At 64.6% G+C, this 224,451-nt stretch carries 222 protein-coding genes, 1 tRNA gene and 3 pseudogenes (2 of these 226 cut by a window edge); 113 read left to right on the forward strand and 113 right to left on the reverse strand.

Annotated features, from left to right (window positions below):
* The 3 genes from cobS to J2X38_RS05620 form a co-directional block, all read right to left on the reverse strand.
* On the reverse strand, positions 1-588 hold the 5' portion of the coding sequence (gene cobS, locus J2X38_RS05610; RefSeq protein ID WP_058536980.1) for a cobaltochelatase subunit CobS. The gene continues 402 nt to the left of window position 1, outside the view; only the first 588 of its 990 coding nucleotides appear in the window; its start codon is at positions 586-588; its stop codon lies off the left edge, out of view.
* Positions 589-851: 263 nt separating this feature from the next.
* A complete protein-coding gene (locus tag J2X38_RS05615) occupies positions 852-1,289 on the reverse strand; it encodes a nuclear transport factor 2 family protein (RefSeq protein WP_310252099.1) in 438 nt (145 codons plus the stop codon).
* Positions 1,290-1,300: 11 nt separating this feature from the next.
* Positions 1,301-1,792: a J domain-containing protein gene (locus J2X38_RS05620; RefSeq protein WP_310252101.1), complete on the reverse strand. Its 492-nt coding sequence runs from the start codon at positions 1,790-1,792 to the stop codon at positions 1,301-1,303.
* A gap of 166 nt (positions 1,793-1,958) precedes the next feature.
* Here J2X38_RS05620 and J2X38_RS05625 point away from each other — a divergent pair, with 166 nt between their 5' ends.
* From J2X38_RS05625 to J2X38_RS05635, 3 genes are read left to right on the forward strand one after another with little or no spacing between them, the layout of a single operon-like run.
* Positions 1,959-2,237, forward strand: a complete 279-nt coding sequence (locus J2X38_RS05625) for a BolA family protein (RefSeq protein WP_310252103.1) — start codon at positions 1,959-1,961, stop codon at positions 2,235-2,237.
* 2 nt (positions 2,238-2,239) lie between these two features.
* Positions 2,240-2,608, forward strand: coding sequence for a cupin domain-containing protein (locus J2X38_RS05630; protein ID WP_310252105.1), 369 nt, complete (start codon positions 2,240-2,242; stop codon positions 2,606-2,608).
* Positions 2,608-3,492: a pirin family protein gene (locus J2X38_RS05635; RefSeq protein ID WP_310252106.1), complete on the forward strand. Its 885-nt coding sequence runs from the start codon at positions 2,608-2,610 to the stop codon at positions 3,490-3,492. The genes J2X38_RS05630 and J2X38_RS05635 overlap by 1 nt, the downstream gene beginning before the upstream one ends.
* A 26-nt stretch (positions 3,493-3,518) precedes the next feature.
* On the opposite strand, the gene J2X38_RS05640 is transcribed toward J2X38_RS05635, so the two are convergent.
* Entirely contained in the window at positions 3,519-3,971 is a 453-nt protein-coding gene (locus J2X38_RS05640; protein WP_310252108.1) for a hypothetical protein, read from the reverse strand.
* Positions 3,972-4,082: 111 nt separating this feature from the next.
* Here J2X38_RS05640 and J2X38_RS05645 point away from each other — a divergent pair, with 111 nt between their 5' ends.
* The 3 genes from J2X38_RS05645 (at position 4,083) to J2X38_RS05655 (ending at position 6,261) form a co-directional block, all read left to right on the forward strand.
* Entirely contained in the window at positions 4,083-5,006 is a 924-nt protein-coding gene (locus J2X38_RS05645; RefSeq protein ID WP_310252110.1) for an alpha/beta hydrolase, read from the forward strand.
* Positions 5,007-5,236: 230 nt separating this feature from the next.
* Positions 5,237-6,013 carry an AraC family transcriptional regulator gene (locus J2X38_RS05650; protein ID WP_197412593.1) on the forward strand — a complete coding sequence of 259 codons (777 nt, stop codon included), beginning with the start codon at positions 5,237-5,239 and terminating at the stop codon, positions 6,011-6,013.
* A gap of 2 nt (positions 6,014-6,015) precedes the next feature.
* Positions 6,016-6,261 (forward strand): hypothetical protein, encoded by a 246-nt coding sequence (locus J2X38_RS05655; RefSeq protein WP_310252112.1) that lies wholly within the window; start codon positions 6,016-6,018, stop codon positions 6,259-6,261.
* Here J2X38_RS05655 and J2X38_RS05660 read toward each other — a convergent pair.
* Positions 6,258-6,689 carry a hypothetical protein gene (locus tag J2X38_RS05660; protein ID WP_310252712.1) on the reverse strand — a complete coding sequence of 144 codons (432 nt, stop codon included), beginning with the start codon at positions 6,687-6,689 and terminating at the stop codon, positions 6,258-6,260. The two genes, J2X38_RS05655 and J2X38_RS05660, sit on opposite strands and share 4 nt — an antisense overlap.
* Between J2X38_RS05660 and J2X38_RS05665 the strand changes: the two genes are divergently transcribed.
* Positions 6,688-7,845, forward strand: coding sequence for a serine hydrolase (locus J2X38_RS05665; protein ID WP_310252115.1), 1,158 nt, complete (start codon positions 6,688-6,690; stop codon positions 7,843-7,845). The two genes, J2X38_RS05660 and J2X38_RS05665, sit on opposite strands and share 2 nt — an antisense overlap.
* Positions 7,846-8,026: 181 nt before the next feature.
* Here J2X38_RS05665 and J2X38_RS05670 read toward each other — a convergent pair whose 3' ends face one another.
* Both J2X38_RS05670 and pdxH read right to left on the reverse strand, forming a co-directional pair.
* Positions 8,027-8,848: a PhzF family phenazine biosynthesis protein gene (locus J2X38_RS05670; protein ID WP_310252117.1), complete on the reverse strand. Its 822-nt coding sequence runs from the start codon at positions 8,846-8,848 to the stop codon at positions 8,027-8,029.
* Positions 8,845-9,423 carry a pyridoxamine 5'-phosphate oxidase gene (gene pdxH / locus J2X38_RS05675; protein WP_310252119.1) on the reverse strand — a complete coding sequence of 193 codons (579 nt, stop codon included), beginning with the start codon at positions 9,421-9,423 and terminating at the stop codon, positions 8,845-8,847. The genes J2X38_RS05670 and pdxH overlap by 4 nt, the downstream gene beginning before the upstream one ends.
* A gap of 133 nt (positions 9,424-9,556) precedes the next feature.
* On the opposite strand from pdxH, the gene J2X38_RS05680 reads away from it, so the two are divergent.
* From J2X38_RS05680 to J2X38_RS05715, 8 genes are all read left to right on the forward strand, one after another.
* Positions 9,557-10,492 (forward strand): J domain-containing protein, encoded by a 936-nt coding sequence (locus J2X38_RS05680; RefSeq protein WP_310252121.1) that lies wholly within the window; start codon positions 9,557-9,559, stop codon positions 10,490-10,492.
* A 3-nt stretch (positions 10,493-10,495) separates the two neighbouring features.
* A complete protein-coding gene (locus J2X38_RS05685) occupies positions 10,496-11,581 on the forward strand; it encodes a YihY/virulence factor BrkB family protein (RefSeq protein ID WP_082639924.1) in 1,086 nt (361 codons plus the stop codon).
* A complete protein-coding gene (gene fabI / locus J2X38_RS05690) occupies positions 11,578-12,405 on the forward strand; it encodes an enoyl-ACP reductase FabI (RefSeq protein WP_058536607.1) in 828 nt (275 codons plus the stop codon). The genes J2X38_RS05685 and fabI overlap by 4 nt, the downstream gene beginning before the upstream one ends.
* On the forward strand, positions 12,398-12,928 hold the full coding sequence (locus J2X38_RS05695) for an N-acetyltransferase (RefSeq protein ID WP_310252125.1): 531 nt from the start codon (positions 12,398-12,400) through the stop codon (positions 12,926-12,928). Before fabI ends, J2X38_RS05695 begins: the two co-directional genes overlap by 8 nt.
* 4 nt (positions 12,929-12,932) lie before the next feature.
* Positions 12,933-14,009 carry a chorismate synthase gene (gene aroC, locus J2X38_RS05700; protein WP_310252127.1) on the forward strand — a complete coding sequence of 359 codons (1,077 nt, stop codon included), beginning with the start codon at positions 12,933-12,935 and terminating at the stop codon, positions 14,007-14,009.
* 7 nt (positions 14,010-14,016) lie between these two features.
* Positions 14,017-15,795 carry an SLC13 family permease gene (locus J2X38_RS05705; RefSeq protein ID WP_310252129.1) on the forward strand — a complete coding sequence of 593 codons (1,779 nt, stop codon included), beginning with the start codon at positions 14,017-14,019 and terminating at the stop codon, positions 15,793-15,795.
* A 95-nt stretch (positions 15,796-15,890) separates the two neighbouring features.
* A complete protein-coding gene (locus tag J2X38_RS05710; RefSeq protein ID WP_310252131.1) occupies positions 15,891-17,243 on the forward strand; it encodes a dicarboxylate/amino acid:cation symporter in 1,353 nt (450 codons plus the stop codon).
* Positions 17,244-17,291: 48 nt separating this feature from the next.
* Entirely contained in the window at positions 17,292-18,623 is a 1,332-nt protein-coding gene (locus J2X38_RS05715) for a dicarboxylate/amino acid:cation symporter (RefSeq protein ID WP_310252133.1), read from the forward strand.
* A gap of 3 nt (positions 18,624-18,626) precedes the next feature.
* Here J2X38_RS05715 and J2X38_RS05720 read toward each other — a convergent pair whose 3' ends face one another.
* Entirely contained in the window at positions 18,627-19,589 is a 963-nt protein-coding gene (locus J2X38_RS05720) for a hypothetical protein (RefSeq protein ID WP_310252135.1), read from the reverse strand.
* Between the two features lie 173 nt (positions 19,590-19,762).
* Here J2X38_RS05720 and J2X38_RS05725 point away from each other — a divergent pair, with 173 nt between their 5' ends.
* Both J2X38_RS05725 and J2X38_RS05730 read left to right on the forward strand, forming a co-directional pair.
* Positions 19,763-21,166, forward strand: coding sequence for a cytochrome P450 (locus J2X38_RS05725; RefSeq protein ID WP_310252137.1), 1,404 nt, complete (start codon positions 19,763-19,765; stop codon positions 21,164-21,166).
* Between the two features lie 76 nt (positions 21,167-21,242).
* A complete protein-coding gene (locus J2X38_RS05730; protein WP_310252139.1) occupies positions 21,243-21,683 on the forward strand; it encodes a hypothetical protein in 441 nt (146 codons plus the stop codon).
* A 230-nt stretch (positions 21,684-21,913) separates the two neighbouring features.
* On the opposite strand, the gene J2X38_RS05735 is transcribed toward J2X38_RS05730, so the two are convergent.
* Together J2X38_RS05735 and J2X38_RS05740 are read right to left on the reverse strand one after the other, a co-directional pair.
* On the reverse strand, positions 21,914-22,408 hold the full coding sequence (locus J2X38_RS05735) for a PIN domain-containing protein (protein ID WP_310252140.1): 495 nt from the start codon (positions 22,406-22,408) through the stop codon (positions 21,914-21,916).
* Positions 22,408-22,647, reverse strand: a complete 240-nt coding sequence (locus J2X38_RS05740; RefSeq protein ID WP_058536599.1) for a type II toxin-antitoxin system prevent-host-death family antitoxin — start codon at positions 22,645-22,647, stop codon at positions 22,408-22,410. Before J2X38_RS05740 ends, J2X38_RS05735 begins: the two co-directional genes overlap by 1 nt.
* 248 nt (positions 22,648-22,895) lie before the next feature.
* Here J2X38_RS05740 and J2X38_RS05745 point away from each other — a divergent pair, with 248 nt between their 5' ends.
* Positions 22,896-24,284: a cation:proton antiporter gene (locus tag J2X38_RS05745; RefSeq protein WP_310252143.1), complete on the forward strand. Its 1,389-nt coding sequence runs from the start codon at positions 22,896-22,898 to the stop codon at positions 24,282-24,284.
* Positions 24,285-24,403: 119 nt separating this feature from the next.
* On the opposite strand, the gene J2X38_RS05750 is transcribed toward J2X38_RS05745, so the two are convergent.
* On the reverse strand, positions 24,404-25,948 hold the full coding sequence (locus tag J2X38_RS05750) for a tryptophan 7-halogenase (protein WP_310252145.1): 1,545 nt from the start codon (positions 25,946-25,948) through the stop codon (positions 24,404-24,406).
* A gap of 67 nt (positions 25,949-26,015) precedes the next feature.
* Between J2X38_RS05750 and J2X38_RS05755 the strand changes: the two genes are divergently transcribed.
* On the forward strand, positions 26,016-26,732 hold the full coding sequence (locus tag J2X38_RS05755; RefSeq protein WP_310252147.1) for an extensin family protein: 717 nt from the start codon (positions 26,016-26,018) through the stop codon (positions 26,730-26,732).
* On the opposite strand, the gene mddA is transcribed toward J2X38_RS05755, so the two are convergent.
* The 10 genes from mddA to J2X38_RS05805 form a co-directional block, all read right to left on the reverse strand.
* A complete protein-coding gene (mddA, locus tag J2X38_RS05760; RefSeq protein ID WP_310252149.1) occupies positions 26,729-27,472 on the reverse strand; it encodes a methanethiol S-methyltransferase in 744 nt (247 codons plus the stop codon). The genes J2X38_RS05755 and mddA overlap by 4 nt on opposite strands.
* 57 nt (positions 27,473-27,529) lie before the next feature.
* Positions 27,530-27,889 carry an iron-sulfur cluster assembly accessory protein gene (locus tag J2X38_RS05765; protein WP_310252714.1) on the reverse strand — a complete coding sequence of 120 codons (360 nt, stop codon included), beginning with the start codon at positions 27,887-27,889 and terminating at the stop codon, positions 27,530-27,532.
* A gap of 112 nt (positions 27,890-28,001) precedes the next feature.
* Complete coding sequence (locus tag J2X38_RS05770; RefSeq protein WP_310252151.1) at positions 28,002-28,472, reverse strand: SUF system Fe-S cluster assembly protein; 471 nt, start codon at positions 28,470-28,472, stop codon at positions 28,002-28,004.
* Positions 28,469-29,653, reverse strand: a complete 1,185-nt coding sequence (locus J2X38_RS05775) for a cysteine desulfurase (protein ID WP_310252716.1) — start codon at positions 29,651-29,653, stop codon at positions 28,469-28,471. Before J2X38_RS05775 ends, J2X38_RS05770 begins: the two co-directional genes overlap by 4 nt.
* A gap of 20 nt (positions 29,654-29,673) precedes the next feature.
* The gene (locus J2X38_RS05780; protein ID WP_310252153.1) at positions 29,674-30,405 is read right to left on the reverse strand and encodes a SufD family Fe-S cluster assembly protein; all 732 of its coding nucleotides are present in this window, start codon (positions 30,403-30,405) and stop codon (positions 29,674-29,676) included.
* Positions 30,402-31,145 carry a Fe-S cluster assembly ATPase SufC gene (sufC, locus tag J2X38_RS05785; RefSeq protein ID WP_310252718.1) on the reverse strand — a complete coding sequence of 248 codons (744 nt, stop codon included), beginning with the start codon at positions 31,143-31,145 and terminating at the stop codon, positions 30,402-30,404. The genes J2X38_RS05780 and sufC overlap by 4 nt, the downstream gene beginning before the upstream one ends.
* 400 nt (positions 31,146-31,545) lie before the next feature.
* Entirely contained in the window at positions 31,546-33,033 is a 1,488-nt protein-coding gene (gene sufB / locus J2X38_RS05790) for a Fe-S cluster assembly protein SufB (protein ID WP_310252155.1), read from the reverse strand.
* Between the two features lie 4 nt (positions 33,034-33,037).
* Entirely contained in the window at positions 33,038-33,520 is a 483-nt protein-coding gene (locus tag J2X38_RS05795) for an Rrf2 family transcriptional regulator (RefSeq protein ID WP_058536591.1), read from the reverse strand.
* Positions 33,521-33,826: 306 nt separating this feature from the next.
* A complete protein-coding gene (locus J2X38_RS05800) occupies positions 33,827-34,714 on the reverse strand; it encodes a helix-turn-helix domain-containing protein (RefSeq protein ID WP_310252157.1) in 888 nt (295 codons plus the stop codon).
* 102 nt (positions 34,715-34,816) lie between these two features.
* Entirely contained in the window at positions 34,817-36,637 is a 1,821-nt protein-coding gene (locus J2X38_RS05805) for a DUF885 domain-containing protein (protein ID WP_310252159.1), read from the reverse strand.
* A gap of 70 nt (positions 36,638-36,707) precedes the next feature.
* On the opposite strand from J2X38_RS05805, the gene J2X38_RS05810 reads away from it, so the two are divergent.
* The 3 genes from J2X38_RS05810 to J2X38_RS05820 all read left to right on the forward strand — a co-directional run bounded on the left by J2X38_RS05810 (position 36,708) and on the right by J2X38_RS05820 (position 41,531).
* Positions 36,708-37,778: a quinone-dependent dihydroorotate dehydrogenase gene (locus tag J2X38_RS05810; protein ID WP_310252161.1), complete on the forward strand. Its 1,071-nt coding sequence runs from the start codon at positions 36,708-36,710 to the stop codon at positions 37,776-37,778.
* Between the two features lie 182 nt (positions 37,779-37,960).
* Positions 37,961-39,652, forward strand: coding sequence for a gamma-glutamyltransferase (ggt, locus tag J2X38_RS05815; RefSeq protein WP_310310661.1), 1,692 nt, complete (start codon positions 37,961-37,963; stop codon positions 39,650-39,652).
* Between the two features lie 49 nt (positions 39,653-39,701).
* Entirely contained in the window at positions 39,702-41,531 is a 1,830-nt protein-coding gene (locus J2X38_RS05820; protein WP_310252165.1) for an AMP-dependent synthetase/ligase, read from the forward strand.
* Between the two features lie 209 nt (positions 41,532-41,740).
* Here the strand turns inward: J2X38_RS05820 and J2X38_RS05825 are convergent, their stop codons facing one another.
* The 11 genes from J2X38_RS05825 to J2X38_RS05875 form a co-directional block, all read right to left on the reverse strand.
* Positions 41,741-42,187 carry a hypothetical protein gene (locus J2X38_RS05825; protein WP_052187219.1) on the reverse strand — a complete coding sequence of 149 codons (447 nt, stop codon included), beginning with the start codon at positions 42,185-42,187 and terminating at the stop codon, positions 41,741-41,743.
* A gap of 61 nt (positions 42,188-42,248) precedes the next feature.
* A complete protein-coding gene (gene gloB, locus J2X38_RS05830) occupies positions 42,249-42,977 on the reverse strand; it encodes a hydroxyacylglutathione hydrolase (RefSeq protein ID WP_310252168.1) in 729 nt (242 codons plus the stop codon).
* A 68-nt stretch (positions 42,978-43,045) separates the two neighbouring features.
* Positions 43,046-43,453, reverse strand: coding sequence for a VOC family protein (locus J2X38_RS05835; RefSeq protein ID WP_310252170.1), 408 nt, complete (start codon positions 43,451-43,453; stop codon positions 43,046-43,048).
* A 10-nt stretch (positions 43,454-43,463) separates the two neighbouring features.
* Positions 43,464-43,901, reverse strand: a complete 438-nt coding sequence (locus J2X38_RS05840) for a VOC family protein (RefSeq protein WP_137893620.1) — start codon at positions 43,899-43,901, stop codon at positions 43,464-43,466.
* A 9-nt stretch (positions 43,902-43,910) separates the two neighbouring features.
* Positions 43,911-44,348, reverse strand: a complete 438-nt coding sequence (locus J2X38_RS05845) for a thioesterase family protein (RefSeq protein ID WP_058536586.1) — start codon at positions 44,346-44,348, stop codon at positions 43,911-43,913.
* Between the two features lie 9 nt (positions 44,349-44,357).
* On the reverse strand, positions 44,358-45,119 hold the full coding sequence (locus tag J2X38_RS05850) for an alpha/beta hydrolase (RefSeq protein WP_310252174.1): 762 nt from the start codon (positions 45,117-45,119) through the stop codon (positions 44,358-44,360).
* A gap of 133 nt (positions 45,120-45,252) precedes the next feature.
* On the reverse strand, positions 45,253-45,507 hold the full coding sequence (locus J2X38_RS05855) for a DUF6356 family protein (RefSeq protein ID WP_310252176.1): 255 nt from the start codon (positions 45,505-45,507) through the stop codon (positions 45,253-45,255).
* A 65-nt stretch (positions 45,508-45,572) separates the two neighbouring features.
* Positions 45,573-45,764 (reverse strand): helix-turn-helix transcriptional regulator, encoded by a 192-nt coding sequence (locus tag J2X38_RS05860; RefSeq protein ID WP_058536585.1) that lies wholly within the window; start codon positions 45,762-45,764, stop codon positions 45,573-45,575.
* On the reverse strand, positions 45,761-46,381 hold the full coding sequence (locus J2X38_RS05865) for a hypothetical protein (RefSeq protein ID WP_310252179.1): 621 nt from the start codon (positions 46,379-46,381) through the stop codon (positions 45,761-45,763). The genes J2X38_RS05860 and J2X38_RS05865 overlap by 4 nt, the downstream gene beginning before the upstream one ends.
* 190 nt (positions 46,382-46,571) lie before the next feature.
* Positions 46,572-46,952 carry a VOC family protein gene (locus tag J2X38_RS05870; protein ID WP_310252181.1) on the reverse strand — a complete coding sequence of 127 codons (381 nt, stop codon included), beginning with the start codon at positions 46,950-46,952 and terminating at the stop codon, positions 46,572-46,574.
* On the reverse strand, positions 46,949-47,371 hold the full coding sequence (locus J2X38_RS05875; protein ID WP_310252183.1) for a MerC family mercury resistance protein: 423 nt from the start codon (positions 47,369-47,371) through the stop codon (positions 46,949-46,951). The genes J2X38_RS05870 and J2X38_RS05875 overlap by 4 nt, the downstream gene beginning before the upstream one ends.
* A 146-nt stretch (positions 47,372-47,517) precedes the next feature.
* On the opposite strand from J2X38_RS05875, the gene thrS reads away from it, so the two are divergent.
* From thrS to J2X38_RS05895, 4 genes are all read left to right on the forward strand, one after another.
* The gene (gene thrS / locus J2X38_RS05880) at positions 47,518-49,524 is read left to right on the forward strand and encodes a threonine--tRNA ligase (protein WP_310252185.1); all 2,007 of its coding nucleotides are present in this window, start codon (positions 47,518-47,520) and stop codon (positions 49,522-49,524) included.
* Entirely contained in the window at positions 49,521-50,207 is a 687-nt protein-coding gene (locus J2X38_RS05885) for a helix-turn-helix domain-containing protein (RefSeq protein WP_310252187.1), read from the forward strand. Before thrS ends, J2X38_RS05885 begins: the two co-directional genes overlap by 4 nt.
* A gap of 9 nt (positions 50,208-50,216) precedes the next feature.
* Positions 50,217-51,368, forward strand: coding sequence for a hypothetical protein (locus J2X38_RS05890; protein WP_310252189.1), 1,152 nt, complete (start codon positions 50,217-50,219; stop codon positions 51,366-51,368).
* A 123-nt stretch (positions 51,369-51,491) separates the two neighbouring features.
* Positions 51,492-52,253, forward strand: coding sequence for a sulfite exporter TauE/SafE family protein (locus tag J2X38_RS05895; RefSeq protein WP_310252191.1), 762 nt, complete (start codon positions 51,492-51,494; stop codon positions 52,251-52,253).
* Here the strand turns inward: J2X38_RS05895 and J2X38_RS05900 are convergent.
* Complete coding sequence (locus J2X38_RS05900; RefSeq protein ID WP_310252193.1) at positions 52,250-54,751, reverse strand: FtsX-like permease family protein; 2,502 nt, start codon at positions 54,749-54,751, stop codon at positions 52,250-52,252. The genes J2X38_RS05895 and J2X38_RS05900 overlap by 4 nt on opposite strands.
* Before the next feature lie 154 nt (positions 54,752-54,905).
* Entirely contained in the window at positions 54,906-55,619 is a 714-nt protein-coding gene (locus J2X38_RS05905) for an ABC transporter ATP-binding protein (protein WP_058799922.1), read from the reverse strand.
* A gap of 17 nt (positions 55,620-55,636) precedes the next feature.
* Between J2X38_RS05905 and J2X38_RS05910 the strand changes: the two genes are divergently transcribed.
* Positions 55,637-56,350 (forward strand): arylesterase, encoded by a 714-nt coding sequence (locus tag J2X38_RS05910; protein ID WP_310252195.1) that lies wholly within the window; start codon positions 55,637-55,639, stop codon positions 56,348-56,350.
* On the opposite strand, the gene J2X38_RS05915 is transcribed toward J2X38_RS05910, so the two are convergent.
* From J2X38_RS05915 to J2X38_RS05935, 5 genes are all read right to left on the reverse strand, one after another.
* Positions 56,347-56,670 (reverse strand): YnfA family protein, encoded by a 324-nt coding sequence (locus J2X38_RS05915; protein ID WP_310252197.1) that lies wholly within the window; start codon positions 56,668-56,670, stop codon positions 56,347-56,349. The two genes, J2X38_RS05910 and J2X38_RS05915, sit on opposite strands and share 4 nt — an antisense overlap.
* A gap of 46 nt (positions 56,671-56,716) precedes the next feature.
* Positions 56,717-57,397, reverse strand: coding sequence for a hypothetical protein (locus J2X38_RS05920; protein WP_310252199.1), 681 nt, complete (start codon positions 57,395-57,397; stop codon positions 56,717-56,719).
* Between the two features lie 128 nt (positions 57,398-57,525).
* Positions 57,526-57,978 carry an outer membrane protein gene (locus J2X38_RS05925; protein WP_137893648.1) on the reverse strand — a complete coding sequence of 151 codons (453 nt, stop codon included), beginning with the start codon at positions 57,976-57,978 and terminating at the stop codon, positions 57,526-57,528.
* A gap of 224 nt (positions 57,979-58,202) precedes the next feature.
* Positions 58,203-59,447 carry a 23S rRNA (adenine(2503)-C(2))-methyltransferase RlmN gene (rlmN, locus tag J2X38_RS05930; protein WP_058536574.1) on the reverse strand — a complete coding sequence of 415 codons (1,245 nt, stop codon included), beginning with the start codon at positions 59,445-59,447 and terminating at the stop codon, positions 58,203-58,205.
* Positions 59,448-59,632: 185 nt separating this feature from the next.
* Entirely contained in the window at positions 59,633-60,376 is a 744-nt protein-coding gene (locus J2X38_RS05935) for an SDR family oxidoreductase (protein ID WP_310252204.1), read from the reverse strand.
* 113 nt (positions 60,377-60,489) lie between these two features.
* Between J2X38_RS05935 and J2X38_RS05940 the strand changes: the two genes are divergently transcribed.
* Positions 60,490-60,882: a helix-turn-helix domain-containing protein gene (locus J2X38_RS05940; RefSeq protein ID WP_310252206.1), complete on the forward strand. Its 393-nt coding sequence runs from the start codon at positions 60,490-60,492 to the stop codon at positions 60,880-60,882.
* Between the two features lie 65 nt (positions 60,883-60,947).
* Positions 60,948-61,205 carry a hypothetical protein gene (locus J2X38_RS05945; protein WP_310252208.1) on the forward strand — a complete coding sequence of 86 codons (258 nt, stop codon included), beginning with the start codon at positions 60,948-60,950 and terminating at the stop codon, positions 61,203-61,205.
* Positions 61,206-61,358: 153 nt separating this feature from the next.
* Here the strand turns inward: J2X38_RS05945 and J2X38_RS05950 are convergent, their stop codons facing one another.
* Complete coding sequence (locus J2X38_RS05950) at positions 61,359-61,688, reverse strand: UrcA family protein (RefSeq protein ID WP_310252210.1); 330 nt, start codon at positions 61,686-61,688, stop codon at positions 61,359-61,361.
* Positions 61,689-61,839: 151 nt separating this feature from the next.
* On the opposite strand from J2X38_RS05950, the gene J2X38_RS05955 reads away from it, so the two are divergent.
* On the forward strand, positions 61,840-62,721 hold the full coding sequence (locus J2X38_RS05955; protein WP_058536569.1) for a LysR family transcriptional regulator: 882 nt from the start codon (positions 61,840-61,842) through the stop codon (positions 62,719-62,721).
* A 194-nt stretch (positions 62,722-62,915) separates the two neighbouring features.
* Here the strand turns inward: J2X38_RS05955 and J2X38_RS05960 are convergent, their stop codons facing one another.
* Complete coding sequence (locus tag J2X38_RS05960; protein WP_310252213.1) at positions 62,916-63,605, reverse strand: aspartate/glutamate racemase family protein; 690 nt, start codon at positions 63,603-63,605, stop codon at positions 62,916-62,918.
* A 332-nt stretch (positions 63,606-63,937) separates the two neighbouring features.
* Entirely contained in the window at positions 63,938-64,435 is a 498-nt protein-coding gene (locus tag J2X38_RS05965; protein ID WP_310252215.1) for a hypothetical protein, read from the reverse strand.
* A 170-nt stretch (positions 64,436-64,605) separates the two neighbouring features.
* Between J2X38_RS05965 and dnaN the strand changes: the two genes are divergently transcribed.
* Positions 64,606-65,721 carry a DNA polymerase III subunit beta gene (gene dnaN / locus J2X38_RS05970; RefSeq protein WP_310252217.1) on the forward strand — a complete coding sequence of 372 codons (1,116 nt, stop codon included), beginning with the start codon at positions 64,606-64,608 and terminating at the stop codon, positions 65,719-65,721.
* 86 nt (positions 65,722-65,807) lie between these two features.
* Here the strand turns inward: dnaN and J2X38_RS05975 are convergent, their stop codons facing one another.
* The gene (locus tag J2X38_RS05975) at positions 65,808-67,151 is read right to left on the reverse strand and encodes a sorbosone dehydrogenase family protein (protein WP_310252219.1); all 1,344 of its coding nucleotides are present in this window, start codon (positions 67,149-67,151) and stop codon (positions 65,808-65,810) included.
* A gap of 173 nt (positions 67,152-67,324) precedes the next feature.
* Between J2X38_RS05975 and J2X38_RS05980 the strand changes: the two genes are divergently transcribed.
* The gene (locus J2X38_RS05980; RefSeq protein ID WP_058536565.1) at positions 67,325-67,540 is read left to right on the forward strand and encodes a hypothetical protein; all 216 of its coding nucleotides are present in this window, start codon (positions 67,325-67,327) and stop codon (positions 67,538-67,540) included.
* Positions 67,541-67,543: 3 nt separating this feature from the next.
* Here the strand turns inward: J2X38_RS05980 and argC are convergent, their stop codons facing one another.
* The 3 genes from argC to J2X38_RS05995 form a co-directional block, all read right to left on the reverse strand.
* On the reverse strand, positions 67,544-68,470 hold the full coding sequence (gene argC / locus J2X38_RS05985; protein WP_310252221.1) for an N-acetyl-gamma-glutamyl-phosphate reductase: 927 nt from the start codon (positions 68,468-68,470) through the stop codon (positions 67,544-67,546).
* Positions 68,471-68,474: 4 nt separating this feature from the next.
* Complete coding sequence (locus J2X38_RS05990) at positions 68,475-69,419, reverse strand: C40 family peptidase (RefSeq protein WP_310252223.1); 945 nt, start codon at positions 69,417-69,419, stop codon at positions 68,475-68,477.
* Between the two features lie 85 nt (positions 69,420-69,504).
* Positions 69,505-70,908 carry a leucyl aminopeptidase family protein gene (locus J2X38_RS05995; protein WP_310252224.1) on the reverse strand — a complete coding sequence of 468 codons (1,404 nt, stop codon included), beginning with the start codon at positions 70,906-70,908 and terminating at the stop codon, positions 69,505-69,507.
* Positions 70,909-70,963: 55 nt separating this feature from the next.
* On the opposite strand from J2X38_RS05995, the gene J2X38_RS06000 reads away from it, so the two are divergent.
* Genes J2X38_RS06000 through J2X38_RS06010 form a run of 3 tightly spaced genes read left to right on the forward strand, consistent with a single transcriptional unit; the run spans position 70,964 to position 72,955 of the window.
* Positions 70,964-71,797 carry a PdaC/SigV domain-containing protein gene (locus J2X38_RS06000; RefSeq protein ID WP_310252226.1) on the forward strand — a complete coding sequence of 278 codons (834 nt, stop codon included), beginning with the start codon at positions 70,964-70,966 and terminating at the stop codon, positions 71,795-71,797.
* 16 nt (positions 71,798-71,813) lie between these two features.
* Complete coding sequence (locus J2X38_RS06005; RefSeq protein WP_310252228.1) at positions 71,814-72,749, forward strand: SDR family oxidoreductase; 936 nt, start codon at positions 71,814-71,816, stop codon at positions 72,747-72,749.
* Positions 72,750-72,772: 23 nt separating this feature from the next.
* A complete protein-coding gene (locus J2X38_RS06010) occupies positions 72,773-72,955 on the forward strand; it encodes a DUF3008 family protein (protein ID WP_037511241.1) in 183 nt (60 codons plus the stop codon).
* Positions 72,956-72,958: 3 nt separating this feature from the next.
* Here J2X38_RS06010 and J2X38_RS06015 read toward each other — a convergent pair whose 3' ends face one another.
* Positions 72,959-74,500: a flavin-containing monooxygenase gene (locus tag J2X38_RS06015; RefSeq protein WP_405053432.1), complete on the reverse strand. Its 1,542-nt coding sequence runs from the start codon at positions 74,498-74,500 to the stop codon at positions 72,959-72,961.
* Positions 74,501-74,689: 189 nt separating this feature from the next.
* On the opposite strand from J2X38_RS06015, the gene J2X38_RS06020 reads away from it, so the two are divergent.
* The 3 genes from J2X38_RS06020 (at position 74,690) to J2X38_RS06030 (ending at position 77,377) form a co-directional block, all read left to right on the forward strand.
* Positions 74,690-75,814, forward strand: a complete 1,125-nt coding sequence (locus tag J2X38_RS06020; protein WP_197411378.1) for a DUF47 family protein — start codon at positions 74,690-74,692, stop codon at positions 75,812-75,814.
* 15 nt (positions 75,815-75,829) lie between these two features.
* Positions 75,830-76,843 carry an anion permease gene (locus J2X38_RS06025; RefSeq protein WP_310252232.1) on the forward strand — a complete coding sequence of 338 codons (1,014 nt, stop codon included), beginning with the start codon at positions 75,830-75,832 and terminating at the stop codon, positions 76,841-76,843.
* Positions 76,844-76,915: 72 nt separating this feature from the next.
* A complete protein-coding gene (locus J2X38_RS06030; RefSeq protein WP_310252234.1) occupies positions 76,916-77,377 on the forward strand; it encodes a DUF1579 domain-containing protein in 462 nt (153 codons plus the stop codon).
* A gap of 4 nt (positions 77,378-77,381) precedes the next feature.
* Here J2X38_RS06030 and J2X38_RS06035 read toward each other — a convergent pair whose 3' ends face one another.
* The 3 genes from J2X38_RS06035 to J2X38_RS06045 all read right to left on the reverse strand — a co-directional run bounded on the left by J2X38_RS06035 (position 77,382) and on the right by J2X38_RS06045 (position 81,338).
* On the reverse strand, positions 77,382-78,860 hold the full coding sequence (locus tag J2X38_RS06035; RefSeq protein WP_310252236.1) for a DUF4403 family protein: 1,479 nt from the start codon (positions 78,858-78,860) through the stop codon (positions 77,382-77,384).
* Positions 78,861-79,231: 371 nt separating this feature from the next.
* On the reverse strand, positions 79,232-80,599 hold the full coding sequence (rimO, locus tag J2X38_RS06040; protein WP_310252238.1) for a 30S ribosomal protein S12 methylthiotransferase RimO: 1,368 nt from the start codon (positions 80,597-80,599) through the stop codon (positions 79,232-79,234).
* Positions 80,600-80,618: 19 nt separating this feature from the next.
* Complete coding sequence (locus tag J2X38_RS06045; protein WP_310252241.1) at positions 80,619-81,338, reverse strand: alpha/beta hydrolase; 720 nt, start codon at positions 81,336-81,338, stop codon at positions 80,619-80,621.
* A 64-nt stretch (positions 81,339-81,402) separates the two neighbouring features.
* Here J2X38_RS06045 and J2X38_RS06050 point away from each other — a divergent pair, with 64 nt between their 5' ends.
* Positions 81,403-81,729, forward strand: coding sequence for a DUF423 domain-containing protein (locus J2X38_RS06050; protein WP_058536556.1), 327 nt, complete (start codon positions 81,403-81,405; stop codon positions 81,727-81,729).
* Between the two features lie 263 nt (positions 81,730-81,992).
* Here J2X38_RS06050 and J2X38_RS06055 read toward each other — a convergent pair whose 3' ends face one another.
* From J2X38_RS06055 to J2X38_RS06085, 7 genes and pseudogenes are all read right to left on the reverse strand, one after another.
* The gene (locus tag J2X38_RS06055) at positions 81,993-83,048 is read right to left on the reverse strand and encodes a potassium channel family protein (protein WP_310252244.1); all 1,056 of its coding nucleotides are present in this window, start codon (positions 83,046-83,048) and stop codon (positions 81,993-81,995) included.
* Positions 83,045-84,097 (reverse strand): M23 family metallopeptidase, encoded by a 1,053-nt coding sequence (locus tag J2X38_RS06060; protein ID WP_310252246.1) that lies wholly within the window; start codon positions 84,095-84,097, stop codon positions 83,045-83,047. Before J2X38_RS06060 ends, J2X38_RS06055 begins: the two co-directional genes overlap by 4 nt.
* Positions 84,098-84,246: 149 nt before the next feature.
* Positions 84,247-85,011: a 5'/3'-nucleotidase SurE gene (surE, locus tag J2X38_RS06065; RefSeq protein ID WP_310252249.1), complete on the reverse strand. Its 765-nt coding sequence runs from the start codon at positions 85,009-85,011 to the stop codon at positions 84,247-84,249.
* A gap of 98 nt (positions 85,012-85,109) precedes the next feature.
* A complete protein-coding gene (serS, locus tag J2X38_RS06070; RefSeq protein ID WP_310252251.1) occupies positions 85,110-86,390 on the reverse strand; it encodes a serine--tRNA ligase in 1,281 nt (426 codons plus the stop codon).
* A gap of 604 nt (positions 86,391-86,994) precedes the next feature.
* A pseudogene (locus J2X38_RS06075) lies at positions 86,995-88,077 on the reverse strand (recombinase family protein); the annotation flags it as partial.
* 76 nt (positions 88,078-88,153) lie between these two features.
* A complete protein-coding gene (locus J2X38_RS06080) occupies positions 88,154-88,360 on the reverse strand; it encodes a hypothetical protein (protein WP_310252253.1) in 207 nt (68 codons plus the stop codon).
* Positions 88,353-88,577 carry an AlpA family transcriptional regulator gene (locus J2X38_RS06085; RefSeq protein WP_310252255.1) on the reverse strand — a complete coding sequence of 75 codons (225 nt, stop codon included), beginning with the start codon at positions 88,575-88,577 and terminating at the stop codon, positions 88,353-88,355. Before J2X38_RS06085 ends, J2X38_RS06080 begins: the two co-directional genes overlap by 8 nt.
* Before the next feature lie 414 nt (positions 88,578-88,991).
* Here J2X38_RS06085 and J2X38_RS06090 point away from each other — a divergent pair, with 414 nt between their 5' ends.
* From J2X38_RS06090 to J2X38_RS06120, 7 genes are all read left to right on the forward strand, one after another.
* Entirely contained in the window at positions 88,992-89,924 is a 933-nt protein-coding gene (locus tag J2X38_RS06090; protein WP_310252257.1) for a hypothetical protein, read from the forward strand.
* Between the two features lie 64 nt (positions 89,925-89,988).
* Entirely contained in the window at positions 89,989-90,612 is a 624-nt protein-coding gene (locus J2X38_RS06095; RefSeq protein ID WP_310252259.1) for an NUDIX hydrolase, read from the forward strand.
* Between the two features lie 369 nt (positions 90,613-90,981).
* Positions 90,982-92,736 (forward strand): ParB N-terminal domain-containing protein, encoded by a 1,755-nt coding sequence (locus J2X38_RS06100; RefSeq protein WP_310252261.1) that lies wholly within the window; start codon positions 90,982-90,984, stop codon positions 92,734-92,736.
* A 122-nt stretch (positions 92,737-92,858) separates the two neighbouring features.
* Positions 92,859-93,779, forward strand: a complete 921-nt coding sequence (locus J2X38_RS06105; RefSeq protein WP_310252263.1) for a HEPN domain-containing protein — start codon at positions 92,859-92,861, stop codon at positions 93,777-93,779.
* 460 nt (positions 93,780-94,239) lie between these two features.
* The gene (locus tag J2X38_RS06110; RefSeq protein WP_310252265.1) at positions 94,240-94,728 is read left to right on the forward strand and encodes a hypothetical protein; all 489 of its coding nucleotides are present in this window, start codon (positions 94,240-94,242) and stop codon (positions 94,726-94,728) included.
* Positions 94,725-95,237 (forward strand): sigma-70 family RNA polymerase sigma factor, encoded by a 513-nt coding sequence (locus tag J2X38_RS06115; RefSeq protein ID WP_310252267.1) that lies wholly within the window; start codon positions 94,725-94,727, stop codon positions 95,235-95,237. Before J2X38_RS06110 ends, J2X38_RS06115 begins: the two co-directional genes overlap by 4 nt.
* Positions 95,238-95,304: 67 nt before the next feature.
* Complete coding sequence (locus tag J2X38_RS06120) at positions 95,305-95,742, forward strand: MucR family transcriptional regulator (RefSeq protein ID WP_310252269.1); 438 nt, start codon at positions 95,305-95,307, stop codon at positions 95,740-95,742.
* A gap of 37 nt (positions 95,743-95,779) precedes the next feature.
* Here J2X38_RS06120 and trbL read toward each other — a convergent pair whose 3' ends face one another.
* The 4 genes from trbL to ltrA form a co-directional block, all read right to left on the reverse strand.
* Complete coding sequence (gene trbL, locus J2X38_RS06125) at positions 95,780-97,141, reverse strand: P-type conjugative transfer protein TrbL (protein ID WP_310252271.1); 1,362 nt, start codon at positions 97,139-97,141, stop codon at positions 95,780-95,782.
* Positions 97,138-97,419 carry a conjugal transfer protein TraD gene (locus tag J2X38_RS06130; RefSeq protein WP_310252272.1) on the reverse strand — a complete coding sequence of 94 codons (282 nt, stop codon included), beginning with the start codon at positions 97,417-97,419 and terminating at the stop codon, positions 97,138-97,140. The genes trbL and J2X38_RS06130 overlap by 4 nt, the downstream gene beginning before the upstream one ends.
* Before the next feature lie 22 nt (positions 97,420-97,441).
* On the reverse strand, positions 97,442-97,747 hold the full coding sequence (locus J2X38_RS06135; RefSeq protein WP_310252274.1) for a conjugal transfer protein TraD: 306 nt from the start codon (positions 97,745-97,747) through the stop codon (positions 97,442-97,444).
* A gap of 293 nt (positions 97,748-98,040) precedes the next feature.
* Entirely contained in the window at positions 98,041-99,567 is a 1,527-nt protein-coding gene (gene ltrA / locus J2X38_RS06140) for a group II intron reverse transcriptase/maturase (protein ID WP_234180809.1), read from the reverse strand.
* Positions 99,568-100,219: 652 nt separating this feature from the next.
* On the opposite strand from ltrA, the gene traA reads away from it, so the two are divergent.
* The 3 genes from traA (at position 100,220) to J2X38_RS06155 (ending at position 104,589) form a co-directional block, all read left to right on the forward strand.
* On the forward strand, positions 100,220-103,159 hold the full coding sequence (gene traA, locus J2X38_RS06145) for a Ti-type conjugative transfer relaxase TraA (protein WP_058815461.1): 2,940 nt from the start codon (positions 100,220-100,222) through the stop codon (positions 103,157-103,159).
* Between the two features lie 9 nt (positions 103,160-103,168).
* A complete protein-coding gene (locus tag J2X38_RS06150; RefSeq protein WP_058815462.1) occupies positions 103,169-103,873 on the forward strand; it encodes a DUF6118 family protein in 705 nt (234 codons plus the stop codon).
* Between the two features lie 113 nt (positions 103,874-103,986).
* The gene (locus J2X38_RS06155; protein WP_137889384.1) at positions 103,987-104,589 is read left to right on the forward strand and encodes a glutathione S-transferase family protein; all 603 of its coding nucleotides are present in this window, start codon (positions 103,987-103,989) and stop codon (positions 104,587-104,589) included.
* 479 nt (positions 104,590-105,068) lie between these two features.
* On the opposite strand, the pseudogene J2X38_RS06160 reads toward J2X38_RS06155, so the two are convergent.
* The 6 genes and pseudogenes from J2X38_RS06160 to J2X38_RS06185 all read right to left on the reverse strand — a co-directional run.
* A pseudogene (locus tag J2X38_RS06160) lies at positions 105,069-105,383 on the reverse strand (ATP-binding protein); the annotation flags it as partial.
* A gap of 134 nt (positions 105,384-105,517) precedes the next feature.
* Entirely contained in the window at positions 105,518-108,643 is a 3,126-nt protein-coding gene (locus J2X38_RS06165; RefSeq protein ID WP_058815464.1) for a TonB-dependent receptor domain-containing protein, read from the reverse strand.
* Between the two features lie 118 nt (positions 108,644-108,761).
* On the reverse strand, positions 108,762-109,859 hold the full coding sequence (locus tag J2X38_RS06170; RefSeq protein ID WP_058815465.1) for an AbrB family transcriptional regulator: 1,098 nt from the start codon (positions 109,857-109,859) through the stop codon (positions 108,762-108,764).
* Positions 109,852-111,192 (reverse strand): CitMHS family transporter, encoded by a 1,341-nt coding sequence (locus J2X38_RS06175; RefSeq protein WP_058815466.1) that lies wholly within the window; start codon positions 111,190-111,192, stop codon positions 109,852-109,854. The genes J2X38_RS06170 and J2X38_RS06175 overlap by 8 nt, the downstream gene beginning before the upstream one ends.
* A 158-nt stretch (positions 111,193-111,350) precedes the next feature.
* Positions 111,351-112,733, reverse strand: coding sequence for a sensor histidine kinase (locus tag J2X38_RS06180; RefSeq protein ID WP_137889389.1), 1,383 nt, complete (start codon positions 112,731-112,733; stop codon positions 111,351-111,353).
* 26 nt (positions 112,734-112,759) lie between these two features.
* On the reverse strand, positions 112,760-113,428 hold the full coding sequence (locus J2X38_RS06185) for a response regulator transcription factor (RefSeq protein WP_058815843.1): 669 nt from the start codon (positions 113,426-113,428) through the stop codon (positions 112,760-112,762).
* A gap of 79 nt (positions 113,429-113,507) precedes the next feature.
* Here J2X38_RS06185 and J2X38_RS06190 point away from each other — a divergent pair, with 79 nt between their 5' ends.
* The gene (locus tag J2X38_RS06190; protein ID WP_058815468.1) at positions 113,508-114,647 is read left to right on the forward strand and encodes an ABC transporter substrate-binding protein; all 1,140 of its coding nucleotides are present in this window, start codon (positions 113,508-113,510) and stop codon (positions 114,645-114,647) included.
* Positions 114,648-114,863: 216 nt separating this feature from the next.
* Here the strand turns inward: J2X38_RS06190 and J2X38_RS06195 are convergent, their stop codons facing one another.
* Both J2X38_RS06195 and J2X38_RS06200 read right to left on the reverse strand, forming a co-directional pair.
* Positions 114,864-115,331, reverse strand: a complete 468-nt coding sequence (locus J2X38_RS06195) for an SRPBCC family protein (protein WP_310252282.1) — start codon at positions 115,329-115,331, stop codon at positions 114,864-114,866.
* On the reverse strand, positions 115,328-115,672 hold the full coding sequence (locus tag J2X38_RS06200; protein ID WP_058536550.1) for a helix-turn-helix transcriptional regulator: 345 nt from the start codon (positions 115,670-115,672) through the stop codon (positions 115,328-115,330). Before J2X38_RS06200 ends, J2X38_RS06195 begins: the two co-directional genes overlap by 4 nt.
* A 146-nt stretch (positions 115,673-115,818) precedes the next feature.
* Here J2X38_RS06200 and J2X38_RS06205 point away from each other — a divergent pair, with 146 nt between their 5' ends.
* The 3 genes from J2X38_RS06205 (at position 115,819) to J2X38_RS06215 (ending at position 118,313) form a co-directional block, all read left to right on the forward strand.
* Positions 115,819-116,664, forward strand: coding sequence for a hypothetical protein (locus tag J2X38_RS06205; RefSeq protein ID WP_310252284.1), 846 nt, complete (start codon positions 115,819-115,821; stop codon positions 116,662-116,664).
* Positions 116,665-117,377: 713 nt separating this feature from the next.
* Positions 117,378-117,839, forward strand: a complete 462-nt coding sequence (gene dksA / locus J2X38_RS06210) for an RNA polymerase-binding protein DksA (RefSeq protein ID WP_058536549.1) — start codon at positions 117,378-117,380, stop codon at positions 117,837-117,839.
* An 84-nt stretch (positions 117,840-117,923) separates the two neighbouring features.
* Positions 117,924-118,313 carry a PilZ domain-containing protein gene (locus J2X38_RS06215; protein ID WP_058536548.1) on the forward strand — a complete coding sequence of 130 codons (390 nt, stop codon included), beginning with the start codon at positions 117,924-117,926 and terminating at the stop codon, positions 118,311-118,313.
* 45 nt (positions 118,314-118,358) lie between these two features.
* Here J2X38_RS06215 and J2X38_RS06220 read toward each other — a convergent pair whose 3' ends face one another.
* The gene (locus J2X38_RS06220) at positions 118,359-118,517 is read right to left on the reverse strand and encodes a DUF465 domain-containing protein (protein ID WP_081940370.1); all 159 of its coding nucleotides are present in this window, start codon (positions 118,515-118,517) and stop codon (positions 118,359-118,361) included.
* A gap of 123 nt (positions 118,518-118,640) precedes the next feature.
* Here J2X38_RS06220 and J2X38_RS06225 point away from each other — a divergent pair, with 123 nt between their 5' ends.
* Positions 118,641-118,838, forward strand: a complete 198-nt coding sequence (locus J2X38_RS06225; protein ID WP_058536547.1) for a YdcH family protein — start codon at positions 118,641-118,643, stop codon at positions 118,836-118,838.
* 162 nt (positions 118,839-119,000) lie between these two features.
* A complete protein-coding gene (locus tag J2X38_RS06230) occupies positions 119,001-119,447 on the forward strand; it encodes a DUF1465 family protein (protein WP_231732806.1) in 447 nt (148 codons plus the stop codon).
* 205 nt (positions 119,448-119,652) lie between these two features.
* On the opposite strand, the gene J2X38_RS06235 is transcribed toward J2X38_RS06230, so the two are convergent.
* Positions 119,653-120,732, reverse strand: a complete 1,080-nt coding sequence (locus J2X38_RS06235; RefSeq protein WP_310252292.1) for a DUF2332 domain-containing protein — start codon at positions 120,730-120,732, stop codon at positions 119,653-119,655.
* Positions 120,733-120,771: 39 nt separating this feature from the next.
* Here J2X38_RS06235 and hisG point away from each other — a divergent pair, with 39 nt between their 5' ends.
* From hisG to J2X38_RS06265, 6 genes are all read left to right on the forward strand, one after another.
* The gene (hisG, locus tag J2X38_RS06240) at positions 120,772-121,434 is read left to right on the forward strand and encodes an ATP phosphoribosyltransferase (RefSeq protein ID WP_058536545.1); all 663 of its coding nucleotides are present in this window, start codon (positions 120,772-120,774) and stop codon (positions 121,432-121,434) included.
* Positions 121,421-122,713, forward strand: a complete 1,293-nt coding sequence (gene hisD / locus J2X38_RS06245; protein ID WP_310252294.1) for a histidinol dehydrogenase — start codon at positions 121,421-121,423, stop codon at positions 122,711-122,713. Before hisG ends, hisD begins: the two co-directional genes overlap by 14 nt.
* 10 nt (positions 122,714-122,723) lie before the next feature.
* Positions 122,724-123,173: a transcription antitermination factor NusB gene (nusB, locus tag J2X38_RS06250; protein WP_310252296.1), complete on the forward strand. Its 450-nt coding sequence runs from the start codon at positions 122,724-122,726 to the stop codon at positions 123,171-123,173.
* 184 nt (positions 123,174-123,357) lie between these two features.
* Positions 123,358-124,290, forward strand: a complete 933-nt coding sequence (gene thiL / locus J2X38_RS06255) for a thiamine-phosphate kinase (RefSeq protein ID WP_310252297.1) — start codon at positions 123,358-123,360, stop codon at positions 124,288-124,290.
* A gap of 128 nt (positions 124,291-124,418) precedes the next feature.
* Entirely contained in the window at positions 124,419-125,450 is a 1,032-nt protein-coding gene (locus tag J2X38_RS06260) for a tetratricopeptide repeat protein (protein WP_310252299.1), read from the forward strand.
* A 202-nt stretch (positions 125,451-125,652) separates the two neighbouring features.
* Positions 125,653-127,779, forward strand: coding sequence for a sodium-translocating pyrophosphatase (locus tag J2X38_RS06265; protein ID WP_310252301.1), 2,127 nt, complete (start codon positions 125,653-125,655; stop codon positions 127,777-127,779).
* Positions 127,780-128,321: 542 nt separating this feature from the next.
* On the opposite strand, the pseudogene J2X38_RS06275 reads toward J2X38_RS06265, so the two are convergent.
* Positions 128,322-128,830 (reverse strand): annotated as a pseudogene (locus J2X38_RS06275) (SDR family NAD(P)-dependent oxidoreductase); the annotation flags it as partial.
* A 313-nt stretch (positions 128,831-129,143) separates the two neighbouring features.
* Here J2X38_RS06275 and J2X38_RS06280 point away from each other — a divergent pair.
* Positions 129,144-129,671 carry a CarD family transcriptional regulator gene (locus J2X38_RS06280; RefSeq protein WP_037511307.1) on the forward strand — a complete coding sequence of 176 codons (528 nt, stop codon included), beginning with the start codon at positions 129,144-129,146 and terminating at the stop codon, positions 129,669-129,671.
* A 194-nt stretch (positions 129,672-129,865) separates the two neighbouring features.
* On the opposite strand, the gene truA is transcribed toward J2X38_RS06280, so the two are convergent.
* Both truA and fmt read right to left on the reverse strand, forming a co-directional pair.
* A complete protein-coding gene (gene truA / locus J2X38_RS06285) occupies positions 129,866-130,606 on the reverse strand; it encodes a tRNA pseudouridine(38-40) synthase TruA (RefSeq protein ID WP_310252309.1) in 741 nt (246 codons plus the stop codon).
* A 214-nt stretch (positions 130,607-130,820) separates the two neighbouring features.
* Positions 130,821-131,741 carry a methionyl-tRNA formyltransferase gene (gene fmt / locus J2X38_RS06290; protein ID WP_310252311.1) on the reverse strand — a complete coding sequence of 307 codons (921 nt, stop codon included), beginning with the start codon at positions 131,739-131,741 and terminating at the stop codon, positions 130,821-130,823.
* Between the two features lie 180 nt (positions 131,742-131,921).
* Here fmt and recR point away from each other — a divergent pair, with 180 nt between their 5' ends.
* Together recR and def are read left to right on the forward strand one after the other, a co-directional pair.
* The gene (recR, locus tag J2X38_RS06295) at positions 131,922-132,518 is read left to right on the forward strand and encodes a recombination mediator RecR (protein WP_058536536.1); all 597 of its coding nucleotides are present in this window, start codon (positions 131,922-131,924) and stop codon (positions 132,516-132,518) included.
* 32 nt (positions 132,519-132,550) lie between these two features.
* Positions 132,551-133,084 (forward strand): peptide deformylase, encoded by a 534-nt coding sequence (gene def / locus J2X38_RS06300; protein WP_058536535.1) that lies wholly within the window; start codon positions 132,551-132,553, stop codon positions 133,082-133,084.
* 183 nt (positions 133,085-133,267) lie between these two features.
* Here def and grpE read toward each other — a convergent pair whose 3' ends face one another.
* Positions 133,268-133,822, reverse strand: coding sequence for a nucleotide exchange factor GrpE (grpE, locus tag J2X38_RS06305; protein WP_137890566.1), 555 nt, complete (start codon positions 133,820-133,822; stop codon positions 133,268-133,270).
* A 5-nt stretch (positions 133,823-133,827) separates the two neighbouring features.
* Complete coding sequence (gene hrcA / locus J2X38_RS06310) at positions 133,828-134,871, reverse strand: heat-inducible transcriptional repressor HrcA (RefSeq protein WP_310252315.1); 1,044 nt, start codon at positions 134,869-134,871, stop codon at positions 133,828-133,830.
* Between the two features lie 196 nt (positions 134,872-135,067).
* Here hrcA and J2X38_RS06315 point away from each other — a divergent pair, with 196 nt between their 5' ends.
* The 5 genes from J2X38_RS06315 (at position 135,068) to J2X38_RS06335 (ending at position 139,511) form a co-directional block, all read left to right on the forward strand.
* Positions 135,068-135,868, forward strand: coding sequence for a dienelactone hydrolase family protein (locus J2X38_RS06315; protein ID WP_310252317.1), 801 nt, complete (start codon positions 135,068-135,070; stop codon positions 135,866-135,868).
* A gap of 48 nt (positions 135,869-135,916) precedes the next feature.
* Positions 135,917-136,633, forward strand: a complete 717-nt coding sequence (rph, locus tag J2X38_RS06320) for a ribonuclease PH (RefSeq protein ID WP_310252319.1) — start codon at positions 135,917-135,919, stop codon at positions 136,631-136,633.
* A gap of 1 nt (position 136,634) precedes the next feature.
* On the forward strand, positions 136,635-137,258 hold the full coding sequence (gene rdgB / locus J2X38_RS06325) for an RdgB/HAM1 family non-canonical purine NTP pyrophosphatase (RefSeq protein WP_310252321.1): 624 nt from the start codon (positions 136,635-136,637) through the stop codon (positions 137,256-137,258).
* A gap of 107 nt (positions 137,259-137,365) precedes the next feature.
* Entirely contained in the window at positions 137,366-138,511 is a 1,146-nt protein-coding gene (gene hemW / locus J2X38_RS06330) for a radical SAM family heme chaperone HemW (RefSeq protein ID WP_310252322.1), read from the forward strand.
* 109 nt (positions 138,512-138,620) lie between these two features.
* Positions 138,621-139,511, forward strand: coding sequence for a tyrosine recombinase XerC (locus J2X38_RS06335; RefSeq protein WP_310252324.1), 891 nt, complete (start codon positions 138,621-138,623; stop codon positions 139,509-139,511).
* Here J2X38_RS06335 and J2X38_RS06340 read toward each other — a convergent pair.
* Genes J2X38_RS06340 through rsmI form a run of 4 tightly spaced genes read right to left on the reverse strand, consistent with a single transcriptional unit; the run spans position 139,508 to position 142,305 of the window.
* A complete protein-coding gene (locus tag J2X38_RS06340; protein WP_310252326.1) occupies positions 139,508-140,113 on the reverse strand; it encodes a DedA family protein in 606 nt (201 codons plus the stop codon). The genes J2X38_RS06335 and J2X38_RS06340 overlap by 4 nt on opposite strands.
* A 23-nt stretch (positions 140,114-140,136) precedes the next feature.
* Positions 140,137-141,087, reverse strand: a complete 951-nt coding sequence (gene gshB, locus J2X38_RS06345; RefSeq protein ID WP_310252328.1) for a glutathione synthase — start codon at positions 141,085-141,087, stop codon at positions 140,137-140,139.
* Positions 141,088-141,097: 10 nt separating this feature from the next.
* Positions 141,098-141,448, reverse strand: a complete 351-nt coding sequence (locus J2X38_RS06350; RefSeq protein WP_310252330.1) for a YraN family protein — start codon at positions 141,446-141,448, stop codon at positions 141,098-141,100.
* The gene (rsmI, locus tag J2X38_RS06355) at positions 141,445-142,305 is read right to left on the reverse strand and encodes a 16S rRNA (cytidine(1402)-2'-O)-methyltransferase (RefSeq protein ID WP_310252332.1); all 861 of its coding nucleotides are present in this window, start codon (positions 142,303-142,305) and stop codon (positions 141,445-141,447) included. The genes J2X38_RS06350 and rsmI overlap by 4 nt, the downstream gene beginning before the upstream one ends.
* A gap of 61 nt (positions 142,306-142,366) precedes the next feature.
* On the opposite strand from rsmI, the gene J2X38_RS06360 reads away from it, so the two are divergent.
* Entirely contained in the window at positions 142,367-143,503 is a 1,137-nt protein-coding gene (locus tag J2X38_RS06360) for a penicillin-binding protein activator (protein WP_310310648.1), read from the forward strand.
* 172 nt (positions 143,504-143,675) lie between these two features.
* Positions 143,676-144,212, forward strand: coding sequence for a translation initiation factor IF-3 (gene infC, locus J2X38_RS06365; protein WP_037511353.1), 537 nt, complete (start codon positions 143,676-143,678; stop codon positions 144,210-144,212).
* An 11-nt stretch (positions 144,213-144,223) separates the two neighbouring features.
* On the opposite strand, the gene J2X38_RS06370 is transcribed toward infC, so the two are convergent.
* Positions 144,224-144,931, reverse strand: a complete 708-nt coding sequence (locus J2X38_RS06370) for an NRDE family protein (RefSeq protein WP_310252336.1) — start codon at positions 144,929-144,931, stop codon at positions 144,224-144,226.
* An 88-nt stretch (positions 144,932-145,019) separates the two neighbouring features.
* Between J2X38_RS06370 and J2X38_RS06375 the strand changes: the two genes are divergently transcribed.
* Genes J2X38_RS06375 through J2X38_RS06385 form a run of 3 tightly spaced genes read left to right on the forward strand, consistent with a single transcriptional unit; the run spans position 145,020 to position 146,654 of the window.
* Positions 145,020-145,574: a DUF4287 domain-containing protein gene (locus tag J2X38_RS06375; protein ID WP_310252338.1), complete on the forward strand. Its 555-nt coding sequence runs from the start codon at positions 145,020-145,022 to the stop codon at positions 145,572-145,574.
* 10 nt (positions 145,575-145,584) lie between these two features.
* Positions 145,585-146,193, forward strand: coding sequence for a TetR/AcrR family transcriptional regulator (locus J2X38_RS06380; RefSeq protein WP_058539074.1), 609 nt, complete (start codon positions 145,585-145,587; stop codon positions 146,191-146,193).
* Between the two features lie 20 nt (positions 146,194-146,213).
* Positions 146,214-146,654 (forward strand): hypothetical protein, encoded by a 441-nt coding sequence (locus tag J2X38_RS06385; protein ID WP_310252341.1) that lies wholly within the window; start codon positions 146,214-146,216, stop codon positions 146,652-146,654.
* A 117-nt stretch (positions 146,655-146,771) separates the two neighbouring features.
* On the opposite strand, the gene J2X38_RS06390 is transcribed toward J2X38_RS06385, so the two are convergent.
* Both J2X38_RS06390 and uvrB read right to left on the reverse strand, forming a co-directional pair.
* On the reverse strand, positions 146,772-148,280 hold the full coding sequence (locus tag J2X38_RS06390) for a S10 family serine carboxypeptidase-like protein (protein ID WP_310252343.1): 1,509 nt from the start codon (positions 148,278-148,280) through the stop codon (positions 146,772-146,774).
* 98 nt (positions 148,281-148,378) lie between these two features.
* Positions 148,379-150,565, reverse strand: coding sequence for an excinuclease ABC subunit UvrB (uvrB, locus tag J2X38_RS06395; protein ID WP_058539072.1), 2,187 nt, complete (start codon positions 150,563-150,565; stop codon positions 148,379-148,381).
* Positions 150,566-150,653: 88 nt separating this feature from the next.
* Here uvrB and J2X38_RS06400 point away from each other — a divergent pair, with 88 nt between their 5' ends.
* The 11 genes from J2X38_RS06400 (at position 150,654) to J2X38_RS06450 (ending at position 160,458) form a co-directional block, all read left to right on the forward strand.
* Entirely contained in the window at positions 150,654-151,172 is a 519-nt protein-coding gene (locus tag J2X38_RS06400) for a DUF3617 domain-containing protein (protein WP_058539071.1), read from the forward strand.
* A 169-nt stretch (positions 151,173-151,341) separates the two neighbouring features.
* Positions 151,342-152,007, forward strand: coding sequence for a hypothetical protein (locus J2X38_RS06405; RefSeq protein ID WP_310252348.1), 666 nt, complete (start codon positions 151,342-151,344; stop codon positions 152,005-152,007).
* 331 nt (positions 152,008-152,338) lie between these two features.
* Positions 152,339-154,093, forward strand: a complete 1,755-nt coding sequence (locus J2X38_RS06410) for a tetratricopeptide repeat protein (protein WP_310252350.1) — start codon at positions 152,339-152,341, stop codon at positions 154,091-154,093.
* Between the two features lie 31 nt (positions 154,094-154,124).
* Positions 154,125-155,324, forward strand: coding sequence for a serine hydrolase domain-containing protein (locus tag J2X38_RS06415; protein ID WP_310252353.1), 1,200 nt, complete (start codon positions 154,125-154,127; stop codon positions 155,322-155,324).
* 46 nt (positions 155,325-155,370) lie between these two features.
* A complete protein-coding gene (locus J2X38_RS06420; RefSeq protein WP_003039428.1) occupies positions 155,371-155,607 on the forward strand; it encodes an acyl carrier protein in 237 nt (78 codons plus the stop codon).
* 169 nt (positions 155,608-155,776) lie between these two features.
* Entirely contained in the window at positions 155,777-157,036 is a 1,260-nt protein-coding gene (fabF, locus tag J2X38_RS06425; RefSeq protein ID WP_058539067.1) for a beta-ketoacyl-ACP synthase II, read from the forward strand.
* Between the two features lie 294 nt (positions 157,037-157,330).
* On the forward strand, positions 157,331-158,272 hold the full coding sequence (mltG, locus tag J2X38_RS06430) for an endolytic transglycosylase MltG (protein WP_310252355.1): 942 nt from the start codon (positions 157,331-157,333) through the stop codon (positions 158,270-158,272).
* A 33-nt stretch (positions 158,273-158,305) separates the two neighbouring features.
* Positions 158,306-159,058 carry an alpha/beta hydrolase gene (locus tag J2X38_RS06435; protein ID WP_310252357.1) on the forward strand — a complete coding sequence of 251 codons (753 nt, stop codon included), beginning with the start codon at positions 158,306-158,308 and terminating at the stop codon, positions 159,056-159,058.
* A 142-nt stretch (positions 159,059-159,200) separates the two neighbouring features.
* Entirely contained in the window at positions 159,201-159,761 is a 561-nt protein-coding gene (locus tag J2X38_RS06440; protein ID WP_137890622.1) for a peroxiredoxin, read from the forward strand.
* Positions 159,762-159,834: 73 nt separating this feature from the next.
* Positions 159,835-160,320 (forward strand): 2'-5' RNA ligase family protein, encoded by a 486-nt coding sequence (locus J2X38_RS06445; protein ID WP_310252722.1) that lies wholly within the window; start codon positions 159,835-159,837, stop codon positions 160,318-160,320.
* A 61-nt stretch (positions 160,321-160,381) separates the two neighbouring features.
* A tRNA-Met gene (locus J2X38_RS06450) sits at positions 160,382-160,458 on the forward strand.
* A gap of 702 nt (positions 160,459-161,160) precedes the next feature.
* Here J2X38_RS06450 and J2X38_RS06455 read toward each other — a convergent pair.
* Both J2X38_RS06455 and J2X38_RS06460 read right to left on the reverse strand, forming a co-directional pair.
* Entirely contained in the window at positions 161,161-162,351 is a 1,191-nt protein-coding gene (locus tag J2X38_RS06455; RefSeq protein WP_310252359.1) for a lipid-transfer protein, read from the reverse strand.
* A 135-nt stretch (positions 162,352-162,486) separates the two neighbouring features.
* Positions 162,487-163,380 (reverse strand): LysR family transcriptional regulator, encoded by an 894-nt coding sequence (locus tag J2X38_RS06460; RefSeq protein ID WP_310252362.1) that lies wholly within the window; start codon positions 163,378-163,380, stop codon positions 162,487-162,489.
* Positions 163,381-163,473: 93 nt separating this feature from the next.
* Here J2X38_RS06460 and J2X38_RS06465 point away from each other — a divergent pair, with 93 nt between their 5' ends.
* Positions 163,474-164,616, forward strand: coding sequence for a CaiB/BaiF CoA-transferase family protein (locus J2X38_RS06465; protein WP_310252364.1), 1,143 nt, complete (start codon positions 163,474-163,476; stop codon positions 164,614-164,616).
* Between the two features lie 56 nt (positions 164,617-164,672).
* On the opposite strand, the gene J2X38_RS06470 is transcribed toward J2X38_RS06465, so the two are convergent.
* The 6 genes from J2X38_RS06470 to J2X38_RS06495 all read right to left on the reverse strand — a co-directional run bounded on the left by J2X38_RS06470 (position 164,673) and on the right by J2X38_RS06495 (position 173,314).
* On the reverse strand, positions 164,673-166,829 hold the full coding sequence (locus J2X38_RS06470; RefSeq protein WP_310252366.1) for a TonB-dependent receptor domain-containing protein: 2,157 nt from the start codon (positions 166,827-166,829) through the stop codon (positions 164,673-164,675).
* A 131-nt stretch (positions 166,830-166,960) separates the two neighbouring features.
* Positions 166,961-167,740: an enoyl-CoA hydratase-related protein gene (locus J2X38_RS06475; RefSeq protein ID WP_310252367.1), complete on the reverse strand. Its 780-nt coding sequence runs from the start codon at positions 167,738-167,740 to the stop codon at positions 166,961-166,963.
* Positions 167,741-167,771: 31 nt separating this feature from the next.
* Positions 167,772-169,322, reverse strand: coding sequence for a long-chain fatty acid--CoA ligase (locus J2X38_RS06480; protein WP_310252369.1), 1,551 nt, complete (start codon positions 169,320-169,322; stop codon positions 167,772-167,774).
* Between the two features lie 52 nt (positions 169,323-169,374).
* Positions 169,375-169,872 (reverse strand): DUF4442 domain-containing protein, encoded by a 498-nt coding sequence (locus J2X38_RS06485; protein ID WP_310252371.1) that lies wholly within the window; start codon positions 169,870-169,872, stop codon positions 169,375-169,377.
* Between the two features lie 29 nt (positions 169,873-169,901).
* On the reverse strand, positions 169,902-172,142 hold the full coding sequence (locus J2X38_RS06490) for an SDR family NAD(P)-dependent oxidoreductase (protein WP_310252373.1): 2,241 nt from the start codon (positions 172,140-172,142) through the stop codon (positions 169,902-169,904).
* Between the two features lie 29 nt (positions 172,143-172,171).
* Entirely contained in the window at positions 172,172-173,314 is a 1,143-nt protein-coding gene (locus tag J2X38_RS06495) for an acyl-CoA dehydrogenase family protein (protein ID WP_310252375.1), read from the reverse strand.
* A gap of 783 nt (positions 173,315-174,097) precedes the next feature.
* Here J2X38_RS06495 and J2X38_RS06500 point away from each other — a divergent pair.
* From J2X38_RS06500 to J2X38_RS06535, 8 genes are all read left to right on the forward strand, one after another.
* A complete protein-coding gene (locus J2X38_RS06500) occupies positions 174,098-174,709 on the forward strand; it encodes a hypothetical protein (RefSeq protein ID WP_310252377.1) in 612 nt (203 codons plus the stop codon).
* Positions 174,706-175,452, forward strand: a complete 747-nt coding sequence (locus J2X38_RS06505; protein ID WP_310252380.1) for an HAD-IIB family hydrolase — start codon at positions 174,706-174,708, stop codon at positions 175,450-175,452. Before J2X38_RS06500 ends, J2X38_RS06505 begins: the two co-directional genes overlap by 4 nt.
* Positions 175,453-175,721: 269 nt before the next feature.
* Complete coding sequence (locus tag J2X38_RS06510; protein ID WP_310252382.1) at positions 175,722-177,920, forward strand: glycosyltransferase family 4 protein; 2,199 nt, start codon at positions 175,722-175,724, stop codon at positions 177,918-177,920.
* Between the two features lie 12 nt (positions 177,921-177,932).
* The gene (locus tag J2X38_RS06515; protein ID WP_058539051.1) at positions 177,933-179,213 is read left to right on the forward strand and encodes a glycoside hydrolase family 130 protein; all 1,281 of its coding nucleotides are present in this window, start codon (positions 177,933-177,935) and stop codon (positions 179,211-179,213) included.
* A gap of 68 nt (positions 179,214-179,281) precedes the next feature.
* The gene (locus J2X38_RS06520) at positions 179,282-181,432 is read left to right on the forward strand and encodes a catalase (protein ID WP_310252387.1); all 2,151 of its coding nucleotides are present in this window, start codon (positions 179,282-179,284) and stop codon (positions 181,430-181,432) included.
* A 12-nt stretch (positions 181,433-181,444) separates the two neighbouring features.
* Positions 181,445-182,677, forward strand: a complete 1,233-nt coding sequence (locus tag J2X38_RS06525; RefSeq protein WP_310252389.1) for an FAD-dependent oxidoreductase — start codon at positions 181,445-181,447, stop codon at positions 182,675-182,677.
* Between the two features lie 366 nt (positions 182,678-183,043).
* Positions 183,044-184,522 carry an NAD(P)/FAD-dependent oxidoreductase gene (locus tag J2X38_RS06530; protein WP_310252391.1) on the forward strand — a complete coding sequence of 493 codons (1,479 nt, stop codon included), beginning with the start codon at positions 183,044-183,046 and terminating at the stop codon, positions 184,520-184,522.
* Between the two features lie 26 nt (positions 184,523-184,548).
* Positions 184,549-185,421: an SDR family NAD(P)-dependent oxidoreductase gene (locus J2X38_RS06535; protein WP_310252393.1), complete on the forward strand. Its 873-nt coding sequence runs from the start codon at positions 184,549-184,551 to the stop codon at positions 185,419-185,421.
* Here J2X38_RS06535 and J2X38_RS06540 read toward each other — a convergent pair.
* The 6 genes from J2X38_RS06540 to J2X38_RS06565 are packed head-to-tail and all read right to left on the reverse strand — an operon-like array spanning position 185,418 to position 191,701.
* Positions 185,418-186,890 (reverse strand): FAD-dependent oxidoreductase, encoded by a 1,473-nt coding sequence (locus J2X38_RS06540; protein ID WP_310252395.1) that lies wholly within the window; start codon positions 186,888-186,890, stop codon positions 185,418-185,420. The two genes, J2X38_RS06535 and J2X38_RS06540, sit on opposite strands and share 4 nt — an antisense overlap.
* Positions 186,887-187,933, reverse strand: a complete 1,047-nt coding sequence (gene dmpG / locus J2X38_RS06545) for a 4-hydroxy-2-oxovalerate aldolase (protein WP_310252396.1) — start codon at positions 187,931-187,933, stop codon at positions 186,887-186,889. The genes J2X38_RS06540 and dmpG overlap by 4 nt, the downstream gene beginning before the upstream one ends.
* Entirely contained in the window at positions 187,930-188,874 is a 945-nt protein-coding gene (locus J2X38_RS06550) for an acetaldehyde dehydrogenase (acetylating) (protein WP_310252398.1), read from the reverse strand. Before J2X38_RS06550 ends, dmpG begins: the two co-directional genes overlap by 4 nt.
* Before the next feature lie 9 nt (positions 188,875-188,883).
* Positions 188,884-189,672, reverse strand: coding sequence for a fumarylacetoacetate hydrolase family protein (locus J2X38_RS06555; RefSeq protein ID WP_058539045.1), 789 nt, complete (start codon positions 189,670-189,672; stop codon positions 188,884-188,886).
* The gene (locus tag J2X38_RS06560; RefSeq protein ID WP_310252400.1) at positions 189,659-190,477 is read right to left on the reverse strand and encodes an alpha/beta hydrolase; all 819 of its coding nucleotides are present in this window, start codon (positions 190,475-190,477) and stop codon (positions 189,659-189,661) included. The genes J2X38_RS06555 and J2X38_RS06560 overlap by 14 nt, the downstream gene beginning before the upstream one ends.
* A gap of 12 nt (positions 190,478-190,489) precedes the next feature.
* On the reverse strand, positions 190,490-191,701 hold the full coding sequence (locus J2X38_RS06565; RefSeq protein ID WP_058539043.1) for an acyl-CoA dehydrogenase family protein: 1,212 nt from the start codon (positions 191,699-191,701) through the stop codon (positions 190,490-190,492).
* Between the two features lie 377 nt (positions 191,702-192,078).
* Between J2X38_RS06565 and J2X38_RS06570 the strand changes: the two genes are divergently transcribed.
* The 4 genes from J2X38_RS06570 to J2X38_RS06585 are packed head-to-tail and all read left to right on the forward strand — an operon-like array spanning position 192,079 to position 195,367.
* Positions 192,079-192,969: a VOC family protein gene (locus J2X38_RS06570; protein WP_310252403.1), complete on the forward strand. Its 891-nt coding sequence runs from the start codon at positions 192,079-192,081 to the stop codon at positions 192,967-192,969.
* Between the two features lie 40 nt (positions 192,970-193,009).
* Positions 193,010-193,387, forward strand: a complete 378-nt coding sequence (locus J2X38_RS06575; protein WP_310252405.1) for a nuclear transport factor 2 family protein — start codon at positions 193,010-193,012, stop codon at positions 193,385-193,387.
* A 1-nt stretch (position 193,388) separates the two neighbouring features.
* The gene (locus J2X38_RS06580) at positions 193,389-194,594 is read left to right on the forward strand and encodes an acetyl-CoA C-acyltransferase (protein WP_310252407.1); all 1,206 of its coding nucleotides are present in this window, start codon (positions 193,389-193,391) and stop codon (positions 194,592-194,594) included.
* 17 nt (positions 194,595-194,611) lie between these two features.
* Positions 194,612-195,367 carry a glucose 1-dehydrogenase gene (locus J2X38_RS06585; protein ID WP_310252409.1) on the forward strand — a complete coding sequence of 252 codons (756 nt, stop codon included), beginning with the start codon at positions 194,612-194,614 and terminating at the stop codon, positions 195,365-195,367.
* Between the two features lie 4 nt (positions 195,368-195,371).
* Here J2X38_RS06585 and J2X38_RS06590 read toward each other — a convergent pair whose 3' ends face one another.
* Positions 195,372-195,740, reverse strand: coding sequence for an EthD domain-containing protein (locus J2X38_RS06590; protein WP_058539038.1), 369 nt, complete (start codon positions 195,738-195,740; stop codon positions 195,372-195,374).
* Positions 195,740-197,425 carry an FAD-dependent oxidoreductase gene (locus tag J2X38_RS06595; RefSeq protein ID WP_310252413.1) on the reverse strand — a complete coding sequence of 562 codons (1,686 nt, stop codon included), beginning with the start codon at positions 197,423-197,425 and terminating at the stop codon, positions 195,740-195,742. The genes J2X38_RS06590 and J2X38_RS06595 overlap by 1 nt, the downstream gene beginning before the upstream one ends.
* 230 nt (positions 197,426-197,655) lie before the next feature.
* On the opposite strand from J2X38_RS06595, the gene J2X38_RS06600 reads away from it, so the two are divergent.
* Both J2X38_RS06600 and J2X38_RS06605 read left to right on the forward strand, forming a co-directional pair.
* A complete protein-coding gene (locus tag J2X38_RS06600) occupies positions 197,656-198,177 on the forward strand; it encodes an Lrp/AsnC family transcriptional regulator (RefSeq protein ID WP_310252415.1) in 522 nt (173 codons plus the stop codon).
* Positions 198,174-198,644, forward strand: a complete 471-nt coding sequence (locus tag J2X38_RS06605) for an Lrp/AsnC family transcriptional regulator (RefSeq protein WP_310252417.1) — start codon at positions 198,174-198,176, stop codon at positions 198,642-198,644. Before J2X38_RS06600 ends, J2X38_RS06605 begins: the two co-directional genes overlap by 4 nt.
* Positions 198,645-198,845: 201 nt before the next feature.
* Here J2X38_RS06605 and J2X38_RS06610 read toward each other — a convergent pair whose 3' ends face one another.
* The 8 genes from J2X38_RS06610 to J2X38_RS06645 are packed head-to-tail and all read right to left on the reverse strand — an operon-like array spanning position 198,846 to position 205,525.
* On the reverse strand, positions 198,846-199,313 hold the full coding sequence (locus J2X38_RS06610) for a nuclear transport factor 2 family protein (protein WP_310252419.1): 468 nt from the start codon (positions 199,311-199,313) through the stop codon (positions 198,846-198,848).
* Positions 199,300-200,388 (reverse strand): DUF1214 domain-containing protein, encoded by a 1,089-nt coding sequence (locus J2X38_RS06615; RefSeq protein WP_310252421.1) that lies wholly within the window; start codon positions 200,386-200,388, stop codon positions 199,300-199,302. The genes J2X38_RS06610 and J2X38_RS06615 overlap by 14 nt, the downstream gene beginning before the upstream one ends.
* 2 nt (positions 200,389-200,390) lie before the next feature.
* Positions 200,391-201,176: an SDR family oxidoreductase gene (locus J2X38_RS06620; RefSeq protein WP_310252423.1), complete on the reverse strand. Its 786-nt coding sequence runs from the start codon at positions 201,174-201,176 to the stop codon at positions 200,391-200,393.
* On the reverse strand, positions 201,160-202,416 hold the full coding sequence (locus J2X38_RS06625; RefSeq protein WP_310252425.1) for an NADH:flavin oxidoreductase: 1,257 nt from the start codon (positions 202,414-202,416) through the stop codon (positions 201,160-201,162). Before J2X38_RS06625 ends, J2X38_RS06620 begins: the two co-directional genes overlap by 17 nt.
* Positions 202,413-202,853 (reverse strand): nuclear transport factor 2 family protein, encoded by a 441-nt coding sequence (locus J2X38_RS06630; RefSeq protein WP_310252427.1) that lies wholly within the window; start codon positions 202,851-202,853, stop codon positions 202,413-202,415. Before J2X38_RS06630 ends, J2X38_RS06625 begins: the two co-directional genes overlap by 4 nt.
* A gap of 13 nt (positions 202,854-202,866) precedes the next feature.
* Positions 202,867-203,613 (reverse strand): SDR family oxidoreductase, encoded by a 747-nt coding sequence (locus J2X38_RS06635; RefSeq protein ID WP_310252429.1) that lies wholly within the window; start codon positions 203,611-203,613, stop codon positions 202,867-202,869.
* A 2-nt stretch (positions 203,614-203,615) separates the two neighbouring features.
* Entirely contained in the window at positions 203,616-204,410 is a 795-nt protein-coding gene (locus J2X38_RS06640; protein ID WP_310252431.1) for a glucose 1-dehydrogenase, read from the reverse strand.
* Between the two features lie 35 nt (positions 204,411-204,445).
* A complete protein-coding gene (locus J2X38_RS06645) occupies positions 204,446-205,525 on the reverse strand; it encodes a Rieske 2Fe-2S domain-containing protein (RefSeq protein WP_310252433.1) in 1,080 nt (359 codons plus the stop codon).
* Between the two features lie 141 nt (positions 205,526-205,666).
* On the opposite strand from J2X38_RS06645, the gene J2X38_RS06650 reads away from it, so the two are divergent.
* Complete coding sequence (locus tag J2X38_RS06650; RefSeq protein ID WP_310252435.1) at positions 205,667-206,443, forward strand: SDR family oxidoreductase; 777 nt, start codon at positions 205,667-205,669, stop codon at positions 206,441-206,443.
* 28 nt (positions 206,444-206,471) lie between these two features.
* On the opposite strand, the gene J2X38_RS06655 is transcribed toward J2X38_RS06650, so the two are convergent.
* A complete protein-coding gene (locus J2X38_RS06655; RefSeq protein WP_310252438.1) occupies positions 206,472-207,407 on the reverse strand; it encodes an alpha/beta hydrolase in 936 nt (311 codons plus the stop codon).
* On the opposite strand from J2X38_RS06655, the gene J2X38_RS06660 reads away from it, so the two are divergent.
* The 3 genes from J2X38_RS06660 to J2X38_RS06670 all read left to right on the forward strand — a co-directional run bounded on the left by J2X38_RS06660 (position 207,406) and on the right by J2X38_RS06670 (position 210,312).
* Positions 207,406-208,593, forward strand: coding sequence for a LuxR family transcriptional regulator (locus J2X38_RS06660; RefSeq protein ID WP_310252440.1), 1,188 nt, complete (start codon positions 207,406-207,408; stop codon positions 208,591-208,593). The genes J2X38_RS06655 and J2X38_RS06660 overlap by 2 nt on opposite strands.
* A 117-nt stretch (positions 208,594-208,710) precedes the next feature.
* On the forward strand, positions 208,711-209,862 hold the full coding sequence (locus J2X38_RS06665; RefSeq protein ID WP_310252441.1) for a sulfotransferase: 1,152 nt from the start codon (positions 208,711-208,713) through the stop codon (positions 209,860-209,862).
* The gene (locus J2X38_RS06670; RefSeq protein WP_058539024.1) at positions 209,863-210,312 is read left to right on the forward strand and encodes a nuclear transport factor 2 family protein; all 450 of its coding nucleotides are present in this window, start codon (positions 209,863-209,865) and stop codon (positions 210,310-210,312) included. It abuts the gene before it with no gap.
* A gap of 13 nt (positions 210,313-210,325) precedes the next feature.
* On the opposite strand, the gene J2X38_RS06675 is transcribed toward J2X38_RS06670, so the two are convergent.
* Positions 210,326-211,087, reverse strand: coding sequence for an SDR family NAD(P)-dependent oxidoreductase (locus tag J2X38_RS06675; RefSeq protein WP_310252446.1), 762 nt, complete (start codon positions 211,085-211,087; stop codon positions 210,326-210,328).
* A gap of 143 nt (positions 211,088-211,230) precedes the next feature.
* On the opposite strand from J2X38_RS06675, the gene J2X38_RS06680 reads away from it, so the two are divergent.
* The 5 genes from J2X38_RS06680 (at position 211,231) to J2X38_RS06700 (ending at position 216,843) form a co-directional block, all read left to right on the forward strand.
* Entirely contained in the window at positions 211,231-212,373 is a 1,143-nt protein-coding gene (locus tag J2X38_RS06680; RefSeq protein ID WP_310252448.1) for an LLM class flavin-dependent oxidoreductase, read from the forward strand.
* Between the two features lie 177 nt (positions 212,374-212,550).
* Positions 212,551-214,809, forward strand: a complete 2,259-nt coding sequence (locus tag J2X38_RS06685) for a TonB-dependent receptor (RefSeq protein WP_310252450.1) — start codon at positions 212,551-212,553, stop codon at positions 214,807-214,809.
* 64 nt (positions 214,810-214,873) lie between these two features.
* On the forward strand, positions 214,874-215,863 hold the full coding sequence (locus tag J2X38_RS06690; protein ID WP_310252451.1) for an NADP-dependent oxidoreductase: 990 nt from the start codon (positions 214,874-214,876) through the stop codon (positions 215,861-215,863).
* On the forward strand, positions 215,853-216,218 hold the full coding sequence (locus J2X38_RS06695; protein ID WP_310252453.1) for a hypothetical protein: 366 nt from the start codon (positions 215,853-215,855) through the stop codon (positions 216,216-216,218). Before J2X38_RS06690 ends, J2X38_RS06695 begins: the two co-directional genes overlap by 11 nt.
* Positions 216,211-216,843, forward strand: a complete 633-nt coding sequence (locus J2X38_RS06700) for a Dabb family protein (protein WP_310252455.1) — start codon at positions 216,211-216,213, stop codon at positions 216,841-216,843. Before J2X38_RS06695 ends, J2X38_RS06700 begins: the two co-directional genes overlap by 8 nt.
* Here the strand turns inward: J2X38_RS06700 and J2X38_RS06705 are convergent.
* Complete coding sequence (locus tag J2X38_RS06705) at positions 216,840-217,301, reverse strand: nuclear transport factor 2 family protein (RefSeq protein WP_310252457.1); 462 nt, start codon at positions 217,299-217,301, stop codon at positions 216,840-216,842. The genes J2X38_RS06700 and J2X38_RS06705 overlap by 4 nt on opposite strands.
* Before the next feature lie 137 nt (positions 217,302-217,438).
* Between J2X38_RS06705 and J2X38_RS06710 the strand changes: the two genes are divergently transcribed.
* From J2X38_RS06710 to J2X38_RS06725, 4 genes are all read left to right on the forward strand, one after another.
* Entirely contained in the window at positions 217,439-218,245 is an 807-nt protein-coding gene (locus J2X38_RS06710; RefSeq protein ID WP_310252459.1) for a helix-turn-helix transcriptional regulator, read from the forward strand.
* A 99-nt stretch (positions 218,246-218,344) separates the two neighbouring features.
* The gene (locus tag J2X38_RS06715) at positions 218,345-219,763 is read left to right on the forward strand and encodes a cytochrome P450 (RefSeq protein ID WP_310252461.1); all 1,419 of its coding nucleotides are present in this window, start codon (positions 218,345-218,347) and stop codon (positions 219,761-219,763) included.
* Positions 219,763-220,098 carry a 2Fe-2S iron-sulfur cluster-binding protein gene (locus tag J2X38_RS06720; RefSeq protein ID WP_058539017.1) on the forward strand — a complete coding sequence of 112 codons (336 nt, stop codon included), beginning with the start codon at positions 219,763-219,765 and terminating at the stop codon, positions 220,096-220,098. The genes J2X38_RS06715 and J2X38_RS06720 overlap by 1 nt, the downstream gene beginning before the upstream one ends.
* Before the next feature lie 186 nt (positions 220,099-220,284).
* Positions 220,285-222,651, forward strand: coding sequence for a TonB-dependent receptor (locus J2X38_RS06725; protein ID WP_310252465.1), 2,367 nt, complete (start codon positions 220,285-220,287; stop codon positions 222,649-222,651).
* A gap of 89 nt (positions 222,652-222,740) precedes the next feature.
* Here the strand turns inward: J2X38_RS06725 and J2X38_RS06730 are convergent, their stop codons facing one another.
* The 3 genes in view from J2X38_RS06730 to J2X38_RS06740 are tightly spaced (at most 26 nt apart) and all read right to left on the reverse strand, a layout consistent with a single transcriptional unit that may run on beyond the window.
* Positions 222,741-223,247 carry an SRPBCC domain-containing protein gene (locus J2X38_RS06730; RefSeq protein WP_310252467.1) on the reverse strand — a complete coding sequence of 169 codons (507 nt, stop codon included), beginning with the start codon at positions 223,245-223,247 and terminating at the stop codon, positions 222,741-222,743.
* Between the two features lie 26 nt (positions 223,248-223,273).
* The gene (locus J2X38_RS06735) at positions 223,274-223,987 is read right to left on the reverse strand and encodes an EthD domain-containing protein (RefSeq protein ID WP_310252469.1); all 714 of its coding nucleotides are present in this window, start codon (positions 223,985-223,987) and stop codon (positions 223,274-223,276) included.
* Between the two features lie 9 nt (positions 223,988-223,996).
* On the reverse strand, positions 223,997-224,451 hold the 3' portion of the coding sequence (locus J2X38_RS06740) for a VOC family protein (RefSeq protein ID WP_310252471.1). Its footprint extends 94 nt past the window's final position; the window shows 455 of its 549 coding nt (coding positions 95-549); the start codon falls outside the window, past its right edge; it ends in the stop codon at positions 223,997-223,999.

Raw genomic sequence — 224,451 nt, forward strand, 5'->3', positions numbered from 1 at the left:
GACGGTGTTCGCGGTCGAGAACAGGCGGAAATGCGGGTTCGGGCGGATCACGCGGTTCTGGTCGAGCAGGGTCAGCTTGCCCTCGGTTTCGAGCACGCGCTGGATCACGAACATCACGTCGGGGCGGCCCGCGTCATATTCGTCGAAGACGAGCGCGGTCGGCGTCTGCAGCGCCCAGGGGAGCAGGCCTTCGCGGAACTCGGTGACCTGCTGGCCGTCGCGCAGCACGATCGCGTCGCGGCCGACAAGGTCGATGCGGCTGATATGCGCGTCGAGGTTGACGCGGATGCACGGCCATTTGAGCCGCGCCGCAACCTGTTCGATATGCGTCGACTTGCCGGTGCCGTGATAGCCCTGCACCATCACGCGGCGGTTATATTTGAAGCCCGCGAGGATCGCGAGCGTCGTATCGCCGTCGAAGACGTAAGCGGGATCGAGGTCGGGGACGCGCTCGTCCGCCTCGCTGAACGCCGGCACCTTCATGTCGATATCGACCCCGAACAGCTCGCGCGCATCGACTTCGACATCGGGCGCCGCAAGCAGCGTCGAGCCGTGGTGGTCGGGAAGGCTGTTCGGAATATCGGTCATGTCTTCGATCGCTTTCAAATCTTATTCCCTTCTCCCTTGAGGGGAGAAGGATACGCAGCCTTATCGCGACGCGATTAGGCGAAGTTGGATGAGGGTGGGCGAAGCGAAGCTTCGCGCGAGCCTGCGGCTCGCCTACCCCTCTCCCAGCTTCGACTAGGCAGCAAAGCTGCCAAGTCTCCACAACCCTCTCCCGCAGGGGGAGAGGGGAGAGTCGCGTATTCGCCAGCGCGGTATCGTCATGGGTTGCGGCTTGCAACGCCTTTTCAGAGCAAACCGAGCGCCTTCATCACCGCCGACTGGTCATAATAGGGACGTTCGCAGACGATCTTGTCGCCGCCCGGCGCGAATTCGAAGCTCGCGGCCATACGAATGCGGAACGCCTTGCCCGTCGGTTCGATCGTGCGCAGGCCGAGCTTCAGCGGGCCAGTGTGCGTGCCCGTCAGCCAGAATTCGACGAGCACCGTGTTCGTGTCCGCGTCGGTGGCGATCGCGATGACCTCGTTCGCCTGATCGGGAAAGGGTTCGCGCGACGTGGCGAAATAGGATCGCACCGCCGCTTCGCCGTCGAAGATCGTGCCGGGGCCCATCAATTCGTATCGCGGGTGGTCGAAGGTCGCGAGGACGCCGTCCCAATCGTGCGTGATCTCGAGCGCCATATGCCGGCGCACCACTTCGATCCGTGCTTCGTCGAGGTCGGTCATCGTGCGTCTCCCTATGCGAAAGCCTTTGTCTTCCTCAGCAATTGATACGCCTGGACGACTTCGCCCAGCCGCGCTTCGAAACTGCGATCGCCGCCATTGCGGTCGGGATGATATTTGCGCACGAGCTCGCTGTAGCGCCGCCGCAGCGCTGCGCGGTCGGCGTCGGCGGGCAGCGCGAGCAACTGCATCGCGGCATGCTCCTCGCGCGACAGGCCGGGATTCTTCGCCTCGCGCCGCGCCTCGTCCATCCGCTGGCGAAAGCGCGCGCCGAGCGCGTCGATCGGATCGCGGAAATCGGCCCAGCGCGGCGGCAGGTCGGCGCTGCCCGCGGGGCGGAAGGTGCGGCTTTCGGTTTCCCACCCCGCCGTCGGCGACTGCGCCTCCATGATCTGGTCGGCGGTCATGCCGTCGAAGAAATTATAGCCCGCGTTGAATTCGCGCACATGGTCGAGGCACAGCCAGCGATATTGCGGCGGGCCGTCGGGCGAGCGCGTCCACGCCATCGGCGCGCGAAATTCGCCGGGTTCGCGGCATCCGGGCGCGGCGCAGGGTTCTTCGCGGGGGACGCGGCCATGAAAACGGGACGGGCGTGCAGAAGAAGGCACAACAGACTTTCGAGAGGCGTTGGAGGTCTTATAATTTGGCGACGAAGCGCTTATGGTCAACCCCATGAGCAGCAAAGGCCCCGTACACCAAGAGATGGAAAGCCTGCTCAGCGCAGCCTTTCCCGACGCGAATTTCATCCTGAGCAACGACAGCGCGAGCCATCACGGCCATATGGGCGACGACGGCAGCGGCGAGTCGCATTTTAGCCTGAGCATCGAATGGGCGGGCTTTGCCGGGCAGAACCGCGTCGCGCGCCAGCGCGCGGTGAACAAGGCGCTCGGCGACCTGCCGGGACAGCGCGTCCACGCGCTCGCGATCAAGGCGACCGCGCCGGGAGAATGACGATGCCGGACAAGGTGAACCTGGCGGACGCCTTTGCGAAAATTCCCGACGCGTGGAACCCGCGCGTCGCGGGCGACATCAATGATTTTCAGGTCAAGCTGGTCAAGCTAGACGGCAAGTTCGACTGGCACCATCATGACCAAGAGGACGAACTCTTCCTTGTCGTCGCCGGCCGGATGAAGATGGCGTTTCGTGACTGCGATGTGATCGTCGAGCCCGGCGAGTTCATCATCGTCCCGCACGGCGTCGAACATTGCCCCGAGGCGCTGGACGGCGAATGTCAGGTGCTGCTGCTCGAACCAAACTCGACGCTGAACACGGGCAATGTCGAAACCGAAAAGACCAAGAAAACACTGGAAAGGCTCGATTGATGTTCGACATCATCACTCCCTCGACTCACGATCTCGGCGCCTTCGAAGTGCGCCGCACGCTGCCGAACAAGGCGCGCACGATGGTCGGCCCCTTCATCTTCGTCGACCAGTTCGGTCCGGCGCATTTCGACATCGGCCGCGGCATGGACGTGCGCCCGCACCCGCACATCAACCTCGCCACCGTTACCTATCTGTTCGAAGGCGCGATCGACCATCGCGACAGCATTGGCACCTTCGCGACGATCCGCCCTGGGGCGTGCAATTTGATGACCGCGGGCAGCGGCATCGTCCATTCGGAGCGCACTCCCGTCGCCGAGCGTGCGACCGGTTCGCCGATCTCGGGCATGCAGACCTGGCTCGCGCTACCCGACGGCAAGGAAGAGATTGACGCGGCGTTCGAGCATGTCGCGAAGGAGGATCTGCCGCTGGTCGAGGACAGCGGCGTATCGGCGCGCGTCATCATGGGCAGCCTGTGGGGCGCGACCTCGCCGATCACCCAGCACGCCGCGACCATCTATGCCGACATCTTGATGAACGCCGGCGCGACGATCCCGATCGATGCCGAGGCGGACGAGCGCGCGGTGCTGGTTGCGCTCGGCGACGCGAGCCTCGATGGCGAAGCGCTCGACCGTTACAGCCTCTATATCCTCAAGCCCGGGCAGGCGATGACGCTCCGCGCCGAAACCGACGCGCGCGTGATGCTGCTCGGCGGCGAGGCGTTCAGGACGCCGCGCCACGTCTGGTGGAATTTCGTGAGCTCCAGCCGCGACCGTATCAACCAGGCCAAGCACGACTGGAAGGACCGCAAATTCCCGCTCGTCCCCGGCGACAGCGAAGAGTTCATCCCGATCCCCGAGGTGCCGAAGACGGTAAGCTATCCTTAGGTCAGCTTTCGACCAATTGCGGACGTTTAACTTTTCCGTTCAATGAACGAAAACTGGGGTGTAGCCTTAGTCAACACGTCCATACAGGCCCAACCGGTCACGAACTGATAGTGCGCAACGGGACCACTTACCTCTTTCCACGTTTCGGATTGTAAGCGAGCAAATCGGCTTCCCGTTATTTCATATGCGAAATGATCCGCCACACGACCTTCATCTGGCGTATCGTCTTGCTCGGTGCTCAATGCCATTTCGTCAAGCACCCTGACGATGCATGGAAGATCGAAGGAAACACGCAAGATTCGTTCTGGCTGATCAGGCAAAATGAAATCAGCTTCGATCCCATTTGTGTCCCACTGAAAGCCGACGAGGTCACTTGCAACGGCGCTCAGTTTTATTCCCGGATCTATCGGTCGGCAGATAGGCATTCGGGCATCTTCGCATTCAATTAGGATGTCTGCAATCCACCCCTTAGCGGACATGCCGGCCTTTCCCGCCTCCTTCGCCCGATGGCCCCACCATTTGTTGCAGCTTGCCAGCCGCAATGATCCCCGCCAGATTGGTTTCGAAAAGAAACCAAAGGAGCGAAATGGATGATCGGCGATTTCGAACAGCAGCGCGTAAAGCTTGCGACGGGAGTCGAACTCGACGTCGTCGACATGGGACCGCGCGACGCGCCTGTCCTTATCTTCCTCCACGGCTTTCCTGAATCGCACCGGACCTGGCGTCATCAGCTGCCGCAATTCGCGGGCCGCTTTCGCTGCATCGCACCCGACCAGCGCGGCTATCGCGGCTCGTCGAAGCCGCAGGACGCCGAATCCTACACGCCCGACAAGCTGATCGCCGATATTTTCGCGCTCGCCGATGCGCTCGGCGTCGGTGAGTTCACGATCGTCGGTCACGATTGGGGCGGGGCGATCGCGTGGGGCGTCGCGCTCGGCGGCCAGCCGGGCGGACTCCATCCGGCGTGGGCGGGGCGGGTCACGCGTGCGGTGATCGCCAACGCACCGCATCCCGCTATTTTCCAGCGTCTCCTCGCGACCAATGAAGATCAGCGCGCGGCGAGCCAATATATCCGCACCTTTCGCGATCCGGCGAGCGACACGATCATCGAGGAGCATGGCATCGCGGGCATTCTCGCCCACGCCTTTGCCGGGCGTGTGCCGAGCGGCGGGTTGCAGCCCGCCGACGAGATCGGCCGGTTGCTCAAGGACTGGGAGGATCGCGACGCCTGCCGCGCGATGATCAACTGGTATCGCGGTTCGACGATCAACGTGCCCGCGATGGACGAACCCTATGCCGAGCCGCCCGCGGTGCCGTTCCCGAAACTGGCCATCCCGACGCTCGTCATCTGGGCGCTCGACGATGTCGCGCTGCCGCCGTGCAACCTCGACGGCATGGAGGAACTCGTGCCCGACGTGACGATCGTCCGAGTCCCCGGCTGCGGCCATTTCGTGCCGTGGGAGGCGCCCGATGCGGTCAATCGCGCGATCGATGAATTCCTCGCGGCAAAATAAACAAGGCTATCGTTTCGTTCAGAAAAAAGTGGCGGGCGGCGATTGCGCCGCCCGCCGTCGGGGGGGTCTGTTCATGCGTGTCTGGGGCACGCGTATTAGCCTGGCCCACGCCTCATTTGTCTCGGCTGCGACTAAGGCCGAGGACTTGGGGTAGGGCGATTTAACCATATTGTTGCGCAATATGGCAGGCTTTCACATTTTCCCATTCTTGCCATACTCATGCGATGGAAGTGGGTAGACTCAGGGTCGCCTCGATCGTTGACCGGATCGATGGCCCGTCGAACTGGACGATCGAGCGCGATGTCCATGTGCTGATTCTGTACGAGGCGGGAAGCTATCATTGGCTCGAAACATGGCTGGACGATCAGCGGACGTCGCTTGGCGATCCGTTGCCCGGCGAAATGTGGTTGATACCCGCCGGTCAGACATACCGCGGCACGGCAAAGGGCGGCGCGGTCCGCACGATCGAGGTCGAGATTCCGGTAACGCTTCTGACCGTCGCCCCCGATACGCGTGCGCTCGCGGCGCATCACGACCTTGCGCTGGCCGCGCTTGTCCGGGCCTTGCTCGCGAACGATGCCGCCGCCGCCGATCCGCTCGTCACGATCCTCGCCAAGACGCTTCAGGGCATGGCCGGGCGTCCCGAATCGCCCGCCATCGCCCAGCGCATCAACGATCTGATGGCTTTCATCCAGACCCAGCTCGAAGTGTCGCTGACGGTCGAGGATATGGCGGCCGAGGCGGGCATGTCGGTCAACAGCCTGATCGTCCATTTCGCCCGCGCGACTGGCCGCACCCCGGCACAATATGTGCTGCACCAGCGGCTGCGCCACGCCTGCTGGTTCCTGATGAACCGTCCGCTGTCGATCGCCGAGATCGCCTTTGCGACCGGCTTTTCGAGCCATGCGCATCTTTGCGCGATCTTCCGCCGCAAGATCGGCATGTCGCCGGGCGATTGGCGCCGGCGGCATCGGTCGGATATTCTGCCAGATGAAGGGGAGGAATAGGGATGTCGCACACGACCATCATGCTGCTGGCCGGGCTCGTCCTGCTGATCCTGCTGCGCCTTACGATCAGGGATGCGGCGTGGGCGACGCGGCTGTTCCTCATCCTGTGGTTGCTTGTCGCCATCGGCAATCTGCTCGTCGGCGTGCTCTATGCCGGCTACGGCTGGGCGGAGGAGGCGGGGATCGCGCTGATCGTCTTCGGCGTACCCGCGGCGCTGGCGCTATTCGCGCGCCGCTTCTGGCGTTAGTTATCGGGCCGCAGCAGGCAGCCGCTCGCCCCCGCGTAGCGCGCGCTGCGCGAGGCGAGCAGCGGCACGCTGCCGGTCACCGTCCTGGTCGCGGGATCTTCGCTGAGCGACACCATTTCCATCCCCGGCTCGAAATCGCTCTGGCAGCTTTCAAGGCTGCGACCCTGCACATAGCGGCATGAACAGCCGACGCGCGCGGCATAGGCCGAACCCAGCTCGGCCTGCGCCTTGAACGACGGGAATTTCCAGATCGCGAAGATCGCGAGCAGCACCACAAGCCCGATCGCCCAGGGCAGGCAGCCGCCCCAGCGGCTCGGTTTTTTCGCAGGAAGTGCGGGCGTCGCGGGCGGCGGCCCAGAGGCCGGTACAGGGGCCGGCGTCTCGCCCGTTGTCGGCCCGGTCGGATTAATGTTATTCACCAATGCCATGATCACGAAAAAACGGCTGCTGGCAAGTGCCGCCCTCGCGATGCTTGGCGTCTGGTCGCTCAGCCAGGCGGCGGGGCAGGGCAGTATCGCGCCCGCGGCGCCGGCGCCGAAATTCGGCGCGTCGCTCGACGGCGTCGCGGCGGTCGAGACGCCGCGGCCGCTGCCCGCATTGCCCGCCGCGATCCGCGCGCGCGCCGATGCATTGTTCGCCGATGCCGACGATGTCGGGCAGACGCGCGCGCTGCTCGTGCTGCGCGACGGTGAGCCGATCTACGAACGCTATGCCGCGGGCTTCGGCCCCGAATCGAAACTGATCAGCTGGTCGATGGCGAAAAGCATCACCGCGGTGCTCACCGGCTTCCTCGTCGCCGACGGGCAATTGTCGCTCGACGGACCGGCACCCGTGGAGGCGTGGCAGCGCAGCGGCGATCCGCGCGGGGCGATTACGCTCAGAAACCTGCTCCACATGTCGTCGGGGCTCGAGCATGTCGAAAATGGCGATCCGGTGTGGCAGGGCGATACCGTCGCGATGCTGTTCGGCAATGGCGCGGGCGACATGGCGGGCTTTGCCGAGGCCAAGCCCGCGGCGGCGCAGCCCGATGAGGTCTTCAACTACAGTTCGGCGACCAGCGTCATCCTGTCGGATATCCTCGCCGACACGCTGACCCCGTCGCAAAATCCCGATGCGCGCCGCGATGCGATGCGCGACTTCATCGGCGGGAGGCTCGTCGAACCGCTCGGGATGACCAGCCTGACCCCCGAATATGACGCGAAGGGCACGATGATCGGCGGCTCGATCATGCACGCGACCGCGCGCGATTATGCGAAGTTCGGCGAGTTCCTGCGCAACCATGGCGTCGTGAACGGCCAGCGATTGCTCCCCGAAACCTGGATGCGCTTCATGCTGACCCCGTCGGCGAACGACGCGGGCTATGGCGGGCATATCTGGCTCAACCGCCGGCGCCCCGCTGGCGTCACCCCGGCGCTATGGCCCGATCGCGGCCCGAACGATCTGTTCGCCTGCATCGGTCATCAGGGGCAATATATCATCGTTTCGCCGTCGCAGCGGCTGACGATCGTGCGGCTCGGCGTCACCAACGACGATCAGTTTCCCGAACTGCGCCGTCATCTCGCCGACCTGACCGCGGCGCTTTGAGGCGCAGGTTCGACGCCCGCTTTGGGGTTGGGTGATGCCATTCGCTACTTTCGTCATCCCCGCGAAAGCGGGGACCCAGAGCGTCCGTCGGCTGGCCCCGCTCTGGGTTCCCGCTTTCGCGGGAATGACGAAGAAAAGAAGTGGTGCGGCAGCCTTGGTCGAAAGCCAGCTGGCTTCAGCCTTATAAGAGGAAGTCGCCGACCAGCGTCGTGACGCAGGTGCCCGTCAGCTCGACCATGTCGCCGTCGAGGCGGCAGCCGACATGCCCGCCGCGCGCGCTCGCCTGATACGCCGCGAAACGGTCGCGCCCCAACCGCACCGTCCAATAGGGGGTGAGCACGCTGTGCGCCGACCCGGTCACCGGATCCTCGTCGATCCCGGCGCCGGGCGCGAAAGCGCGACTGACGACGTCGGCGCCCGACGGGTCGCCGGCGCCCGGCGCAGTCGCGATATAGAGGATGTCGCCGCCTTCTTTCAGCGCGCGCAGGTCGGGAGAGAGCGCGCGGATGCTCGCGGCGTCGCGATAGGCGATCAGCGCATAGCCGCCATCGTGCCACATCGTCTCGACCGGATCGCCGCCGAGCGCGCGGACGATGTCGGGCATCGCCTTCGGCGCGGGGGTATAGGCGGGCAGCGCCATCCTGTATCCGTCGTCCTCGCCGTTCCGCGCGACGCGCAGGATACCGGCCTTGCGCGTGCGGAACGTCATGTCGCTCCGCCACTGCGCCGCGGTCAGCAGGACATGTCCGCTTGCCAGCGTTGCGTGGCCGCACAGCGCGACCTCGACGCCCGGGGTAAACCAGCGCAGCTCATAATCGGCCTCGTCGCTTTCGTCGGGCACCAGAAAGGCGGTTTCGGCGAGATTATTCTCCGCCGCGATCGCCTGCAACGTCGCGTCGTCGAGCCATTCCTCGAGCGGCATCACCGCGGCGGGATTACCCGTAAAGGGGCGGTCGGCAAAGGCATCGACCTGGGTGATCGGCAGGCGGCGGGGTGCGCTCATGGATATAGCAATCCTTTCGTCCAGCCGGTGCCGGTGCGGGTGAAGACGGTGCGCTCGTGCAGCCGGTGGGCGCGATCCTGCCAGAATTCGATCGCCGAAGGATTAACGCACCAGCCCGACCAGCGCGGCGGGCGCGGCACATCCTGTCCCTCGAACCGCGCCTGCATGTCCTCGAAGCGCGCCTCGAACGTCTCGCGGTCGGCGAGCGGCCGCGACTGGTCGCTCGCCCATGCGCCAAGCTGGCTGTCGCGGCTGCGCGTCGCGAAATAGGCGTCGGCGACGCTGTCATCGACCGGCGTCACCGCGCCCTCGATACGGATCTGCCGGCGCAGCGATTTCCAGTGAAAGAGCAAAGCGACATGCGGGTTCGCCGCCAGCTCGCCGCCCTTGCGGCTGTCGAGATTGGTATAAAAGACAAAGCCGTCCGGCCCGTGCCCCTTCAGCAGCACCATGCGCAGCGACGGGTGCCCGTCGGGCGTCGTCGTCGCGAGCGCCATCGCATTGGCGTCATTGAGTTCGCTGGCGCGCGCTTCGGTGAACCAGCTGTCGAACAGGGCAAAGGGATCGTCGCTCATCCGCGCGGTCATAATGCGCCGGGCGTGCAGGGTCGAGCGCGATCATGAGGGAACTTGACCTGCAGCGGCACATTACCACATCGACGCGCAATCGGGCTTCACGCCCAGTCACTTATCGGGCTACAGGAGCAAAATGGCCGATCCCTATTCCACCCTGGGCGTTGCGAAGAGTGCAAGCGAAGCGGAAATCAAGTCCGCGTACCGCAAGCTCGCCAAGGAATTGCACCCCGACAAGAACAAGGACAACCCGAAGGCGTCGGAGAAATTCTCCGACGTCACCAAGGCGTATGACATCTTGTCCGACAAGACGAAGCGCGCGCAGTTCGACCGCGGCGAGATCGACGGCGAGGGCAATCCCGCGATGCCCTTCGGCTATGGCGGTGGCGGCGGTTCCCGCGGGGACCAGCGCACGGGCCCCGGCGGTTTCAGCGGTTTCGGCAACGAGAGTTCCGATTTCGGCGATATTTTCGAAGGGCTGTTCGGCGGCCGCGGTAGCAGTTCGGGCGGCGGGCCGTTCGGCGGCTTCGGCGGGCGCAGCGCGCCGCCGCAAAAGGGCGCCAATGTCGCCTATCGCCTGTCGGTCAGCTTCATCGACGCCGCGACGCAGGCGCCGCAGCGCATCGCGCTCGCCGATGGCGCGACGATCGACCTGAAATTGCCCGCCGGGGTCGAAACCGGCACCCAGATGCGGCTGGCGGGCAAGGGGCAGGCGGGGCCGGGGGGCACCGGCGACGGGATCGTGACGATCACGGTTAAGGACCATCCCTTTTACGAGCGCGAGGGCGCGAACATCCGCCTCGACCTGCCGGTGACGCTGAACGAGGCGGTCAAGGGCGCGAAGATCAAGGTTCCGACCGTCGATGGCCCGGTGATGCTGTCGATCCCCGCGGGCTCGTCGTCGGGCAAGGTGATGCGCCTCAAGGGCAAGGGTTTCAGCCAGAAAAGCGGCGGCCGCGGCGACCAGCTCGTACGGCTGATGGTCGACCTGCCCGCCGACGATGCGGCGCTGATCAAGCTGCTCACCGAATGGACCGATCCGCGCGACGTACGGGCGGAGCTTGGCGTGTGATGCGTGGCTGACGCCCGCGAGAAAAAGATCGTCGCCGCGCTCGAGCGCGAGGTGGCCGACGAGGTCGGCAAGGAATTTCTGGCCGAGGGCCATTCGCCGCATTCGCCCGAGGCGCGCGCCGAACGCGCCAAGCGCGTCAAGTTGCGCGCCCGCGCACAGGGCGTGATCGACCGCGGCCGCGAACAGCTCGGACCGGGCACCCGCGCCTGGCGCGTCGCGCGCCGCGTCGTCGTCGGCACCTATACCGACGGCTTCATCCATGCGGGCAATCTCGCCTATCTGGCGTTGATCGCGCTCTTTCCCTTCTTCATCCTGCTCGCCGCCGCGCTGTCGATCTTTGGCGGCAGCGTCGGCGGCGAACGGGCGATCGAGGCGGTCTTCTCGACGATGCCGCCGACGGTCGCCAAGGCGCTGTCGGGTCCGATTCGCGAAGTGATGACCGCACGCACCGGCATCTTCCTCTGGCTCGGCGCGCTCGTCGCGCTGTGGACCGTCGGCAGCCTGATCGAGACGGTGCGCGACATCCTCCGCCGCGCCTATGGCACGCATTTTTCGAAGGGCTTTTTTCACTATCGCCTGCTGTCGATCGGTATCATCACCGGGGCGGTCGTGCTGATGCTGCTGTCGTTCAGCATGCAGGTGCTGATCGTCGGGGTCGAACAGTTTGTGACGCGCGTGCTGCCCGAACAATATCAGTCGTTCGGGGTCGTCCTGATCTCGCGCGGCGTGTCGGGTTTCGGGCTGTTTCTAGCCATCTATATGCTCTTCTACAGCCTGACGCCCTCCAAATACCGCCGGCTGAAAAAATGTCCGAAATGGCCGGGCGCACTGTTCACGACCTTGTGGTGGATCGGCGTCACGCTCGCGCTGCCGCCGCTGCTCGCCGGCCTGCTCAGCTATGACGCAACCTACGGCAGCCTCGCGGGTGTGATGGTCGCGCTTTTCTTCTTCTACCTCGTCGGATTGGGTATGGTGATGGGCGCCGAACTCAATGCCGCATTGGTAGAGGTTGAGGATTTGGGCCACGACGCTATTGGGCGCGTCGACGATATGATTATTGAAGCCAAAAAGGCTGGAGTAGAAAAATGACGGGTCTGATGAAGGGCAAGCGCGGGCTGATTATGGGCCTTGCGAACGACAAGTCGCTTGCGTGGGGTATCGCCAAGGCGCTGCACGGCGCGGGCGCCGAACTGGCGATCTCGTATCAGGGCGATGTGATGCTGAAGCGCGTCAAGCCGCTCGCCGACGAGCTCGGATGCGATTTCCTGATCGATTGCGACGTGTCCGACATGGACAATCTCGACGCGGCGTTCGCGACGCTTTCCGCGCGCTGGCCGACGATCGACTTCGTCGTCCATGCGATCGGCTTTACCAACAAGGAGGCGCTGCGAGGGGCTTATGCCGATGTGACGCTCGACGACTTCCTGATGACGATGAACATCAGCGTCTACAGCTTCACCGCGGTCGCCAAGCGCGCGGCATCGATGATGACACCCTTCGACCCTGAAACGGGCAATGGCGGCGGTTCGCTGCTGACGCTCAGCTATTATGGCGCCGAAAAGGTGATCCCGCATTACAACGTCATGGGCGTTGCGAAGTCGGCGCTCGAAACCAGCGTCAAATATCTCGCAAACGATTACGGCCCGCAGGGCGTGCGCGTGAATGCGATTTCGGCCGGCCCGATCAAGACGCTGGCCGCGAGCGGGATCGGCGACTTCCGCCTGATCCTCAAATGGAACGAGCATAACGCCCCGCTGCGCCGCAACGTCACGATCGACGATGTCGGCGGCTCGGCGCTCTATCTGCTCAGCGACCTGTCATCGGGCGTCACCGGCGAAACGCATCATGTCGACGCGGGTTACCACACCGTCGGCATGAAGCAGGAAGATGCCCCGGATATCTCGCTTGTCTGACGCAGTCGGCATCCGCGCCGCGACGGCGGCGGATGCCGATGCCATCGACAGCGTCATTCGTGCGGCTTTCGCCGGGACCGACTTCGGCCATCAGGGCGAAGCCGAACTGGTGCGGATGATCGATGCGGATGGCGACACGCTGGTGTCGCTCGTCGCCGAACGGGGCGGCGCGATTGTCGGGCATGTGTTGTTCAGCCGCATGGACGTCGAAGCCGATGGTGCCGCGCTTTCGGGCGCCGGCCTCGCTCCGGTGTCGGTTGTGCCCGGCAGCCAGGGGCAGGGCATCGGCGATGCGCTGATCCGCGCCGGGCTCGACGCACTTCGCGAGCAAGGCGTCGCGATCAGCTTCGTCCTCGGCCACGAGGCCTATTACCCGCGCTTCGGCTATTCTCCCGACCTCGCGACGCGCTTCGCGTCGCCCTTTGCCGGGCCGCATTTCATGGCGATGATGCTGGACTCGGACGCCGCTTGGCCGCTAGGCGGACGCGCGGATTACGCACCCGCATTCGGCCGGATGGGATAGGGCAATGAGTTTCAACAGCTTCGGACGCGTTCTTCGCTTCACGACGTGGGGGGAGAGCCATGGCCCCGCGCTCGGCGCCGTCGTCGACGGCTGTCCGCCGCGGCTGTCCCTGTCCGAAGCCGACATCCAGCCTTTCCTCGACAAGCGCCGTCCCGGCCAGTCGCGCCACACGACGCAGCGGCAGGAACCCGACCAGGTGCGCATCCTGTCTGGCACCTTCGAGGGCAAGACGACGGGCACGCCGATCAGCCTGATGATCGAGAATGTCGACCAGCGCTCGAAGGATTATGGCGAGATCGCGCAGGCCTATCGCCCCGGCCACGCCGATTACGCCTATGACGCCAAATATGGCATCCGCGACTATCGCGGCGGCGGCCGGTCGAGCGCGCGCGAGACCGCGGCACGGGTTGCCGCGGGCGGCGTTGCGCGGCTGGTGATCCCCGAGGTGCAGATCCACGCCTGGGTCGCCGAGATCGGCGGCGACGCGATCGACCCCGCGAACTTCGACCTCGACGAAATCGGCCGCAATCCCTTTTTCTGCCCCGATCCCGCCGCGGCGCAGCGCTGGGAAGGCCTGATGGACGCCGCGCGCAAATCGGGCAGCTCGCTCGGCGCGGTGATCGAATGCGCCGCCAGCGGCGTTCCCGCCGGCTGGGGCGCGCCGATCTATGCCAAGCTCGACAGCGACCTCGCCGCCGCGATGATGGGGATCAATGCGGTGAAGGCGGTCGAGATCGGTGCCGGCTTCCACGCGGCGCGGCTTCGCGGCGAGGAAAATGCCGACCCGATGCGCCCCGCGGCCGACGGCAGCAACCGCCCCGATTTCCTGTCGAATAATGCGGGTGGCATCGCGGGGGGGATATCGACCGGCCAGCCGGTCGTCGTGCGCGTCGCGTTCAAGCCGACCAGCTCGATTCTGACTCCCGTGCCGACGGTGAACAAGGCGGGTGAGGCGACCGACATCGTCACCAAGGGCCGCCATGATCCGTGCGTCGGCATCCGCGGTGCGCCGGTGGTCGAGGCGATGATGGCGCTCGTCCTCGCCGATCACAAGCTGCTGCACAGGGCACAAAACGGCTGATGGCCTGATGGACTCCGTCGCCGCCTTCATCGCGGAGCAAAAGGCGGTTATCGGTCTGTTCGTGCTCGCGGGCATGTTTGCGGCCTTTGTCTGGGAACGCTTCTCGCCTTCGGTCGTCGCGGTCGCCGGCGCGGGCACGATGCTCGCGCTCGGCCTTCTCGACGAAAAGGGTGCTTATGGCGTTTTCTCGAACAGCGCGCCGCTCACTGTCGGGGCGATGTTCATCCTCTCGGGCGCGCTGATCCGTACCGGGGTGATCGACAAGGTCGGCAATTATGTCGTCGACCGCGCCAAGCGGCACCCGCGCCTCGCGGTGGTCGAAGTGTTCGGCGGCGGGCTGCTCGTGTCGGGCTTCATCAACAGCACGCCCTTCGTCGTCGTGATGATGCCGGTCTGTTTCCGGCTCGCCGAGGCGCTCGGGGTCTCGCCCAAGAAATTGCTGATGCCGCTGTCGGTGATTGCGGTGCTCGGCGGCTGCCTGACCCTGATCGGCACCTCGACCAATCTCGTCGTGTCGGGCATCGCCGAACAGGCGGGGCTCGAACCCTTCGGTCTGTTCGACATCACCCCTTATGGACTCGCGGTCGCGGCGGCGGGGGTCGTGGGCCTGCTCGTGATGGCGCGCTTCCTGCCGTCGGACTATCCGCGGATCGCTGAAAAGGCCGATGGGGCGGAGCAGCTTTACCTGACCGAACTCGGCCTTCGGGACGATGATGCCGCCATCGACATGGCCCTCGACGCGGCCAATCTCGGCATCGCGCCATCGCAGATTGTCGGCGTGATCGCGGGCGGGCGCATGATCACCGGGAACGACTCGCAACACCACCGGCTCGCGGCAGGCAACCGGATCGTCGCGCGGCTCGACGGCGCGGCGCTGATGACGCTGCGCAGCGAGGGACGCTTTGCGATCGGCATCGGCGATAGTCCCGAGCGCGAATCGACCGTGGTCGAGGTGACGGTTTCGCCGAGCCACCGCTCGATCGACCGGCCGCTCGCTGAAATCCCCTTCCTTCAGCGGCAGCGCGTCCGCATCCTCGGCGTCACCCGCTTTCGCCACCTTCCGGGGCCGACGCTGTCCGAAAACCGCATCCGCGCCGCCGACCGCCTGCTGATCGACGCCGACGAGGCGAATATCGCGCAGCTGCGCGACAACCCCAATCTGATCGGGCTGGCGATGGCGTCGGTCACCGCCTTCCGCCGCCGCCGCGCGTGGATCGCGATCCTCGTGATGGCCTGCGCGGTCCTGCTCTCGGCGACCGACGTGATGTCGATCGGCATCGCGGCCTTCATCGGCGTCGCCATCGTGCTGCTCACCCGCTGCATCGACGCGTCGGAGGCGTGGGGCAGCATCGACGGCGATGTGCTGATCCTGATCTTCGCGATGCTCGCCGTCGGCGCGGCGCTCGAACAGGCGGGGTCGGTCGCGCTGATGGTCGGCGCGCTCGACCCGATCCTGGCGGGCGCGCCGCAATGGGCGGTGATCGCGATCGTCTATTTCTCCGCGCTATTGCTGTCCGAACTGCTCAGCAACAATGCGGTCGCGGCGCTGATGGGGCCGCTGGTGATCGGCATCGCCGAGGCGACGGGCGTCGCGCCGCAGCCGCTCCTGATCGCACTGATGCTCGGCGCCTCGGCCTGTTTCGCGACCCCGGTCGGTTACCAGACGAACACGCTCGTCTATGCCGCGGGCGACTATCGTTTCATGGATTTCGTGCGCATCGGCGTCCCGCTCAACATCCTCACGGGTATTGCGGGCTGCGCCGCGCTCGCCTTCTGGACGCCTTGACCGCGCGATAGGCCCGCCAGCGATTGCCCGCGGCGCATCACCCTGTTACCTCGGCTCGCATAAAGATCCGCCCAGGGCGGAACAGGGAGTAATTTATGGGGCATCGCCTGACGTTTTATATTCTGATCGGTATGATCCTCGGGGTCATCACCGGTTATCTGGTGCGGGTCTATGTCCCCGCCGACAGCGAAGCCTTCACTTACTGGCTGCGCAGCTTCAGCACGCTTTCGACGATCTTCCTCAACCTGATCAAGCTGGTCGTCGCGCCGCTGATTCTCGGCACGCTCGTCGCGGGGATCGCGCATATGGGCGACAGCTCGGCGCTCGGCCGCATCGGCACCCGTGCGATCGCCTGGTTCATCCTCGCCAGCCTGATTTCGATCAGCCTCGGCCTGATCATGGTCAATTTCTTCGAACCCGGCGCGGGGCTCAATCTCACCGTCGGCGCGCATTCGATCGCCGAGGTGGGCGAGGTCAAGAAACTCGATCTGTTCGAGTTTATCGAGCATGTCTTCCCGAAGAATATTTTCCAGGCGATGGCGGACAACAATGTCCTCCAGATCCTCGTTTTCGCGCTGTTCGCGGGCGTCGGCCTGACCGCGATCGGCGACAAGGGCAAGCCGCTCGTCCGCGGCGCCGAGGCGCTCGCCGAACTGATGCTCCAGATTACCGGCTATGTGATGCGCCTCGCACCGATCGCGGTGTTCGGCGCGCTGGCGGGGGTCGTGGCGAAATATGGCCTCGGCATTCTCGGCACTTATGCCGAGCTGGTCACCGAATTCTATCTCTCGCTCGTCGTGCTCTGGGTCATCCTGCTCGGCGCGGGCGCGATTTTCCTCGGCCGCCGGATCTTCGCGCTGATGCGCTATATCCGCCAGCCGCTGCTGATCGCTTTCTCGACCGCCTCGTCCGAAGCCGCGATGCCCAAGCTGTTCGAACAGCTCGACCGTTTCGGCGTGCCGCGCCGCATCTCGGGGTTCGTGCTGCCCTTGGGCTACAGCTTCAACCTCGATGGATCGATGATGTATGCGAGCTTCGCGACGCTCTTCATCGCGCAGGCTTATGGGATCGAGCTGTCGATCACGCAGCAGATCCTGATCCTGCTGACCTTGATGGTGTCGTCGAAGGGGATCGCCGCGGTGCCGCGCGCGAGTCTGGTGGTGATCACCGCGACGCTCGCGATGTTCGACTTGCCGGTCGAGGGCGTCGCGCTGATCTTCGCGATCGACCAGTTCCTCGACATGGGCCGCACCGCGACCAACGTTGTCGGCAACGCCGTCGCGACGAGTGTGATCACCAAGTGGGAGGGCATGCTCGAAGCGCCCGAACCGCCCGATCTCGATCGCCCGCACGCCCCGGCGCATACACCGCATCATGGAACCCGCGGGCTCGATCTTCGTGATGACATAGCGGAGGGTGAAAACAAGCCGGCGGCCGATAACGCGTAACATGCGGGCTTCGGGCCGCCCAACCGGGGGCGAGCAAGGAGCGAAGCCATGGCCGAAGCAGCGGCGATCGACGGGGCGCACCGCGACGAAGCGCGGGCGCGGCGGCTGCGCTGGCGCATGCTCGTCGGCTTCCTCGCGGGCCTCCTCATCGGGCTGGCGGTCCATTATGGCGCACCGGACGCCACGTGGGTGGAGACGATCACCACCTATGTGACCGGCCCGCTGGGGCAGATTTTCCTGCGCCTGCTGTTCATGCTCGTCATCCCGCTGCTCGTCTCGGCGCTGATCGTCGGGGTCGCCGAAATGGGCGAGATGCGCGCGCTGAAATCGGTCGGCGTGCGAACGCTCGTCTATACGATCGCGGTGTCGACGATCTCGGTCGTCATCAGCCTCGCCGTCGTCAATTTGATCCAGCCCGGCGCGGGGGTCGATCCCGCGCTCGCGCGTTCGCTGATGGCCGAGGGGGCGGCAGGCGCGCAAGCCATCGCCGACCGCGCGGGCGAGGCGAAGACCGGGATGGACGCAGTCGTCGCGATCGTCCCCGACAATCTGTTCGCCGCGATGGGCGAGAATGACGTGCTCGCGGTGATGTTCTTCGCGCTCTTCTTCGGCATCGGGCTGATGCTCGTGCGTACCCCGCGTACCGAGGCGCTGAAGACCGCGATCGAGGGCGTATTCGAGGTGGTGATGAAGCTGATCGGGCTCGTCATCCAGCTCGCGCCGATCGCGGTCTTCTGTTTCATGTTCAACCTCGCGGCGCAGTTCGGCTGGGACCTCATCATCCGCCTGTCGGCCTATGTCGGCGTCGTGCTGCTCGCGCTCGCGCTCCAGATGTTCATCGTCTTTCCCATCCTGCTGAAGACGCTGGCGGGGAAATCGCCCGTCGCCTTCTTCCATCAGACGCAGGAGGCGTTCGTGATGGCGTTTGCGACGGCGTCGTCGAACGCGACGCTGCCGACGGCGCTGCGCGTCGCGCATGACCAGCTGCGTTTGCCCGACAAGGTCGCGCGCTTCGTGCTCACCATCGGCGCGACCGCGAACCAGAATGGCACCGCGATGTTCGAGGGCGTGACGGTGATCTTTCTTGCGCAGTTCTTCGGCATCGACCTGACGCTTCAGCAGCAGATCGTCGTGATGCTCGTGTGCATATTGGGCGGCATCGGCACCGCGGGCGTTCCCGCCGGGTCGCTCCCCGTGATCGCGCTGATCCTCGCCTCGGTCGGGGTGCCGCCCGAGGGCATCGGGTTGATCCTCGGCGTCGACCGCTTCCTCGACATGTGCCGCACGACCCTGAATGTCATCGGCGACCTGGTCGCCGCGACCGTCGTGTCGGCGGGCGTGAAGGATACGCCGGCGACGCAGGCCGCGCCGCCGGCCTAGATATTAGTCGGGGCGCGCGTCGTTTCCGCGATCGCTGCGGGCGCGCCCCGCCGGTGCGGGGCGCGGTTCGGGGGCGCTGCGCACCACCGGCGCCGGCTGCGGCGCGGGCGGGCGATAGGCCGGCGCAGGCCGTTCGGCGCGCGGGGGGCGGTTTGCTCCGCCGTCGCGCGGCGCGATCACATCGCGGATCTGGCGCGAACGGCCGGCACCGGGTTCGCGGTCGGGACGACCCGGGCGCCCTGCGCCCCAATCGGGACGGCCGGGGTTGCCCGTGGCGGGCGGCGTGCCCGGGTTGGCCGGATTGCGGCCGGGCCACGTGCCGCGCGGGCCGTCATGGTCGCGGTCGCCGCGGTTCCAGCCGCCACGGCCCGGGCGGTCGCCGCGGTCGGGGCGCCCCGGATTGCCGGTGACCGGCGGCGTTCCGGTCGCGCCGTCGCCCGGCCGACCCGGACGCGTGCCGCGCGGGCCGTCATGGTCGCGGTCGCCGCGGTTCCAGCCGCCGGGTCGGCCCGGGCGGCCGTCGCCCGGACGCCCGTCGTGATCGCCGCGGTTCCAGCCGCCGGGGCGCCCCGGCTTCCAGTCGTTGCGCCCACCATGATGCTTCCACCAGGCGCGGCGCCCGCCCCAATAGTTCAGATATCGGTCGCGCAGCGGGTAGCGGTTGCGGTAATTGTCGAACATCCACATGCCATAGCCGGGATAATAATAATCGTCGTACCAGCCGCCGCCGAAACCGATCTGCGCGAAACCGCTGCCATAATCGGCGCCATCGTAGCAGTCGTAACCATAGCCATCGTCATAGGCATAACCGTCATAATCATAATAGGCGTCGCCATAGCGCGACGAACAGTCGCCGCCCGACGCATAGCTCGCCCCATAGACATCGCCGTAATAGCAACCGCCAAGCGTCGTCGTCGCGAGAACGCCGAGCGCGATGGAGAGGGGGCGCTTCAAACTCTTCGCCATAGCTTTGTCCTTTTGGGTCCAACGGTTGCGACCCGTCACCTTGGCCGCTTGTTTGCACGAGTCGAGTTGAATTTGCGGTGAATGCTGTCCCGCACCCGTCAAAGCGTTACTTGCATCAGTGTCAGTAGTCCGTTACGCATCTGGACAAAGCAGAATGGACGAGGATTGACCCGATGAACGCGCCCGCGAATATTCAGCCGACGAGCCAATGGTCCGAAAAGCGTTTCGGCCCCGACACGAAGCACTGGCTGCCGCGCAACCCCGGCACGACGCTCGACCATATCCCCGGCGAGGACGGGCTGCCCGTGCTCGGCACCACGCTCGACCAATTACGCGACTATCCCGGCTTCGCGGGCCGCATGGTTGCCAAATATGGCCGCATCTATCGGAGCAACAGCTTCGGCGGGCGCAGCGTCGCGCTCCACGGTCCCGAGGCGAACGAGCTCGTGATGTTCGACCGCGAGAAGATTTTCTCATCCGAACAGGGCTGGGGACCGGTGCTCAACCTGCTGTTCCCGCGCGGGCTGATGCTGATGGATTTTGAAAAGCACCGCGCCGACCGGAAAGTGCTCTCGGTCGCGTTCAAGCCTGAACCGATGCGTCATTATGCCGACTCGCTGAACGAGGGAATCCGTGACCGCATCGGCCAGTGGAGCGGCAAGACGTTCAAATTCTATCCGGCGATCAAGGAACTGACGCTCGACCTTGCTGCGACCAGCTTCCTCGGCATCCCCTGGGGTCCCGAGGCGGACAAGGTCAACAAGGCCTTCGTCGACATGGTCCAGGCGTCGATCGGCGTCGTGCGCGTGCCCTTGCCCTTCACCGCGATGGGCCGCGGCGCCAAGGGGCGCGCCTATCTGGTCGATTATTTCGGCAAGATGGTGCCGGAGCGGCGCGACGGCACGGGCGAGGACATGTTCAGCCAGATCTGCCGCACGCGCGACGACAATGGCGATCATATGAGCGTCGAGGCGATCGTCGACCATATGAACTTCCTGATGATGGCGGCGCACGACACGATCACCAGCTCGATCACGACGCTCGTCTGGGAACTCGCGCGCAACCCCGAATGGCAGGACAAATTGCGCGAAGAAATGCTCGCCGTCGCGCCGGCGGGCGAGGGGGTCGGGCACAACAGCCTCGGCCAGCTCGAAATGACCGAATGGGCGTTCAAGGAGGCCCTCCGCCTCGTGCCCCCCGTGCCGAGCTTCCCGCGCCGTGCGCTCAAGGATTTCGAATATGGCGGCTACCGCATCCCCGCGGGCACCTCGGTCGGCGTCAGCCCTGCCTTTACGCATATGATGGAAGAATATTGGCCCGAGCCTGCGAAGTTCGACCCGATGCGCTTTTCGCCCGAGGTGTCGCGCGCGCGGCACAAATATGCGTGGGTGCCCTTCGGCGGCGGCGCGCATATGTGCCTCGGGCTGCACTTCGCCTACATGCAGGCGAAGATCTTTTTCCACCACGTCATCACGACGCACCGGATCACCGTCGCCGACGGCTATGCCCCCGAATGGCAGGTGCTGCCGATCCCGCGGCCGAAGGACGGGCTGACGGTGAGTTTCGTTCCGCTGTAACCTGACCCGCCGCGCTCCGCTTGTTTGCGCGGCGGCGCGACCTATCTCCTGACTTTCGGGGACGGGAGGGGCAGGGATGGTTTTTGCGTTGTTTTTGGCGGGCTTGATCGCCGTGATGCTGTTTGCGCCGGGCACCGGCGCCGCGCGCTGGCTCCACCGCTTCACGGTGGAGGAGCCGATCCGCCTCGTCGAGCGGCTCGAGCGCAAGCATATCCTCTTCCTGGTCGTGGGCCTGTTCGCCATCCAGGCTTACGCTGCCGTGCTGCCCGCCGAACTCGCGGTGGCGCTCGCATGGGACATGACCGCCTATGTCGACGCGATGATCGCGACATGGGCCCTGTCGACCTTCGCGCGCGTCCGGTCGATGAAAGCTTGGGTCGCGGTCCGCATGGCGGCGCTGCTGGCGCCGCTCGGGCGCCTCCGCGCGCGTGCGCGACGAAGCCGTCCGATCCGGTCCGATACGCGCAAGCCCGCTGCCAACGACGACGACCCATGGCCGGTGCTGATGGCCGCCTGAGCGTAAGGCGCGAACGACGACTTTTGGGGTGGGAAACTGCCGTTGCTTCCTTTCTCTTCGTCACCCCGGACTTGATCCGGGATCCCGCTTTTTTTTGGGGGGCATCGGCTGGCTTCGACCTCAAGCGGGACCCCGGATCAAGTCTGGGGTGACGATGAAAGAGAAGGTCCGCAACCGGTCGAAAACCGCGATCCCTCTCCCAGATCGCCCGCGAAGTCTTCAACCGTTTCTCACCCCCGGATAAACAGGCTCCGGATCCACGGCGACCGCGTGCGCGTCGCTTCGCGCCAGTCGCTATCCTCGCCCGCATCGGCGGCGATCCGGCTGGGGTCGAGCAGTTTCAGCCGCGCGCCGCGAAACGCCGCGCCGCGATAGGTGACGAAGGTCAGCCCATGTTCGAGCGCGGTCGCGGCGAGTAGCGCATCGCGGTCACTTTCGAGCGGCAGCGCGGCGCGGCGGCGCGATATGGTCAGATCGACCGGCAGCACGCGGCCCTCGAACGCGGGCAGCACTTGCGCGTCGATCCAGTCACGCCACGCCGCGGCCGCCGTCTTCCCCTGTTTCGCCGCAAGCGCGGCGGCATTTTCCAGCTCGACGAGCGAGAGCGCCGACAGGAACATCGATTGCCGCGAGGTGCGCTGCGCCCATCCCGCCAACCCCGCGCCGTCGCCGTCGGCGCGCGCGTGGCGCAGGTCGAACAATATATCGGCGTCGAGCAGGAACATCAGCCGCGCCCGTCCAGCGCCCGGCGCAGATACGCACGGTCGAGCGCGATGTCGCCGGGCGGGGCGGCGAGCAACTGCGCCATATTCTCCCGCTCGCCGCTGAGCTGGCGCCAGGCGTCGATGCTGATCAGTACGTGCGTGGGCCGCCCGCGGTCGGTGACGAACACCGGTTCGACGAGCGCGAATCGCTTCGCGCGGCTAACATCCTGATTGAGTTCGCGGCTCGTGACGCGCTTCATGACCACCCTCGCTGATGCAAAATCAAGGCATATTGTGATCGTTCACATGTAGGTACATTACTACACTGTTACCGCCCCGCAACAAAAATGATCGGGGGCCGGGAAATCGGCAGCCGCGGGCGCGCCCAATCGCGGACTCGCCATTGCGCTCGCGGCGCTTTCATGTCTCCTGATGCCGGAAACCGGCGAACAGCGACGTAAACCAGATCGCAGACGCCACGGGTGGGAGAGGGAAATTGGTATCCAATATGTTCGATGAACTGCTCCGCGCGATCGGCGACGTCCTCGGCGCGCACGGCCCGGCGGTCAATTCTGCGGCGAGCTATACGCCAACCGATTTCAGCATCCATTTCTTCCTTCAGATCGCGGTGATCCTGATCGTCTGTCGCGCCGTCGGCTGGGCCGCGAAGAAATTCCTCGGGCAGCCGCAGGTCGTCGGCGAAATGATCGCGGGCGTCCTCATCGGCCCCTCGCTCTTCGGCCTCTTCTTTCCCGAATTCCAGGCGGCGCTGTTCCCCAAGGAAACGCGGAGCATCCTCTACGTCTGCGCGCAGGTCGGGGTGGGCCTGTACATGTTCCTCGTCGGCACCACGCTCCGCCTCGACCATTTCCAGTCGAAGGCGAAGAGCGCGATGGGTGTGTCGGCGGCGGGCATCGTCGCGCCCTTCCTGTTCGCCGCGTTGATCACGCCGTTCCTGCTCGACGTCCCGGGTCTCTTCACCGAAGGGCTGAGCCAGGGCAGCGCGACTTTGTTCATGGGCGCGTGCATCGCGCTCACCGCTTTCCCGATGCTCGCGCGCATCATCAACGAGCGCGGTCTTGCGAACACCGCGCTCGGCACGCTCACGCTGACCGCGGGCGCGTTCGACGATGCGGTGTCGTGGTGCGTGCTCGCGATCGTGCTCGCGACCTTCGGCGGCGGTCCCGGCGTCGCGTTGATCGCGATTATCGGCGGACTCAGCTTCGCGCTGTTCATGTTCTTCATCGGACGCAAATTGCTCGTCCCGCTCGGCCGCATCGTCGAGGAACGCGGCGAGATGAGCGATACGATGCTGTCGATCGTCCTGATGCTCTTCGCGCTCTGCGCCTTCGTCATGGACGCCGCGGGCATCCACGCGGTGTTCGGCGGCTTCATCCTCGGCGTCTGCATGCCGCGCGGCAAGCTGACCGAGGAGATCAAGCGCAAGATCAGCCCGATCACCATCTTGCTCGTCCCCGTCTTCTTCACCTACTCGGGGCTCAATACGCGGCTCGACACGGTGAACAGCCTGACGTTGCTCGCGCTCGCGCTCGGCATATTGCTCGTCTCGATCGCGGCGAAGTTCGGTGCCTGCTGGCTCGCCGCGCGGATCGCGGGCGAGGACAATCGCACCGCGCTCGGCATCGGCGCGCTGATGAATGCGCGCGGGCTGATGGAGCTCATCATCATCAACATCGGGCTGCAAAAGGGCATCATCGGGCCGACGCTTTTTTCGATGATGGTCTTGATGGCAATCATCACCACGGTGATGGCGGGGCCTTTGTTCGAATTCGTCTATGGCCGCAAGGCGCGCGAGACGGGCGAACTCGGCCAGCTCGGCACCGACGGCCCCGATGAGCCGCAACCTGCCGAACGGCTGGCCGCCAATCCCGTCTGACAAGGTCCCCGCGCTGCAACTATGCCCTAAATCGTCATCCCGGCGTAGGCCGGGATCTCCACGGCGCGTTAGGATACGAAGGCGAGATCCCGGCCTACGCCGGGATGACGAACGGGGTGTCAGGTGTAGGCCGCACCCGCGTTGATCTGATCGATCATCGCGCGGTGCGCGGGCAGCTCGCTCGCGGCGCGGTCGCCAAAGCTCCTGATCCTCGCAAAGATGCGCTCGGCCTCGGCGGTGTCGGGAAACTCCTCGCGCACCGGCGACAGGTCGGTGCGATATTCCATGCCATAGAGGATGTACTGGTAATTGAAGAAGGCGAAGCTTTCGAGGTCGAGGATGAAATCGAAGCGCCCCGGCGGGCGATAGCGCCACTCGTCGAGCAATTCCCGCAAACGGTCGGGGATCGACGCCGGGTCGCCATTGTCGCGCCAGAAGACCTCTTTGCGCCGGCTCAGGCAATAATGAAGCTTCAGGAAATTGATCGTGTTGTCGTAGCGCGCCGCCATCAGCTCGTTGAAGCGCCGCGCGGGCGCGCCGACCGGGCCGTTCAGCGGAAACATCTCGGCGATCATCGCCGCCGCGGTCTCGATCATCACGAGCCCCGTTGATTCGAGCGGTTCGAGGAAGCCGCCCGACAATCCCACCGCGACGCAATTCTTCACCCATGACGCGGGGCGATACCCCGCCTCGAACGGGATCGAGCGGACGTTGACGTCATGGCTTCGCCCGCCGGTATAGGCCGCGAGGATTTCGGCGGCGCGCTCGTCGCTCATATGGTCGCTCGAATAAACGCAGCCGATGCCGCGCGCGCCGGCGAGGCCGATGTCCCACGTCCACCCCGCCTCGTGCGCCGCCGCGATCGTATAGCTTTCGATCGGCACGTCGGGGCGGTCATAGGGCAGCTTGCACGCGAGCGCGCGGTCGGTGAACAGCTGGTCGCGCACGCCCTTGAACGGCGATTGCAGCGCGCCGCCGATCAATTCGGCGCGGAAACCCGAACAGTCGATATAGAGGTCGGCGGCCAGCGTCCCATGCTCGGCGGTCACGACATGGTCGATCGCGCCGCTCGTCGTATCGAGCCCGACCCCGGTCAGCGTGCCGCTGAGGTGCGTAACCCCCATCGCGCGCGCTTCCGCCGACAGCACCTCGGCGAGCCGCGCGGCGTCGAAATGATAGGCATAGTTCAGCGGGCCGGTGAATTCGCCTTCGCCGGGACGCTTCGGCGCGCGCTGCGCCTCGGCGACGCGGTTCTGGATCGTCATCGCCTCGGCGAACGGCCGCCGCGTCGCCTCATCCTGGAGCAGCCAGTAGGAGACGAGGCTGTAGCCGTCGCCATGATAGGGTGCCTCGAACGGGTGCAGATAATGGCTCGACTGGCCCCCGGCGGGCGTGCGCACCCAGTCGTCGAAGCGGATGCCCTGCTTGAAGGTCGCCGAGGTCGCGCGCACGAACGCGCTTTCGTCGATGCCGATGAATTGCAGCGTATTGCGGATCGTCGGAAAGGCGCCCTCGCCGACCCCGATGCTGCCGATCTCGTCCGACGCGAGCAGCGTGATCGACAGGCGCGGATTGCGCGGCAGGTCGAAAAAGCGCGCGAGATAGGCGGCGGTGAGCCAGCCCGCGGTGCCGCCGCCGACGATCAGGATCGAGCGTTTTGCCACCGGGAACGCTATCGAGCCGCAAAGCGCTTTCAACAAGCGGTAATTTGCGGCACGCAGAACGGACACGATGAAGACTCTCCGCCCCTATCTGATCTGGTTCGCCGTCGCGGTGCTGCTGACCCTCGGCGCGATCATTGGCATGCAGTGGGTGCGCGATCATCCCGAGCATATTCCGGGCACACCCTTCGAACTCGCGCATCCGCAGGGCTGGGCGACAAACCGCAAGCTGGTGGCGCTGGCGAGCGACGACGGTGCCTGCTTCGCCGCCCTCGACCGCGCGGGCGCCGGCTATCTCCGGCGGCCGGCGATCGGCACCGGCGCGTGCCGCGCGAGCCAGCGGATGATCCTGACCGGCGACCGCTTCGTGCCGACGATGCGGCCCGCGAATGTCGCGCCGGGCTGCGCGGTGACCGCGGCGATGGCGCTATGGAACCGCGACGTCGTCCAGCCGCTCGCGCGCAGGCATTTCGGGCAAAAGGTGGTCGAGCTCGAAAATCTCGGCAGCTATAATTGCCGCAAGATCGCGGGCGAGCAGGCGCAGAGCCAGCATTCGACCGCCAATGCGATCGACATCTCGGCCTTCGTCCTCGCCGACGGCACGCGCATTTCGCTGATCAACGACTGGGCGCCGGGCGACAAGCGCAGCGAGTTCCTGCACGAGGTTCGCAACGAAAGCTGCGGCCTGTTCAGCACCATCTTGTCGCCCGACTATAATCGCGCGCACGCCGACCATTTCCATATCGACATGGCGGCGCGCACGGCGGGCTGGACCGTCTGCCGCTAGGCGCGCCGGCGCCCGCCGGTGCCGGGCACCAGCATCGGCGTCGTCTCGCGATACGCGACATAGTCGGCGCCGAAGGTGTCGATCAGGTTGCGCTCCTCCAGCCGGATCGCGATCAGCATATAGATCGACAGGCCGACGGCGAGCAGCAGATGCCCCGCGGTCATCGCGGGGGTCGCCCAAAAGGCGAGGAAGAAGCCCGCATAAAGCGGATGCCGCACGAATTTGTAGAAGAGCGGCTGGCGCAGCACCGGCGGCGCCGCGGCCCGCTCGCGCAGCGCGAACCACGCCTGCTGCAGCCCGAACAGCTCGAAATGATTGATCAGGAAGGTGCTGAAGAGGACGATCAACCAGCCGAGCCCGAACAGCGCCCACAGGATCGCGGCGCCGAGGGGATTGGTGACGGTCCAGACCGGCGCGGTCAGCTCGTGCCAGAACAGCATCAGTAGGATCAGCGCGAGGCTGGCGAACAGCACATAGGTGCTGCGCTCGATCGTGGCGGGAACGATATGCGTCCACCTGGCCTTGAAGCTGGGCCGCGCCATCACGCTATGCTGGATGCCGAACAGCGCGATCAGCGCGATGTCGATCGCGACCGCCGTCGCGGGCTCCGCCGCGCGCGCGAAATCGACCGTCGGCTGGACGACGGGGAGATTGCCGACGAATCCGATAAGACACAGGAATGTCGCGAAGAATATCGCGTAGCATATGGCCGCATAGGCCAGATAGAAGGCACGAACCATGACAATGCCCCTGCTTCAACAGGGGCATTATAGCAGATTTGGCGCGGAAATGCGCGCCTAGACGGTAAAGCTCTCGCCGCAGCCGCACGCGCCCTTGGCGTTCGGATTTTCGAACACGAAGCCCGCGGCAAAGTCGTCCTCGACCCAGTCCATCGTGCTGCCGATCAGGTAGAGCACCGACGCGCCGTCGATGTAGAAGACGCCGCCGGGGGTCTCGATCTTCTCGTCGAATTTCACCTCTTCGGTGACATAATCGACCGAGTAGGCGAGCCCCGAGCAGCCGCGGCGCGGCGTCGACAGGCGCACGCCGATCGCGCCCTCGGGCGCGGCCGCCATCAGCTTCGCGATGCGCGCTTCGGCGCCGGCGGTGAGGGCGACGGCGGCGGGGCGTGCGCGGGTCTTCGTTTCAGTCACAATCCGTTCCTTTCGCCGTTCGTGTCGAGCGAAGTCGAGACACCCCGAAGGCATGCACGGCCGACGGGCATCTCGACTTCGCTCGATGCGAACGGAAAATTGATATGGGTCTGTTTCACAGCATTCCCAACTCCAGCCGCGCCTCGTCGCTCATATTCTGCGGCGACCACGGCGGATCCCAGACAAGATTGACCTCGGCATCGCCGACGCCGGGGACCGCGCCGACGCGCAGTTCGACCTCGGCGGGCATCGATTCCGCGACCGGGCAATGCGGCGTCGTCAGCGTCATCGTGACGAGCGCATGGCCGTCGTTGATCTCGACATTATAGATCAGGCCAAGGTCATAGATATTCACCGGAATTTCCGGGTCGTAGATGTCCTTGAGCGCGTTGATCACGGCTTCGTACAGATCGCCGCCGACCGCATGCGGATCGACCGCGGCAGGCTTCGCCGCAAGAAAGCCTTCGAGATAGTCGCGCTTGCGCTCGAGCTTTTCGGGCGCCGTCTCGACGTCCTCGACGCGTGCCTTCGGCGGTGCTTCGACGCTTTCCACTTCTTCGACCTTGATCATCCGGTCCTCACTCATCCGAAAATCCTCTCGACGCGGGCGAGGCCATCGATCAGCGCCGCCACATCGTCGTCATTGCTGTAAACGCCAAAACTCGCGCGCGCGGTCGCGGCGACGCCCAGATGCTCCATCAGCGGCTGCGCGCAATGGTGCCCGGCGCGGATCGCGACCCCGCTTTCATCCAAGATAGTGCCGATGTCGTGCGGATGAACCCCCGCCATCGCAAAACTCACGATTCCGGCGCTGTTTTCTGGACCGAAAAGCGTGATGCTGTTCTTGCGCGCGAGCGCCTCGCGTAGCGTGCCGACCAGCGCGCATTCATGCGCGTGGATCGCATCGATGCCCAGCGCCTCGACATAGTCGACCGCCGCTGCGAGCCCGATCGCCTCGATAATCGCCGGGGTGCCCGCCTCGAAACGCGTGGGGGCGGGGGCATAGGTCGTCTTCGCAAAGGTCACGCGGTCGATCATCGACCCGCCGCCCTGCCAGGGCGGCAGCGCGTCGAGCTTGTCGCTCCACAGCACACCGATGCCGGTGGGGCCGTAAAGCTTGTGCCCCGAGAAAACATAATAGTCGCAGCCGAGCGCCGCGACGTCGACGGGAAGGCGCGGCACCGCCTGACAGCCGTCGATCAGCAGTTCGGCGCCGACACGGTGTGCTAGCTCAGCCGCGCGCGCGACGTCGAGCGGGCTGCCGAGCACGTTCGAGACATGCGCGAAGGCGACCATATTATGTTCGGGGGTCAGCAGCTTCTCGGCGGCATCGAGGTCGATGCAGCCGTCCGCGGTCAGCGGGCAGACATCGACCTGCCAGCCGGCAAGCTGCCAGGGCACGATATTGCTGTGATGCTCGAGCACCGACAACAGCACGCGGCCCTTCTTCGGGTGCGAATAAGCGACCAGATTGATCGCCTCGGTCGCGCCGCGCACGAATGCGATCTCGGTCTCGCGCGCGCCGATAAACGCCGCGATCCGCCGCCTTGCTGCTTCATAGGCGAGCGTCATGTCGGCCGAGCGCGCATAGACGCCGCGGTGCACCGTCGCATAGTCGCGGCCCATCGCATTCACCGTCGCGTCGATCACCGCCTGCGGCTTCTGCGCGGTCGCCGCGGTGTCGAGATAGTGCCAGCCGGGGGTGAGGCCGGGGAAGTCGGCCCTGATGTCCCCCTCCCTCAGGCGGGAGGGGCTAGGGGAGGGCATGTTGGTGGCCGCCGCGACGCTCACACCAATTCCCCAAGCTTCGCCAGCGCCAGTTCCTGCAACGCAGCTTCGTCTTCAGCGCCGTCGAACACGCCCGCGACAAACGCCTGGAGCATCAGCTTCTTCGCCTCGCCCGGCGGCAGCCCGCGCGACTGGAGATAATAGAGCGCCATTGCGTCGAGCTCGCCGATCGCGCAGCCATGCGCGCATTTGACGTCGTCGGCGAAGATTTCGAGTTCGGGCTTGGCGTTGGCGGTCGCGCTGCGGTCGAGCAGCATCGCCTTCACATCCTGCTCGCTGTCGGTCTGCTGCGCGTCGCGCGCGACGGCGACCTTGCCGAGATAGGTGCCGGTCGCGGTGCCGCCGAGCACCGAGCGCACGACCTGCCGCGACGTCGCGCCGGGTTCGGCGTGCATGACCGTGGTGACGATCTCGAGATTCTGCTCGCCGCCGCCGATCTGCGCCGCGCCGAGATGGAAATCGGCGCCTTCGTGCAGGATTACATTGAGTTCGATACGGCCATAAGCGCCGCCAATGTTGAGCACATGCAGCGACGCGGCAGCGCCCTTGCCGAGCACGAGTTCGATCTGCCGGATGTCGCCCGCGTCCTGCACGATCGCGCGCGCGAACTTGCCGCCCGCGGGCACGATGATGCTCTCGGGCGCGGGCAACGGCCACGCCGCGGTCACCGCGTCGATGTCGCTATAACGCCACGCTTCGTCGCGGCGCGAGGGGAGGGCGCTTATGGTCAAGCCGCGATCTCCGCATAACCATGTTCTTCCAGCTCGCGCGCCAGTTCCGCCCCGCCCGACTTCACGATCCGGCCGGCGGCCAGCACATGCACGAAATCGGGCTGCACATAGTCGAGCAGGCGCTGATAGTGTGTGATCAGCAACACCGCCTTGTCGGGGCGCCGCATGATCGCATTGATCCCGTCGCCGACGGTACGCAGCGCATCGATGTCGAGGCCGCTGTCGGTCTCGTCGAGGATCGCGAGCTTGGGGTCGATGATCCCCATCTGCACCATCTCGTTGCGCTTCTTCTCGCCGCCCGAAAAGCCGACGTTCACGGGGCGCTTGAGCATGTCCATGTCCATCTTGAGCAGCCCCGCCTTCTCGCGCGCGAGCTTCAGGAAGTCGCCGCCCGACAGCAGTTCCAGCCCGCGCGCCTTGCGCTGTGCATTGAGCGCCTCGCGCAGGAACTGGACGTTCGACACGCCGGGGATCTCGACCGGATATTGGAACCCCAGGAACAGCCCCGCCGCGGCGCGCTCGTGCGGCTCCATGTCGAGCAGGTCCTGACCCTCGAAAGTGGCCGAGCCCTCGGTGACCTCATAACCGGGCCGCCCGCCGAGCACGTAGGACAGTGTCGACTTGCCCGCGCCATTGGGCCCCATGATCGCATGGATTTCGCCCGCATTGATGCTGAGCGACAGACCTTTCAGGATCGGCTTGTCGGCGACGGTGGCGTGGAGGTTATCTATTTGAAGCATCATATTTCCTCAACGTTTGGGCCGAAGTCCTCTGGTTCTAGTGCTTGGACGGACGACGCGGTGTTGAATTGCCTGTAGGCATCGCCCAACAATCGTCCCAATTCTTTCGGTGGGAGATCATCCCAACCTGGACCTACCATCTTATCCGAGCAGTCAGACAGGACCCAGCTGAAGACGACCTTCGGCTGGCCCGGAATAGCGCCTTTAAACCAAGGTGGAGGAGAAGCCGGCTTGTCCCGGTCAACATATGCCCTCGAACGTAGGTCGACACATTGTGCCCATGCGGCATGTGGCCCGGATCCATTCCTTAGATTGATCCAACGCAACTCATCGCGATTGCCTGAGCTTGCGCATCCGCTTGAGAAAACCGAGAGCAAGACTAAGAAGGTAGCGGCCTGTCTCACCCCACGGACCCCTCCAAACTAATCCCCAGCAGCTTCTGCGCCTCGACCGCAAACTCCATCGGCAGCTGCTGCAGCACTTCCTTCGCGAAGCCGTTGACGATCAGCGCCACCGCCTCTTCCTGCCCCAGTCCGCGCTGCATCGCGTAGAAGAGCTGGTCGTCGCTGATCTTGCTCGTCGTCGCTTCATGCTCGACCTGCGCCGAGGGATTGCGGATTTCGATGTACGGCACGGTGTGCGCGCCGCTGAGGCTTCCCAGCAGCAAGCTGTCGCACTGGGTGAAGTTGCGCACCCCCTCGGCATTCGGCGCGACGCGCACCAGCCCGCGATAGGTGTTGTTCGATTTGCCCGCGCTGATCCCCTTCGAAACGATGGTCGAGCGCGTGCGCTTGCCATTGTGGATCATCTTGGTGCCGGTGTCGGCCTGCTGGTAATTGTTCGTCACCGCGACCGAATAGAATTCGCCGACGCTGTCGTCGCCGTTGAGCACGCAGCTCGGGTATTTCCAGGTGATCGCCGAGCCGGTTTCGACCTGCGTCCACGACACCTTGCTGCGCTTCCCCTGGCACAGCGCGCGCTTGGTCACGAAATTATAGATGCCGCCCAGCCCCTCGGCATTGCCCGGATACCAGTTCTGCACCGTCGAATATTTGATCTCGGCATCGTCGAGCGTCACCAGCTCGACCACCGCGGCGTGGAGCTGGTTCTCGTCGCGCATCGGCGCGGTGCAGCCTTCGAGGTACGAGACATAGGCACCCTTGTCGGCGATGATCAGCGTCCGTTCGAACTGCCCCGTATTTTCGGCGTTGATGCGGAAATAGGTGCTGAGTTCCATCGGGCAGCGCACGCCCTCGGGCACATAAACGAACGTCCCGTCCGAAAAGACCGCGCAGTTGAGCGTCGCGAAATAATTGTCGTGCATCGGCACGACCTTGCCGAGCCACTTTTTCACCAGCTCGGGATATTCGCGGATCGCCTCCGAAATCGACAGGAAGATGACGCCCGCACGCTTCAGTTCCTCGCGGAAGGTTGTCGCGACGCTGACGCTGTCGAACACCGCATCGACCGCGACCTTGCGCGCGCCTTCGACCCCGGCGAGAACCTTCTGCTCCTCGATCGGGATGCCGAGCTTTTTATAGACTTCGAGAATCTCGGGATCGACCTCGTCGAGGCTGGAGAGCTTCGGCTTCGGCTTCGGCGCCGCGTAATAATAAGCGTCCTGATAATCGATCGGCGGCACGTTGAGCTTCGCCCAGTCGGGCGTCTCCATCGTCAACCAATGACGAAACGCCTTCAGCCGCCAGTCGAGCATCCATTCGGGCTCATTCTTCTTCGCTGAAATGAAGCGGACCGTATCCTCGGTCAGCCCCTTGGGCGCGAAGTCGGTCTCGATCGCCGAGGACCAGCCATGCTCATAATCGGCGACCTTCGCCGCGGCATCGTGCGCGGCCTGGTCTTTCACGGGAAGTTCGGTGTTGTCGGTCATATCTCTAACTCGTCGCCCCCGCGAAGGCGGGGGCCGTTGTCGGCAAGGGCTGTGCTGTATTTACAGCGGCCCCTGCCTTCGCAGGGGCGACGGATAGCGTCGCCAAACTAATCTCAGCCAGCGCACCGCGCACCGCGCCGTTCACGACGCCCCAATGCGGCTGCACCTTGCAGCTACCCTCGAGCGAGCAATCGTGGCGTCCTTCGGCGACGCAGGCGGTCAGCGCGATCGGTCCTTCGACCGCTTCGATGATCTCGGCGACGTTGATCGCCGCCGCGGGCCGCGCGAGCCGAACCCCGCCGCCGCTGCCGCGCGACGCGACGAGCAGGCCTGCGCGTGCGAGCTGGCTCACCAGCTTCTGCGCCGTCGGCCCCGGAATGCCGGTCTGTTCGGCCAGCATGCCCGCGTGAATCGGCACCGACCCGCACTGGCGGGCGGCGGCGCTCATCAGCACCACGGCATAATCGGCAAGGTTGGACAGGCGCATCGTATTTTTCCGTCGCAGTTGCGAACGATTCCTAACTGGAGCGAATTACTCCACTTATATAGGCGAGGCTTTTGTGCGGCGCAACCAATGGGCGCTATTCGGTCGCCAAGAAAAAAAAGGCACCCATCCGGCCAAAGCCAAATGAGTGCCAAGATGAAGGTCTCAAGTCCTCGTCAGAGGATGAGCTCTTCTGGGTCGCAACGGGGGATTATGCCCGGGCGACGATTCGTGATTGGATGAAAACGCCAAAACGACGGGACAGATAATTTTTGAAGGTTAACGCGGGTTCCGGCGCCAGTACGGACCCTATGTTTCCGAAACGAGCGGGCTGACCCTTCCGGCGAGCTGCTTGCGGCCCTTGGTCGTCGCCTCGGTATAGCTGGTCGGCTTGCCGAGCTGACCTGGCGTGGCGCCGGCAAAGCGCTTGATCTCGCGGATCAGGTGCGACTGGTCGTAAAAGGCGTCGCCGAGCTGCGCGGCGTCGAGCCCTTCGCCGCGCGCCAGCGCCGACGCGGCGCGCACCGCGCGATATTTGCGCGCGAGCATGCGCGGCGACAGCCCGTAATAATGTTTGGTCATGCGCTCGACCGAGCGGATCGACATGCCCGTCGCCTCGACCAGTTCGGGAACCTGCGGCGAGGGCGATCCGGTGAGCCATCCATCGACGGTGCGGATGAACCACATCGGCGCGGTTTCGCCCCGCGTCAGCACCTCGCGCGCGAAATTATTGCCGATGACCAGCTTTTCCTCGACGCTGGCGGCACTTTCCAGCGCGGTCGCGACCTCGTCAATCCACGGGCCGAACAGGTCGGCGGCGTTCATCGCGCGGTCGGTCAGCTTGTCGGCATCGGCGCCCATCAAAGCCGCCCAGCCCGCGGGCAGCATGCCGAATCCGAACATCTGCGTCGGGCAATTGCTGATCGCGCGCACCCGCCCGCTCGTCGGTCCGACGATATTCGCCCGGCAGACCGGCGCGCGGTGATCGTCGGCGAAGACATATTCGCCGTCGGCAGCGGTGACGAAGCGGAACTGCGGGCGGTCGGCGCGCTCATATTCGTCGAAACGCGGCATGTTGACGCGCGCGAAATAAAAGCTCGACACCATCTCCGCCAGATCGGGATCGGGCGGGAAATAGTGCAGTTCGAACGGCGCGCTGCCGTCCACGCCCGCGGGCGAGGAAGTAATATCCGACATGAAGACCCAGACCTTTGGCAACCGTGACCCGGCTGCCTTATTTTTCTGGATCAAATCATTTGCGTTTCGGCCCCGCGCGTCAAGCGCCAATCGTCAATTAGCTTAACCTTTCTGCGCCGCGATCCAGACGTCGACGCGCCGCTCGAGCACGTCGAGCGGCACCGGGCCCGATTCGAGCACGACGTCGTGGAAGGTCCGGAAATCGAACTTGTCGCCGAGTGCCGCCTGCGCGCGGCCGCGCAGCTCCATGATCTTGAGCTTGCCGATCAGATAGGCGGTCGCCTGACCCGGATAGACGATATAGCGCTCGATCGCCTTTTCGATGTCGCCCTGCGGATTGGGCGTATTGTCCTTGAGGTACTGGATCGCCTGCTCGCGGCTCCAGCGCTTGTCGTGAATCCCGGTGTCGACGACGAGCCGGCACGCGCGCCACAGCTCCATGCCGAGCCGCCCGAAATCGCTGTACGGATCGGTGTAGAAGCCCATGTCCTTGGCGAGTTCCTCGGTATAGAGGCCCCAGCCTTCGGTATAGGCGGTGAAGCCGCCGAAGCGGCGGAAGGGCGGCAGCCCGGTCAGCTCGGTCTGCACCGCGCGCTGCAAATGATGCCCCGGAACGCCCTCATGATAGGCGAGCGCCTCAAGCTCGGTCTTCGACATATCGCGCAGGTCATAGAGATTGACATAATAGGTGCCCGGCCGCGACCCATCGGGCGAGGGCGACTGGTAGAAGGCCTTGCCCGCCGATTTCTCGCGGAACGCCTCGACCGCCTTCACCTGCAGATGCGCCTTGGGCAGCGTGTTGAAGAAGGCGGGCAGCCGCGCCTCCATCGCCTTCACCTTGGCGTCGACGTCGGCCAGATAGGCTTCACGGGTGGTGTAATAATATTGCGGGCTCGTGCGCAGATGCGCGAAGAATTGCTGGAGCGTGCCCTTGAAGCCGACCTGCGCCATGATCGTCTTCATCTCGCCATGGATGCGCGCGACTTCGGCGAGGCCGAGGTCGTGAATCTCGGTCGCGGTCATGTCGGTCGTCGTGTAATTGGCGAGCAGCGCCTCATAATAGGCTTTGCCGTCGGGCAGGCGCCACACGCCGTCCTGCGTCGGCGCGCTCGCCTGCTGGCGCTTCATCTCCACGAGCAGGCGGCCATAGGCGGGGCCCGCGCTTTCGCTCCACGCCGCCTTGGCCGACGCGATCAGCCGCGCCTTTTCGGCATCGTCGATGGCAAGCTTGCCGACCTTCGCCGTGATATCCTCGACCACCGCATTGTCGGGCTTCTGCAAATTGCCGATGTCGGAGATCAGATAGGCATAGACCCACTTCGGCGGCTGGATGCCCTTCTTCGCGCGCTCGGCCGACTGCGCCGACAGCGCGTCGAGGATCGGGCCGAGCCCGCGGATGCGCTCGACATAGGCTTCGGCCTCGGCGACGCTGGCGACGCGGTGGATGTTGATCAGGAAAGCGGGGAGCTGGCTCTGCGCGCCGTTCATCTGGTCGAAGACATAACCGTGGTCGCGGAACGGGAACAGGCGCTCGGCGCGCGCGGCCTGCGTGTTGAACAGCTCGAACGACAGAACCTCGTCGGCGGTGAGCTTCGCCGGGTCATAGCTCCCGCGCATCGCGGCGGCGGTCGCCTGCTGCAGCTTGTGGTTCGCAACAGCGGTCTCGTCGGAGACGTCGTTCCATTTGCCATAATCGCCATCGCGAATCCCGCGGCGCGCCTTGGCTTCGGGCGAAAGCGACAGCTGCGCCGCATCATAATTGTCGAAGAATTGCGCAAGGTTGGCCCCGGCCGGCGCGGCATCGGGCGCGGGTGCCGCCGCGACGGTCGCGGGCGCTTCCTGCACGGCGGCCGGGGCGCAGCCCGCGACGGCGAGCAGCGCGAGGCCGGTGGACAGGCGAGCGATAATCTTGAGGTGCGACACGAATTTCTCCCGGTTTTTCCGATGCGGACGGGGCTTGCCATAGCGTCATCGCGCGCGCAATGGCGGGGCCATGTCGCTCTTCGCCTCGCTCACCGATAGCGCCTATGCGCTCGTCCGCCCGATCGTCCACGCCACCGATGGCGAGGCCGCGCACAACCTTACGCTCAGCGCGCTCCAGCCGCTGCCGCGCGCGCGCCATGCGCTGACCAGTCCGGCGCTCGCGACCGAGCTTGCGGGTCTCAAATTCCCGAACCCCGTCGGCCTCGCCCCCGGCTTCGACAAGGATGCGCGCGTCGCGCACGTGATGCCGCATTTCGGCTTCGGCTTCGTCGAGGTCGGCACGCTGACCCCGCTGCCGCAGGAGGGCAATCCGCGCCCGCGCCTGTTCCGCCTCGTCGAGGATCAGGCGGTGATCAACCGCATGGGCTTCAACAATGGCGGGCAGGAAAAGGCGGCCGAGCGCATCGCCTGCCTGCGCCGTTATGGCCTGCCGGTGCCGCTCGGCATCAACATCGGCGCGAACAAGGACAGCGCCGACCGCATCGCCGACTATGCGAAGGGCACCGCCGCGATGGCGCCGCTTGCCGACTATCTGACGGTCAATATCAGCTCGCCGAACACGCCCGGCCTTCGTGCCTTGCAGGACAAGGGCGCGCTCGAAGCCTTGCTCGACGGCGTCGCCGCGGCGCAGCCCGCGGGCGCGGCGAAGCCGGTGTTCCTGAAGGTCGCCCCCGACCTCGAGCCCGCCGACATCGACGACATTGTCGCCGTCGCGTTCGACAAGGGGCTGGCGGCGGTCATCGTGTCGAACACGACGATCGTGCGTCCCGCGCTCGCATCGCGCCATGCGGAGGAAGCGGGCGGTCTCTCGGGCGCGCCGCTCGCGGGACTCGCGCTGCAACGCGTTCGGGATTTCCGCACCGCGAGCGGCGGCAAGCTTCCGCTCGTCGCCGCGGGCGGGATCGCATCGGCGGAACAGGCGTGGGAGCGCATCCGCGCGGGCGCCAGCCTGGTCCAGATCTATTCGGCGATGGTCTATGAAGGCCCCGGCCTCGCGGGCCGGATCGCGCATGGCCTCGAAAAGCTCGCGGCGCGCGACGGCTTCGCGCGCGTGTCGGACGCGGTGGGGACGGACCACTAGATCCTCCCTGTCGCGAAGCGATGGGGAGGGGGACCGCTCATCGCAGATGAGTGGTGGAGGGGCGGCGACGTCGCGCGATTGCCCCTCCGTCAGCGCTTCGCGCTGCCACCTCCCTATGCCTGCGGCACAGGGAGGAGCGGTTGGGGTTGCGCTACCTCGACCTCCGCGCCAATGTCGCGCCTATGTTGAAAAAATTCCTCCCGCTCGCCGCCCTTCTTTCCGTCACCGTCTCCTCGCCCGCGCTCGCGCAGGGCGTCACCTCGTCCGCCGATCCACGCGCGACCGAGGCGGGGCGCGAGATTTTGCACCAGGGCGGCACCGCTGCCGACGCCGCGGTCGCGATGGTCGCGGTGCTGACCCTCGTCGAACCGCAGTCGAGCGGAATCGGCGGCGGCGGCTTCATGGTTCACCACAATGCCAAGGATGGCAGCATCTCGACGATCGACGGGCGCGAAATGGCGCCCGCCGCGGCAAAGCCCGACCGCTTCCTCGGACCCGATGGCAAGGCACGCGGCTATATGGATGTCATTCCGGGCGGGCTGTCGGTCGGCGTCCCCGGCAATGTGCGCCTGATGGAAATGGCGCACAAGAAATGGGGCAAGCTCGAATGGAAGGCGCTGTTCCAGCCCGCGATCAAGCTTGCCGAAGAAGGCTTCATCGTCACCCCGGCGCTCAACAATTGGCTCGTCCAGTTCGAGCCGATGTGGAAGGAATTTCCCGCCCCGCAGGCGATCTATTATGTCGACGGCAAGCCTGCGCCGGTCGGCACGCGGATCAAGAACCCCGCCTACGCCAAGCTGCTCCGCGACATTGCGGCGCGCGGGCCTGACGCATTTTACGCCGGCGCCAATGCCAGGGCGATCAGCGACGCCGTCGCCAAGGCGCCGCGCCACCCGAGCCAGCTGACCGTCAAGGATATCGCCGCCTATAAGGCGAAGGAACGCCCCGCGGTCTGCACCACCTACCGCGTTTACAAGGTGTGCGGTATGGGCCCGCCCTCGTCGGGCGCGACCACCGTCTTCGGCATCCTCGGTATGATCGAGGGCTGGGACATGAAAGCGATGGGCAAGGACAATCCGATGAGCTGGCATCTGCTCTCGGAGGCGATGCAGCTCTCCTATGCCGACCGCGCCGCCTATCTCGGCGACGGCGATTTTGTCGACGTGCCGGTGAAGGGATTGCTCGACAAAAGCTATCTCGCCGAGCGCCGCCAGCTGATCTCGCCCTTTGGCGCCGCGGGCAAATATGAACCCGGTGTGCCGCCGGGCGCGAAGCCGCGCGCTGCCGCGCCGCCGGTTGAGGAGCAGGGGACGACGCATTTCGTGACTGCCGACAAGGACGGCAATCTTGTGTCGATGACCTCGACGATCGAAAGCATCTTCGGCAGCCAGCTGATGGCGAACGGCTATTTCCTCAACAACGAACTCACCGACTTCGACCTCGCGCCGACCGAGGGCGGGGTGCCGACCGCGAACCGCGTCGAAGCGGGCAAGCGTCCGCTCTCCTCGATGTCGCCGACGGTCGTCTATGGCCCCGACGGCAAGGTCGTGCTCGCGGTCGGCTCGGCGGGCGGCAAGCGCATCATCATGCATGTGACCAAGGTGCTCGTCGGCGTGCTCGACTGGGGGCTCGACGCCAAACAGGCGATGGAGCTTCCCAACCTTTTCTTCGGCCGCCAGGGTGTGCTGATCGAGAATAACGAGGCGGGCAAGGCGATCGCCGCGAAGATGAAACCTTTTGGCTACAGCTTCACGGCGACCAGCCTCGGGTCGAAGCTCAACGCGGTTGAACGCACCAGTGCGGGTTGGCGCGGCGCCGCCGACCCGCGCGGACCCGGCAGCTCGTCGATCGACGGGGCGCCAGCGCAGAATTGATCAACGACAATAATAAGAAAGCAATGAAATCTCCCTGGAGAGAGGCAGAATGAAGCTTGAAAATCCCCATCTCGACCATTTTTCGAGTCTGGTCGCGATGTTCTTCGACCGTGCGGGGCGCGGCGGCGAAGATCCCTTTCTGTGGCGCAAGGCCGACCGCGCCTGGCATCCGCTGAGCTGGCGGCAGGTCGCGAACCAGGTCTCGGCGCTCGCGCACGGCCTGCGCGAACTCGGCCTCAAGGAAGGCGACCGGGTGGTGCTGGTTAGCGAGAACCGGCCCGAATGGTGCATCGCCGACCTTGGCATCATGGCCGCGGGCTGCATCACCGTGCCGACCTATACGACCAACACCGAACGCGACCACCAGCATATCCTCGACAACAGCGGCGCGAAGGCGGTGATCGTCTCGACCGCGAAGCTCGCGCGCACGCTGATGCCCGCGGTGATGCGCTCCGAGGCGCATATCGTGATCACGATGGAGAGCTTGCGCGTCGGCCAGCACGGCGAGGTTGCGGTTCACGACTGGGGTCCGCTCGTGCAGGGCGGCGAGGCGTATTTGGAAGAAACCAGCGCGCGCGGCGCCGCGATGAAGCGCGAAGATACCGCGTGCCTCATCTACACCAGCGGCACCGGCGGCGCGCCGCGCGGGGTGATGCAGCATCATGGCGCGATCCTGCACAATGCCGCGGGCGCCGCCGAAGTGCTCGTCAACGACTTCGGTATCGGCGACGAGGAGGTGTTCCTCTCCTTCCTGCCGCTCAGCCACGCCTATGAACATTCGGGCGGGCAGTTCCTGCCGATCATGGTTGGCGCGCAAATCTATTACAGCGAAGGCCTCGAAAAGCTCGTCTCGAACATCGAGGAAACGCGCCCGACGATCATGGTCGTCGTGCCGCGCCTGTTCGAGGTGATCCGCGCGCGGATGATCAAGTCGGTCGAGAAACAGGGCAAGCTCGCGAACTGGATGCTGAACCAGGCGCTGCGCGTCGGCGAAAAGGATTATGAGCGCCGCATGGGCGTATTCGACCGCCCGGTCGACCTGATCCTCGACCGCTTGTTCCGCCCCAAGATCGGCAAGCGCTTCGGCGGCCGGATGAAGGCGCTCGTGTCGGGCGGCGCGCCGCTCAACCCCGAAATCGGCGTCTTCTTCCACTCGATCGGGCTGACCTTGCTGCAGGGCTATGGCCAGACCGAGGCGGGGCCGGTGATCAGCTGCAACCGCCCGAGCGCCGGGATCAAGATGGACACCGTCGGCCCGCCGCTGATGAACACCGAGGTGCGCATCGCCGACGACGGCGAAATCCTCGTGCGCGGCGAGCTGGTGATGAAGGGCTATTGGCGCAACAAGGCCGAAACCGAGCGCGTGCTGGTCCCGGATCCGGCGGAGCCGGACAAAGGCGCCTGGCTCCACACCGGCGACATCGGCCATATCGATGCGCAAGGCCGCATCGTGATCACCGACCGCAAGAAGGATCTGATCGTCAACGACAAGGGCGACAATGTCTCGCCGCAGCGTGTCGAGGGCATGCTGACGCTCCAGCCCGAAATCCTGCAGGCGATGGTCTATGGCGACAAGCGCCCGCACCTTGTCGGCATCCTTGTCCCCGATCCCGAATGGATGGCCGAATGGGCCGAGGCCGAAGGCTTGCCCAAGGATTTGGAGCGGCTGCGCGAGCATGAGAAATTCCGCACCGCGCTGCGCGCCGCGGTCGACCGCGTCAACGGCCAGCTCTCGGTGATCGAAAAGGTCCGCAAATTCGACTTTGCGGACGAGCCCTTCACGATCGAGAATGAGCAGATGACGCCGTCGATGAAGATCCGGCGCCACATATTGAAGCAGGTCTACGAAGACAAGATCGCGGCGCTTTACAAGGCTTAAAGCCCCCTCCCCTTTAGGGGAGGGTTGGGGTGGGGCATGTCGAGGTCGCGTTACCCCGATGAACCCCACCCGCTGCGACTAGGGAACACGTTCCCAAGTCTCGCTGCCCTCCCCTAAAGGGTAGGGGTTCGATTTGAGCATAAGCAGGCGGGGGTGCGACCCGAAGAGCTCGGCGCAAACCGGACCCCGCCCACGACTGAACCTGAGGCTCAGCCTTTGTCCCCCGCCGGTTTGCGATAGGGGACGAATTCGCCAAAAACGCACGTCGGGCCGCGGATTCCGCTCGACCGGTCGACCAGGTGGAAGAAATCGCCTTCGCAGGTCGACGACCCGAACTGGCGCACCACCATGATGTCGCTGTCACGGGCAAGACCCGGGCAACTACTCTTCAAGTCATTACGGTATACCAGATTGCCGCCGGAACGATAGAGCAAGATGCTGTCCGACACGCGGATCGTATCATTACTTCGGTAATTCGGAAGGCAGCGGACGGGTTCGCCCGGAACCTTGCCCGCGAGCTGCTTGTCGAGCCGTTCGGCCTGTTTGGGCGTGAGCGCCGCGGCGCCGGGCTCGCCCGAACCGGCGGGCGCGCAGCTTGCGACCAGCGGCGCGGCCGCGGTCAACAGCGCGGCGGCCATCAGGTTCAGCTTCGCCATGAATATGCTCCTTGAGATCGGCCATTATGGCCCGGACGGATGAATGGGCGCTGAAGCGGCATCATGCCGCATCCTTGAGCGCGCGGATACGGCCGAGTTCGGCCGCGCTCGGCGCGCGCAAAAAGGGGTTGGTCGCGCGCTCTTCGCCGATGCTCGTCGGCACCGTCGCCTCGCCCGCCGCGCGCGCGGATTCGACCGCGGCGAGCCGTTCGGCCAGCGCTGCATTGTCGGGCTCGACCGTCACCGCAAAGCGCGCGTTCGACAGCGTATATTCGTGCGCGCAATAAACGCGCGTCGCGTCGTCGAGCGTGCCGAGTTTCTGCATGTTCGCGAACATCTGCTCGGCGGTGCCTTCGAACAGGCGGCCGCAGCCCATCGCGAACATCGTGTCGCCGACGAAGATCGCGGCGCCCTCCGCGAAATGATAGGCGATATGCCCCGCGGTGTGCGCGGGCACGTCCCAGACGTCGGCGACATGTTCGCCGAGCCGCACCTTGTCGCCGCCCTTTACCTGTACATCGAGCGTCGGGATGCGCGCATATTCGGCCGCGGGACCAGTGATCTTGCACCCCGTTGCTTCCTTGATCGCGGCGTTGCCGCCGGTGTGATCGGGGTGCCAGTGCGTGTTCCAGATATCGGTGATCGTCCAGCCGCGCGCGGCGGCGGCTTCGAGCACCGGCTCGGCGACCGCGGGGTCGACGACCATCGTCGCCTTGCTGGCGGGATCGTGGACCAGCCAGACATAATTGTCGCTGAGAACGGGAATACGGACGATGTCCAGCGCAGCCATGATATCTCCTTTCCAGCGTCCCACCCCTTCAAGACGGAGCGGCAACGCCGGTACCTTGATCCGCCTGCTCAGGTCAGAAGGGCGTCATAGCCCTGCGCGTTGAACTCGATCAGGCAGAATCCGTTACCGAACGGATCGGCGAACATCGCCTGTCTGCCATAGGGCAGCGCCAATGTCTCGCCTTCCTGTACCGCGCCCGCGGCCAAGGCCTGCGCGACCGCGTCGTCGAGGTTCGCGACGGAAAAGTCGGGATGCACCGGCGTCCAGTGCCGGTTGTAGCGGCGAAAGTCGCCGCCCCCGGGGCCGATCGCCGACCCCGCGGGTTTTACGATCAGATAAATGGGCGCCTCGCACCCGGTCAGTTCGACGATGTCGTCGTCGAACCGCCGCGCCGCGGTCAGTCCGAGCGCCCGCGTATAGAAATGCTCTCCAGCGGCGAGGTCGGGCACGTCGATGTTGATCAACAGGCCCGGCACCGCGCGGCTCCTACCAGGCGCCGGTGTTGGGCATCGAGGCCCAGGGTTCGGCGGGGTCGAGGTAACCTTCCTGCAGCAGTTCGACCGAAATGCCGTCGGGCGAGCGCACGAACGCCATATGGCCGTCGCGCGGCGGGCGGTTGATCGTCACCCCGGCGTCCATCAGCCGCTGGCACGTCGCATAGATATCGTCGACGCGGTACGCGAGATGCCCGAAATTGCGGCCGCCCGTATAGTCTTCGGGCGCGCTGCCGTCGGCGGGCGGCCAGTTATAGGTCAGCTCGACCTCGGCCACGTCGCCCTGTCCGGGGGCGGCGAGGAAGATCAGCGTGAAGCGGCCGCCCTCATTGTCGAAACGGCGCGTTTCCTCCAGCCCGATCAGCTTGAAGAAATCGACGGTCGCGTCAGGATCCGAAACGCGGATCATCGTGTGAAGATATTTGGTCATGGCGCCATATTAGGCGCGAAGGGCGCGCGCTTCAAACGCTTCGAACAGGAATAGGAATTCGTCGGGCACTGGTGCGGGTGCACCCTGCGCCTCGGCGACATGGACATAGATCAGCTGTCCGTCGGCGCGCAGATCGTCTTTCCCCGCGCCGTGCAGTTCGAACAAATAGGTCATCGAGCTGGTGCCGACGCGCGAAGCACGCACGCAAATGTCGATTTCCTCGTCGAGCAGGATCGGCGCGCGATAATTGACTTCGGCGCGCGCGACGTGGAATTCGGGACTGCTGTGCGCGGGCCAGCGGTCGTAAACGCCGACACCGCGCCAATATTCGGTGATCCCGATGTCGAAATATTCGAGGTAACGGCTGTTGAACACCACCGCCTGCGCGTCGATCTCGGCATAGCGGACGCGCTTGGTAACGTGGAATTTGAAGTCGCTGCGGGCCATGATGTTCCTCTAGTTCGTCGTGAGCCGCGCGACGGTGTCGATCAGCAGCCCGATGTCGGTATCGCGCGACAGCCGGTGGTCGCCGCCCTTGACCAGCGTCACCTGCACATCTTCGCTCGCGAGCGCCGCCGACAGGCGCAGGCTGACATCGGACGGCACATCCCCATCCTCTTCGCCGTGGAGCAGGCGGACGGGGCAGGTGAGGGGGATTTGGGCATCGAGCAGGCGGTTCGCCTCGCCCGACTGAAAGAAACCGCGCGTCGTCACATAGGGCTGGTCGCTGTACGGCGTTTCCTCGACCAGTGCGCCCTCGGCAAGGATGATCGCTTTCTCGGCGCCGCTGAAGCCCCAGTCGGTGAAATCGGGCGCCGCGGCGATCCCGACGAGTCCCGCCACCCGGCCGGGCCCGTCGCGCTGCACGAGCGCCAAGGCGGTAAGCAGCATCAGCCACCCGCCCATCGACGATCCGGTGATGACGACCGGGCCCTCGGCCTTCGCGTCGATCAGGTCGAGCACATCGCCGCGCCAGTCGAGCAGCGTTTGCTCCGCGAACAACCCGTCCGACAGCCCGCATCCGGCATAGTCGAGCAGCAGGCAGGCGTGGCCCTCGGCCGCGGCCCAATCGAACAGCGCGGTCGCCTTGCCGCCCGCCATGTCGGACATGTAACCGGGCAGGAAGACGATCGTCGGCTTGGTGCCGGCCGTATAGCGATAGGCGAGCCGCGGTCGGCCCGAACGGTCGAGATAATCGGGAGCGGTAGGGTCGTTCACGACGCTCGGCCCTCAATTCCCGTTCGTGTCGAGCGAAGTCGAGACACCCATCGAGATGGCGCCAAGCCGAGGGGCATCTCGACTTCGCTCGATGCGAACGGGGAATATAGTGCGTGGATGAAACGCACGCCGATCAGATGACCCAGTCGATCGTGCTCATCTGCATCACGGCCTGCCCCTTGGCGCGCCGCTTTTCGACCATGATATGGTTCAGCCGCTGGATCGTGTCGCTGCCCGTGGTGATGCACCAGCCGGGAACGACCGCGTGGACGAGCGCGCAAAAGCCGCCATAGATCATTGTCACACCGAATTTCGACGCGACGCCGAAATGCTCGATGTAATTTTCATCGACGCTCTTGGGATGGTCGACGAACAGGCGCTTGAACATGATGACGGCTCCTTTCCGGCTGCCGCCGCCCTAGCGGGGCGGGGGCGGGGGAGCAAGGTTGCCGGTCAGTCGCGCAGAAAAATCTCTTCGATCCGCATGTCGAACAGGTCGGCGATGCGAAAGGCGAGCGGCAGCGAGGGGTCATATTTGCCCGTCTCGATCGCATTGACCGACTGACGCGACACTTGAAGCCGCTCGGCGAGGTCGCCCTGGCTCCAGTCGCGTTCGGCGCGCAGGACCTTCAGGCGGTTCTTCACGAGCGGTCCGCGCGCCGTTCGGCCGATGTCATGATCATCTGGCCCAGCCCCAGGCCGATCGCCCAGACTGGCACCACCCACCAGGCGGGCACATGCGGGGCAACGCCGAACGTTTCCAGAAAGCCCCACAATGTTCCGGCCAGGAGGACGAGCGCGAGGCCGATCAGGGCGGCGCTGGTCTGGCGATATCGCAGATATTCATCCTCTTCCTCGACCACATAGCGGGCCAGCGTCCACACGAAGAAAAGCATCGGCACCGACGGCAGGACCGCGATCCCCCACAGCAGGGCGCCTTGCGGGTCGAGATAGTTGCGAACGGTCATCGCCGTTCCCAGGCACAGAACATAACCGACCGACCAGATCAGCATGCGCCGATTATATCGCCGCGTCGCCGGCGACAGCGCGCCTGCAGCGGCTTGCCGATTGTTCGCCGCCTTCGTCAGTGGAACGAGAAGCAGTGTCGCCGCTGCAACAAACGGTAGCGAACGCCAGCCGCCCAGAAAACCGCGATACTCGCAATAGGCGATGGCGGCCAGCGCCGCCGCGAAGGCGATCGCCCACAACGCCGGGTGACGGCCCGAGAAGCCGGTTTCGATCTTCGCAGCCTTCTGGGTCATGTCAAACTTCCTTATCTGATAGACAAGGGTCCTTTACATTTGCTCCAACATTAAGTCAAGTTTCATTGACAGGGCTGCAGGGGCCTAATTCTCTCCGTCATCCCCGCGAAGGCGGGGATCCCGCTTTCTTGACGCGGGTGGGCCCAAAGCGGGATTCCCGCCTTCGCGGGAATGACGGTAATATTAGGATTCAGCCGATCAACCGGCTCGGCCAGCCGATGCGGACCAGCGTTTCGTCGGGATCGGACAGCGCGAATTCATACATGCCCCACGGCTTGTGCGTCGCCGCCTTTTCGCGTTCGAGGATCGCGTCGCGCACGCTCTCGGCCAATTCCGCGACGCGCTCGGTGTAGAGGTACAGCCCGAACGGATTCTGCCCCGGCACCAGCCACCCTTCGGGCGACTCGTTGGTCAGGTGAAGCTGCCACCCCTTGCCATCCTCGAGCAGGCGATAGCTGCCATAGTCGCCGACGACCGACAGACCGAGCTTTTCATAGAAGGCGGTGCTGGCGTCGAGGTCGGTGCACGGCAGGATCGCGGCGATGCTGTGAAGCGGCGGGGCGTCGGTCATGCCCGCAGTCTATGCGGGCCGCCCCGGTGACGCCAGCGCCAGTTGACGAGGTGCGCGGCGGCAAGCGTGAGCGCGCCAGCCGAGGTCAACAGGCGGTCGGCCGCCTCGGGATCGGCGGCGGCGATCCACCCCTCGTGCGCCGACAGGCCGAGCGCGAGCAGGCCCAGCCCTATGGCCGCGAGTATCGCGGGCGTGATCCGCCGATGCCGCCGCCAGCCGTCGCGCATCGCGACCGCGGCGGCGGGCACGGCCAGCAGCAGGATCGCCGCATGTACGCCTTCGGGAAGCGCGATCCAGCGGCTGAGCGCCGGGGCCAGAAGGAGGAGGAGCGGCAGGGCAAGGCAGTGGAGCAGGCAAGTAAACGACAGGGCAAGTCCCGTCAGGTCGGCAAGGCGCGGGCGCGCGGCGGGGAGGCACATGGGGTTTCTTTCGCGGGAGGGGCTCGCGATGCCAGATAATGATACATTGTATCATTGCAAGCTTTGTTGTGAATCCGCCCCTTGCCGCCCATATCGCATGCTGGCAAAGGAGCCCGGCAATTTTGCGCAGAAAGGCTATAGTTTCGATGTCCGACATGATCCGCGTCACCCTTCCCGATGGCTCTGCCCGTGAAGTCGTGCGCGGCACTACCGCGCTGCAGATTGCGGCCGACATCGGACCCGGCCTTGCGAAGGCTGCGCTTGCTGCGAAGATCGATGGCGAACTGCGCGACATCATGCGCCCGCTCGACGAAGACACGAACCTGTCGCTGGTGACGAGCCGCGACGAGGCCGACGCGCTCGAACTCTTCCGCCACGACTATGCGCACGTCCTCGCCGAAGCGGTGCAGAACCTCTTTCCCGGCACGCAGATCACCTTCGGCCCCTCGACGGGCGACGGCTTCTATTACGACTTCGCGCCCGCCGCCGATCGCGGCCCGTTCCGCGACGACGAACTGCCGCTGATCGAAGAGGAGATGCGCAAGATCATCGCCGCCGACCTGCCGCTGACGCGCGAGGTCTGGGAGCGCGACAAGCTGATCGCCAAATGGGCGGCCGAGGGCGAGACCTTCAAGGCCGAATGGGCCGCCGAGCTGCCGCAGGGCGAGGAACTCACCGTTTATCGGTCGGGCGACGGCTGGATGGACATGTGCCGCGGCCCGCACCTCGCCTCGACGGGCAAGCTCGACCCTGCCGCGTTCAAGCTGACGCGCGTTTCGGGCGCCTATTGGCGCGGCGATCAGAAGAATGCGCAGCTCAGCCGTATCTACGGCACCGGCTGGCTCAACAAGAAACAGCTCGCCGAGCATCTCGTCCGTCTCGAAGAGGCCGCGAAGCGCGACCACCGCAAGATCGGGCGCGAGATGGACCTGTTCCACCTGCAGGAAGAAGCGCATGGCAGCGTCTTCTGGCACCCCAAGGGCTACCGCATCTACCGCGAGCTCGAGGCCTATATGCGCCGCGCGATCGACGGCTCGGGCTATCACGAGGTCAAGACGCCGCAGGTGATGGACGCGCGCCAGTGGGAACAGTCGGGCCACTGGGGCAAATATCGCGAGAATATGTTCGTGATCCCCGACGAGGTGCCGAACATCGAGGATGACGGCCCGATCGTCTCCGACGGCGCCGAGTGGATGGCGCTGAAGCCGATGAACTGCCCCGCGCACGTCCTGATCTTCCGTCAGGGCATGAAGTCGTATCGCGACCTGCCGCTGCGCATGGCCGAAATGGGCTGCTGCCACCGCAACGAGCCGCACGGTGCGCTGCACGGCATCATGCGCGTGCGCCAGTTCACGCAGGACGACGGCCATATCTTCTGCCGCGAGGACCAGATCGTCGACGAAGTGCGCGATTTCTGCGCGCTTCTCGACCGCGTCTACAAGCAGCTCGGGTTCGAGAAATATGCGGTGAAGCTCGCGCTCCGCCCCGACATGCGCTTCGGCACCGAAGAAATGTGGGACAAGGCCGAGGCGGAATTGCGCGAGGCCGTCGAACGCGCCGGGATGGCGAACGACGATTATGGCTGGGAAGAATTGCCGGGCGAGGGCGCTTTCTATGCGCCCAAGCTCGAATTCCACCTGACCGACGCGATCGGCCGGACGTGGCAGTGCGGGACGATCCAGTCCGACCGCGTGATGCCCGAACGCCTCGATGCGAGCTATATCGGCGAAGATGGCGAGCGCCACCGCCCGGTTATGCTCCACCGCGCGATCCTCGGCACGTACGAACGCTTCATCGGCATCCTGATCGAGCATTTCGCCGGCCGCTTCCCGACCTGGCTCGCGCCGGTGCAGGCGGTGGTCGCGACGATCGTGTCGGACGCCGACGCTTACGCCAAGGACGCGGTGGCGCAGCTCGTCGCCGCGGGCATCCGCGCCGAGATCGATGTCCGCAACGAGAAGATCAACTACAAGGTCCGCGAACACAGCCTCGCGAAGGTCCCGTACCTGCTCGTCGTCGGAAATCGCGAGGCCGAGGAAGGCACCGTCGCGATCCGCACCCTCGGGCAGGACGGCCAGCGCATCATGCCGCTCGCCGAGGCGATCGCGATGCTGAAGGGCGAGGCAACCCCGCCGGATCTTCGCGAGCGGTGAGCGGGATCGGCATCGGCCGGCATGCGGCGGGCGAAAGCCTGCCGCGCCACCGCCATGCCTTTGGCTATGTCGCGCTGGTAATCGGCGGCGAATATGAAGAAGCGGGCGATCAGGGCCGGCTCGCGGCCAGCGTTGGAACAGTCGTCGTGCACGGCGACTGGACTGCGCATCAGGACCGTTTTGGCGCGCGCGGGGCGCAGGTGCTCAATCTTCCGGTGGCAAAGGGATTCACGCGGGGGGCGGGGCATATCGCCGACCCCGACACCGCCGCGCGCCTCGCCGAACGCGATCCGCAGGCGGCCGCCGACTATGTCCGCGACCATTTCCGCATAGGCACGGCGCGCCGCGACGATTGGCCCGACCTGCTCGCCGCGGCGCTCGCCGCCGATCCCGACATATTGCTCGCCGACTGGGCCGATCATATGGGGCTCAACCCCGCGTCGATCAGCCGCGGCTTCGCGCGAGCCTATGGTGTCAGCCCCAAGCGTTTCCGGCTCGAGGCGCGGACGCGGCAGGCGCTCACTGCGCTCGATGCTTGGCAGGGCAGTCTTGCCGATCTCGCCGCCGACCAGGGGTTCGCCGACCAGGCGCATATGGCGCGGTCGATCGCCGCGATGACCGGCGCCCCACCGATCCTGCACCGGGCAAAGTCCGTTCAAGCCGGGCGCGCCGGTCCCCGTTAGACCGGGGGCATGGATCGCCGCTTCTTCATTGCCGCCTCGCTCGGCACCGCCGCCCTCGCTGTTCCCACCATCGCCTCAGCGCAAAACCAGCGCCCGCCGATGCGCACGCAATGGAAGGTGCGCGCATCCGAAGGCTTCGATGCGCTCGCCTTTCTGGGGCCGCTGGCGGGGGGAGAGCTTTATTTGCCCTATTATCAGGCCGACGCCGACGCCTTCGCGCCGCGCCTTTCGGCTGCGGCGCGCGCCGAAATTCCGGCGCTGTCGCGCGAGGCCAATGATGCGGGTTTCGGGCTGCTCGGCCCGGTCTTGTCGCTCGTCTTTTCGGGCGGCGACGACACGAGCCTTGCCGCGCTGATCGCCGCCGCCGCCGCGCCCGAAACGCGCTTGCTCCCCGCCTATCGCGCGAGCAGCCATTGGAACGAAAAGGACTGGGCGTGGTTCGCCGCGCACGCCCCGCGCGTGAAAGCGGTGCTCGAAGCGATGCAGGGTGCGGGCTTCGCCGCCTTTCGCGCCGAACGCATCGCCGCGCTCGAAGGGCGGATCATCCAGCTTCAGGCCGATCTCGGCGCCTATGACGTGATCCGCCTGCACGAAAAGCTGACCGGCCGCACGTTCGACCCCGAAATCGAGGTGGTGCTGCTGCAATTTTGCAAGCCGCACGGGATCAAGGTGCAGGGCCAGACCTTCCTGCAGGCGGCCGACTGGAACACCGCGATCACCGTGCGCAACGCGGGCCATGAAATGCTCCACCCGCCGGTGGTGATGGACGGCCCCGCTGCAAAGGCCGCGCTCGCCATCCTCGCCAAAGACCCGCTGATCCCGCGCGTCGTCGCCGAACATGACCCCAAATGGGGCTATACGACGCTCGAAGGCCTGCTGAACGAGGATCTGGCGCAGGCGCTCGACCAGCTGATCGCGGAGGAACTGGGGGTTGCGCGCAATCCGTCCGATCGTTGGCGCAAATCGGACGATGGCATCCATATTCTCGCGGGAGCCTTTTACGGGATGCTGCGCCAGGACAAATGGATCGAAACCGGCGGATCGATCGAAACCTGGCTTGCCGGCGCGGCAAAGACCGGACGCCTCGCACCGCAAAAATTGCACAGCATCGCCGCGCACGTGCTCGAACGCCCGGTCGACAAGCTTTGGCCGCTGGCTTGAACGGCGGGGGCTAGCCGCCTCGGCGTTCCTGCGGTATCGGCCGGGCCAGTTCGATCCGCTGCCGGGGAAACAAGCGCTGCCCTTCCATCCCGCCTTCCGCCCGCCCGTCGTGGCGCACGCCTCTTGACCGGCCTGTCGCAGCTTGTTGGCATCGCGCCGCTGACGCTCGTCGGCGCGGCGGCGATGACCTTCGCCGCCGCCTATGTCCGCGGCCTCACCGGCTTTGGCATGGCGATCATCCTCGTACCGCTCCTGGGGCTCATCATCGCCCCCGGAGAGGCGGTGGTGCTCGGCATATTGCTGCAACTGCTGATCGGGCCGGTCGGGATCGGGATCATCATGGCCGACGCCGACCGCGCGACCGCGGTGCCGATCGCGCTGCTCGCGATGGCGACGACGCCGGTCGGCATGGTCGCGCTCGATGCGACGACGCCCGACATTGCGCGGCTGCTGATTACCTTGGTCGCGGTCGGTGCCTTTGTCGCGGTGCTGCTGCCCAAACAGCCCGAGGGACACCGGCCGGGGCGCGGCGCGATTGCGGGGACGGGGGTCGCATCGGGCATTCTCACCGGCTTTGCCGCGATGCCGGGACCGCCGGTCGTGCCCTTTTACCTCCGCCGCCATCTCGAGCCCAAGGTCGCGCGCGCGTCGATGCTGCTGATCTTCTTTGGCACCGCGATCGCGGGGACACTCGCCGCGCTCTGGGTCGGGATCGCGACATGGCGATTATTCCTGCTCGCGGTGATCCTGTTCGTGCCGATGTGGCTGGGAAACTATGTCGGCGCGCGCCATTTCGGCCGTGTCCCGCCGCATGTCTGGCAGGCGATGGTCGCGATCGTCCTCGGCATCGCGGCGGTGTCGGCGGTGGTGCGGATCCTGAACTAGAGGCTGCGCAGCGCCTGCGCGGGCTTCGCCGACAGCAGAGGCCAGCTTCCCGCAATCCCGATCAGGAAGGACAAGCCGGCGCCGCCGAGCAGGGTCATCCCGACGATCAGCGGGTCGGGCGCGAAGTCGAATTCGAACAGCTGCGTCACGACATACCAGGCGCCCGCAAGCCCCAGCCCGAGGGCTAGCACTGCCAAAATGCCCGCGAGCACCGCATATTCCATGCCCTGCGCGCCGAGTATCTGGCCCCTCGTAGCGCCAAGCAGTTTCAGGATCACGCTGTCGTAAACGCGCCGCTCGCGGCTCGCGGCGATCGCGCCGATCAGCACTGCGATCCCCGCCAGGATCGCGATGCTCGCCGCGGCGGCGATCGCCTGGCTCATCTGCGTCAGCAGCGTCGTCACCTGCGACACGACATCGCGCACCGCGATCAGCGACGCCGACGGAAAGGCGCGCGGAATGCTGCGCGACAGGGCGACCTCGGCCTCGGGCCCGACCGCCACCGTCGCCACCATATTATGCGGCGCGGCGTCGAAGGTGCCGGGCGAGAAGACGAGCACATAGTTCAGCCCGAAATTGTCCCAGTTGACGGTGCGGAACGACGCGACTTTCGCCTGCACTTCGACCCCCAGCACATTGACCGACAGCGTATCGCCCAGTTTCAGCCCGAGCGATGTGGCGACCTCCTGCTCGACGCTGACCAGCGGCGGCCCCTTGTAATCGGCGGCCCACCACTGACCGCCAACAAGCTCGCTGCCGTTGGGCAGGATCGGGCTGTAGGTCAGCCCGCGATCGCCGCGCAGCACCCACGCTCCCTCGGGCAGCTCGGCAAGCTCGTCGACGCGTTGGCCGGAAAATTCGGTGACGCTGCCGCGCAGCGCGGGGATCATATTGATCTCGGCTTTAGGATCGGCTCCCGTCACCATCGTCTGAAAGCGCGCGGTCTCGGTGCGCGGCACGTCGAGCATGAAGAAGCTCGGCGCGCGCTGCGGCACGGTTGACTGGATTTCGGCGGTGATGCTCGTCTGGATCGCCGCCAGCGTCACGAACAGGGTGAGGCCAAGCCCGAGCGCGACGACGAGCGCGCCGGTCGCGGCGCCGGGACGGTGCAGGTTCGCGAGCGCGAGGCGGAAGAGCGGGCGCTTCGGCCGCGGCAGGCGGCTTGCGGTGCGCCGCACCAGCCAGCCGAGCCCGACGAGGATGAGCAGCAGCCCGATCGCCGCCCCGATGAAACCGAGCGCGAACAGAGGCTCGCGCGCGGTGCCGACCGCGAGCGCGATGATCGCCGCCAGCGCCGCCGCGACCGCGATGACCGTCTGCCGGTCGATCCGCGCCACGCCGCTCACCGTCGCGCGGTAAAGCCCCGCGGCGGGAACGTGCCGCGTCGCCGCGAGCGGGGGCAGGGCAAAGGCGATGGCGATCAGCAGGCCATAGGCGGCGCTGACTGCAAGCGGCAGCGGATAAATGGCGACGCCGGGTTTGACGGGCAGCACATCGCCCGCAATCGCGCCGATGATCGCGGGCGCAAGCGCGCCGACGATCAGGCCGAGGGCGATCGACACCGCCGCGACCGCGAGGATCTGCAGCCCATAGATACGTGCCACCGTGCCGCTGTCGGCGCCGAGCACTTTCAGCGTCGCAAGGCCCGGGCGCTTGCCCGCAAGATAGCTCGCGACGCCGTTGCCGACGCCGATCCCGGCGATCACCAGCGCGGCGAGGCCGACGAGCGACAGGAACTGCCCCATGCGCTCGATGAAACGCCGCGTGCCCGGCGCGCCATTGCTGCTGTCGGTGATGTCCCAGCCCGCGTCGGGGAACTCGGCGGTCAGCGCCTTGCCGACCGCTTCGGGGTTCGCGCTTTCGGGCAGGCGGACGCGATATTTGCTCTCATACAGGCTGCCCGGCTGGATCAGCTGCGTCGCGGGCAGGTCGGCCAGTCCGATGATCGCGACGGGGCCGAGCGTGAAGCCTTCGCCCAGCCGGTCGGGCTCCTCGGCGATCACGCCATCGATCAGGAAGCTTTTTTCGCCGAACTTCACGCGTTCGCCGACTTTGAGGCCCAGCCGCGAGACGAGATCCTTGCCGATCCAGATACCCCCCGGAGGCGGCGGACCTCGGCGCGCGCCGCTGTCGAGCCGCATCGTGCCATAGAGCGGATAGACGCCGTCGACCGCCTTCAATTCGGACAGCAAAGCCTCGCCGTCGGGATCGTTCGCCATCGCGCGCAGCCGCACGGTCGCCGAGGGTGTGCCGACGCGGCGGAAGCCCGCCATCTCCTCCGCAGTCGCCTCGCGCTGCGGCAGACTGAATTCGACGTCGCCGCCGAGGATGGTTTGCCCGCGCACTTCGAGTTCGGAGGTGATGCCGCGCGTCAGGCTGCCGATCGCCGCGAGCGTCGCGACGCCGAGGAACAGGCAGACCGCGAGCAGGCGCAGGCCGCGGATGCGCGTCGCAAGGTCGCGCCGCGCGATCCGCCAGAGCGTGGCGAGCGGCAGCATCAAATCCTCCCTGCCGCGAAGCGGTGGGGAGGGGGACCATCTGCGCAGCAGATGGTGGAGGGGCCGCGACGTCGGCGCCAAGGCCCCTCCGTCAGCGGCTGCGCCGCTGCCACCTCCCCATGGCTGCGCCACAGGGAGGATGACTTTGCCACGCTCACGCGGCCCGCTCCTCGATTTTCCCGTCGTGCATCACGACGACGCGGTCGCAATGCTCGGCGAGTTCGGGGTCGTGGGTGATGATGAGCAAGGTCGCGCCCAATGCGGCGCGGCGCGCGAAGATCAGGTCGATGATCGCGTGGCCGGTTGCGGTGTCGAGATTGCCCGTCGGCTCGTCGGCAAAGATGATCGCGGGCGAGCTTGCCATCGCGCGCGCGATCGCGACACGCTGCTGCTCGCCGCCCGACAGCTGCGCGGGGTAGTGCGTCAGACGGTGCCCGAGCCCGACGGCTTCAAGCTCGGCCGCGGCACGTCCGAACGGATCGGCGATCCCGGCCAATTCCAGCGGCACCGCGACATTTTCGAGCGCGGTCATCGTCGGCAGCAGGTGAAACGCCTGCAACACGATGCCGATCCGGCCGCGTCGCGCCCTCGCGAGGTCATCCTCGTCCATCGCCCCGAAATCGAGGCCCGCGACGCGGATGCTGCCGCCGTTCGCGCGTTCCAGCCCGGCCAGCACCGCCATCAGCGAGCTTTTCCCCGACCCCGACGGTCCCAGCAGCGCAACCGAGGCGCCCGCGGGAACCTCCAGATCGACGCCGCGCAAAATTTCAACCGGGGCCTTGTCGCTTCCAAGCGTGAGCGTCACATTGTGGGCGGCGATCGCCACTTCGGGCGCCAAGGCCTCGAGTGGTCGTTGGGCGTCGGGCAAGGAGAGGACCCTTTGAAATGAGAACGGCCGGATGGCGCTCTTTCTTGATATATGGTTGCGCAATCGCGCTTTGCCAACCGCTCGCGGCGTGCGGATCGGCGGAAAACCCGTCGGCTTCGACCAACGACAAGGTCGCGGCGAAAGCGGCGCCCGCAATCCCCGCCGACGCGCCGCTCGTGATCGCCTTTGGTGACTCGCTTTACGCGGGCTACCAGCTCGGCCCGAAGGAAGGGCTCGCGCCGCAATTGCAGGCCGCGCTCGCCGACGATGGCGTCGTCGCGCGCGTCCAGAATGCCGGCGTTTCGGGCGACACCACCGCCGCGGGGCGCCAGCGCCTGACCTATGTGCTCGATAATGCCAAGGCGAAGCCCGCGCTCGTCGTGCTCGGGCTGGGCGGCAACGACATGCTGCGCGGGATCGGCCCCGACCAGACGCGCGCCAATCTCGACGCGATGCTCGCCGAACTGAAAAAGCGCGAGATTCCGGTGCTGCTCACCGGCATGATGGCCGCGCCCAACCTCGGCAGCGACTATGCGAAGAAGTTCAACCCCATCTATCCCGAGCTCGCGTCGAAATATGACGTGAGCTTCTATCCCTTCATCCTCGACAATGTCGTTACCGACAAGGCGCTGATGCTCGGCGACAATATGCATCCCAATGCCAAGGGCGTGACGGTCGTCGCGGAAGGATTGGCGCCGCTGGTTGAACAGGCGCTGCCGAACGCGGGCTAGCTCGCGCGCGGTCCGAACAATATGATCGCCGCGCCGCCGAGGCAGACGGCGGCGCCGATCAAATCCCAGCGGTCGGGCTTTGCGCCCTCGACCGCCCACAGCCAGATCAGCGCCGAGACGATATAGACCCCGCCATAGGCAGCATATGTGCGCCCGGCATGTTCGGCATCGACGAGCGTGAGCAGCCACGCGAACAGCGCCAGCGACGCCATGCCGGGCACGATCCACCACACCGACTTATCGAGCCGCAGCCACGCCCAGAAAGCAAAGCATCCGGCGATCTCGGCCAGCGCGGCGGCGATATAGGCGAAAGCGGTCATTCCGTGGTGGTGCCGCGACGCGCGTCGGCGCGCAAATAAAAAGAAATCAAATGCGGCAGCGGCGCCGACGGTCAGCGATCCACGCTGGCGGAACCTCAGTCAATGGCCCTCCACCGCATGTCGACGTAACCGCACTCTCCCAATCGCGGCGGACGTAATTCGAGGTGAATTCATGTCGCACATAGGGCTGCTGACCATCTCGCGACACGAATGTCGGACCGATGCCGGTTGTGCGGTCAACCACCGCGATACGATAGGCTGAGAAGGCGAGGCCTTTATTCCCTTCTTCCCGGCCATCGACGACCACGCGAATCTTTCGGCGGTCGAGGTCGCGGACCAGTATCTGCGTTTTCGGCGCGTCACCGGCTATATGGTCAAAGACGACCCAGATGCTGCCGATATCTGGCGTGGCTGGCTTTGCCACGAAATACAACTTGAGGCCTCGGTGTCGTTCGCCGTTTCTGTCGGTCCATCTGTTTTCGCCGCTGGGGCCGATGCGGAACAGCGTGCGCGCTTCGCCAAAATCGCTTGCGAGCTGGGAACGGATCCGGCGATCCGGCTCTTCGGAACGATCAGCGATCGGCAGATTTTCGGGAGGTGGGGCGGGGATAGCGCAAAATGTCGTTGTTCGGCAAATTTTGGGCCTGTTGTCGGAAGCGAGCTCATCCTGTCCGCACGCGGTTAGAAGGATGCAAAGTCCCGCGAGAATGGCAGTGGGTGCGCGCACGGGGCTTTATCGCAAAGCCCCGTGAAGCGGGCAACCCGATGTTGCCCGGATTGGGTCATGATGGAGCAAATAAAAAGGGGCGGCCCGATGGGCCGCCCCTCTCTTTTCGTTTCGCTGTTCCGAAAGGATCAGAAAGCGAAGCCGACGCCGACCGCGAAGGTGTCGAAATCGCTGAAGTTCTCGATGAACTGGTGGCGATATTCGGCCTTGGCGTAGAGGTTCTGGCCCAGCTTGTGCTGGTAGCCGGCACCGACATAGGGATCGTCGATCTGGCCGAAGGTGTAACCGGCGTTGGCATAGAGCTTGCCGTTGGCGCCGACCTTGGCGCCCGCGCGGCCGCCGGCCGAGAACTGGACCTTGGCGCCGTCGATCAGCACCTTGTCGCCCGCGATTTCGGCACCCGCGAACGCGCTCGAGCCGAGGTCGAAATCATAGCCGGCCGCGGCGCCAAGCGTGGCGTCGTCGAGGCCGCTGCCCGTGACATAGCCGCCGCGCACTTCGACGCGGCCTTCGCCCTGCGCCATGGCGGGGGTTGCAACGATGGCCGTCAGGAGAGCGGCTGCAACTGCGAATTTCTTCATGTTCTTTTCCTTCTGCTTTTAATCGGCCACGCCCTTTGGGTCGCGACGCCCCCTAAATGGGGCTCGCGGCTGTCGCTGCAATGAACGGATCGTTCAGAATGTGACAATTTTCTTACCTGTGTTATTTTTACCACACAGTATAGAATAGGTATGCGGTCGCAATCCCGCATATCCGCGGGTTTCTGACGCTTACGAAGATGGGAAAAAGACGCTGGGAGGCGTCTTTAGCCGAGCGCGGCCTGCTTTTCCTCGGCGATCCGGTCGAGTTCGGCGCGACTCGGCTTGGTCGCCGCGCTCTTCAATTGCCCGCACGCCGCCATGATGTCGCGCCCGCGCGGGGTGCGCACCGGCGCCGAAATCCCGGCCTTGAAAATCAGGTTGCTGAATGCGCGCACGCGCTCGGGCGACGAACATTCGTACATCGCCCCGGGCCAGGGGTTGAAGGGGATCAGATTGACCTTCGCGTGCAGGCCATATTCGCGGATCAGCCGGACAAGCTCGCGCGCATCGTCGTCGCTGTCATTCTTGTCCTTCAGCATCACATATTCGAAGGTGATGCGCCGCGAATTGCCCGCACCGGGATAGTCGGCGCAGGCCTTCAGCAGTTCGTCGATGCCATATTTGCGGTTGAGCGGGACGATCTCGTCGCGAATTTCCTTCGACACCGCATGGAGCGAGACCGCGAGGTTGACGCCGATCTCTTCGCCCGCGCGCGCCATCATCGGGACGACGCCGCTCGTCGACAGCGTGATGCGGCGGCGCGACAGCGCAAGCCCGTCGCCATCCATGACGATCTTGAGCGCGCCCTTGACCTCGTCGAAATTATACAGCGGCTCGCCCATGCCCATCATCACGATGTTGGTCAGGATGCGCCCGTCGGCGGTATAGTTCCCGCCCTCTTCATCGTCGTCATCCTCGGGATCGGGGCCAAAGCCTGCCATCGTCCCCTTCGGCCATTCGCCGAGTTCATCGCGCGCCAGCATCACCTGCCCGACGATCTCGCCCGCGGCGAGGTTGCGGACGAGGCGCATCGTGCCGGTGTGGCAGAAACGGCAATTGAGCGTGCAGCCGACCTGGCTCGACACGCACAAGGTTCCCCGATCGGCGTCGGGGATAAAGACCATCTCATATTCCTGGCCGTCGGCGGCGGCGAGCAGCCATTTGCGCGTCCCGTCGCTCGACACCTGTGCCTCGCGCACCGTCGGGCGGCCGATGATGAAACGGTCGGTCAGCCACGGGCGCATCGCCTTCGCGATGTCGGTCATCGCCTCGAAATCGGTGACCCCGCGGTGATACATCCAGTGCCAGATCTGCTTGGCGCGCAGCTTCGCGGCCTTGGCGTCGAGGCCCGCCTCGACCAGCACGCCGCCGATCGCGTCGCGCGTCAGCCCGATCAGGTCGATGCGGTTGCCGCCGCGCAAGGGAACGGTGCCCGTCGTGACGGGGTCGATGTGGCCGGGAATCTGCATGATGCGCGGCCATATAGTGGGGAAGGCGCAAAAGCGCAATCTTCCGCCGTTGATCCTCCCTGCGCTGAAAGCGTGGGGAGGGGGACCGCCCGCGAAGCGGGTGGTGGAGGGGCCGCGTTATAGCCCCTCCGTCAGCGCTTCGCGCTGCCACCTCCCCATTGCTGCGCAACAGGGAGGATCGCCAATTAAAGCGACGCCAGCATCCCCAGCACCTGCGGCACCGTCCCGTTCGCCTCGGCATTGCGCAGCGGCAGGACGTTCTGCACCAGGATTTCCTCGGGGGTCGGCGCCACCGCGAACAGCGCCATCACCTCATCGGCGAACTCGTCCAGCGGCATATAGCCCTCGCGCGTCGACTGGCCGGGGGTCAGGTCGGTGCGCACCGCAGGCGGGGCGAGCTCGATCACCTCGACCTTGCCCGCGAGCTGGATGCGCAGCGCGCCCGAGTAGCTGTGGATCGCCGCCTTGGTCGCCGAATAGGTCGGCGCCTTGGGGAAGGGGACGAACGCCAGCCCCGACGTCACATTGACGACCGCGCTGTCCGCCTGCGCCGCCAGATGATCGACCAGTGCGTCGATCAGCCGGATGGGACCGAGGATGTTGGTCACGACCGTCGCCTCGGCCTGCGACAAGTCGCGCTTCGTGCTTGCATCCTCGGCGTTCATGATCCCGGCATTGTTGACCAGCACATTGAGGCTCGGGAATTTCGCGACGATCTCCTTCGCGAAAGCCGCGATCGCATCGGCATCGGTGACGTCGAGCGCGACCGCCGCCATGTTCGGCCGCCCCGCGATCGCCGCTTCCAGTTTCGCGGCATTGCGCCCGGTGACGATGACCTTGTTGCCCGCGTCGTGCCAACGCTGCGCGAGCGCCAGTCCGATGCCCGAACCCCCGCCGGTGACGAGGATGGTGTTGCCTGTGGTTTTCATATTTGCCTCCTTAGGGGGTGGTGAGAAGGCAAAGATATCTCTACACTCTCCAAAAGAAAGTAGGCACCCGAAAGTGCCATAGTTACCCAAAAGAGAGATATGGATTTTCCGCCATGCCCACGCCCGAAAAAATTGCCTATGACCCGCACGCGCCGGTCGATCCGCGCGTCGAAACGCTCGTCAACGAACTCATCGGCCGAGTCGCCGACAAATGGACTCTACTCGTTCTCGAGGAGCTGGAGGATCACGGAACCTGCCGCTTCACTGAATTGTCGCGCCGCGTCCCCGGCATCAGTCAGAAGATGCTGACGCAAACCCTGCGCCAGATGGAGCGCGACGGGTTGCTCGTGCGGACGGTTCACCCGGTCGTCCCGCCAAAGGTCGAATATTGCCTGACCGACCTCGGCCACAGTCTCGGCGAAGCCTTCTGCGGCGTGTGGGTCTGGGCGGAGGCCAATCTGGAAAAGGTGGCAAGAGCGCGCATGGCGTTCGACGCGCGGGGGTGAGGGCAGATTTGCGATCGCCGGAAACGATCGATTGCGGACATGTTAGTTCCGGCTACAATAGGCGTATGAATTTCGTCGTTCTCGTAGCGGGCGTCATCGCTATCGCATCGTGCTTGGCAGGTATCGTCTTGCTTTGGCGTGTGAAGGCTTATGCCGTTTTAACCTACCTGCTTGCACTGCCGGTGCTACAACTCGCAGTTTTAGGGTTTTTACCATTTGGCCCGCGCATCGTTGCTTCAGCAATCGGGGCGCTTGTCATTGCTGCCCCAATTGCGTTTATGCAAAGGAAAGCGAAGGCAAGGGTGACAAAGACTGCGCTCTAGCCGAAGTCCGCTCTTCGCCCCGAAAGCGGACGTTCCGTCACGAACATAGTTTCCGCCCCTCGGGGAACACGTAATCCAATAGCAAGCCGGGACCATGATCGTGCCCGAATCATGGCCCCGGCTTTGACGGGCCCTGCAACTTGGGTCCGCCGGTCAGTTGCGGATCGAGCTGACCTGGATCGGCTCGCCACGCGACGCATTGGCGACCACCACATCGGCCTGCACCGAGGCGACGCGCTTTGTGTCGCGGCGGCATTGCCGCACGTCATTCTTGCCCGCGATATCGAAATCGGGGGCGGTGCCGCACACTTCGACAACGGCGCGCCAGATGCGGCGGTCGAGCGCCTTGGTGCCGGCCTCGGTCCGAAGGTCGAGGTCGCGGTGCGCCACGGCGACGCTCGGGTTCGCAGGGGCGGTTTGCGCCGATACGGGCTGGCCGATCGATACGGCAGCGAGGGCGGCGAGGATCAGAAGCTTTTGCATCTTGAGTCTCCATCGGCCGGCTGGGGAGGAGGGGAGGAAGCCGGTGAGACAGAAATAATCGATCGCTGCGGCCGAAAGGAGCAACGATGTTGCGCGGCCATTCTGCAAAATTGCAGAATGAGGGCGGGGCGATTATGTCGCACAAGACGGCATGTATGATTGGAACGACCTGAAGGCCTTTCTGGCCGTTGCCGAGACCGGCAGCACCCTGTCGGCCGCGCAATCGATGCGCGTCAGCCAGACGACCGTCGCGCGGCGGATAGCGGCGCTCGAGGAGGCGACGGGCCTCAACCTGTTCGAGCGGCGACAGGCGGGCTATGCGCTGACCCCGGTGGGCGAGGCGATGGTGGCAAGCGCTGTCGCGGTGCGCGATGCCGCCGACCGCTTCGGCGATGCGGCGGGCGCGCGGTCGCGCGATGCGGGCGGCACGGTCAGCCTGACGACGATGGAAATCTTCGCGGTCACCGTCCTCCCGCCGATCCTGCGCGACCTTCGCGCCGCGCATCCGGGCATCCATATCCATCTCGATACGTCGGACGAACCGCGCGACCTCGCCGCGGGCGCCGCGGACATCGCGATCCGCAGCAGCAAGCAGCCCGCGGGCGCGGGGCTCGTTGGGCGGCGCATCGCCGACAATCCCTGGACCGTCTATTGCAGCCGGGCCTATGCCGATCTGCACGGCATCCCGCACGGCCGTGCGGAGCTTGCGACGCATCCGTTCATCGGCGGCGGCGGCGGCGTCTGGGAACCCTATCAGGCCTGGCTGCGCCAGCACGGGCTCGAGGAGTCGGTCGTGATGCAATATGACACGGGATCGGGGCTGCTCGCGGGCGTGCGTTCGGGCATGGGGCTCACCATCCTGCCCGCCTTCATCGCCGATCGCGAACCCGACCTGATCCGCTGCATCCCGCCGAAGACCGAGGATACGACGGGGCTGTGGCTGCTGACCCACGAACGGCTGCGCCACGTCCCGCGCGTCCGCCTCGTCCTCGATTTCCTCGCGACCGAGCTGACAAAGCTCGCGCGCAGCTAGGGTCAGCACCTCTCGATTTTTGTCTCGTCATTCCCGCGCAGGCGGGAATCCTGCTTTTTCTTCCTTCTCTTCGCGCCTTTGCTTGAGGCTTTTTCAGCGTTTCGCGCGAAGACGCGAAGACGGTCTGCTAGCGCCAACGGAGTCAAAGCGGGATTCCCGCCTTCGCGGGAATGACGGAATAGCAGAGCCAGAGCCTAGGTGAGCGCGGCCTCGACCGCCGCATCAACATGCAACGCCAGCGTGTCGAACAGCGGCACCGCGCTGTCCGCTTCGCCGACCAGCAGCATGATTTCCGTACACCCAAGGACGATCGCCTCGGCGCCGTCGGCGATCAGCGCGGCAATGATCCGCCGGTATTCGGCGCGCGATGCGTCGCTAACGACGCCCTGCACCAGCTCGTCATAGATGATGCCGTGGACGATCGCGCGATCGGCGTCGCCGGGGATCAGCGCTTCGATACCCGCCGCCGCCATGCGCGCGGTATAGAAGGGCTTTTCCATCGTGAAGGCGGTGCCGAGCAGCCCGACGCGCGAAAAGCCCGCCGCCTGGACCGCCGCGATCGCGGGGTCGGCGATGTGGAGCAGCGGCACCGGCGTCGCCGCCTCGACCGCCTCGGCGCACAGGTGCATCGTATTCGCGCAGATCAAGAGCAGTTCGGCGCCGCCCGCCGTCAAGGACCGGGCGGCGTCCGCCATCTGGCGATCGAGCACATCCCAGTCGCCGCTCGCCTGCAGTTCGGCGATGGGCGCGAAATCGAGCGACAGCAGCAGGACGCGTGCCGAATGCAGCCCGCCCAGCCGCGCCCGCACGACCTCGTTGAGCAGGCGGTAATATTGGGCCGAGCTTTCCCAGCTCAAACCGCCGATCAGGCCGATTGTCTTCATCGTGTCAGCTCCATCCATAAACCGCTGTCCTACAATATTGCGCCGATTTAGCGTGCCGGACGATGACCAGCGACGCAGCTTTCCTCCTAACAGCGACAGGCATCCTTCCGCGCCCTTCAACGCGTGCGATGGAATGCAGTTTGCGAGTGAAGTTGGGTAGTTTTCCGCCGTTTCGCGAAAATGCCTTTCCCTATTACTTCGTCACCCCGGACTTGATCCGGGGTCCAGCTTCCGCAGATGCCTCGCATGGATCCCGGATCAAGTCCGGGATGACGAAGATTTGCGAATCGCGAGTGAAGTTGCGCAGAAATCCGCCACTTCTTCAAAGCGCCTTACCGCAGCTTCGCGCATCCCAGCGCCGCCGCGTCAATCGCGGTTGCGGCGCCGCGCAGCCGGTAGGTGTCGGCGATCGCGCCGCCCGCCGCGGTGCCGCTCTCGATGCTCATGCTCGGCGCCGATCGCATCGCGGCGACGATCGCGGCATCCATGCGCGGGTCGCTGGCCCAGCCGTGCGCCGCATTGCCCGTCAGGATGAAACGGCGGCCGCCGATTGTCAGGCGCAGTTCGCGGTCGGGTGCGCGCTCTTTAGACAGGCGGACGTAGAATTGCCCGCGAATGCGCGACTTCGGCCAATATCCGACGCTCGCATAGGCTTTGACCTTCGGCGTACCGATCGTCGCCGACGGCGCGGCGAGCGCGTAGCACCGCGGGGTCGCCGGATCGCGAAACGCGCCCCAGCCATCGAAAATGCCGAGCGCCGTGGGGCTGGCCGCCAGCGCCACCGCGGGCATCGCCGTCGCTATCAGGAAAAAGGAGGCCCAGCGCCGCATCGATCCTCGTTTGCGCGATTGGGGGAGCATTGCAAGCATGGCTTGCACGTGCCGCACCGTGCGTTAAGGAAGGTGGACATTTTCAGGGGCCGGAATCGGGGTGCGAATCGCCTCCGATGGTCTGTCCCCAAGGGACTTTTCCCGCGAAACACAGGGATGGCGGATTTAGAATGAAAGCGACGATCGAACGCGCAGTGTTGTTGAAGAGCCTCGGCCACGTCCAGTCGGTGGTCGAACGGCGCAATACCATCCCGATCCTCTCGAACGTGCTGATCGAAGCCGATGCGTCGGGCCAATTGAAACTGATGGCGACCGACCTCGACTTGCAGGTCGTCGAAACGATCGCGGCCAAGGTCGAAACGGCGGGCACGACCACCGTGTCGGCGCACACGCTCTTCGAAATCGCCCGCAAGCTGCCCGAAGGCGCCGAGGTCAGCCTCGCCGCCGCCGAGGGCAAGATGCAGGTCAAGGCCGGCCGTTCGAACTTCAACCTGCCGACGCTGCCGCGCGACGATTTCCCGGTGATCGCCGAGGGCGACCTGCCGACCAATTTCGAGCTGCCCGTCGCCGAGCTGATCCAGATCATCGACAAGACGCGCTTCGCGATCTCGACCGAGGAAACGCGCTATTACCTGAACGGCATCTTCCTGCATGTCGCCGAGGATGCATCGGGTCCGGTGCTCAAGGCCGCGGCGACCGACGGGCACCGCCTCGCTCGCTACACCGTCACGCGCCCCGACGGCGCGTCGTCGATGCCCGACGTCATCGTGCCGCGCAAATGCGTCACCGAGATCCGCAAGCTGCTCGACGAGGCCGAGGGCAATGTCGAAATCAGCCTGTCGGCGAGCAAGATCCGTTTCCAGCTCGGCCATGCGATCCTGACCTCGAAGCTGATCGACGGGACCTTCCCCGACTATAGCCGCGTCATCCCGACCGCGAACGACAAGCTGCTCAAGGTCGATCCGAAGAGCCTGTACCAAGGCGTCGATCGCGTCTCGACGATCGCCAGCGAAAAGACCCGCGCGGTCAAGGTCGGTCTCGACAAGGACCGCATCACGCTCAGCGTGACCAGCCCCGAAAATGGCACCGCCGCCGAAGAGGTTGCGGCTTCCTATGACAGCGACGCGATGGAGATCGGCTTCAACGCCCGCTACCTCAGCGACATCCTCGGCCAGGTCGACGGCGACACCGTCGAACTCCACCTCGCCGACGCGAACGCCCCGACGCTGATCCGCGAAAGCGAAAAGAGCCCGGCGCTGTACGTGCTGATGCCGATGCGGGTGTAGTTTTCGTCGCCCCAGCGAAAGCTGGGGCCGCTATCGTTCTGTTTGACCGTTGGCGATCCCAGCTTTCGCTGGGATGACGAAATCAGCTACCCCGCCTTCGCGACCCGCCAGATCACCCCGCCGGTGTCGTCGGCGACCAGCGCGCTGCCGTCCTTCGCGACCTTCACGTCGGCCGGCCGGCCGCGGGTTGTCTTGCCGTCCTTGCCGAGGAACTGGTCGAGCAGTGTGACGGGCAGCGCGTCGACCGGCTTGCCGTTGGCACCGAACTTGACGAACACGACGCTGTACCCCGCAACGGGCTCACGGTTCCACGACCCGTGCAGCGCGATCAGCGCGCCGTTCGCCCAGCGATCGCCAAGGTCGAGACCCTGGGTGAAGGTGAAGCCGAGCGGTGCGGTATGCGCCCCCAGCCCATATTCGGGGCGCTTGACGTACTGGCGGCGATCTTCGGCCTCGGGCTCGACCCGCGGGTCGACGTAACCGCCCCAATAATACCAGGGCCAGCCATAGAAATCGCCTTCGGTGACGTCAGTCAGATAGTCGGGGACCAGATCGCTGCCGAGCATGTCGCGCTCGTTGACGACGGTCCACAGCCGGTCGCTGCCGGGATAGAAATTGAGGCCGACGGGGTTGCGGATGCCCGCGGCGAAGGTGCGCATATATTTGTTCTCGGGCCGCACCTCGAGCACGCTGGCACGGCGGAACTCGCGGTTCATGCCCGCTTCGCCGATATTCGAGTCGGCGCCGACGCCGATATAGAGCCAGCCGTTGGGCGCAACCGCGAGGCTCTTGGTCCAATGGCGGTTGGTGCCCTTTGCCGGCAGGTCGACGAGCTTGGCCGGCTTGCCGCTCATCTTGGTCTCGCCTGCCACATAGGGGAAGGCGAGCAGCGCGTCGGTGTTCGCGACGTACAGCGTGCTGCCGACCAGCGCCATGCCATAGGGCGAATTGAGCCCCGTGATGTAAGCCGTCTTCACCTCGGCCTTGCCGTCGCCATCGGCGTCGCGGAGCAGGGTGATGCGGTTCGCCGAAGGTTTCCGGCCCGTGCCGCCCTTGCCCATCAGATTCTTCATGACCGCGCCCTGCACGCCGCCATCCTTGCGCGGCGGGCTCTGCGATTCCGCCACGAGGACATCGCCGTTCGGAAGGACCAGCATCGTGCGCGGATGGTCGAGCCCTTCGGCAAAGCGCGCCACGCTAAGCCCCTGCGCCGCGCGCGGCGCCTGTCCCGCGGGCCAGCTCGTCGCCTCGGGCACATTCACCGTGGGGAAGCTCTCGGTCTTTTGCGACGCCATCACCGGCACCCGCCCGCTGAGTTCGGCGGTCGAGAAGCGCGCCACGTCGGGGCGCGACATGACGTATAATGTGATGCCGCCGACAATCAGCAGCAGCAACAGGGCGAGGGCGGCATATTTCAGGATCTTGCGCATGGCGCCTGTCTACACGGGCAAAGCGCGGCGTCAAAGGGGCTTGAATCGGCACGCGAAGGGTTAACCGTCGAGCCTTTTGAATTAACCTTACCCAATTGTTCATCACGGTTGGGAACGACGCAGTGAGGGGCGTGCGTTAGGAGATGCACTCGACGTAACGGACCAGGAATTTGATGCACCTGCCAGCACCCTTTCTCACCGACCGCGACGCGGTCGAGGATGCCCATGCGCTGATCAGCATGCATGGCGAAGAAGCGGGCTTTGCCGCCGCAGCGCGCGCCGAGCAGTATCGCGTGCTTGGCAACCACGTCCATTTCGCCCGCTGGCGCCAGATCGAGCGGCTGATCACCTATTTGTCGATCGAGGACATCCTCGACACGGTGCACTGAGCGCTAGATTCGCAGGCCCGCGGTTTCGGGCAATCCCGCCATGATATTGAGATTCTGGACGCACGCGCCGCTCGCGCCCTTGCCCAGATTGTCGAGCCGCGCGACGAGGCGTGCCTGGCTGGCATCGCCATTGGCGAAGACGAACAGCTCGATCCGGTCATCGCCCGCATCCGATGCGCGGAGGAGGATTTCGCCGTCCGCCGGCGCCTCGCCCATAACGACGATCGGGCTCGCGCCATAGAAATCGGCGAGCGCCGCGCGCAGCGCGTCGGGCGACGCGGCGGCGGGCATGGCATTCAGCGGCAACGGAACCTCGACCACCATCCCGCGATGCGCCGCGATCACCGCGGGCGAAAACAGCGGACCGATCGCAAGCCCGCACCGAGCCTGCATCTCGGGCACATGTTTGTGGCCGAGTGCCAGCGCATAGCCGCGCCACGCAATGTCGGGATCCTCCTCGAAGCGTTCGATCAGCGCCTTGCCGCCGCCCGAATAGCCGCTGACCGCGTGACAGATATAGGGCCAGTCGGCGGGAAGCAGGCCCGCCTGCACGAGCGGTGCGACGAGCGCGATGAAGCCCGTCGAATAGCAGCCGGGGTTCGACACGCGCGCGGCCTTCGCAACGGCATCGTGCCCGCTGACTTCGGGAAAGCCATAGACCCAGCCCGGCGCGACACGATGTGCGGTCGATGCGTCGATGACCCGGGTGCGATCATTGCCGATCATCGCGACTGCCTCGCGCGCCGCATCGTCGGGAAGGCAGAGGATCACGAAATCGGCGTCGTTCAGCGCCTCGCGCCGCGCCGCCGCATCCTTACGCCGCGCATCGTCGAGCGCAATCAGCGTGAACTCGTTCCGCCCCGCAAGGCGTTCGGCGATTTCGAGGCCCGTCGTACCCGCCGCGCCGTCGATGAAAACCGTTTTCGTCATAATGTTATCGCAGTCTTTTATATCCGCTCACCGGCGGATCATGATCCTTTGCGGCCGATCGCGCGATGACGTCGGCCAGCGGTTCGCTGTTCACAGCCATCCATCGTCGGCTGGCGTGAATGATCGTCTGGCTGTCCGCCATGATGCCGACGTGGCCGGGGAAAAAGACGAGGTCGCCGCGCGCGAGCGCCGCCGGATCGACATCCTTGTCGGCACCGAGCGACGCAAGCTGGAGGTCGCTGTCGCGCGGCAGCTGGATCCCCGCGGCAGCCCATACGAGCTGGACGAGGCCCGAACAGTCGATCCCCTTCGCGGTGCGGCCGCCCCAGACATAGGGCGTGCCGATCATCTGCTCGGCGAGTTCGGCGGGGTCGTTGTCCTCTACGCCGACTTCGACGAGCGACGCGAGCGGCAGATAGCCGTGCGACGTCGCAAGCCATTCGCCCTCGGGCTCGCCCATCACCAGCGCGCCGCGCGGCAGGACGGCGGGGCCGCCGCTCGCGGCATCGGGCGCGCTGTGCAGCATCGCCTCGATCATTGCGACGCGGTGCGTCGGCGCGATCGGCGCGGCGAGCGCCTCGGCGGCGAGATAGCCGACATAATGGTCGGCGAGGCAATAACCCCATGCCCAGCCGCCGGTGAGGTCAAGCAGGGCAAAGCCTTCGCCGAACAGCAACTCGCTCGTCTGGTCGGCGTCGACCGACGGCGATGCGCGCAGCGATGCGCCGGGCAGCACGCCGCTACGCATCATCGGCGCGGCGTAGTGCGGAGCGAAATGCGTTCCGGCGACGGCGATATCGGCCAGGTCAGGACGGATCGCGACAACGCGCGGATCGAAGCTCTGCGACGTGCCGGTCAGGCCAAAGCGATCGCGGCCCGCGCCCACGGCGCCGGGACGCCCCATGCGCACGCGGTTTGCCGCTGAATTATCGCCACTTTCTGATGTCACTTGCCGTCCTGTAAAAAGCTGGGTTCCGCGGGCCGCGGGCAATCGCGCGCCATTAGACCAGCAGGACCCTCTTGATCAAGAAAGTTCAGGCTTTCCCGCGCCGGTCATAGCGTGCCTGGAGCATCGCCCATGCGGCGCGGAGGCCAAGCGCGGCGCCGCCTTTCGGCCGCCCCGGCTTCGCCGAAGGGCGCCAGGCGAAGGTGTCGAGATGCGCCCATAGGGCGCCCTCGGGGACAAAACGCTTCAGGAACAGCGCCGCGGTGATCGTCCCGGCGAAGGGCGAACTGCCCGCATTGCCCAGGTCGGCGATGTCGGTTTCGAGCAGGTCGGCATAGCCATCCCACAACGGCATCCGCCACAGCGGGTCGTCGCGCTCGATCCCGCCCGCGAGCATCGCTTCCGCAAGCGTGTCGTCATTGGCGAAGAGCGGCGGCAGGTCGGGGCCGAGCGCAACCCGCGCGGCTCCGGTCAGCGTCGCGAAATCGACGATCAGTTCGGGCCTGCCCTCGCCGGCCTTGGCGAGCGCATCGCCGAGCACCAGCCGTCCCTCCGCGTCGGTGTTGCCGATCTCGACCGTCAGCCCCAGGCGGCTCTTCAGCACATCGCCGGGACGGAAAGCATCGGCCGAGATCGCATTTTCGGCCGCGGCGACGAGGCAGTGGAGGCGAACGGGCAGCCCGCTCGCCATCACCAGTTCGGCGAGCGCGAGCACATGCGCCGCGCCGCCCATATCCTTCTTCATGAGCCGCATTCCCGCCGCGGGCTTGATGTCGAGCCCGCCGCTGTCGAAGCTGATCCCCTTGCCGACCAGCGCGACGCGCGGATGGTCGTCCTTGCCCCATTCGATCTCGATCAGCCGCGGCGCGTGATGCTTGGCGGCCGCGCGGCCGACCGCATGGATCATCGGATAGCCCTGTTCGAGCGCTTCGCCCTTGGTAACGGACAGCTTGCCGCCATGCGCCTTCGCGATGCGTTCGGCCGCCTTTTCGATCGCCGCGGGCCCCATGTCGGCGGCGGGCGTGTTGACGAGATCGCGGACGAGCGCAACCGCGCGTATTTCCGCAACCATCGGCGCGATCGCACCGACATCGGTCGTCAGTAGGACGCGCGGGCCTTTAGTCGGCGGATTCGATTTATAGGTGTCGAAGCGATATTGCGCGCTCATCCACCCGAACAGAGCCTTGCCCGGCTGCTGGCCTTCGAGGCGGTAACGGCCTTCGGGCAGGATTTGCCCCAGCTTGGCGAGGCACCAGGCCGACAGGCTGTCGGCCTTGGCGACTGTGGTGACGACCGCCCATTTTTCGGGATCGTCCCCCGGCAGGATCGCGTGGACAAAGGCATCGGGTTTGAAGCCGACCGCGGCAAGATGCGCGCGTTCGCGGGCGCTGCGGCCCTTCAGCCATTCATCATAGCCCTTCTTGTCGACGAGATGGATCGGGCGCGCGTCCTGTCCCTTGTCGGGCTGGATCAGATCGGAATAGTCGGTCATGCACGCGGTGCTAGGCCGCGCGGGATATTTTGTCGATTCCCGGCGTTATGTCTGCATGACGACCAACGCATCCTGGCGAAATGCCACTTCGATCCTTGCCGGCGCGCTGCTGCTGGCGGGTTGTTCCGACGACAAGCCGACGAAGGCGGAAAAAGTGGCCGCCGCGTCGGTGCCCGGCGCGCCGTCCGGCGCCGCCGCCGACGAAGCGGCGAAGGATGCGCCCGCGTCGAACGTCACCGAAAGCAACGACCTGATCGAGTTCGTTTATGCTTATCCTAAAGAAGCCGCCCAGATCCCCGAACTCGCCAAGGCGCTCGACAGCGACCGGGAGGCGAAGCGTGAGGCGTTGATCGCCGCCGCGCAGCGCGACAAGGCGGCCGCCGAGAAAGGCGACTATCCGTATCGCGCGCATAGCCATCGCCAGACTTGGCAACGCGTGACCAGCACACCGCGTTTCCTCAGCCTCTCGGCCGAGATCGAGACCTATACCGGCGGCGCACACGGCATGCAGACCTTCGACACGCTGATCTGGGACCGCAACCGGCGCAAGCAGCTGAAGCCGCTCGACCTGTTTCAAAGCAGTGAGGCGTTCGACACCGCGATCCGCGAGCCATTCTGCGCCGGCATCAAGCGCGCGAAGGCCGCGAAGGGGATAATGGCCGACGAGGCGCCCGACAGCCCGTTCGGCAAATGCCCGCCGGCGTCGGCACAGACGGTGTGGCTTGGCTCTTCCGACGGCCGCTACCTCGACCGCATGACGATCGCGATCGCGCCCTATGAGATCGGTCCCTACGCCGAGGGAAGTTACAAGATCAACGTGCCGGTGACGGGTGCGCTCGTCAAAGCCGTGAAGGATGAATATGCGCGCGACTTCCTCCCCATCAACTGAACCGAAGGACAAGCTCATGGCGAAGCAGCCCAAAGCCGGCAAGGTTGGCGAAAGTGCGAAAGAGAAGAAGGGCAAGCGGAGCGCCGCGACGAAACTGCGCCACGCGGTTGGGTCGGGCAAAACGATCGCCAAGCCGCCATCCGACCGCGAAGCCGATCTTGATCGCGCGCCCAAGTGGGAGCCGCGCTATCCGGGCTCGGGCCGGCTCGAGGGCAAGGTCGCGATCGTCACCGGCGGCGACAGCGGGATCGGTCGCGCGGTGTGTGCGCTGTTCGCGCGCGAGGGCGCCGACATTGCGATCGTCTATCTCGACAACAAGGCCGACGCCGACGACACCGCGGCGATCGTCGTGGCCGAGGGGCGACGTGCGATCGCGATCAAGGCCGATGTCGGCAAGGCGAAGGCGGGCGAGAAGATCGTCGCACAGACGATCGACAAGCTCGGCCGGCTCGACATCCTCGTCAACAACGCCGGCGAACAGCATCCGGCGGCGGATATCCGCGACATCAGCGAGGACCAGCTGCAGCGTACCTTCGCCACCAACATCTTTGGCATGTTCTATCTGGTGCAGGCGGCTTTACCCCACCTCAAAAGGGGCGCGGCGATCGTCAATTGCACCAGCGTCACCATGTATCAGGGCTCAAAGGGTCTGCTCGATTACAGCGCCACCAAGGGCGCTATCACGGCCTTCACTCGCTCGCTCAGCGAAAATCTGGTGGGGAAGGGCATTCGCGTGAACGGTGTCGCACCCGGACCGATCTGGACCCCGCTGAACCCGCGCGGCGGCGCGCCCGCCGAGAAAGTGGCGACCTTTGGCGAGAGTACCCCGATGAAACGCCCCGGCGAGCCCAATGAAGTTGCGCCCTGCTTCCTGTTCCTCGCGTGCGACGACAGCAGCTATATGTCGGGTCAGGTGCTGCATCCCAACGGCGGTACGATCGTTAATGGCTAGCGGGGCGGGCAAGGAGAATTGCCATGCCAGCCAAATCGAAAGCTCAACAGAAAGCCGCCGGCGCCGCGCTCAGCGCCAAGCGCGGCGACACGCCCAAGTCGAAACTCAAAGGCGCATCGAAAGAGATGGCCGAGAGCATGACCGAAAAGCAGCTCGAGGATTTCGCCAAGGGCTCGACCAAGGGCAAGCCCGAGCATGTCGATTAGCGCTTATTCCGCGGCTTCAAGCTCCGCCGGAGCCGATGCCACGGTCGCTTGCGCGTTGGAGAAGGTCAGCACCCCGTCGGCAATCGCGCCGGTGCGCATGTCGATCCGGTCCTGCACATAATTCTGGCTGAGCCGCCAGGGCAGCGCGACCGTGCTCTTCGGCATGATGTGCAGCGACCGCTGGATATAGCCCGACGAGAAGTCGAAGACATTTTCCTCTTCGAGGCTCGACGGATCGGCGAGCGCGGGGGTCGCGACCGTGGTCCCGGTGTCGCGCATATGGTTGAGCACGCGGCAGACATATTCGGACACGATGTCGGCGCGCAGCGTCCAGCTCGCGTTGAGATAACCGAACACCGCCGAAAAGTTCGGCACGTTCGAGAACATGCACGCCTTGTAATAGAAATGGTCGTGCCAATCGACCGGCGCACCGTCGACGCGCACCGGAATCTTGCCCGCGACCGCGAGCTTCAGGCCCGTCGCGGTGACGATGACGTCGGCGTCGAGATGCTTGCCCGATTTCAGCTGGATGCCGGTCGCATCGAACTTCTCGATATGATCGGTCACGACCGACGCCTTGTCGGCTTTCATCGCCTCGAAGAAATCGGCGTCGGGGACAAGGCACAGGCGCTGGTCCCATGGGTTATAGGGCGGGGTGAAAGCTTCGGCGTCGTAGCGGTCGCCAAGGCTCTCTTGCAGCTTTTTCGTCAGGAACTCCTTGACCTTCTCGGGCTTCTCGCGCGCACGGCGAAAGGCGATGTCCTGTAGCCGGACATTCTTGAAGCGTGTGATCTTGTACGCGAGCGTCTCGGGCAGGAATTTGCGAAGGAAGTTGGCGAACGCGTCCTTGGCGGGCCGGATGAAATACCAGGTCGGGGTGCGCTGGAGCATCGTGACGTGCGCGGCTTCTTTTAACGACGGGACAATGGTGACTGCGGTCGCGCCCGATCCGATCACGACGACTTTCTTGCCCTTGTAATCGAGATCCTTCGGCCAGAATTGCGGGTGGATGATCTGGCCCTGGAAATCGTCGCGGCCCACGAACTGCGCGTCGAAGGGCTCGTCATAGTCGTAATAGCCCGAGCCGAGGTAGAGCCAGCGCGCGGTCGTGGTCGACCTCGCGCCCTCGCTGTTCTCCATCGTCACCGTCCAGCGCGCCGCTGCGCTGTCCCAGTCGGCGCCGACGACTTTGCTGTCGAAGCGGATGCGTTCGCGGATATGGCGTTCGTCGACGATGCGATTAAGATATTCGAGGATCGACGGCCCGTCGGCGATCGATTTTTCATGCTTCCACGGTTCGAAGACGAACCCGAGCGTGTGCATGTCGCTGTCCGAACGGATGCCGGGGTAACGGAACAGATCCCAGGTGCCGCCAAGCTGTTCGCGGCGCTCGACAAGGCCGAAGCTGCGGTCGGGAGAATTCATCTGCAAATGCACGGCCATGCCGATGCCCGAAATCCCCGCGCCGACGATCAGCACATCCTGATCGACCGGTGCAGCTTTCGCGTCCGCGGGACGTTCCGTCGTCGCCGTGCCTGCCATCATCCTGTCTCCCAACTATGTTTGATGGGTAGATTACGCACCGCGTTTCATTTTGCAATCGAATTGACGTTTACGGAAAGTGCGGCGGCGATGAAGCGTCCTTGTCGCTGTCACATTATTGTCATAGGGGCGTAACCTCTTTGTCACCCATGGCCTCGCGCGCCCGAAATCGCCGGAAAGGATGAAAGCCTCATGCGTCAGATCGCTGTCCTTCCCTATCGATTCGGCGGACCCGCGCAGGACGGGCCGACCGAAATCCTGCTGATCACGTCGCGCGAAACGAAGCGCTGGGTGGTGCCAAAGGGAAATCCGCTGACCGGCATCACGCGTCACGCCGCCGCCGCGATCGAGGCGGAAGAAGAGGCAGGGGTGATCGGTGCGGTGTGCCCGACGCCGATCGGCAGCTATGAATATCGGAAGCGCCGCGCTAACGGCGCGTCGATCATGTATAATGTCGAAGTCTTCCCGCTCGCGGTGACGAACGAGCTCGAAGACTGGAAGGAAATGGACGAACGCGACCGCAAATGGTTCTCGTTCCGCGACGCCGCGTCGGCGGTCGAGGAACCCGATTTGCAGGCGCTCATCCGCTCGTTCGGCGATGGCGGTTTCCGCGCCGTTGCCCAGCCGCGCGGGGTCGTCGAAAACGTAGCAGACAAGACAGGGGTTAGCTGGATGTTCGCATGGTTTCAGCGTTTGCTGCCGCGACAGGGAAATTTCTTCGAATTGTTCGAAAGTCACGCTGCGACGCTCGTCGCCGGGGCAAATGCCTTGTCGCGCATGTTGCAGGGCGGCGAGGGCATCGCCGACCATATCCAGGAAGTCATCGAGCGCGAGCATGACGCCGACGCGATCACCCGCGAAGTGCTCCAGACCGTGCGCCGCACTTTCCTCACCCCGTTCGACCGCAGCGCGATCACCGACCTGATCGCCTCGATGGACGATGCGATCGACGAGATGCAGAAGACCGCGGGCGCCGTCGACCTGTACGACGTCACCGAATTCGAACCCGAGATGCGCGACATTGCGGGCATCATCGTCGACGCGGCGCGCCTGACCGCGGAAGCGCTGCCGCTGCTTCGCAACATCGGCGCCAACGGCCCGCGGCTCCACGAGCTGACCGAACGGCTGGTGCGGATGGAGGGGCATGCCGACGAAATCCACGCCGCAGGGCTCAAGCGCCTGTTCCGCGAGCATGGCGAGTCGAACCCGACCCGCTTCCTGATCACGCGCGAACTCTTCCGCCATCTCGAGCGCGTCACCGACAGCTTCGAGGATGTCGCGAACGAAATCGACGGCCTGGTCATCGACCACGCATAAGCGGGGGCGTCCACCATGCACGAACTCGCTTTTCCCCTCCTCGTCGGCCTCGTCATCCTCGCGCTGGCGTTCGACTTCCTCAACGGCCTGCACGACGCCGCGAACAGCATCGCGACCGTCGTCGCGACGCGGCTGCTGCGGCCGGTGCAGGCGGTGCTGTTCGCCGCCTTCTTCAACTTCGCCGCTTATTTCCTGTCGGTCATCTTTCCCGAACTGCACAAGGTCGCCGAGACGATCGGCAAGGGGATCATCGACAAGGATCTGGTCACGCCAGCGGTCGTCTTCGGCGCGCTCGTCGGCGCGATGTTCTGGAACGTCGTGACCTGGCTCAAGGGAATTCCGTCGTCGTCGAGCCACGCGCTGGTCGGCGGGATCGTCGGCGCGGGCGTCGCGCATGCGGGGTTCGAGGGGATCGAATGGACGGGGCTCAACAAGACCGTCATCGCGATCTTCCTGTCGCCGCTGCTCGGCATGATGCTCGCGATGCTCGTGATGCTGGTCAGCAGCTGGGCGCTCCGCCGGTCGACCGCCAGTTTTGCGGAGAAGACCTTCCGCCGTCTCCACCTTTTTTCGTCCGCTGCCTATTCGATCAGCCACGGGCTGAACGACGCGCAAAAGACGATGGGGATCATCACCGTGCTCCTCTATTCGACCGGCTATCTCGGCGGCGAATTTCATGTGCCGCACTGGGTGGCGTTCAGCTGCTACATCGCGATCGCGCTCGGCACGCTGTCGGGTGGGTGGAAGATCATCGAGACGATGGGCGGCCGCATCACCAAGCTGTCGCACCATCAGGGCTTTGCCGCGTCGACCGGCGGGTCGATCATGGTGTTCACCGCCAGCCTGCTCGGCATCCCGGTTTCGACGACACACACGATCACCGGCAGCATCATCGGCGCCGGCGTCGCGCGCCGGACGACCGCGGTGCGCTGGGGCGTCGCGGGCAATGTTGTCGCAGCGTGGTTCATCACCATTCCGGCGAGCGCGGCGGTGGCGGCGGTCTTCTATGCGATCACTCGCCTGTTCTGAACCGGGCGGGGTTGCGTTTGAATGAGAACGTAATAAGAACGCTCCGCTTGATAAATAAGGGGAGCGTCCGTCATGGCCGGTGATTTCGATTTCCAGATTGGCAGCTGGCAGGTGAAGCACCGCCGCCTGAAAGAGCGGCTTGCCGGTTGCGACGATTGGGAGGAATTCGACGGGACCTCCGACATGCGGCCGATCCTGGGCGGCGACGGCAATGTCGAGGACAATGCCCTCCATATCCCCGGCGGAACCTACCGCGCGATCGCGCTGCGATCCTATGATCCGGTGCAAGGCAGCTGGGCGATATGGTGGCTCGATGCGCGCAGCCCGCATGCGCTCGACGTTCCGGTGATCGGCCGGTTCGAGGATGGCGTCGGCCATTTCTATGCCGACGACGTGCTGGGCGATCGGCCGATCCGGTTGCGCTTCATCTGGAGCCGCACCGACACCGCGACGCCGCGCTGGGAGCAGGCGATGTCGGCCGACGGCGGCGAAAGCTGGGAAGTGAACTGGACGATGGACTTTACCCGCCGCTGACCGATCACCGCGCCGGGCGATAATCGACGCTGGCGCCGCCGACCATCCGCACCGGCAGGTAGAGGCCGTTGCCATAAGCCTTGATCTCGCCGGTTTCGAAACGGTCGACGCGGGTGCGGATGACAAAGGCGCCTTCGCGCCGCTGGTCGACCGCCCGCTTGATCTTGCCTTGCAGCTTGCCGAGGTCGTTGGTGAAATTCTGGGTCAGCGCGTCGGCGATCAATGGCGCGAAACCCTCGCTGCGGCCAAGGAGGATGAGGAGGTCGCCGCCGACCCCGTTGGTGTCGCCGTTGATGACAAGGTCGGTGAAATGAACCTCGGCCGATCCCGGCTTGTTGGCCGGGATGGCGGTCATCCAGATGCGCCCGCGCGTCGGGGCGCCCGATCGCATCTCCAGCTTCGCCTCCACGTCGACGCCCACCGCGATCCGGCCGCCCTCCGCGCCGTAGATCGTCGACTTGCCGAATTTGACCATCATCGAGCCGAGTTTCGGCAGCACGAAAGGCCGCTGCGACCGCTTGGCGAGCGCGCGGTCGACCACCGGTTGAAGCTGCGCATAGTCGGCGATCACCGGGACGCGCACGTCGAGATGCGGTTTGGGGATTTCGCGGACCAGCCGCGGCAGCGGGGTCGGCGCGGGGTCGTTCGGCCGCCCCGAGACGAAGGTTTCGGTGATCGCCTCGAGTCCGAGGTTGAGGTTCAAGCGATCCCCCTCGATCCGGTAGCCGCCGTAGAGGATGCGCTGCGGCGTGACGCGCATCCACACCGGCGGATTCTCGCGGTTGAGTTCGAGCGATGTGAAGCTCTGCCGCCACACGTCGGCCGCCTGTTTGCGGATGTCGATCTTCGCGATCTCGCGCGTCACCTCGCGCTCGACGCCCGCCACGACGGGTTTCAGCTTCGCGTCGGCCTGATCGGTGAAGGTGATCCGGCGCCCGAGAAAATCGATGCCCGGCGCCTTGGTCCAGCCATAGGTGATGCGCGCCTTGCCCTCTGTGCGCCAGTCGGGGGTGAGCTCGATGCGGATCCGCGCATGCGCCATCGCCGCGCCCGTCGCGGTCTCGCCCTTCAGCACCCCGCCAACGTCGCGCGCGGCGATCGTGGCCCGAAGCGGCACGTCGACGACGATCTCGCTCCCGTCGCCGCGCAGCCGCAGCGGCCCGCGCGTCACCTGGCCGACGATCGTGCAGGCGATCGGCGGGGTGACCTTGACCTTCTTGCCGAAGACTTTCACCCGCTGCGGCTGGACGCAGGCGCGTTCGCGCTGGTTGATCGTCCACAGCGTCTTGGGCACCGCGCGTTCGAGCGCCTGCTTGAGCGAGGCGGTGTTGGCGTTGATCGGCACCGCGATCAGCGATTTCTGCGTCGGGGAGGGCGCTTTGTCGGTCGCGCGCGGCGGCGCTTCGACGTCGGTGCGGCGGTCGCAGCCGGTGAGCGCGGTGGACAGCAGCAATGTGGCGGTCGCCAGCTGGACTATTCGCATGCGGTGCCCCCTGATGCGGTATCTGCTCTTTATAACATCGGATATGTTAAGCCGTTCCTTGCGAAAAAGCCTGGAACGAAAAATGGCGGAAAACTGCGCAACTTCACACTGAAGGCACCTTCGGTGCAAATTCTGTACTACCAAGCCTCGTCACCCCGGACTTGATCCGGGGTCCCGCTGAGCGACGTTGAAAAGCGGGACCCCGGATCAAGTCCGGGGTGACGAAGGAGGGGGAGTGGGGGCTTGTCGCCGAAAGCGAAGAAAACTGCGCAACTTTACGCTGGATTCGCTGTATCGTGCGGCGTTCCGAGGTCATTCCGCAAGGCTATGCGAGCCAAATAATGTAGGACAGCGATTTTTCGCAGGTGGCGCTACGCGACCACCCCGAACAGATCATGCTCGTCGGCATCCTCGATTGCGACATCGACGATGTCGCCGGCCTTCAGCGTCGCCGCGACGTCGCGGAGGTAGACGTGGCCATCGATCTCCGGCGCATCCGCCTGTGAGCGCCCCGTTGCGCCGATGCTACCGTCCTCGTCGGCCTCGCCGACCTCGTCGATGATCACCGGCAGCGTGCGGCCGATCTTGGCTTCGAGTTTCGCGGCGCTGATCGCGGCGGTCTTGTCCATGATGCGCTGGTAGCGCTCTTCCTTGACCTCTTCGGGGACCTGATCGTCGAGGGCGTTGGCCTGCGCGCCCGCAACGGGTTCGAAGCGGAAGGCGCCGACGCGGTCGAGCTGCGCTTCGTCGAGCCAGTCGAGGAGATATTGGAAATCGGCCTCGGTCTCGCCGGGGAAGCCGACGACGAAGCTCGAGCGGATCGAAATGTCGGGGGCGATCGCGCGCCAGCTTTTCAGCCGTTCGAGCACCTTCGCTTCGTTCGCGGGGCGCTTCATGCGCTTGAGGACGCTCGGCGCCGCGTGCTGGAAGGGGATGTCGAGATAGGGCGTCAGCAGCCCTTCGGCCATCAGCGGGATCACCGCGTCGACATGCGGATAGGGGTAGACATAGTGGAGGCGCACCCATGGGGCGCGGCCTTCGCTCGTCTGGAGCTGGCCGAGTTCGCGCGCGAGGTCGGTCATGTGCGCACGGACTTCGCGGCCATGCCACGGACGCGGGTCGTGGCGGATGTCGACGCCGTAAGCCGAGGTGTCCTGGCTGATCACCAGCAGTTCCTTGGTGCCCGCGGCGACGAGCTTTTCGGCCTCGCGCAGCACCGCGTCGATGCGGCGGCTGACGAGTTTGCCGCGCAGGTCGGGGATGATGCAGAAGGAGCAGCTGTGGTTGCAGCCTTCGCTGATCTTCAGGTAGCTGTAATGGCGAGGGGTGAGCTTCAGCCCGCCCTCGGGAACGAGGTCGACGAACGGACCCTGCGTCGGCGGCGCGGCGTCGTGGACGGCGTCGACGACCTGCTCATATTGATGCGCGCCGGTGACCGCGAGCACGTTCGGGAAACGCGCGCGGATGACGTCGGCCTCATTGCCCATGCATCCGGTGACGATGACGCGGCCATTCTCGGCCATCGCTTCGCCGATCGCCTCGAGGCTTTCTTCCTTCGCCGAGTCGAGGAAGCCGCAGGTGTTGACGAGCACGACGTCGGCGCCCGCATAATCGGGCGACAGACCATAGCCATCGGCGCGGAGCTTGGTCAGAATCCGTTCGCTGTCGACGAGTGCCTTGGGGCAGCCGAGCGAAACCATGCCGACCTTCGGCTGGGTGGGGAGGGTTTTGACTGTCATGATTGGCGGCGCCCCTAGTCTATTTTTCGGGGTTTGTCACGCCTGCCAATGTGTCGGCGACGATTCGCCACACGCGCGGGTTGATGCCGAGGCCCAGATGCGTGCTGTCGACTTTGATGTTCCGCGCCTGCGGATTGTAGATGTCGACCGCGATGTCGGGGCCGACGATGCCGTCGCGGTCGGAGTAGATGATGGTGAGCGGCTGCGTCAGCCCTTTGACGTTGCGGGCGTGGATTTCGCGTTCGATCGCGTCGACGTCGCGGCCGGCGAAGCGCTGTGCGAGCGCGGTATATTTGGGGCCGCCGATGATCGGCGTGCCCATCGTGATGATCTCGCGGACAAGGTGCGGGTAGGCGCGCGCGGTTTCGCGGGCGATGACGCCGCCGAGGCTCCAGCCGATCAGGGTGAGCGGCGCGCCGTCGGCCTTGACCCATGCGGCGGCTTGGCTCGCGAAGCGTTCGACGTCGGCGGCGACGCGGCCCTGGTTGCGGCCCATGCCCCAGTCGCGGACATGATAGCCGAGGTGGCGGAGATACGCCTCCAGGGGCCGCATCGATAATTCGCTCGCGCCATAGCCGGGGAGGAGGGCGACCGGGCGCCCGTCGCCGCGCGGCGCTCCAATCAGGTGATAGCCCGACAGGCCATAGCGCAGCATGTCGAGCGGCAGGGCCAACTCGCCGAGCGTCGCAAGGCGGCTCGGCGGCTTCAAATCCGTAGGAAGCGGGGTGTCGCGGGGCATCGCCTTCTCCCTCCTGTCGCCCTATAGCTCGCCGCATCGGCACGGCATTGCAAGGGTGGTGAACATGATTGGCGTATTCGCAGCGATTTCGGCGGCGGTGGCCGTGGCGGCGGGCGCGTTCGGCGCGCATGGTGCGGCGGGACCGCAGGAGGCCGAATGGCTGCGCACCGGCGGGCTGTACCAGCTGATCCACGCGGTCGCGGCGATCGCGATCATGGGCACCGCGCGCGGACCCGCGATCATGCTGCTCGTCGGCGCGGCGCTGTTTGCGGTCACGCTTTATGCGATGGCGCTCGGCGGGCCGCGGTGGCTGGGGGCGGTGACACCGATTGGCGGGACGTTGCTGATTGTCGGCTGGCTCTGGGCCGGCTGGCTTTACTGGCGGGGTTAGGGTCAGAACCGGCTAAAAGCGCGATCGAGGCGTCGAAATGGCGAAGATATCGGGTTCGGGTGGCCGCCGCGGGTAGCACCGCTACCCGCAAGGCTGCACGAGCCCGAGATTGAAGCCATTTCGGCGTCCCTTCGGGATTTGACCGATTTTGTCCATTGCTTCGTCGGCAAGCCTTGAACCATCGACATGGTCCTGCGCCTTGCCTCCTCGCACTGAACAAAATCGCTTCAAACCTCGAACGCACTTTTAGCCGGTTCTGACCCTTAGTCGGCTTCGCAGGTTTCGCTGTTGACGACCTCGACGATCATGTCGCCCGCCTGCAGCTTGCTCGCTTCGTCTTCCCAGAAACCATAGGGTTTGCCGCCGCGATAGATGCGCAGGCCGCGCCCGCCGCTCGCGAGTTGATCGAGGCTTTTGCCGATTTCTTCGCCGCGGACCGGGCGTTCGCGCAGCTGCACCTTGCCGCCGATCGCGGCAAGGTCGGCCATATAGTCGGCGACATGTTCGCCCTGCGCCGAACCCGCGAGGAGCAGGCCGGTGAAGCTGACCGGGTTGATGACGTTCGTCGCCCCCGCCTGGCGTGCGAGCAGTTCATTGTCCTGCGCGCGGATAACGACGCTGATCGGGACATTCGGGGCAAGATGACGGACGGTGAGCACGATGAGGATCGAGCTGTCGTCGCGTCCCGCCGAAACGAGGACGGTGTGCGCCTTGGCGATCTGGACGTCGATCAGCGTGTCGTCGTTCGACGCGTCGCCCTGAAGCACGTTACAGCCGACCGCCTCGGCCGCCTGGATGCGCGGGCCCGACTGGTCGATCACGACGATGCACGCGGGGTCGGTGCCGCGCGCGATGAGTTCGCGAACCGCCTCCGCGCCGCTGGTGCCGTAACCGAGCACGACATAATGATCGGTGAGCTTTGCCTGGATGCGGGCCATACGCCATTTTTCCCATGTGCGTTTGAGGACGAAATTATAGGCGGTGCCGACGAAGATGAAGAGCACCATGATGCGGATCGGGGTGACGATCACCGCCTCGATCAGGCGCGAGCGGTCGGACACCGGCGCGATATCGCCAAAGCCCGTCGTGGTGACCGAGATCATCGTGAAATAAACGACGTCGAGGAAGCTGATCTGGCCGTCGTGGCTGTCCTTCAGCCCCGCGCGGTCGACCCAGTGGACAAGCACGACGATCGCGATCAGGGAGAAGGCGACGCCGAGCCGTGTGATGACATCGGCCCAGATCGGCCATTTGCTCGCGCGCTTCAGCGGGCGAAAGATGTGCGGCATTTTCAGCTTGTCGGAGGGCCGACGGCTCATCGGGGCGGCAACTGCTTCATCGGATCGACTGGTATGCGATTTTTGCGCAGCTGGAAATGGAGTTGCGACGTCTGGACCTGTCCGGTCGCGCCGGCGCGGCCGATGACGTCGCCCATGCGAACGCTCTGGCCGCGCTTGACGTCGATCCGGCCCGCGTGGCCATAGGCGCTGACCCAGCCGCCGCCGTGGTTGATCAGGATCAGCCCGCCATAGATGCCGACCTGGTCGCCGGCATAGGCGACGACGCCGCCCGCGGTCGCGCGGATCGGAGTGCCCGCCGCGGCGGCGATGTTGATGCCGTCACTGACCCTGCCCGGCGCGATCGGCCCGAAGCGCGCGAGGATCGGCCCATTGAGCGGCCATTCGAAGCGGCCGGCGAAATAGGCGGGCTCGGCGATCGCGGTGGTGACGGGCGGGCGCGGGGTGGCGCTGCCAGCGGTCGGTCGGGCCGCTTCGGCGAGCGCGGGTTGGCTGCCCGTCAGGATGTCATCGATGTTGAGGCGGAAAGCGGCGGCGCGCGCGCCGACATCGACCGGACCGCGCGGAAGGACGCGCGCGTCGGAGGGCAGGCGGAGCCGCTGGCCGACGCGCAATATATAGGGTTCGGACAGCGCGTTGATCGTGATGATCTCACCCCAGTCGGCGTCATAAGCCGCGGCGATGCCGATCCCCGTCTCGCCCGCGCCGACGCGGTGATAGAGGCCGGCGGGGATGCGCAGCTCTTGCCCGAAGCGGAGCGCATAGGGCGGCACAAGGTCATTCTCGATCGCGAGCGCCTCGGAACCCGCGCCGGTCATTTCGCCGACCGCGCGGAGCGTGTCGCCGGGGCGGACCGAATAGACGCCTGCATTCACGCGGACAGCGTTGGTTGTGACCGGCTTGAGCGTCCAGGTCGGGCGCTCATAGACACCAGTCGCTTCGCCGATCGGGCGGCGTTCGAAGTCTGGTGCCGGAACGGGCGGCGAAGGCGGAGCGGGTGTCGCCGGAATGCAGCCGGCGAGCGATGCAGCGCACAGTAAGGCCGCGATATGATGTCTGAAATCCCCCATGCGCTCCCTTTGCCAAAGCAAAGCGGCGGTGGCTAGACTTCTGTCTCGGGATGAGACGGAATTCCCACTTTCGTCATTCCCGCGAAAGCGGGAACCCGGTCCGGCGTTGCTGCTGGGTTCCCGCTTTCGCGGGAATGACGAATGGTTTTTTACGCGCCGTACGCACCGCGCAACGCGGCGAGCGAGGCGTCGTGGGTCAGGTCGAGCTGGAGCGGGGTGACCGAGATATAGTTGTCGTCGATCGCCTCGAGGTCGCTGTCGTGGCCGAGGCTGTGTTCGATACCGTGAAGCCCGAACCAGAAATAGCGATAGCCGCGCGGGTCGGTGCCCTCGACGATCGAGCCGCGGCCATAGTCATGGAAGCCCTGCCGCGTGACGCGGATGCCCTTCACCTCTTCGGCGGGGATCGCGGGGAAATTGATGTTGATCAGCGTGCGCGGCGCCATCTCCATGGCGAGGAGCGGGCGCAGCGCTTTCGCGCCCCACGCTGCGGCGGCTTCGAAGGGCACGCTGTCGCCCATGCCTTCCTTGGCATAAACCTGGCTGAGCGCGATCGAAGGGATTCCCGCGAGCGCGCCCTCGATCGCCGCCGAGACGGTGCCCGAATAAGTGACGTCGTCGCCGAGGTTGGCGCCGCGGTTGACCCCCGACAGGATCAGGTCGGGCTTTTCGGGCATCAGCTTGCCGATCGCCATCATCACTGAATCGGTCGGCGTGCCGCTGCACGACCAGCGGCGCTCTTCGTGCTGGCGGATGCGCACGGGGCGCGAGAGGGTGAGCGAGTGGCCGGCGCCCGACTGTTCCTCGGCGGGGGCGCAGACCCAGATGTCGTCCGAAAGCTCGCGCGCGATCGCTTCGAGCACCGCCATGCCGGGGGCGTGATAGCCGTCGTCGTTGGTGAGGAGGATGCGCATTCGGACTCTTTCTCTCTTCGTCACCCCGGACTTGATCCGGGGTCCCGCTTTTCGACGTCGCTGAGCGGGACCCCGGATCAAGTCCGGGGTGTCGGGGGTTAGTTGGCCGGGGTGAGGCGAGTGATGCCGCCCATGTACGGCAGCAGCGCCTGCGGAATATCGACGCTGCCGTCGGCTTGCTGGTAATTTTCGAGGATCGCGACGAGCGTTCGGCCCACGGCAAGCCCCGAGCCGTTGAGCGTATGGACGAACTCGTTGCTCTTCGCGCCCTCGCGGCGGAAGCGCGCGTTCATGCGCCGCGCCTGAAAGTCGCCGCAGGTCGAGCAGCTCGAAATTTCGCGATAGGCGTTCTGGCCGGGCAACCAGACTTCGAGGTCATAGGTCTTGCGTGCCGAAAACCCCATGTCGCCGCTGCACAGCAGCATCTTGCGATACGGCAGCTCGAGCGCTTCAAGAATCACCTCGGCGGCGCGCGTCTTGCGTTCGAGTTCGGCGTCCGAGTCCTCGGGGCGGACGATCGAGACGAGCTCGACCTTCCAGAACTGGTGCTGGCGGATATAGCCGCGCGTGTCGCGCCCCGCCGACCCGGCTTCGGAACGGAAGCAGGGGGTGAGAGCGGTCATGCGGATCGGCAGATCGGCTTCGGGCAGGATTTCCTCGCGCACCGCGTTGGTCAGGCTCATCTCCGACGTCGAAATCAGCCAGCGGCCGTCGGTGGTCTGGAACAGATCCTCGCGGAACTTCGGGAGCTGCGTCGTGCCATACGCAGCTTCGTCGCGGACCATCAGCGGGGTCGCGCATTCGGTGTAGCCTGCGTCGATCGTCTGGCGGTCGATCATGAACTGGCCGATCGCGCGTTCGAGGCGTGCCATCTGGCCCTTCAGGAAGGCGAACCGCGCGCCCGACATCTTCGCTGCGGTCTCGAAGTCGAGGCCGAGCGCGGGGGCGAAATCGGCATGTTCCTGCGGCGTGAAATCAAACGTGCGCGGCGTGCCCCAGCGCGCGATCTCGACATTGCCGTCCTCGTCCTCGCCCGCGGGGACGTCGGCGAGCGGGATGTTCGGGATCGCGGCGAGGATATCCTGCAGCGCGGCGAGTTGTTCGCGCTCGGCGTCTTCCTTGGCGGGGAGGGCGGTCTTGAGGTCGGCGACCTCTGCCTTCAGCGCCTCGGCCTTGTCCTTGTCGCCGCTGGCCATCGCCTGGCCGATCAGCTTCGACGCCTCGTTACGGCGTGCGAGCGATGTCTGGATTTCGGTCTGCAACGCGCGCAGCGACGCGTCGGCCGCCACGATCTGGGCAGACAGGGGTTCGAGGCCGCGGCGCGCGAGGCCGGCGTCGAACGCTTCGGGATTTTCCCGGATCAGGCGGATATCGTGCATGCGCCGCGCTATGGCGTTGCGGGTTGCAAGGCGCAAGCCCGTCCTTGCACGTCCGTCCTTCCCGCGAACCCGGGGCCACCGATGTTATAACTCGGGCCTCGGGGTGTCGGTTATCATTGGCAAAGTCCAATATCCCAATGAGCGAGCCGTGGAGTGTGGCATGGACCTCGCCGCGCTTCTCGCCCGGATGAAGGACGATCTTGCCGACGAGCGACCGGATATCGCTTGAAGCATCGAGCCGCGTTTCAGGGTCCTTGAGCGTATCGGTGAGCGCCGCGACCTTTCTCTTGTAAATTTCGGCAATGCCGGGATGGACGTCGGGAACGTCGGCGGGCGCCTCGGCAAGCCGCGCGGTGATTTCGGCTCGTTCACGTTCAAGCTCGGCCATCCGCGCTTTCATGGTCGGCTGGTACAGCCCATCCTCGATCGCCGCCATGATCCCGGCAACGGCCTTGTCGACCTTCGCAAGCGCCCGCTTGTCGGCATCGGCCTGGATACGCTGCTCGCGGTTCTCCCGGTTGATGTGGGCCGCATAGGCGGCCACGGCGGCGTCGATCTTGTCAGGCGTGACCAGCCTGTCGGCAATACCCGCGAGCGCTCGGCGCTCCAGCACCTCGCGCCGGATGGTCCTGCCGTTGGGGCAGTTGCTGCTGCGATGATGACCAACACAGCCATAGCGGTCATCGACGACAATGGCATAGGTGCTGCCGCAGACGCCGCATTCGAGGAGGCCGGACAGGAGATAGGCAGGACGTCGTGCATTCAGGAGCGCCCGCGCCTGCGCAGCCTCCCTGATACCGGCATGGCGCTCGGCAAGCGCCGTCTGCTGGCGCTTGGCCGCTTGCCACATCTCATCGCTGACGATGCGAAGTTCCGGCACCTCATTCCTGATCCATTCCGATTCGGGATTGAAGCGGGTAACGCGCTTGCCGCTGCCCGGATCGGTGACATAATGTTTGTGGTTCCAGACGCGGACCCCGACATAAAGCTCGTTGTTGATGATGCCCGTGCCACGCCGGACATCGCCGCGAATGCTGGTATCGCGCCACGCGAGCCCTTTCGGGCCGGGAACGCCATCGGCGTTCAGGTCGCGCGCGATGGCGAGCGGGCTCTTGCCCTCCGCGAACTCGCAGAAGATACGCTCGACGATCAGCGCTTGGACCGGATCGACCTCACGCTCGCCGCGCACCAGTTCGCCCTCGCTGGTCAGGCGGCGGACCATGCGATAGCCATAGCCGACCGCGCCCGCCGAGAAGCCCTTCTCGACCCGCCCGCGCAGGCCGCGATGCGTCTTCTTCGCAAGGTCTTTCAGGAACAATGCGTTCATCGTCCCCTTGAGCCCGACATGAAGTTCGGAGATTTCGCCCTCGGCGAGCGTGACGAGCGGGACGCGCGCGAACTGAAGATGCTTGTAGAAGGTCGCTATATCGGCCTGATCGCGCGATACCCGGTCGAGCGCCTCCGCGACGACGACATCGAACCTCCCCGCCTGTGCCTCGGCAAGCAGCTTCTGGACGCCGGGACGCAGGATCATGCTCGACCCCGAGATGGCGGCATCCTCGAAGCTGCCGACAATCTGCCATCCCTCACGTGTCGCGTGCTCGCGGCAGATGCGTTGCTGGTCAGCGATCGATGCCGGGTTTTGCTGGTCGGAGGAATAGCGGGCGTAGAGCGCGGCGCGGATCATAGCGTCTTCCTTTCAAGTGGCGGGATAAAGCCCCGCACAACCGGATAAGACAGTGTCGCGCCCGGGAACCCTAGCGTCAATGCTTTGGCGGGCTTGGGTTTTTCCTGCCCGGCTCATTGTCGTTCGCCGCATATCGCGCGCGAATATGCTCACGCGCGATATGGCGCCCGATTGCTTCGGCGATGCGCGTCAGCGCGGCATCGACCTGGGCGGCGTGCAGTACAGGCGCATTGTCATTGGCGGGAGCGATATGCCGTTCCGGTTGCGGGTCATCCTCATGCATCGTCGTGCCCCGAGTCGTTGTCATTGTCCGGACGATAGGCAGCGGGGTTGGCGACCCAGCGATCGATCGCCGATTCATGCCAGCCGGCACCGTGGACGCCGATCTTCAATTGCGGCGGGAAGGTGCCTTCGGCTATCTTGCGATAGATGGTCGAGCGCGACAGCCCGGTGCGGTCAAGCACGGTCTTGAGACGGATAATTCGTTCGGGAGCGGACACGGGATTACCTCCAACATCTGATGGTTGACGACGCTCCCTGAGGGCAGCTTGCGATGATGGACGTCCGTCTTGCAACTGCCTTTTCGCTGCATCTCCACACCATCGCACCATAGGGTGCAAAAACAGGTGCTAGCGAACAATGTCGCCCAATCGGCGGCTCGCGGCACCGACAAGCGGCAATGAGAAAGTACTGCAAAGAGCGGCGTCGTGTTTTGGCGAAAACGCCGATCAATGATCGCGTCGCGATGTCCATCGCATATCGTCGCAGACTTGCTGCATGTGGTCTGCCCGCCTTGCGCCAGCCTGCATCATCTTGTCCGATCGGTGCAATACGGCGGGCATTGTAGTGCCGATAAGGCTCATTATGGTGCCGAAGCACGCAATTGGCGCCTCGCACCGGAGCAAGGATGAGTCATGCCAACATTTCTGTCATCGCTTCTCGTCGCCGTATCAGCGGCAACGCTCGGCACGTCCGGCACATGGGATTTGAAGGCAGGGGAACAGACGCTATTCCGCATCGAGATCAAGGAGGACCCGAACGGGACGATAGCGACATGGGAGCGGCCCGAGCGCTTTCAGACCGATGGCGAGAGTTTCTCCAAGATCAGTGGGCCGACAGTTCGTCGCCAGAGCCGGAATGTGCGCCCGATCGGATCCGATATAGAAATTGTCTTTGACGATGCGGTACCCGGTTCCACTCCGACCATCCTCCGCCTGCATCCGATTGATGCCGATCATGCGGAAATGTCGTTTAAGGGCGCTCCGTTTGAGCCATTCCCTCTTCTCAAAGCTGCGGAGGCTCCATCTTCATTAGGGCCGTGGGATTCCGGGCGCAGCTATGTCCCGACTGTCAATCGTCCGACCAATGCCGAGATGACCGCGATTTTCGAGGCCGATCAAGCCGATCGCCAAAACGCGAATATCGACTGGTCCGTTATCGGCCCAGCCGACGACAAACGCCGTGGCCGCACGAAGCAATTGCTCGACACCGGCGCGCTGCAAAGCGGCGACGATTATTATCATGCCGCCTTCGTCTTCCAGCACGGCAGCGAAGCCAATGACTATCTCGTGGCCCATCTGCTGGCGACGATCGCGGTCGCACGGGGAAGGCCCGATGCCGTCTGGATCGCGTCGGCGACGCTTGACCGCTATCTTCAGGCGATCGACAAGCCGCAGATACTCGGCACGCAATACACAATTCCCGAGAATGGTCCTGCAACGCAGGAGCCTTATGACCGCGCGCTGATCTCGGACGCGATGCGCAAGGCGCTCCGCGTCCCTTCGCTCGAAGAGCAGGACAAGCAACTGAAACAATATGGCGAAAAAGCCTCTCCGAATGAACCGTAGTCAATTTGACTCTGAGACGGACCGCCTTAGCGTCCGGGACAGAACAGATGACGGAGAACGGACGTTGGAACCGCAATGGCTCACCTATGGAAAACGGCTCCAAAGCATTGCGTCGACGGGGCTTCATTTTACGCGGGATCGGTTCGACCGGGAGCGCTATGAGGACATTGCGGCAATCGCGAACGAGATGCTTTCCGTTCTCGGCGATGTCCCCATCGAGCGCATTTCAAATCTCGTTCCCGACTTCGCCCGCGGCTATGCGACCCCAAAAGTCGACGTGCGTGGCGCGCTTGTCGAGCAGGACATGATCCTTCTCGTGCGCGAGCAGTGCGACGGATTGTGGACGCTACCCGGCGGCTTCGCGGATGTCGGCCTGTCCCCAGCCCGAAATATCGAGAAGGAAATCCATGAAGAGGCGGGATTGAGAGTTTCGGCGCGACGCCTGTTCGGTGTGCGCCACAAAGCCGGTGCGGATTATTCTCCCGATGTCAGGGATTTCTACAAGATGTTCTTCCTTTGCGATCGGTCCGATTGCGCTATTCCTCAGCCGGGCCTCGAAACCATCGAAGCGCGCTTCTTCGGTATGGAGGAACTGCCCCCCTTGTCGCGAGGGAGGACAATCGAAGCCGACATTCTTGCCGCTTTCGCCTATGCCGCCGATGCGGCCAAACCTGCGTTTTTTGACTAGGTTACCGATTGGAAATGGCTGGCGTCCCGCCTGCGGCGGCCGCGCTCTACTCCGCTTCGCTTCACCGAGCCGCCGCTACGCGCCGTCTCGTCGGCTGACGCCGTAACGATCGCATGACGCGCGGCCGGAGCCTGGCTCCGGCCCGACGGTCATCGCGCGTGCCGCGCGATGGCGGCGGCCTCCGGCCGTGCGGTGGGAGCGTCGCTCTCCTCTGAGACCCGCCCGGCAGGGCGCAACCCCTTTCGGGGTTTTCCACTTCGTTGCAGCCCTTCGGGTGCGCCCTGCCTTGATGGCGGGCCTCTCCGGTCGCTCTCGCCGCTCCCCCCGCTCAGCCGGGGCTGCGGTGGTTTTAGAGCAAGGAGAGAGATCATGGAATTCCAGCATATCGAACTGTCGCGTCTTTCGGTGTCGTCCGCCAACATGCGCGGGGTCACCAAGAAACCGGACCTCACGAACATCCTGCCGTCGGTGCGGGCGCGCGGCATTCTCGTGCCGCTGATCGTCAGGCCCGGAGCGGTAGACGGCGACTATGAGGTCGTCGCGGGCAAGCGGCGCTATTATTGTGCGCTGGCGGTTGCCGAGGAACAGGATAGCATCGACCCGCTGCCCTGTGCGGTGATGAAAGCCGGGGACGATGCGGCGGCACTCGAAGCCTCGCTGATCGAGAACATCGCCCGTCTCGATCCCGACGAGGTGAACCGCTGCGAATCCTTCACCCAGCTTGTCCGCGAAGGCCGGAGCATCGAGGACATCGGGCTCACCTTCGGACTGACCGGCTTGCAGGTGAAGCGCACACTCGCCATCGGCAACCTTCTGCCCCGCATCCGCACCATGTATCGCGCCGAGAAGATCGATGCGGTGACGATGCGGCACCTGACCCTTGCCACCAAGACGCAGCAGCGCGAGTGGCTGGGGCTGGTCGATTGTCCCGAGAAGCACGTCCCGACCGGAACCCAGCTCAAGGCTTGGCTGTTCGGTGGTAGCGCGATCGCGACCAAGGTCGCGATGTTCGATGTCGCGAGCTATGCTGGCGAGATCGTCTCCGACCTGTTCGGCGAGGACAGCTATTTTGCCGATAGCGAAGCTTTCTGGACCGCGCAGATGGCCGAGATCGAGAAGCAGGCGGACTTTTATCGCGAGTGCGGCTGGGGCGATGTCGTCGTCATGGAGCGCGGCACCTACTTCAACGGATGGGAGCATGAGCGTTGTCCGAAGAAGAAGGGCGGCAAGGTCTTCGTGAGCATCAGCCATCGCGGCGAGGTCGCTTTCCACGAGGGCTATATCACCAGCAAGGAAGCGCGGCAGCGCGCCAAGGGGGCAGCGGGCACCGAAAGCCCCAAGCCGGTGCGTCCCGAGGTCAGCGCGGCGCTGGGCAATTATATCGACCTTCACCGTCATGCAGCTGTCCGCGCATCGTTGCTGACCGAACCCGGCATCGCCCTTCGGATGATGGTGGCTCACGCCATCGTCGGATCGCATCTGTGGCGGGTCGATGTCGAGAAGCTGCGCGCGGCGAGCGATGCCATCGCCGAAAGCGTCGAGGTATCGGCCAGCGAAGCGGCGTTCGATGCAAAGCGGCGCGAGGTGCTGGCCCTGCTCGGGTTCGATCCCGAAACCCCGACCGTGGTTGGCGGCTATGACGGCGAGCATGGCATTGCGGGGCTGTTCACCCGTCTGCTCGCGCTGTCCGACGCCGCGGTGATGAGCATCCTTCTCGTTGTCATGGGCGAGACGCTTGCCGTTGGCAGCGCCGAGGTCGATATGCTGGGCCAGCTCACCGGCACCGACATGCGGACCTGTTGGGACGATACCGCCGTGCTGCCCGAGCTGATCCGCGACAAGCAGTTGCTGACGGCGATCATCGGCGAGGTTGCCGACAGCGATATCGCCGAGGCCAATGCAGACGCGACCGCCAAGGTGCAGCGCGGCATTCTCGTCGATTGCCTCACCGGTAACAATGGCCGGGAGAAAGTCGAAGGCTGGCTTCCCCGTTGGTTCGCCTTTCCGCCGTCCGGCTACACGGATCGCGGCGGCATCGGCTGTGTCGAACGGAGCATCAGCATCGCACCGCTTCTCGCCCCGGCTGAAATTGACGCCGAACCGGAAATGCGGCAAGCCGCCTGAACTGCAAGCTGCGATCTTCATGGAGGAGCGGGTGAGCCCGCTCCTCATTTTTTGCCCGGCGCGAAGCGCCGGGCATTCTGGCCTTGCCAAGTGATGGGGATTGCCCGAAGATTCTTGAGGCAATGCGAACCGACGTCGATCATCTACCTGCCGCAAAGCAGCGCGAGCTTGAACGCATCGTTGAGATATTGTTCGACGAGTTCGGCCAGGCCACCGAAAACGCGACTGGGCGCCGCAAGGGCGCCCGCATCCTTAAAATCATTCTGTTCGGTAGCCACGCCCGCGGCGATTGGATCGATGCGCCGCTGTCGGCGAACCAGTATAAATCCGATTATGATATCCTCGTCATCGTCAGCCAGAAGGAACTGACCGATCGCGCTGCCTATTGGGCGAAGGCCGAGGAGCGGCTGATCCGCGCCTATACGATCGAGAAGACGCTGCGGACGCCGGTCAATTTCATCGTCCATTCGCTGCATGAGGTGAACGATGGGCTCGCGCATGGCCGCGTCTTCTTCATGGAGGTCGCGAAAGACGGGATCGCTCTGTACGAGGCCGACAATCGGGAACTGGCGACACCCAAGCCCAAGACGCCCGAGCAGGCACTGGAAGCGGCGAAGGACTATTTCGAAGAATATTACCCAAGCGGCATGTATGCCAAAAAGGTGGCCGATTACTGCCTAAAGGACGGGCAGACCAAGTACGCGGCTTTCAATTTGCATCAGGCAACCGAGCGACTCTATTCCTGCCTGCTTCTGACGCTGACCTTCTACACGCCATACAATCACAATATCGCCTTTCTGCGCTCGCTAGCCGAAGGTCTGGACCGGCGCCTTTACGGCATCTGGCCCGAGACCAATCGCCGCGAGCGGGCGATTTTCCAGAAGTTGAAAGAGGCCTACACCAAGGCCCGCTACTCGAAACATTACAAGATCAGCGAGGAAGAACTGACCTGGCTCGGCGGGCGTGTCGAGGAGCTTGGGCGCATCGTCCATCAGGTCTGCACCGACAAAATTGCTGAACTCGAAAAAGCCGCGCGCCGATAATCTCGGCTTCATTGTCGGGGCGGTTCATTCCGCTTGGTTCTCTCCGCCCCTGCCGCCGCGCCGAAAACAACGCCCAGCGCAATCCACATTGCCAAGTTGCCTGTCGCGGCACCAATAGCGGCGCCCAGCGCCAAGCCAAGCCCGACAAAGCCTCCATTCTTCGTCATCAATCATCTCTCCTGCTGGATGTAGAGCTTAGCACGCCTGTGCGTTCGAGCATGATTGCTTTTCGTGCCGAAGCAATCCGTGCGGCGCGTAACTTGCTCAGACTCCCCGATTCTGGCATAACCGTCCGCACAGGATGGAATGACTGGCGGCCATCCCGAGGATTATCCTGCCAGCATCATGCAGGCCCGGCCTTGAGGTCGGGCAGTTGCTGTAGGCCGCGCTAGCGGCGCACAGCGAACACCGCTTGCACATTCGCGCTTCATTGCGCGGACCGCCGCTGTGCGAGCTTGACATGAACACCCTCAACGACGTTACCGCGCGCGAAGTCGTGATGGCGCGCGTCGGCCATCTCATTCGCCGCAAGCAGCGCGAGATCGAGAAGATCACGCGCATCCTGCGATGCTTCTTCGATCCGGATCAGGTGCAGGCGCCCGAACCGGGACAGATCAAGCGCATCGTCCTGATCGGCCCCTATGCGCGCCGGTCGTGGTATGAAGACAAGCGCACGATCGACTTTTCCGATTACGAACTGTGGGTCGTCGTCAATCATCCGCTGTTCACCGATGAGCGATGCTGGCGCCGCGCCCGCGATATCATCGGCCGCGAGCTCGGCAGAAGCTGCGCGGTCGATCTTTCCCTCCTGTCCAAGTCCGACATCCGCATCGCGAAGGCCGAGCGCGACACCTTCATCCTCGACCGGATCGAGGCGGGTATCCACCTTTACCGCGCCTCGCGCGACGCACCGCTCGAAAGCGGCGGGCGCCGGGGAGCACGGCCATGATCGCGCCCGTCTCTTCCGCCGCGTTCGAGACGATCTACCGGACGGAGCATCGCCGTATCCTTAATTATCTGAGGCGGAGGGTCGGCCCCGACGAAGCGACCGATCTCGCGCAGGAGGTGTTCACCCGCTTGCTCGGCTCCGGTCCGATCGACCGGATCGAAAACCCCGCCGCCTATCTGTCGCGCATCACCCGCAATATGCTGATCGACCGCGCGCGCCGGATGCGGTGCGGAAGCCCTGTCTTCTTTGCCTTCGACAATGGCCGCGACGCGCCAGTGCGCGCCGACCAGACGTGGCGGATCGACGCACTCGACCTGATGCAAGTTTACCGGCAAGCCGTTCGCGCAATGCCGCCCAAGACCCGGCGCGTGTTCCTGATGCACCGTATCCGTCGCATGACCTACAGGCAGGTCGCCGAGGAAATCGGCATCAGCATCGCCACGGTCGAGTACCACATGATGCGGGCGCTGGCGCTATGCCGTGCGGCGATCGCGGAGGGATGGGCTTGAAGCCTGCACGACATAAGTGCATGTCGCGGACCGATAGAAATCTGATGAAGCCGGATCGGAGACGCATATGGAAGATCGGGAAACGCTCGTCACGCTGACGGCGGATATTGTCGCCGCGCATGTGAGCAAAAACAGCGTGGCGATATCCGACATCCCGCTCGTCATCCGTTCGGTGCACGAGGCACTTTCCGGCCTTGGCACCAACGCCGAAGCAGCGCCTGAACCACTGGTGTCTGCCGTCTCGATCCGCTCGTCGGTGAAGCCCGATTATATCGTGTGCCTGGAGGACGGGAAGAAGCTGAAGATGCTGCGCCGCCATTTGATGACGCACTATGACCTGACCCCCGAAGACTATCGCGCCAAATGGAACCTGCCGAAGGACTATCCGATGGTCGCGCCGAACTATGCCGAGACGCGCCGTGCGCTTGCCAAGCAGATCGGCCTCGGCACGAAGGGGCGCGGCGGCCGCAAGCCGGGGGCTCGCGGCCGCGCAAAGGCGGGATGACGACCCGGCGCTTCGCCGAACCGTACAAACCCTGTCGCTAGCTCTTGTCGGAGAGATCGACCGACGTACCGCTGCTGTGCGTGTCGCTGCCGCGCACAGCGTGCGCCGCCGTGTGCGCTGCCGCGTTGAGGCTCATTCTTTGCCGCATCGCCTTCGCCCATGCCGGCGGCTCTGCCGGACCGGTCGCGCCCGCCGGGGACGTCTGTGCGGATGACGATGCGGTTCCTTCGAGCGGTGCGCCGAGAGCGGAGCGCGCGCCCGCGCGGAAGTTCGATCGCAGGTCCTGTCCGACCTTGTCGGCCATTTTGCGAAGCGGCGATGACGCGGCCGCCTTGCCGAGTGCGGTCTTGCCCACGGCGGCCATGCCGCCCGCGACCGCACTGGCCCCCGACCGGCCAAACGAGCCTGCTGCATAGGCGGCCGTAGCCGTGCCCGCGGCGCGGCTCCCGGCCCCGGCGGTCGCCATCGCCATCCGGCCTCCATTCATCGCGGCACCGCCTGCCGTGCCCGCCGCGAGACGCGCACCGGCGATGCCGCCTGCGACCAAACCGCCACCGGCGAGGGCTGTTCCCACCGCCGCGCCCGCACCGAGTTGCGGACCGCCCGCAACGATGCCGTTCGCGACCGCGGGGCCGAAGATCGCGAGACCGAGCAGCGCAAGCGCCGCGAGGACGAGCGCCATCGAGGTGCGAAGATCGATCCCGGCGACGAGATCGGAATCGAGGATAAGTTCCTGGAACAATGTCGTGCCGATGCCCGTGACGATCGCGAGCACGAGCAGCTTGATGCCGGTCGACATGACATAGCCGAGCACGCGTTCCGCCATGAAAGCGGTGCGATTGAAGAAGCTGAACGGCAGCAGCACGAACCCGGCAAGCGTCACCAGCTTGAACTCGATCACGGTGACGAAGACCTGGATCGCCATGATGAAGAAGGCGAACATGATCAGGATCGCGCTCAGGAGAAGCAGCACGATTTGCGGCAGGTTGGTCAGCGTGCCGATCGGGCCGGTAAGGCTGTCGAGACTGTCGAGCAATTGTCCCGCCACATCGATACCGGTGCCGCCGATCCGGCCCGGCCGCAGGAACTCGCCGATCGCCATCGTGTCGCCGGTCGCCTTGAGTCCGAGGCCGGTGAAACTTTCAAGCAGAATCGTCGCGAGACTCTGGAAATTGCCGATGATGAACGCGAAGGTCCCGATCGTCAGCGTCTTCTTGACGAGACGCTGCATCACATCTTCGTCGGTTCCCCACGCCCAGAACAGGCCTGCTATCGTCAGGTCGAGGACGATCAATGTCGATGAGAGGAACGCGACCTCGCCCTGCAGGAGGCCGAACCCACTATCGATATAGCGGCTGAAAGTCTGAAGAAATCTGTCGATGATGTCGGTGCTGTTCATGATCCGGACTCCCGTGATGTGGGTTGAGGATTGGATGAAATGCGATCGTGGAGTTGCTCGGCTTCATGCGCGAAGGCCCGCCGGCCGCGCCGCTTCCAGACGGTGAGAGCGTGATCGCGTTCCGGGCCGCTGAGCTTGTCGGCGACCGTAAGCAACGCGCCATAGAGCGTCGGGCGATCGTCATCGGTCAGATCGACGAGCCCGGCCTTCACGACAAGGCCGCCTAACTCGATCAATTGCTTCGTGCGCTCGCGGCGCTTCACGACCCATGCGCGCATGTCTGTTCTCGCTTTGCTTGCCTCAATGCGATGCCGCGCCGCCGTCGAGCGGTAGAGCGCCGTCCGGCTGGCGGTCAGATCGCGGCGCAGACTGACGTGCGCCGCGCTGAAAGAAGGCCGCGCCCGCCTTGCGCCACCCCTCCTTTGCGCCCGCATCTTTCGTCGCGACCGCGCCGAGCAATGCCCCGGCCAGCATCTCAGTATCGAGCGCGTCGGCGCCGGTTGCGATGACGAGTTCGCCGAGCTGGCGAACACGGCGTTCCTTGAGCAGCTTCGCCTTGTCCGCGAGCGCTCTCAGTTCCGAATCAAAATCCCGTGGCTTGCGCATCGAAAAGTCTCCATTGAGTGTCGATGCAGCCATGATAGAAGAAGCACGGCGCCAGCGCAGTAGAGTCGCCGGGACAGGCTGGGACCGCCTAGTCCCTGCTCGGAATTTATTCGAGGAGGGCGCGCTTATACGTCGTGCCGACGTGCGCTTGGTGGCGTAGATGAAGAGTAGGGATGAAGCGCTCCCTCACCTTGCGGTGACGAGTCTCTTCATCCCTCTCACCGAACCGGACGTGCAAGTTTCCCTGCATCCGGCTCTCCATGCCCGCGCGCCTGACCACGCGAGGGTGGACGTCAACCCCAGTTGAGGCGACCAAATGCGTCCCAGAAGCCCGCCATGCTTTCGCGCTGATCGCGCCTCTGGACTGCATTCCATCCGTTCGGTTTCTCGATGCTGCGGTGTGGGTATCGCATCGTCCCCCCTTCCCGGAGGAGACGCAGCCGTCTGGACCCATCGGCCCATCGCAGCCGTTGCCCCCGAGCGTTGGTGGTGAAGCGATGCCGCAGCGTTCGCCACGACGTCTTTCGGTGCTTCTTCCTGAGCCAACGCCCTACGCGCTCCCATATCCATTTATCGAGCCGGGAGAAGTCCCGGCAAGCCTGTGTGGCGTAACGGTAATAGTTCCGCCACCCGAGCAGGATAGGGTTGAACTTGCCGATAACATAAGCGAGCGGGCGCCCGGTCGGGATGCCCTTCGCCATGACCTTGAGCCTGTGACGCAGGTCATTCAGCTTGCTCTTCGGGATGAAGAGGTTGCCGACCAGACGCCCCGTGCGGAGCGCCTTTGTTTGCGCCACCCGATAGCCGAGGAAGTCGAAGCCTTCCCTGACGTCGGTGACCCGGGTCTTTTCCATCGACAGCTCCATGCGAAGCTCCGTTTTCAGGAACTCCGCAAGCGCCGACTTTTCCGCTTCCGCCTGCTCCCTCGTGCCTTCGACGAGGACGACAAAGTCGTCCGCGTATCGGACCATGTAGAAGGTCGGCTTGCCGTTCGCGCGGTCAAGTGCCCGCCGGCGTGCCGCCCTCATACTTGGTTCAAGAGAGCGCATGGACCATCGCCCGTATCTCTCATCGATCGCTGTCAGGTAAATATTGGACAGCATCGGCGAGATGATCCCGCCTTGCGGCGAGCCGGTAACGGGATGACGAAGTGTCCCCTCGACCATAATGCCCGCCTTCAGGAATGCGTGGATCAGCATCAGCACCTTGCGGTCGCTGATGCGCCGTCGCACGCGCTCCATCATGACGTGGTGGTCGATTGCGGTGAAGCAGCCCTTGATGTCGCCTTCAATGACGAACCTGTAGACGGAGGATCCACGGATCGACGGATGAAGACATTTCTGGATGCGCTCCAGAGCATCATGGGTGCTGCGTCCCCTTCGGAACCCGTAAGAGGTCGGATAAAAATCCGCCTCGAAGATGGGCTCCAAAATCAGCTTCAAAGCCATTTGCACCACACGATCGATCAGCGTGGGTATGCCGAGTGGCCGGAACTGACCCGGTTTGCCGGGCTTCGGGATGAGCCGTTGCCTGACGGGTTCCGGGTGATAATTTCCGTTGCGAAGCGCCTCGCGTATTTCATCGAGGAGCCGCACGGCGCCACCGGCGCGCTGTTCGACCGAGCGCCGCGTCATCCCGTCCGTTCCCGGTGTCCGGCTGCCGCTGTTGCGGACAAGCTTTTGCCAGGCTTCGGAAAGGGTTCTGCGGTCGCATACGAGATTAAACAGATCTTCGAAGACCTTGTGCGGGTCTTCGTTGCTCCACCGATACAGCTTGCGCTGCATGTCGAGGACGAACGCGGCATTCACCGCGCCGGACATAAGCCCACCTCCTGCTTGCCTGCCATATCCACTGCCTCCCTTCGCCATGTGAACGGCTTTCCCGTTCTCGGACTACTACGAAGGCTCCGCCCCTCGTCACCACGGTCGCTGGTCGCTTCAGCCATCCGGCGTCCGAAAGCGCCGGAAGTGATGACAAGGTTCTCAGGTTCCCCCAATGATCTCTCGCTTGCTGTAGGCACCGACTATACCCCGTGTGAAGTCTGGCCTCGGCACCACGCAAACCCATGCCGGGGCTGGCGCGCGGCGAGCCGCGTGCCTCCAGTCCGCGTCAATCCACCGCAGACCAACGCTTCACCGGCCAGCGGCTTGCGCCGCAGACCGACCCGCCCACTTCCGAGTCGGCGAGTTCCATGTTTAAACGGGGCGTCCGCCATCGGTTCGGTTTCCCTTGCCATGGCAAGCTCGCTGGCCGGACCGCTCACGGGGTCGGAAGTCCCCGCCCGTCCGGCTTTGACGGGTTCTGCTGATTTATGGCTCCCCGGAAGCACCCGGTTCACCTCACCCATCTGCTTGTCGTCGCATGTTGCGTCACACGACGCGCGGGGCATCTCACCCCGCGAGATCATAAGGAGCATGAAATTGAAATACCTCCTTTCTTTCAACGTCAGAACCTGACGCACGGATTGCCGTCATGGCAATCTTTCACTTCTCCGCGAAAGTCATCGGGCGCGCTGCCGGGCGCAGCGCCGTTGCCGCAGCCGCCTATCGTGCGGGCGAGCGGCTGCACGATGAACGGCTCGACCGCGACCATGATTTCCGCGCCAAGTCCGGCGTCGAGCATAACGAGATCATGTTGCCCGAAGGCGCGCCCGAACGCTTCTCGGATCGGGAAACCCTCTGGAACGAGGTCGAAGGATGCGAGAAGCGCAAGGACGCGCAGCTTGCTCGCGAGGTCGAATTTTCCATTCCGCGCGAGATGAGCAAGGTCGATGGCATCGAGCTTGCCCGCGATTTCGTGCAGTCCGAATTTGTCGATCGCGGGATGATCGCGGATTTGAATGTGCATTGGGACATCGGTGCGGACGGCCAGCCCAAACCCCATGCCCATGTCATGCTCACCATGCGCGAGGTGGGTGAGGACGGTTTTGGGCAGAAGGTCCGCGAGTGGAACCGCACCGAACTTGTCGAGCAGTGGCGCGAGCGTTGGGCCAATCACGTCAACGCGCGGCTTGCCGAACTCGATATAGACGCCCGCATCGATCACCGATCCTTGGAAGCGCAGGGCATCGACCTTGAGCCGCAAGACAAGATCGGCCCCGCAGCCTCGCGCATGGGCGAGCGCGGGCTTGAGTCCGAGCGCATCGAGGATCATCGCGCCGTCGCGCAGCGCAACGGCGAACGCATCATCGCGGAGCCGCGCGTCGCGCTCGACGCAATCACCCACCATCAGGCGACGTTCACCAACCGCGACCTTGCGATGTTCGTGCATCGCCACACCGACGGGAAGGATCAATACGACCGGGCGATGAGCGCTGTTCGCGGTTCGCCCGACTTGATCGAACTCGGCAAGGACGGGCGCGGCGAAGATCGCTTCACCAGCCGCGACATGATCGACACCGAACAGCGGTTGCAGCGCGCTTCGGAATTGATGGCGAAGCGCGAACGACATCGCGTGTCGGAGGGCGACCGGGAAAGCGCGCTTCGCGCGGCGGCGGCGCGCGGGCTGGACCTGTCAGGCGAGCAGCGCGCGGCGTTTGAACATGCGAGCGATGGCAGGGGTTTGAGTGTCGTCGTCGGTTACGCCGGGACCGGCAAGAGCGCGATGCTGGGCGTGGCGCGGGAGGCATGGGAAGAGGCCGGGTTCAATGTGCGCGGCGTCGCGCTGTCGGGCATCGCAGCCGAAGGGCTTGAGAATGGCTCTGGCATCGCCTCGCGCACCATCGCCAGCATGGAACATGGTTGGTCGCAGGGGCGCGACATGCTCACGTCTCGCGATGTGCTGGTGATCGACGAGGCTGGCATGGTCGGCACCCGCCAGATGGAGCGCGTATTGTCCCATGCCGCCGACGCCGGCGCCAAGGTCGTGCTGGTCGGCGACCCGCAGCAGTTGCAGGCCATCGAGGCGGGTGCGGCGTTCCGGGCGATCCACGAACGGCATGGCGGCGTCGAGATTACGGAGGTTCGCCGCCAGCATGAGGGCTGGCAGCAGGACGCTACCCGGCATCTTGCGACCGGCCGAACCGGCGAGGCGATCAACGCCTACGCCGATCACGGTATGGTTCACACCGCCGAGACGCGCGAACAGGCCCGGAGCGATCTTGTCGAGCGGTGGGATCGCGACCGGCAAGCGAACCCCGACGCCAGCCGGATCATCCTCACTCACACCAATGCCGAGGTGCGCGAACTCAACGAGGCCGCGCGCGACCGGATGCGCGCGGCGGGCGAACTGGGCGACGATGTTCGCGTGAAAACCGAACGCGGCGATCGTCCCTTCGCATCGGGGGACCGCATCATGTTCCTGCGTAATGAGCGCGGCCTTGAGGTGAAGAACGGCACGCTGGGCACCGTCGAACAGGTCAATCAGCAGGGCATGACCGTTCGCACCGATGACGGGCGCAACGTCGCATTCGACATGAAGGATTATGCTCATGTCGATCATGGCTATGCAGCCACGATCCACAAGGCGCAGGGCATGACCGTCGACCGTGGCCATGTGCTGGCGACACCCGGCATGGACCGTCATAGCAGCTATGTCGGTATGACACGCCACCGCGACGGCTTGGCCCTTCACTATGGCCGCGACGACTTCAAGGACGATGCCCAGCTTGCCCGCACCCTGTCCCGCGAGCGCGCGAAAGACATGGCGAGCGATTATGCCCGCGTCGATCCGGCCAAGGAGTTCGCCGAGCGGCGCGGCATTGGCGAGCGCGTCGCGGAAATCGCCCGCGCGGGTGCGGAGAAGGCGCGCGGGATCTTCGACGGGTTGCGCCTCTCGCTGCAGGGCCAGCAGCGTGAGCAGGGCATGTTCGCGGGCTTCCGTCCGCCTGAACAGAGGAGTGAGCAGGCACAGACCCAGCCCTCCCATGCCACCGGCCAGCGTCGCGCCGTCGAACGCTATGCGCGCGCGGTGAACGAGGTCGCCCGGATGCGCGACCGGGGCTTGCCCGTGCTGCCCCATCAGCATGACGCCCTGAACAGGGCGGGAGAGGCATTAGACGCGATCCGGCCTCACGCCTCCACCGACTTGCAGAACGCCCTCCAGCGCCAGCCGGAGCTTATCCACGAGGCCGCGGAGGGGCGCAGCCAGGCTGCGGTGCAGGCGATGAACAAGGAAGCGGAACTGCGGGCCGATCCGTTCCAGCGCGCCGATCGCTTTGTCGAGGGCTGGAAGCAGCTCCGGCAGGCGCAGGACGATCTACGGCGCGACGGCGATTTCCGGGGTGCGAAGCGCGTCGGGCAGGAAATGGCGGGCATGGCGAAGAGCCTCGAACGCGACGCGCAGGTCGAATCGCTGCTGCGCGGGCGCAGCCGGGAATTGGGAATTGATGCGGCCATGGGCCGCAGCGTGGCGCGCGATCTCGCGGACTCGGTGCCGTTCGATCACGGCCGCAACCTTGGCATGAGCCGATAGGAGGACAGCATGAATAGTGACAGACAGCTACCCCGACTGCCCTATGACGAGCCGGACTCCGATCCGGCGACGCGGGCGTTCAACCGGCTAGAAGGCGAAATGGCGATGATGCGCCGTGCGGTCGAACATCTCGCAACCGAGAAATCAGAGATCGACATTCCCGATTACAGCAAGACGCTGGGCGAGATGGCGAACCGGCTTGTCTCCATCGAGCGCCAGCCCGCCATGCAGATGACTCCGGAAGACTTCGAGGCGCGGATGACGGCGGCGGCGGCACGAGCGCGACGCGACGACGAGGTCTTGATTGTGGCTGCGAAGCGGGAGCGTGGCGAGGCAATCCGCGATCTGCGGGCGATCATCGGCACGGCCAACTCCATCTACGAGCAAAAAAGACTTCGTTGGTGGTATGTCGGCGGCGGCTTGCTCGCCGGGTGCCTCCTGTGGTCGGTGCTTCCCGGATTTGTCGCGCGCACCCTTCCGACAAGCTGGCACCTGCCGGAACGCATCGCCGCGCGCACCGTTCGTGAGCCGACCCTATGGGAAGCGGGGACTCGGATCATGCACGCTGATAGTCCGGCGGCGTGGCAGGCCATCGCCGAGGCCGCCGACATGCGCCGTGACAACCGCGAGGTGATCGACGCTTGCTTGCAGCGGGCCACCAAGGTCAGGCAGCCGGTGCGGTGCACGATTAGAGTGAGGAACCGGCAACTTTGAGCATATCGCGCGGGGCAGCCCGACGAAGCCTGCTGTCAGCAAACGACCGATAACGGCTTTCCGACAACAAAATCTCGTTGCGCAAAAGCTGCTGTTCGTGACAGCATCGGTGGATGCTAAAACTGCACTTTGCTCCCCTTACTCGCTCCGTCAGAATCAGATGGTTCTTGGAAGAGTTGGGGCTCGAATACGAGTTATTACGTTCAGAGTATAATCGAGACGGTAGCAGGGGATTCGCCCAGAATACCCCGTCAGGCCAATACCCATACATTGAAGACGGCGATGTCGCTCTTTCAGAGTCGGGGGCGATCGTCCAATATCTCTTGGAGCGGTATGGAAATGGGCAGCTCGAGCCGCCTATCGGATCAAAGGATCGTGCCGCCTATCTCTACTGGCTGCATTTTGCAGAAGGCACAGCCGCCAATGCCATCAATACGACCGTTTGGTTGACAGTCTACCGGGATGATGCGGATCGACATCAGGAAATCATCAGCGCGGTGCGTGACAGCGCAAACACGGTGTTTAACAAGATTGAAGCAGCCCTCGCTACCCAGCCATATATTACCGGAAACGATTTTTCGGCTGCTGACATCATGATGGGCTTTACACTGGGGTCCGCGAAGTGGCTTCAACTGCTCACCGATGCGCATCCCAAAACGCTTGAGTATGTTGACAGATTATTCGCCCGCCCGGCGTTGCAAAAGTCGCTTAGCTAAATTCGGCAATTTGGCTGCCTTGGTCTGCGATTGGCGATAATTCGACAGTCCAGATTTTACCATTTCCGGTGAGACGTGAGCCAAATAGTTGAGCATCATTCGCTATCCGAACGGCCAGTGGCCTAAAATAAGATTTGAAGCAGCGCTGTTTCCGTCCCGTTGCGTTCCGAATCATATCATTTCGGCCCACGGGAAATGTGGGAACGCCTGTGGTGTCAGGTTTGGGCAATTTTGAAGTTTTCACGTAAAATCAACGCGATAAACCGCTTGACTGGTGACCCCTACGGAAAACCCAAGTGTGTCAAACGGCGTTCAAACGGGACCCCCGATCGGCGTCGAAGAGGGAGCCCCTTTTCGGATATGATGTTGGTTTGTTGAGGTGAGCCTAGCGCTGCGTGCGGCGGAGGGCGGGCGTAGCCCGACCGGAGACGCGCGCAGCGCAAGATAGATTTTAAAGCGGCCGAACCGGGCGGCAATTTGCGGTTTTTGAAGCGCCAGCTGTCGTTGCCGGTCTCGACGATATCGCAATGGTGGGTGACGCGGTCGAGCAGGGCCGTGGTCATTTTGGGGTGGCCGAACACGGTAGGCCATTCGCCGAAGGCGAGGTTCGTAGTGATGATGACGCTGGTACGCTCATAAAGCTTGCTGATGAGGTGGAACAGCAACTGTCCTCCCGAGCGCGCAAAGGGCAGATATCCAAGCTCATCGAGCACCACCAGGTCGAGCCGCGATAGCTGTGCCGCCAGGGTCCCGCCCTTGCTGATCCGGGTCTCCTCTTCGAGGCGTGTCACCATTTAGGGCCAAGTAGCCCTATACGCGTCCGCTATCCGGCCGGAAGCACCCCAAAAAAGAGCTGGCTTCGGCGAAGCCAGCTCGAGTCAGGATGAACAGGTCTGCGAGAGCGCCGACATCATGATCGGCCCCATAGCTAGAATTTCGCCTTGATCGATGCGTAGAAGGAGCGCCCGATCACGTCGTAAGTCGCAGCATCGGTCGTCAGCGGCGAAGCGCTGATGAACGGCGGCGCCTTGTCGGTCAGATTCGTCACACCCAATCCGAAGGAGAAGCGCTTGTCGATATCGAAGTCCGCGTTGAGATCGAGATAATTGTAAGCCGGAACCCCGGGGGTCGCCGAGGCCGGATTGGCAACTACGTCCGAATGGACCATCGCCGAGATATGCCGCCACAGAAGTGACAGGCTGAAATCATCGTTTGAATAGGTGATGCGGGTGTTGATCTTCCACTCGGGATGCGAAATCCCGCCGCCGACACCGCCGAACCCGGCGCTTCCGGCATAGTTGAGCGTGGGTGATCCCAGAAGGCCCGCCACCTTGTACTGGCGCAGGTAGGATGCGGTCGTGCTGAATTCGAGCGCGCCCGCCGACGGCGACATCCCGAGCGCTTCGAGCCCGAAACCCCAAGTGAACTGGGTATCGATGCCTGCGACCGTGTAGGTGGCGAAGTTGAAGAGCCCCTGCTGGCCCAACGCAATCTGCCCGGTCAGAGGATCGCGCGAAATGCGCTGACAATAGGCGTTGTTCACCGAATAGGATGGATTGCTCGCGCCATCCGAATTGAAACAGCGCGGCAGGATATCCGAAAGCAGCAGCGATCCGATCGCGTCCTTGATCCGGATATTGTAATAATCCACCGACAGGCTGACCTTGTCGAACAGCTTGCTGTCGAAACGCGGTGTCAACACCACCCCGAACGAATAGGTCTTGGCCCGCTCCGGCGTCAGATTGACGTTACTGCCATCCTGCCCGGCGACGGTTGAAATGCCATAGGTATAGGTCGGATAGATCGCCGCGGGAACGCCCTGTGCCTGGCACAGCGCCTGCACCTGGCTCGCGCTCCCCCCGGTGCGATAGATGCTGCCGACCGCGCAGGGATCGCCCGCATTCGGGCCCGTCCCGATCGGCAGCTGCGCGACCGACGTCGGCCCGAACAGATTGCCGAGGCTGGGCGCGCGGATCGCGACAGAATAGCTGCCGCGCACGAACACCGGCTCGACGGGACGCCAGCTCAGATCGGCCTTGTAGGTGTGCTGCCCCCCGAACAGGCTATAATCCGAATAGCGATAGCCGAGGTTTGCTGTGAGTTCCTGGAAGAAGGGCGTATCCCTGAGGATCGGCACGAGCAATTCAGCGAAAACCTCGCTGACCTTCTGCTTCCCCGACGCCGCGCTCACAAATCCGTAGCCGATCGAATCGTTGGTCGAGAGTGTCGAATCGGGAAGATAATCGAACGAAGTCTGGCGGTTCCCGGCACCGAGCGCGAAGCTCAGATCACCCGCCGGAAGAGTGAAAAGAGGGCCCTGGATCGTCGCCTCGACGATCCTTTGCGACTGGTCGTTCACGTTGATGTTCGTGCGACCAACATATTCGAGGCAGCCCGGGCTGAGCGGATCGAGACCGAGCGGATTCCAAGCATAGCCGCGGCAGGTGCCAGCGGGGCCGCTGTAGTTGGCGGTCCCGTTGAGTACGCTCGTGACGGCCGCGAGGCTGATATCACCCGCCATCACGTTGACGAATTTCGACTTTCCGTAGGATCCGTAGACATTCCATTGCAACGAGGTGCCCGGAATTTCGCCTTTCAGGCCCAATACGGCTTGCCAGACGTCATTGTCGAAGGACGACAGGCGGTTGCCGAGCGTGGTCAGCGCCTTGGTGACGATGATATTTCCGGTCGGGGTTGGCGTGATCGAATTCAGAATGGCGCGCAGATCGGCGTTGCCCGTCAGGAAGGGATTGTTCTGGGGCACCAGCAAGGGTGCCGACGGTTTCGACGAGCCGGGCCCGGTCCGGCTGAAGGCTTCCGAACGCAGATAGCCGAATTGGGCATAGCCGGTAATTTCGGGGCTGAATTCATAGGTCAGCCGCGCAAAGGCATTGTAGCGTTTCAGCGGGACCTGGACGGCGAAATATTGGCCGAGTGCGATCTGGACCTGGCGGCAGTTGCTGCTGATGTTGAGGCCCACGACGCCCTGGTTGAGGCCGCGATAGTTCTGGACGCAATTGGTTCCGGCAAGGTCGGTGAATATCGTGCCGTCGCCATTGACCCCGATCGCCCCGTTATAGAGGCCGCTGCCGGAAATCGGCGTAGTTCCGGCATATCGCGCCAGAACGGCGTTGACGGCAGCGATCGTCGGCGCGCCGCCGCCATAGTTTCCGGCCGCGATAATGCCTTCCGGAGGGCGGGCAAGCTGCCGGATATTGGCGAAAAAGGGCCGGGCGCTGCCGATCACCGCCCCGCGTTCTGCATATTCCACGGCAAAGAGGAAATTGCCGCGGTCCTCGGCGAAATCCGCACCGAAGGCAGCGCTCACGCTGGTGGTATCGCCGTCGCCTTGGTCGGTAATCCCCTTTTTCGCGGACAGTTCGAGGCCGTCCAGATTTGTGCGCAGCTTGAAATTGGTAACCCCGGCGACCGCATCCGATCCATAGGTCGCCGACGCGCCGCCGGTGATCACCTCGACCGACCCGATCAGCGACGATGGAATGGTGTTGAGATCGATGGCGCCATCGGGGCTCGACGGCATGAGCCGGCGACCATCGAGCAAAACGAGCGAGCGGTTCGGGCCGAGCCCGCGCAGGTCGCTGTAGGACTGGCCGCCGCCAAAGCCGATGGTGCCCTGCGTGTCGCCGACCTCGGCGGCGCCTTGCCCACCCGCAAATTGCGGCAACTGTCCGATCACCTTGTCGAGCGAAGGCTGCCCCGTCGCGGAAAGTTCGCTTTCGCCGACGGTGGAAATCGGGCTAGAAGACCGCGCATCGCGGCGCGCGATCAGCGAGCCCGTTACGATAATTTCCGCATTGCCTGCCGCATCGGATGTTTCCGCACCTTCGACGGCGGTCGCGTCGACCTCCTGAGCGCGAGCGGTACCGGCCGGGACACCGATCAGGCCGGCGACGCATCCCGCGAGCGTCACGCTCGAAAGGCGGACGGCGGGAACGCGCGACACCGCGACCTTCGCCATCATCGCGATCGCAATCGATCCGCTACTGCTTTGCGAATAGGCCCATAGCTTCCGGGCGCGCACCTTGCCTGCCATAAATCCTCCCCTGACCGGTCTTGCCGATCACTTGTTGCGGACCCGATTCTTCGAGCCTCTTTTCCCACATTAGGCACGCAAGCTGTCACCAAGCTGTCGCCGCCCGACATGCAGGGAATCATGTCATAGCATTGATTTTACTAAATTTATTTGAAACGAACATGGCCACACGCGGTCCAAGCGACAAGGCGACCAGAAATCGCATCGCCTGCAACGACATCACGAGCGGCGTGTCGCTGTGCGTCGACACCGCGATGATCGCGATCGAATCGAGCCCGCCGGGACTGGTAGCGAGATAGGCCGTGACCGGATCGATGCCGAGTTGCCAGACCAGAAGGCCGCCCAGCCCGGCGCACATGGCGACCAGCACCAGCGAGGAAAGAATGATCCATGGCAGGCTGCGCGCCGCGCTGGCTACCACGTCGCGGCTGAACGTCAGGCCGATGCGCCAGCCGATGAAGGCGTAGGCGGCGGCGAGGAGCGGAGCCGGGGTTGCCAACGCCGCGCCCGACCACCAGTTCCACGCCGTGCCGATGACAATCGCGCTGATCATCGGCCCCGCCGGGATACGCAGTACCAGGCCGGCGACAACGCTCGCCAGCACGACCAGTAGGGTGACACCCAGCGCCGCGAGATCGAATCCTTGCCACAGCGCCACCGACCTGTCCGGAGCGGTATGGCCGTCGCCTACAAACACCAGCAGAACGGACGCCACAACGACGACGGTCAGGACGCGCATATAGGTAATAACCGCAACCAGACGCGCGTCGGCGCCATAGGCGTCGGCTAGAATCACCATCGGCGCCGCCCCGCCGGGGGCCGATCCCCAGATCGCGGCAGTGCCCGGCACCGCGCCCGACCGCATCAGGAGATAGCCGAGTACAAAACTCGCGGCAAAGACAGCGAAGGTCACGCCGACGAAGACGGGCCAGTCGTTCGCCAGCGTCGCCAGCAACCCCGGCTCGAAATAGCGCGCGATCAGACAGCCGATGACCGCCTGCGACGCGAGGAAGCAGGGGCGCGGCACGGTTACCGTCTTGCCTCGCATCGCAAGGACGATGCCGGCAAGCATCGGGCCGAGCAGCATGGCCGCCGGAACGGCAAGCAGTTCCAGCAATCCGGTCAGCGCGATCGAGAGTGCGAGCAGCGCGGCCCAGCGGGTCAGCGGAGGCCGCGGATATTGCTTCCCGGCCGCCTCGTCCGTGCCGTCATCCACCTGCAGCGACGAACGGGAACGCGCCGGTCAGGATCGCGGCGAAGAAAAAGACGACGCATGAGCCAAGCGCCCATTTGAGAGTGAAGCGCTGATGCTCGCCAAGCTCGATTCCGACGAAGCTCACGAGGAGGAAGGTCGAGGCGACGAGCGGGCTCAACAGATGCACCTGCTGCCCGACCAGCGAGGCGCGCCCCATCTCGACAGGACTGATGCCGTAATGCGTCCCCGTTTCGGCAAGGATGGGTACGATGCCGTAGTAAAAGGCGTCGTTGGAAATGAAGAAGGTAAAGGGCGCACTCAGCACGGCGGTGATCGGCGCCAGATAGGGACCCATGCTTTCCGGCACCGCGTGGGTCACCGTAGCGGCCATCGCATCGACCATTTGCGTCCCCGAAAGGATGCCGGTGAAGATGCCGGCGGCAAAGACCAGCCCGCCCACCGCGAGCGCGTTGCCCGCATGAGCCGACAACCGTTCGCGCTGTTCGTCGAGCGACGGGAAGTTGAGCATCATCGCGAGCGCAAAGGCGAGCATGAAGAGGACGGCTAGCGGCATGACGCCCATGACCAGCATTACCAGGAGCCCGAACGTGAGCGCGAGATTGAACCAGAAGAGCCGTGGACGCCGGGCCTCGACATGGCTTTCGACGTCGGCTGCGAGGATTTCGGATGCGGTCGCATCTTCGTCGATCGCATCGACCGGCAGCTTCGCCAGCCTGTCGCGTTCCTTCAGTCCGAAACGATAGGCGACGAACACAACCCAGGCCGCGGTCGCGATCATCGACGGGATCAGCGGCAGGAATATGTCGCTGACGTCGACATGGAGCGCGCTCGCAACCCGCGCCGTGGGGCCGCCCCACGGCAGCACATTCATCACCCCGCCCGCCATGATCACGACGCAGGCGAGCATCCGGACGTCCATTTTCATATGACGATAGACGGGCAGCATTGCCGCGGTGGTGATCATGTAGGTCGTCGCGCCGTCCCCATCGAGCGATACCATCAGCGCAAGCAGCGCGGAACCGATCATGATGCGGACGGGGTCGCCGTGTACGATGCGGACGATCGCACGGATTAACGGGTCGAAGACGCCGACATCGATCATCAGCCCGAAATAAAGGATCGCAAAGACCAGCATGACACCGGTCGGGGCGAGTTGCTTCACGCCGTTCATCATCATCGTGCCGAGGTCGGTCTGATAGGCCCCGAACAACAGAAATCCGACCAGCGCGAAAGAAACCGGCACGACAATCAGCGCGACAATGGCGGAAAGACGCTTGGTCATGATCAGCGTCATGAAGACGCTGACCATCGCGAAGGCGTAGAGAGACAACATGGTCCTGATCAGCCGAGTGGTGCCGCAGCCGGAGGCCGGACAAGGCCCCCCGCGCTTCGGCGGGCCGGCAAAGATGCCGGCATGTCCGCGCCTTGATGGATAGCCACAAATCCTCCCTCATTGCTGTTCCTGTTCCGGAACCTTGCACACCAACTAGCTCAGGGACCTTTCACCAAGCTGTCAGCGTCTGGCGGGAAAATAATCGTAAGCCGCAAACCGCGATCACCCGGACCGCCGTCGAGCCCGAGGTCAAGGCCGAGAGTCTCGGCGATCGAGTGGGCGATCGACAATCCCAATCCGCTGCCATCGTTCCCGGCGTGCGGGTTCAGCCGAATGAAGCGTTCAAAGACCTTTTCGCGATCTTCGGGCGGAATGCCGGGCCCGTCGTCCTCAACCCGGATCGCGGCGGGTCGCTCATCGACAATCACGCTGACCTGCCCGCCCGGCCGGTTATAGCGAATGGCATTGTCGACGATGTTGACGAGCATTTCCGTCGCCAGCGCCGTGTTGGTCCGGACCTCGACCGCGCGCTGCGGCGCGCCGAGATGCAGTCGAATCTGCCTTGCGCTCGCGACGGCCTCCTGCCCGCTCACGACATCGGCCGCTAACCGGCGAAGATCGGCCGGCTCAAGGATCACCCGTTCGGGATGTCCGCTATCAACGCGCGCCAGTGACAGCAGCTGGTTCAGCAAATGGCTGAGCCGGGCTCCTGCATCGTCGATATCTTCGATCGACCCTTTCGCTTCGGCGCTTCCCGGCTTCGCCCGCTTGAGGACCGCGACATGGGTGCGCAGGACCGACAGCGGTGTACGCATCTGGTGCGATGCATCGGCGGTAAACCGGCGAATGCCCGCAAATCCGCTGTCGAGCCGGGCGAGCATGGTGTTGAATGCACTGACCAGATCGCCGAGTTCGCCCGGAACGCCGGCAGCCGAAAGCGGGGTCAGGTCCTCCGCACCGCGTCGATCCATTTCGGCCTGCAAACGCTTCAGCGGAGCAAGGCCGCGACGCACGGCGATCGGCATCAGCATGGCTGCGGTAGCAATGAGCGCGAGCTCCAGCACCGCGAGCCCGACCAGCAGTCCACGCGCCATACGCTTGCGCGCATCGAGCGTTTCGGCGACCTGAACGACGATCGGCTCGCTGACCTGCGGCACGATCCGGGTAACCGCCACGATACGGACTTCATGTCCCAGGTATCGACTTTCGGCGAAAGTAAACTCCTCCTGCCGCGCCGGGTCGATCCGGATCTGGGGCAGGTCCGTATAGCCGGTCAGGATTTCGCGCCCCCGCCGGACGCTGTAATAGACATTGTCGCGCGCGTTATTCTCCAGCATTCCGAATACGGCAGGTGAAAGATCGAGGGTGATTTCGCCATCGTCGCTGCCCAGCGAGTCGGCTATGCCGCGTGATGCCGCGCTCAATATCCGGTCGTTAACGGCGCCGACCGTGCGGGTAATCGCAAAAGAACCGGCGACCCCGAGGACCAGCGCCAGCATCGCAACCGGCAGGACCAGCCATCCGAGCATCCGGCCCGTCAACGACCCTTCCCGCGGCCGGGCTGACTTCAACGCGGTTCGATCACATAGCCGAGGCCACGGATTGTCCGGATTGCAGGACCATCGGGCTCGAGCTTGCGGCGAAGGCGCGCGACATAAACCTCGATCGCGTTCGGTGACACGGGTTCATCGTAACCGAACACCTCCGCGCTCAACCTTTCCTTTGGCACGACCTTGCCCGTCTGCGCCGAGAGGCGTTCGAGGACGGCCCATTCGCGGCGCCGCAAATCGAGCGTCCGTCCGTCGACCGCCGCGATACGACGAGCAGGATCGATGGTCAGCCGGCCGATCGTCGTCAGCGGCGACGCCTCGCCCGCCGCGCGGCGCAGCAGCGCGCGAACGCGAGCCTCGAGTTCGCCCGCATCGAAGGGCTTCAGCAAATAATCGTCGGCGCCATGGTCCAGCCCCGCGATGCGGTCCTCGATCGCATCGCGCGCGGTCAGGACCAGTACGGGAACCTTGGATTCGCCGCGCCGGATCGCATTCAGGACGTCGAGGCCGGAAATGTCCGGCAGTCCGATGTCGAGCACCACCAGCGCATAGGGTTCCTCGCGGACGACCATCATCGCGGTTTCGCCGTCCTCGGCAACATCGACCGAATGCCCCGCGCTCCTCAGCAGTGCGGAAACACCGCGCGCGAGGGGCGGATCATCTTCGACAAGCAATATCCTCGCCATCGCTTCAATCTGGCGAAACTCGGCATATTGGTCCACAGGAGATTTAAAGGGAGAGTGACGTGCGAAGGGGAAAGCCCCGATGAAATCACGCGGCATCGTCCGTTGCCTCGGGCTCTGGGTCGGAATTTTTGGGCTTTCGGGTGGCTGTTCCCCGGACACCGACTATGCCGCGCGGGTTCCCGCGGGCTACGACGTTTCTTACGCGAACCTTGTCGAGGACGGCACGAAGGAAGGCCGGCTTGTCATCTGGTCGACGACCGACCGGAAGGTCATGCGCGATCTCCTGTCTGCATTCGAACGCGCCTATCCCGGGATAACGACCGACTATCACGATCTGTCCGCCCGCGATGTCCGCGACCGGTTTCTGGACGAAGAAAAGGCCGGGCGCGGAAATCCCGACCTCCTCCTTTCGTCGTCGATGGACATGCAGATCAAGCTCGTGAACGACGGCTATGCCCAGTCCTATGACTCGCCCGAAAAGGGAAATCTGCCCGATTGGGCGAACTGGAAGAATCAAGCCTGGGGCGTTACCGCCGAACCGGTTGTCATGGTCTACAACAAGGCGCTGCTGTCGCCCGAGCGTGTCCCGCGCAACCATATGGACTTCGTCCGGTTGCTCGAACAGCGCGACACGGAATTGCAGGGACGTATCGCGACCTATGATCCCGCTTCATCGTCGGTCGGCTATCTCTGTCTGTCGCAGGACAATGCCACCAGCGGTCACGTCTGGCAGATGGCTCATGGCCTTGGCGCCAACCGGGCCCGTTTTTTTTCGACTAGCGAAGAGGTGATCAAGGATGTTTCGAGCGGACGGTCGGTGATCGGCTATAATGTCCTCGGATCCTATGCCTTGGACGAGGCGGCTCGCAATCCCGAGCTGGGGGTCGTGTTCCCCGCCGACTACACGCTGGTCATGTCGCGGATCGCCATGATCCCGACCACGTCCGGCCATCCCAACGCCGCGCGGTTGTTTCTGGATTTTCTGTTGTCCGCCAAGGGCCAGGTGCTGCTTACCCGCCATGCGATGCCCTCGGTGCGCAGCGACGTGGAGCGGCCGATGGAACTGCGCGGCACCACGGCACCGATGCGAGCAATACGCGTAGGTCCTGAACTGCTCATCGCGCAGGACAAGCTGACCCGTAACCGATTCATGAAACAGTGGAATCGCGAAATTGAGGCCGGCGCAGCATCAAGCAAGCAGATTGGTCCAACAGGGTGATAGCGGACAACCTCACGGAGCGCTTTGGGCGCATTCTACCACCGATCAATCGGCCTTCTTCTTAGCCTGTAGGCAATACTTGCCGAGGCGTGCGCCAAAGCGGAGCCGCTCGCCTCCGGTAGACTCGGGCAAATCGCCCCAACGTTCAAATAGCCACTTCCAGCGAATTATAATACTGGTGTCTCCGGGAAGGCGGGAATGACGAAGTAAAAAAATCTAGCCGCGATGCTCCAGTAGCTCGGCAAGTTGGCCGAGCACCGTGCCCCAGCCGTCGTGGAAACCCATCTCTTCATGCTTGGCACTGTCCTCGGGAGTCTTGTGCAGCACCCGCGCCGAATAGAGCGTGCCACCATCCTTGGCCTCGAAGGTCAGGATCGCCGTCATCGCGAGCCACGGCTCGGCGGGCTGCCAGCCTTCGGTCAGCACGGTGGTGAAGACGATGCGCTGTTCGGGGATTGCTTCGAGGAAGCAGCCATCGACATGCGGCTGGAAATCGGCCGCGGCCTCCTCGCGCATCTGCGTCACGAACCCGCCGCCGGGGCGGAGGTCGAGCGTGACGATACGGCATTCGATGGGTGCCGGAATCCACCACCGCGCGAGTTTCGCGGGGTCGCTCCAGGCATCCCATACCGCCGACGGCGGCGCGGCGATGTGGCGGGAAATGGTGAGTTCGCTTTTGCTCATGCGTTTTGCTCCGGGGGATTTTGCGATTCGACGAAGTCGGCGAGGCGGTCGGTGCGGCCCTGCCAGATCGCGCGTTGCTGCGAGAGCCAGCCTTCCGCCGCTGCGAGCCGTTCGGCATCGATGCGGCAGGTGCGGACGCGGCCGTGCTTTTCGGTGCGGATCAGGCCCGACAGCTCGAGCACCGACAGATGTTTGAGGAAGGCGGGGAGGCCCATCTCGAAGGGCTCGGACAGCCGCTTTACCGGCGCGGCGCCTTTGAGCAGGCGGCTGACGACCGCGCGGCGCGTCGGGTCGGCGAGCGCGTGGAAGAGCGAATCGAGCGCAGCTTGTTGGTTCACCATGTGGCGAACTATATAAATAGTTTCCCATATGGCAAACTGATTCTCGTTGCGCATAAAAAAGGGCCGCCCCCGAGGGGGCAGCCCTTAGTTCGGTGGTCTGGGTTAGCCCCCCGGACCGCCAGTGGATTTCTCAAGCCGCGTTGGCGTTGTCGTCGTTGCGGTTCGCCGCGCGGCGCCGCGCGACAAGCGCAGCGGCTGCAGCGCCGAACAATAGCATCATCGGCGGTGCAGGAACAGGGGTCGGGTCGCCCGACGAGCTACCATGGCTGCTGCTGCCGCCCGAGCTCGACGAAGACGACGAACTGCTGCTCGACGAGGATGACGAGCTCGTGCTGCCGGTCGAACCAAAGCTGCTGGTGCTGCCGGTCGCGCCCGATGAGGTTGCGCCGCTCGACGTGCTGCTGGACGACGACGAGGACGAGCTGGACGACGAGCTGCTGGAGCCGCCCGAACTGCCGTGCGACGAACTGCCCCAACCCGAGCTGCCCTTCGAAGAGCTGCCGCCCGAAGAGGACGAGCTCGACGACGAAGAGGAGGAGGACGAGCTCGACGACGAGCTGCTGCTCGACGAGGAGGTGCTGACGTTGCCCGAAGAGGTCGAAACATTGCCCGACGAGGTCGAAGTGCTGACGCTGCCGGTCGAGGTCGAGACACCGCCCGTCGACGTCGAAGTCGAAACACCGCCCGTCGAGGTCGACACGCCGCCCGTGGACGTCGAGACACCGCCCGTCGAGGTCGACACCCCGCCGGTGGACGTCGAGACGCCGCCGGTCGAGGTCGAGACACCCGATGAGGTGCTGGACGTCGTGCTGAGGCCGCCGGTCGTCGTCGAGGTGACGACGATGCTGCCGCTGCTGCCGCCGCCGCTGCTGCCACCGAAGAAACCGCCGAAGAAGCCGCCGCCGAAACCGCCGCCAAAGCCGCCGCCGATCACGGTCACGCCGCCGCCGCTGCTGCCGCCTTCGAAGCCCCCGCGCGGGAAGGGCGCGTAGGGGATGGGGGGCAGCGGGATCGTCTGCGTCACGACCTGCGTCTGCGGGGTCGCGGTGCGAATGATGCGCTTCGTCGTAACGACGCGGCGCACGCGCTTTACGGGCTTGCGGGCGGCATGGCGCTTGCGCACCACCTTCTTGCCGGCGCACGGCGAGCAGGACTGGACTGTCTGGGCGCGCGCCTTCGGCACGTCGGCGATCTGCATCGCGCCGCTACCGATGATCGCCCCGCCGCAGGTGCAGGCGCAAAGCTTGGCAAGGGCCATTCGGACAGACATAGGCTTTTCTTTCTTTCCCGTTGCAGGTGCGAAGCGCCATCGACCAGCACCCCCGTCACCTTCGCTATAACTCAAAAGGCCAAAGCTTTATGAACGCGGCAATTGCGTTAACCGCGTTCACCTGTCCGAGAGCGGGAAATGCCATGCGGAATCAACAAAAATCCCGGTATCTGTCCCAAAACAGAACGGATTATGTAACAATTCTATGCAATTGGTTAACCTTCGGACCTAAATCGCGTCGCGCTATAGCGTCCGGCGGGTTGCCACCGGGCGGCAGAATCGCCCCCGACACGATGCCGGTTCATCGCCGCTTCACGGGTCGTCGCTATCGGCAGCTTGGCGCTTGTATCGTTGCCAGCGGCTGGGTATAGGCGCGCCACTCCCCGAGCTGTTTAACAGCCCGTAAGGTGACAGGAAAGGACGCGAGAGCCCCTCATGCCGACCAAGATTGCCGACGTTGGCGCTGACGCGCTTCGCGAAGCCAAATCCAATCTCGATTCGGATTATGTCCCCAGCGACGACGAAGAGTTTATGAACGAGCGGCAGCAGGATTATTTCCGCGGTCTGTTGCGCGCCTGGAAAAAATCGATCCTCTCCGAATCCGAATCGACGCTGGCGCATCTTCAGGACGGCCCGCTGCGCGAACCCGACCTCGCCGACCGCGCGTCGAGCGAAACCGACTGGGCGATCGAACTTCGCACCCGCGACCGCCAGCGCAAGCTGATCGCCAAGATCGATTCGGCGATTCGCCGCATCGACGAAGGCGAATATGGCTATTGCGCGGTCACTGGCGAGCCGATCTCGCTCGCGCGCCTGCAGGCCCGCCCGATCGCGACGATGACGCTGGAGGCGCAGGAGCGCCACGAGCGCAACGAACGGATTTCACGCGAAGATTAGTCGTAGAGGACCGCGGTCCATTTACGATTCCGCAACGACCCGGCCCTAGATTCCGCTCCTCAATCACAAGAGGAACGGGGCGCAATGGATTCACTAGGACCCAGATCGGTCGACGAGGAAGTCGCGGCGCTGTCGCGCGGTGCCGATCGCGACAGCCTGTTCCTGCAGGCCGGCCTGATCCTGCCCGGCAGCCCGGACCCCGTTACCGTGCGCGTGCGCAACCTGTCGCCCGGCGGCATGCTGGCCGAGGCGAACGTCAAGGTCGCGCAGGGCGCGGCGGTCGAGGTCGACCTGCGCAATGTCGGCCCGGTCGCGGGCCGCGTGATCTGGGTGGGTGAGGGCAAGTTCGGCATTGCGTTCGACCGTCAGGTCGACCCACAGGCGGTGCGTCGTCAGGTGGTTTCGCAGTCCGATTTGCCGCCGCATCTTCGGCGCACGGGCCTCGAGAAAGGGCCCCTCTATCGCCGGCGCTGATGCGTCCTTCACAGGGTGGCATCAGCGGGGCGATAGCGCTGGCGATCAGGCGATCGTCAGCATTTCCTCCTTGAGTTTCAGTTTCTGCTTCTTGAGCTGCGCGACGACTCCGGTATCGGGGGCGGGACGGCGCTCTTCATTCGCAATTTTCGCATCGAGGTCCGCGTGACGGGACTTCAGGGTGGAAAGGTGCGACGTGCTCATTGGCATTCTCCTTTTCGACTCGATGGGCAAGGCGAATTAAATCACGAAACCTCCCCGATGTCGTGCCGATTCGGCCAAGCGGTCCCCGTTGCGGACCAGTGGTGAACGTGGCAGGGAGGCGGTGTGAACCCCGAGGAAATTACCCAGCGCCTGGAACTGCTTCGCATCGAGCATCGCGACCTCGATGCGGCGATCATTGCGCTCGGCACCGCGGCGGTTCCCGACCAGCTGCAGCTTGCGCGCCTGAAAAAACGCAAGCTGCGCCTCCGCGACGAGATCTCCTGGTGCGAGGACCAGCTGCTTCCCGACATCATCGCCTAGGGTCGGCCGACATTCGGCCCATGCCGGCCTGCAAATGTCGACCGATTCTAAACGCCTGAATCAAAACGGGACGGCCGGCGCCCGTATTTTCATGGTTACCGACGTTGCGGACCCGATGGTCGGCATGGCATCTCGCGCGTCATGGTCGGTGGGCGAACGAACATGATGGCAATCGATGTGCCGGTGCAACGCGCACAGGTCGAAAATCTTTATGTCGAGGCGATGCTGCTCGCCGATGAGGCGCACGCCGCTTTTGCCGTGCAGCGCGACCTCGGGCGGGCCGGCGGCGACGCGGCGGCGCAGATCGGCCTTGCGTGCGAATCGTTGAAGACGACGACGCGGCTGATGCACGTCATCGCCTGGCTGCTCCATCGCCGCGCGATGTTCGCGGGCGATCCGGGGGCGGGGCCGCACGACAGCGCGGCGCGGATCGGCGAGGCCGTCGCGGCCGACTGGGATATCTGCGCGAGCTTCGATGTGTCGGTGCGCCGGATCGTTTCGGCGAGCGAGCGATTGTTCGAGCGGATCGCGATGCTGGAGGCCGGCTGGGAAGCGCCGGCCGTGACCCCGGTGCAGCAATTGCTGGCGCGGTTGGAGGCGCGGCTTTGAACCGGTAGCCGCCGGTCAACGATACAGCGCTTTCGATTGGAAGCAGACTCTTCATTCATCGTCACCCCGGACTTGATCCGGGGTCCCGCTTGATATCAGAGCCGGTCGATCCCTAAAAAAAGCGGGATCCCGGATCAAGTCCGGGATGACGAAGGAAAATGAAGCAACGCTGCTTCCCACCCCTAAGTGGACGTCAGCTATCCAGCTAACCCAGCCACTCGATCCACGCGCCATGTGCGTGCGCTTGCCCGATTTTCCTCGGCGCCTCGCCGCCCGGCCAATAGCGCACGGCCAGTTCATGATGATGCACCGTGCGGTTCGCCTCGAGCGCCACCCACGCGAGCGGTCGCTCGGCGGTCGCGCGCTTGCCGGCGTCCTCCATCGCAGCGGTGACGCGCGCTTGCTGGTCGGCGGGGACATATTGCCAGACGACCGAATGCATCAGCACGCGGGTCGTCCCTTTTGCTTGCGGTTTCGCGAGTTCGGCCTCGACGAAATCTGCAGCGGTCGCACGGATCAGTTGCGGTGGGTTCTCGGTCGCCGCCGCAATCGCCGCCTCGATGCGCGCGAAGCGGATATGATGCTCGGGCCAGATATAGGCTTTGAGCCGCAGCGCCTGCGCAGGATCGGTCAGGTCGACGGGGGCGACATCGCAGCCCTTGAGGCCGGCGAATTCGATCGCATGCTGCGGCGGATGGTCGCCGCGCCATTGGGGGGTGAAGGCGATCGCGCCGGGCTGCGGCCCGACATGCACGCCGCCAAGGTCGTAATGATAGCGGTCGATCATCAGGTTGATCCCGCCGCTCGACCCGATTTCGCGGCAGTCGAAAAGCGGCGGCAGGCCGCGGTCGGCGAGCCAGAGCATCGCGGCGATGAAGTTCGACGAGCGTCCGGCCTCGTTCGTTTGCGGCGGGCCGTCGAGCCAGGGAAGCAGCGCCGCCTCATGCCGCGCGACAACCGCGGCGATGATTGTGGCGTCGTTGATATCCTCCGAATCGGCATAGATGGGGGCGATCTCGTGCGCGGTTCCCGTCAGGTGCAGCGCGTGGATGCCGCCGGCGGCGCGCAGCGGCAGCGCGTCGGCGAGCGGCGGACCCTGCCAGCCGGCGATACGGCGCGCGAATTCGCTCGTCGGCTTGCCCAGCAATGCGCCCAGCGCTGCGACGACGCGCGCGGTGACGCGGGCATCGTTGGCGCGGCAATAGGCGACCTGATTGGCAAAGGCGGTGCGGACGGCCTTCGGGCCGGTCTCGGCCATGTCGATGAACTCGTAGCGCTCGCTCATTGCCCTTTTTCCTCTCGCCGCTTATGGGCGCGCAAGCTTATGCCCGAACCGATCATCTTTGCCATCCCGAAGGGGCGCATCCTCGACGAGGCGCTGCCCCTGCTTGCGCGCGTCGGGATAGAGCCGTCGGACGAGTTTTTCGATAAGAAAAGCAGGGCGTTAGTTTTTGGGACAAATCAGCCGCACATCTCACTGATCCGCGTGCGCGCGTTCGACGTCGCGACCTTCGTCGCGCATGGCGCGGCGCAGCTCGGCATCGTCGGATCGGACGTCGTCGACGAGTTCGATTATAGCGAGCTTTACGCGCCGGTGGACCTTGGCATCGGCCATTGCCGCCTGTCGCTCGCCGGGCCGGAAGGCAGCGCGCCGCCGGGGCTCGGCGAAAGCCATATCCGCGTCGCGACCAAATATCCCGGAACGACACGCCGCTGGTTCGAGGCGCAGGGCATCCAGGCCGAGTGCATCAAGCTGAACGGTGCGATGGAAATCGCGCCGAAGCTGGGGCTGGCCTCGCACATCGTTGATCTGGTTTCGACCGGGCGCACGCTGGTCGAAAATGCGCTCGCCGAACAGAAGATCATCAGCGAGGTGTCGGCGCGGCTGATCGTCAACCGCGCGGCGTTCAAGCTGCGTTCGGCCGAGGTGCCGGCGCTCGTCGAACGCTTCCGTCAGGCAGTAGGGCAGGGCGATGCGGCGGCTTGATGCTTCCGAACCCGGCTTCGCCGCCGAGTTCGACGCGCTGGTCAACGATCGGCGCGAGAGCGATTCCGACGTTTCCGCCGACGTCTCCGCGATCATCGCGCGGGTGAAGGCCGAGGGCGACGTCGCGCTCGCCGATTATACCGCGAAGTTCGATCGCTTCGATTTGGACGCGAGCGGGTGGAGCATTTCGAAGGAGGAATGCGCCGCGGCCTATGAGGCGCTGGCGCCCGAGCTTCGCGATGCGCTGAACCTCGCCGCCGACCGTATCCGCGCCTATCACGCCGCGCAGCTCCCCGAGAACCGCGACTATCGCGATAGCACGGGCGCCCGGCTCGGTTCCCGCTGGAGTGCCGTCGATGCGGCGGGGGTCTATGTTCCGGGCGGGCGCGCCGCCTATCCGTCGTCGGTCTTGATGAACATCCTGCCCGCGAAGGTCGCGGGGGTCGAACGCATCGTGATGATGACCCCGACGCCGGGCGGCGAGACCAATCCGGTGGTGATGGCCGCGGCGCATATCGGCGGGGTCGACGAGATCTGGCGCATCGGCGGGGCGCAGGCGGTTGCCGCGCTCGCCTATGGCACCGGCCGCATCGCGCCGGTCGATGTCGTCACCGGTCCGGGCAACGCCTGGGTCGCCGAGGCGAAGCGGCAGGTCTATGGCGTGGTCGGCATCGACATGGTCGCGGGACCGAGCGAGATCGTCGTCGTCGCCGACAATCGGAACGTGCCGCATGTCATCGCCGCCGACCTCTTGAGCCAGGCCGAGCATGACCCGACGAGCCAGTCGATCCTGTTCACCGACGACGCGGCTTTTGCCGATGCGGTTGCGGCGGCGGTCGATGCGATCATCCCGACGCTCGGGACCGCTACGACGATGCGCGAAAGCTGGGATGCGAATGGCGCGATCGTCATCGTGCCGACGCTCGCCGACGCGATCCCGCTCTGCGACCGGCTCGCGCCCGAACATCTCGAACTCGCGGTCGATGCCGCCGAGGCCGATGCGCTCTTTGCCAAGGTGCGCCATGCCGGCTCGGTCTTCCTCGGCCGCCAGACCCCAGAAGCGATCGGCGATTATGTCGCGGGTCCGAACCATGTGCTGCCGACCGGCCGCCGCGCGCGCTTTTCGAGCGGGCTGTCGGTCAGCGACTTCATGAAGCGCACCAGCTTCCTCGCGCTCGACGAAACGAGCCTTGCCGCGATCGGTCCGGCCGCGGTCGCGCTCGCGGGGGCCGAGGGGCTTCCCGCCCACGCGCTTTCGGTCAGCCAGCGTCTCAGCTAAGAAAAGAGTCATGAACAAACGTTCCCAGTCCCGCTCCGCCGCCCGTCTCGCCGCCGTCCAGGCGCTCTATCAGCATGAGATGGAGGGCACGCCCGTGCCCAAGCTGATCCACGAATTCCATCAGCACCGCATCGGCGCGACGATCGAGGACGAGGAATATGCCGACGCCGACACCGCTTTCTTCGACGATATCGTCAAGGGCACGCTCGCGCGCATCGAAGAGATCGACGTGGCGATCGTCGCGCGGCTCGCGAGCGGCTGGTCGATGGAGCGGCTCGACCGCACGATGAAGGCGATCCTGCGCGCGGGCTGCTACGAACTGATGGCGCGAGGCGATGTGCCCGTCGGCGCGGTGGTTAGCGAATATGTCGATGTCGCAAAGGCGTTCTTCGATACGCGCGAGGCAGGGTTTGCCAACGGCCTGCTCGATGCGATCGGCAAGGATGTGCGGGCGAAGTAATCAAGGTCCTCCCTGTGGCGTAGCCATGGGGAGGGGGACCGCGCCCGAAGGGCGTGGTGGAGGGGCGGCGATGTTGCGCCAATAGCCCCTCCGTCAGCGCTTCGCGCTGCCACCTCCCCATCGCTGCGCGACAGGGAGGATCGGTATCTTTTATACCGCACCGCTATCCTCTAGGCTTCCCCGCATGAGCGAAGCCGACTTCATCGCCCGCCTGCGTGCCATCGCGACCGATCCCGCCGCGCGCGGGCTGGCCGACGACGCCGCGGTGCTGGGCGACCTTGTCCTCACCCACGACATGATCGTCGAGGGCGTCCATTTCCTTCCCGACGAGCGGCCGCAGGATGTCGCGTGGAAGCTCGTCGCGGTGAATCTCTCCGATCTGGCCGCAAAAGGCGCGGCACCGCTCGGCGTGCTCGTCGGCTACAGCCTGACCGGCGACGAGTTTTGGGACGCCGCCTTCGTCCGCGGGCTGGGCGAGGTGCTGCGCCGGTACGACGTGCCGTTGCTCGGGGGCGACACGGTGGGCATCCCGGGAGGTGCGCCGCGCACATTCGGGCTCACCGCGATCGGCAAGGCGCCCGCGACCGGCGCCCCCGCACGAAGCGGCGTCCGGCCGGGCGACCAGATCTGGATCACGGGAACGATCGGCAATGCGGGGCTCGGCCTTGCGATGCGGCTGGGCCAAGTCGATCCGAACGAAACCTGCCTTGCCGCCTATGGTCGCCCCGAGCCTCAACTGGCCTTTGGGCAGGCAGTGGCGCCGCATGTCCATGCGATGATGGACGTATCCGACGGCCTGCTGATCGATGCGCAGCGCATGGCCGGGGCGAGCGGATGCGAGCTTGGCATCATGCTGGAATCGGTGCCGCTCTCGGCTGCGCTGCTCGCGGTGCGCCCCGACATACTCGACACGCGGCTCGCGGCGGCGACCGCGGGCGACGATTATCAGCTGCTGTTTACCGCCGATCCCTCGGCCGCCGCGACGATCCGCGAGACCGCGGCCGGGTTGAATGTCACCGTCACACTTCTTGGTCACGCCGGGGTCGGTGAGGGAATCACGTTGACACACCGGGCACAACGCATCGCGCTGCCCGATCGCCTTGGTTTCATGCACTAGCCACCATTCCCGCCTGCGCCCTGGATCGGCAACGGGATATTTTGCTTTGAAATCCGTTTGATGGCAAAGCGATGCGCTCGGGTGGAACCGTCCGCCCCGGCAGGTGCGGTGAATCAGAAGGACCGGGAATGGTCGACCGAAAAAGCGGGCGTCAAGGCTTTGCCCGGGCGCTTCTCGCGATCTGTTTCGTATGTTTCTGTCATCCCGCGCAGGGCGCCGGCACCCCGGACCCGGCAGAAGACATGCAGGCGCAGACGGTCGCGACCGATCCCGAGCCTCCCGAAGCCGACGAACCACCCGATCAAGTCACGACGCTTGCGACTGACTGCGCGGCGGACGATGCCGAGGCGTGCACGCGGCTTGGCTATGTCCATCACGAGGGCGATGGCGTTCCGAGGGACGACGCCCGTGCGACACCGCTGTTTGCCCGAGCCTGCCATCTCGGCGACATGACGGGCTGCACGATGGCAGGTTATGCCTATAGCGAAGGGAGTGGCGTCGAACGCTCGCGCGAGTTCGCCGCCGCCTATTACGCCTTCGCGTGCCACGGCGACGAGGCGACGGCATGCTCGAACCTTGGCCTCGCCTATGTGGGCGGAGACGGAGTTGCCAAGGATCCGCGGCGCGCCACCCAGCTGTTCGCAAAGGCCTGCGATCTGGGCAGCGTGTCGGGATGCGCGAACCTTGGCGCATCCTATTCGCTGGGCAAGGGCGTCGCACCGGACCAGCGTCAGGCAGCGCGGATCTTCGAGCGCGCCTGCAAGGCGGAAGATCAGCACGCCTGCTATAATCTCGGCGTCCTCCACCGCGACGGGCTCGGCATGCCGCGCGACGAAAAGAGAGCCGCCGCGCTGTTCGAACAAAGCTGCCGCGCCGACGACGCATCGGCCTGCGGCAATCTGGCGACGCTGGTCGACGACGGGCGCGGTGTGCGCCGGAACAGCCAGCGCGCCCTCGAACTGTTCGACAAGGCGTGCGCACTGGGTGAGGCCGAAAGCTGCTTCACGCTCGGGCGCGCCTATCAGACGGGCAAGGGCATCGAACGCGATAATGCGCGCGCGATCGAGCTGCTCGAGCGGGCGCTGAAGCTCGACCCCGACACCGAATCCGCTGCCGACGCGCAAAGGGCGCTGAAGGCCGCACGCGACGAAGCCGCTTGATGCCGGCGGCCGCTCGTGCGGCGGAAATCACGGGAAACTCCCGAATAAGCGGGGTTGCGTGTCGCTTTCTTTCTTCCCATAAATCGGCGTCCAAATTTGGGGCGGTCGCATCAGGGGAGAGAGCGAACCGGCATCAATAAGTCGGACGTGCTCGACTGCTATCTTCTGCGTCGCCCTTCTCAATGGGAAGGAATAGTCACGCATGAATCCGGTTTTGATCGCGATAGCGTGCGGCCTGTTGGCCGTACTCTATGGGTTCATTACCTCGCGGCAGGTGCTCAGCGCCTCCGCCGGTAATGAAAAGATGCAGGAAATCGCCGCCGCCATTCAGGAAGGCGCCAAGGCCTATCTCGGCCGCCAATATCGTACCATCGCCATCGTCGGCGTCGTTGTCGCCATTCTTGTCGGGCTGTTCCTTGGCCGAATCTCGGCGACCGGCTTCGTCATCGGCGCCGTGCTGTCGGGGGTTGCCGGTTTCGTCGGCATGAACATCTCGGTCAAAGCCAACGTCCGCACCGCAGCCGCGGCGCAGACCGGGCTGCAGGCGGGCCTGACCATGGCGTTCCGCGCCGGCGCGATCACCGGCATGCTCGTGGCGGGGCTCGCCTTGCTCGCGATCTCGGTCTTCTTCTGGTATCTGACCGGCCCGGGTGGCTTCACCGTCGGCGGTGAGGATCGCACCGTCGTCGACGCGCTCGTCGCGCTCGCGTTCGGCGCCTCGCTGATCTCGATCTTCGCGCGTCTCGGCGGCGGTATCTTCACCAAGGCCGCCGACGTCGGCGCCGACCTTGTCGGCAAGGTCGAGGCCGGAATTCCCGAGGACGATCCGCGCAATCCGGCGGTGATCGCCGATAACGTCGGTGACAATGTCGGCGACTGCGCCGGCATGGCGGCCGACCTGTTCGAAACCTATGTCGTCACCGTCGGCGCCACCATGGTGCTGATCGCGCTGCTGCTGAAGGGCACCGGCGATATGCTGCTCCCGCTAATGACGCTGCCGCTGCTCATGGGCGGCGTGTGCATCATCACCTCGATCATCGGCACCTATTTCGTGCGTCTCGGCAGCGGGAAGAACGTCATGGGCGCGATGTACAAGGGCTTCCTCGTCACCGCGGTGCTCTCGATCCCGGCGATCTGGTTCGCGACCAGCTATGTGCTGAAGGGCGACATGACGACGACGATCGCCGAGGTTGGTGGCAAGGCGTTCAACGGCAGCGACCTTTTCTATTGCTCGCTGCTCGGCCTCGTCATCACCGGGCTGATCATCTGGATCACCGAATATTACACCGGCACCAATTTTCGTCCGGTGCGCTCGATCGCCAAGGCTTCGGAAACGGGCCACGGCACCAACGTGATCCAGGGTCTCGCGGTCAGCCTTGAATCGACCGCGCTGCCGACGCTCGTGATCTGCGTCGGTATCGTCGTCGCGTTCCAGACCGCGGGCATCGTCGGTATCGCCTTTGCCGCCACCGCAATGCTGGCGCTCGCCGGCATGGTTGTTGCGCTCGATGCTTATGGCCCCGTCACCGACAACGCCGGCGGCATCGCCGAAATGGCGGGCCTCGACGATTCGGTGCGTGAAAAGACCGACTTGCTCGACGCCGTGGGCAACACGACCAAGGCCGTCACGAAGGGCTATGCGATCGGGTCGGCGGGTCTCGCGGCGCTGGTGCTGTTCGGCACTTATACCGCAGACATCACCGAATATTCGGCGAAGCTCGGGCTGACCGAGCCGCTGACCTTCTCGCTGTCGTCGCCCTATGTCATCGTCGGGCTGCTGCTCGGCGCGCTCCTGCCGTACCTGTTCGGTGCGATGGGGATGACCGCGGTCGGCCGCGCGGCGGGCGAGGTGGTCAAGGATGTTCGCGACCAGTTCAAGAACAACCCGGGCATCATGACCTATGAATCGAAGCCCGACTATGCGCGTACGGTCGACCTCGTCACCAAGGCGGCGATCAAGGAAATGATCATTCCGTCGCTGCTCCCGGTGCTCGCGCCGATCGTCGTGTTCTTCGTGATCCGTGCGGTGGCGGGGCCAGCCGCGGCCTTGGAAGCGCTCGGCGCACTCCTGCTCGGCGTGATCGTCGGCGGGCTGTTCGTCGCCATCTCGATGACCTCGGGCGGCGGCGCATGGGACAATGCCAAGAAGTATATCGAGGACGGCAACCACGGCGGCAAGGGCAGCGAGGCCCATAAGGCCGCGGTGACCGGCGACACCGTGGGCGATCCGTACAAGGATACCGCGGGTCCGGCGGTCAACCCGATGATCAAGATCACCAATATCGTGGCGATCCTGCTCCTCGCGGCGCTGGCGCACGGCGCGGTCTGACCCACGCCGCCTGCGGGCAAAAGAAAAGCCCCGTCGGAGCGATCCGGCGGGGCTTTTTCATAGTGACGGCTTGGGGTGGGAAGTCGTCGTTGGTTCCTTACCCTTCGTCATCCCGGACTTGATCCGGAATCCCGCTTTTGTGATGCATCGGCAGGCTTCGACCTCAAGCGGGACCCCGGATCAAGTCCGGGGTGACGAGAGTGTAGGAGTCGGCGACCATTCGTTGCAGCCGTTCAGGTCGTGTTCGTCGCTTTCATCTGCTGTGCATAGCCCGCCTGTACCATCGCGCTCATCCGGTCGAACAGCGCGTCGGGGTCGCTGCGGCGGAGGCCGGCGATCATCGCTTCGGCGCCCTCGGCGACGATCAGTTCGCGCGTTCCGGCATCGACTGCCGCCAGCATCTGTGCCGCGGCGTCGTCGGGCGACAGGCCGTTATCGATCGCGGCATCGCTTTCGCCGCGCGTGCTGCCGTCGGCGTTGAGCGCGTTGCGGCTGACGTTCGTCCGCACCGACCCCGGCGCGACGACGAGGACCTTCAGTCCCAGATGCTCATTTTCGGCGCGCACGCTGTCGTGATAGCCGATCAGGCCATGCTTGGCGGCTGAATAAGCGCTGCGCAGCGGCACCCCCGCGATCCCGCGACGCTCGAGATCGCGATAATCTGGCCGCCGCCCGCGCCGACCATGCGCGGCAGGAGTTGCTGGGTCAGCGCGATCGGGGCGAGCAGGTCGACGCCGATGATTTGCTGATAAACCGCAAAATCGGTTTCGATCGCGAGGCTGCGCTGCGAGATGCCGGCGTTGTTGACGAGCCCGTCGATGCGGCCCTGCCAGCCCCATGCCTGCTCGGCGATGGCGGGGAGGGCGGCATAATCGGTCGCCTCGAACGGCAGGACCAGCGTCTCGGTGGCGCAATCGGCAGCGACGGCTTCCAACGCCGCGACGTTGCGGCCCGACAGAATCAGCTTTGCGCCGCGTGCCCCGAGCGCGCGAGCGAGCGCCGCGCCGATGCCCGAGGAGGCGCCCGTGATCCACCAAATTTGATCCTGCATACCGGCTCCCTATCTATGATTTCGTTTCAACCTGAAACGGGTCTGGGGAGCCGTCAAGGTGCCGACCGACGCATTTCCGCGCAGGGGTGGCAATTTTGTTGCGAATCTGTTATAATAAATATCAACACGCCGACACCCTGCCTCTTCCCGCCGCTCGGGCTGGGGCACATTCGGCGTTTCCGATGGAGCCATATCCCTTGTCACTCTGACTGGCTAGCGCCGCCCGAATGCTCATCCCCCTCAATACGGAGGGCCGGATGTCCCGGTGTTGTCGCAGTTTCCGGTCAGGGTCAAGGCACAGAAAGGAATTTGCATGTCCGTGAACACGCTCTTGTTCGAAGTCGGCGATTATGTTGTTTATCCCAAGCATGGCGTGGGGCGCGTCATCGAACTGCAGCGGTCGGAAATCGCCGGCATGCAGCTCGAACTTTATGTCCTGCGCTTCGAAAAGGAAAAAATGACGCTTCGCGTGCCGACGAACAAGGCCGAAGGCGTGGGCATGCGCAAGCTGTCGTCGGACAAGACGCTGAAGGAAGCGCTGCAGGTTCTGACCACCAAGCCGAAGGTGAAGCGCACCATGTGGTCGCGCCGCGCGCAGGAATATGAAGCGAAGATCAATTCGGGCGACCTCGTGTCGATCGCCGAAGTGACCCGCGACCTGTTCCGCGCCGACGACCAGCCCGAGCAGAGCTATTCGGAGCGCCAGATCTTCGAAGCGGCTTCGAGCCGCCTCGCGCGCGAACTCGGCGCGATGGAAGAAAGCGACGAAAAGACGGCGCAGGCGAAAATCCTCCAGATCCTCAACGAGCATGCGCCGCTGTACTACGCCGAAAAGGTGTAATTGCGTCAACAGCGATGAAGGAACGGGCGGTCCGAAAGGGCCGCCCTTTTCGATTCAGGCGAGCCCTGTTTCTCGTCACCCCGGACTTGATCCGGCATCGCGCTTTCTTGCGTAGCAAAGCGACGCCAGCGGAACCCCGGATCAAGTCGAACGAGCCACGTGTCTCGTTCGAGGGTGACGAAGGGGGTTGTATTCTATGGATAGGTCGCGCTCACGAAATAGAGCCCGTCGGGGGGCGCATTCAGCCCCAGCGCGTTGCGGTCGGCGGCATCGAGCGCGGCCTTCAGGTCGCGCGCCGACCATTTGCCATAGCCGACGAGCGCGAGGCAGCCGACCATCGAGCGTACCTGATGATGCAGGAAACTGCGCGCCGCGGCCTCGATAATCAACTCATCGCCGTGGCGGCTGACGGTCAGTTTATCGAGCGTCTTCACCGGGCTTTGCGACTGGCAATGCGCTGAGCGGAAGGTGGTGAAGTCGTGGAGGCCGATGAGTAGCTGCGCCGCCGCGTGCATCGCATCCGAATCGAGCGGCCGGGCAACCTGCCACGACAGACCCTTGTCCCACGTCAGCGGCGCGCGGCGGTTGACGATGCGATACTCGTACGACCGGCCGATGCAGGCGAAGCGCGCGTGCCAGTCGTCGGGGACGATCTCGCACGCCACCACCGCGACCGGCGCGGGCCTCAGCTGCGCGTTGAGTGCCTCGGTCAGCTTGAACGGGGTCAGCGGTTTTTCGATGTCGACATGCGCGCGCATCGCGATGGCATGGACACCCGCGTCGGTGCGTCCGGCGCTGAATACCTGCACCGTCTCGGCGGTGAAGCGGTGGATTGCGTCCTCGATCGCCTGCTGGACGCTCGGGCCGTGCGCTTGCCGCTGCCAGCCCATGAACGGGCGGCCGTCAAATTCGATCGTGAGGGCAAATCTTGTCATCGCCGCCCCCTTAGCCGTTCGTGTCGAGCGAAGTCGAGACGTCGTTGCGACCCTCTCCCCTTGCGGGAGAGGGCAGCGAGACTTGCGAACTTGTTCGCTAGTCGCAGCGGGAGAGGGGGCTTGTACTATCGATAGGGCGCACCCCTCTTCCAGCTTCAGCTAGGCAGCGAGCTGCCAAGCTTGCGCAACCCTCTCCCGCAAGGGGAGAGGGAGATTAGGCCAGTCGGGTGCCTTTGGGGATCGCGCGGCCGCGCAGCAACTCGTCAGCATCCATCGCGGGCTTTCCGGCGCGCTGGACCCGCGTCGCGCGGATCGCGCCGGGGTTGCAGGCGACGGCCAGCGCATCGTCGAGCGTGACGCCGGGAGTGGCGCCCGCGACGGTGCCCGCGGGATGGACGACCTCGGCAGCGAGGATTTTGTAGCGTTCGTCATCGAGTTCGAAAAAGGCGCCGGGCATCGGATTGAACGCGCGGATCTGGCGCTCGACCTGCACCGCGCTCGTCAGAAAATCGAGCCGCGCTTCGCTCTTGTCGATCTTGGCCGCGTAAGTAACGCCTTCGTCCGGCTGCGCTTCGGGGGCAAAGGCATGGAGGTCGCTCAGAACCTTGACCATCAGCCCGGCGCCGATCGCCGCCAGCTCGTCGGTCAATTCGCCCGCGGTCTTGCCGCCCGTCGGGGTCCGGCCGATCAGCCGCATCGCGCCGGTGTCGAGCCCGACATCCATCTGCATGATCGTCACGCCGGTCTCGGCATCGCCCGACAGGATCGCGCGCTGCACCGGCGCGGCGCCGCGCCAGCGCGGCAGGATCGAGCCATGGACGTTGAGGCAACCTTCGCGCGGCGCATCGAGGATCGCCTGCGGCAGGATCAGGCCGTAAGCCGCGACCACCGCGACATCGAGGTCGAGCGCCGCGAATTCGGCCTGGGCCTCCTCGCTCTTCAGGCTCTTCGGCGTGCGCACGGGCAGGCCAAGGTTCTCGGCCCAGACATGCACCGCGCTTTGCTGTACCTTCTTGCCGCGCTGCGCGGGGCGGGGGGGCTGCGTATACACGGCCACGACCTCATGCCCCGCGGCATGAAGCGCGGCGAGCGTCGGCACCGCAAAGGGCGGCGTTCCCATAAAGGCGATGCGCATGGGCGGGGCTTTGGCGGAGGATGCGGCGTCGTGCAAGGCTCTCTCACCCTTTCTTCGTCATTCCGGACTTGATCCGGCATCCCGCTTTTTGGAGTGAGAAAAGGAAGCGGGACCCCGGATCAAGTCCGGGGTGACGAAGGGGTTATTGTGCACGGTGCGAGACACCACTACCACCGCCCAATGGCGTCCACCGAAATCGAAGCGCTCGTCCAGCAACTCGCCCGCCTGCCGGGCCTCGGCCCGCGCTCGGCGCGGCGTGCTGTTCTGCACCTGATGAAGAAGCGCGAGAGCGCGTTTGTGCCGCTGCTCGCGGCGCTGCAGACGGTGTCCGAACGGCTCGTCACCTGCGGCATCTGCGGCAATGTCGACACGCACGATCCCTGCGCGATCTGCGCCGACCCGCGCCGCGATGCGCGGTCCTTGTGCGTCGTCGAGGAGGTGTCGGACCTGTGGGCACTCGACAAGTCGCGGCTGTTCCCCGGCAAATATCATGTGCTCGGCGGGCGACTGTCGGCGCTCGAGGGCATCCGCCCGCAAGATCTCGCGATCGACGCGCTGGTCGCGCGCGTCGCCGCGGGCGGCATCGACGAGGTCGTGCTCGCGATGAACGCGACGCTCGAGGGGCAAACGACGGCGCATTATCTCGCCGAACGGCTTGAGGGTTATCCGGTGCGGTTGACCCAGCTTGCGCACGGTCTGCCTGTTGGCGGCGAGCTTGATTATCTCGACGAGGGGACGCTGGCGCAGGCGCTGCGGGCGCGGCGGCCGGTGGGTTGACGTCGGGCGTTCGAGTTCATACCTGAGCCCCCATGGCCTTACTCCCTATCATAGAGACCCCAGATCCCCGGCTGCGTATCATTTCGAAGCCCGTCGAGACCTTCGACGCCGAGCTGAAGACGCTGATCGCCGATATGTTCGAGACGATGTACGACGCCCCCGGCATCGGGCTGGCCGCGATTCAGGTCGGGGTGCCGAAGCGCATCCTCGTCATCGACCTGCAGGAACCCGATCCCGAGGACGAAGAGGGCAAAAGGCTCATCCGCGAGCCGCGCGTGTTCATCAATCCCGTCTTTTCGGACGAGAGCGAAGAGCATAGCGTCTATTCGGAAGGCTGCCTGTCGGTCCCCGAGCAATATGCCGATGTGACGCGCCCCGCCGAGGTTACCGTCGACTGGCAGGACGAGGACGGCAAGCATCATCAGGAACGCATGACCGGCCTGATGGCGACGTGCATCCAGCACGAGCATGACCATCTGGAAGGCATCCTCTTCATCGACCATCTGTCGCGGTTGAAGCGCGACATGGTGCTGAAGAAGCTCGCGAAGATGCGCAAGGCGGCGTGATGGATATTCCCTCTCCCCTTTTGCGGGAGAGGGCAGTGAGACTTGCCAGCTTGCTGGCTAGTCGTAGCGGGAGAGGGGGCTGCTCCCTTATGATAGGGCGGAACCCCTCTCCCAGCTTCGCCTAGGCGGCCGAGCCGCCAAGGCTTCGCATCCCTCTCCCGCAAGGGGAGAGGGCATTAGCGACTACCCCGCCTTTGCGACGCCCACCATCGCGGGGCGCAGCAGGCGATCCTTCAGCATATAGCCCGCCTGCATTTCCTGCACGATCGTGCCCGGCGTCTTGTCGCTCGGGATTTCGAGCATCGCCTGATGCTGGTTGGGGTCGAGCGGCAGGCCGATCGCGGCGATGCGCGTGATGCCGTTGCGTTCGAAGACGCTGAGCAATTCGCGCTCGGTGGCTTCGAGGCCGGTAATCATCGGCTTCATCGCCTCGTCGGCGCGCTGTTCGTCGCTGAGCGCGGCGAGTGCGCGGCCGAGATTGTCGGCGACCGACAGGATGTCGCGTGCGAACTTGGTCGCGGCATAGGCGTGCGCGTCGGCGATTTCCTTGTCCTTGCGGCGCGTGACATTTTGCGTCTCGGCGCGCGCATAAAGCAGATCCTGCTGGAGCGCGGCGACCTGTTCGGCGAGCTGCGCCAGCTCTTCATTTTCGCCTTGCGCGGGGTTTGCCGCTTCGGCGGTTTCAACTTCGGGGTTCGCGCCGTCGTCGACCGGCGTGTCGTTTTCAATGTTCGTCATAAGCCTTATCGTATCAGTCTGGAGAGCGATTGTGCGGTGAAATCCACCATGGGAACGATGCGGGCATAGTTCAAGCGCGTGGGACCAATGACCCCGACCACGCCGACCACGCGCCCGTCCGATCCGCGATAGGGCGCCGCTATCACGGACGAGCCCGAAAGCGAGAATAATTTATTTTCGGATCCGATGAAAATCCGGGTTGCGGCGCCCTCGCGCGCGCTGTCGAGCAGCTGCGCGATATCCTGCTTGGTTTCGAGTTCGTCGAGCAGCTGGCGCACGCGGTCGAGGTCGCCGACCGCGCTCTCGTCGAGCAGATTCGCCTGCCCGCGCACGATCAGCACCGGGCGGTCGGCGCCATCGGACGACCAGATCGCGAGGCCGCGGCTGACGAGATCCTGCGCAGCGCGGTCGATCGCGATGCGCTCGGCCTCGATCTCATGCCGCACGCGCGCCATCGCCTCTGTGAGCGTGAGCCCGCTGAGCATCGACGAGATATAATTGTCCGCCTCGACGAGCGCCGAGGGATTGAGCCCCGGCGGAATGTCGATGACGCGGTTCTCGACCGCGCCGTCGCCCGCGACGAGCACGACGAGCGACTGGTTCGCCGACAGCGGCACGAAGGCGAGCTGTTTGAGCACGCGCTCATGCTTGGGCACGAGCACGAGGCCCGCGCACGCCGACAGCCCCGACAGCGCCGAGGTCGCCTGTGCGAGCGCACTTTCGATCGGGCCGGCGTCGGACAGGCTCGCCTCGATCTGCGCGCGGTCCTCGGCGCTGGGTTCGGCGACCTGCATCATCCCGTCGACGAAGAGGCGCAGCCCCTGCTCGGTCGGCAGGCGTCCGGCGCTGGTGTGCGGGCTCGCGAGCAGGCCGAACTCCTCAAGGTCCTGCATCACGTTGCGGATCGATGCGGGCGAGAGGTTGAGCGCGGCGAGCTTCGACAGCGTGCGCGAGCCGACGGGCTGGCCGGTTTCGAGATAGGCGTCGACGACCAGCCGGAACACGTCGCGGGCGCGCGTGGTGAGTTCGGTGATCGGCGGGGTGGTCATACAGGGGATTTAGGGATGGGGAGGGGATGGGGCAAGCGCAACGCCGATCCACACCCCAGCTTCGTCATTCCCGCGAAAGCTGGAACCCAGCGTGCGACGGTTGCTTGCTGGGTTCCCGCTTTCGCGGGAATGACGAAGAAAAGGAGGTGCAATTGGCTGGCCTTCTGCATAGCCTTCCGCCCCAGGGGAGAAAATCATGTCCACACGCCCGCTTGACCGCGACGACCCGCTCGACGATTTCGACCACCGCGACATCGTGCTGCTCGGCCGCAAGCACCGCGTCTATGTGGCGGGCAATGGTCCGGCCGTCATCGTAATGACCGAAATGCCCGGCATCAGCCCGCATGTCGCGCGCTTCGCGCGCTGGGTCGTGGGTGCTGGCTTCACCGTCTATATGCCGCATATCTTTGGCAAGGACGGCGCGGTGCCGCGGGCGCCTCGCATGCTGTTCACCATGATCGGCGGGTGCATCAGCCGCCAGTTCCGCGCCTTTCAGGCGAATGAAAGCTCGCCGGCGACGCAGTGGCTGCGCGCGCTTGCGGCACAGGCGCACAAGGAATGCGGCGGCAAGGGCGTCGGCGCGATCGGCATGTGCTTCACCGGAAATTTCGCGCTGTCGATGATGCTCGAACCCGCGGTGCTTGCCCCGGTCCTCGCGCAGCCGTCGTTGCCATTGAACGACGCGGCGGGGATGCATATCGCGCCGGGCGAACTCGCCGCGGTGAAGGCGCGAATGGAGGCCGAGGACCTGACCGTGCTCGCCTACCGCTTCGAGGGCGACAAATATTGCCAGGCGGCGCGCTTTGCCGCCTATGAAAATGCGCTCGGCGACCGCTTTATCGGCAAGGTGTTGCCCTACAGCGCGGCCAATCCCGACAGCCCGATGAAGAACCCGCACAGCGTCGTCACGATCCATCTGATCGACGAGGCGGGGCAACCAACGGTGCAGGCGCGCGACGAAATCCTCGATTTCTTCAAGATGCGGTTGAGCGAATGAGGTCGGCGGCCTAAGGGCCACCGCAATCACCAATCGAAAGGAAATTTCATGCGCCCTTCCGGCCGCGCGCCCGACCAGATGCGTCCCATCGTCATCGAAACCGAATTCACCATCCACGCCGAGGGCAGCGTCCTCGTCAGCTTCGGCAACACCAAGGTGCTGGTGACCGCCAGTGTCGACGAAAAGGTGCCGTCGTGGATGCGCGGCAAGGGTGCGGGTTGGGTCACCGCCGAATATGGCATGCTGCCCCGCGCGACGCACACGCGCGGCAGCCGTGAGGCGGCGAAGGGCAAGCAGTCGGGGCGGACGCAGGAAATCCAGCGGCTTATCGGGCGGAGCTTGCGCGCGGTCGTCGATATGAAGAAGCTCGGCGAGCGCCAGATCATCATCGACTGCGACGTCATCCAGGCCGACGGCGGGACGCGCACCGCGTCGATTTCGGGCGCGTGGGTCGCGCTGCGCCTCGCGGTCGACAAGCTGCTTGCGGCGAAGACGATCGCCGAGGATCCGATCGAGGACAAGGTCGGCGCGATCTCGTGCGGAATCTACAAGGGCACCCCGGTGCTCGACCTCGATTATGACGAGGATTCGGTCGCCGAGGCCGATGGCAATTTCGTGCTGACCGGCAAGGGCCAGATCGTTGAAGTGCAGGCAAGCGCCGAGGGTGCGACCTATGACGAGGAGGGCTTGCTCCGCCTGCTCCGCCTCGCACGCATCGGCTGCGGCGAGATTTTCGCGGCGCAGGACAAGGCCACGGGCCGCTGAGATGACGCGCAGGCTCGCCCCCGGCAGACTGGTGATTGCCAGCCACAACGCAGGAAAGGTGCGCGAGATTCGCGCGCTGCTCGAAGCGTTCGGGATCGAGCCGGTGTCGGCGGGTGACCTCGGGCTTCCCGAGCCCGAGGAGACGGGGACGAGTTTTCGCGAGAATGCGCTGCTGAAGGCGCATGCGAGCGCGTCCGCGGCGGGACTTCCCGCGCTCGCCGACGACAGCGGGCTCGAGGTCGCGGCGCTCTCCGGCCGGCCCGGCGTCTACACCGCCGACTGGGCCGAGCGGCAATGGTTCGAGGGCAATCCGGGCCGCGACTGGTATATGGCGATGGGCAAGGTCGAAGGCCTGCTTGCCGAACAGGGGCCAGAGGTCGACCGCAGCGCGCGTTTCATCTGCACCCTCGCGCTCGCCTGGCCGGACGGCCATGCCGAAGTGTTCGAGGGCCGGGCCGACGGCAGCCTGACCTGGCCGCCGCGCGGGAAACTCGGTTTCGGTTATGATCCGGTCTTCGTTCCGGAAGGTAACACACTGACTTATGCCGAAATCGATCCGGCGGAAAAACATGCGATCAGCCACCGCGCCGATGCGTTTGCGAAGCTGGTGGCCGGAGTCTTCTGACCTTCCTTCGTCACCCCGGATCGGGTCCGGGGTCGCCATCGGCCTTGGGGAACTCCGCGAGAGATTCCGGCTTTCGCCGGAATGACGAAAGGGAGTAGGGGGCCAGCATGGCCGAACCGCTCGCCCTTTATGTCCATTGGCCGTTTTGCGTGTCGAAATGCCCCTATTGCGACTTCAACAGCCATGTGCGCGAGAGCGTCGATCAGGCGGTGTGGCGCGACGCGTTGCTCGCCGATCTGCGGCATGAGGCGGCGTTGCTGCCGGGGCGCACCATCGGGTCGATCTTCTTTGGCGGAGGGACGCCCAGCCTGATGCCGCCCGCCACGGTCGCGGCAGTGATCGCGGCGGCTGGCGATGCGTGGGGGCTCGCGGATGACGTCGAAATCACGCTGGAGGCGAATCCCAATTCGGTCGAGGTCGCCAATTTCGCCGACCTTGCCGCGGCGGGGGTCAATCGCGTTTCGATAGGGGTTCAGAGCTTCGATTCGGAAGTGCTTGAATTTCTGGGCCGCGCGCACAGCGAGGATGAGGCGCGCCGCGCGATCGCGACGGCGCAGGAGCATTTCGCGCGCGTCAGCTTTGACCTGATCTATGCGCGGCCGGGCCAGTCGATGGCGGCGTGGGAAGCCGAATTGGCGGGCGCGCTCGCCTTCGGCACCGACCATCTTTCGCTCTACCAGCTCACCATCGAGCCCGGCACGCGCTTTGCGACGCTCGCGGCAAAGGGCGACCTCACCATTCCCGATGGCGACACCGCCGCCGACCTGTTCGACGCGACGCAGGCGATGACGCACGCCGCAGGGCTGCCTCGCTATGAGGTGTCGAATCACGCGCGGGTAGGGCAGGAAAGCCGCCACAATCTCGCCTACTGGCGCTACGCCGATTATGCGGGCGTCGGCCCCGGCGCGCATGGCCGAAGGCTGGGTCAGGCGACCGAGCGGCACAAGAAGCCCGAGAATTTCGTCGCGGCGGTCGAGCGCAACGGTCATGGGCTCAAGGTCGAAAGCGACCTCCCGGCGCACGAGCGCGCGACCGAGGCGATGCTGATGGGGCTGCGGCTGACCGAAGGCATCGATCTGGCGCGGATCGAGGCGCGCAGCGGGCTGGCGCGCGATATGTTCGTCGATGCCGATGCGGTGGCGCGGCTCGCGGAGCAGGGGCTGATGACGTACGATGGCGACCGGCTGATGGTCACCGACGACGGAATCCTCCTGCTAGACTCGATCCTTTCCGACGTGGTTCGGACCGGCTAGACTCTCGAAACCCGTTCGCATCGAGCGAAGTCGAGATGCCCCTCAGGCTCGCGCCACGCCGATGGGTGTCTCGACTTCGCTCGACACGAGCGGCGGTATAGGAGTTGATTTGCCGCAGCATTTGATCCGCGACTGGGATGCCCATCTGGCGCATGAGAAGCGCCGGTCGGAGCATACGCGCCGCGCCTATATCGCGACCGCCGAGCGCTTTTGCGGCTTCCTGTCGCGGCACCGCGGCGGCGCGGTCGATGCGCGCATGCTGAAGGCGCTGATCCCGAACGACCTCCGTGCTTATTTGGCCGACCGCCGCGCCGAGGGGCTGGGCAATGCATCGGCGGCGCGCGAGCTTTCTGCGCTGCGCGGCTTTCTGCGCTTTGTCGGCGGATCGGGCGCGAGCGTGCCGCAGATGCGGGGGCCGCGCGTCAAGAAGGGGCTGCCGCGGCCGGTGTCGCCCGCCGAAGCGCTCGCGCTGGCACAGGATGTCGAGGATAATGCCCGCGAGGGCTGGGTCGGTGCGCGCGATTTTGCGCTGCTGTTGCTGCTCTACGGCGCAGGGCTGCGCATCGGCGAGGCGCTGTCGCTGACAGGTGCGGTATTGCCGCTTGGCGAGACGCTGCGCGTGACGGGCAAACGGGGCAAGACACGGATCGTCCCGATCTTGCCCGCGGTCGCGAGCGCGGTGTCGCGCTACGTTGCGGCTTGCCCTTATCCGATCGCCAAAGAGACGCCGATCTTCCTTGGCGCGCGCGGGGGGCCGCTCCAGCCCGGCGTTGTTCGCGCGAGCGTGCGGTCGGCGCGGCGCGCATTGGGCCTTCCCGAACGCACGACGCCGCACGCGCTGCGTCACAGCTTCGCGACGCATCTGCTCGCGGGTGGCGCCGATTTGCGCAGCCTTCAGGAATTGCTCGGTCATGCGAGCCTTGCCTCGACGCAGGTCTATACCGCGGTCGATGCCGCGCATTTGCTCGATATTTACCGGAATGCGCACCCCAGGGCTTAGTCGGCCTGCTTCGGCTTCCAGGTGATGACGCGGTAGATATAGACGACGACGAGCGAACCGATCGCGACGAGCGCGACGGGGCCAACAAAGGCGTCGAGGTTCGCGAACTTCCCCCCGAACCAGTTGCCCGCGCCCGCGAGCGCGGCGATCCAGATCGTCGATCCGGCCGCTGTCCAGGCCAGGAATTTCGCCTGGTTCATCTGCACCATGCCCGCGGGCAGCGACACCATCGTCCGCGCAACGGGCATGAAGCGCGCGACGAAGATGATCGCGGGGCCATATTTCAGGAAGAAATTGTGGAGCCGCTCGACCTCGTCCCAGTCGAGCGTCAGCCAGCGGCCGTGGCGGTCGATAAAGGGCTTGAGCCGTTCGTAGCCGATCCAGCGGCCGATCCCGTACCAGACCCAATTGCCCGCGGTCGTGCCCGCGACCGCGACCGCGACGAGCGTCCAGAAATCGAAATGGCCCTTGGCGACTGCGATGCCGCCTAGCCCCATGATCACTTCGGACGGGATCGGCGGAAACACGTTCTCGAGGAACATGAGGATGAAGATCCCCACATAGCCCCAGTTCTGGATCAGATTGAGAATGAAGTCGGTCATGGAGTGCGTAACGCGCTGCGACGTCAGCCGATCCGGCGGACGATCGCGTCCCAGATCATCCCCGCCGTATCGCTGTTGTTGAAACGGTCGATCGCGACGATCCCGGTGGGCGAGGTGACGTTGATTTCGGTGAGCCATTCGCCGCCGATCACGTCGATGCCGACGAAGACGAGACCGCGTTCGCGGAGCTGCGGGCCGAGCACGTCGCAAATCTCCTGCTCGCGCGGGGTCAGTTCGGCCGCTTCGGCAAAACCGCCGACCGCGAGGTTCGAGCGGAACTCGCCTTCGCCGGGCTTGCGGTTGATCGCGCCCGCGACCTCGCCATCGACGAGCACGATGCGCTTGTCGCCTTTCGACACGCTCGGCAGGAATTGCTGGACCATGAAGGGTTCGGGCCACACCTGTCCGAACAGCTCGACGAGTGCGCCCAAATTGCTGCCGTCGGCGTCGATGCGGAACACCGCCTTGCCGCCATTGCCGTGGAGCGGCTTGATCACCACCGCGCCATGGCGCGCCTGGAAATCCTTCACCGCGTCGAGGCTGCGGGTGACCATCGTCGGCGGCATGAACTCGGGGAAGTCGAGCACAAACACCTTCTCGGGGGCGTTGCGGACCGAGACGGGGTCGTTCACGACGAGCGTCTCGTTCGCGATGCGTTCGAGCAGCCACGTGCCGGTGAGATAACCGAGGTCGAAGGGCGGGTCCTGCCGCATCAGCACGACATCGACGTCGCGGCCGAGGTCGAGCAGAACTTCGTCGCCGAACTTGTAATGCGCGCCCGCTTTGCGCTGCGCCTCGAGAATGCGATGCGCTTTCGTCGTCAGCCGTCCGGCCTCCCATGTCAGGCCGCGTACATCGTAATGATAGAGCTCGTAGCCGCGTTCGAGCGCCTTCAGGATCAGCGCGAAACTGCTGTCGCCCCCGATGTTGATATTGTCCATCGGGTCCATTTGTACCGCGGCGCGCAGGGTCATTATTTCTTCCTCAGGGTTGCCAGACGTGGACCAGATGGCGTGGCAGGCGCCCCGGCGCAAGGAGCATCACGTCGATCCTGATGTCGTCGCGCGGGCCGGCGAAGCGCGGGCGCAGCATTTCGGCGGCGGCGGCGACGCGGCGCAGGCGATAATGGTCGATCGCAAGGTCGAGGTCGGCGGCGCGGTCGCGCCATTTGACCTCGATGAAGGCGATCGTGCGGCCGCGCCGCGCGACAAGGTCGACCTCGCCGACGGGGACGCGGAGCCGTTCGCCGATGATGCGCCAGCCGTGAAGGCGCAGCCACCACGCCGCGCGGCGCTCGGCCTTGCGTCCGCGTGCTTCGGCGGCGGCGCGGTTCAAGCCTGCTCTTTCAGCGTGAGCGCGCGCGCATAGATGTCATGGCGGTCGAGCCCGAAGCGTTTCGCGACCGCCTTTGCCGCCTGCGCGACGGGCTTGTCGGCCATCGCTTCGCGCAGCGCCGCGTCGAGCGTTGCATCGTCGGCTTCTTCGGCCACCGCTTCGCCGGGCGGGCCGACGATGACGACGATCTCGCCCTTCGGCGGCGCGTCCGCGTAGCGCGCGGAAAGCTCGGTCAGCGTACCGGTGACGCATTGCTCGAACATCTTGCTGATCTCGCGCGCGACCGCCGCCTCGCGGTCGCCGAGTCCTTCGGCCATCGCCGCCAGCGACGCCGACAGCCGCGGCCCGCTTTCGTAGAACACCAAAGTCGCACGCAGCCCCGCGAATTCGGCGAGCGTGTCGGCGCGCGCCTTCGCCTTGTTCGGCAGAAAGCCCGCGAAGAGGAAGCGGTCGCTCGGCAGCCCCGATAGCGTGATCGCGGCGATCGCGGCGCAGGGGCCGGGCAGGGTGGTGACATGCCGCCCCGCCGCGCGCGCATCGCGAACGAGCTTGTATCCCGGGTCCGAAATCAGCGGGGTTCCGGCGTCCGACACCAAAACGACAATTTCGCTCTCCATACGCGCAACCAGCGCGGCGCGGGTGCGTTCGTCGCTATGATCATGATAGGGGGTCATCGGCACACGCAAACCCAGATGCGACAGCAATTTCGCGGTCACGCGCGTATCCTCTGCGGCGATCACGCCGGCGGAGGCGAGTGTCGTCGCCGCGCGCGCGCTGATGTCGCCAAGGTTGCCGATGGGCGTCGCGACGATATAGAGACCGGGCAAGGGAGAATCTGAGATGTTCGAATCTGGCATGACGCCGAAAATGGCAGAAACTGCCGACCAGCGCCAAAATAAAGCACCGGCCCGCCGCCAAATGTTGCGCGGGCTCGGCGTGATGGCGATGGCGGGTCTGCTCGCGGCGTGTCAGGTGGTGCCGAAGTCGAACGGCCCGGCGACCCCGCCGCCGCCCACCAACCCCGACGACAATGTTGGCCCCGGCCTGCCGACCGACACCGATCGCCACCGCGTCGCATTGCTCGTGCCGCAGACGGGGCCGAACGCCGACGTCGGCACCGCGATCGCCAATGCGACGACGCTCGCTTTGCTCGATTCGCGCACCGAACGCGTCCGCATCACCACCTATGATACCGCGCTCGGTGCGGCCGCGGCGGCGCGGCAGGCGGTCGCCGACGGCAACAAGCTGATCCTCGGCCCGCTGCTCAGCGAAGATGTCACCGTGGTGGCGCCGATCGCGCGCGCGGCGAAAGTGCCGGTGCTGAGCTTCTCGAACGACAGCAGCGTTGCGGGCAACGGCGTCTTCATCATGGGCTTCGTCCCCGGCCAGTCGGTCGAGCGCGTCGTCGCTTTCTCGCGGTCGAAGGGTCATCAGCGGTTCGGCGCGCTGGTGCCAAAGAATGTCTATGGCGACCGTTCGGCGGCGGCGTTCCGCGCCGCGGTGGCCGAAGCGGGCGGCACGCTCGTCGCGGTCGAAAGCTATGACCGCAGCGCGACCGCGCTGACGGGTGCGGCGCGGCGCCTCGCCAATGCCGGCGCGATGGACGCGGTGCTGATCGCCGACAGCGGCGGCAACGCCATTCGCGCGGTTCCGGTGATCAAGACCACGGGGAACAAGCAGATCCTCGGCACCGAACTCTGGAACACCGACGCCGCACTCGGCAGCAGCGCGGTGATGCGCGGGTCGTGGTTCGCCAGCGTGTCGGACGGCCTCTACGGTCAGCTCGCGACCAAATATCGTACCCGCTTCGGCAAGACGCCGTACCGGCTTGCCAGCCTCGGCTATGATTCGGTGCTGCTGACGGTGCGCATCGCGCGCGACTGGAAACCGGGGACCAATTTTCCCGCGAACCGCCTGCTCGCCGCCGACGGTTTCGGCGGCATCGACGGCATCTTCCGTTTCAGTAACAGGGGTGTCGCCGAACGCGCGCTCGAGGTCAGCGAAATCGGCGCGGGCGGCTTCCGCGTCGTCGATCCCGCGCCGACCAAATGGTAGCCGCCGGCTGACAGTGGCAGACTGGCCACAGTCGGCCCGAAAAGCGTTATAAGGTGAGCGCGGCGGCCTTTACGACGGCGCTTTGATCACTATATGACCACCACGCGTGTTTTTGCGTCGATGCTGCACGCCCTTTTTAAACGACCCAGGAGATACAGCTATACCACCGCCCATGACCCGTCGCCCAATGGCACCGATGCCGCCCAAAAACGGCCCGCGTTACAATGAATTTATCGCCTCCCCCAAAGTCCGCGTGATCGACGAGGAAGGCGAAAATCTGGGCGTGATGCTGACGGCCGAAGCGATTGAGCAGGCGGCTTCCGTCGGGCTGGACCTGGTTGAAGTATCCCCGAACGCCGATCCGCCGGTGTGCAAATTCCTCGACGTCGGCAAGTTCAAATATGAGGCGCAGAAGAAGGCGAACCTCGCACGCAAGAGCCAGAAGACGCAGGAAATCAAAGAGATCAAGATGCGTCCGAATATCGACGATCATGATTTCGACGTGAAGATGAAGAAGGTCTTCGATTTCCTCGGCGAAGGCGACAAGGTCAAGATGACCATGCGTTTCCGCGGCCGCGAAATGAGCCACACCCAGCTCGGTCTCAACGTGCTCCAGCGCGTCGCCGAACTGACGTCGGAAATCGCGAAGGTCGAGGCGCATCCGCGCACCGAAGGTCGCCAGATGCTGATGGTGATCGCGCCGAAATAAGCGCGCGCGGCTCAGCCGATACGAAATTCGAGGGCGGTCGTTCCAGCGGGACGGCCGCCCTTTTCGTATCGCCGCTCGATCATCCGGACATCGCCCGCCACCGACACCGCGACGAGCGTCGAGGCGCGCGTGCCATAGACGTCGCCGCGCAGGAACAGCGCGGGGTCGTCCTCGGCCATCAGCGTGTCGAGCAGGCCCTCGGGATCGCCGCCAGCTGCGACCGTGGCCTCCAGCGCCGTGCGCAGCCGCTCCGCGCGCGGGCACGGTGCGTCGACGGGCTCGTTGGCGAGCGCATGGACGCCGGGCTCGAGCGGCATGATCAGCGGGACGGGCCGGTTGGTGAGCAGCCGCACCTTGCCGTCGCCCACCGCGAAGAGGTTGAACGCGTTGAAGCGTGGCAGGTCCCCGGCCGCGGGGTCGGCAAAGCGCCCTTCGCCGCGCAGCATGTCGACGACGAGCGCGCCGCGCGATTCCTTGGCGGGATCGGGCATCGCCCCGCGGACATTGGTCACGACCACGGCGCGGCCGCTGGGGCGATGAACCCCGAGCCATGTGCCGCCGGCCTGCAGATCGCGGCCGGCGACGATGCCGCTGCCGTCGTCCCATTCGGCGAGCGGCGCGGCGGCGCGCGCGTGGAGCTCGTCGCGATTGCCGATGAGGATGAGGGGCCAGTCGGGATGGGCTTTGTGAGCAAGGGCGACGACGCACATGGGGTGCATATCGGGCCTCGCCACCCGCTTGCCAAGCCTCTTGACAAAACGCTTTGTTGAATGTTCAATCAACTCATCTTGACGAGGGAGAACGGCGATGGCCGACGAATTCGAGAAGATGGGCGAAAGCCTCCGTGCCAAGACGGGCAAGGGGCTGGACGAATGGGTCGCCGCGGCGCGCGCGACCGGCATCGTCGGCCATATGGCGCTGGTGAACCACCTGAAATCCGAACATGGGCTCGGGCACGGCTATGCCAATATGATCGTCCATGCCGCCAACGAGTCGTCGTCGCTGTCGCAGGACGATGATGCGCTGGTCGCGGCCGCGTTCGACGGGGCGAGGGCGCATTGGCGGCCGCTATACGACCGGCTGGTCACGCTCGTGCAGGGGTTTGGCGACGATGTCGAACTGGCGCCGAAGAAGGGCTATGTCAGCCTGCGCCGCAAGAAGCAGTTCGCGCTGCTCCAGCCGTCGACCAAGGACCGCTTCGATATTGGCCTCGCGCTCAAGGGCGAGGAACCCGTCGGTAAGCTCGAAACCGCGGGCAGCTGGAATGCAATGGTCTCGCACCGCGTGCGCATCGCCGCGGATGAAGAGGCGGGCGACGATGTGGCGGGCTGGCTCCGCGCCGCCTATGATCGTGCCGGATAGGGGAAGGCCATTGAACGCCGCCGACACCCGCCAGCGCATATTGATGACAGCGATGGAGCTGTTCTGGGAGAAGGGCTATCTCTCGACCTCGGTCGCCGACATTCTTTCGCGCAGCCAGGTCCATTCCGGCAGCCTCTATCATTTCTTTCCCGGCAAGCAGGACGTGCTCGTCGGCGTGCTCGAACTCTATCGCGACGGGATCGACGAAATGCTGCTCGCCCCCAATTGGGAGGGGGTCGACGATCCGATCGACAAGATTTTCGCGCTGCTCGCCGGCTATCGCACGCACCTGATCGTTACCGATTGCACTTATGGCTGCCCGATCGGCAGCCTCGCGCTCGAGATCCACGAGCCCGACCCGGTGGTGCGCGACCTGATGGCGGCGAATTTTACGGGCTGGTCCACCGCGATCGCGGGTTGCTTCAATGCAGCGGCCGATCGCCTGCCGAAGGGCGCCGATCGCAAGGCGCTCGGCGAATTCGTGCTGACGGTGATGGAGGGCGCGGTGATGCAGGCACGCACCTATCGCGACATCGGCTATTTCGACCGCAACATTGCTGTATTGCGTGACTATATCACCACGTTGATGGCGACGGCAAAGGATGATAGCTTCGCCTGACTTTCTGGAGGGGGAGACTTATGATGACCGAAGTGCGCAAAACGCCCTGGCACCTGTGGGTGGTCGGGGTGGTGTCGCTGATCTGGAACGCCTTCGGCGCGATGGATTATACGATGACCAAAATGGGCAACGCCGAATATCTCGCGGCGTTCACGCCCGAACAGCAGGCCTATTTCGCCAGCTTTCCCGTCTGGGCGAACATTGGCTGGGCGCTCGGGGTATGGGGGGCGCTGCTCGGGTCGCTGCTGCTCCTCGTGCGCAGCCGCCACGCGGTGACGGCATTCCTCGTCTCGCTGATCGGGCTGGCGCTCAGCAGCGTCTATCAGTTTGGCATGCATTATGGCGACCTGATGCGGATGTTCGGCGCCTTCCCGATGATTTTCACCGCAGTGATCTGGGTGATCGCGATCGCGCTCTTCCTTTACGCACGGTCGCAAGCGGCAAAGGGCGTGCTGCGCTGAGCGGAGGTTCCGCACTTTTGTCATTCCCGCGAAAGCGGGAACCCAGTGGCGACGTCAGCTAGCTGGGTCCCCGCTTTCGCGGGGATGACAAAGCAGGAAGTAATCGGGCTTCCGGTATCAGCGCCCCCGGATGAAGGCGCGGATATCGGCCGACAATTTGTGCCGGTCCTCGTCGCGAATATACATCATGTGGCCCGCGCCATAATAGGTGTAGCTGATGCGATCCTGCGGGATGCCGGTGCGCGACAGCGCATATTCGGCGGCGAAAAAGGGCGTCGCGAAATCATAATAGCCCTGTGCGACGAGCACTTTCAGCCCCGAATTTTCGCGTAGCGCCTGCCCGATATAGGGCGCGACATTCAGATAGCTATTGGTGTCGCGGTCGCCGATCCGCCAATCCCATTGCCCGCCGATGCGGCCGATCGACTGATATTCGCGGTCGGTCTTGAACCCCAGCCCGTCGCGGCTCCAGCTGTTGATCGCGGCGGTATAGCTCGCGTCGATGCCATAGAAGCTCGGATCGTTGTCGGGGCCTTCGCCCGCGCTGTCATAATCCTTGCCGGTATAGCGGCTGTCGAGGCGGCCGACGGTGAGCCCGCGGTCGCGCAGCAGTTCCTTGTAGAACCGGCTGGGCGTGACGCGCAGGTCGGCGCTTTCGAGATAGGTTTCCGATAGCCCCGTAAAGCGCGACAGCTCGCGGCGTACCGCGGCGCGTTCCTCGCCCTGCAGCTTCTGGCCCTTGAGCAAGGCGGTCGCATAGGGGCCGATCGCCCATTGCCGCGCTTCCTCGGCAAAGGCTTCGGGCGACGCGGCGGTCGCCTTGCCATGATAGAGCGCGGTCACTGCCATCGAGGGCAGGTTTGTGATCGGCGACAGCTCGTTGCCCGGTGTGTCGGCGCCCGCCGCGAAATCGAGCACGGTCGAGATCAGGATGATGCCGTTGAGCGCGACATCATTGTACGTCTCGTTCATCAGCTGGTTCGCGACCGCCGCCGAGCGCGTCGTGCCATAGCTTTCGCCGCCGAGATATTTGGGGCTGTTCCAGCGGCCATTGTCGTTCAGCCAGCGGCGGATCACCTCGGCGACGAGCTTTGCGTCCTGCGTGACGCCGTAATAATCCTTGGGGTCGGCCTTGCCGATCAGGTGCGAAAAGCCCGTGCCCGGCGGATCGATGAAGACGACGTCGGTGACGTCGAGCAGCGCATCGGGATTGTCGACGATCGGGTAGGGCGGGGCCCCGTCATCGACGCCGGTGCCGGGAATCGCGACGCGCTTCGGCCCGAATGCGCCCATCATCAGCCAGACGGTGCCCGATCCGGGGCCGCCGTTGAACAGGAAGGTGATCGGCCGGCCCGGATCGCGCGGTTCCTTGACATAGGATGTGGTGACGACCGCCACCTCGGGCACGCCGTCCTTGTTCTTGATGATCGTCTCGCCGATCGTCGCGGCATAGTTGATCCGCTGCCCGCCGAAGGTGCCAGACAGCTTGGTGGTGCGGACCTGCGGTTCATAGTCGGCGGGCTTTTCAGCCTTCGCCTTGTCGTCAGCGGGCTTGTCCTGCGCGTAAAGCGCGGCAGGCGTGGTGGCGGCAAGCGCCAGGGCAATAAGCGACAGACCTGTTTTCATTGATGACTCTCCCCGGTTTCGGGGCGGACCCTAAGCAGCGGCCAGAGGCGGGGCAAGAGCGCTTGTCGGAAAACGTATACGTTTTGTCGAAGCGAAGACTATCGCCCCCACTTGGTCTTGCTCTGCTTCCCGAACCGCCCCTTGCGGGTGCCCGGCTTGCCCTCGTTCGACCGCCCGACGCGCGGCGCGACCTGCTGATCCGCAGGCAGCCCTAGCTCATCGGCCTCCAGCTTGCGGATTTCGTCGCGCAGTCGCCCGGCCTCTTCGAATTCCAGATCCGCCGCCGCATCGCGCATCTTCTTTTCGAGGTCCTGGATATAGGCGCGGAGGTTATGCCCGACCATGTGCGTCGGCTTGTCCTCGCCGATGTCGATCGTCACCTGATCCTTCGACGCGACGTGGGCGATGATGTCGCCGATGTTGCGTTTGATCGTCGTCGGGGTGATGCCGTGCGCGACATTATATTCGGTCTGCTTTTCGCGGCGGCGGTCGGTCTCGCGCATCGCGCGTTCCATGCTGCCGGTGATGCGGTCGGCGTAGAGGATGACGCGGCCGTCGACGTTGCGTGCGGCGCGGCCGATGGTCTGGACGAGGCTGGTCTCGCTGCGCAGAAAGCCTTCCTTGTCGGCGTCGAGGATCGCGACGAGCCCGCATTCGGGAATGTCGAGCCCCTCGCGCAGCAGGTTGATGCCGATGAGCACGTCGAACACCCCGAGTCTCAAATCACGGATGATCTCGATGCGCTCGAGCGTCTCGACGTCGGAGTGCATGTAGCGGACCTTGAGACCCGCTTCGTGGAGGAACTCGGTGAGGTCTTCGGCCATGCGCTTGGTCAGCGTCGTGACGAGCGTGCGATAGCCCGCGGCGGCGGTCTTCTTCGCCTCGACGATCAGGTCGTCGACCTGCTCCTCGACCGGCTTGATCTCGACCGGCGGGTCGATCAGCCCGGTGGGGCGGATCACCTGTTCGGCGAACACGCCTTGCGTGCGGTCCATCTCCCAGGTTCCCGGCGTCGCCGATACGCTGACCGTCTGCGGGCGCATCATGTCCCATTCGGCGAAGCGCAGCGGCCGGTTGTCGATACAGCTCGGCAGGCGGAAGCCATATTCGGCGAGGGTGATCTTGCGGCGGTGATCGCCCTTCGACATCGCGCCGATCTGCGGGATCGTCTGGTGGCTCTCGTCGACGAAGAGCAGCGCGTTGTCGGGAAGATATTCGAACAGGGTCGGCGGCGGTTCGCCGGGCAGGCGGCCGGTCAGGAAGCGGCTGTAATTCTCGATGCCCGCGCAGCTCCCCGTCGCGGCGATCATTTCGAGGTCGAAATTGGTGCGCTGTTCGAGCCGCTGGGCTTCGAGCAGCCGGCCTTCGGCCTCGAGTTCCTTCAGCCGCTCGGTCAGCTCATGCCGGATCGCCTCGCTCGCTTGCTTCAGGGTCGGGCCGGGGGTCACATAGTGGCTGTTGGCAAAGACGCGGACGTAGTTGAGGGTCGCGATCTTCTTGCCGGTCAGCGGGTCGAACTCGGTGATCTCCTCGATCTCGTCGCCGAAGAAGCTGACGCGCCACGCCATATCCTCATAGTGCGACGGGAAGATTTCGAGAGAGTCCCCGCGCACGCGGAAATTGCCGCGCGCGAACGCCTGATCGTTGCGCTTATACTGCAGCGCGACGAGCTTGCGGATGATTTCGCGATTGTCGGCGACCTGACCCTTTTTGAGGTCGAAGATCATCGCCGAATAGGTCTCGACCGAGCCGATGCCGTAAAGGCACGACACCGATGCGACGATGATGACGTCGTCGCGTTCGAGCAGCGCGCGCGTCGCCGAGTGGCGCATGCGGTCGATCGCCTCGTTTACGCTCGACTCTTTCTCGATGTAGGTGTCCGACCGCGGCACATAGGCTTCGGGCTGGTAATAGTCGTAATAGCTGACGAAATATTCGACCGCATTGTTCGGGAAGAAGCTCTTGAACTCGCCATAGAGCTGCGCCGCGAGGATCTTGTTCGGCGCGAGGATCAGCGCGGGGCGCTGCAATTCGTCGATGACCTTCGCCATCGTGAAGGTCTTGCCCGATCCGGTGACCCCGAGCAGCACCTGGTCGCGCTCGCCGTCGAGCGCGGTGGACACGAGTTCCTTGATCGCGGTCGGCTGGTCGCCCGCGGGCTCATAGTCGCTAACCAGTTCAAATCGCTTGCCGCCTTCGACCTTGTCGGGGCGCGCGGGGCGATGCGGGACATAGCCCTCCGCCGTGTCGATTTCATCGAGCGATGTACGAATCTGAATTGCCATTGCTGCCAATATGGTATCGATGGGGCGGGTCCACAATCGCAATGAATCAAAACAAAGCCCCCAAACGGATAGTCACAGGAGACAGGGTATGAAGAAATTTCTGACGGTCGCCGCGATCGGCGCCCTCATCGCGGTGTCGGGTTGCGGCAAGAGCGAGAATGCGGCCGCCAGCGGTCCGGTGAAGCGCGAAGCCGGTAACTGGAAAACCGACGTCAAGCTGGTGAAGTTCGAAATGCCCGGCATGCCGCCCGAGGCGAAGGACCAGATGACGAAGATGATGGAAGGCGCCAGCGGCATGGACCAGTGCTTCACGCAGGAGCAGGTCGACAAGGAAGACATCGCGGCCGAACTCGCGAAGGGCCCGGGCAACGGCGGCGAATGCAAATGGTCGAAGAAGGATGTCGCGGGCGGCAAGATCGACATTGCCGGCACCTGCACGCAGAACGGCCAGACGGTCGACATGGCGATGGCGGGCACGATGGAAGCCAAGAAGAACGACGTCACCATCACGACCAAGGGCAAGGCCCCGACCGGCGGCGACATGGAAATGGTCATGCAGATGACCAGCGTTCACACCGGTCCGTGCAAGGCACCGGCCACGACCTAAGCCCTCTATCTTTTGACGAAAAATGATGGGGCGTCGGTGGAAACCGGCGCCCCTTTCGTATATGCAGAGAAAAGATGGGGGTCGCAAATATGCTTGGTTATGGGACGTTGGGCGCCAACGAGCTGACACCTGTGTGCGTTCGCGCCTTGCGCATCGAAGCCGTCTGAATTTGACCGGCTGGCTCGACCGCCGCGGGACCCCGCTCTGGCTCGGCCTCGCCGCCGGGCTGCTCGCGGTCGCGGCGGGATTGCTGGTGGGCGGCGATGCCGCCGAGCGCGCGGGGCTGGCAGCGCGATGGACCGCCCGCGCCGGCCTGCCGCTCTTCCTCGTCGCGTTTCTCGCATCGACGCTGGTGCGCCGCTGGCCGGGCGCGACAACGCGCGCGCTGCTTCGCCGACGGCGGCAATGGGGGCTGGGCTTCGCGCTCGCCCACACGATCCACCTCGTCGCGCTGGGCATTAACGTCATCGTCTATGCGCCGGGTCGGACCTGGCAGTCGCTCATCGGCGGCGGCCTCGCCTATGTCATCCTCTATCTGATGGCGCTGACCTCGACCGACGGGTGGCAGCGGCGGCTGGGCCAATGGTGGGGGTACCTGCACCGGTTCGGAATCTATTATATCTGGTTCATTTTTACCGCGAGCTACGCCGGGCGTGCCTTTGGCGCCGATCCGGACAAGCAGGTTGTCGGTATGGTCTTTGGTACCGTCATGGTCGCGGCGCTCGCGCTGCGCCTGTGGCCAGCACGGCGCGTTGAGCGGAGAGCGAGGGATGTCGACTTGCCGGGCGACAGAACAGGTGGGGCTGTCAGGCCGCCCGGCGAAGTCTTGAAATGAGGCCTGAGGGGGATCGAAGGGTGCCAGGGACCAGCTCGCACCTTTCGCCTTTTGGCCTCAACACCGCGACATCGTAGGAATGCCGCGATGCCCAAAGGATGCCACAGTTTCGAAACTGTGGCAGTTACAAGGGGTCACATGCCGTTATGTTGCCATTTGATAACCAATCCTTAACCCGTTTTCGCGTTTTTCCTCGCAGATTGGCGCACGGCTTTTCTTCTGATATGGCGTAAGGTTTCCTTGTTACCGTTACGTCAAAGTAACAATGGGTGGCCGCGCTTGTTGATTGGCGTATCACCCGCACCGCCCGCCAGGGGTATTTGAGGGTAGCATGGACCAGGCGAAAACGAACGAGACACAGGACCCCGCCGAGGTCGATCGGATCATCGCGGGAGAACTCGAGCGCCTGCTCGATTCCCCGATGTTCACCCGCTCGCCAGTGCTGTCGCGGCTGCTGCAATTCCTTGTCGAGCACCGCCTTCGCGGCGGGCGCAGCTCGCCCAAGGCTTATGCCATCGCGACCGAGGCGCTCGGCCGCAGCGAAGATTTCGACCCCGCCGTCGACAGCTATCCGCGCGTCATGGTGGGGCGGCTGCGCAGCCTTCTCGACCGCTATTATGCCGATACGCCCTGGGTCCACCGGCTGCGCGTTCCGCAGGGCAGCTATGAAGTCGTCGTCCAGTATCGCGCGGCGCCCCCCTCGGCGCGGTCGGCCGACGACCCGGCTGGCGATGATGACGTCAAGACGGCAGGCGCCGCAGGGCGGACGACGGGGCGCGGCGGCGTCGTCCGGCGCGCGCCCGATCGCGGCGCCCGCTTTGGTCGCTGGATCGTCGTCCTCATCCTCCTCGCGCTCGCGCTCTTCACGCTCTGGACGCTCCGCGGCGGCGACCGGCTGTTCATCGGCGACCCGGTGCCGGTCCCCTTGCTCGAAGTCAGCGCGCCGGCCGCGGGAAATCTGCCCCAATCGCGCGCGCTCGCCCGGGCGCTCGATGGAAAGCTGCGCGACGGGCTGCGGCGCTTCGATCTCGTTGACCTCCTGAGTTCGAAGGCGCCGGGCAGTGCGGTCACCGGCAAAAGCGACTATCGGCTCGACACATCGCTCGTCCGCACGGTCGAGGGCAACACCGACGTCACACTCGTTCTCAACCGCGTCGCGGACCAGCGCGCCATCTGGTCGCAACAACTGCGCCTGACACAGGATGAAACGCCCGAATTTACCGCAATCGAGCCGCTGATCGCGCAGCTTGCCGGGGATTATGGCGTGATCGTGCGCGACCAGGTCCAGCGCCAGCCCGACAATTTCTCGCCCGGCTTCCCGTGCCTCGCGCAGTTCAACCGGGTGCGCCAGATGCGCAATACCGCGAACGTGAAACAGGTCGATGCCTGCCTGCGCGCGACCCTCAAGGCCAACCCGCGCGATCCCGTCACGCTCACCGCACTGTCGCTCGTGCGCTATGGCGACTGGCAGCCGCAGCGGATGACGCCGGCGGGGCGCGAGGCGTTTGCCGAAGCGCGGGCGCTGGCGCAGCGCTCGTATGAAAGCAGCCCCAATTCGTCGGCGGGCATGTTCGCGATGGCGCGCGCCAATTTCTATACGGGCAATTGTGCGGCCGGCAATGCGATGGGCGACGCCGCGATCGCGCTCAATCCCTATGATGCCGACATGGCGGGCTTTCTCGGCCTGTTCAAGCTGACCTGCGGGATGGGGCCCGAGGGCGAGCTGTTGCTCCGGCGGTCGCTCCAGCTCGATTCTTCCTATCCCGGCGTTCCGGCGGTCACGCTCGCTTTCACGCTGTCGGAGCGCGGTGACCAAGATGAGGCGCGGCGGATCCTCGATCAGATGCCCTCGCCGAGCAATATGGAGCCGCAATATATGATGGTGCGCGCGATCGTGCAGGCGCGGCAGGGCCAGGTGGCGGAAGCCCGCGCGCAATGGCAGCGGCTGCTCGCCTATACGCGCCAGCCCGCCGATGCGACGCCCGAACGGGTGCTGGGCCGGTTCATCATCACCCCGGTGGTGATCCAGCGCGCCTCGGCCGCGCTTCGCGATTCGGGCGTCGTTGCGGCCAAGGCGGCGCCTTGACGCTGCGCCGCGTGCTGCGCAGAGTGGCGCCATGCTCTCGCTTCTAGCCCTGCTGACTTCGGTCGCGTCGCCCGCCCCCGCCGCCGTGGCAGTGCATTTCAACCGCGAAGGACAGGTCGAGGCGCGCGTCGCCCAGGGGCTGGCCGACCGGGCGAGCGGCCGCGCGATCACGCCCGACGATCCGGTGCGCGTCGCTTCTGTCTCCAAGCTGATCGTCGCGCTCGGCGTGCTGCGGCTGGTCGAGGCGGGCAAGCTCGATCTCGACCGCGACGTGTCGGACTATCTCGGCTGGCGGCTGCGCCATCCCGCTTATCCCGACCGGCCGATCAGCCTGGCGCAGTTGCTGGGGCACCGGTCCGGGCTCAACGACGAAACCGACTATGCACTGCCGCTGGATGCCGATCTCGAAACCGCGCTCCGCAATCCCGCCGCCTGGGACAAGGCGCGTCCGCCGGGCGGCGACTTCGCCTATGCCAATTTCAACTACCCGGTTGTCGCCGCGGTGATCGAGGGGGCGACCGGCGAGCGTTTCGACACCGCGATGACGCGCATCGTTTTTCGCCCGCTCGCTCTCGATGCCTGTTTCAACTGGCCGGCGTGCAGCGACGCGGCGGTCGCGCGGGCCGTCGTGCTGCACGATGCCGAGGGCAATGTCGTGCGCGACGATCTGAAGGGCGCGCGGCCCGCCTGTCCGGTCGTGCCGGCGGCGAACGGCGGCTGCGACCTCGGCACTTATCGCCTCGCCCGCCACGGCGCGGGGTTCAGCCCGCAAGGCGGGGTTCGCATCTCGGCGAACGGCCTCGCGCGGATCGGGATCATGCTGCTGCGCCGCGGCGATGGCTTTCTGAAACCCGAAAGCCTTGCCCGGCTCGAAGCGATGGCGCGCGTCCGCCCGACGAGCGGCGAGGGGACGGGCGGCTTTTTCTGCGAATATGGCATAGCTATGCACAGCACCGGCGGCCCGGCGCTTCGCGACCCCGCCTGCCGCGACGACCTGTTCGGCGACGGCCGTTTGCGCCGCGGCCATTCGGGCGATGCCTATGGATTACGCTCGGGCCTGTGGTTCGACCTTGAAGGCGGCGATGGCATTGCCTATTTCGTCACGCAGGTGCCGGAGGGGCAGAAAGGGACACGGTCGGCATATAGCGCTGCAGAGGAAGTCTTGGTCGACGCGGCGCTTCGCCGCACGGCCGATGCCAGCCCTCTTGCCAGCCCCGCCCACGGGCACTAGGGCAATTTTCAACATTCACGACATAGTCAGAAAAAAGGAACTGTGCATGAGCGATTCGGCCGAAAAGGTTAAAAAGATCGTCGTCGAACATCTGGGCGTCGAAGCCGACAAGGTCACCGAAGAAGCGAGCTTCATCGACGATCTGGGCGCCGACAGCCTCGACATCGTCGAGCTGGTGATGGCGTTCGAAGAAGAATTCGGCGTCGAAATCCCCGACGATGCGGCGGAAAAGATCGCCACCGTCAAGGATGCGATCGACTATATCGAAGCGAACAAGGGCTGATCGGGCCCGGTCCGGCCTAGCCGGACGCGGCGGCGACGCCGCCCACGCGTTTCCGGCTTCCCGGTCCCGAGCGTTCGCGCGCAGTGGCCGGGAAGCTTTTTTTATGGATATGCGTTTTCAAACGTGACGCGGCGCCCTGCGGGGGCAGGGGCCGATGAAAGGAATGACTATGCGCCGGGTTGTGGTGACGGGTTTGGGTTTGGTGACGCCGCTGGGCGCCGATGTGGAAACCACATGGGCCAATCTGCTCGCGGGCAAATCGGGCGCCGGGACGATCACCCATTTCGATGCGTCGGACCAGAAATGCACGATCGCGTGCGAAGTGAAGGGCCCTGACCATGAATATGGTTTCGACCCGGGCAAGCGCGTCGATCACAAGGTCCAGCGCCAGGTCGATCCCTTCATCATCTATGGCATCGACGCCGCGGGGCAGGCGATCGAGGACGCGGGCCTTGAGGACATGTCCGAGGAAATGAAACTGCGCGCCGGCTGCTCGATCGGTTCGGGAATCGGCGGGCTGCCGGGCATCGAAAGCGAAAGCCTGCTGCTCGCCGAAAAGGGTCCGGGCCGGGTTTCGCCGCACTTCGTCCACGGCCGTTTGATCAACCTGATCTCGGGTCAGGTCAGCATCAAATACGGCCTGCAGGGTCCGAACCACGCCGTCGTCACCGCCTGCTCGACCGGCGCGCATTCGATCGGCGACGCCGCGCGCATGATCCGCGACGATGACGCCGACATCATGCTCGCGGGCGGCGCCGAGGCGACCATCTGCCCGATCGGCATCGCGGGCTTCGCGCAGGCGCGCGCGCTCAACATGAGCTATAACGACCGCCCCGAACAGGCGAGCCGCCCCTATGACAAGGACCGCGACGGTTTTGTGATGGGCGAGGGCGCGGGTGTCGTCGTGCTCGAGGAATATGAGCATGCCAAGGCGCGCGGCGCGAAGATTTACGCCGAGGTCGTCGGCTACGGCCTGTCGGGTGACGCCTATCATGTGACCGCGCCGCACCCCGACGGTTCTGGCGCGTATCGTTCGATGGAAATGGCGCTGAAAAAGGCGGGCATGACCGTCGCCGACATCGACTATATCAACGCGCACGGAACGTCGACGATGGCCGACACGATCGAACTCGGCGCGGTCAAGCGGCTGTTCGGCAACGAAATCGCCAATGTGTCGATGAGCTCGACCAAGTCCGCCATCGGCCACCTGCTCGGCGGCGCCGGTGCGGTCGAGACGATCTTCTGCATCCTCGCGATCCGCGACCAGATCGTTCCGCCGACGCTCAACCTCGACAATCCCGACGAGGGCACCGACGGCGTCGACCTCGTCCCGCACACCGCGAAGAAGCGCGAAGTGAAGGCCGCGCTCAACAACAGCTTCGGTTTCGGCGGCACCAACGCCAGCGTCATCGTCAAGGCGGTCGACTGATTATTCGATCCTCCCTGCGGCGAAGCCGTGGGGAAGGGGGACCGCTCGCGAAGCGAGGGGTGGAGGGGTCGCGACATCGCGATATGGCCCCTCCGTCAGCGCTTCGCGCTGCCACCTCCCCATCGCTGCGCGACAGGGAGGATCAAAACCTCTTTCCTACATTGCGCGGCCATGCTCTAGCGGCGGGGAGTTCGCAGAGGCTGCGCTTAAAGCCACAAAGGACACAAAAAGACGATGCACATGCGGGTCTTTTGTGGCTTTAAGCAGGGGCCATCCAACCGACGGGAGAAAAGCGTGCATCCGTTCCGCTGGCTGACGATCACGATCCTGGCATTGCTGCTCGCCGCCTGCTCGGGCGGCGCGCCCAAGGATGCCGAAATCGTCATCCCGCCGGGCGCCAGCATCGCGAAGGCGGGGCAGATTCTCGAAGATGCCGGCCTTGTCTCGGCGTCGAGCTTTCGCAACGAAGCGCGCTTCTTCGGCTCGGACGACCCGATCAAGCCCGGCGAATACAAGGTCGAGAAGGGGATGGACGCGGGCGATATCCTCACCCTGTTCCAGTCGGGCAAGACGATCCAGCGCATGGTCATGATCCCCGAGGGCATGCCGTCGATCATGGTGTGGGAACGACTGATGGCCGAAAAAAGGCTGAAGGGCGAAATCCCGGTGCCCGCCGAGGGCAGCATCCTTCCCGACAGCTACGCCTTCACCACCGGCGAGACCCGCGCCGCGGTCGTGAAGCGCATGCAGGCGGCGATGGACAAGGCGTTCAACGAGCTTTGGGCCAAACGCACGCCGCGCACTGCGGTCAAGGACCGCAACCAGGCGATGACGCTGGCGTCGATCGTCGAAAAGGAAACCGGCGTTGCCGCCGAGCGCCGCACCGTCGCGGGGGTCTATACCAACCGCCTCGGCGTCGGCATGCGGCTCCAGGCCGACCCGACGATCATCTATCCGATCACCAAGGGCAAGCCGCTCGGGCGCCGCATCCTGCGCTCCGAAATCCAGGCGGTGAACGGGTACAACACCTACAGCATGATCGGCCTGCCGCAGGGCCCGATCGCCAACCCCGGCAAGGCGTCGATCGCCGCGGTGCTCGATCCCGAAGCGAACGACTATCTCTTCTTCGTCGCGAAGGGCGACGGCGGTCACATCTTCGCGCGCACGCTCGCCGAACATAATGCCAATGTGCAGAAATGGTATCAGCTGCGGCGCGACCGCGGGGAGATGGAGTAACCGTCTGCACCGCCGATAGAGGGGGACCGAACGATGACAACTGCGAAGCTCTTCATCCACGGGGTCCCCGACAGCCCCGCCATCTGGCGTCCGCTGCTCGCCGCGCTCGACCTCGGCGACACCCCGGTCGTGGTGCCCGCGCTTCCCGGCTTCACCGCTCCGCTGCCTGCCGGTTTTGCCGCGACCAAGGAAGCCTATGCCGACTGGGCAGTGAAGCAGGCGGAAGCGCTGGTCGCGGCGCACGGCCCGATCGACATCATCGGCCACGACTGGGGGGCGCTCATCGCGCAGCGCGCCGCGATGCTGCGGCCCGACCTCATCCGCAGCTGGGCGGTTTCGAACGCGGTGATCGACCCCGACTATCGCGGTCACCGGATCGCGCGCATCTGGAACACGCCGATCCTCGGCGAAATCTTCATGGCGCTCAGCAAGCCCGCCAAGCTCGCCGAGGGGCTGGCGGCGCAGGGCATGCCTGCCGACATCGCGCGCGAAGAGGCGGCGCAATGGGCGAACAAGGACAAGCGCCGCGCGATCCTGAAACTCTATCGTTCGGCCAAGGGGCTCAGTTTCGAGCATGACTGGGCGCGCGATATCGGCAAGCTGCCCGCGAACGGCGCGCTGATCTGGGGTGAGGGCGATCCCTATGTCGAGCTGTCGGTGGCGCAGCGCTTCGCCGCGAACACCGGCACCCCGCTGACGGTGATCGAGGGGGCAGGGCATTGGGCGATCGCCGAACAGCCCGCCGAGGTCGCCGCCGCGCTGCGCGCATTCTGGGCCACCCTATAGCCCCCCGCGCGCTTTCGGCATTCGAATTTCTGCAATCGGAGTTAATCGATAAATCCGATCAACCTTTGCCAATTTATCGATTGGACCGCAGCAGCCTTTCATGCGCTTAGGCGCACGAAACCAACAACAGAAAGGCTCTCCCATGATCAATCAGCCCGTTCCCGCCGTCACGCTCAAGACCCGCGTGCGCGACGAAGCCGTCGACGGCCCGAACCCGTTCCGCTGGCAGGATGTCGACACCGGCGAGCTGTTCGGCGAAGGCCGCCACATCCTGTTCGGCCTGCCCGGCGCCTACACCCCGACCTGCTCGAACGAGCAGTGCCCGGGCTTCGAACGCCTGCACGGCGACTTCGCCGCTGCCGGCGTTGCCGACATCCACTGCATCAGCGTCAACGACGCCTTCGTCATGTACAACTGGGGCAAGAACCTCGGCGTTGAAAATGTGAAGATGGTTCCCGACGGCTCGGGCGCCTTCACGCGCCGCATGGGCATGCTGATCAACAAGGATCACCTTGGCTTCGGCATGCGCAGCTGGCGCTACACCGCGATCGTCGATGACGGCGTCGTGGTCCAGATGTTCGTCGAACCCGGCATCAACGACGTCGGCACCGACAGCGACCCCTATGTCGAATCGACCCCCGAAAAGGCGCTCGAGTGGGTGAAGGCGAACCCCTACCAGGGCAAGCTGTCGCAGGCGGCTTAAACCGATAAGCGGCCCGGCATCCCCCCCTCCCGTCCGGGCCGCTGGCGCCGTACCCATCATCGTGACCGCGACGATGGGTGCGGCGGACCAGCTTCACTTCAACAATCTGCGCGCGGCGCATTATCCGCCCGAGCGCAATCACCTCGCGGCGCACATCACGCTGTTTCACCAGCTGCCCCCGTCGTGCCTCGATGAACTCGACCGGCTGATTCGCCGCATCGCCGCCGACACGCCGCCTCCCGCCGCAAACCTGCGCGAAATCTATTCGCTCGGCGGCGGCGTCGCCTTTCGCATCGACAGCGTAGACCTGCTGGCGATTCGCGAGCGTATCGCCGACCATTTCACCGGGATGCTGACGCTGCAGGACCAGGGAACGCCGCGGCTCCACGTCACCGTCCAGAACAAGGTGGAACCCGCACAGGCGCGCGCGCTCCTCGCCGAACTCGCCGTCGGCTTCCGGCCGCGCGCGCTGACGATCGCGGGTCTCGCCGCGCATCACTACCTCGGCGGCCCGTGGCAACCGGCCTTCGCACGCAATTTTCGCGGAGTGCGCACATGATATTGACCAGCGCGAATGCCCTGCCTATAGGCGCTGCTCGCCCATCGCGGCGGCCCTTCGGGGCGGAGTAGCTCAGCTGGTTAGAGCAGCGGAATCATAATCCGCGTGTCGGGGGTTCGAGTCCCTCCTCCGCTACCAACCTATCTAAGTTTTTGAATTAATTAGCTAGTTTGTGGAGCCGATGGTTGCCACATCTATCGGCCGTCCCATCTAACTCTTTGAAATCCTGAGGGCTGGACTTTGGCTTTCGGCTCCGGGCGGGGTTGGTCGAACCCGCAGATTCGCGAAGATCGAGCGCGCGTTGCTGTTTCATGTCGGTGATCGAGGACGGGCTGTGCCAGCCTGTCATGAGGCCAGTCTGGCCGAGCGGGAATGCGAAGAGGCTGAGATCGGCGCGCGCTTGCCGTCCGCGAGATAGCCGAACCCAGAAGCAGGGCATAAAAGCCTGGATTTCTTGACGATGGAAAATGCCAGGAGCGCATTCAAATCAATGAACGGCGCTCTCCAGAGATGTCGGATGGCGATCGTGTGTCGGGGCTGACGGCGGAGGCAACATTCGGTGAGAATGGATGTGTCGTTCGGCAGGAGTCATTGGCATCGATGGGGGCCTGTTCGTCCCAAAATGCCCGCTTTTTATGATTTGAGCCTAGAGCAGACTGTCTCCAACCGGCCATCTCCACCAGTTCAAGTCCCGCGATATTCGTCATTGAACTATGTGTTTTTCGTCGAGTGGATATCCTGGCTGGGATGTGCCGTCTGGATTCCAGCCGGTGCGGCTCAGCATCGACTGCTTTGTCACTATGCTGAGCCTTCCGACCATTTTTGCTAGAAGTTACAAGCTCAGACCTTTTCGTACAGCGTGACAACGCATGCTCCGCCAAGGCCGAGATTATGCTGAAGTGCATGGCGTACACCATCGACCTGGCGTGCGTCGGCGGTACCCCGAAGTTGATGGGTCAATTCATAACATTGAGCAAGGCCGGTGGCGCCGAGCGGGTGGCCCTTGGACAAAAGCCCGCCTGACGGATTGGTGACGACGCGCCCGCCATAGCTGTTGTCGCCATCGGCGATGAATTTCTGCGCCCCGCCTTCGGGGCAAAGGCCGAGCCCTTCATAGGTGATCAGTTCATTATGCGCAAAGCAGTCGTGCAGTTCGACGACGCGGATGTCGTCGGGGCCGACACCGGCGGCCTCATAGACCTGCCGCGCCGCCCGGCCGGTCATGTCGTAGCCGACAACTTGCATCATGTCGTTGGCATCGAAGGTCGAGGGCTGGTCCGAAACCATTGCCTGTGCGGCAATGCGGACGCCGGGCGTGAGGCCGTTGCGTTTGGCAAATTCTGGCGAGACGAGGATGGCGGCTGCGGCGCCGCAGGTCGGCGGGCAGGCCATCGGGCGCGTCATCACGCCGGGCCAGATTAGCTGTTCGCCGAGCACATCGGCCTCGCTCATTTCCTTGCGGAACACCGAAAGCGGATTGTTCACCGCATGGCGGCTCGCCTTGGCGCGGATCTTGGCGAAATCCTCCATCGTCGTGCCATATTTCTGCATGTGCGAGAGCCCGGCTCCGCCGAAATATTTGAGCGCGAGGGGGAGTTCGGTATCGACGAGCGCATCGGTTGCGGTGTTGAAGTCGACAAAAGGGCTCGGTCGGTCGGTAAAGGTTGCACCGAGCGCGCCCGGCGTCATCTGTTCGAAGCCGACCGCGATGGCGCAATCCACCGCGCCGCTCGCGACCGCCTGCCGCGCCAGATAGAGCGCGGTCGAACCCGTCGAGCAATTATTGTTGACGTTGAACACCGGAATGCCGGTCAGCCCGACCTGATAGACGACGCGCTGGCCGCAACAGCTGTCGCCATAGACATAGCCGGCATAAGCCTGTTCCACATCGGCATAGTCGATGCCGCCGTCGGCGAGCGCGAGGCGGATCGCTTGCGATCCCATCTCATCATAGGCGGGACCGGCGCCCGGCTTAGTGAAGGGGACCATGCCCACACCGGCGACAAGGACTTCGCGTTCAGATTTGGCCATTTTTCTTCTCTCCGACAGATTCATTGTTCCGTGGAGGCGTATCGGATGCCCGCCGACGTTGGGTCCAATTCAAAATAGTAGAGAACTATTCGTTTATGGAATAGTGCTCGACATCGGGACCGGAGTGGACGCAGCTTAGCCCAGCCTCTCGCGCACTTGGGCGATCATTGCCCTGGTCGCTGGCTTTGCGGGCCAGCGGGCCCGCACCGCGCAGCATAGCGGCGGCCCTTCGAAAAAATTCGTATCCCGCAGGGCCACGAACCGTTCCTGGAATCGCCGGCTGTTCGCAAATTCGACGGCAACGAAACCGATGGTATCCGACGAGGCGACGACGCGCTCGATGAGCGGGAAAAAATCCATCACATGCAGGCGGTCACCCAAGGCTTGCCCGCTTGCTTCATACATCCGGCGTACCGCGGTTGTGTAGGGTTCGGAGGACGAAGGGACGACGAAATCGAACTGGGTGAGCGTCTCCACCGTCACCGGGCCCATGGCAAGGATCGGATGCTCGCGGCGGACAAACGGTACGGCGTCGAGCACGCCCATCTTCTCGCACTTGAACTGGGCCCAGTTGGCGAATGCCGCGTGCATGCCGAAAGCCACATCGATGTCGCCGCGCGTCAGGAGCTGGACCCCCCGTTCGCTGGACCCCGTCACCATCTCGATGCGAATGCTGGGGCGACGGTGCAGCAGTGCGAGGAGCGGCTCGGTCAGCATCCACTCGAGCGAGCCCGGGAAGATGCCGATGCGCAAAAGCCCCTTGTACGGGTCGGCGCTTCGCTCGGTGTCGCCCACCAGTTCGGCGGCATCGGACAGGAGACGCGAGGCGCGGTCGATGAAATCGCGCCCCTCTTCGGTCAGCAGCGCGCCGCGCGAGGTCCGGTGAAACAAGGGATAGCCAAGCTGCCGCTCAAGATCGGCGACGCTCTTGGTCACCGCCGACTGGGTGACGCCGACATCGTCCGCCGCGCGCGAGAAGGAACCGAGCTTTCCCACCGCCACGGCATGCTTCAATCGGGAATCGAACATATCATTCCTCTCAGGCATGATCGATGATGATAATGAATTAGAGCAAATAGGCCGGTTCCGCCAATCTTTCCCTTTTCAACGAGGAGAGGATTTATGGCCGGACCTTTGGCTGGACTGCGGATTATCGAGATTGCCGGCATCGGGCCGGGGCCGTTTTGCGGCATGATGCTCGCCGATCATGGCGCGGAGGTGATCCGTATCGAACGGCCGGGCGACGGTCCGGGCTTCGCGCCCGGGGTTGCCGACGACATATTGGTGCGCTCGCGGCGGTCGGTCATGATTGATCTCAAAACGCCCGAGGGCATCGCGATTATCCGTGATCTGTGTCGCACGGCCGACGGCCTGATCGAGGGGTTTCGTCCGGGGGTGATGGAGCGCTTGGGTCTTGGGCCGGACGTCCTGTTGCAGGACAATCCGCGCCTCGTTTACGGCCGGATGACCGGCTGGGGGCAGGAGGGCCCCTACGCACACACTGCAGGGCACGACATCAACTATATCGCGCTTTCGGGCAATCTGCACACCTATGGGCGCGCGGGCCAGAAGCCGACACCGCCCGCCAATGCCGTCGGCGATTTCGGCGGCGGCGGGATGATGCTCGCTTTCGGAATGGTGAGCGCGATCCTTCATGCCCGGCAAAGCGGCCAGGGCCAGGCAATCGACTGTGCGATGGTCGATGGCGCCGCGGTGCTGGCGAGCATGATCTGGTCCTTCTATGGAAATGGTCACTGGCGGGATGAACGTGGCGCCAATCTGCTTGATACGGGGGCTCCGTTTTACGACAGCTATGAAACCGCGGACGGCAAGTTCATTGCCATCGGTCCGGTCGAGCCGCAATTTTACCGGGAACTGCTTCGGTTGGTCGAAGCGACGGACCTGCCGTCGAATCATTTCGACGCCAGGACATGGCCGGAGATGGGGGCCAGCCTTGACCAACTGTTCCGGATGCGGACCCGGGAAGAGTGGTGCGCCCTGCTCGAGGGTTCCGATGCCTGTTTCGCGCCGGTGTTGTCGCTGTCCGAGGCGCCGCTGCATCCACATAATCAGCAACGCGGCACCTTCCTTTGTGTCGACGGCAAAATCCAGCCCGCTCCGGCACCGCGCTACACCCGGACTGTGACCGAAAAGCCCCGGATGTCGCGCGCAGCGGGCGAGGATAGCGCAGAAGTGCTCTCCTCGGTGGGCTATGACGTCGCGCACATCGCCGACCTGAAGGCGCGGGGTATCATTGGCGGCTAAAAAAACGAGGCGCGGCCGGAGAGAGGAGGAGATCGGCCGCGCCTCGTTTCGGTGCGTCAGAAGCTGACCGCTACCTCGCCACCGATCACGCGCCCCTTGTTGAGTGGCGAGAAGCTGGCGCCAACCCCGCCAAAGGCCGCCGGGAGCTGTACATCGCTTCCAATCGTGGCCTCGTTCAGCAGGTTGCGGCCATAGATGGAGAATTTCCAGTGGTTGTCCGCTGTCGCGAGCGTCAGGCTCGCATCGAGCATGTCCGCACCTTGGAGGAAACCTTGATTATTATCGGTGAAGGCTGCCTTGTCACGATGGTTGTAGCTTACCCGCGCGGTGGCCGTACCCAGAGAACCGAGGCGCTGGTCGTAGGTCAGGCCGGCGCCATAGGTCCAGGGTGACAGGCGAGGCAGTTTGAGTCTGCGATCGACGCCGTTGATCACGCCGTCGCCGCTGAGGTCAAACTGGACATTGCGGTATTGGCCGTCGACATAACCGACCTGGCCCGACAGCGCGAGGTTCGGGAGGATGAAGAACAGCCCCTCGGCCTCGATCCCCTTGATCGTCGCATCGGCGGTGTTGCGGATCACCTGGCTTGCGCCGAGCGGCCCCGGCAGGACGATCTCGCGCTGCAGATCCTTGATCCGGTTGTAGAAGCCCGCAACATTGATCCGGTTGCGACCGAACTGCTGCTTCACGCCAAGTTCGAAACTGTCCTGCACTTCCTGGTCGAACGGCCCCGGCGGTACGTTCGGATCGGTGTTGCGCAGATTATAGCCGCCGCTGCGAAAGCCGCGGGTGTAGACGCCATAGACCTGCGTATCGTCGCCGGGTTGCCATTGCAGGCCGATCTTGGGGGTGAAGCCCTTCCATTTGTCGCTGTCGGCGAAATTGGTCGTGCAGATGATCGTATCGAGATTGCAGCCATTGGGCCGGAGCGTCGACACTTGCACGGTCTTGCGCTCCCAGGTGTAGCGACCACCGAGGTTCAGCGTCAGCGTCTCGCTCAAATGCCAGTCCGCCGAAGCGAACACGCCCCAGGTCGTCTGATCCTGGGCGCCGCCGCCTGAGACGATCTGCCGACCTCCGAGGAGGGTACGGCGCTCGCCATAGCGAATATCCTGCGTGAAATAATAGAGACCCGTCGTGACATCGACATCACCGAATTTTCCGGCATAGCGCAGTTCGTCGCTGAGCTGGCTTTGTGCGATCTCGATGTCGGCATGGAAGAGCGACAGGGGCGTGGCATCGATGTCGGATGACGCGGAGGACCGATAGCGCCGATAACCCGCGATATTGGTGATGACGCCCTCGCCGAAGCGGACGTCGACATTGGTCTCGGCGCTCGCCTGATCCCATTTGTTGTCGTAAAAACCGCGATTGTTGACCGAGAAGTCGAAGCTGTCGCGGCGGAACAGTCCATGATTTTGGCCTGCGGGGCCGTCGCCCTTGGTTTCGCCATGCTCATAGCGAATATCCATGCGGAAATCCTCGCCGCCCCGGATCGATAGGGCGGGGCGGATAATCAGATCCGTCGCCTTGCCAAAGCTCTTGCCGTCGAAGCGATTGCGGAACCAGCCATCGTCGTCGCTGTAATAGACCGCGAGTTTTGCTGCCACGACATCGTCGACAATCGGCCCCGTCACGACGCCACTAACGGTCTTTTTGAGGCCGGTCTCGACCGAAGCCTTGCCCCGGAATTCAAGATCGAAGCTCGGCCGCGACGTGCGGACGACGACCGCGCCGCCGGTGACATTGCGGCCGAAGAGCAGGCCTTGCGGGCCGCGCAGCACTTCCAGTCCCTCGAGGTCGAAATTGTCGAACACGACCCCCGCATTGATGCCGAGATAGACGCCATCGATGAAGACGCCGACCGTCGGGTCGATCGATGGGATCGAACTGTTGATGCCAAGCCCGCGGATCGAAAAGTTCGCATAGCCCGGGGTGGTGCCGACGGCCTCGAGCTGGACGTTGGGAACGTCGTAGCTCAGACTCTGCAGGTTCCGGACGAACTTGGCGTCGAGTTGCGCCTCGCCATAGGCGGTCACGGCGATCGGCACGTCCTGGACATTTTCGCCATAGCCCTTCTTCGTGGCGGTCACGACGATGTCTTCGCTGAGCGCGCTTGTCGCCCGGTCGGGCTGCGATGCGGCTTCATTCTGGGCGAATGCCGACCCCGGCCAGAGCAAAGATGCGGAGGCCAGCAACAGATATTTCTTCATGAGATTCCCTCTCCCTCGGATGTTGGTTTTGTTTTCGAGAGGAAGTGTCTTATTACATCGGCGAGGCGTCCAATTCAAACCTCTGCCGGGTTATTCCTGCTGCTCATATCATTCCGCTACGGCATATGAGGTTATCGGCCGCAGAAGTTCGGTGGTCGACGTGCGAGAAAAGCCGTGACGCCTTCGCGAAAATCCGCGGTTTGGGCGGCGGCGTGTTGGTCGAGTCCCTCCATCGCGAGCGTCTCGGAAAAGCTCTGATTCAGCGCGGCGCGCATGCCGTGCCGGATAAGCCGGTACGACGTTGTCGCACCCTTGGCGAGCCGATCCGCCAGCGTGCGGGCGGTTCCGGCAAGTTCTTCATCGTCGACACAGGCATGGATCATGCCCCAGTCGCAGGCCTGGTCGGCACTGATCTTTTCGCCGAGCAACAGCATTCTGCCCGCGCGCTGGAGGCCGATCAGCCTTGGAATGATCCAGGTCGCCCCGGCATCGGGCACGAGTCCGATATTGGCGAACGACTGGTAGAAATAGGCAGAGCGGGCCGCGACGACGAAATCCCCGTACAGGGCAAGCGAACACCCCGCGCCCGCCGCCGGTCCGTTCACCGCGGTAACGATGGGAATGGGGAGGTTTGCGAGCTTCTCGAAGGCGGGATTGAGCTGCTCGACGAACATTTGGCCTATGTCGCGGGCGAACGCATCCAGATCCATCTCCTGAAGGTCGGCGCCGGTCGAAAACCCGCGCCCGTTGCCCGTGAGCAGCAGGCAACGCGCGCCTTCTTCCACCACCCGATCGAGTATGGCCGACAAATCGTCGATCATATCGAACGTCAGGGCATTCAACCGGTCGGGGCGATTGAATGTGATCGTCGCGACGTCGCCGTCGAGCGCGTACAGAATGGCATCAGACATAGTTGCATTTCGCTTTCGGCATGGGGGTGGCTCAGGCCGCGTCCTGTTTCGTCCAGTAGGGCGCGCGCAATTCGGTTTTCAGCACCTTGCCCGCCGCCGAAAGCGGTAGCGGTTGTTCGCGAACCTCGCATGAGCGCGGGCATTTATAGCCGGCGATCAGCGTTTTGCAGTGCGCGATCAACATATCGAGGGTTAGGGATTCCCCCGCGCGCGGGACGATGATCGCATGCACGCGCTCGCCCCATTGATCGTCGGGCACGGCAATCACCGCGCAATCCGCAACGGCGGGATGTTTGAGCACCGCATTCTCGACCTCGGCGGAAAAGACATTTTCGCCGCCCGAGATGATCATGTCCTTGACCCGGTCGACGATGAACAGGAAGCCGTCGGCATCCATATAGCCGGCGTCGCCGGTCAGCACCCAATGGTCGATGATGGTCGCGGCAGTGACCTCGGGTTTATTCCAATATCCCATCATGATATTGAGGCCGCGAACCCAGACTTGGCCGACCTCGCCGCGCGCCAGTTCGCTGCCGTCGTCCGCGGCGACTTTGACATCGACTCCCGGTAGCGCATGGCCGACCGAGCCGAGTTTGGATATGTCGCCGTCCAGCCGTTGATATTCGGGGGACAGGATCGTTGCTCCCGGCGACAGCTCGGTCTGACCATAGCCGTGGAAAAGCTGTGCGTCGGGCAATGCCGTTATAGCGCGGCGCAAAATGGGTTCGGGCATCGGGGCGGCGCCATAGATAAGCGTCCGGATCGACGACAGGTCGCCGCCATGCTCGTCGCAATGATCGAGCAGCATTTTCACCATAGTCGGAACCAGCAGGATATCGGTGATCCGGTCGGCCGCGATCGCATCGCAGACGAGGGCAGGAACAAAGCCGGGGATGATCGAATGGGACCCGCCGAAAAATGTGGTGGAGAACATCATGGCCGCCGCCGCCATATGAAAGAGCGGGGGGGCATGTAAGGTGATGGAGTGACGACCGGGTCGCGTGATCGCGCCCATCGATTGCACGCTGGAGATAAGCCCCGCGTGGCTCAGCATGACACCCTTTGGGAACCCCGTCGTCCCGCCGGTATACATGATCGCCGCCAGCGCCTCGCCGCCGTGCCGCAGGTCCTCGATCGGGGCGGCCTCGGCGATCAGCCGCTCATAGTCCTGCGCCCAGTCGGGAGATATTCCTTCGCCAGCGTAAATAAGATGGCGCAGCGACGCAGCCTCATCGCGCAACGCCGCCGCCTGATCGGTGAAGCTGTCGTCGAACAGCAGTACCGACGGCGTCGAGTCGTCGAGCGAATAGAGGATTTCCGCCATGCTCCAGCGCGTGTTCACCGGGACCGCGACGGCGCCGATCCAGAACAGCGCATAATAATGTTCGACATAGCGATCCGAATTATGCGCCAGCATCGACACCCGGTCGCCGGGCCCCACGCCCAGTGCACGGAGCGCCCCGGCAAGCCGGGCGACGCGGTCGCCAAATTCACACCAGTTTCTTTTGCGGCCCTGGAACGATGTCGCAGTACCACTGCCGTTGATCTGAACCGATCGGTGAACGCCTTGAGTCAGGTACATATAATTCCTCTCCGCAGCCGCTCTTATGGCGGTCCGTCATTCCAACCGGTCGCTACATTCCGGCACGGCCCAGCCGCACGTCCGCTTTGGCAGGGCGCAGGGGGCGCACGACATAGACGGCTTCGGTCACCGCCACTGTTGCACCGCCGTCGTCCCGAACGACGGCGTGAAGGTGAAACGTCGCATCCTGTCCGTCCCCCATCATCTGTTCGATCCGCCGGGCCTCGCGCTCGTCGAACAGGGCTTCGGCGACGATCGCCGACCGGGCCGGGCGCTGGAAATCGATCGAGACCGACTGGACGGCACCGTACATTTTGTCCAGTTGCTCCAGGCCGAAAACGGCCATGACCACCAGACCGCCCAGAACCTCGGCCGCGGCCCATTGCAAAGCTGCATGGACGGTGTTCAGGTGGTTGCCATTCTCGCGGTTCAGCGGGATGCGCACCCGATAGATGCCGTCACGCACCGATTCCACGGTCAGGCCGGCATGCTCGTAGATCGGGAAGATCCGCCGCAGGGCGGCTTCCACTTCAGTCTCGCTGGCGGCCATTTCCATCTCCTGTCCTTGACCCATGCGGATCATGTCACATTAGCCGCGAGCCGTCTTGCCTTGGCCTTGTCGTACTGATCAGGATCGATCACCGAGAGTTCGCTAAGCTTGTTCGACGCCATCACGTCGCCGCCCACCTTCATCTGTCCGCCGAAAAAGAGCTTCTGGACGTCGGCGAGCGGGGCGGTCACGACGGTATGCAGCAGGTCCGCGTCGAGTTCGATCGTGCAGTCGGCCTTGTCGGCGATGCCTTCGCGAACGGCATCGGCCCCGGTCTTTAGATCGAGCACCCAGTGGGATTCGGGGTTGTTGAGCTTGAACTGAAAGGCGGTGTCGACCTTGGCGGCAAGCTCGGGGTGTCCCGCGACATGATCGGCGATCACAGCGAACACGTCCTGCGGGATAACCTTGTCGGGTTGGACCGCAGCCGTCGCGTTGGCGTCTTCACTCGCAGCCTTCGGCTTGCGAACCGGAATCTCGTCATAGAATTCGACCACGGCATTTTTGATCACGACCTTGCCGCGTTCCTTGACGCTCGTCTCGACGATCACGCGATTGTCGGCTTCCTTCCACATCTTTGTCACCAGCGTCTCGCCGGGGAAGACCGGCTCGGCGAAGCGCACCTTGATGCTCTTGAACTTGCGCGGATCATTGCCGAGCATCGCCTTCACCACATGGCGGCCGACATGGCCGAAGGTGCAAAGGCCGTGCAAGATCGGCTTGTCATAGCCGAACGCCTTGGCGAACGCGGGGTCGGCGTGGAGCGGGTTCCAGTCGCCCGACAGGCGATAGAGCAAGGTCTGGTTGGCATCGGTCGCTTCCTCGACGATGGCGTCGGGCTCGCGCGCCGGTGGCACATTAATGTCTGCCGAGGGGCCGCGCTCGCCGCCCCAGCCGCCCGCGCCCCTCACGAAGGACGTCATCTCGTTATAGACGATTTCCTCGCCATGCTCGTTCACCGTGCTGACGCCGAACACGACAACGGCGTGGGGATCCTTGTCATAGGCTTGCTTGAACTTGAAGATATGCTTGAGCTTCGCCGATTTGGGGAGCGGTCCGCGCACTTCGGTATATTGCTCACCGTGAAGCACGCGGTCGAATCCATAGCTCATTCCCGGCAGCTTCAGCCCGCCGTCCTTGGCCAGCGCCAGCATCGCATTGGATTGCGGCATCACGCCCCAGGTCGGCAGCGCATGGAAGTCGCCGAGCTCATAGACGAACTTGCGCTCGTCATCGTCCATCGGATCGCGCGCGGCGCCAACGCCCAGCGCATAGATGGCGAGGTCGCGCTCGTCATAGGCGGATTCGAGGACCAGCTCCTCGCGCATCGCGACATCGAGATCGATGAATTCATTGCCGCCGAGCGTCTTCGTGTTCACCGCCTGCATCACCGCGGTGAAGGTGTCGTTGACGGTCACGGGATGTTCGGCGTCGGCGAAATCGCTGATCTTGTTCCATTGCCGGGCGACATCGTCGGGTGTGAAGGCGCGATCGGTGCCGAAGCTGTAGCCGCGGGTGCGTTCCCAGCGCAGCTTGGAGATATAACCCGCGCCGACCTCGAACAGCCCCTTGGTTTCGGTGCAGCTCTCATGCGCGAGCCATCCGACCAGCGGGCTGACCGCCTCGGGCTTGAGATTGGCGAGAAATTCTTCGGGAAAGGCGGTTTCGGTGAGGCGTGAGGCGGCGATCGGCGCGATCGTATTGACGAGGATATTCTTCGCGCGCCCTTCTTCGGCCAGCGTGTTGGCCAGGCCATAGATGCCAAGCTTCGCGGCCGAATAATTGGCCTGGCCGAAATTGCCATAGATGCCGGCCGCCGAGGTGGTCATCACGATGCGACCATAGGCCTTTTCGCGCAGGATCGGCCAGGCGGCGTGGGTGACGGCCTTGGTTCCGTTCAGATGAATGCGCACGATCATATCCCAATCGGCGTCGGTCATCTTCGCGAAGCTCGTATCGCGCAGGATGCCGGCGTTGTTGACGAGGACATCGATGGTCCCGAACGCATCGAGCGCGGTCTGGACGATCTTCGCGCCATCCTCGACCGAGTCATAATTGGCGATGGCGTCGCCGCCCAACGCCTTGATCTCCTCGACCACGGCATCGGCCGCGGCGGATGATTTGCCGCCGCCGGCGATGTCGCCGCCCAGATCGTTGACGACGACCTTCGCGCCGCGCGCACCGAACATCAGTGCATGCTGGCGGCCAAGCCCGGCGCCCGCGCCGGTGATGATGACGACCTTGTTATCGTAACGGAGTTGTTCAGTCATTTTTCTGTCCACTTGCTTATAGGGGCGCGTCAAAGCGAGCGCGCGATGATGGTCTTCATGATTTCGCTGGTGCCGCCAAAGATGCGGCCGACCCGAACATCGGCGTAGAGCCGCGCGATGGGATATTCGGTCATATAGCCATAGCCGCCGAACAGCTGCAGGCACTCGTCGATGACCTGACATTGCTGCTCGGAAATCCAGAGTTTCGCCATCGCCGCGGTGGCCGCTTCGAGCTCGCCGGCCAGCAGTCGAACGATCATCTGATCGACGAAGGTCCGCGCGACGCTGGCGACCGTGGCGCATTCGGCCAGTTTGAACTGGGTGTTCTGGAATTCGAAGAGCGGCTTGCCGAACGCCTTGCGCTCTCTGGTATAGGCCGTCGTCATGCGGACCGCTTCTTCGATGTGGATCGCGCCCATGATCGCCAGTTGCAGCCGCTCCCACGCGAGCTGGATCATGAGCTGGGTAAAGCCCTGGCCTTCGACGGTGCCGAGCAGGTTGCCCATGGGCACGCGAACGCCATCGAAGAACAGCTCGGACGTGTCCTGCGCGCTCATTCCGATCTTGTGGAGATTGCGGCCGCGGCGAAACCCCTGCGCCTGATCGGCGTCATCGGCTTCGACGACGATGAGCGACAGGCTTTTCGCCCCCGCTTCGCTGCCGGTCCGCGCGACGACGATGACAAGGTCGGCATTCTGGCCGTTGCTGATGAAGGTCTTGGACCCATCGATCATATAGTGACCGCCATCGCGTTTCGCAGTCGTGCGGACCGCTTGCAGATCGGACCCGGTACCCGGCTCGGTCATCGCGATCGCGCCGATCTTCTCGCCCGACGCCAGCGCCGGCAGCCACCGCAGCTTCTGCTCCTCGGTGCCATAGGAAAGGATATAATGCGCGACGATGCCGGCATGCACGCCGACCCCGCCGCCAAGGCCGCCCGTCAGGCCGGCCCGGGCCATCTCCTCGAAAATGACGATGTCATGGGCGTAGGTACCGCCCGCGCCGCCATAGGCTTCGGGGATGCTCGCACAGAGTAGCCCCGCTTCGCCCATCTTGCGCCACGACGCTCGATCGACAATGCCTTCGGCTTCCCAGCGTTCGCGCTGCGGCACCATCTCCTGCGCCAGAAAGCGCGACGCAGCATCGCGAAGCAGCCACAACTCTTCATTCATCCAAGGGGAATTGCTTCCGGACATTCAGCTCTCCAAACCCATCGCCTTTGTCCGCCGTCGTGACAGCAGGTGCGATTGGGCTCGAGGGTGTTGGAAAGCTCGGCGACGGTCCAATTCATTCTAATGAGATCATATGCCTATCAGGAATATTGGAACCGCTAGCGCCCATGGACATTGGCCGGGCGCGCTTCGAGTTAATTGGGAAAACCGGCCGACGACCGTTCTGATTGATGCGCCAAATTTCCGGATCGCGCCTAGCAGCAGCAAGCCCTGCTGAAGACGCCCGCGAGGTCGAGGCCGAGGCGATTGAGAAGCAGCGCGACAGCATTCGCAGTCAGGCGGACATCGAAGCCGAGCGCTAGGAGCAGGAAGCGGAGGCGGTGCGCAAGGTGTCCGACGGGCGCGCTGAAGCGGCGATATCGCCAAAATGGGGGCTGGAAAGTTAGGCCGGCCGTCCGTAACCGGCCATAGCCCGCCTGCAATGGGCATCCAACGACTGCCGCAAAAGGGCTCCGCTACCGCGAAGCCCTCTCATCCTCTGCGTTCATGACCAAAGGAAGCCCCATCGACTTTCCGGGTCGCGTGGAAAGCCTCTGCCGATCGAGGCTAGGCCTATTCTGCGGGGAGTCGAGTCATATGAGCGGCCACCCGCCGATCATCGACAATTATAAATTCACGCTCATTGTATTTGGAGCCCTGCAACCCCACCTCCATGGCATCGCCCGCTTCCACCGCGTGCCGGCGACTGAGAGACCACTGCGCTCCCGCTAAAGGAGCTAAGCTATGGACCTCAATCAACTTCTCCACCACCATCAGATGGCCTTGATGGCCGTCAGCCAGGGACGACACGATGGGCAGGCGATGCCCAGTTTAGACCTGCCGCGTTATTATGCCAAACGCATCAACGAATATCGCGAGCGTCGCGGACTGAGCGGCGACGCCGAGGCCATTGCCGATCTTGCCATACCATCCACGGACGCGGTCGATGCGCAGGGCGGTTTGGTCGGTGATGTGCTGATCGCCGAATTGCTGATGGCAAAGGCATTCGAGAAGGCGAAAGGCCAGCATCCATCTGGGGCGGTTGACGGAGCGGACGGTCGGCCGTTCGACATTCGCGCCACGCTGCTGGCCGTCGGGCGCGACTTTTATCGCTCCCTGGGTGTGGAGGATGCCGCTCTCGCAGCCGCAATCGACGAGGCGGCGTCGCGCTCGGCGTGGGAAGACGAGGGAGGGAGCCTGCGCCCGCCGGCCGACGACGAGGATGGCATCATCCGGACCTATGTCGAACAATTCGCGGTGGGGACCTATCGCTATTCGAACCTTGTCGACGCCAAAGCCTCCGTGCGGCGGCAGCGCGAGGCGGCAAGAGTCGAAGCCGGACAGACGCCTGTATGAAGCGGCTGATCGCTTTCGATCTCGACGGGACGCTCGCCGAGAGCAAGCAGCCGCTCGATAACGCGATGGGAGACGCACTTGCCGATCTCTTGGGTGTTGCCGAGGTTGCTATAATCTCGGGCGGCGACTGGCCGCAGTTCGACAAACAGGTGGCGACGCGCCTTCCCGAGCGTGCGGACCGTGCGCGGCTGTGGCTCATGCCGACGACCGGCACCAAGCTTTACACCTTCCGTTCGGGCGCGTGGCAGGCGCGCTATGCCGAAATCTTCGCCGACGAAGAGAAGCAGCGCATATTCGAAGCCTTCGATGCGGCGCTTCGGGCGACCGGGTTCGTTCCCGAAGCCGTCTGGGGAGAACGCGTCGAGGATCGGGGGAGCCAGATCACATTCTCGGCATTGGGTCAGGAAGCGCCGATCGATGCCAAGGAAAAATGGGATCCCGATTTCGCGAAGCGGAAGGTGATCCAAGCCGACCTTCGCCAACGTCTGCCGGGTCTGTCGATCAATATGGGCGGCGCTACGTCGATCGATGTCACGCGCGAAGGCGTCGACAAGGCCTATGGCCTGACGAAGCTGAGCGACGAAAGTGGTATCGAACTGGGTGCGATGCTCTTCATCGGCGATGCGATATTCCCGGGCGGCAATGACTATCCGGCCAAGGCGCTGGGACTGGACACGATCTCCGTTCGCGATCCGGGCGAAACGCTTGCGATCATCGAAATCATCGTCGCCTGTCTGAGGTGAAAATGTGGCCGCGATATTCGGCCGGCGCGACCGGGATTGCCCCCTACGGCTACCGGCGAGGTGCGTGCCAAGGGGAACAAATGCGCCGCTGAATTGTTCTGTTTCGAGATGTCTGCAGTCTGTTGCGCGTCTCGAAACAACCGAAAACCTGTTGGGTGAGGCCTTCTGTCACATCATTTTTTGGAAGGTAATTGCCTGTGTACGAAACGCTCGATCGCACATCGTTCAATGAAGGCCAGGAGGCGTGCCAAACGCTCCGGCCGGAAGCATTGGCTACCGCCCGGCTCGCTCTTGTCGGCGGCTTTCTTCCCAGGCGCTGCGGCATCGCGACCTTCACGGCGGACATTCGTTCGTCGCTTGGCGAAGCTGCTCCCGACCTCGCGGTCGACGTCTATGCGATGGCGCCCGCGGCCGTCCCGACCATTTTCGATCGGGTCGTTCGCGGCGTCATAACCGAAGGTGATGCGGCCAGCTTCGTCGAAGCGGCGCGGCAAATCGAGGCGAGCCGCGCCGACATTGTATGGCTGCAGCACGAGTTCGGGCTCTTCGGCGGACTGGCGGGCGATATGATCCTCGAACTGGTGGATCGGGTTTCCGCACCCCTGATCATCACCCTTCACACCGTGCTCGCCGAACCCGATGCCGATCAGCGCCGTGTCATGGACCGTCTGATTGCGCGCGCGACCAAGCTGGTCGTCATGTCCGAGCGCTCGCGCGATCTGCTGCGGACTATCTATCGCGCCGACGAAGAGCAGATCGCTTTGATTGCGCATGGCGTTCCCGACCGGCCCTTCGGCCGCGCCTCGCAGTTCAAGCCGCGGTTCGGGTTCGAGGGTAAAGGCGTCGCGCTGACCTTCGGGCTTTTGTCGCCAGGCAAAGGGATCGAGGCGGTCATCGAGGCGTTGCCCGCGATCGTCGAGGATCATCCGGATTTCCTCTATTGTATCGCCGGGGCCACGCATCCCAATCTTCTGGCGCATGAAGGCGAAGCCTATCGCGAACGGCTTCAGGCGCTTGCCGTCTTGCTCGGCGTCGAAGCGCATGTCCGCTGGATCGATGCATTCATGGAGACTGGCGAGCTTCTCGACCTGATCGAGGCCGCCGACATTTATGTGACGCCTTATACCGGCGCGCAGCAGTCGACCTCGGGCACGCTCTCCTATGCAATGGCGCTCGGCAAGGCCGTCATCTCGACGCCCTATGTCCATGCCGTCGAATTGCTCGCCGACGATCATGGCGTGCTGGTGCCCTTCAACGATAGCGGGGCGATCGCGAACGAGATCAAATATCTGCTCGGCGATCCCGAGAGGCTGCTCACGCTGCAGAAGCGCGCTTATGCGCGCAGCCGTGACATGATCTGGCCAGTCTTCGCGGCGCGGACCCACGCATTGATCGAAGAGAACCGCGTCGTGCCGAAGGCAGCGCCAATTCCGGATCGGATCGGCGTCGAAGGCCTTTTGCGCATTTGTGACGACACCGGCATTCTGCAGCACAGCATCCACATGATTCCGGACCGCGCGCACGGCTATTGCGTCGATGACAATGCCCGCGCGCTGATGTTGATGCATCGGCTGGACGACGATGCGCTCCGTCAATGCGGGCAATTGACCTCGGTCTTCGCTTCTTTCGTCCAGCATGCCTGGAACACGGACAGAGGCGAGTTTCGCAACTTCATGGGGTTCGGACGGAACTGGCTTGAGGACGTCGGCTCGGAGGATAGCTGTGGGCGAACCCTCTGGGCACTTGGCGCGACGGCGCGCGAGGCGCGCGATCCCGGTTTACGCCAATGGGCGCGTGAACTGTTCGAGCGGACGGCCCCCTCCGCGCTGGAGTATAATTCGCCGCGCGCGATCGCTTTCGCGATGCTCGGTGCCGATTATATGCTGTCGGGCGATCCCCGGCATGGGCCTGCGAACCGGATATTGCAGCGAGGCGCTGATCGGCTGCTCGCGCTGTATGACGCGGCGGCACGTCCCGATTGGCATTGGTTCGAACCCGTTCTCGCCTACGACAATTGCCGCTTGTCCGAGGCAATGCTGCGCGCAGGCGTGCGGCTGGAGCGTGCTGACGTCACCGCGTGCGGGGTCGAAACGCTGCGGTGGATCAACGATGTCCAGATTTCGCCCCGCGGTCATTATCGCCCCGTCGGTTCCGACAGCTTCGGTCGTGCCTATGAACTGCCCCAGCCCTTCGACCAGCAGCCACTCGAGATCTGGGCCGCGATCAATGCCGCGTCGGCGGCCTATGACGTCACCGGCGACGACATCTGGCTGGCGCATGCGCGGCGTGCGTATGAATGGTTCGGCGGGTGCAACGATCGCGGCATGATTGTTGGCGATGCGCTCACGGGCACCAGCAAGGACGGGATAAATCCGCGCGGCCTCAATCTGAATGAAGGCGCAGAGTCCGTTCTCGCCTATCAGCATGCGACCTATGCCATTCGGGATTTCGTCCGGCAGGTCGGCTGAAAGGAAGATCATTTGCATTTGATCCAGCATGAACTGCGTCTGCACGCAGACCCGACGCGCGTCGTCGTGCGACCCTTTCATCTGGCCTGGCAGGCGTCGGGCCCCGATCTCGAACGCGTGCAGCGGCTGGCGCGCGAGATCGTTGAATTCGATCCCCGGACGGTGCGCGCCGAACTCGGCGTCGTGCTGCGCGATTTCGCGGACCGGCACTGGCAAATCGAGAAGGTGTTCGAGGATCGCTTTGACGAAATAGAACCCAAGCTCGGCCTCGAAGGTCTCGCCCTCAAACGCGAAATGCGGCTCCTGATCGGCGCCTATTTCTGCCACGAATATAGCTTTGCGGCGGCAGCGCTGATGAACCCCAGTGTCGTGCGCCACCCCGACCAGAGCGGGCTGCAGGAGGGGAGCATCCGCATCCTGCTGTCGCTGCGCGCGGTCGGCGAAGGGCATATTTCGACCATAGCCTTTCGCGAGGGCATCATCACCTGCGATCGCGAGCTGACGCTGTTGCCGCAGCCGGCCTTCGCCACCGCAGCGATGCTTGGCCCGCACCGCGACGACAAACCGGAAGATGTCGTCTCGCTCTACCGGCAGAAGGATAATACTCTGTCGGGAACCGTGATCTTTCCAATTACGGAGGCGCAGCGCAACGGACTCGAAGATCTGCGGCTGGTCGAGTTCGAGCGCGACAGCGGCAACAGCGAGTGGATCGGAACCTACACGGCCTACAGCGGCCGCGACATCCAGTCCGAATTGCTCCGCACGCGAGACTTCAAAGATTTCACGCTCACCCCGATCAAGGGCAAGGCTGGGCGCAACAAAGGCATGGCACTCTTTCCGCGCAAGATAGACGGGCAATTCTGCATGATCGGGCGGCAGGACGGCAAGAATCTGTATCTGCTGCGATCCGACACGATCGATCGATGGGAGGAGGGCGAGTTGCTGCTCGAACCGCGCTTTCCCTGGGAGCTCGTCCAGATCGGAAATTGCGGGGCGCCCATCGAGCTTGACGAGGGCTGGCTGGTATTGACGCATGGCGTCGGGGCGATGCGCAAATATGCGATCGGGGCGATGTTGCTCGACAAGGAGGATCCGTCGAAGGTGATCGGCCGGACCCCCAATCCGATCCTCTCCGCCGCTGACGAGGACCGCGAGGGCTATGTTCCCAATGTCGTCTATACGTGCGGAGCGATCCGCGTCGGCGACGATATCTTCCTGCCTTATGGCGTGGCCGACAGCTCGGTGTGCTTTGCGTTTGTCGCGATTTCGGAAATTCTGGCGGCAATGGCCTAGGCCCACGCAACATATGGCGATGCGGCGGATTGTAGCAGTGTCGCCTTCCGCGGCTGAAGGAACGATCGATGCCGAAAGCTCCGCCACCGTCCCCCGCGAATGACCATGAGCTTCGCGAGCACCAACCGGGCGCAGGCCAGCCCAAGATCGAGGCGAGCCGCGGGAATGGTGACGAGCTGCACCAGAATGTGGCAGCGGGCGGGAGCCCAACGGATGCGTCTTTTCTGACCGACAATTTCGGTCACCGCATTTCCGACAACCAGAATTCGCTTCGCGCCGGCGAGCGCGGGCCGGCGCTGCTCGAGGATTTTGTCCTCCGCGAGAAAATCTTCCATTTCGACCATGAGCGCATCCCCGAGCGGATCGTCCACGCGCGCGGTTCGGGCGCGCACGGCGTATTCGAATGCACCAAGGCAATCCCCGGGCTGACCAAGGCGTCGATCTTGCAGAAGGAGGGCGCGACCTGCCCGGTCTTCGTCCGCTTCTCGACCGTTGCCGGCGGCGCCGGGTCGGTCGACACCCCGCGCGACGTGCGCGGCTTCGCGGTCAAGCTCTACACCGACAGCGGCAACTGGGATCTCGTCGGCAACAATATTCCGGTGTTCTTCATCCAGGATGCGATGAAATTCCCCGACCTCGTCCACAGCGTGAAGATGGAGGCCGACCGCGGCTATCCGCAAGCGGCGAGCGCGCACGATACCTTCTGGGACTTTATCGGGCTGATGCCCGAGGCGATGCACATGATCATGTGGGCGATGTCCGACCGCGCGATCCCGCGCAGCTTCCGCATGATCGAAGGCTTTGGCGTCCACACCTTCCGCTTCGTCAATGAAAAGGGCGAAGGAAAATTCGTCAAATTCCACTGGAAGCCGGTGCTCGGACTCCAGTCGACGACATGGGACGAGGCGGTCAAGATCGCCGGCGCCGATCCCGATTTCCACCGCCGCGACCTGTTCGAGGCGATCGATGCGGGCGACTTTCCGGCGTGGGATCTCGGCGTGCAGGTGTTCGACGAGGCGTTCGCGAAAAAGCAGCCCTATGACGTGCTCGACGCGACCAAGCTGATTCCCGAAGAAGATATCCCCGTCGAGATCGTCGGCCGCATGACGCTCAACCGCAATGTCGACAATTTCTTTGCCGAAACGGAACAGGTCGCTTTTCTGCCGTCGAACATCATTCCCGGGATCGATTTCAGCAATGATCCACTGCTGCAGGGCCGGCTATTCTCGTATCTCGACACCCAGAAATCGCGGCTGGGGACGACCAATTTCCACCAGATCCCGATCAATGCGCCGAAATGCCCGTTCCACAATTTCCAGCGCGACGGGATGATGCAAACGCTCGTGCCAACCGGGCGCGCCAATTATGAGCCCAATAGCTTAGCTGAAGCAGGCGAAAATGGCGGCCCGCGAGCGAGCGCCGAAACGGGCTTCACGACCTTCACCGCCAACGACGAGCGGAACGACCCGGCGCAGAAGCTGCGCATCCGCGCCGAACTTTTCGCCGATCATTTTACTCAGGCGCGGCTCTTCTATCTGTCGCAGACCGAGAATGAGCAGGCGCATATCGCCTCGGCGCTGGTGTTCGAGCTGTCGAAGGTCACGCTCGATCATGTTCGTGCGCGCGTCGTCGGCCAACTCCGCAACATCGACGAGGATCTGGCGATGCGCGTCGCCGTCGGCCTCGCGATCGATCTGCCGGCCAAGGAAAAGGCGGCGCGACCGCCAGTCGAGCTCAAACCCTCTGACGCGCTCTCGATCCAGAAGAATGCCGACGACACGATGGAGGGCCGCAAGGTCGCGATCCTGTTCGCCGAAGGGTCGGACAAGGCGGCGATCGACAAGCTGAAAGGCGCGATCGAAAGCGCCGGCGGCACCGCCTTTCTTGTCGCGCCGAAGGTCGGCGGGATCAAGGTCAAGGGCGGCACGCTCAAGGCCGACGGCCAGCTCGCGGGCTCGCCTTCGGTGCTGTTCGACGCCGTCGCCTCGATCCTGACCGACGAACAGGCCAAGGCGCTATCGGCGCAGGGTGCCGCCGTCCAGTGGTTCATGGACGCCTATGGGCATTGCAAGACCATCGCCCATGATGAAGCGACGCAGCTATTGCTCGATAAGGCGGGGGTTGAAAAGGACGGCGGTGTCGTTGCGATCGACAAATTTGAAAGCGTGGGCACACGGCGCCATTGGACGCGTGAAGCCAAGGTGCGCGATCTTGCCTGATCGCCATTTTTGGTGAGCCGGGCATCGGCTACCCATCATCGCGACCTCCGGACCGGCCAGTCGATCTGGTCGGCGCGGCGCCGTCCCGCTATCGCCGCACAGCAGCTGACACGGGACATCGCGTGCGACGTGGTCGTCGTTGGGGCCGGCGTATCGGGCGCGCTGATCGCGGAAGCGCTGTCGGACGCGGGGCTCAACACCGTCATCGTCGATCGCCGGGGCCCGGCCGAAGGATCGACCGCCGCGTCGACCGCGATGCTGCAATATGAGCTCGATACGCCGCTCTCCTTGATGGCCGAGCGGATCGGTCGCGAGAAGGCCGAACGCATCTGGCGCCGCTCGCGCCAATCGGTCGATGCACTGCGCGAACGGACCGAACGGCTGGACCTCGCCGTCGATGGCGCGACGCGCGGCTCGATCTATCTCGATGGCGATGTGCTCGACGCGGGCGGTCTCGCGATCGAGGCCGACGCCCGGCGACGCGCTGGCTTCGAGGTCGAGCTGCTCAAGCCCGCTGCCGTGCAGGAGCGCTACGGGATCAAGGGACGTCACGCGCTGATCGGCTTCGGCAATTACTCCGCCGATCCGCGTCGTCTCACCGCGGGTTATCTGAACGTCGCGCTGGCGCGCGGCGCCCGGCTCTATTCGCCAGTCGATATCTGCGACATAGTGCCCACGGGCGATGGTGTAACTCTGGTGTCGGCTCGCGGACCAGCTATTCGCGCGCGCCATGCAGTGATGGCGACGGGCTATGAGATGATGAAAGGCATCCCACGCAAGGGAAACAAGATCATCTCGAGCTGGTCGATCGCGACCCGCCCGCAGCCCCGCGCCATCTGGCCGACCGCCGCGATGATATGGGAAGCCGCCGATCCGTACCTGTACATCCGGACCACCCCACGCGGAGAAATCATTTGCGGCGGCGAGGATGAGGAAATCGGCGATGCGGAGTACCGCGATGCCAAGCTTCCCGACAAGGCAGCGACGTTGTCCCTAAAGCTTGCGGCTTTGCTGCCGGGCGTCGACGCCACGCCCACTTATAGCTGGGCCGGCAGCTTCGGTGACAGCCCGGTGGGGACACCGACCATCGGCCGCATCCCGGGCATGCCGAACTGCTATGCCGCGATGGGGTATGGCGGGAATGGCATCACCTTCTCGATGATGGCGGCCCAGATTTTGCGCGGCTTGATCTGCGGCTACGGCGACCCGGACGCGGATTTAGTCAGCTTCCATCGGAAGTTCTGACCGCAGAGATATTCGCCCGTCGGGTGATATCCGCTTTCCGCACCTGTCTCCCCTATGCCTATCGTCCGGAGCCGGCCCATAACGGAATTGGCTGCCCATCTTTTCACAGCTTCGCGATATGAGACGATCTCAATGTCTTTGACGCACTCGGCCGCTCCAACAGAGGAGCGTTACCAAGTGCCATTGAGTGAAGCAATTATTCGGCAAGCCGACCCGCGCCTAAAGCCCCACAAGATCTCCGACGGTGGCGGACTCGACACGCGCTTCTGTTCACGCTGCTCCCGATCTCGTCCATTTGAGTGATGTGGGCGCCCGGCAGCGGCCGTAGGGAACGGGGCAAGAGCAATCGGAAAACTGGAGTGGATAGTGGAGCGCAATCTGGACCTGCGATATGTCGTCATCGGCGCGGGCATGTCGGGGATATTGGCGGCGATCCGGCTGCGCGAGGCGGGCTATCGCAACGTCACGCTTCTCGAAAAGGCGCATACGATCGGCGGCACCTGGCGCGAGAACCGCTATCCGGGGCTCAACTGCGACGTTCCCGCGCACGCCTATACCTACAGCTTCGCGCCCAATGCCGAGTGGAGCAGCTATCTGGCGCCGGGTCCCGAGATCCAGGACTATTTCGAAGATGTGACCGATCGTTTCGGCCTGCGCGAGGTCGCGCATTTCGGGCAGGAGGTCGATAGCTGCACCTATGCGGACGGCGTCTGGACCGTCACGACCAAGCCGGGGATGACCGTCGAGGCCGATGTCGTCATCACCGCGACTGGCGTCCTTCATCATCCGCGGATGCCCGAGATCGAGGGGCTGGGCAGCTTCGCCGGCACCGTCGCGCACAGCGCGCGCTGGGACGATGCGATCGCGCTCGACGGCAAGCGCATCGGCGTCGTCGGCAGCGGTTCGACCGGGGTCCAGCTCGTCTCGGCGCTCGCCGGGCGCGCGGGCAAGCTCGGCCATTTCCAGCGCTCGCCGCAATGGATCATGCCGATGCCGAACACGCCTTATTCCGAGGAGCAGCGCGAGGCGTTCCGCCGCGACCCGGCGCTGATCGACGCGGTTCGTTACGATCCCGACTATCAGGCGAATGTGCTGCGTTTCACCGCGGGCATCATCAAGCCCGACAGCGAAGAGATGCACATTATCGAAACGATCGTGCGCGACAATCTGGAACAGGGCGTCGCCGACCCGGTGCTTCGCGAGCGGTTGCGCCCGAATTACCGCGCAGCGTGCAAGCGGCTGATCTTCTCGCCCGATTATTATCAGGTCGTGCAGCAGCATGACGTCGACATCGTGATCGAGGGGATCGAGCGCATCGAGCCGCAGGGTATCCGGACGAGCGACGGCGTGCTCCACGAACTCGACCTCATCATCCTCGCGACGGGTTTTCACGCCGACCGCTTCATTCGCCCCGCGGTGGTGACCGGGCGCGGCGGGGCGTCGCTCGACGACATGTGGGCGAAGCACGCGACCGCGTACAACGCGATCTCGCTCCCCGATTTCCCGAACTTCTTCTTCCTCAACGGGCCGACGGGGCCGGTCGGCAATTTCTCGCTGATCGACGTCGCCGAACGTCAATGGGGCTATATCGAGCAGCTCCTCGACAAGGTGACAAGCGGCGAATGCGACGAAATCTGCGTCACGCCCGACGCCATGACGCGTTATGACGACGCGCGGACCGAGGCTGCCAAAGGCACGATCTTCGCGTCGGGCTGTTCGAGCTGGTATCTGGGCAAGGATGGCGTGCCGATGACCTGGCCGTGGAGCTACGGCCATTTCGCCGATGTGATGGCGAAGCCCGTTTTCGCCGATTTCGAGATGGTGAAGGCCGAAGTCGCCGCCTGAAGGCGACGCCCAATAGGGAGAGTGACATGGCAAATCCGGCAATCGCCGTCGTAACGGGCGCCAGCCGCGGCGCGGGCAAGGGCATTGCGATCGGTCTCGGCGAAAAGGGGATGACGGTCTATGTCACCGGCCGCAGCAGCGATCGCAGCGATGCGACGGGGTGGGACGGCGCGCCGCTGGCGGGGACCATCCACGAAACCGCCGCGGCGGTGACGGCGGCGGGCGGCAAGGGCGTCGCGGTCGCTTGCGACCACGCCGACGATGCGCAGGTCGCGGCGCTTTTCGAACGGGTACGGAAGGATTCGGGTCGGCTCGACATTCTCGTGAACAACGCCACCTATATCCATCATCAGCTCATCACGCAGGCGCCTTTCTGGGAAAAGGAGCTTGCGGCGGCGGAAATCCTCAACGTTGGGCTGCGCTCGGCCTATGTCGCGAGCTGGCACGCCGCCGCGATGATGGTCGAACAGAAATCGGGGCTGATCGCTTTCACCTCTTCTTTTGGCGCGAGCTGCTATATGCACGGCGCGGCCTATGGCGCGCAAAAGGCGGGCGTCGACAAGTTCGCGCACGACATGGCGGTCGATTTCCGCCCGCATGGCGTCCGCACCGTCTCGATCTGGCTGGGGCCGCAGATTACCGAGCGCGCGCTGGGCGCGGCCGAGGTCCATAAGGAGCAATATGAAGGCTTCATGGCGATGGCAGAGATGCCGCAGTTCACCGGACATATCATCCACGCGATCGCCGGTGACCCCAAGGGCGACGAACTGTCCGGGCACACCGTCATTGGCGCCGAGATCGCGGGACGATATGGCATCACCGACCGCGGCAAGACGCCGCCGTCGCACCGCGAGATGCTCGGCAGCCCGCGCGATCCGAACCCCGCGATCGTCTATTAGTCGGGCGTAGCAGTTGCCGCCTGCCGCCCCGCCATGCGCCCGAAAAAGGTGCAGTCGGCGAGGCTGAGACCCGAGCTATAGCCATGCCCCCAGCGCGGCAGGCCCGATGTCGCGCGGCCGGCGGCAAAGAGGCCGGGAACGATGTTCCCGGCACGATCGAGCACTTCGCCCGACGGGCGCGTGTTGAGGCCGCCAAGCGTGAAGAAGGAAAAGAAGCTGGTGCGGATGTTGAGCTCCAGCGCCGCAAAAGGTCCTTCGTCCAGCACTTTCAACCATTCGGACGCCTTGTTGAAGATCGGGTCATGGCCTTCGGCGGCGTAGCGGTTGAAGGTGTGGACGGTCGGCGCCAGCGTGTTTGCGGGCAGGCCGAGCTCGCGTTCGACCTCCTCCCAGCTGTCACCCACCGCGGCAATCTCGATCCGCGCAAGATCGAGCGGCCGCGCGAAAATCGCGTTGTCGACGAGGAGGAAAACACGGTCGCCGGGCTGGTCGAGCATCGTCCGGCTGACGCGCCCGTGATAGCAGTCCTCGTTGATGAAACGTTGCCCGCGTTCGTTGACGAAAATGCCCTTCACCAGACTTTCGGGCATGATCCACGGGCAGGTGGTGAAAAACTCATCCATGTGGATCGCGTCGCCGCCGACGCCCATACCCATCAAGATGCCCGACCCGTTATCATTCTCGCCGATCGGGTTCGCGAGGCGCAGCGTTTGCGGCGCGTGGCGGCGGAGCATGTCGTCGTTCATGCAGAAACCGCCGGTGGCGAGGATCACGCCCTTGCGCGCGCGAATAAATCGCGGCTGGCCGTCGAGGCGGACGACCAGGCCGGTGACGCGGGCGTCGGTATCGACGACGAGCGACAGCACGCGCGCATCGCATTGAACGTCGACGCCGAGCGCGCGAACCCGCGCTTCGAATATGTCCATCAGCTTGCGCCCGCCGCCCCAGCCCATGAACTGGATCGTATGTCCGCGCGGCGCGGGTGTCGCGGCTTCGGAAAAGGGCCACGCCGCCTCGCTGCCCGACCAGATCAGCGTGTCGTCTTCGGCGGGCTCGATGATCTTGCCGGGAAGGAATGTCCCTTTGTAGGGAATCCCCTGATCCTTGAGCCATTGATAATGGCCGAGGCTTTCGCGCGCATAGAGCGCAACCTTGGCGGCATCGGCATCGGGGCCGCCCGCCATCATCAGATAGGCTTCGAGCGCTTCGGTCGTGTCGGTAAAGCCCGCGGCGCGCTGCGCATCGGTGCCGCCGCTGCCGCCGAGATAGATTTCGCCGCCCGACAGCGCCGAGGCGCCGCCGCTTCCCGACGCCGCCTCGAACAGCGTCACCGCCGCGCCGGCTTCGGCCGCCTCGATCGCCGCGCAGGCACCCGCGGCGCCGAAGCCGACGATCGCGACATCGGTTTCGGCGTCCCAGCGCTCGACCTGTTCGTGCGAAAAGGGGCGAGCGGCGGAGAAGCCCGTCATGCGGCGGTCTCGCGCGCCTTCAGCATGTCGAGCGCGACGTCGACGATCATGTCTTCCTGCCCGCCGACCATCTTGCGGCGGCCGAGTTCGACGAGGATCGTGCGCGTGTCGAGACCATAGGTTTCGGCCGCCTTTTCGGCGTGACGCAGGAAGCTCGAATAGACGCCCGCATAGCCGAGCGCGAGCGTTTCGCGGTCGACGCGGACCGGGCGATCCTGAAGCGGACGCACCAGATCCTCGGCGGCGTCCATCAGCGCATTGACGTCGCAGCCATGGTTCCAGCCCTTGCGGTCGGCGGCGGCGATGAAGACCTCGAGCGGCGCATTGCCCGCGCCTGCGCCCATGCCGGTCAGCGAGGCGTCGATGCGCACTGCGCCTTGCTGCGCCGCGACGATGCTGTTCGCGACGCCGAGCGACAGATTGTGGTGCGCGTGCATGCCGCGCTGCGTTTCGGGCTTGAGCACGCGGTCATAGGCTTCGAGCCGCGCCTTCACCCCGTCCATGTCGAGTGCGCCGCCGCTGTCGGTCACATAGACGCACTGGGCGCCATAGCTTTCCATCAGCAGGGCTTGGCTCGCGAGCGCCTCGGGCTCGATCATATGGCTCATCATCAGGAAGCCGGCGACGTCCATGCCAAGGTCGCGCGCGATGCCGATATGCTGTTTCGACACATCGGCCTCGGTGCAATGCGTCGCGACGCGCACCGAACGGACGCCGAGGTCATAGGCGCGGCGAAGTTCCTCGACCGTGCCGACGCCGGGCAGGATCAGCGTGGTGAGCACCGATTTGGTGAGCACCGATGCGACCGCTTCCAGCCATTCCCAGTCGGTGTGTGCGCCGAAGCCATAGTTGAAGCTCGCGCCGCTCAGGCCATCGCCATGCGCGACCTCGATCGCGTCAACCCCCGCGTCGTCGAGCGCCTTGGCGATCGCCTTCACCTCGTCGATGCCATACATATGGCGGATCGCGTGCATCCCGTCGCGCAGCGTGACGTCCTGGATATAGAGCTTGTCGCCCGCCTCGACGTTGAATTGCGCGCTCATGCGACCACCTTCTTTCCTTCGCGAATACGCTGTGCGAGCAGTTCGCCGGTCGCCTTGGCGGCGGCGGTCATGATGTCGAGATTGCCCGAATAGGGGGGCAGGTAATCGCCCGCGCCCTCGACCTCGAGCAGGATCATCGTCTTGATGCCCGTAAACTCGCCGCGCCCGGGAATCTTGAGCTTGTTGTTGTCGCCGAAGCGCTCGAACTGCACCTCCTGCTTCAGGCGATAGCCGGGCACATAGGCCTGCACCTTCTTCACCATCGCCTCGACGCTGGCACGGATCGTGTCCTCGTCGGCGCCTTCGGACAGGGTGAACACCGTATCGCGCATGATCATCGGCGGTTCGGCGGGATTGAGGATGATGATCGCCTTGCCCTGCGCTGCGCCGCCGACCTTTTCGATGGCTCCGGCAGTCGTGCGGGTGAACTCGTCGATGTTGGCGCGGGTGCCGGGCCCCGCCGAGCGCGACGACACCGATGCGACGATCTCGGCATAATGGACGGTCGCGACCTGGCTGACCGCGGCGACCATCGGGATCGTCGCCTGTCCGCCGCAGGTCACCATATTGACGTTGCCGGCGTCGAGGTTGTCCTCGCCGTTGACGGTCGGGATCGTATAGGGGCCGATCGCGGCGGGGGTCAGGTCGACGACCTGCTTGCCGTCGGCGCGCAGCGCGGCGTCGTGCAACTTGTGTGCATAGGCGCTGGTCGCGTCGAACACGATGCCGATCTCGGGATAGACGTCCATCGCTTGGAGCCCGCCCAGCCCTTCGTGCGTCGTCGCGACCCCGCGCTCGCGCGCCATCGCGAGACCTTCGGACTTCTCGTCGATGCCGACGACCGCCACCAGCTCCATATTCTGCGGATATTTGATCATCTTGATCATCAGGTCGGTGCCGATATTGCCCGATCCGATGATCGCCGCCTTCACGCGTGTCATTGCCATTCCTTATACAAAACGCGCGACGCAATGGCCGAGCGTGCGGCGGCCGTCGCCGAGGATCATTTCGAAAATGTCGCCCTTCACCGCGGGCGCGAGCGGGACGAGGCTGCCCGACAGGATGATGTCGCCGGCGTCGAGCGTCACGCCATGCGCGCCGAGCGTATTGGCGAGCCAGGCGACCGCCTGCGCCGGGTCGCCCTGCACCGCATGGCCATAGCCTTCGGACAGCGGCGATCCGTTCTTCGCGACCGCTACATGCAGGTTCGGCAGATCGAGCCCGCGCGGATCGATCCGTTCCTTGCCGAGCACAAAGACCCCGCACGAGGCGTTGTCGGCAACCGTGTCGACGATGCCGATCTTCCAGTCGGTGATGCGGCTGTCGACAATCTCGAAACAGGGGGCGATGCTCGCTGTCGCCGCGATCACGTCGGCAGCGGTCACACCGGGACCGTTCAGGCTGTCCTTCAGGATGAACGCGATCTCTGCCTCGGCGCGCGGCGCGATCAGCGCTTTCGCGTCGATATCGATATCGCCCTCGACATACATCCAGTCGGTGAGGAAGCCGAAATCGGGCTGGTGGACGCCCAGCATGTCCTGCACCGCCTTCGACGTGACGCCGATCTTCTTGCCGACGACGCGCTCGCCGTCCTTCAGCCGCCGCGACAGGAAGTCGAGGCTGATCGCATAGGCGTCGTCGATCGTCAGCGAGGCATCGCGCGCGATCAGCGGTTCAACCGTGCGCCGGTCGCGCAGCGCCGCATAGAGTTCGCGCCCGTATGTTTCAGCGATGCTCATCGAGGAACTCGATTGCATAGCGGTTGAACTCGCTCGCGCGTTCGACCTGCACCCAGTGGCCGACCTTGTTGAAGGTCACGCAGCGCACATCGTCGCATGCTTCGAAGAAATACTGGATGCCCGAAAGCGGCATGAAGCGCTCGTTCTGGCCCCAGAAAAGCAGGATCGGCACCTTGATCTCGCCGAGCCGCGGCCGGACATTATGCGTCCGCATCCGCGTGATCACCTCCTTGGGCTGCTGGCTCGCGACCGCGAAGCGTTCCTCGACGAGCGCGTCGGTGATGTGTTTCGGGTCGTAAACCAGATTTTCGCCGAGGCGGCGCTGATCGGCGAGGCTGAAGTCGGGGCTGCCGAAGGAGGAGCGCATGTCGGCGATGCCGGGCATCGCGAAATAGACGTCGAGCTCCTCGATGCAGCCGGGCGCCATCAGGATCAGGCGCTCGGTGAATTCGGGATGGTCCTGCGTCATCTGGATCGCGACGCCGCCGCCGAGCGAGTTGCCGATCAGCGTCGCCTTGTCGACCCCGTGCGCCGTCAGCGCATCGTACAGCGTGTCGGTGAACAAGGTCAGCGTATAGTCGATGTCTTCGGGCTGCGACGAGGCGCCATAGCCGATCAGGTCGGGCAGGATGACGCGGTAGCCGGCCGCGACGAATGCATCGACATTCTGCCGGAAATTGGACAGCCCCGATGCGCCGGGACCGCTGCCGTGGACGAACACCAGCGCCGGGCCTTCGCCCGCTTCCTTGATGTGGATGTCATAGCCACCCGCGACGCGGTGCGTCGTTTCCTTCATCTCTCCCATGGCGATTTCCTCTTACATGAATGTGAAGGCGGGCGGTTCGCCGAGCATCGTCATGACGACGTCGGTGGTGCGATTGCCGGGGTCGTTCGCGACGTGCGCGCGCGCGGCGTTGAGGTCGAGCCACGGCTGGATGATCGCGCTCGACATATAGACGGCGCGGCCGCCGAGGAGCTGGACCATGCCGTCGACCAGCTCGGCGAGCCGCCGCACGACGGTCGAGCTTTGATAGGCATAGAGCGCGCGTTCCTCGAGCGTGATCGGCTCGCCGCTTTCGGATTTCGCCATCAGCCGGTCGAAGGTCGTCTGGTGCGTCAGCTCCATCTCGAGGATTTGCGCGTGGGCTTTGGCGATCGCGCCGTGCAGCAGCGGGTCGGCCTTCGATGCCTTGCCGGTGTTGGTCGAAATGCGGCCCTGCATGATTTCCATCGCGGCATTGACCGCGGCGCGGGCGCCGCCGAACGCCGCGGTCGACACCGAGCGGACGAAGATCTGCGCCCAGGGCAGGCGATAGAGCGGGCCGTCGTTCTCGGCCTGGCCGGGATTGGTGCAGGCGAAGCCGTCGCTCGCGCGGTGGGTGCGATGTTCGGGGACGAAGACCCGCTCGACGAGGATGTCGAAGCTGCCGGTGCCCTGCAGGCCGAAAACGTCCCATGTCCCCTCGATGACCTGATAATCGCCGCGCGGGAGCAGGAAGGTGCGCATGTCGGGCGGGCCGCCGTCGGTATCGAAGTTGAGCGCGCCGAGCAGCACCCAGCCGCAATGCGTCGAGCCCGAGGAAAAGCCCCAGCGGCCCGAAAGATAGAAGCCGCCCTCGACCTTCTCGACCTTGCCGACGGGCTGATAGGTCGACGAGACGAGCATCGCGCCGCCATTGTCGCCCCACACCTCGCGCTGCGCCTCGTCGTGGAAAAGCGCGAGCTCATAGGGGTGGCAGCCGAGCACGCCGTAAATCCAGCCGGTCGACATGCAGCCCTCGGCGAGCGCCTTTTGCACTTCGAAGAAGACATTGGGGTGCATTTCATAGCCGCCCCAGCGCTTCGGCTGCAGGATGCGGAAGAATCCCGCGTCCTGCATCTCGGCGACGGTTTCCGCGGGGACGTTGCCGTCGAGCGTCGTCTGGCGTGCGCGGGCCTTCAGCGTCGGAATCATTGCGCGGGCGCGCTCGATCAGCGCGGCGGGGGTGGGCAGCGCGGTGTCGGCGGCTTGCTGCGGGGCGGTGGCCATATGCTCTCCTCGGGATATTCATGCGCTTGCGGGAGGCCGCGTCGCGATATCACTCCTGTATTCGTAGTGAATGATGCATTTCTCTACGCAAGCTGTCAATCCGGATTCTATGCAAAATGTCGCTTCGGGCCATTCGAGGGGTCGGGCTGCGTATCGAGGCGCGCAGCGCGATACGCAAAGTGTCGCTTGCCGTAGCGGCGTTCAGGGCTTTGGATTGATCGATCGACAGCGAGAAGTGCGAGCTGAGAAGGCAAAATATACGGTTTGCGTAAATTATAACGCAAATTTCTACGTATCATACTTGATGTGGCGCGTTCTCGCCTGTAGCTTGCGCTCGATTCAGGGTGCAGGAGCACCCGTCCGTAGGGGATGAGTGAATGGCAATCAGGTCACTGGCCTATGTCGTGGTCGATACGGCCGATGTCGAAGCGTGGCGCGCCTATGCCGAGCAGGTGCTGGGCATGCAGGCGATCGACCATGCGGGCGGCCTGCGCCTGCGCATGGACGAGCGTCCGTTTCGCATGCTGATTCGGGCAGGCGACGCCGAGCAGTTTCACGCCGCAGGACTCGTCTATCCCGACAAGGCCGCCTTCGATCGCGGCATTGCGGGGCTGCGCGATGCGGGCGTCGCGATCGAATCCGCGACCGCCGACGAAGCCACGGATCGCCATGTCGTCGAATTCGTCCGCTGTACCGACCCGTCGGGCAACCGGCTCGAACTCGGCTGGGGGCGCGTCGTCGACGGCAATCCGTTCGTCTCGCCTGCGGGCGTATCCGAATTCATCACCGGCGAGATGGGGATGGGGCATGTCGTCTTCCCCGCGGCCAAGCTCGCCGAAACGCGCGCCTTCTATATCGACCTGCTCGGCTTCGGCGACACCGACGAGATGCGCGTCTATATGCAGGGCGGCGGGCCCGACGATCCAGGGCTCGGCCTTCATTTCCTCCACTGTGACAATCCGCGTCACCACAGCGTCGCGCTCGCCGAATTCCCCGTGCCGAGCGGGCTTGTCCACATGATGGTCGAGGTGCCGGGCCTCGACGATGTCGGCCGCGCGCTCGACCGCGCGAAGGCGGCGAACGTCCATATCTCGTCGAGCCTCGGCAAGCATATGAACGACAAGATGGTCAGCTTCTACATGCGCAGCCCCGGCGGTTTCGACATCGAATATGGCTTCGGCGGCATCCAGCCCGACTGGGCCAGTTTCACCCCGACGATCAGCCTCAAGGAAGACGAATGGGGTCATCATTGGGATTTCGGCGGCTGACGCCGCGCTGATCTCGCCCCCGATTTTGGAGAAAGACATCATGCCCAGCCACGAGGAAATGGTCCGCGCCGTCGAGCGCTATGTCGAAGCGTTCGACAAAGGTGACGCCGCGATGGCGTCGGGCCTTTATGCCGACGACGCGACGGTCGAGGATCCGATCGGCACCCCGATCCACCAAGGACGCGACGCGATCCACGCCTTTTATACGATGTCGATGCAGGCGGGCGCCAAGCTTCGCCTCGACGGCCCGGTGCGCACCGGCGGCGATTATGCGGCCTTCGCCTTCACCGTGCTTGTCGATTTCGGCGGCCCGAAGGAAATCGAGGTCATCGACACTTTCAAGTTCGACGGCGAAGGCAAGGTGACCGAGATGCGCGCCTATTGGAGCCCCGCCAACATGCGCGCAGTCGAGGCCTGAGATGGCACGCGAAGCCGCCATCGTTTCGACCGCGCGCACCGGCGTCGGCAAAGCCTATCGCGGTGCGTTCAACGACACCGAGGCGCCGGTGCTGGCAGCGCATGTCGTCAACGCCGCGATCGCGCGCGCCGGGATCGATCCCGCGCGCGTCGACGACGTCTATCTGGGCGTCGGCAACCACTGGAACACGCAGAGCTATAATCTCGGCCGGCTGGCGGTCCATGGCTCGGTGCTTCCCGATTCGACCGGGGGTTTCACGCTCGACCGCAAATGTTCGTCGGGGCTCAACGCGCTCGCGCTCGCCGCGCGTGGCATCATTGCCGACGAGATCGACGTCGCGGTCGCGGGCGGGATGGAGAGCATTTCGCTCACCCTCAACAAGCACACCCCGGCCTTTCGCAATCGGTCGGAGTTCATCAAGGCCGCCGACCCCCACGCCTATATGGCGATGATCGAGACCGCCGAGATCGTCGCCGACCGTTATGGCGTCAGCCGCGAGTCGCAGGACGCCTTCGCCGCGATCAGCCAGCAGCGCGCCGGCGCGGCGCAGGCCGCGGGAAAGTTTGCCGACGAAATCGTGCCGATCACCGTTCAAAAAGCGCTATTCGACAAGGAAGGCCATGAGGTCGGCAAGGAAGAATTGACGCTGGCGCATGACGAGGGCGTGCGCGGCGACACCACCGCCGAAAAGCTCGCGGGCCTGAAACCCGTGTTCAAGGACGGGCTGGTCGTCAAGGAAGGCCGCCATGTCACCGCGGGCAACGCCAGCCAGCTGTCCGACGGCGCCTCGGCGCAGGTCGTGATGGACCGCGCGATGGCCGAGAAGGAAGGGTTGCCGATCCTCGGCATATATCGCGGTTTTCAGGTTGCGGGCTGCAAGGCCGAGGAAATGGGCATCGGCCCGGTCTTCGCCATCCCCAAGCTGCTCGAACGCGCCGGCCTCAAGATCGACGATATCGGCGTCTGGGAAATCAACGAGGCGTTCGCCAGCCAGGCGCTCTACTGCCGCGACAAGCTCGGGATCGACCCCGACAAGCTCAACGTCAACGGCGGCGGCATCGCGATCGGTCATCCGTTCGGGATGACGGGCTCGCGCCTCGTCGGCCACGCATTGATCGAGGGCAAGCGCCGCGGCGTCCGCTATGCGGTCGTCTCGATGTGCGTCGCAGGCGGCATGGGCGCCGCGGGCCTGTTCGAAATCGTCTGAATCAAAAGGAGGCAGCGATGGCGCTGTTGTTCGAAGGAAAAACCGCATTCGTCACCGGCGGGGGCAGCGGCATCGGCCGCGCCGCCGCGCTGGCCTTTGCCGCCGAGGGCGCGAAGGTCGCGATCGGCGATCTCAATGGCGACAGCGCCGCCGAAACCGCCGTGCTGATCCGCGCGGAGGGCGGCGAGGCGCATCATGGCGCGCTTGACGTCACCGATGGGCGCGCGGTCGACGCCCTTGTCGACGATATTGTCACGCGCTGGGGACGGCTCGATTGCGCCTTCAACAATGCCGGGGTCTCGCTCGAGGGAATGGAAACGCCGTGGGGCGACCTTGCCGCCTATGATCGCACCATCGCGGTCAATCAGCGCGGGCTGCTGCTCTGCATGGCCGCGGAACTGCGCCATATGGAAAAGGCGGGGCGCGGCGCGATCGTCAACACCGCGTCGATCGCGGGCATGGCGGGGGCCGGGGGCGCTGGCTATTGCGGGTCGAAGCATGCGGTGATCGGGCTCACCCGCTCGGCGGCGATGCGCTACGCCGCGCAGGGTATCCGCATCAACGCGGTCTGCCCCGGTGCGATCCGCACCCCGATGGTCGACGCGGTGGTGAAGGAAGAAGCCGCGGCGCGCTTCGTGGCCGAAATGCACCCGATGAACCGCATCGGCGAAGCGCATGAAATCGCCGACGCGGTGATCTTCCTCTGCTCGGACAAGGCAAGCTTCATCACCGGCCACCCGCTCGCGGTTGACGGCGGCTATCTGGCGCGCTGAGGGATCAGTCAGCGACGAGCGCGCTTGCGCGCTCGTCGACCACGATAAGCCGGGTTTTTGATCGGTCGAGGAATTGTTCCTCGTCCGCCGCCAGCCGTGCGGCATTGGCGGGGCTCATCAGCACAGCGAGCGCCTCGTCATAGGCCGCACGGTCGTGAAACCAGATCTCGGTCACCGAATCATAGTCGAAAGGCGGGGCCAGATCGAAGGCGATGCTGCCCTCGGCCGCGACATAGTTGCGGCGATAAGCGAGGATATTAGGCATCAATTCAAGCACCAGGGGCGCGTGCCGGGTCTCATAATAGTCGATAAAGGCCGCGCGGCTGATATCCGCGCGCGCCTTCAATAGTGAAATGACCTTGAACATACCCATCAGCTGTTCACCCGCATCGCGTGGCGCGCAGCAAGCCAGCCGAAAGTCATCGCCGGGCCCAGCGTCGCGCCCGCGCCCGGATAGGTCCGCCCCATCGCGGCGGCCGAGGCGTTGCCGATCGCATAGAGCCCGCCCAGCGGCCTGCCGTCCTCGCCCAGCACCCGGCCGTTGTCGTCGGTGAGCAGTCCGCCGTTGGTGCCAAGGTCGCACGGATAGATCGGGATGGCATAGAAGGGCGCCTCGGCGATCGGCGCGAGCGTCGGATTCGGCGTTACCGAGGCATCGCCATAATGCCGGTCATAGGCGGAGGCGCCGCGGCCGAAATCGGGATCCTCGCCCTTGAGCGCATTGGCGTTGAAGCGCGCAATTTCCTTGGAAAGCGCGGCGGCGTCGACCCCGATCTCCTTCGCCAGCCCGGCAAGGGTTCCGGCCTTCTTCAATATCTTGCGCATCGCCTCGGGGATGTGGCCGTCGGCCGACGGCTTGCCCGCCATCATCGGGCCGAGCATATATTTGCCGCGATAACGCGCGTCGAACACGAACCAGGAGGGGGCGGTGGGCGCCTCGGGGGTGTTGCAGCGGTGCATCTCGCCCCCCGCGACATGATAGGATGCCGCCTCGTTCATATAGCGCTTGCCCGCCTGGTTGACGATGATCGAGGAGGGGAGCGCGCGTTCGACGAACATGATTCGCGCGCGGTCCTCGCCTTCGAGCAGGAAGCCGGGGCCCCACCAGGCCGAATCCATCAGCGCGGTCGCGGCGCCCACCGCGAGCCCGGCCTTCAGGCCGTCGCCGGTGTTGCTCGGTACCCCCGCGCTCCAGTCGGCCGAGGTCGGCTGCGGCAGATATTTTTCGCGCAGCGCGGCATCATGGTCGAAGCCGCCGCTCGCGATGATCACGCCGCGGCGCGCGCGAACCTCGATCCGCTGGCCGTCGCGTTCGACGATCGCGCCGGTGATCCCCCCCTTGCCCTGGACCAGCTCGACCATCGGCGCATTGAGCCAGAGCGGCACGCCCTTTTTGTCGATCGACAGCTTCAGCCGCCCGATCAGCGCGTTGCCGCCGGTCAGGCGCCGCGAACGCTTGGTTTTGAAGCGCCAGGGCAGGTCGAACATATATTTGAGCATCAGCTTGAACAGCAGCGGCTTGGCGCCGGGACTCATGGTCAGGAGCAGCTTGGCTTCCTCCATCGTCCAGGTGAAGCGCCCAAAGGTCAGCGTCAGCGTGTGCGGCGGCTCCATCCGCTCGAAATCGGCGCCCAGCCGGTCGGCCATCAGCGGGATCGGGTCGTGCGTCCGCCACCCGTCGCGCGCGCCCGCGACGTCCATATGATAGTCGGAATAGGCGTAGGCGGTGTAGCGGACCTCGGACCGTTCCTCGAGATAGCGCAGCATCCGGTGTGCATTGTCGACATAGGTCGCAAGCCTGGTTTCGGGCACGTCGTCGCCGATCAGCGTCTTGATATAGCCCAGCGCTTCCTTCGGATCGTCGGCATGGCCCTTGGCGCGCGCGTCGTCGCTGTTCGGGATCCAGATGCCGCCGCCCGACGTCGCCGACGTCCCGCCATAACGCGCGCTTTTCTCGACAACCAGCACGTCGGCGCCGGCATCGGCAGCGGTGAAGGCCGCAGTCAAAGCCCCGGCGCCCGAGCCGATCACCAATATATCGACTTCGTGAACCGCCACTCTATTGCTCCTGCGTGCCTGCCCCGGAAAAACTCGCGCTTTCCGGCCTGCATGCGATTCTACATAATGATTGCGTTTTTGAAAGATAAAATTTTTACGCAAACCGTTATATATTCTGCGCTGCAATCGATGAATGTTGACAGTGGCGCGGCGATACGGTCTGTGGACGCATATCGATGACGTCGACGCGCCATCGCACAGGATGCTGGTTTAGCTGGGGAGAACAGGCGTTGCGCACCGCAACCAAGGCCGGAAAAAGGACGCGGGGCAAGGCCGCGAACGCGAACCAGGGTGACGGGCTGCCGGCGCTCGACGAGGTCGACGAGCAGATCATCGCCGCGCTTCGCAAGAACGGCCGGATCGCAAACCGCGACATCGCGCGCGAGATGGGGCTGAACGAGGCGACGGTGCGCACGCGGCTGCGCCGGCTCGAGGATGCCAGCATGGTGCGCGTCGTCGCGATGCGCGACCTTTCGGCGATGGGCTTTGGCTATCTGGCACCCGTTGGGGTGCAGGTGAAAGGCCGATCCGCGGGCGATGTCGGCGCCGAGATCGCCGAGCTGGAACGCGTCATCACCGTCAACGTCGCGATTGGAACGCATGACCTGGAGATTCAGGTGGTGGCCGAAACGCTGGAGGAGATGCAGCATCTCCTGACCGGCGTGATCGCCAAGATCGACGGGGTCGAACGGCTGTTCCCCAGCCTCGCGCTCAAGGTTTTCAAATATAATCCGGAGTGGGCACCGCTATGAGCGCCAGGATCAGCCTCGACGAGCTCGATCACAAGATCATCGAGCGGCTCGGCCACGACGCGCGCGTTTCGAACCGCGAGATCGGCCGCGAATTCGACCTGACCGAAGGCACGATCCGCTCGCGCCTCAAGCGGCTGCTCGACAACAGGGTGATCCGCGTCGCGGCGGTCACCAACGCCAACCGGCTCCGCAACCCGATCCTCGCCTATCTCTGGGTCGAAGCCGACACCGCCGCCGATATCGAGAAGGTTGCGGAGAGCCTGGCGAGCCTGCCCGAGATCGGCTTTGTCGCGACGACGCTGGGCCGCGCCGACGTGCTCGCGATGACGCTGGTCGAAAACGGCAATGAGCTGACCGACTTCCTGCACCAGACGATCGACAAGATCCCCGGTGTGCGGCGTGTCCGCTACAGCCTCGGGCAGAATTTCATCAAGCACGACTATCGCTGGTGCGCGTTGGTCGATTGAGCGTGGTCTTTATCGATCGCAGAAAAATGCCCGAAACGACCGTTGAGGGGCGGAAAGCGGCCGTTGCTCCATCTCCCTTTCGTCATCCCGGACTTGATCCGGGATCCCGCTTTTCTTGACGCGTCGATCGACTTCGTCCTCAAGCTGGACCCCGGATCAAGTCCGGGGTGACGATGATGGAGAGCGCGGCAACCGATCGTTTTACGCCGCCACCCAACTCGCCTTGATCCCGTCCTCCGCCAAAGTCCCGTCGACGATCGCGCGCGGTTCCGACCGCGTGTAGCTGATCCGCCACCCCTCGGGGGTGCGGCGATAGCGGTCGTGATAAAAATTCGCGAGCAGCCGGAAGCTCTGGCTGCGCGGGTCATAGGTCGCATAGCCCAGATTCCAGCGCGCGCTCGCCTCATCGCCCTTCACCTCGATCTCGGCGTTATGCCCTTGATGCACGTCGGTGATCGGCGTCGTCGCCGCCATCTGCGTGAACACGCCGATCAGCCCGTCGAGGTCGAATTCGCCCACGGGCGGAAAATCGATCACCGCGTCGTCGGTGAAGCAGGCGCGGATTGCGTCCACATCCTTGGCGTCGCAGGCATTCAGGTAACGCGCCTTCAGGCGGCGGATGTCGCTTTCGGCTTCGAGCCGCGCGATGCGGGATTCAAGGTCGGTCATCGATGGGGATTATCCTGCTTTCGGGAATGGGATGGTCGTCGGCGCCGATCCAGCGCAGCAACATGGTGCCTTGATGGTGCCCCGCGGTATCGATCCAGTTGCCAAAGCCCGGGTCGTGCGGGCCGACGACCAGCGTCAGCGTGCCGTCGTCGTTCAGCCGCGCGCTGTGCCCGTTCACATGGATGCGGTGATGGCGATAATCGAGCGATTCCATCCAGTAATTGTCGAGCTGGAAATTCCAGAAGCTGCACTTGGGCACGCGCGTATCGATCCGCAGCATCTCGCCGGGTTCAAGCTGCCACCAGCCATGGAGGTAGAAGATCGTCGGATCGCCGCCCGCGCGAAAAAAGGGCGTCTGGTCGGCCGTCGCCAGCCGGTTCATCTGGTTCGCGCGAAAATCCTCGGTCCACTGGACGAAGGTCCGCGCCGTGCCGGTGACAAAGGCGGTGGTGCGTTCCAGCGCCGCCGTGAGCGTGTCGGCCGACAGCGGCGCGGGGTGCGCAGGGCCGTCGATCGCCTCGATCGTCACCGTCGCCGGCACCTCGTTCGCGCGGTCGAGGAAGGTCTGGCGCACGATCACCATCGAACTGTCGCCGGCGAGCGGCAGCCAGTTGCCTTCGGCCTTTTCGCGGCTGACGATGATCTCGAACGATCCGTCGGGGGCGACCGCCATGTCGGCTGAATCGAGCTCGCCGGTCGAGGCCATCGTTCCGTCGACGGCATAACGATTGGCCTTGGTGCCGAAACTCAGGATCGGCACGCTGCCGCGCCGGCCCCGGATGCGGTAACGCCGCGCGCCCGACACGGTCGCGTTCATATAGATATTGTCGGGATTGTCGGCGCCGATCTTCGCCGTCTCGTGCGAGGCGGCGTAGAAGCTCGGAAAATCGGGATCGGCATGTTCGAGCTGCATGTCGAGCGCGATGCGCAGCAGCCGGGTCAGGTAACGATAACCCTCGGCGCGGTCGAGCGGGTTGGCGGCGGCGTCGGCGCCGGTGACGATCTCGCCCGCGGCTTCGAGCCGCCGGCAGAAATCGCGCCAGACATCGGGCGACAGGATAGGGCTCTCGGTCATCGTCATGGCGCCATATACTGGCCGCCGTTGACGTCGAGCGTCGCGCCGGTGACCATTTTTGCATAATCGGAGAGGAAGAAGAGCACGCTTTTCGCGCAATCCTCCTCGGGCGGAATGACGCCGAGCGGGATGCGCCCGGTAATCTCGCCGATCACCGTATCGCGGTCCTGGCCGGCCGCTTCTGCGCGGTCGATATAGTCATAGACGGGCTTGCCGCCGATCCAGCCCATCCGCGTCGCGTTGACCCGGATGCCGAAGCGGCCAAGATCCTTGGCCATATGCTTGGTCATGGTCGTGAGCCCGCCCTTGCCGGTGGCATAGCCACCCTCGCCGGGAAAGGGATTGACCTGCGACATGGTGGCGACGTTGACCACCGCGCCGCCGCCCTGCGCTTTCATCGCGGGCAGCACCGCCTGCGTCATCCGGAGCGCGCCGAGGCAATTGACGTCGAACACGCGCGCCCAATCCTCGGGATCGGCCTCGTCCACCGTCACCCATTCGCCGTGGATATAGGCGGTGTTGACCAACCCATCGATCCGCCCGAACGCGTCGGCGGTTGCCTTCGCCAGCGCCGCACACTGGCCCGCATCGCCGACGTCGGTCGGCACCGCGACGGCCTCGCCGCCGTTCGCACGAATCTCTCCTGCGACCGCGTCGATGAAATCCCGGTTGCGCGCACCGAGCCCGACTTTCGCGCCCTCGGCGGCGGCGATCCGCGCCATCGCCTGCCCCATGCCGGGGCCGACCCCGCTGATGATGACGACCTTGTTCTCAAGCAGGCTTGGCATATTTCTCTCCCGCAAAAATGTCCTTGAGTCCGGGATCGAGCGCGTTGCCGACCTCCGGGCAATGCGTTCCCGACGGACCGTACATCGCGGCGACGCAGCGGTTGCACGCGGTGCAGCCCGAAACATCGGTGGTCCCGCTTTGCCATTTCGCGATCAGCGCCGGATCGTGGATCAGCGCGCGTGCCAGCGCGATCGCATCGAACCCTTCGGCCGCCGCCTGCCGCGCCCCGGCGAGCGACTGGACGCCGCCCAGATAGGCGAGCTTCATCGGCGTCTGGCCGAGCGCCGCTTTCAGCTTCAGCGCGGGCTCCATCAGATAATTTTCGTGAAACGGCGGCAGTTTCGGCACGCTGCGCTTCAGGGCCGCGAATTGTAGTTTCGCGAGCCACCCGCCCTGCATCGCGGCAAGGTCGTCATAGGGCAGTGCGCTGCCGAACATCGCCCAGGTGCTTTCGATATTGCGCCCCGCCGACAGCACCAGCATGTCGGCGCCCGCCGCTTCGAGCGCGCGCGCGGTTACAATCGCGTCGTCGACCGTCGCGCCGCCCGGCACCGCATCGGTCAGGTTGATCTTGGCAAGGATCGCGAGCCGCCCGCCGGTCGCCCGCTTGACCGCCGCCAGCACCTCGGCGGGAAAGCGCGCGCGGTTCGCGGCCGATCCGCCATAGCCATCCTTGCGGAAGTTGGAGAGCGGCGAGATGAACTGGTTGAGCAGATAGCCGTGCCCCATATGGATTTCGAGCGCATCGAAACCCGCTTCTTCGGCGAGCTCGGCGGCGCGTACGAACTCGCCCGTCACCATCTCCATGTCGGCGCGCGTCATCGCGCGCTGGAAAAAGCGGCCCTTCAGCACCCCCATCTTGTCGATCCCGGCCGATGCCGACATCGCGCGCGGGGTCGACAGGTCGTCGATCTGGCAGAAACTGCCGCCATGGGTGATCTGCGCCGACGCCTTGGCGCCGCCGGAGTGGATCGCATCGGTGACCGCGCGGTAATGCGGCACGCTTTCGCGGCTCAGCATCCCCTGTCCGGGCAGCGTGCGTCCGTCGGGCGACACCGCGAGATAAGCGAGCGTCGTCATCCCCACGCCGCCGCGGGCATAGGCGCGGTGGAAATCCATGAGCGCACGCGTCGGGAAGGTCGCCTTGCTCATCATCTCGTTCGCCCCCGAACGGATGAAGCGATTGCGCAAGGCGATTGGCCCGATGCGGACCGGGTCGAAGGGATCGGCGGCGCTCATGGCGCGGGCTCGGGGGTGAAATCGGCGGGCGGATCCTTGACCCAGAAATCCGCTTCGGTGCGGCTCGCGATCCGCCAGCCCGCAGGCGTGCGCACCAGATCGTCGACATAGGTGCAGCCGAGCAGGAACAGATGATCGCCCTCCGGCCGCGCCAGCTGCATCGGGTTGAACAGCATCGTCTTCGCGGTCGCGCGGTCGCCATCGAGCCGGATCAGCGGCAGGCCGATCAGATGCTGGGTGACGGGGAAGGGAGCGAGCGCCTTGGCCAGCCACGGCTTGATGTACGCCCAACTGCCCTCAGCGCCGCCGGTGACGCGATAGTCGATCGCGGCGTCCGGCGTGAACACCGCGTCGAGCGCGTCATAATCCTTGGCGTCGATCGCAAAGACATAGGCGGCGAGCAACTGCTGGATTTCGATGATGTCGGCGGCGCTCATCTTGCTCGTTCCTTCAGCCGAAATTGGCTTGCCCACCGTCGAGCGGGATCGTCGCCCCGGTCAGATAGCTGAGGTCGGGGCCGCACAGCGCCGCCACCGCATTGCCGATATCATCCTCGCAATCGCCGACGCGGCGCAGCGGGATCGTCCGGAAAAATGCCTCGGCCTCGTCCGGGTTATTTTCGATCCAGCCTTGCAGGCCCGGCGAATTGGCGTGCGGCGCGATGGTGAGCACGCGGATGCCGTCGGGCCCCCATTCGGCCGCGGCGGCGCGGGTCAGCGCGCGCGCCGCCTGCTTCACAGCGGCATAGGCGCCGTAATTCGCCATGTCCCAGCGTACGGCAGCCGAACTGGCGAGGTTGATGATCGTGCCGCCACCGCGGCGCAGAAGGTGCGGATGACAGGCTTTCATCAACCGGAACGAGGCCAGCGGTCCAGAGGTGAAACCCGCCTCGAACGCGGCATCCTCGACCGACAGCAGCGGTCCGAGCGGCACCTCCTGCGCATTGTTTACGAGGATGTCGATCGCGCCGAAGCGCTGCGCGACCGCGTCCACCACGGCGCGGATCGATTCCGCGTCCTTGACGTCGGTAGCGAAGGCGGCGGCATCACTGCCGATTTCGGCCGCCACCGCTTCGAGCTTGGCGGGCGTCCGGCCAACCAGTGCGATCCGGGCGCCGCGCCGGGCAAGCGCGCGGGCAATGCCGCGCCCGACACCCTGGCCCGCGCCGGTGACGAGTGCGACCTTGCCCGCCAGCATGTTCAGGGCTGTCCGTTCAGACTGGCGGGTGCGCCGGGCAGGAAGGGCTGATAATAGCCCGCCGACCAGCCGCCATCGACCGCCAGCTCGGCGCCGCTGATATAGCTTGCATCGTCGGAGGCGATGAACAGGCTGGCGCGTGCGATTTCCTCGGGCTCGCCGATCCGCTGGAGCGGGACGCGCTCATAGCCGACATTGAGCGCGTCGCCAGTCAGCCCCGTCGGGTTGCCCATCTGCGTGTTCACGCCGCCGGGGTGGACGGTGCAGACGCGAATGCCGCGCGGCCCCAGCTCATAGGCGAGCGATTTCGACAGCCCGCGCACCGCCCATTTGCTTGCGGTATAGGCCGACAGGCCGTTGCAGCCGCGCAGGCCGTCGACCGAAGAGATGTTGACGATCACACCGCGGCCGGCCCCGGTCATCGCGCGCGCGGCATATTTGGCGCCGAGCATCGTTCCCATCACATTGATCGCGAGGACGCGCTCGATGTCCTCGGCGGGCATCGCCTCGATCGGGCTGAAATGCACGATCGCGGCGTTGTTGATCAATATATCGAGCTTGCCGAAGCGCTGGACCGTGTCGGCAACCACGCGTTCCCAGTCGGCCTCCGATCGCACGTCGAGCTTCTGGAAGACGGCACTCTCGCCGATTTCGCTCGCGGTTTCCTGTCCCTTGTCCTCGATCACGTCGCAGAGCACCACCCTGGCGCCCTCGGCGGCGAAGAGCCGCGCGGTCGCGGCGCCCATGCCCTGTGCCGCACCCGTTACGATCGCAACTTTACCCGCGAGTCTTGCCACGCATTTTCTCCTGATTTCTGTCTGTTATGCCGCCGTCAGGCGACCTTCTGTTCGAAAGGCGCGGACAAGGTGCCGCGGGTGACGTGCGTGCCGTTGACGCGCTTCTGGAATTCCTCGGCGCGCGCGCGGCTGTTGTAGAATTGGCGATACCAGATCCGCAATTTGCCGATCGGGCCGTCGCCCTGCACCGCCATCGGATTGATGCACGGCCTTTTGTTCGACCAGATTTCGAAATCCTGCGCAAAGGCGGCGCAGGCCGCGGCTTGGTAGGCGCGCGCCATCGCGACATCGTCCGCGGTCGGCTCGGCATTGTGCACCTTGACCAGCAGCGCGTGCCACACCTTCACCACCCCGTCGTCGACGGGGGTGTGCGCGATCATGATGATCGACGGGAACTGCCCCGACATGCGCGATTGCAGGATGCCCGGCCCGGTATACCAGGTGTCGGTTTCGAGCGGGGCGTCGCCCTGGAGCGTGCGGTGCCCCGCGCGCAGCCGCTGGACGACGCGGTGACCGTCGAAATCATTCTCGAAGACGTCGACCGCGTCATTGCCGTGGACGGGTTCGAAATGGGCGCGGTCGGCCATATTGTCGAGGATCTCGACCGGATGGCTGGCGAGCTCGCCCAGCCGGTCGAGCTCCCACTTCACCCAATGCGGCTGATCATATTCCTCGAACGGCGGCAGCTCATATTCGGGTTCGAGCCCTTCGGGGTCGTGCCACATCCAGATGCAGCCCGCGCGCTCGATCACCGGCCAGTTTTCGAGCTTCGCCGCCGCGGGGATCTTCTGCGGCGAATAGGGGATCTGGTTGCACTTGCCGTCGGGGCCAAAGCGCCAGCCATGATAGGGGCAGCGGATCGATTCGCCCTGCACATGCTCATTGTCGCGGATCACGAAGCTCGTTTCGTTCTTCGCCAGATGCGCGCCCATATGCGGGCAATAGGCGTCGACCAGATAAACCTGCCCCGACTCGCCGCGATAGAGCACCCGGTCGCGGCCGAAAAAGCGGACGGCCAGCGGGGTTGTTCCCTCCAGCTCGGCGGCGGCGGCGATCATGAACCAGCCGCGCGGAAATGCCTGGTCGCCCAGCCCATAGTCTGCGGTTGTCGCCATTGGAAATCTCCCATTCATGCCCAGTTTTGCGCTAGGCATTGTCACTATGCGTTTTGAAAACTTGCGATACCATCGCATTTCGATAACATATCTCACTATTATCGACATTATGCAATATTTTGTGGTTCAAGGAGGGTGAAGATGAGTGAAGGTTCGCAGTTTCCCGAGGGCGCGACGCTGATTTTCGGTGCGACCGGTGGCATCGGCGCGGCGGTTGCCGGTGAATTCGCGGCGGCGGGGAGCGACGTCGCGATCGCATGGCGCTCGAAACAGGCGGAGGCCGAGGCGCTGGCCGAGCGTATCGAGGCGTCGGGGCGCAAGGCGAGCCTGCATCAGTGCGACGTCACCGATGACGCCGCACTGGCCGCGACCATCGCGGGCGCCGTCGCCGCGCACGGGCGCATCCACACCATGCTGTGGGGCGCCGGCCCGCTGGTCGCGCAGGTCCATCTCGCCGACACAACCCCCGAACAATGGCGCTGCGCGATCGACGTCGAGGTCCACGGCTTTTTCGGCGCGGTGCATCGCATCCTTCCGCATATGCGCGCGCAGGGTGGCGGCTCGTTCGTTCATCTGGGTTCGGCGGGCGACCTGCGCTGGCCTGACAAGGACGGCCTGTCGGTCGCGCCCAAGGCCGCGAACGAAGCGCTGGTCCGGGGCATCGCGCGCGAGGAGGGGAAGCATGGCATCCGCGCCAACTCCATCCTCGTCGGCGTGATCGAGGCCGGCATGTTTCTCGAGCTGTCGAAACAGGGCGTGTTCGACGACGCATGGACCGCCGAGGTTCACAAGAATCTCGCGCTCAAGCGCTGGGGTCGTCCCGAGGAAATCGGTCATGCCGCTGTCTTCCTTGCCTCGTCCAAAGCTGCCTATGTCACGGGGCAGCAGATTGCGGTCGCGGGCGGCTACGGGGTCTGACGCGAAGGCGCAGACCCCGGCGCCGCCGTTACGCCGCGGCTTCCATCGCGAAGGCGGCCCGCAATCCCCGGGCCGCCGTTCCCACCGCGACGTCGGCCTGCGGCAGCATGCCCAGCATGCTGGCAAAGCCGTGGATCACGCCGGGGAAATGGTCATGCGTCACCGCCACGCCCGCCGCCTTCAGTCGCTCGGCATAGGCGGTGCCTTCGTCGCGCAGCGGATCGAACTCGGCGGTGACGATCGTCGCCGACGGCAGGCCGGCGAGGCTGTCGGCGCGGATCGGGGTCGCAAGCGCGCCGGCGTCGCGGCTGGCGTCGCCCAGATATTGGGCCCAGAACCACTGCATCATTTCGCTGCTCAGCATATAGCCGGTGGCGTTTTCGACATAGGAGGCGCGGGTGAAGTCATTGTCGACCACGGGATAGAGCAGCAGCTGGTGCGCAATCGCCGGGCCGCCCTCGTCGCGGGTGGCGAGGCACAGCGCGGCGGACAAATTGCCGCCCGCGCTGTCACCGCCGACCGCGATCCGGCCGGCGTCGATGCCCAGAGTGTCGGCCTGTTCGACCGCGGTCACAACGGCGGCGCGAACGGTGTCGAGCGCGGTCGGAAAGCGATGCTCGGGCGCGCGCGGATATTCGAGCGAGAGCACCGCGATCTCGGCGGCCGCGGCGAGCGCGCGGCACAGCGGATCATGGGTATCGAGCGTTCCGAACACCCAGCCGCCGCCGTGGATGAAGACGAGCAGCGGCAGCGTCGTCCCGGGCATGGGGTGATAAAGGCGCGCGTTCACGGATCCAGCGCTGGTATCGAGCGTGACGTCGCGGACCTCGGCGACGCCGGCCTTGGGCACGGGCATCGGCTGTTCGTCGGCCAGCCGCAGCGCGGCGGGATCGAAGGGCGCGTTCAAATGCGGCAGCGCGTTCATCATATCGAGCAACGGCGCGAGGGCGGGGTCAATGGGCATGGCAAAACTCTCCGGCTTGTGGGATGGAATGGATGGAAATGAAGGTGCGATGGTGAAGGCAGGCGGATCGGCCGCGGAATTTTCGAAGCTGCTCGCCGACCTGTTCGGCGGCTTGCTGACGGACACGCCGTGGGAAGATTTCCTGCGCGGTCTCGCGCTCCATCTCGACGGCACCTATGCGACGTTGATCCTGACGATGCCGGGCACGCGCAAGCCCGGGACGATCGTGACCCCCGACGCCGATCCGCAAACCAGCGAAGACTATGCCGAAAGCTTCTTTGCCAGCGACCCGTTCAAGGGGCTGCCCGAAGGCAAGGTCCTGTCGTTCAGCGACTTTGTGCAGGGCGCGGCGCGCACGAGCGATTTCTGGCGTGACTTCCTCGAAGCCGCGGGGGGTGACCAGATTCTGGGCGTCGACCTGCGTTTCGACAGCGGGTTCGAGGCACGGCTTCGTGTGACGCGCGACAGCAGCCGTCACGATTTCGGCGCCGCCGAACGCGATGCGCTGCAGGCGCTCGTTCCGCATCTGCGCCATGCCATCCAGCTGTTCGAACGGTTGCAGGCGTCGGGCGCCGAGCATGGCGTCTATCGCGGCGTTGTCGAACAGATGGGCGTCGCGGCGATCACCCTCGACCACGACGGCAAGGTGATCCGCACCAACGCGGTCGCCGAGCGGCTGCTGGCCGAGGAAGACGGGCTGACGCTGGCGGGCGGGCGGCTCCGGCTGGCGGCGGGCAGCGCGCACCGTACGCTCGAAAAACTGCTCAAATTGCTCAGCGCCGAGGCCGACCCCGCCGCCGCGCCGCCGCAGCGCTTCCGTATCGAGCGGCCCTCGGGGCGGCGCGATCTGGGCGTCGTCGCCAAGGCGGTGACGACCCCGGCCTTCATGCGCGGCGGCAAGGGCGCGGCGCTCGCCTTGTTCATCAGCGATCCGGGGCAGGATGCGGCGCCCGACCCCGAAGCGATTCGCGACCTGTTCCAGCTGACGCGGATGGAGGCGATGCTCGCCGCGGCGCTTGCCGGGGGCGGTTCGCTGGTCGAAGCCGCCGACCGGCTGGGCATCGCGCACAACACCGCGCGCTCGCACCTGCGCTCGATCTTCGCCAAGACCGGCGCCCGGCGCCAGTCGCAGCTCGTCCACCTGCTCCACGCCGGGATGACCGAATTGGGTGGCTCCAGCACCTAAGGGTGTTGCTTCTTTCTGCGTAGATGATAGCATGTGTGAATACGAATATCGTATGTCATACATAAAATTGCTATCATAATGCAGAGAGGATGTGCGGTGAAAGAGGCAATTGGCCAAGTGCCGAATCGCGACGTGCTGGTGGCGCGGGCGCGCGAGCAGGCGGGGCTTTCGGATTTCGGCGATACCTGGTTCTTCGCCAATATCGACGCGCTGATTCCCGCGCTCAACACCGAAGCCCGGCTCAGCGAGGCGGGCGTTGCGAGCGCCTCGGCGATGATCGTCAATGGCCTCGTCAACCGCCTGCGCCATGTCGATCTTGTCAAGCGCCACCCCGAAATCCTGGGCGAGAAGGTCGAGGTCGCGGCGGTCGTCGTCGGCCTCCCGCGCACTGGCAGCACGATGCTGCACCGGATGCTCGCCTCGGCCCCGGGGATGACCGGCACGCGCTGGTTCGAGACGCAGAATTACGCGCCCCTTCCGGGCGAGACGCGCGGCGATCCCGAACCGCGCCGCGAAGCCGCGCGCGGCTTCCTCGACTATATGCTCGCGACGATTCCCGACCTCATGTCGATCCATCCGATGAGCATCGACCAGCCCGACGAGGAACTGATCATCCTCGGCCAGCTCTATTCGAGCACGATGATCGAGGGGACATATCATGTGCCGGGCTATGCGCGCTGGCTGACCGAAAACGACCGCGTGCAATGCTACCGCGACCTCAAACAGATCCTCCAGTCGCTGCAATGGCAGGACCAAAGCCGCAAGGGCGCGAAATGGGTGCTCAAGACCCCGGGTCATCTGCTTGCGCTCGATGCGGTGATCGAAGTCTTCCCCGAGGCGAAGATCGTGATGACGCACCGCGATCCGGTCGCGACGGTGCCGAGCTATTGCAGCATGGAGCACAGCCTCTACCAGATGGTGTCCGACCGCGTCGATCCGGCGAGCGTCGCCGCCTTCTGGGTACCGCGGCTCGCCGAGCTGCTCGACCGTTTCATGGCGGTGCGCGGACAGGTCGCGGGGCAGAATTTCATCGACGTCCGCTACGCCGATCTGCTGGGCGATCCGATCGGCGAGGGCGTACGCGTGCTCGAGGCTGCGGGGGTCGACGTCACCGACGCGGTGCGCGCGGGCATGGCCGAATGGATCGAAGCGAACAAGCGCGAGGATCGCGCGCCGCATAAATATGCGCTTGAGGATTTCGGTCTGGACCGCTCCGATGTAGAACAGCGTTTCGCGGCCTATCGAGCCGCCTTCCTGGGAGGGGAATAGATGATGACCGAAGCCGTCAACCTCGCTGCGATCGAGGAGATAAGGTTGCTCAAGGCGCGTTATGTGCGCGCGCTCGACACCAAGGACTGGACGCTGCTGCGCAGCTTGCTGACCGAGGACATGATCGGCGACTTCCGCGAAATGCCGGGTGAAACCGACGAAGGATTGCTGACCAACGGCGCCGACGCCTTTGTCGCAGGGGTCGCCGCGACGCTCGAACATGCCACGACGGTCCATCATGTCCACAGCTTCGAAATCCGCTTCACCGGCGCGCGCGACGCCGAGGGCATATGGGCGATGGACGACCATTTCTGGGCGGGCGAGGGGAGCGACCTTGCCGGTCGCTCGCGCCACGGTTTCGGACATTATCACGACTGTTATCGCAAGGCGCGCGGGCGCTGGCTGATCGCCAGGACCCGGCTCAGCCGCATCCGCGTCGAGCGCGACTGACGCGCCCTCCGGCTCATTCGGGCATCGGCGGGTAGCTGGCGAGGAAGCCCGCATCGGCGATAATTTCCTGGCCGTTGATCCCGCCCGAGCGCGGGCTGGCCAGGAATAGGGCGAGTTCGGCGATATGCTGCGGCAGGAGCAGGCCATCGGCCGGGAGCGCGAGCGCGTCGGCGGGCTGGATCGGTGCCTGTTCGGTCACGCCGAGGATCGCGGTCGCGACGGGACCGGGGCAGATCGCGTTGACCCGAAGTCCGCGCCGCGCGAAGCTTTGCGAGGCTGAACGCACCGCGCCGATCACGCCATGCTTCGCGGCGCTGTAGGCCGCGGCGACATTGAGGCCGATCATGCCCGAGGTCGAGGCGGTCACCACCGCGGCGCCGCCCGGTTCGAGCGCGGGCAGCACCGCTTGCAGGCCGAGAAATGCACCCTTCAGGTTGATCGCGATCATGCTGTCGAGCGTCGCCGCGTCGGTGTCCTCGAAGACAATCTGTGCATAGGCGCCGGCGTTCAGGAAGGCGGCGTCGAGCCGGCCGAACTCCTGCTTTGCCGCGGCGACCATCGCCGCATTGTCCGCCCCGCTGCTGACGTCGCAGCGGATGGCGCGCGCGCGGCCGCCGGCGGCGCGTATCTTTTCGGCGATCGCTTCGGCGCCGGCTTCGTTGATGTCGGCCACGATCACCGCGGCGCCCTCTTCGGCGAAGCGCAGCGATGCCGCCACGCCGATTCCCGAAGCGCCGCCCGTCACCAGCGCGACCTTGCCCTCGAACATGCCCATCTCGATCCTCTCTCCATCCGTCGTTGCCCGATTTCGTAGCACCGGCGGGGGCAGGCGAATTGATCCAATTGGACGAGGAGCGGGTGCGAACGGGCGCCTTATGCTCGCAAAAAACGCGGCATGACGGAGAGGATCGGACAGCCATGAAATTCTCGATCATTTACGAAGCGCAGATGGTGGACACTTCGCGCGCGAACGAAGCGCGCTGTTTCCACGAGATTATCGAGCAATCGCTGCTCGCCGAGGCGATGGGCTTCGACACCGTCTGGGCGGTCGAGCACACCGCGCTCACCCAATATGCGCATATGTCGGCGCCCGAGACCTTCCTCGCCTTTCTTGCCGGCAAGACGACGCGGCTTGGCATCGGGCACGGCGTTGTCTGTCTGCCGCCCGCGATGAACCATCCGGTCAAGGTCGCCGAACGCATCGCGACGCTCGATATTCTATCGAAAGGCCGCGTCCATTTCGGCATGGGCAAGGGCGGCACGCAGCAGGAGGCGGGAACCTTCGGCTATGACCTTGGCGCTCTTCAGCCGATGATCGATGAATCGATGTACCTGATCCCGAAAATCATGGTGCAGGACGAGATCGAACATGATGGCGAGTATATTCAGATCCCGCGCCGCCCAATCCATCCCAAACCGTATCAGGACCCGCACCCGCCGCTCTATATGGCGTGCACGCGCGCCGACGCGCTGACCACCGCGGGCGCGCGCGGCATCGGCGCGCTGGTGCTCGGCTTTGCGGGGCCCGACGACATCGCGAGCAAGAATGCGATTTATCGCGCCGCCTGGGCGAGCCGCAAGGCCGAGGATCAGGTCGGCTTCCGCCCGACCGAGCATCTTGCGGCGCTCTGTCCTGCGCTGGTGCTCGACGACCGCGAAAAGGCGCGAAAAATCGGTCTGCGCGGGCAGCGCTTCTTCGTCGAATCGCTGGGATACTGGTATCAGGGCGGCCCCAAGCCGACAGTCGAAGATTTGTCGGGCGATGAACAGGCGGCGATCCTTCAGCAGGAAAAGGCGGCGGTCGTCGCCTTCCTTTCCGAGGAAAAGATCACCATCGGGTCCGAACACACCGGCGCTTATGAGGAAGTGCAGGACGCCTATGGCACGCCCGACGACTGCATCCGCTACGTCCAGCGGCTGTTCGACGCGGGTGCCGACGAGATCCTCTTTCTCTTCCAGATGGGCGCGGTGCCGCACGATGTGATTCTGGAGACGATCCGCAACATCGGAACGCATGTGATCCCGCATTTCAGAGCGCAGACTGCGGTCGCCGCGAAATAGCGGCTCCCGCGTTGCCGCGCCGAAAGCCATGAAATGCGACCAGGAATCTTTATTCATAAACGCATATATGACATAAAATTGTCATTTAGCGTTGAAATGCGTTTCACGTAATGCCATTCGCGCTGCATAAGGGAAGCAATCTCTCGGAAAAATGATCCGGGTCGCAGAGGGGCAAGCATGAAAAATTACAGGCAATTCGCGCGCGCTTCGGTTGCACTGGTGGCGCTTGCCACGGCGCATCCGCTTTTCGCGCAGGAACAGGCGCCCGCCGCCGAGGACGTGGCGAACGAAGACGAATCCACCGAGATCGTCGTCACCGCGCGCCGGCGCGAGGAAAAGCTGCAGGACGTGCCGATTGCGATCACCGCGATCGGCGGCGCACAGCTCGACTCTCGCGGCTTCGACGGCGTCACCGACGTCGGCCAGGTCGCGCCCAATCTTCAGTTCACGCCGGGGCAGGGCGGCAACAGCGGCGGCGTCTCGGCCTTCATCCGCGGCGTCGGCGAGAATGATTTCATCATCACCTCCGACCCCGCGGTCGCGCTCTATATCGACGGCGTCTATGTCGCGCGCAGCTTTGGCGCGACCACCGAGCTTCTGGGCATCGACCGGATCGAAGTGCTGCGCGGGCCGCAGGGGTCGCTGTTCGGCAAGAATACGATCGGCGGCGCGATCAGCGTCGTCTCGCGCGTGCCGACGGGTGACCGGCTCGAAGGCGACGTTCGCTATGGTTCGTTCAACGACCTCCGGCTGCGCGCCAATGTCGAGGCGGGGCTTTCGGACAATCTCGCGATCGGCGTCGCCGCGCTCGGCGAATGGGGCGAGGGTTGGCAGAAAGTCCCCTCGGGCAAGAATCTCGGCAATCGCAATGTCCAGGCGGGCCGGCTGACGCTGCATTATGACGCGTCGCCGATCGATGCGGTGCTGACCGTCGACGGGCTCCGCCGCCGCCAGAACAGCACGCCGCACAGCATGCTGTCCTTCACCCCGACCTTCTTCTCGGGGCTGCAATCGGCCTTCATCGCGCCGTGCTGCACTGCGCCCGGCAGCATCAACCGCACCGACACCAGTGATTTCCTCAACCGCGACGATACCGATGCCGCGAACGCGACGCTGACGCTCTCGGCCGATCTCGGCGCTGGCACCTTGAAGTCGATCAGCGCCTATCGCTGGGTCCATGCGATTTTCGGGCGCGACGGCGATGCGTCGGCGGCGGTCAATTATGCGGGCGACATCCACGACGAAAGCGCGCGCCAGATCTCGCAGGAACTGCAATATGCGACCAACCTGTTCGATCGCGGCACGCTATTGCTCGGTGCCTATTATTTCCGCGAAAAATCGCGCGACGATACCCTGCTCTACGTCGCCGACGGGCTTTATCCGCGCCTGATCGCGGCGGGTTTCGATCCCGCGCTCGCGACCGCGCTCGATTTCAACATCGACTTCGCCAACCGCCAGAAGACGACCAATTATGCGCTGTTCGGCAACGCCACTTTCGATGTCACCGATGCGCTGACGCTCGAAGTCGGGGCGCGCTACACCTGGGAAAAGAAGGTCTGGGATCAGGCCGCGATGCGGATCTACAGCCAGCAGCCGCTGCTCGCGGGCATGCCTTCGTACAGGCTGAGCGAGGACTGGAAGGCGTTCACGCCGCGCGCGTCGCTCTCGTATAAATTCACCCCCGATATTCTCGGCTATGTCTCGTGGTCGCGGGGGTTCCGCAGCGGCGGCTTCAACGGGCGGCCGACCTCGGTCGAGGAAATCGGGTCCTATGATCCCGAATATCTGACGGCGTATGAGGCGGGGCTGAAGACGACGCTCGGCGGGCTTGTGACGCTGAACCTCTCGGCCTTCCGCAACGATTACAAGGATCAGCAATTGCTGATCTCGACGGTCAGCCCGAACACCGGGCTGATCGTGGTGCGCACCGACAATGCCGGCAAGTCGCGGATCCAGGGGATCGAGCTCGAGGCCGACGTCCGCGTCTCGCGCGAACTGCGATTGAGCGGGGCGTTCGGCTATCTCGATGCGAAATATCTGCGCTACACCTCGGTGATCGGCGGCGTTCCGACCGACGTCAGCTTCCGCAATCCGAAGCAGGCGCCCGATCTCACCGCGAGCAGCAGCATCGTCTATTCGACCGCGCTGTCGGACCGCGTCGACGCGAGCTTCCGGCTCGACGCCGCCTATCGCAGCCTCACGTGGATCGATGTCGAGAATTCGCCGCTGATGCGCGCGCCCGATCATGCGATCCTGAACGCCAGCGCCGAATTCACGTTGCCCGCCAAGGGGCTGTCGCTTCGCCTCGCGGTCGACAATATCACCGACAAGCGCGTGCTGACGGCGGGCTATGACGCCTCGACCAGCTTCGGCTTTGTCGAGGGCTATTATAATGATCCGCGCCGTTACTGGGTGACGCTCAGCTTCCGGCGCTGACGGGGCAGGGTTCGGCCGCGTGGCGCGGCCGGACCCTTTGCCATCGGTCGATAAGGAGAACGGCATGCGCGCGATGGTGATCAACGGGTTCGGCGGTCCCGAACAGCTTGTCTGGGGCGAGTTGCCCACGCCCGAAGCCGGCGCGGGCGAGGTGCTGGTCCGGGTCATCTGCGCCGGGGTCAATCCCGCCGACTGGAAAACGCGGGTCGGCAAGCTGTCGGCCTTTATCGATTATCATTTTCCGTTTGTGCTCGGTTTCGACTTCGCCGGCATTGTCGAGGCGGTGGGCGAGGGTGTCGATGCCTTCGGTCCCGGCGACCGTGTCTTCGGCATGTCGAAACAGGGGCAGGGGCGCGATGGCTCCTACGCCGAATATTGCATCGCCGACGCGGCCTTTGTTGTGCCTTTGCCGCGCGGGTGGAGCTTCGCGCAGGCGGCCGCGCTGCCGGTCGCGGGGACGACGGCGTATGGCGGGCTTGCCGATGTCGGCGGATTGTCGGCGGGGCAGACCGTGCTCATCAACGGCGGTGCGGGCGGCGTCGGCAGCATCGGCATCCAGATCGCGCGCTCGCTCGGTGCGCGCGTCGCGGCGACCTCAGGCCCCGACAATATGTCCTATGTCCGGGGTTTCGGCGCCGACCACGCGATCGACTATCGCGCCGGCGCTGTCGCAGAGGCGGTGCGGCGTTGGGCGCCGGGCGGGGTCGATCTCGTTCTCGATGCGGTCGGGCTCGACAGCCTGCTTCCGTCGGCCGTCGATATTGTCGCGCCGGGCGGCCGCTATGTCGAAATCGCGACTTTGGTGTCGCAGGCGAGCGCCGATGAGGTTGCGCATGCCGCGGCGAACGGGGTGAGCATCCTGTCGAACATGAACGCTGTCATGCGCCTGCCGCAGCATCTGAAGGAACTGGCGGCATTATGCGCGGCGGGCGGGGTGAGGCCGCCCGCGATCGAGATCCTGCCGCTCGGCGAAGCCGCCGAGGCGCATCGCCGCATCGAAGGACAGCATGTCCGCGGCAAGATCATCCTGGAGGTGGCATCCCATGGCGACTGATGGCACGGCGGCAGCGCCGATGGTCCATGCGATCGACGAGATCGTCGCGAAGCCCGGCGAAGGCAAGGCGCTGCTCAGCGACTATCTGGCGCGCTATGCGCCCGGCGCTCGGGCACGCGGGATGACTTTGGAACAGATCCTTGTCAGCCCGCCGATGTGGCTCGACGATCAGTCGAACACACTCGTCTTTCGCTGGTCGCTCGCCGGCGCGGGGGCGTGGTGGCAGATGCGCTTTGTCGGCGGCAATGACCCTGACGTCGCCGCCTGGTGGGCCGATGCCGACGCGCGCGCGGTTAGTCGCCGGCGTTTCTTCGCTTCGGCGCCTGCCGATATCGAAAGGCTCTGCGATGTATAAGCTGACGCGGCTCGTCACCCTGTCCGATCCCGCGAGTGTGTCGGCGTTGGCCGATGAGATACACGCGCTGGCTACGGCGCACTCCGCCTATCGCCAGCTAGTCGCACCCACCTTGGCCGGCAGCCATTTCGGCGGCGACCTCCTCGCGCATTTCGCGTTCGACGATGCCGCGAAGCGCGCCGATTTTGATGCCGCGCTCGCGCCGCTGCTCGCCGCGCCCGCGGTCGCCTCGGTCGACGGCGTCGCCTATCGGAGCGGGGAGGGTGGGAAGCCCGGTCCCGAGCTTGCGAACGGCATCTATCGCGTGCTGCTGCTCAGCGTCGATGAAGGCACCGACCCCGCCCTTGTCGAGCGCTTCGAGGCGGAAACGCGGATGATGCCATATTATATCCCCGCGATCCGCAACTGGCAGTTGAGCCGCGCCGACGAGGCGATCGGCGCGCGCCGCTGGACGCACGTCTGGGAACAGGAATATGCCGACGCCGGCGGGCTGATGGGCCCCTATATGATGCACCCCTATCACTGGGCGCGGATCGATCGCTGGTTCGACCCCGAATGTCCCGACCGCATCGTCGATGCGCGGCTCTGTCACAGTTTCTGCGGATTCGAGGGCAGGGTGATCTAGCAAAGCGAACTTGGGACTCGCGCGCTTGTCACCGCCGTTCCGCGCTTGATCGCGCAGGTGTAGATGCGCTTGCTGACCCGCCAGCCTTTGTCTGTGCGGACCAGTTCGTCGTCATATTGGCCCCACATCGAATATTGCTCGCCGGGATAGCCGCCTTGGCCGAGATGTTCGGCATAATAATGGACCTTGGCCGCCGCGGTGTCGCCGTCGATGGTGATACGGAAATTGCCGACATTGTGATGCGTCGGCCCGCAATTCGAATCGGTGCCAAGGTTCGCGTGCATCGAGGCGATCAGGCTAACGCGGTCAGGGCTGATGACGCCCGGACCCAGCGCTTGCGTATAGTCGCCTGTCGCATCTTCCGTGAACACCTCGTGCAGATCGTCGAAGTGTTTGGTGTCGACGATTTCGCAATAACGAATGTAGACTTGCTCGATCGTCCGTTGGTCCAGCAACATTTGCAGCGATCCCATCTTCCCTTCATTGGACATCATCATTTCTCCCATGCGTATCGCCATCATGTTTGTGCATGGAAAAACGCATAAGCAAGTCGTATTGTAAAAATTATGCTGATTTGCGTAGAATTTGGAGGGTCATGATGACGACGAAAGCGGGGCTGGGCAGCCAGTCCAACTATCTGGTCGAGGCGCTGAAGCGCGTGCTGAAAGAGCGCGGGCTGACCTATGCCGATGTTGCGGCGGCGCTCGGCATCAGCCACGCCAGCGTTCGTCGGACCTTCGCGCAGCGCAGCTTCACGCTCGCGCGGATCGACGAAATCTGCGAACTCGCCGGGATCAATTTTCTCGAACTCGCGCGGCTTGCCGACGCGTCGCAGCCCGCGATGCCCGATATGCTCAGCGACGCGCAGGAGCAGGCGCTGGTCGACGATCCGCTCGCGCTCTTCTGCTTTCACCTCGCGACCGGCGGCTGGACCGTCGAACGGATCGAGCGCGACTATGGCATCGACCAGACCGTGCTGATCCCGGCGCTGATGAAGCTCGAACGCATTGGCTTGATCCAGTTGCTCCCCGGCAACATCATCCGCCTGATGACTGCGCGCAGCATCAGCTGGCGCCGCGGCGGGCCGATGCGGCGTTTCTTCGACCGGCGGGTCAAGGAGGAGTTTCTCCAATATGACTTCTCGGCAAAGGGCTCGATCTGGGAATTCGAGATCGGCGAGCTGTCCGATGCCTCGCGCATCCTGCTCGAACGCCGGCTCGTCAGCCTGTTTCGCGAAGTCCGCGACCTGATCGCGCGCGATGCCCTGCTGCCGCCCGCGGTGAAGACCAACGTCGGCTTGCTGATCGCATCGACCCCGATCCCGCTGCCGATGGTCGCACGCGATGTCACCGCGGGCGCGTTCGGCGCCGAAAGTCGCGAACGCCGATCCTTCAAGGATTAAAATTCGCTACAATCATGCGACCCTCTCGGCGGTGCGGGGCACTGGCGCGATACCCGATCGCAAGCCGGCCCCGATGCCGGCGCGAGAGGGAGAAATTCGATGTCAGCAATCGCCATGCAGCCACCCGCGATGCGCGGCGGCGTTCCGCTCCTCGGTCACCTGACAGACTTCTTCAAGGATCCGGTCGGATTGCTGCGCCGGGGCTATCAGGAACATGGTCCGATCTATTCGTTCCGCATGGGCGGACGGAACATGGTCGTGATGCTCGGACCCGATAACAATCGCTTCGTCTTTCAGGAAACCGACAAGCTGCTGTCGATCCGCGAATCGATGCCCTTCTTCCACAAGATGTTCTCGCCCAATTTCTACTCCTTTGCCGAGATGGAGGAGTATCTGAACCAGCGCGCGGTCATCATGCCGCGCTTCAAGGCTTCGGCGATGAAGCAATATGTGCCGGTGATGGCTGAAGAGGCGATGGCGCTCTGTCACCGGCTCGGCGACAGCGGGGAGTTCGATCTTATCTCGACCTTGGGGCCGGTCGTCATGGACATCGCGGCGCACAGCTTCATGGGGCGCGATTTCAAGCAGAAGCTGGGTCATGAATTTTTCGAGCTGTTTCGCGACTTCTCCGGCGGGATGGAATTTGTCCTGCCGCTCTGGCTCCCGACGAAGAAGATGCGCCGCAGCCAGGCCGCCAAGAAAAAGCTTCACCGAATCCTTGGCGACTGGATCAGGCGGCGGCGCGCCAACCCGGTCGAGCCTGCTGATTTTTTCCAGGACATGGTGGCATCGACCTATCCCGACGGCCGCCCGATCCCTGACGAGCTGATCATCCACATGATCCTGCTCCTCGTCTGGGCGGGGCATGAAACGACCGCGGGACAGGTCAGCTGGGCGATGATCGATATCCTCCAGAACCGCGAATATCAGGATGTGCTGCGGGGCGAGATCGGGACCATATTGGGTTCGGCCTCGGGCGCCGATCTCAGCTGGGAACAGGCGATCGCGATGCAGAAGATGGATCTGGCGCTGCGCGAGACCGAGCGGCTGCATCCCGTCGCCTTCACGATGATCCGCAAGGCGGCGGCCGACTTCGAGCGCGACGGCTATCAGGTTCGCGAAGGCGACTGGATATTGCTCGCGCCCTCGGTCAGCCACCGGATGAGCGAAATCTTCGACCGCCCCGACGACTATGATCCCGAGCGCTTCAACACCGAACGCGCGGACAGCAAAGTCGAATCGAACAGCCTGATCGGCTTTGGCGGCGGCATGCACCGCTGCGCCGGGGTCAATTTCGCGCGGATGGAGATGAAGGCGCTGATCGCCATCCTGCTCCAGCGATACGACATGGAATTGATCGACACGCCGCGCCCGATCGCCGGTGCCGGCACCTATTGGCCCGAACAGCCGTGCCGGGTGCGCTACAAGCGGCGGGCCATCGCGGCGGGCGCGCCGGCCGACCTTGATGCGGTTGCGGCGGCGGCAGGATGTCCCGCGCACGCGAAGGGTGCGAACTGATGGCCCGCGTCACCTATGTCCAGCCCGACGGTAGCGAAAAGACCTGCACCAACTTCGAGGGCATGGCGGTCATGCATCTTGCCATCGGCAACCTCGTCGATGGGATCGATGCGCTGTGCGGCGGCGTCCGCCAGTGCGGCACCTGCCACGTCTATGTTGACGATGCCTGGATCGACCGAGTCGGTCCGCCGGGCGAGGACGAGGCCATCATGCTCGATGCGCTGTCCGACGCGATCGCGGTAACAGCGGGCAGCCGGCTGAGTTGCCAGATTCATATCACCGAGGAACTGGACGGGCTGAGGGTGCATATCCCCAAAGAACAGCCCGGGGTTTGAATGAGTTAGGGGCGGTAACTGGGGCGGCTTTGCCGCCCCTTTTTTTGTCCGCGCCCCCACCCCCAAAAGGGGGTGTTGAATTACCTGCTTGCGTAGGTATGTATTGCATATATTACGCATCATGTGAAAATTGACAAAAAGTGGCGCATAATACGCCATAATTGACAAGCAGGAGGGATGGGACTGATGAAGGCACGCACACATCGCCGCACGCAGATGGCCGCCATCGCGCTGATCGCGCCCTGGATGGCCAGCGCCGCGCAAGCGCAGCAGGCCGAACAGGCGCCGCAGGCCGAGGGTGCCGCGTCCGAGGGGCTGACCGAAATCATCGTTACGGCGCAGAAGCGCGCGGAGAGCCTGCAGGACACGCCGCTCGCGATCAGTGCGATCAATGCCGAAGCCATCGAGCAGCGCGGCATCACCAGCGTCGCCGCGCTTGGCAGCGCAGCGCCCAACCTCATCATCACCGAAACGCCGTCGGCGACGGCCAACCCGTCGATTTCGATCCGCGGCATCGTCGACAACGACCCGATCCTGACCGCCGATCCCGCGGTGGGGCTTTATGTCGACGGCGTCATCGTCGGCCGTTCGGCGGGCGCGCTGTTCGACATGATGGACCTCGAACGCGTCGAAATCCTCCGCGGGCCGCAGGGCACGCTCTATGGCCGCAACACGACGGGCGGCGCGGTCAACCTGATCTCGGCCAAGCCGTCGAAGGATTTCGGCGGCCGCCTGCAGGTCGGCTACGGCAGCTTCGACGAATATATGGTGAAGGCGCTGATCGACACCGGCGAACTGGGCGACACCGGTCTGGCGCTGAAGCTCGGCTATTACCACAGTCAGCGCAACGGAACCGTCGACAATCTGCTCGAACCGTCCGACAAGCGCGATCCGGGCGCGCGCAACACCGACGCCGTCCGCGCCGCGGTGCGCTTTGACAAGGGCACCGGTTTTACCGCCGACTATGTCTTTGATTCAAGCGACCGCAACGGCCGCGCCAATGCGTTCCAGCTGCGCGCGATCCGCCCCGACATCCTCCAGTATCTGAGCTTCTCGCCCGCGTTCGGTGGCACCGCGCCGCAGGTTTCGCAGGACCGGCTGTCGCAGATCCGGCTCGATCGCGACGGCAATGCGCATGACAAGGTGCAAGGTCATTCGTTGACGCTCAACCTCGAGATCGGCGATGCGACGCTGCGCTCGATCACCGGCTATCGCAAGTGGGACAATGTGAGCGACAGCTCCGATCTCGACGGCAATGGGGGGCTCGTCGGCTTCCTCGTCAGCCCGGCGATTCTGGTGCCGCCCAATGCCTTCATTCCGCAGGGCATCGGCCCGATCGACCTGTTCCACACCAGTAATGAGCGGCATCAAAAACAGTTCAGCCAAGAATTCAACCTGATCGGCTCGATCGGCGACGAGTTCGATTATGTCCTCGGCGGCTATTATTTCCGCGAGCGCGCGACCGAGGTGAATCCGCAGGGCTTCACATTGGTCCTCCCGTCGCCGGTGCCGATCCCGATCGCGCCGGGGGTCAACCTCAATAGCTTTGGCGTCAACCTCGACACATTGTTGTCCTATCGCCACATCTCGCGGTCGGTGGCTGCGTTCAGCCAGCTCACCTGGAAACCGGCGGCGCTCGACAGCCGGCTGAGCATTACCGGCGGCATTCGCTATACCGAGGATAAGAAGCATCTGATCCAGTCGGCGCCGGCACCGACCGCGCCGCGCGACCTGACGCGCAAGTTCAATCGCCTGAACTGGCTTGCCAATATCTCCTATGACTGGAGCGACGACATCATGACTTATGCCCGTGTGAGCACGGGGTATAAGGCGGGCGGTTTCAACGCCCGTGCGGCGGACAATAATGGCTTCAATCCCGAGGACCTCGTGTCCTATGAAATCGGGTTCAAGAGCGAGCTGTTCGATCGCCGCGTCCGCTTCAACGTCGCCGCTTTCCACGCGATCTATGACGACCTTCAGGTGCAGCAATTCCTTGCCGGCACCGGCGGGGCGGCCAGCACGACGGTGAATGCCGCGAAGGCCACCTACACCGGTATCGAGGCCGAGCTTCAGGCGCAGATCACCGATGGGCTCACCGTCGACGCGTCGTTCGGTTACACCGACCGCAAATATAAAAGATTCACCTTCGTCGATCCGATGACCGGTGTCCCGACCGATATTTCGGACGTCGCCAAGTTCCAATATTCGGCCGCGACGACCGCCAATATCGGCGCACAATATGAAACCGAACTCGGCAATTTCGGGAAATTCATCGCGCGCACCGACTGGAGCTATCGCAGCAAAGTCTATTGGCACCCGGTCAATCCGTTCAACGAGGAAATCTCCGATGGCGGGGTCGGCCTGCTGAGCGCGCGGCTCTCGATCTCCGACATCGCGGTCGGCGGCGCCAAAGCTTCGATCTCGGTCTGGGGCAAGAATCTGACCAAGGAAGATTATGCGCTCTCGGGGATCGACTTCGGTTCGCTCGGCTTCGCCGGCGTAATGTACGGCGATCCGCGCAGCTTTGGCGTCGAGCTGGGCTTCAAATTCTAGAGAGCCGCATGCCATGATCTCGTGAAGCCGGGGGTCGCAAATGAGCGACCCCCGGCTTCACTGTTTTCAGTCCGGGTTGAGGCCGGGGATCACCCCGCGGTTTTGCGGTCCCGATACATCGCTTCGGCGCGGGCCTTGAGCGCATAAGCGGTGTCGTCGAAAGCGCGTTTCACCCAAGGGCCGGCAAAGCGCATCACATGAATGCCGTTGGATCCCAGAAAGGCATCGGTCGAATGATAGGCGCAGGCATTCTCGCCCAGCGCTTCGATGACCTGATCGCGCCGCGCCGGATAGGGCCAGGCTTCGGCATGGGGAAGTTCCCATGACAGCAGCTTTCCGGGCTCGAACGCGCAGACATATTCGCAATTGGGAAAGACCGTATCGGGTTCGGTATAGCTTTTGAGCGTCATGTTGACCGGCGCGCCCATGGCGAGCGTGGATTCCGCCGCGATGCAAAAGGGGTTCCATTCGCCGTAGCGGGGCAGATCGACCAATATCTCCCAGACCACCGCGGCGGGGGCGTCGATTTCGACGCGCTCCGAGCGGACGATGGCGTCGGGATCGACATAGGTCAGCGATTCATCCTTATCACGCACGACATATCCTTTCGATTTGTGGGGCTTTAGCGGGCGAACGGCCGAACATCGAACTGGCTGGTCGGGATGCAGTCGATCCGGTCGAAATCGATGAAGCGCGCGCAGCTTTCCATCATCAGCCGCTGGTTCTCCGCGAGCCGCGCGGCGTCGCCCGCCGCGTCGAAATAGACCGCCTCGTCGGTCAGCGCGGCGGCGGGGAAGCATTCCTCCACCATCGCGACATAGGCGGGTGCGCCATAGCTCAGCGGCCGCACGATCAGATTCTGCACATATTCGAAGTTGCTTTGCGTATCGACCGCGACCGCCGAATGCTGGCGCTGCCACGCATCACGCCACGCGCCCCAGCTCAGCCGCGGCGGCAGACCGAGAAAGACGATCTGCGAAAAGCCTTCGGTGCGCACACCGGGCGTCGGCGGATGCTGAGTGTTGGCGATAATGGTGGATTCGCTCGCCAGCCACGCGGCATGGCGCGGCGCGGCGTCCGCGATGACCGCATCGACGGCGGCGCGTTCGGGGTCGTTTGCGCTCGGCAGCCAGAGCTGGACCACGGCATCCATCTGCGGGCGGGTCGAGGTCATGCGCGGCGAGGTGCCGTTCGCGACGCTGTCGTCCTGCACATTGACGCGCATCGCGTGCGCCAGTCCGCCGAGCCGCGGCGCGATGTCGCCCAGCAGCCGCGCGGTGAAGCGTGCGTCTTCCTCCGCGCTGTCTTTCCACAGAGCGTAAATGACCTTTTCCATGATGCTCCCTCAGGCTGCGAAGTCGAAAATGGTAACGGGGTTGCTGCCGTCCCAATCGCGGGCGGCGGCGGTCCCTGCCGTGAAGCCGTCGCGGATCATCGGGGTCGCCTCGATCAGTTCGAGCAGGATCGCGGGTTCGTCGGGGGCCTCGAGATAGGCGACGCGCGTTGCACCGCCCCCGCTCTCGGCGCTGAAGACCGGAACGAGGCCCGCGGCGGCGGCATCCTTCGCGGCCGCCGCGACATCGTCGACTAGCCAGGCGACATGGTGCATGCCCACGCGTACGCGGCCATTTTCGTCATGATAGGGCGAGGGGCCGGTGCCGTGCGGCGCGATCAGCTCGATCTGGGTCTCGCCTTGATACGCGAGTCCGACATCGATCCCGATCGTCGCGGGCGCGCCGCGATAGTGGCCGTCGAGCGTGACGTTGCGATAGACGGTCCAGGGCCCGACGCCCGCGAGGA

It is taken from the genome of Sphingopyxis sp. BE235, assembly GCF_031457175.1.
Classification (GTDB): Bacteria; Pseudomonadota; Alphaproteobacteria; order Sphingomonadales; family Sphingomonadaceae; genus Sphingopyxis.

Coding starts and splice junctions, on each gene's coding strand:
- J2X38_RS05615 (WP_310252099.1), bottom strand. CDS start 1,289: ATGACCGACCTCGACGAAGCACGGATCGAAGTGGTGCGCCGGCATATG.
- J2X38_RS05620 (WP_310252101.1), bottom strand. CDS start 1,792: ATGGCGTGGACGCGCTCGCCCGACGGCCCGCCGCAATATCGCTGGCTG.
- J2X38_RS05625 (WP_310252103.1), top strand. CDS start 1,959: ATGAGCAGCAAAGGCCCCGTACACCAAGAGATGGAAAGCCTGCTCAGC.
- J2X38_RS05630 (WP_310252105.1), top strand. CDS start 2,240: ATGCCGGACAAGGTGAACCTGGCGGACGCCTTTGCGAAAATTCCCGAC.
- J2X38_RS05635 (WP_310252106.1), top strand. CDS start 2,608: ATGTTCGACATCATCACTCCCTCGACTCACGATCTCGGCGCCTTCGAA.
- J2X38_RS05640 (WP_310252108.1), bottom strand. CDS start 3,971: ATGTCCGCTAAGGGGTGGATTGCAGACATCCTAATTGAATGCGAAGAT.
- J2X38_RS05645 (WP_310252110.1), top strand. CDS start 4,083: ATGATCGGCGATTTCGAACAGCAGCGCGTAAAGCTTGCGACGGGAGTC.
- J2X38_RS05655 (WP_310252112.1), top strand. CDS start 6,016: ATGTCGCACACGACCATCATGCTGCTGGCCGGGCTCGTCCTGCTGATC.
- J2X38_RS05665 (WP_310252115.1), top strand. CDS start 6,688: ATGATCACGAAAAAACGGCTGCTGGCAAGTGCCGCCCTCGCGATGCTT.
- J2X38_RS05660 (WP_310252712.1), bottom strand. CDS start 6,689: ATGGCATTGGTGAATAACATTAATCCGACCGGGCCGACAACGGGCGAG.
- J2X38_RS05670 (WP_310252117.1), bottom strand. CDS start 8,848: ATGAGCGCACCCCGCCGCCTGCCGATCACCCAGGTCGATGCCTTTGCC.
- pdxH (WP_310252119.1), bottom strand. CDS start 9,423: ATGAGCGACGATCCCTTTGCCCTGTTCGACAGCTGGTTCACCGAAGCG.
- J2X38_RS05680 (WP_310252121.1), top strand. CDS start 9,557: ATGGCCGATCCCTATTCCACCCTGGGCGTTGCGAAGAGTGCAAGCGAA.
- fabI (WP_058536607.1), top strand. CDS start 11,578: ATGACGGGTCTGATGAAGGGCAAGCGCGGGCTGATTATGGGCCTTGCG.
- aroC (WP_310252127.1), top strand. CDS start 12,933: ATGAGTTTCAACAGCTTCGGACGCGTTCTTCGCTTCACGACGTGGGGG.
- J2X38_RS05705 (WP_310252129.1), top strand. CDS start 14,017: ATGGACTCCGTCGCCGCCTTCATCGCGGAGCAAAAGGCGGTTATCGGT.
- J2X38_RS05710 (WP_310252131.1), top strand. CDS start 15,891: ATGGGGCATCGCCTGACGTTTTATATTCTGATCGGTATGATCCTCGGG.
- J2X38_RS05715 (WP_310252133.1), top strand. CDS start 17,292: ATGGCCGAAGCAGCGGCGATCGACGGGGCGCACCGCGACGAAGCGCGG.
- J2X38_RS05720 (WP_310252135.1), bottom strand. CDS start 19,589: ATGGCGAAGAGTTTGAAGCGCCCCCTCTCCATCGCGCTCGGCGTTCTC.
- J2X38_RS05725 (WP_310252137.1), top strand. CDS start 19,763: ATGAACGCGCCCGCGAATATTCAGCCGACGAGCCAATGGTCCGAAAAG.
- J2X38_RS05730 (WP_310252139.1), top strand. CDS start 21,243: ATGGTTTTTGCGTTGTTTTTGGCGGGCTTGATCGCCGTGATGCTGTTT.
- J2X38_RS05735 (WP_310252140.1), bottom strand. CDS start 22,408: ATGTTCCTGCTCGACGCCGATATATTGTTCGACCTGCGCCACGCGCGC.
- J2X38_RS05740 (WP_058536599.1), bottom strand. CDS start 22,647: ATGAAGCGCGTCACGAGCCGCGAACTCAATCAGGATGTTAGCCGCGCG.
- J2X38_RS05745 (WP_310252143.1), top strand. CDS start 22,896: ATGTTCGATGAACTGCTCCGCGCGATCGGCGACGTCCTCGGCGCGCAC.
- J2X38_RS05755 (WP_310252147.1), top strand. CDS start 26,016: ATGAAGACTCTCCGCCCCTATCTGATCTGGTTCGCCGTCGCGGTGCTG.
- mddA (WP_310252149.1), bottom strand. CDS start 27,472: ATGGTTCGTGCCTTCTATCTGGCCTATGCGGCCATATGCTACGCGATA.
- J2X38_RS05770 (WP_310252151.1), bottom strand. CDS start 28,472: ATGAGTGAGGACCGGATGATCAAGGTCGAAGAAGTGGAAAGCGTCGAA.
- J2X38_RS05775 (WP_310252716.1), bottom strand. CDS start 29,653: ATGCCCTCCCCTAGCCCCTCCCGCCTGAGGGAGGGGGACATCAGGGCC.
- sufC (WP_310252718.1), bottom strand. CDS start 31,145: ATGCTTCAAATAGATAACCTCCACGCCACCGTCGCCGACAAGCCGATC.
- sufB (WP_310252155.1), bottom strand. CDS start 33,033: ATGACCGACAACACCGAACTTCCCGTGAAAGACCAGGCCGCGCACGAT.
- J2X38_RS05795 (WP_058536591.1), bottom strand. CDS start 33,520: ATGCGCCTGTCCAACCTTGCCGATTATGCCGTGGTGCTGATGAGCGCC.
- J2X38_RS05800 (WP_310252157.1), bottom strand. CDS start 34,714: ATGTCGGATATTACTTCCTCGCCCGCGGGCGTGGACGGCAGCGCGCCG.
- J2X38_RS05810 (WP_310252161.1), top strand. CDS start 36,708: ATGTCGCTCTTCGCCTCGCTCACCGATAGCGCCTATGCGCTCGTCCGC.
- ggt (WP_310310661.1), top strand. CDS start 37,961: ATGTTGAAAAAATTCCTCCCGCTCGCCGCCCTTCTTTCCGTCACCGTC.
- J2X38_RS05820 (WP_310252165.1), top strand. CDS start 39,702: ATGAAGCTTGAAAATCCCCATCTCGACCATTTTTCGAGTCTGGTCGCG.
- J2X38_RS05825 (WP_052187219.1), bottom strand. CDS start 42,187: ATGGCGAAGCTGAACCTGATGGCCGCCGCGCTGTTGACCGCGGCCGCG.
- gloB (WP_310252168.1), bottom strand. CDS start 42,977: ATGGCTGCGCTGGACATCGTCCGTATTCCCGTTCTCAGCGACAATTAT.
- J2X38_RS05840 (WP_137893620.1), bottom strand. CDS start 43,901: ATGACCAAATATCTTCACACGATGATCCGCGTTTCGGATCCTGACGCG.
- J2X38_RS05845 (WP_058536586.1), bottom strand. CDS start 44,348: ATGGCCCGCAGCGACTTCAAATTCCACGTTACCAAGCGCGTCCGCTAT.
- J2X38_RS05855 (WP_310252176.1), bottom strand. CDS start 45,507: ATGTTCAAGCGCCTGTTCGTCGACCATCCCAAGAGCGTCGATGAAAAT.
- J2X38_RS05865 (WP_310252179.1), bottom strand. CDS start 46,381: ATGACCCAGAAGGCTGCGAAGATCGAAACCGGCTTCTCGGGCCGTCAC.
- J2X38_RS05870 (WP_310252181.1), bottom strand. CDS start 46,952: ATGACCGACGCCCCGCCGCTTCACAGCATCGCCGCGATCCTGCCGTGC.
- J2X38_RS05875 (WP_310252183.1), bottom strand. CDS start 47,371: ATGTGCCTCCCCGCCGCGCGCCCGCGCCTTGCCGACCTGACGGGACTT.
- thrS (WP_310252185.1), top strand. CDS start 47,518: ATGTCCGACATGATCCGCGTCACCCTTCCCGATGGCTCTGCCCGTGAA.
- J2X38_RS05890 (WP_310252189.1), top strand. CDS start 50,217: ATGGATCGCCGCTTCTTCATTGCCGCCTCGCTCGGCACCGCCGCCCTC.
- J2X38_RS05900 (WP_310252193.1), bottom strand. CDS start 54,751: ATGCTGCCGCTCGCCACGCTCTGGCGGATCGCGCGGCGCGACCTTGCG.
- J2X38_RS05910 (WP_310252195.1), top strand. CDS start 55,637: ATGAGAACGGCCGGATGGCGCTCTTTCTTGATATATGGTTGCGCAATC.
- J2X38_RS05915 (WP_310252197.1), bottom strand. CDS start 56,670: ATGACCGCTTTCGCCTATATCGCCGCCGCGCTGGCCGAGATCGCCGGA.
- J2X38_RS05925 (WP_137893648.1), bottom strand. CDS start 57,978: ATGAAGAAATTCGCAGTTGCAGCCGCTCTCCTGACGGCCATCGTTGCA.
- rlmN (WP_058536574.1), bottom strand. CDS start 59,447: ATGCAGATTCCCGGCCACATCGACCCCGTCACGACGGGCACCGTTCCC.
- J2X38_RS05935 (WP_310252204.1), bottom strand. CDS start 60,376: ATGAAAACCACAGGCAACACCATCCTCGTCACCGGCGGGGGTTCGGGC.
- J2X38_RS05940 (WP_310252206.1), top strand. CDS start 60,490: ATGCCCACGCCCGAAAAAATTGCCTATGACCCGCACGCGCCGGTCGAT.
- J2X38_RS05945 (WP_310252208.1), top strand. CDS start 60,948: ATGAATTTCGTCGTTCTCGTAGCGGGCGTCATCGCTATCGCATCGTGC.
- J2X38_RS05950 (WP_310252210.1), bottom strand. CDS start 61,688: ATGCAAAAGCTTCTGATCCTCGCCGCCCTCGCTGCCGTATCGATCGGC.
- J2X38_RS05955 (WP_058536569.1), top strand. CDS start 61,840: ATGTATGATTGGAACGACCTGAAGGCCTTTCTGGCCGTTGCCGAGACC.
- J2X38_RS05960 (WP_310252213.1), bottom strand. CDS start 63,605: ATGAAGACAATCGGCCTGATCGGCGGTTTGAGCTGGGAAAGCTCGGCC.
- J2X38_RS05965 (WP_310252215.1), bottom strand. CDS start 64,435: ATGCGGCGCTGGGCCTCCTTTTTCCTGATAGCGACGGCGATGCCCGCG.
- dnaN (WP_310252217.1), top strand. CDS start 64,606: ATGAAAGCGACGATCGAACGCGCAGTGTTGTTGAAGAGCCTCGGCCAC.
- J2X38_RS05975 (WP_310252219.1), bottom strand. CDS start 67,151: ATGCGCAAGATCCTGAAATATGCCGCCCTCGCCCTGTTGCTGCTGCTG.
- J2X38_RS05980 (WP_058536565.1), top strand. CDS start 67,325: ATGCACCTGCCAGCACCCTTTCTCACCGACCGCGACGCGGTCGAGGAT.
- argC (WP_310252221.1), bottom strand. CDS start 68,470: ATGACGAAAACGGTTTTCATCGACGGCGCGGCGGGTACGACGGGCCTC.
- J2X38_RS05995 (WP_310252224.1), bottom strand. CDS start 70,908: ATGACCGACTATTCCGATCTGATCCAGCCCGACAAGGGACAGGACGCG.
- J2X38_RS06000 (WP_310252226.1), top strand. CDS start 70,964: ATGACGACCAACGCATCCTGGCGAAATGCCACTTCGATCCTTGCCGGC.
- J2X38_RS06005 (WP_310252228.1), top strand. CDS start 71,814: ATGGCGAAGCAGCCCAAAGCCGGCAAGGTTGGCGAAAGTGCGAAAGAG.
- J2X38_RS06010 (WP_037511241.1), top strand. CDS start 72,773: ATGCCAGCCAAATCGAAAGCTCAACAGAAAGCCGCCGGCGCCGCGCTC.
- J2X38_RS06015 (WP_405053432.1), bottom strand. CDS start 74,500: ATGATGGCAGGCACGGCGACGACGGAACGTCCCGCGGACGCGAAAGCT.
- J2X38_RS06020 (WP_197411378.1), top strand. CDS start 74,690: ATGCGTCAGATCGCTGTCCTTCCCTATCGATTCGGCGGACCCGCGCAG.
- J2X38_RS06025 (WP_310252232.1), top strand. CDS start 75,830: ATGCACGAACTCGCTTTTCCCCTCCTCGTCGGCCTCGTCATCCTCGCG.
- J2X38_RS06030 (WP_310252234.1), top strand. CDS start 76,916: ATGGCCGGTGATTTCGATTTCCAGATTGGCAGCTGGCAGGTGAAGCAC.
- J2X38_RS06035 (WP_310252236.1), bottom strand. CDS start 78,860: ATGCGAATAGTCCAGCTGGCGACCGCCACATTGCTGCTGTCCACCGCG.
- rimO (WP_310252238.1), bottom strand. CDS start 80,599: ATGACAGTCAAAACCCTCCCCACCCAGCCGAAGGTCGGCATGGTTTCG.
- J2X38_RS06045 (WP_310252241.1), bottom strand. CDS start 81,338: ATGCCCCGCGACACCCCGCTTCCTACGGATTTGAAGCCGCCGAGCCGC.
- J2X38_RS06050 (WP_058536556.1), top strand. CDS start 81,403: ATGATTGGCGTATTCGCAGCGATTTCGGCGGCGGTGGCCGTGGCGGCG.
- J2X38_RS06055 (WP_310252244.1), bottom strand. CDS start 83,048: ATGAGCCGTCGGCCCTCCGACAAGCTGAAAATGCCGCACATCTTTCGC.
- J2X38_RS06060 (WP_310252246.1), bottom strand. CDS start 84,097: ATGGGGGATTTCAGACATCATATCGCGGCCTTACTGTGCGCTGCATCG.
- surE (WP_310252249.1), bottom strand. CDS start 85,011: ATGCGCATCCTCCTCACCAACGACGACGGCTATCACGCCCCCGGCATG.
- serS (WP_310252251.1), bottom strand. CDS start 86,390: ATGCACGATATCCGCCTGATCCGGGAAAATCCCGAAGCGTTCGACGCC.
- J2X38_RS06080 (WP_310252253.1), bottom strand. CDS start 88,360: ATGCATGAGGATGACCCGCAACCGGAACGGCATATCGCTCCCGCCAAT.
- J2X38_RS06090 (WP_310252257.1), top strand. CDS start 88,992: ATGCCAACATTTCTGTCATCGCTTCTCGTCGCCGTATCAGCGGCAACG.
- J2X38_RS06100 (WP_310252261.1), top strand. CDS start 90,982: ATGGAATTCCAGCATATCGAACTGTCGCGTCTTTCGGTGTCGTCCGCC.
- J2X38_RS06105 (WP_310252263.1), top strand. CDS start 92,859: ATGCGAACCGACGTCGATCATCTACCTGCCGCAAAGCAGCGCGAGCTT.
- J2X38_RS06110 (WP_310252265.1), top strand. CDS start 94,240: ATGAACACCCTCAACGACGTTACCGCGCGCGAAGTCGTGATGGCGCGC.
- J2X38_RS06115 (WP_310252267.1), top strand. CDS start 94,725: ATGATCGCGCCCGTCTCTTCCGCCGCGTTCGAGACGATCTACCGGACG.
- J2X38_RS06120 (WP_310252269.1), top strand. CDS start 95,305: ATGGAAGATCGGGAAACGCTCGTCACGCTGACGGCGGATATTGTCGCC.
- trbL (WP_310252271.1), bottom strand. CDS start 97,141: ATGAACAGCACCGACATCATCGACAGATTTCTTCAGACTTTCAGCCGC.
- J2X38_RS06130 (WP_310252272.1), bottom strand. CDS start 97,419: ATGCGCGCATGGGTCGTGAAGCGCCGCGAGCGCACGAAGCAATTGATC.
- J2X38_RS06135 (WP_310252274.1), bottom strand. CDS start 97,747: ATGCGCAAGCCACGGGATTTTGATTCGGAACTGAGAGCGCTCGCGGAC.
- ltrA (WP_234180809.1), bottom strand. CDS start 99,567: ATGTCCGGCGCGGTGAATGCCGCGTTCGTCCTCGACATGCAGCGCAAG.
- traA (WP_058815461.1), top strand. CDS start 100,220: ATGGCAATCTTTCACTTCTCCGCGAAAGTCATCGGGCGCGCTGCCGGG.
- J2X38_RS06150 (WP_058815462.1), top strand. CDS start 103,169: ATGAATAGTGACAGACAGCTACCCCGACTGCCCTATGACGAGCCGGAC.
- J2X38_RS06155 (WP_137889384.1), top strand. CDS start 103,987: ATGCTAAAACTGCACTTTGCTCCCCTTACTCGCTCCGTCAGAATCAGA.
- J2X38_RS06165 (WP_058815464.1), bottom strand. CDS start 108,643: ATGGCAGGCAAGGTGCGCGCCCGGAAGCTATGGGCCTATTCGCAAAGC.
- J2X38_RS06175 (WP_058815466.1), bottom strand. CDS start 111,192: ATGTTGTCTCTCTACGCCTTCGCGATGGTCAGCGTCTTCATGACGCTG.
- J2X38_RS06185 (WP_058815843.1), bottom strand. CDS start 113,428: ATGGCGAGGATATTGCTTGTCGAAGATGATCCGCCCCTCGCGCGCGGT.
- J2X38_RS06190 (WP_058815468.1), top strand. CDS start 113,508: ATGAAATCACGCGGCATCGTCCGTTGCCTCGGGCTCTGGGTCGGAATT.
- J2X38_RS06195 (WP_310252282.1), bottom strand. CDS start 115,331: ATGAGCAAAAGCGAACTCACCATTTCCCGCCACATCGCCGCGCCGCCG.
- J2X38_RS06200 (WP_058536550.1), bottom strand. CDS start 115,672: ATGGTGAACCAACAAGCTGCGCTCGATTCGCTCTTCCACGCGCTCGCC.
- dksA (WP_058536549.1), top strand. CDS start 117,378: ATGCCGACCAAGATTGCCGACGTTGGCGCTGACGCGCTTCGCGAAGCC.
- J2X38_RS06215 (WP_058536548.1), top strand. CDS start 117,924: ATGGATTCACTAGGACCCAGATCGGTCGACGAGGAAGTCGCGGCGCTG.
- J2X38_RS06220 (WP_081940370.1), bottom strand. CDS start 118,517: ATGAGCACGTCGCACCTTTCCACCCTGAAGTCCCGTCACGCGGACCTC.
- J2X38_RS06230 (WP_231732806.1), top strand. CDS start 119,001: ATGATGGCAATCGATGTGCCGGTGCAACGCGCACAGGTCGAAAATCTT.
- J2X38_RS06235 (WP_310252292.1), bottom strand. CDS start 120,732: ATGAGCGAGCGCTACGAGTTCATCGACATGGCCGAGACCGGCCCGAAG.
- hisG (WP_058536545.1), top strand. CDS start 120,772: ATGCCCGAACCGATCATCTTTGCCATCCCGAAGGGGCGCATCCTCGAC.
- hisD (WP_310252294.1), top strand. CDS start 121,421: ATGCGGCGGCTTGATGCTTCCGAACCCGGCTTCGCCGCCGAGTTCGAC.
- nusB (WP_310252296.1), top strand. CDS start 122,724: ATGAACAAACGTTCCCAGTCCCGCTCCGCCGCCCGTCTCGCCGCCGTC.
- thiL (WP_310252297.1), top strand. CDS start 123,358: ATGAGCGAAGCCGACTTCATCGCCCGCCTGCGTGCCATCGCGACCGAT.
- J2X38_RS06260 (WP_310252299.1), top strand. CDS start 124,419: ATGGTCGACCGAAAAAGCGGGCGTCAAGGCTTTGCCCGGGCGCTTCTC.
- J2X38_RS06265 (WP_310252301.1), top strand. CDS start 125,653: ATGAATCCGGTTTTGATCGCGATAGCGTGCGGCCTGTTGGCCGTACTC.
- J2X38_RS06280 (WP_037511307.1), top strand. CDS start 129,144: ATGTCCGTGAACACGCTCTTGTTCGAAGTCGGCGATTATGTTGTTTAT.
- truA (WP_310252309.1), bottom strand. CDS start 130,606: ATGACAAGATTTGCCCTCACGATCGAATTTGACGGCCGCCCGTTCATG.
- fmt (WP_310252311.1), bottom strand. CDS start 131,741: ATGCGCATCGCCTTTATGGGAACGCCGCCCTTTGCGGTGCCGACGCTC.
- recR (WP_058536536.1), top strand. CDS start 131,922: ATGGCGTCCACCGAAATCGAAGCGCTCGTCCAGCAACTCGCCCGCCTG.
- def (WP_058536535.1), top strand. CDS start 132,551: ATGGCCTTACTCCCTATCATAGAGACCCCAGATCCCCGGCTGCGTATC.
- grpE (WP_137890566.1), bottom strand. CDS start 133,822: ATGACGAACATTGAAAACGACACGCCGGTCGACGACGGCGCGAACCCC.
- hrcA (WP_310252315.1), bottom strand. CDS start 134,871: ATGACCACCCCGCCGATCACCGAACTCACCACGCGCGCCCGCGACGTG.
- J2X38_RS06315 (WP_310252317.1), top strand. CDS start 135,068: ATGTCCACACGCCCGCTTGACCGCGACGACCCGCTCGACGATTTCGAC.
- rph (WP_310252319.1), top strand. CDS start 135,917: ATGCGCCCTTCCGGCCGCGCGCCCGACCAGATGCGTCCCATCGTCATC.
- rdgB (WP_310252321.1), top strand. CDS start 136,635: ATGACGCGCAGGCTCGCCCCCGGCAGACTGGTGATTGCCAGCCACAAC.
- hemW (WP_310252322.1), top strand. CDS start 137,366: ATGGCCGAACCGCTCGCCCTTTATGTCCATTGGCCGTTTTGCGTGTCG.
- J2X38_RS06340 (WP_310252326.1), bottom strand. CDS start 140,113: ATGACCGACTTCATTCTCAATCTGATCCAGAACTGGGGCTATGTGGGG.
- gshB (WP_310252328.1), bottom strand. CDS start 141,087: ATGACCCTGCGCGCCGCGGTACAAATGGACCCGATGGACAATATCAAC.
- rsmI (WP_310252332.1), bottom strand. CDS start 142,305: ATGCCAGATTCGAACATCTCAGATTCTCCCTTGCCCGGTCTCTATATC.
- J2X38_RS06360 (WP_310310648.1), top strand. CDS start 142,367: ATGTTGCGCGGGCTCGGCGTGATGGCGATGGCGGGTCTGCTCGCGGCG.
- infC (WP_037511353.1), top strand. CDS start 143,676: ATGACCCGTCGCCCAATGGCACCGATGCCGCCCAAAAACGGCCCGCGT.
- J2X38_RS06370 (WP_310252336.1), bottom strand. CDS start 144,931: ATGCACCCCATGTGCGTCGTCGCCCTTGCTCACAAAGCCCATCCCGAC.
- J2X38_RS06375 (WP_310252338.1), top strand. CDS start 145,020: ATGGCCGACGAATTCGAGAAGATGGGCGAAAGCCTCCGTGCCAAGACG.
- J2X38_RS06385 (WP_310252341.1), top strand. CDS start 146,214: ATGATGACCGAAGTGCGCAAAACGCCCTGGCACCTGTGGGTGGTCGGG.
- J2X38_RS06390 (WP_310252343.1), bottom strand. CDS start 148,280: ATGAAAACAGGTCTGTCGCTTATTGCCCTGGCGCTTGCCGCCACCACG.
- uvrB (WP_058539072.1), bottom strand. CDS start 150,565: ATGGCAATTCAGATTCGTACATCGCTCGATGAAATCGACACGGCGGAG.
- J2X38_RS06400 (WP_058539071.1), top strand. CDS start 150,654: ATGAAGAAATTTCTGACGGTCGCCGCGATCGGCGCCCTCATCGCGGTG.
- J2X38_RS06410 (WP_310252350.1), top strand. CDS start 152,339: ATGGACCAGGCGAAAACGAACGAGACACAGGACCCCGCCGAGGTCGAT.
- J2X38_RS06415 (WP_310252353.1), top strand. CDS start 154,125: ATGCTCTCGCTTCTAGCCCTGCTGACTTCGGTCGCGTCGCCCGCCCCC.
- J2X38_RS06420 (WP_003039428.1), top strand. CDS start 155,371: ATGAGCGATTCGGCCGAAAAGGTTAAAAAGATCGTCGTCGAACATCTG.
- fabF (WP_058539067.1), top strand. CDS start 155,777: ATGCGCCGGGTTGTGGTGACGGGTTTGGGTTTGGTGACGCCGCTGGGC.
- J2X38_RS06435 (WP_310252357.1), top strand. CDS start 158,306: ATGACAACTGCGAAGCTCTTCATCCACGGGGTCCCCGACAGCCCCGCC.
- J2X38_RS06440 (WP_137890622.1), top strand. CDS start 159,201: ATGATCAATCAGCCCGTTCCCGCCGTCACGCTCAAGACCCGCGTGCGC.
- J2X38_RS06445 (WP_310252722.1), top strand. CDS start 159,835: ATGGGTGCGGCGGACCAGCTTCACTTCAACAATCTGCGCGCGGCGCAT.
- J2X38_RS06455 (WP_310252359.1), bottom strand. CDS start 162,351: ATGGCCAAATCTGAACGCGAAGTCCTTGTCGCCGGTGTGGGCATGGTC.
- J2X38_RS06460 (WP_310252362.1), bottom strand. CDS start 163,380: ATGTTCGATTCCCGATTGAAGCATGCCGTGGCGGTGGGAAAGCTCGGT.
- J2X38_RS06465 (WP_310252364.1), top strand. CDS start 163,474: ATGGCCGGACCTTTGGCTGGACTGCGGATTATCGAGATTGCCGGCATC.
- J2X38_RS06470 (WP_310252366.1), bottom strand. CDS start 166,829: ATGAAGAAATATCTGTTGCTGGCCTCCGCATCTTTGCTCTGGCCGGGG.
- J2X38_RS06475 (WP_310252367.1), bottom strand. CDS start 167,740: ATGTCTGATGCCATTCTGTACGCGCTCGACGGCGACGTCGCGACGATC.
- J2X38_RS06480 (WP_310252369.1), bottom strand. CDS start 169,322: ATGTACCTGACTCAAGGCGTTCACCGATCGGTTCAGATCAACGGCAGT.
- J2X38_RS06485 (WP_310252371.1), bottom strand. CDS start 169,872: ATGGCCGCCAGCGAGACTGAAGTGGAAGCCGCCCTGCGGCGGATCTTC.
- J2X38_RS06490 (WP_310252373.1), bottom strand. CDS start 172,142: ATGACTGAACAACTCCGTTACGATAACAAGGTCGTCATCATCACCGGC.
- J2X38_RS06495 (WP_310252375.1), bottom strand. CDS start 173,314: ATGAATGAAGAGTTGTGGCTGCTTCGCGATGCTGCGTCGCGCTTTCTG.
- J2X38_RS06500 (WP_310252377.1), top strand. CDS start 174,098: ATGGACCTCAATCAACTTCTCCACCACCATCAGATGGCCTTGATGGCC.
- J2X38_RS06505 (WP_310252380.1), top strand. CDS start 174,706: ATGAAGCGGCTGATCGCTTTCGATCTCGACGGGACGCTCGCCGAGAGC.
- J2X38_RS06520 (WP_310252387.1), top strand. CDS start 179,282: ATGCCGAAAGCTCCGCCACCGTCCCCCGCGAATGACCATGAGCTTCGC.
- J2X38_RS06535 (WP_310252393.1), top strand. CDS start 184,549: ATGGCAAATCCGGCAATCGCCGTCGTAACGGGCGCCAGCCGCGGCGCG.
- J2X38_RS06540 (WP_310252395.1), bottom strand. CDS start 186,890: ATGACGGGCTTCTCCGCCGCTCGCCCCTTTTCGCACGAACAGGTCGAG.
- dmpG (WP_310252396.1), bottom strand. CDS start 187,933: ATGAGCGCGCAATTCAACGTCGAGGCGGGCGACAAGCTCTATATCCAG.
- J2X38_RS06550 (WP_310252398.1), bottom strand. CDS start 188,874: ATGACACGCGTGAAGGCGGCGATCATCGGATCGGGCAATATCGGCACC.
- J2X38_RS06555 (WP_058539045.1), bottom strand. CDS start 189,672: ATGAGCATCGCTGAAACATACGGGCGCGAACTCTATGCGGCGCTGCGC.
- J2X38_RS06560 (WP_310252400.1), bottom strand. CDS start 190,477: ATGGGAGAGATGAAGGAAACGACGCACCGCGTCGCGGGTGGCTATGAC.
- J2X38_RS06565 (WP_058539043.1), bottom strand. CDS start 191,701: ATGGCCACCGCCCCGCAGCAAGCCGCCGACACCGCGCTGCCCACCCCC.
- J2X38_RS06570 (WP_310252403.1), top strand. CDS start 192,079: ATGGCAATCAGGTCACTGGCCTATGTCGTGGTCGATACGGCCGATGTC.
- J2X38_RS06575 (WP_310252405.1), top strand. CDS start 193,010: ATGCCCAGCCACGAGGAAATGGTCCGCGCCGTCGAGCGCTATGTCGAA.
- J2X38_RS06580 (WP_310252407.1), top strand. CDS start 193,389: ATGGCACGCGAAGCCGCCATCGTTTCGACCGCGCGCACCGGCGTCGGC.
- J2X38_RS06585 (WP_310252409.1), top strand. CDS start 194,612: ATGGCGCTGTTGTTCGAAGGAAAAACCGCATTCGTCACCGGCGGGGGC.
- J2X38_RS06590 (WP_058539038.1), bottom strand. CDS start 195,740: ATGGGTATGTTCAAGGTCATTTCACTATTGAAGGCGCGCGCGGATATC.
- J2X38_RS06605 (WP_310252417.1), top strand. CDS start 198,174: ATGAGCGCCAGGATCAGCCTCGACGAGCTCGATCACAAGATCATCGAG.
- J2X38_RS06610 (WP_310252419.1), bottom strand. CDS start 199,313: ATGACCGACCTTGAATCCCGCATCGCGCGGCTCGAAGCCGAAAGCGAC.
- J2X38_RS06615 (WP_310252421.1), bottom strand. CDS start 200,388: ATGACCGAGAGCCCTATCCTGTCGCCCGATGTCTGGCGCGATTTCTGC.
- J2X38_RS06620 (WP_310252423.1), bottom strand. CDS start 201,176: ATGCCAAGCCTGCTTGAGAACAAGGTCGTCATCATCAGCGGGGTCGGC.
- J2X38_RS06625 (WP_310252425.1), bottom strand. CDS start 202,416: ATGAGCGCCGCCGATCCCTTCGACCCGGTCCGCATCGGGCCAATCGCC.
- J2X38_RS06630 (WP_310252427.1), bottom strand. CDS start 202,853: ATGAGCGCCGCCGACATCATCGAAATCCAGCAGTTGCTCGCCGCCTAT.
- J2X38_RS06635 (WP_310252429.1), bottom strand. CDS start 203,613: ATGCTGGCGGGCAAGGTCGCACTCGTCACCGGCGCGGGCCAGGGTGTC.
- J2X38_RS06645 (WP_310252433.1), bottom strand. CDS start 205,525: ATGGCGACAACCGCAGACTATGGGCTGGGCGACCAGGCATTTCCGCGC.
- J2X38_RS06650 (WP_310252435.1), top strand. CDS start 205,667: ATGAGTGAAGGTTCGCAGTTTCCCGAGGGCGCGACGCTGATTTTCGGT.
- J2X38_RS06660 (WP_310252440.1), top strand. CDS start 207,406: ATGGCAAAACTCTCCGGCTTGTGGGATGGAATGGATGGAAATGAAGGT.
- J2X38_RS06655 (WP_310252438.1), bottom strand. CDS start 207,407: ATGCCCATTGACCCCGCCCTCGCGCCGTTGCTCGATATGATGAACGCG.
- J2X38_RS06670 (WP_058539024.1), top strand. CDS start 209,863: ATGATGACCGAAGCCGTCAACCTCGCTGCGATCGAGGAGATAAGGTTG.
- J2X38_RS06675 (WP_310252446.1), bottom strand. CDS start 211,087: ATGGGCATGTTCGAGGGCAAGGTCGCGCTGGTGACGGGCGGCGCTTCG.
- J2X38_RS06680 (WP_310252448.1), top strand. CDS start 211,231: ATGAAATTCTCGATCATTTACGAAGCGCAGATGGTGGACACTTCGCGC.
- J2X38_RS06685 (WP_310252450.1), top strand. CDS start 212,551: ATGAAAAATTACAGGCAATTCGCGCGCGCTTCGGTTGCACTGGTGGCG.
- J2X38_RS06690 (WP_310252451.1), top strand. CDS start 214,874: ATGCGCGCGATGGTGATCAACGGGTTCGGCGGTCCCGAACAGCTTGTC.
- J2X38_RS06695 (WP_310252453.1), top strand. CDS start 215,853: ATGGCGACTGATGGCACGGCGGCAGCGCCGATGGTCCATGCGATCGAC.
- J2X38_RS06700 (WP_310252455.1), top strand. CDS start 216,211: ATGTATAAGCTGACGCGGCTCGTCACCCTGTCCGATCCCGCGAGTGTG.
- J2X38_RS06705 (WP_310252457.1), bottom strand. CDS start 217,301: ATGTTGCTGGACCAACGGACGATCGAGCAAGTCTACATTCGTTATTGC.
- J2X38_RS06710 (WP_310252459.1), top strand. CDS start 217,439: ATGATGACGACGAAAGCGGGGCTGGGCAGCCAGTCCAACTATCTGGTC.
- J2X38_RS06715 (WP_310252461.1), top strand. CDS start 218,345: ATGTCAGCAATCGCCATGCAGCCACCCGCGATGCGCGGCGGCGTTCCG.
- J2X38_RS06720 (WP_058539017.1), top strand. CDS start 219,763: ATGGCCCGCGTCACCTATGTCCAGCCCGACGGTAGCGAAAAGACCTGC.
- J2X38_RS06725 (WP_310252465.1), top strand. CDS start 220,285: ATGAAGGCACGCACACATCGCCGCACGCAGATGGCCGCCATCGCGCTG.
- J2X38_RS06735 (WP_310252469.1), bottom strand. CDS start 223,987: ATGGAAAAGGTCATTTACGCTCTGTGGAAAGACAGCGCGGAGGAAGAC.